This window comes from Streptomyces sp. BBFR2 (assembly GCF_044497305.1).
Lineage (GTDB): Bacteria > Actinomycetota > Actinomycetes > Streptomycetales > Streptomycetaceae > Streptomyces.
In genome coordinates, this window is sequence record NZ_CP172415.1 from 5,939,788 (window position 1) to 6,166,496 (window position 226,709).

The following is a 226,709-nucleotide window of genomic DNA, read 5'->3' on the forward strand; positions in this document are numbered from 1 at the left end:
CTCCAGCAGCAGCCGTTCGCCGGAGCGGCCCAGCTCCTCGGTGCGGGCCAGCACCGCCTCGGTGAACTCCCGGCCCTTGCCCTGCTCGGCGGCTTCCTCTGCCGCCTGCGCCGCCGCGTAGGCGTACTTGTGCTTCTCCAGGGGGAAGTGCCGCAGCCGGATCTCCAGCCGGTCGCCGTAGCGCTCGCGCAGGGCCCGCAGATCGTCCTGGGCGGCGTGGCAGTCCGGGCACTGCAGCTCGCACCAGACGTCCAGGACGACGGGCGTGGCGGACGGGGTGCCGGTGGCGGGGGAGTCGTTCATGGGGCCAGTCTTCCAGTCCGCCGGGCGGGAGGGGCTACAGGGCCTCGGGAGGAGGCCGACCCGGAGATCTCCCTGATCATCACCGCCGGGCATGGCACCCGGGGCGCCGGGCAGGGCAGGATGGAGGAGGGGACGCAGAGTGCTCCCTCCCACCCAGGGCAGGAGGACCCGATGCTGACATCGACCGTATGCGCCGCGGTGTCGGCGGCGGGCCTGGCCGTCGCCGCGCTGACGGCCTACCGCAAGCGTTTCCTCGCCGCGACGCGCATCGCGGCGTTCGCCCTCATCCCGGTCGGCCTGGCGATGACCGGCATCATCGACTGGATCACGGGGCTGGTCCTGAAGCCGACGGTCTGGGCCGGGTTCGGTCTGCTGGCGGTCTCGGCCGTGCTGTTCGTGATCGGCCGCGCCGTGGAGCGCCGCCGGGGCGGCGCCGGCAGCCGCAAGGAGCGCCGGGCAGCCCGCCGGGCGATGGTCGCCCCGGGCGCCGCCGCACCCTCCCTCGGCTCCGGCCCCACGGGGCCCCGGCCTGCGGGCAAGGGGAAATCGGCGGCACCTGAGGATGACTTCTCGGACATCGAAGCGATCCTCAAAAAACACGGGATTTGATGAACTCCCGCCACTGAGGGGTTAATTGGGCATTCGCGACCGATCGGCTGCGCCATGATCGTCGCGAAATGAACGATGAGTGCGCCCTGGCCCGGGATGAAGCCCCGGCCCCCGAACCGCGCGGATGTCTTTTCGCGCTGTCCCAGCCGCCCCTGATGCTCTTCCTCGCCTTCATCGGCCTGCTGCTGCTGATGGGCGCCGTCCATGACCTGTTCCTCCAGTGAGGGCCGGGACGTGGCCGGTGTGCCTCAGTCCGCCGCCTCCCGCTGCCGCGCCCGGTAGGCGGCGACGTGCAGCCGGTTGCCGCAGGTCCGGCTGGAGCAGTAGCGCCGGGAGCGGTTCCGGGAGAGATCGACGAAGGCGTGGCGGCAGTCCGGCGCCTCGCAGCGCCGCAGCCGCTCCCGCTCACCCGCCACCACCAGGAACGCCAGCGCCATGCCGCAGTCGGCCGCGAGATGGTGGGCGACGGAGGCGCCCGGCGCGAAGTAGTGGACGTGCCAGTCGTAGCCGTCGTGGTCCGTCAGTTGCGGGGTGGTGCCCGCCGAGGCGATCAGCGCGTTCAGCAGCTCGGCGGCGTTGCGGTCGTCGGGAGCGGCGAAAACCTCCGCGAAGCGGGCGCGCAGGGTGCGTACGGCGGCCAGATCGGCGTCGCCGAGGGTGTCGACGCCGCTGATGGCGTGCCGCGCGGTGAACTCCCGCAGCGCGGCCGGATCGGCCAGGGTGTCCGGGCTGCCGGGCCCCTCCGGGACGGTGTTCAGCAGGTCGACGACCGTGTCCAGGGCGCACCGGGTGTCGTGCGTGATCATCACGGTTTCGCTCCCAGGCAGGGTGGAGCGGCCGGTTCACCGCTCCCGGGTCCTTGCGGAATGGTCGCCGACTCTAGCGCGTCGCCCACGCGCCGGCGCCGTCGCCGCGGTGGGTCCGCGGCGTCGGCGCCGGAGTGTGCCGTATGAACTTGTCGGTCCCGCGGCGTCTCCCCGAGTCGGACGCCGCGGACGTGTGCGGGTTGGTTGCGGTGGGTGGCTGTGGTGCGTCTCAGCTCTCCGCGAGGATGTGGGAGAGCTCCGTGTCGAGATCGAAGTGCCGATGCTCGGTACCGGGAGGTACCGCGGCATCGGTCCTTTTGAGGAACGATTCGAGGGCCCGTGCGGGGGCCTCCAGGAGGGCCTCGCCTTCCGGGGAACTCAGGGCGATGCAGACCACGCCCTGTCCGTGGCTCCGGGACGGCCAGACGCGGACGTCGCCGGTGCCGGTGGGCCGGTGCAGGCCCTCGGCGAGGAGATCGCGGGCGAAAACCCACTCGACGGTCTCCTCGGCTCCGGTGTGGAAGGTGGCATGCACGGCATAAGGATCGGCCGTGTCATACCGCAGGCCCGCCGGTACAGGCAGTGAGGACTCGCTCGACACAACGAGGCGCAGGTGCAGCTCGCAGCTGACCGTGGTGTTCATAAGCGCCAGGGCCTTTCGCTCAGTGTGCGCTCGGGGATTCGCACGTCGGCGAAATCGACATGCCACCTACGGTGCCGTTGTAAACCCCTCTGAGCGTTTTGGGTGGCTTCGGGTACCTCTGATGGCGGATTGAAAGATCGTCCCCCATGGTCATTCCGGCAGACCGAGGCACTCCGGCACGTTGGCGACGTGGATACGGAGAGTGAGGAGGCGCTCCGGCGGGGGCGCCGCGGCGATCACCGGTGCGCGTCCGTCGCGCTGCCGCTGTCGCCCCGCTCCGGCCGCGGTCCGTCGGCGCGCATGTCCGCGGCGTCGTGACCCTCGCCGCCGTTCCGCGTGATCTTCGCCGGCCACCTCGCGGCGATCGTCAACGGCGTGGCCGTGCCGCCACCCGGCCCCGGCCCCGTCCGGCGGACGGTCGCTGCCGGGCCATGCGGGCCGCCCGAGGCGCCGTACCGCTCCGCGACGTCGCGGACCCGTGTGGCGGCGCGGGCGGTGGTGACCTGTGGCGGCGGGGGCCTGTGTGGTCACGGGGGCCTGCCGACGTGGGGTAATGTGTGCCGTGCGCCGGGCGATTAGCTCAGTGGGAGAGCGCTTCGTTCACACCGAAGAGGTCACTGGTTCGAACCCAGTATCGCCCACCCCGGCCGAAGGTCCGGAGGCTCCAAGCCTCCGGGCCTTCGCGGTTGTTGGGTTCCACCGTCCTCGGGGCGGCAGACTGACCCCATGCTCTCCTGGCCGTGCGCCCTCCACCGCTACCGCTTCCGCAGCGTGTGGCTGCTGCCCGCCGCCCCGCCCGCCGTGGTCTACGCCGTCCTCGAACGCGTCGAGAGCTATCCGCTGTGGTGGCCCCAGGTGCGTGCCGTCGACCGCGCCGGTGAGCGGGGCGGGACCGCGCGCTTCCGTTCGTTCCTCCCGTACGACCTGGACGTCGTCGCCGGTGAGGCGGCGCGGGATCCGCGCGCCGGGATGCTGGAGGTGACGCTCCACGGTGATCTGGAGGGGTGGGTGCGCTGGACGGTCGCGGCGCGCGGCGGCGGGACGCGTGTCGTCTTCGAGCAGGAGGTCGAGGTGCGCAAACCGCTGCTGCGGCGGCTGGCGCTGCCCGGACGGCCGCTGTTCGTGCTCAACCACGCGTTGATGATGCGCTCCGGGCGGCGGGGGCTGGCGGCCTGGCTGGCCCGTTGACGGCGCCGGGCGGTGAGGTCCAAAGAGGGGGCGCGGGAGACGCCGTACGGGGTGCGGGAGGGAATTTGTTGGAAACCCGCGGCGGCCTGTATTGTTCACGTCGTTCGCGAGGGAAACCCCGCCGACATCCGGGCGATTAGCTCAGTGGGAGAGCGCTTCGTTCACACCGAAGAGGTCACTGGTTCGAACCCAGTATCGCCCACCGGAATCAAAGATCCGGGTCGTCAAATGGCGGCCCGGATCTTTGCGTTGCGCCGATGATTCCCGAACAGCCCGTGCCGTTCCGGACGGTGGCGCGTCCCCTCAGCCTTCCGGGGGCGCGGTGGCCGGTGCCGGTGTCCGCATCGGCCACCGCGCGTCGGCCGGAGTGGCCGCGCCGCCCGGGAACCACGTCTGCCGGTCGCGTACCTGGGCCTCGTACCACGTCGTCTGGAGGGCGTGGAGTTCGTCCGGGCGCAGGCGGGCGAGGCGGGCGGCGAAGCGGCGGCCCAGCGTGCGGGTGAGTTCCAGGACGGCGAGGGTGTCCTCGGCGGTGCGCCCGGAGCCGTTGCGGTCGTTGTCGAAGACCTTGACGTCGTAGTGGGCGCGGAGGTCGGCGAGGGTGCGGGTGCCCTTGCGGTAGCGGTCCAGACGGGTGTCGAGGACCAGCGGGTCGAGGACGTACAGCGGGTGGGTGCCCAGATACGCGGTCAGGGAGGTGGCGCGGTGGCGCGTCGCCTCGCGGTCCAGGAGCGTGAGGGTGAACGGGGCGTTCAGCACGGCCACCGGGCGGCCGGACGCCGCCTGTGAGGTCAGGGCGCGGGCGATCTCGTCCACGGCGGGCGCCGGCCAGCGGCCGCGGCGCGCGAGGTGCCCGGCGGTCAGGCCGTGCGCCGCCGCCGCGCTCCCGGAGATTTCCACGCCGGGGCTGATCAGCCAGCGGGTGAGCGCGGGGGCGGCTCCCGGGGTCTCCTGGACGGCCAGTGCCGCCGCGATGACCCGGTCGTTCTCGGGATCGTCCCCGCTCGCCCCGACGCCGAACGCCGCCAGCGGACCGTCGTACCAACTCGGCACCATCGCCCCTCCTCGCACTCCGACATCACGGCGCGGGCGCGCGGTGGCGTCCGGCCGCTCCCGGCCGGTGCCTGTGCGCCGAGCCGCCGGGGACGGCGCGACGACCCTCGGCCCGAGCAGGTGATACCCGCCCCATGGTGTCGCCGAACCGCTTTTGTTTGCGGGCCACTTGGCGGGGAGACAAACCAAGAGGACGGGACGCGGGCCCGGCGGTGGCCCGACGCCGTACCGGAGCGCTCCCGCGAGGATCAGCCCGCACCCGGCGCGGCCGTACGCCGGCGGTCCGGGCGGGCCGCCGTCCCCGCGCACCGCGTCCGCCCCGCCGCGTACCCGGGCGGGCCCGGCTGCCCTGCCGCTCCACCGGACGACCCGGCCGGCCCCGGTGACCGGCCGCGGCTCTTCGAGGACCGGGCCCGGTGCGGACCGGTCCGGGAGGGAGACCGTGATGCACCGGCCGACCGACGAACCCGCCGCGCCGGGCCCGCAACTGCCGGGCGCCGGTATCCCGCTGCCCGATCCGGCGGCCCTCGACCCCGCGATCCTCGGCGCGCTGCTGGCCCGGCACGGCTGGCACCGCACGGGCGGCCCCGGCGGGCGGTACGCGCGCTGGACCCCGCCGGGCGGCGGCGCCGGGCTGCTGGTGCCGCAGGACCGGCGCTTCCCCGAGTGCGCCGAGCTGCTCGCCGAGGCGCTGGCCACCTTGAGCGTCAGCCCGGCGCCGTACGCCCGTGAGGTGCTGCTGGGGATGGCGGCGCTCAGCGACGAGGTGCGCTGGGAGCGGCTGACGCCGGGGGAGGGATCGGTGGTGGCGCGCTGGGTGGCGCAGGAGCAGTTGCGCGGCGCGGCGCGCGCCACGCTGACCGCCGCGGCGCTGGGTAGCTGCGCCCGCGCCGGGTACTACGGGTCCCGCTACCGCGCCCACGCCGAACGTTTCCTGGCCAAGGCGCTGATCGGGCCGGCGCCGGAGGGTCGCCGGGTCGCCGCGTTCCTGCCGGTGTCGGCCGGCCGGGATCCGGTGATCACCCTGTACCGGGCGCTGCGTGCCGCCCGCGACGCCACCGACCACCGGCACGCCACCGGGGGCGACGAGGCGTTCGACGCGGCGGTGGTGTCCGGCGTCTGCCACGAGCTGGTGCAGGCGCTGATCGCGCTGGTCCACGAGGGCGGCGGCATCCGGATCACGGTGGACTGGTCGCCCGGGGCGGGCCCGCCGCCCGGCTGCCCGGTCCGCCCCGGCCCGGTGGAGTTCACCCCGGGCGACCTTCCGGCGCTGGCGGACGCCGCCCAGCGGTACGTACGGGGCGAGCCGTCGCTGCCGGTCCGGGTGACGGGCGTGGTGGTGCGGCTCCACCGGGAGCGGCCCGGCGGGGGAGTGGTGCGGCTGCGGGTGGTCTCCGGGGCGGACGTGGCACAGGTGCGGGCCGCGCTCGGCGACGACGACTACCGGGTCGCGGGCCAGGCCCATCTGATGGATGTCCCGGTCCGGATCAGCGGGCGGCTGGAGAGCCGCGGGGGGTTCCGGCGGCTGACGGGGGCGCGGGGTGTCGTTCCGGTGCCGGTGGGGGAGGCGGAGGAGCCGTGAAACCCGGCGCCCGGGGGACCGGTCCGGCCGCCGGCGACCGGCCGCCGTGGGCGCCTCCGCCCACGGGGCCGCCTCCCCGACCCGCGAACCTCGCGGCGTACCGGCGTACCGGCGTACTGGCGTACCGGCGTGCCGGCGTGCCCCGGGACGAGCCGCCCGGCCCCCGGTGACCGCCGCCCCCGAAGGCATCCGCGGCCCCATTCCTCCCGGGGCGGACGGGCCCCGGCAAACCGTTTCGCGGTCCGGGCCACGGGATCGGTACGATTTGGCTGCGCAGCAATCGCTGACGCGCAGCAGACATGACAGGAGAGACCGGTGTCAGACGTCCGTGTGACCGTCCAACGCGATTCCGAGCGGGAAGAACGCGTGGTGACCACGGGCACTACGGCCGCCGACCTCTTCCAGGGCGAGCGCGCCGTCGTCGCCGCGCGGGTGGCCGGGGAGCTGAAGGACCTGGCGTACGAGGTGGCCGACGGCGAGACCGTCGAGCCCGTCGAGATCACCTCCCAGGACGGCCTGAACATCCTGCGGCACTCCACCGCGCATGTGATGGCGCAGGCCGTGCAGGAGCTGTTCCCCGAGGCCAAGCTCGGCATCGGCCCGCCCATCAAGGACGGCTTCTACTACGACTTCGACGTCGAGACCCCGTTCCAGCCGGACGACCTCAAGCGCATCGAGAAGAAGATGCAGGAGATCCAGAAGCGCGGCCAGAAGTTCGCGCGCCGGGTCACCACCGACGAGGACGCCCGTGTCGAGCTGGCCGACGAGCCGTACAAGCTGGAGCTGATCGGCCTCAAGGGCAACGCCGCCGATGCCGCCGAGGGCGCCGACGCCGAGGTGGGCGGCGGCGAGCTGACCATCTACGACAACCTCGACGCCAAGACCGGCGAGCTGTGCTGGAAGGACCTCTGCCGAGGCCCGCACCTGCCCAGCACCCGCGTCATCCCCGCCTTCAAGCTGATGCGCTCCGCCGCCGCCTACTGGCGCGGCAGCGAGAAGAACAAGCAGCTCCAGCGGATCTACGGCACCGCCTGGCCGACCAAGGACGAGCTCAAGGCCCACCTGGAGTTCCTCGCCGAGGCCGAGAAGCGCGACCACCGCAAGCTCGGCGCGGAGCTGGACCTCTTCTCCTTCCCGGAGGAGCTGGGCCCGGGGCTCGCGGTGTTCCACCCCAAGGGCGGCGTCATCCGCAAGGAGATGGAGACCTACTCCCGTAAGCGTCACGAGGTCTCCGGCTACGAGTTCGTGAACACCCCGCACCTCTCGAAGGAGAAGCTCTTCGAGATCTCGGGGCACCTCCCGCACTACGCGGAGGGCATGTTCCCGGCCATCGAGTTCGACGAGCAGAACTACCGCCTCAAGGCGATGAACTGCCCGATGCACAACCTCATCTTCAAGTCGCGCGGCCGCTCCTACCGCGAACTGCCGCTGCGCCTCTTCGAGTTCGGCACGGTCTACCGCTACGAGAAGTCCGGCGTCGTGCACGGCCTGACCCGCTCGCGCGGCTTCACCCAGGACGACTCGCACATCTACTGCACCAAGGACCAGATGCCCCAGGAGCTGGACACGCTCCTGACCTTCGTGCTGGACCTGCTGCGCGACTACGGCCTGACCGAGTTCGAGCTGGAGCTGTCCACCCGTGACGACTCCGACAAGTTCATCGGCACCGACGAGGACTGGACCGAGGCCACCGAGGCGCTGCGGCTGGCCGCCGAGAAGCAGGGTCTGCCGCTCGTCCCCGACCCGGGCGGCGCCGCGTACTACGGCCCGAAGATCTCCGTGCAGGCGAAGGACGCCATCGGCCGGTCCTGGCAGATGTCGACGATCCAGGTGGACTTCAACCAGCCCAAGCGGTTCGGTCTGGAGTACACCGCGGCGGACGGCTCCAAGCAGCAGCCCGTCATGATCCACCGCGCGCTGTTCGGCTCCATCGAGCGGTTCTTCGGCGTGCTCCTGGAGCACTACGCGGGCGCCTTCCCGGTGTGGCTCGCCCCCGTCCAGGCCACCGGCATCCCGATCGGCGACGCCCACGTCCCCTACCTCCAGGAGTTCGCCGACGAGGCGCGCGCCCAGGGGCTGCGGATCGACGTCGACGCGTCGTCGGACCGGATGCAGAAGAAGATCCGCAACGCCCAGAAGAGCAAGGTGCCCTTCATGGTCATCGCCGGTGACGAGGACGTCGCGTGCGGCGCGGTCTCCTTCCGCTACCGCGACGGTTCGCAGAAGAACGGCATCCCGCGCGCCGAGGCGCTCGCCGAGATCGTGGACGCGGTGGAGCGCCGTATCCAGGTGTGAGCCCGCGCTGGAACGCCCGTCCGGGCCCCGGTGAGCAGCCGCTCGCCGGGGCCCGGCCGTATGTCCCGCGCCCCGGCTACTCCTCGCCCTCCTGCCGGAAGCGCCGCACCAGCCAGGAGGAGAACGCGCCGACCACCGCGCCGACCAGCGCCACCCCGGCGCACATCAGCCCGGTGGCGATGAAGCGCCCGCGCGTGGTGACCGGTGTCACATCGCCGTACCCCGTCGTCGTCAGCGCCGCCACCGCCCACCAGGCCGCGTCCCCGAGGGAGTGGATGCTGCTCCCGGGTGCCGTCCGCTCGTCGTGCAGCACGGCCAGCGCCGCGGCGAACCCCAGCAGCAGCGCCGACAGCCCGGCGTACACCATCACCCGGGCCTCCAGCGGCAGCCGCGGCCGCCGGTGACGCAGCCGTTGCCGGTCGTGCAGCTCGACCAGCCGCAGCGGCCGCAGCAGCGGCAGGAGCACCACCAGCAGATCGAGCCACCGGGTCCGCGCGAAGCGCCGCCGGTCGGGGCTGAGGGCCAGCCGCGTCAGATACTCCGCCACGAAGCAGGCCCAGGTCACCGCGGTCACCGCGGACCAGGCGTCCCGCGCGCCGGGCGGCAGGCCGGGCGTCAGGACCCGTACCGCGTACGCGAGCAGGAAGAGCAGTGAGGCGGCGAGGAGCCAAGGGTCGGCGCGCTTCTCCCACGCCGCCAGACGGTCGTTCCGGTCCATCGGCCCAGCATCGGGGAGCGCGCGGGGCGGTGCGCCCCGGCGACACGCCGCGGACGGCGGACGCCATATGCTGGCCGGTATGACGAGCGAGCCGGAGCAGCAGATCGGAGTCGGGACGCAGGACGCCTTCCAGCGCCTGTGGACGCCCCACCGGATGGCGTACATCCAGGGGGAGAACAAGCCGAGCGGTCCGGGGGCCGACGACGGCTGTCCGTTCTGCGCGATCCCCGCCAAGTCCGACGAGGACGGCCTGGTCGTCGCCCGGGGCGAGCACGTCTACGCGGTGTTGAACCTCTACCCGTACAACGGCGGGCATCTGATGGTGGTGCCGTTCCGGCACGTCGCGGACTACACCGAGCTGGACGGCGCGGAGACCGCGGAGCTGGCGGAGCTGACCAAGCACGCGATGACCGCGCTGCGTACCGCGTCCGGCGCGCACGGCTTCAACATCGGTATGAACCAGGGCGCGGTGGCCGGTGCGGGTATCGCCGCCCACCTCCACCAGCACGTCGTCCCGCGCTGGGGCGGTGACACCAACTTCATGCCGGTGGTCGGCCACACCAAGGTCCTGCCGCAGCTCCTCGCCGACACCCGGCGGATGCTCGCGGACGCCTGGCCCGCCTGACGGCACCGCCGCCCCCGGGGCCCGTCCGCCGCCCCGGGGCGCGCCGCTCCTCCGAAGAGCCGAACAAAACACCTCCTTCCGGTCCGTTCCGCTCTGTAATGGAGTGGTGACTCCTCCGGACCGCCGTTCCGTGCTACGCGTGGCCGCCGCGGTGGCCGCGGGGGCGGCCGCCACCGCCTGCACCCGCGGCGCCGCGGGCCCCGCGGCCACCCGCGCCACCGCTCCGGCCACCCCGCGCCCGGCCTCGCCCCGCCCGGCGCACGCCGCCCGGCCGCCCACCCGCGCACCGGGCCTGCCCGCGCAGATCGCCCACGGCCCCCGGCGCGGGGACGCCGTCGCGCTCACCTTCCACGGTCAGGGCGATCCGAAGACCGCCACCGCACTGCTCCGCGAGGCCGAGCGGGCCGGCGCCCGCGTCACCGTGCTGGCCGTCGGCGTCTGGCTCGACGCACAGCCCGCGATGGCCCGCCGCATCCTCGACGGCGGCCACGAACTGGGCAACCACACCCTCCACCACCGCACCATCTGCGCCCTGCCGGAGGACGAGGCGTACGCGGAGATCACCGGCTGCGCCGACCGGTTGCGGGCGCTGACCGGCACCATCGGGAGCTGGTTCCGCCCCTCGCGGACGCGGTACGCCACCGACCGGGTGGTCCGCCTGGCCCGCCGGGCCGGCTATCCGCACGTCCTCTCGTACGACCTCGACTCCCTCGACGCCGACGACCCCGGCGCGCCCGCCGTCCGGCGCACGGTGCTGGACGGGGTCCGGCCCGGCTCGGTCGTCAGCCTCCACCTCGGGCACCCCGGCACCGTCGCCGCGCTGCCCCCGATCCTCGACGGCCTGCACCGGCGCGGTCTGCGCGCGGTGACGACTACGGAGCTGGTGACCTGATGGCTGACCGGACCCCCGCCCTCCGCCGCACCCCGCGGAAGGCCGCCCTGCTGGCCGCCGCCTGCGCGCTGCTCGCCGCCGGCTGCGGCACCGGCGGCGACACCGCCGCCCGCGCCCCGCACACCGCGCGCCCCGCGAGCCCGTCCCCGGCGTCGGCCGCCCGCCCGGGACTGCCCGGTATGCCGCCGCCGCTCGACCCGCACGACCTCTACGCCGCCGACCGGCCGGGCAAGCTGGCCCCGCAGGTCAAGGACTTCCCGTCGATGGTGTACGTCCCCAACACGATCTCCCACACGGTCAGCGTCATCGACCCGCGGACGTACAAGGTCGTCCGGACCATGCCGGTGGGCATACAGCCGCAGCACGTCGTACCGTCCTGGGACCTCAAGACGCTCTGGGTCAACAACGACCGCGGCAACAGCCTCACCCCGATCGATCCGCGCACCGGCAAGGCGGGGAAGACCGTCGCGGTGCACGATCCGTACAACCTCTACTTCACGCCCGACGGCAAGTACGCGGTCGTCATGGCGTCCATGGACAAAGAGCTGGTCTTCCGCGATCCGCACACCATGAAGGTCCGCAAGACCGTGCCGGTGACCTGCGCCGGGGTCAACCACGCCGACTTCTCCGCCGACGGCCGGTATTTCATCGTCTCCTGCGAGTTCTCCGGCGAGCTGCTCAAGGTCGACACCGCGAAGATGGCGGTGACCGGCCGGCAGAAACTGCCGCGGCACGGCGCGATGCCGCAGGACGTCAAAATCTCCCCGGACGGGAAGACCTGGTACATCGCCGATATGACGTCCGACGGGGTGTGGGTCCTCGACGGCGACCACTTCACCCGGCCCGAACTGCTGCGCACCGGCAAGGGCGCCCACGGCCTCTACGTCAGCCGCGACTCGAAGCGGATGTACATCTCCAACCGCGGTGAGGGCACCGTCTCGCTGCTGGACTTCGCCACCGGCCGCCTCACCGGGAAATGGCACATCCGCGGCGGCGGCAGCCCCGACATGGGCGGCGTCTCCGCCGACGGCAAGACCCTCTGGCTCTCCGGCCGCTATAACTCGGAGGTCTACGCCCTCGACACCCGTACGGGGAAAACCCTGGCGAAGATCCCCGTCGGCAACGGCCCGCACGGCCTCGCGGTCTACCCGCAGCCCGGCCGCTACTCCCTCGGCCACACCGGCATCTTCCGCTGACCCCGTACAACGGCCGACTCCCGTACGGGGCGGGCCCGTACGGGAGTCGGAAGCGGGGGAGCGGGGCGGCCGGCTACGCGGTGTACTCGTCGGCCTTCCGCGGCTCGACGCCCTGGACCGCGCCGCTGAGGAAGAGCGAACGGCCCTCGAAGCGCTCGGTGTCCACGCCGTTCGCCTTCAGCACACCCAACGCGGCGGTGTGGACCGCGCGCAGGACGGGGGTGGCCGCGCGCAGCGCGTCATCGGCCATGAAGCGGTGCCGCCACGGCTTGTCCGCCCAGACGTGCCGCAGCCCGAACGGCTCGGGCAGCGACAGCTTGCCGCCGAGGAAGTCCAGCACCGGCGGGAACCACGTCAGCGGCGCCCGGGCGGCGAGCCGTACGACCTCGGTGGGGTCGATCAGCGGCAGCGTCTGCTTGCGGGTCTCCCAGAACTTGATGACCTTCGCGACCTCTTTGGTCTTGGGCGACGGCTTGCTGGTGAACAGGGAGTTGACCGGGCCCAGGGCGTGACCGGTGACCTCGATACGCAGCGTCTCGTGCAGCACCGTGACGGTGATCAGCAGCGTCAGCACCAACTGACCGTCCCACAGGACGAACTGGACGCCCAGGTAGTGGCGGTTGCCGCTGCCGAACTGCTGCTCGTTGCAGATCCGCTCGACCTCGTGGCCGCGGATCTGGAAGGCGTCGGTGTCCGTGCCGTCCGGGCGGCTGACCTCCTTGGCCTTCTCCCCGACCGGCGCGACGATCCAGTGGTTGACCTGCGGCGCCTGCTGGAACCCGCCGGTGTGCAGGGGGCTGCGCTCCAGCATCCGCAGCTTGTCGTGGATCGCCCGGACCACGTCCCAACTGCGGAACGGGTGGATCTCCGTGCCCTCCTTCGCCGGCTTCAGCTCCTCGGCCAGATGCCAGCTTCCCCAGCGCGTCCCCATCCCGAGGATGCCGCGCGGACCGGCGTAGAAGACGACGTTGCTGCGCTGCTCGGCGGTGAGCTTGGCGAGATTGTGGCGCAGCGTCTCGGCCGCGATCTCGCCCGGATCGCCCGGCACCGCCTCGGGGATCTTCGCGCCGACCCCGCCGCCGTCCAGCAGCCCCTGCCACGCCTCGCGCAGCAGCACCGCCGTCCGCTCGCAGATCTGCTTGGCGAACCACCAGCCGATCACCGGGACGACGACCATGGCGCGGGCGTACAGCGGCCAGAAGCCCGTCGTGGGCAGCTTGATCAGCAACAACACCGAGGCCAGCGCGAGGATGCCGAGCAGCGCCGAACCGCCGACGGAGGTCTTGCCGTCCTTGGCGAGGTACTTCTTGAGCTGGAAGCCGCCCAGCCACACCAGCACACCGGGCAGGAACGCCAGCCCGCACAGCAGCATGAGCACCGTCAGCTTGGCGTCCCGCTGCTTGCGGATGCGGGTGGCCGCCAGACAGTGCTCGACGACGACCTGCGGCTCGGTGCCGAAGGACTGGATGAGCGCCTTGCGGCCGCCGCCGAGCATCCGCGTCTGGATGGCCCGGGAGAACGCCTCGCCGAGGTTCGGCTCGAAGAGCGAGAGTTTGGGCTTCTTGATCTCGGAGGCGCCGGATTCCGAATCGGCCTTGGAGATATCGGCCAGCGGACTGTCCCGGTAGGCCGCCGAGGCCAACGCCTGGGTCGCCGCGGTCTGTCCCGCGCCTCCCAGGAGCGGGACCTGCGCCCCGGGACTGAAGTCGAAGCCGTCTGCTGCCACTGCCCGCCCCCAACGCCGCACCATCACTGCCGCGGCTCTTTACCCGTCCACCGCTCCTGGCACACCTGCCGAGCCCGTCCGCTCAGCGTACAGGCGGGGCCGGGCCCAAGGGAGTTGACCGGCCCAACGGCCCGTCAATCGTTGACTATGCGCCGTTCTCCCGGCCGCCCCGCACCGCCGCCGCCAGGTGCGGGGGCATCGGTTCGTGGCGCAGAGGGGTCCGGGTGAAGCGGCCGGTGCCGTGGGCGAGCGAGCGCAGATCGACGGCGTAGCGGGCGATCTCCGCCTCCGGCACCTCGGCGCGTACCCAGGTGCGGTCGCCCGTCTCCTCCTGCTCGGTGCCCACCACCCGTCCGCGCCGCCCGGACAGATCGCTCATCACCGCTCCCACGAACTCGTCCGGAATCAACACCGCGACCTCCGCGACCGGTTCGAGCAGCTCGATCCGCACCTGACCGGCCGCGTCGCGCAGCGCCAGCGCGCCGGCCGCCTGGAACGCCGCGTCCGAGGAGTCCACCGTGTGCGCCTTGCCGTCCCGCAGCGTGACGCGGATGTCGACGAGCGGATACCCGGCGGCCACGCCCTGCGCCGCCTGGGCGCGTACCCCTTTCTCCACCGACGCGATGAACTGCCGCGGCACCGCGCCGCCGACCACCGTGTCCGTGAACTCGACGCCGGAGCCCGCGGGCAGCGGCTCCACGTCGATCTCGCAGATCGCGAACTGCCCGTGTCCGCCGGACTGTTTGACCTGCCGCCCCCGCCCGGACGCCGCGGCGCCGAACGTCTCCCGCAGCGGTACGCGGTAGGCGACGGTGTCGACCCGGACGCCGTACCGGGTCCGCAGCCGCTCCAGCGCGACCTCCGCGTGCGCCTCGCCCATGCACCACAACACCACCTGGCCGGTGTGCGGATGCTGCTCCAGGCGCATCGTCGGATCCTCCGCGACCAGCCGCGCCAGGCCGTGCGAGAGCTTGTCCTCGTCCGCCTTGCCGTGCGCCTCGATGGCGACCGGAAGCTGCGGATCGGGCATCGTCCACGGCGCCATCAGCAGCGGCTCGCGGCACGACGACAGGGTGTCGCCGGTCTCCGCGCGGCCGAGCTTCGCCACGTACGCCAACTCCCCGGCCACCGCCTGCGGCAGCGGCCGCTGCTGCTTCCCGGACGGCACGGACAGCGCGCCCACCCGCTCCTGCACGTCGTGGTCGGCGTGGCCGCGGTCGGTCAGACCGTGCCCGGAGACGTGCACCGGCTCGTCCGGCCGCAGTGTGCCGGAGAAGACCCGCACCAGCGACAGCCGTCCGACGTACGGATCGGAGGTGGTCCGCACGACCTCGGCGGCCAGCGGGGCGGACGGATCGCAGGGCGGCGCCGGGCGCGGTGCGCCGTCCGGCGTGGTGACCTCCGGGGCCGGGCGCTCGCCGGGTGCGGGGAAGCCCCGCACGATCAGGTCCAGCAGCTCCACGGTGCCCAGGCCCTGGCGGGCGGCGGCGGTGGCCGGTGCCGCGATGAGCGCCGGGTGGAAGGTGCCGCGGGCGACCGCCGTCTCCAGGTCGGCGACGAGCGAGGCGAGGTCCAGCTCCGCGCCGCCCAGATAGCGGTCCATCAGCGTCTCGTCCTCGCTCTCGGCGATGATCCCCTCGATCAGCCGGCCGCGCGCCTCGTCCAGCAGCGCCGGCTCCGCCCCGGCCGGCTCCCGCTCGGCGCGCCCGTCCGGCCCGTACTCCGCGACCCGGCGCGTCAGCAGATCGAGCAGTCCGGTCACCGGCGCCCGGCCGTCCGCGCCCGCCGCGCCGTACAGCGGGAGGTACAGCGGGAGCACCGCGTCCGGATCGCCGTCGCCCAGGGCCGTACCGCAGCCGCGCAGGACGGTGGCGACATCGGCGCGGGCGGCGTCGAGGTGGGTGAGGACCAGCGCCCGCGGCATGCCGACCGCCGCGCACTCGGCCCAGAGCGCGCGGACCGCCCCGGTCACGTCCTCCGCGGCGGAGACGGTGAAGAGGGCCGCGTCCGCCGCCCGCAGCCCGGCCCGCAGCTCCCCGACGAAGTCGGCGTACCCGGGGGTGTCCAGCAGGTTGATCCGGCAGCCGCGCCACTCCAGGGGGATCAGCGAAAGCTGGACCGAGCGCTGGTGCCGCTGCTCGATCGGGTCCTGGTCGGAGAGGGTGTCGCCGTCCTCCACCCGCCCGGCGCGTCCGGTGGCTCCGGCGGCGACGGCCAGCGCCTCCACGAGGGTGGTCTTGCCCGCGCCGCTCGGGCCGGCCAGCACCACGTTGCGGACGGCGGCGGGGCCGGCGGCGGCCCCGGGGTCTGCGCCCGGCTTCTCGTTCATGCCCTCGCCTCCAGGTCGTCACCTTTGCGGTGATTCGAGCTTTCCACCGCGGTGGGGGCCCGTCCACAGGGAGCGGCGGGGGAGTGGCCGTCCGCGCCGGTCACCGGTTGTTCCCGGGCGCCGTGGTGGGTGCGCGGCGCCCGGGGAGCGCCTGGCTACGATGGGCCAGCCGGTGGCCCCTTGACCGCACGGCCCGTATCGACCTCCGGGAAGGCCATGCTGAACAAGTACGCGCGTGCGTTCTTCACGCGTGTTCTCACGCCGTTCGCCGCCCTGCTCATCCGCCTCGGCGTCAGCCCGGACGCGGTCACCCTCGTCGGTACGGGGGGCGTGGTGGCCGGCGCCCTGGTCTTCTACCCCCGAGGTGAGTTCTTCTGGGGCACCGTCGTCATCACCCTGTTCGTCTTCTCCGACCTGGTCGACGGCAACATGGCCCGGCAGCTCGGGCGCTCCAGCCGCTGGGGCGCCTTCCTGGACTCCACCCTCGACCGGGTCGCCGACTCCGCGATCTTCGGCGGGCTCGCCCTCTGGTACGCGGGCGGCGGCGACAGCATGCTGCTCTGCGCGATGGCGATCTTCTGCCTCGCCAGCGGTCAGGTCGTCTCGTACACCAAGGCGCGGGGTGAGGCCATCGGGCTGCCGGTGAACGTCAACGGGCTGGTCGAGCGGGCCGAGCGGCTGGTCATCTCGCTCGTCGCCTGCGGGCTGTCCGGCCTGCACGCCTTCGGGGTGCCCGGCGTGGAGATCCTGCTGCCGATCGCCCTGTGGGTCGTCGCCGTCGGCAGCGCCGTCACCCTCGCCCAGCGCGTGGTGACGGTCCGCCGGGAATCCGCCGAGGCGGACGCCGCCTCCCACGCGGGGAACGGCGTATGAGCCGCCTCGACACCGACCGGCTCACCGACGCCCTCTACGGGCTCGGCTGGAGCACGGTCAAGAAGCTGCCCGAGGGCGTGGCGGTCCGCCTGGGCCGGACGATCGCCGACGCCGCCTGGCGCCGCCGCGGCAAGGGCGTGCTGCGTCTGGAGGCCAACCTCGCCCGCGTCGTCCCGGACGCCACCGAGCAGCGGCTGACCGAGCTGTCCCGTGCCGGGATGCGCTCGTACATGCGCTACTGGATGGAGTCCTTCCGGCTGCCGGCCTGGAGCCCCGAGCGCATAACGACGGGCTTCACCGCGCAGGACGTCGACCGCCTCAAGGACGCGCTGGCGAGCGACCGCGGCGTCATCCTCGCCCTGCCGCACATGGCCAACTACGACCTGGCGGGCGTCTGGGTGACCACCGCGCTCGGCGTCCCCTTCACCACCGTCGCCGAACGCCTCAAGCCGGAATCCCTCTACGACCGCTTCGTCGCCTACCGCGAGGGCCTGGGCATGGAGGTGCTGCCGCACACCGGCGGCGCCGCCTTCGGCACGCTCGCCCGGCGGCTGCGTGACGGCGGTCTGGTCTGCCTCGTCGCCGACCGGGACCTCTCCAGCTCCGGCGTCGAGGTCGACTTCTTCGGCCACGCCGCGAAGATGCCCGCCGGACCCGCGATGCTCGCCGCCCGCACCGGCGCGATGCTGCTGCCCGTCACCCTCTGGTACGACCGCACGCCGGTCATGCGCGGCCGTATCCACCCCGAGATCGAGGTCCCGGCGGAGGGCACCCGCGCCGAGAAGACCGCCGCCATGACCCAGGCGCTCGCCGACGCCTTCGCCTCCGGCATCGCCGCCCACCCCGAGGACTGGCACATGCTGCAACGCCTCTGGCTCGACGACCTGGAGCCGCGCGACGCGGCCCGCGGAACGGAGAAGCCGTGAGAATCGGCATCGTCTGCCCCTACGCCTGGGACGTCCCCGGCGGCGTCCAGTTCCACATCCGCGACCTCGCCGAACACCTCCTCTCCCGCGGCCACCACGTCTCCGTCCTCGCGCCCGCCGACGACGGGACGCCGCTGCCGCCGTACGTCGTCTCCGCGGGCCGCGCGGTGCCGGTGCCGTACAACGGCTCCGTCGCCCGGCTGAACTTCGGCTTCCTCTCCGCCGCCCGGGTCCGCCGCTGGCTCCAGCACGGCGCCTTCGACGTGATCCACATCCACGAACCGGCCTCGCCCTCCCTCGGCCTGCTCTCCTGCTGGGCGGCGCGCGGACCGATCGTCGCGACATTCCACACCTCCAACCCGCGCTCCCGGGCGATGATCGCCGCGTACCCGATCCTCCAGCCCGCGCTGGAGAAGATCAGCGCGCGCATCGCGGTCAGCGAGTACGCCCGCCGCACCCTCGTCGAGCACCTCGGCGGCGACGCGGTGGTCATCCCCAACGGCGTGGACGTCGACTTCTTCGCCCGCGCCGAGCCGAAGGCCGCCTGGGAGTCCGGGCCCGGCGGGGACGACGGGCGGCCCGGCGCCACCCTCGGCTTCATCGGCCGGATCGACGAACCCCGCAAGGGCCTGCCCGTCCTGATGCGCGCGCTGCCCGCGATCCTCGCCGCCGTCCCCGACGCCCGGCTGCTGGTCGCCGGACGCGGCGACGAGGAGGAGGCGGTCGCCGCGCTGGCGCCCGAACTCCGCCCGCACGTCGAATTCCTCGGCATGGTCAGCGACGAGGACAAAGCCCGCCTGCTGCGCAGCGTCGATCTGTACGTGGCGCCGAACACCGGCGGTGAGTCCTTCGGCATCATCCTCGTCGAGGCGCTGTCGGCCGGTGCGCCCGTCCTCGCCAGCGACCTCGACGCGTTCGCCCAGGTCCTCGACCAGGGCGAGGCCGGGGAACTCTTCGCCAACGAGGACGCCGACGCCCTCGCCGCCGCCGCCGTCCGCCTGCTGCGCGACCCCGCCCGCCGCGCCGAACTGCGCGACCGCGGCTCCCGGCACGTCCGGCGCTTCGACTGGTCCACCGTCGGCGCCGACATCCTCGCGGTGTACGAGACGGTCACCGAGGGCGCGGAGCCGGGCCGCTCCGTCGCCCCCGACCAGCCCGCCGGGCGGGCCGCCCGGGACTGACCGGCCGCTACGGCCCGTGATCCCCGGGGCCGCCCGCGCCCCGGGGGCCCGCCGTCCGGGCCGGTAGGGTGACGCCGCGTGACCACCTTCATCTGGATCGCGGCCGTCGCCGTCCTCATCGGCATCTACCTGAGCTGGACCGCCGGCCGCCTCGACCGGCTGCACGCCCGCATCGACGCGGCGCGCGCCGCCCTCGACGCGCAACTGCTGCGGCGCGCCTCGGTCGCCCAGGAGATCGGCACCTCCGGCGTCCTCGACCCCGCCGCCTCGATCGTCCTCTACCAGGCGGCGCACACCGCCCGGCAGGCGCCGGAGGACGGCCGGGAGGTCGCCGAGAGCGAACTGTCCCAGGCGCTGCGCGCCACCCTCGGTGAGCGGGAGCAGGTCGACGCGGTCCGCGAGGCGCCCGGCGGTGAGCGGACCCTCGCCGAGCTGACCGCCGCCGTCCGCCGCGTCCCCATGGCCCGCCGCTTCCACAACGACGCGGTACGGGCCGCCCGCGCGGTCCGCCGCCACCGCCTCGTGCGCTACCTCCGCCTCGCCGGGCACGCGCCGTTCCCCCTCGCCTTCGAGATGGACGACGAGCCGCCCGCCGTCCTCGGGGACCCGCACACCACCGCCTGACATCCGGCGCCACGAGCCACCGGCTGCCAATTGGCCCTTTCCGCACCCCCCTCACCAGCGGTTGTGTGGGTGAAGCAGCGAAACCACCCGCACAGAGTGAGGTCAACCGTGTCCAGCACGCCCACCACGCCCCAGACCCCCGAGACCGGAACCGCCCGCGTCAAGCGCGGCATGGCCGAGCAGCTCAAGGGCGGCGTGATCATGGACGTCGTCACCCCGGAAGAGGCGAAGATCGCCGAGGACGCCGGCGCCGTCGCCGTCATGGCCCTGGAGCGGGTGCCCGCCGACATCCGCAAGGACGGCGGCGTCGCCCGGATGTCCGACCCGGACATGATCGACGGCATCATCGACGCCGTCTCCATCCCGGTCATGGCCAAGTCCCGCATCGGCCACTTCGTCGAGGCGCAGGTCCTGCAGTCCCTCGGCGTCGACTACATCGACGAGTCCGAGGTCCTCACCCCCGCCGACGAGGTCAACCACTCCGACAAGTGGGCCTTCACCACCCCCTTCGTCTGCGGCGCCACCAACCTCGGCGAGGCCCTGCGCCGCATCGCCGAGGGCGCGGCCATGATCCGTTCCAAGGGCGAGGCCGGCACCGGCAACGTCGTCGAGGCGGTCCGCCACCTCCGCCAGATCAAGGGCGAGATCGCCAAGCTGCGCGGCTGCGACAACAACGAGCTGTACGCCGCCGCCAAGGAGCTGCGCGCCCCGTTCGAGCTGGTCAAGGAGGTCGCGGAGCTGGGCAAGCTGCCCGTCGTCCTCTTCTCCGCCGGTGGTGTCGCCACCCCCGCCGACGCCGCGCTGATGCGGCAGCTCGGCGCCGAGGGCGTCTTCGTCGGCTCCGGCATCTTCAAGTCCGGCGACCCGGCCAAGCGCGCCGCCGCCATCGTGAAGGCCACCACCTTCTACGACGACCCGAAGGTCGTCGCGGACGTCTCCCGCAACCTCGGCGAGGCCATGGTCGGCATCAACTGCGACACCCTGCCCGAGGCCGAGCGGTACGCCAACCGCGGCTGGTGAGCACGGACATGACCACCCCCACCATCGGAGTCCTGGCCCTCCAGGGCGACGTCCGCGAGCACCTGGTGGCGCTCGCCGCGGCGGACGCCCTGGCCCGGCCGGTACGCCGCCCCGAGGAACTGGACGGTCTCGACGGGCTCGTCATCCCCGGCGGCGAGTCCACCACGATGTCCAAGCTCGCCGTCGCCTTCGGCATGCTGGAGCCGCTGCGCGGCTTCGTCCGCTCCGGCCGCCCGGTCTACGGCACCTGCGCCGGAATGATCATGGTCGCCGACAAGCTGCTGGACGCCCGCGCGGACCAGGAGACGTTCGGCGGCATCGACATGATCGTCCGCCGTAACGCCTTCGGGCGGCAGAACGAGTCCTTCGAGGCGGACATCGACATGACGGGCATCCCCGGCGGACCCGTCCACGGCGTCTTCATCCGCGCGCCCTGGGTCGAGTCCACCGGCGCCGCCGCCGACGTCCTCGCGAGGTACGACGGACACACGGTGGCCGTCCGGCAAGGTAACGTCCTCGCCACGTCGTTCCACCCGGAGCTGACCGGCGACCACCGTGTGCACGCCTTCTTCGTGGACATGGTGCGTACGGCGGCCTGACGCGCTCCCGGTAGGATCGGTGCGTTGGTTTCTCAATGGGTTACGCGAAGGAGACAGGCGGATGTCCGGCCACTCTAAATGGGCTACGACGAAGCACAAGAAGGCCGTGATCGATGCCAAGCGCGGCAAGCTCTTCGCGAAGCTGATCAAGAACATCGAGGTCGCGGCCCGGACCGGCGGCGCCGACCCGGACGGCAACCCGACCCTCTTCGACGCCATCCAGAAGGCCAAGAAGCAGTCGGTTCCCAACAAGAACATCGACTCCGCCCTCAAGCGCGGCGCGGGTCTCGAAGCCGGTGGCGCCGACTACGAGACGATCATGTACGAGGGTTACGGCCCCAACGGTGTCGCGGTGCTCATCGAGTGCCTCACCGACAACCGCAACCGTGCCGCCTCCGACGTCCGCGTCGCGATGACCCGCAACGGCGGCTCGATGGCCGACCCGGGCTCGGTCTCCTACCTCTTCAACCGCAAGGGCGTCGTCATCGTCCCCAAGGGTGAGCTGACCGAGGACGACGTCCTCGGCGCGGTCCTGGACGCGGGCGCCGAAGAGGTCAACGACCTCGGCGAGAACTTCGAGGTCATCAGCGAGGCGACCGACCTGGTGGCGGTCCGCACCGCCCTCCAGGAAGCCGGCATCGACTACGACTCGGCCGACGCCAACTTCGTCCCGACCATGCAGGTCGAGCTGGACGAGGAGGGCGCGCGCAAGATCTTCAAGCTGGTCGACGCGCTGGAGGACAGCGACGACGTGCAGAACGTCTTCGCCAACTTCGACGTCTCCGACGAGACGATGGCCAAGATCGACGCCTGACGGGGCGTTCCTCCCCGTACGACCGACAGCGGCCCGCCGGTGCGAACCGGCGGGCCGCTTCGGCTGACCGGCGCCGCCCTGCCCGCGCGCGGCGGCGCCCGGCCCTGACCCGACGCGTTGTCAGTGGCAGCCGATAGCCTGCACGAACAGGCCGGCGCTCCCCGCGTCCGGCCCGCCGGACGACCGAGGAGAGGCCATCGTGCGCGTACTGGGCGTGGACCCCGGGCTCACCCGCTGCGGCGTCGGCGTCGTGGACGGCGCCGTCGGCCGCCCGCTGACCATGGCCGGCGTCGGCGTGATCCGCACCCCGGCCGACGCCGACATCGCCGACCGCCTCGTCCTCGTCGAGCGCGGCATCGAGCAGTGGCTCGACGAGCACCGCCCCCAGTACGTCGCCGTGGAGCGGGTGTTCAGCCAGCACAACGTCCGTACGGTCATGGGCACCGCCCAGGCCAGCGCGGTCGCCATGCTCTGCGCCGCCCGCCGCGGCCTGCCGGTCGCCCTGCACACCCCCAGCGAGGTCAAGGCCGCGGTCACCGGCTCGGGGCGGGCCGGGAAGGAGCAGGTCGGCGCCATGGTGACGCGGCTGCTGCGGCTCGACGCCCCGCCGAAACCGGCCGACGCCGCCGACGCCCTCGCGCTCGCCATATGCCATATCTGGCGCGCCCCCGCCGCGGGCCGCCTCCAGCAGGCACACGCCGCGGCCCGCCGCGCCGCACCCCCCGCCCGTACCCCCGGCGTCCGCCGGGCCGCTCCCCAGAAGGGCATCCGATGATCGCCTTCGTCTCCGGGCCGGTCGCGGCCCTCGGACCGGACACCGCCGTCGTCGAGGTCGGCGGTGTCGGCATGGCCGTCCAGTGCACCCCCGACACCCTCTCCGGCCTGCGCATCGGCAAGCCCGCCCGGCTCGCCACCTCCCTCGTCGTCCGCGAGGACTCCCTGACCCTCTACGGCTTCGCCGACGACGACGAGCGGGCCACCTTCGAGCTGCTCCAGACCGCCAGCGGCGTCGGCCCGCGCCTGGCCCAGGCCATGCTCGCCGTGCATTCCCCCGACGCCCTGCGCCGCGCGGTGGCCACCGGCGACGAGAAGGCCCTCACCGCCGTCCCCGGCATCGGCAAGAAGGGCGCCCAGAAACTGCTGCTGGAGCTGAAGGACCGCCTCGGCGCGCCGCTCGGCACCGGCGGCGCCCCCGCCCCCGTCACCGCCGGCTGGAGCGATCAGCTCCACGCCGCGCTGATCGGCCTCGGCTACGCCACCCGCGAGGCCGACGAGGCGGTCGCCGCCGTCACCCCGCAGGCCGACGCCGCCGTCGCCGAGGGCGGCACCCCGCAGATCCCGCAGCTCCTCAAGGCGGCGCTGCAGACCCTCAACCGCACCCGCTGAGCCGCCGCGGGCCCCGCCCGCCCGGCGCCTTGATCCGTACGCACCACCCTGGCGGCCCCGCCGCCCCGACCCCGCGAGGCATTCCGCAGTGAACTGGGACGACACCGCACCGTCCGCCGCGACCGACCCGGCCGCCGACCGGCTGGTCGGCGCCGCCGCCGACGGCGAGGACACCGCGGTCGAGGCCGCGCTGCGCCCCAAGGACCTCGGGGAGTTCGTCGGCCAGGAGCGGGTGCGCGAACAGCTCGACCTGGTCCTGCGCGCCGCCCGCGCCCGCGGCGCCACCGCCGACCACGTCCTGCTCTCCGGCGCCCCCGGCCTCGGCAAGACCACCCTCTCGATGATCATCGCCGCCGAGATGGGCGCCCCGATCCGCATCACCTCGGGCCCCGCCATCCAGCACGCCGGCGACCTCGCGGCGATCCTCTCCTCCCTCCAGGAGGGCGAGGTCCTCTTCCTGGACGAGATCCACCGGATGTCCCGCCCCGCCGAGGAGATGCTCTACATGGCGATGGAGGACTTCCGCGTCGACGTCGTCGTCGGCAAGGGCCCCGGCGCCACCGCCATCCCCCTCGACCTCCCGCCGTTCACCCTGGTCGGCGCCACCACACGGGCCGGTCTGCTGCCGCCCCCGCTCCGCGACCGCTTCGGCTTCACCGGCCACATGGAGTTCTACGCCCCGCCGGAGCTGGAGCGCGTCCTGCACCGCTCCGCCGGGCTCCTCGACGTCGAGATCGACACCGAGGGCGCCGCCGAGATCGCCGGCCGCTCCCGCGGCACCCCCCGTATCGCCAACCGCCTGCTGCGCCGCGTCCGCGACTACGCCCAGGTCAAGGCGGACGGCGTGATCACCCGCGCCACCGCCGCGCGCGCCCTCGACGTCTACGAGGTCGACGCCCGCGGTCTGGACCGCCTCGACCGCGCAGTCCTCACCGCCCTGCTGAAGCTGTTCGGCGGCGGCCCCGTCGGCCTGTCCACCCTCGCGGTCGCGGTGGGGGAGGAGCGCGAGACCGTCGAGGAGGTCGCCGAGCCGTTCCTGGTACGCGAGGGTCTGCTGGCCCGCACCCCCCGGGGCCGGATCGCGACACCCGCGGCCTGGGCCCACCTCGGTCTGGTCCCGCCCCAGCAGCAATCGGGGGCGGCGGGACAGCAGGGTTTGTTCGGCGCGTGACGGCGCGGGGCGTGGCCGGGCCAGGAACTGCGGTGCGATGTTGTGCGTTGTTCCACTGGTGCGGACTGACTTAGACTCCGCCGATGCCGTCCCGTAGGGGCCGGCTTTCCACCCCCGCTATATGAGACCGCGGCTCAGCGGTCGTGCGAAGGATTTCCGTCCCGTGAGTTTCATGACTTTCTTCCCCTTCATCATCCTCATCGGGGCCATGTTCCTGATGACCCGCTCGGCCAAGAAGAAGCAGCAGGCGGCCGCGCAGATGCGTAACGAGATGCAGCCGGGCACCGGCGTCCGGACGATCGGGGGCATGTACGCGACCGTCAAGGAGATTCACGACGAGACGGTTCTCCTGGAGGTCGCTCCCGGCGTGCACGCCGTCTACGCCAAGAACTCCATCGGCGCGGTCCTCGCCGACGAGGAGTACAACCGCATCATCGACGGTGCCGACCCGGTCGTGCCCGACGACATCTCCTCGCTGACCGGCGACGACGCCACCGTTTCGGGTGAGAAGTCCGACAAGATCGACCTCGGCAAGAAGGGCGCCGACCTCGGCAAGGACGGCGCCGCGGCCGACGCCGAGCCCGCGGCCGACGAGAAGTCCGACGAGAAGTCCGACGAGAAGTCCGCCGACGAGGCCCCGGCCGCCACGTCCGAGAAGGACGCGTCCGCCGCGGAGAAGAAGTCCGGCGACGCCGACGCGAAGTAGCCCGCCCCACGGAACCGCGACGCGTCCGCTGCGGGCGCCGCGGTTCCGTGACCGTCTAGGCTCCGGCGGGGGCACGTCCCCACAACACTTCGTGGCCGCTCGGCAGAGACTCCCCGCCGAGCGGTTGGACAGGGAGAAACGAGAAGGTGGCAGCACCGAAGAAGGGCCGCAGGGCGCCGGCCGGCCAGGGCAAGCCGGGGCGCACCCTGGTCCTCATCCTGATCGCCATGGTGGCGCTGGTCGGAGGCATGTTCGCCTCCGGCACGCTGACGCCCCGGCTGGGAATCGACCTGGCGGGCGGCACCAGCTTCACGCTCCAGGCCCAGAACCAGCCGGGCAAGCCCAACGCGATCAACGAGACCAACATGAAGACCGCCGCGGACATCATGGAGCGGCGCGTCAACGGGCTGGGTGTGACCGAGTCCGAGGTCCAGACCCAGGGCACCAACCACATCATCGTGAACATCCCCAAGGGGACGGACGCGAAGCAGTCCCGCCAGCAGGTCGGCACCACCGCCCAGCTCGGCTTCCGCCCGGTGCTCACCACCACCGCCGGCGGCAAGACCCCCGAGCAGCCCTCCGGCACCCCCTCGGCGGGGACCGAGCCGGGCGGCAAGGACGGCAAGTCCGGCAGCGACGCCAAGGACGGCAAGGCCACCGACGGCAAGAGCGGCGCACCGACGCCCACCGCGAGCGCCACCACCCAGGGCCGCGCCGTCACGGACGCCCTGAAGAAGGACCCCACGCCGGGCGGCTCCCCCTCGCGGAAGCCCCAGGCGCCCGCGACGCCGCCCGTCCCGGGTGAGACCGGCATCCCCGCGGCGCTCCAGAAGCAGCTCGCCGCCCTGGACTGCTCCACCAAGCAGAACCGCGCCCTCGCCGGTGAGCGGGCGGCCGGCACCAAGCCCAGCGACCCCGTCGTGGCCTGCAAGGACGACGGTACGCAGAAGTACGCGCTCGGCCCCGTCGGCGTCGAGGGCACCGACGTCAAGGACGCCAAGGCGGTCTTCGACGGCCAGACCGGCCAGGGCTGGATCGTCCAGATGGACTTCACCTCCGACGGCGGCAAGAAGTTCGCGGACATCACCGGCCAGCTCGCCACCAAGATGCAGCCGCAGAACCAGTTCGCGATCGTCCTGGACGGCGCGGTCGTCTCCGACCCGCGCGTCAGCCAGCGGCTCAACGGCGGTAGCGCCACCATCTCCGGCGGCTTCACCCAGCAGACCGCCGAGGACCTCGGCAACATGCTGTCGTACGGCGCCCTGCCGCTCTCCTTCAAGATCGCCGACGAGACGACGGTCACCGCGGCGCTCGGCGGTGAGCAACTGCACGCCGGTCTGATCGCCGGTGCGATCGGCCTCGCCCTCGTCGTCGTCTACCTCGTCGCCTACTACCGGGGCCTGGCGCTGGTCGCGCTGGCCAGCCTCGGGGTCTCGGCGGTCCTGACGTACACGATCATGACGCTGCTCGGCCCGACCATCGGCTTCGCGCTGAACCTCCCGGCGGTCTGCGGCGCCATCGTCGCCATCGGTATCACCGCCGACTCGTTCATCGTCTACTTCGAGCGCATCCGGGACGAGATCCGCGAGGGCCGCTCCCTGCGACCGGCCGTCGAGCGCGGCTGGCCGCGTGCCCGCCGGACGATCCTGGTCTCCGACTTCGTGTCGTTCCTGGCCGCCGCGGTGCTCTTCATCGTCACCGTCGGCAAGGTCCAGGGCTTCGCGTTCACCCTCGGTCTGACCACGCTCCTCGACGTCGTCGTGGTGTTCTTCTTCACCAAGCCGCTGATGACGCTGCTGGCCCGCCGCAAGTTCTTCGCCGACGGCCACCCCTGGTCCGGCCTCGACCCGCAGCGCCTGGGTGCCAGGCCCCCGCTGCGCCGCCGTCGTCCCGCCGCCCCCACCCAGACGAAGGAGGCGTGAGATGTCCAAGCTCGGCAACCTCGGCGCCCGGCTCTACCGCGGTGAGGTCGGCTACGACTTCATCGGCAAGCGGAAGATCTGGTACGGCATCTCGATCCTCATCACCGTCGTCGCCCTCGCCGGCCTGGTGGTGCGCGGTCTGAACATGGGCATCGAGTTCTCCGGCGGTGCGGTCCTCACCACGCCGAAGACCTCCGTCTCCTCCTCCGAGGCCCAGCACCTGGCCGAGTCCGCCTCCGGCGGTCAGCAGGCCGTGGTGCAGAAGCTCGGCGGCGGCTCCCTGCGTATCCAGATCAGCGGTCTGGACACCAAGCAGGCGGTCCCCGTCCAGGAGAAGCTGGCCGAGGACCTGAAGGTCCCGGTCAAGGACATCAACACCCAGCTCGTCGGCCCGAGCTGGGGCGAGGAGATCGCCAACAAGGCGTGGCTGGGCCTGGGCATCTTCATGGTCCTGGTGGTCATCTACCTCGCCATCGCCTTCGAGTGGCGGATGGCGCTGGCCGCCCTGATCGCGCTGATCCACGACCTGACGATCACGGTCGGGGTCTACGCCCTGGTCGGCTTCGAGGTCACCCCGGGCACGGTGATCGGTCTGCTCACCATCCTCGGATACTCCCTCTACGACACGGTCGTCGTCTTCGACAGCCTCAAGGAAGCGTCCAAGGACATCACCAAGCAGACCCGCTTCACCTACAGCGAGGTCGCCAACCGCTCCATCAACGGCACGCTGGTCCGTTCCATCAACACCACCGTCGTCGCGCTGCTGCCGGTCGCCGGTCTGCTGTTCGTCGGCGGCGGTGTGCTGGGCGCGGGCATGCTCAACGACATCTCGCTCGCCCTCTTCGTCGGTCTCGCCGCCGGTGCGTACTCCTCGATCTTCATCGCGACCCCGCTGGTCGCCGACCTGAAGAACACCGAGCCGCAGATGAAGGCGCTGGCCAAGCGGGTCAAGGCCAAGCGCGCCTCGGCCGCCGCCAAGGAGGCCGAGCACCCGCGGTCCCAGGACGGTGCGGACCCGGACGGGCCCGAGCCGGAGGGAGACGAGGCGGCCGCCGGCCTGGTCGGCCCCCGTACGCAGCCCGCCGCCCGTAACCGCGGACGCGGCCGCCCGTCGGGCAAGCGCCGATGACCGCCCCCGCCGCCCTGCGCGAGCTGCTGCTGAGCCGGATCACGGACGTGCCCGACTACCCGCAGCCGGGCGTGATGTTCAAGGACATCACCCCGCTGCTGGCGGACGCGACCGCGTTCGGGGCGCTGACCGACGCCCTCGCCGAACTGTGCGTCCGCCACCGCGCGGACAAGATCGCCGGACTGGAGGCGCGCGGCTTCATACTGGCCGCCCCCGCCGCCGTCCGCGCCGGCGTCGGTTTCGTCCCGGTCCGCAAGGCGGGCAAGCTGCCCGGCGCCACCCTCGGCCAGACGTACGACCTGGAGTACGGCACGGCCGAGATCGAGATCCACGCCGACGCGCTGGAGCCGGGCGACCGGGTCCTGGTCATCGACGACGTCCTGGCCACCGGCGGCACCGCCGACGCCTCGCTCCAGTTGGTGCGGCGTGCGGGCGCCGAGGTCGCGGGCCTGGCGGTCCTGCTGGAGCTGGGTTTCCTGGCGGGCCGCGAGCGGCTGGCGCCCACGCTGAAGGGCGCTCCGCTGGAGGCCCTGGTCACGGTCTGATTCCGGCCGCCCGCAGTACGGCGCCGGGGCACCCGGGGAGCACCTCCCCGGGCGCCCCGGCGCCGTCGTTGTGTCCGCCGTCACGGCCGCAGGAGTGGACCGGCGGCCAGGCCGATACGATGGCACCCCGGCCCGGTCGTGGCGCGATCGTGGCCTTGTGGTCCGGAACCACTTGAGGAGTGCTCTTGCCAGACGAGGCCCAGCCGCTCTCCCCCCGGCCGCGTCCGGCGGGATCCCCCGACGCGCCGGGGGCCGAGCCGAAGCCGCGGGCCGCGGGCCCCGCGGGCGCGCAGCCCGACCCCCGGGAGGCCACCCGCGACCGAACCGCGCCCCGGCCCGGCCCGTCCGCCGGTGACGCCGGAGCGCCGGACACCGCCGGGCCGAAGCCGTCCGACGGGTCCACCGCCCGTCCGCAAGACCCCGAACCGGCCACGCCCCGGCCCCCGGCCCCCGGGCCGAAGCCGGGCCCGCCCGCCAAGGCCGACCGGCCGGCCCCGGTCGCCAAGCCCGCACCGTCCGCGTCCGCCGGGCGCTCCGGCTCCTCCAGCCGGGTCCGCGCCCGCCTCGCCCGCCTCGGCGTGCAGCGCTCCAGCCCGTACAACCCGGTCCTGGAGCCGCTGCTGCGGGTGGTGCGGAGCAACGATCCCAAGATCGAGGCGGCCACGCTCCGGCAGATCGAGCGGGCCTACCAGGTCGCCGAGCGCTGGCACCGCGGCCAGAAGCGCAAGAGCGGCGACCCGTACATCACGCACCCGCTCGCGGTGACGACGATCCTCGCCGAGCTGGGCATGGACCCGGCCACGCTGATGGCCGGGCTGCTGCACGACACCGTCGAGGACACCGAGTACGGCCTCGACACCCTGCGCCGCGACTTCGGCGACCAGGTCGCGCTGCTCGTCGACGGCGTCACCAAGCTCGACCGTGTGAAGTTCGGCGAGGCGGCGCAGGCCGAGACGGTCCGCAAGATGGTCGTCGCGATGGCCAAGGACCCGCGCGTCCTCGTCATCAAGCTCGCCGACCGCCTGCACAACATGCGCACCATGCGCTACCTCAAGCGGGAGAAGCAGGAGAAGAAGGCCCGCGAGACGCTGGAGATCTACGCCCCGCTGGCGCACCGGCTGGGCATGAACACCATCAAGTGGGAGCTGGAGGACCTCGCCTTCGCGATCCTCTACCCCAAGATGTACGACGAGATCGTCCGTCTCGTCGCCGAGCGGGCCCCCAAGCGCGACGAGTACCTGGCCATAGTGACCGACGAGGTCCAGGCCGATCTGCGCGCCGCCCGCATCAAGGCCACCGTCACCGGCCGCCCCAAGCACTACTACAGCGTCTACCAGAAGATGATCGTCCGCGGCCGGGACTTCGCGGAGATCTACGACCTGGTCGGCATCCGCGTCCTCGTGGACACCGTCCGCGACTGTTACGCGGCGCTCGGCACCGTCCACGCGCGATGGAATCCGGTCCCCGGCCGGTTCAAGGACTACATCGCGATGCCGAAGTTCAACATGTACCAGTCGCTGCACACGACGGTCATCGGCCCGGCGGGCAAGCCCGTCGAGCTGCAGATCCGCACCTTCGACATGCACCGCCGCGCCGAGTACGGCATCGCCGCGCACTGGAAGTACAAGCAGGAGGCCGTCGCCGGCGCCTCCAAGGTCCGCACCGACGTCCCCAAGGGCGCGGGCGGCAAGGGCGACACCGTCAACGACATGGCCTGGCTGCGGCAGTTGCTCGACTGGCAGAAGGAGACCGAGGACCCGGGCGAGTTCCTGGAATCGCTCCGCTTCGACCTCTCCCGCAACGAGGTCTTCGTCTTCACCCCCAAGGGCGACGTGATAGCGCTGCCCGCCGGCGCCACCCCCGTCGACTTCGCGTACGCCGTCCACACCGAGGTCGGCCACCGCACGATAGGAGCCCGCGTCAACGGGCGCCTCGTCCCGCTCGAATCGACGCTGGACAACGGCGATCTGGTGGAGGTCTTCACCTCCAAGGCGCCCGGCGCCGGGCCCTCGCGGGACTGGCTGGGCTTCGTCAAGTCCCCGCGCGCCCGCAACAAGATCCGCGCGTGGTTCTCCAAGGAGCGCCGGGACGAGGCGATCGAGCAGGGCAAGGACGCCATCGCCCGCGCCATGCGCAAGCAGAACCTCCCGATCCAGCGCATCCTGACCGGCGACTCACTGGTCACCCTGGCGCACGAGATGCGCTACCCGGACATCTCGTCGCTGTACGCGGCGATCGGCGAGGGTCATGTCACCGCGCAGAGCGTCGTCCAGAAGCTGGTGCAGGCGCTCGGCGGCCAGGACGAGGCGACCGAGGACATCGCCGAGTCCACCCCGATCCGCCGCTCCAAGCGGCGCTCCAGCGCCGACCCGGGCGTGGTGGTCAAGGGCGTCGACGACGTCTGGGTGAAGCTGGCGCGCTGCTGCACCCCGGTGCCGGGGGACCCGATCATCGGGTTCGTCACCCGCGGCAGTGGCGTATCGGTTCACCGCGCCGACTGCGTCAACGTCGACTCCCTCTCCCGGCAGCCCGAGCGGATCCTGGAGGTCGAGTGGGCGCCCACCCAGTCCTCCGTCTTCCTCGTCGCCATCCAGGTCGAGGCGCTGGACCGCTCCCGGCTGCTGTCGGACGTCACCCGCGTCCTGTCCGACCAGCACGTCAACATCCTCTCCGCGGCCGTCCAGACCTCCCGCGACCGCGTGGCCACCTCCCGCTTCACCTTCGAGATGGGCGACCCCAAGCACCTGGGCCACGTCCTGAAGGCGGTCCGCGGCGTGGAGGGCGTCTACGACGTGTACCGGGTGACGTCGGCGCGACGGCCCTGAGGGCCGCACCGGCCCCGATGTGAGAGAACCCCCGCCCGGACCCGAAGGCCCGAGCGGGGGTTCTCCTGCGCTCCGGTGGCTCAGCCGCCGAACTCCTCCAGGCCCTTCAGCGCCTGGTCGAGCAGCGCCTTGCGGCCCGCCAGCTCCCGGCCGAGCTTGTCGGCCTTGGCGGTGTTACCGGCCGCGCGCGCCGTCTCGATCTGCTTCTCCAGCTTGTCGACGGCGTCCTGGAGCTGACCGGTCAGACCCGCGGCGCGGGCCCGCGCCTCCGGGTTCGTCCGCCGCCACTCGGCCTCCTCGGCCTCCTGGATGGCGCGCTCGACGGCGTGCATCCGGCCCTCGATCTTCGGGCGGGCGTCGCGCGGGACGTGCCCGATGGCCTCCCACCGCTCGTTGACCGAACGGAACGCGGCCCGCGCCGCCTTGAGGTCGGTGACCGGCAGCAGCTTCTCCGCCTCGGCGGCCAGCTCCTCCTTGCGGGTCAGGTTCTCCCGCTGCTCGGCGTCCCGCTCGGCGAAGACCTCACCGCGCGCCTGGAAGAAGACGTCCTGCGCGCCGCGGAAGCGGTTCCACAGGTCGTCCTCGTACTCGCGCTGGGCGCGGCCCGCGGCCTTCCAGTCCGCCATCAGCTCGCGGTACCGGGCGGCGGTCGCTCCCCAGTCCGTCGAGGCCGACAGCGCCTGCGCCTCGGCGACCAGCTTCTCCTTGACCTTGCGGGACTCCTCGCGCTGCGCGTCCAGCGACGCGAAGTGCGCCTTGCGCCGCTTGGAGAACGCCGAGCGGGCGTGCGAGAAGCGGTGCCACAGCTCGTCGTCCGTCTTGCGGTCCAGCCGCGGCAGGCCCTTCCAGGTGTCGACCAGGGCGCGCAGCCGCTCACCCGCCGCCCGCCACTGCTCGCTGGCGGCCAGCTCCTCGGCCTCGGCGACCAGCTTCTCCTTGGCCTGGCGGGCCTCGTCGCTCTGCTTCGCCTTCTGCGCCTTGCGCTCCTCGCGCCGCGAGTCGACGGTGGCGACCAGCGCGTCGAGCCGCTTCCTCAGCGCGTCCAGATCACCCACCGCGTGGTGCTCGTCGACCTGCTTGCGCAGATGGTCGATCGCGGCCGTCGCGTCCTTCGACGACAGGTCGGTGGTCTTGACCCGGCGCTCCAGGAGGCCGATCTCGACGACCAGGCCCTCGTACTTGCGCTCGAAGTAGGCGAGAGCCTCCTCGGGGGTTCCCGCCTGCCACGATCCGACGACCTGCTCGCCATCGGCGGTACGCACGTACACGGTCCCCGTCTCATCGACGCGGCCCCATGGGTCGCTGCTCACAGCGCCTCCTCCACATGACACCGACGGGGCGTGCGGCCCCCCGGCGTCGTCCACAGTTTCTGTCCGCCGAGGCTGTGCCCCGGCCGGTCCGACGGGCTGTCTTGCGGGAGAGGGGCCGGCCGTCGGAGCAGGCACCCTCCACATACGCCAATCTAGGCGACCCGGCGGTCGGCTGTCCGCATCCAGCGCGACCCAATTCCACCGGCCCGGACCTCCGCCGACCTCGGCGGACGCCCCGGATCCCCGCTCAGGAGGCGGTGACCGTCGCGCGGTTGATGACGACGGTGGCGTTCGGCACGGTGTTGCCGGTCTCCTGATCGGGCGAGGACCCGGCGGCGGCGATCTTCTTCAGGACGTCGGTGCCACCGGTGATCCGCCCGAACGGCGTGTAGTTCGGCGGCAGTTCGCTGTCCTGGTAGACGAGGAAGAACTGGCTGCCGCCGGTGTTACGGGTCTTCTCGTTCTTGCCGTCGTAGCGGTTGGCCATCGCGACCGTGCCCGCCGGGTAGACGTCGCCCTTCAGCCGGGGGTCCTTCAGGTTCTCGTCCGGGAGCGTGTAGCCCGGGGTGCCGCTGCCGGTGGCCGTCGGGTCGCCGCACTGCAGGACGTAGATCCCGGAGTCCACGAGCCGGTGGCAGCGGCTGTGGTCGAAGTAGCCCTGCTTCGCGAGGAAGGCGAAGGAGTTCACCGTGTGCGGCGCCTTCGCGGCGTCGAGCCGGAGATCGATCTCCCCGCAGGTGGTCCGCAGCTTCGCGGTGTACGTCGCGGAGGTGTCCACGGACATCTCCGGCTCCTTCTTCCACGTCTTCTTCGACGGCGCGCCCTTCTCGGGGCGGGCGCACGGGTCGGCCGGCCGCGTCGGTCCGGCCGCCGCGGCGTCGTCGCGGTCGCCGCCGGCCAGCCCGGCGGTGGCGTACGCGGCACCGCCCGCGGCCACGACCACGGCCAGGACGCCCGCGATGATGACGTTGCGGCGCTTCGCCTTCTGCCGGGCCTCGGCCCGGCGCTGCTGCTGGCGCGCGTACTTCTCCCTGGCGAGCTGCCGCCGTCGCTGATCGCTGCTGACCACCGGTCGTCTCCTGTCCTGCACTGCGTGCCACGCTCGGTCGCTCGGGCCACGGCCGGGCGACGCCCCTCGGTGTCGCGGCGCCCCGGGCCACCGGCCGTGGCCGTACCGTATACGGGTTCGCCGCCGCCACAGGTGCGCCGGTAGGCTCTGGAGCTGCCGAGTTGTTCCGGGAGCGGCCGCCTGCGCGAGGCGCCCGACCCCACGACCTTTAAGGACGAACGTGCTGATTGCCGGGTTCCCCGCCGGGGCCTGGGGGACCAATTGCTATCTGGTCGCCCCCGCCGCCGGCGAGGAGTGCGTGATCATCGACCCGGGCCACCGCGCCGCGCAGGGCGTCGAGGAGGCGGTCGCCAAGCACCGGCTCAAGCCCGTCGCGGTCGTCCTCACCCACGGCCACCTCGACCACGTCGCCTCGGTCGTCCCGGTGTGCGGCGCGCACGACGTGCCCGCCTGGATCCACCCCGAGGACCGCTTCATGATGAGCGACCCGGAGAAGGGGCTCGGCCGCGCCATCGGCGCCCCGCTCATGGGCGAGCTGACGGTGGGGGAGCCGGACGACGTCAAGGAGCTGACGGACGGCTCCACCCTCGAACTGGCCGGGATGGAGTTCTCCGTCGCGCACGCGCCGGGCCATACCAAGGGGTCGGTGACCTTCCGGATGCCCGAGCAGGCCGACATTCCGCCGGTCCTCTTCTCGGGCGACCTGCTGTTCGCCGGCTCCATCGGACGCACCGACCTGCCGGGCGGCGACCACGCCGAGATCCTGCGGTCGCTGGCACGCGTGTGCCTGCCGCTGGAGGACTCGACCGTCGTCCTGTCCGGCCACGGCCCCCAGACCACCATCGGCCGCGAGCGCGCCGGCAACCCCTTCCTGCGGGAGCTGGCCGACGGCCTCGGAGCGGGCACCACCGCCCCTCCGCGACGAGGAATGTGACGAGACCTTCCGTGAGCACCTTTCAGGCCCCCAAGGGCACGTACGACCTGCTTCCCCCCAATTCCGCGACCTATCTCGCGGTCCGCGAGGCGATCTCCGCGCCGCTGCGCAACTCCGGCTACGGCTACATCGAGACGCCCGGCTTCGAGAACGTCGAGCTGTTCGCCCGCGGTGTCGGTGAGTCCACCGACATCGTGACCAAGGAGATGTACGCCTTCGAGACCAAGGGCGGCGACAGGCTCGCACTGCGCCCCGAGGGCACCGCCTCCGTGCTGCGCGCGGCCCTGGAGGCCAACCTCCACAAGGGCGGCAACCTCCCCGTCAAGCTCTGGTACTCCGGTTCGTACTACCGCTACGAGCGTCCGCAGAAGGGCCGCTACCGCCACTTCTCGCAGGTCGGCGCGGAGGCCATCGGTGCGGAGGACCCGGCGCTCGACGCCGAGCTGATCATCCTCGCCGACCAGGCGTACCGCTCCCTGGGCCTCAAGAACTTCCGCATCCTGCTCAACTCGCTGGGCGACAAGGAGTGCCGTCCGGTCTACCGCGCCGCCCTCCAGGACTTCCTGCGCGGCCTCGACCTGGACGACGACACCCGCCGCCGCGTCGACATCAACCCGCTGCGGGTCCTCGACGACAAGCGGGAGTCCGTCCGCAAGCAGCTCACCGGCGCCCCCGCGCTCCGCGACTACCTCTGCGAGGCGTGCAAGGCGTACCACGAGCAGGTCCGGGAGCTGCTGACCGCGGCGGGCGTCACCTTCGAGGACGACGCCAATCTGGTGCGCGGTCTCGACTACTACACCCGCACCACCTTCGAGTTCGTCCACGACGGCCTCGGCTCGCAGTCCGCGGTGGGCGGCGGCGGCCGGTACGACGGTCTGTCCGAGATGATCGGCGGCCCGGCGCTGCCGTCCGTCGGCTGGGCGCTGGGCGTCGACCGCACGGTGCTGGCCCTGGAGGCGGAGGGCGTCTCGCTCGACATCCCGGCGGCCACCGCCGTCTACGCGGTCCCGCTGGGCGAGGAGGCCCGCCGGGTGCTGTTCGCGCGGGTCACCGAGTTGCGCAAGGCCGGGATCGCAACGGACTTCGCCTTCGGCGGCAAGGGCCTGAAGAACGCCATGAAGTCGGCCAACCGCTCCGGCGCCCGGCTGGCGCTGGTCGCCGGTGAGCGCGATCTGGCCGAGGGCGTCGTCCAGTTGAAGAACCTGGAGAGCGGCGAGCAGACCGCCGTCCCGCTGGACGCGGTGGTCACCGAGGTCCGGCGCACGCTGGGCTGATTCCCCGCAGCGGCACGGGGCCGGCGGGGGCCGGGGCGGGCACCTTCGGGTGGTCCGGCCCGGCCCCCGCCGGCCGTTCCGCTCCGGGGCCCGCCGTTCCGCTCCGGGGCCCGCCGTTCCGCTCCCCGGAGCCGGCGTCCGCGTCAAGGCGGCGCCCGGCCGTTCATCCTCCCGGCTGGTCCGGCCCGGCGCCCGTAGAGGAAAGCCGGACCGGAAAACGGCGACGGCGCTGTTCGCGGCCGTGGCACGGCGGGGCGACGGCCCGCGCGGGCCGCCCGGCGCGGCCCCGGAGGCGTTCGTCTTTATGTCCGTCGAACGGTGGCACGGGCCGCGGTTGGGGCAGAATGTTCAGGCGGCCGCTGCTCGCGGGCCCGCTCTTCCACCCCACCCCACAAGGGATCGACGGAACTCGCGATATGACGACGACAGCGCTTGACGACGTGTCCACCGACGACGACCGCGAAGGCGACCGCGGCACCATCGGCGCGGGCCGCGGACTCGCCTGGCTGCTGGTGATCACCGGTGCGCTGGGCATTCTGGCCTCGTGGGTCATCACGACCGACAAGATCGAGCTGCTGAAGGATCCCAACTTCAAGCCCGCGTGCAGCTTCAACCCGATCATCTCCTGCGGCAGCGTGATGCAGAGCGCCCAGGCCGAGGTCTTCGGATTCCCGAACCCGATGGCCGGGATGCTCGCCTTCCCCGTCGTCGTCGCGATCGGCGTCGGCCTCCTGGCGGGGGCCCGCTACCGCCGCTTCTACTGGATCGGCCTGAACATCGGCACCCTGCTGGGCACGGTGTTCTGCATGTGGCTGATGACGCAGTCGCTGTACTCCATCAACGCCCTGTGCCTGTGGTGCACGCTCACCTGGTGCGTCACGATCCTGATGTTCTGGTACACCACCGTCCACAACATCAAGCACGGCATCATCCCGCTCCCCGCCGGCCTGCGCGGCGCGGTGCTGGAATTCCACTGGGTCGTCCCGGTCCTCTGGTACGGCGTGATCGCGCTGCTGATCCTGACCCGCTGGTGGTCGTACTGGTCCTCGCTGCTCTGACGGCCCCCGCGCCCTCTTCCGCCCGGCCGCCGGTCCTTCGTGGACCGGCGGCCGGGCGGCGTTGTCAGTGGGGTGGCATAGGCTCGTGAGCGTGGAGCCCGACCTGTTCACCGCCGCCGCCGAAGACCGTCAGGAGAAGGACCCGGCCGGGTCCCCCCTCGCCGTACGGATGCGTCCGCGCACCCTCGACGAGGTCGTGGGCCAGCAGCATCTGCTCAAGCCCGGCTCGCCGCTGCGGCGGCTGGTGGGGGAGGGCTCCGGGGGGCCCGCGGGGCCGTCCTCGGTGTTCCTCTGGGGGCCGCCCGGGATCGGCAAGACCACCCTCGCGTACGTCGTCAGCCAGGCGACCAACAAGCGGTTCGTGGAGCTGTCGGCGATCACCGCGGGCGTCAAGGAGGTGCGGGCGGTCATCGACGGCGCGCGCCGCGCCTCGGGCGGCTTCGGCAAGGAGACCGTCCTCTTCCTCGACGAGATCCACCGCTTCAGCAAGGCCCAGCAGGACTCCCTGCTCCCCGCGGTGGAGAACCGCTGGGTCACCCTGATCGCCGCCACCACCGAGAACCCGTACTTCTCGGTGATCTCCCCGCTGCTCTCCCGCTCGCTGCTGCTCACCCTGGAGCCGCTGACCGACGACGACCTGCGGGGGCTGCTGCGCCGGGCGCTCACCGCGGAGCGCGGTCTGGGCGGTGCGGTGACGCTGCCCGAGGACACCGAGGCCCATCTGCTGCGGATCGCCGGCGGGGACGCCCGGCGCGCGCTGACGGCGCTGGAGGCGGGTGCGGGCTCGGCGCTGGCCAAGGGCGAGGCGGAGATCACCCTCCGGACCCTGGAGGAGTCCGTCGACCGCGCCGCGGTCAAGTACGACCGGGACGGCGATCAGCACTACGACGTCGCCAGCGCGCTGATCAAGTCCATCCGGGGCTCCGACGTCGATGCCGCGCTGCACTATCTGGCGCGCATGATCGAGGCGGGGGAGGACCCGCGGTTCATCGCCCGGCGGCTGATGATCTCGGCGAGTGAGGACATCGGGCTGGCCGATCCCTCCGCGCTGCAGACGGCGGTGGCCGCGGCGCAGGCGGTCGCCATGATCGGCTTCCCCGAGGCCCGGATCACGCTGAGCCAGGCCACCATCGCGCTCGCCCTGGCCCCCAAGTCCAATGCCGCGTACATGGCGATAGACGCGGCGCTGGCCGACGTCCGCGCAGGTCAGGCCGGTCCCGTCCCGCCGCATCTGCGCGACAGCCACTACAAGGGCGCCGAGAAGCTGGGCCACGGCCAGGGGTACCAGTACCCGCACGACCTGCCCGGCGGCATCGCGGCCCAGCAGTACGCTCCGGACGCGGTGCACGGCAAGCGCTACTACACCCCGACCCGGCACGGCGCCGAGGCCCGCTACGCCGAGGTGGCCGACCGGGTCCGGGCACGGCTGCACGGCGGCGCGACGGAGAGCTGAGGCCGGCGGGGGCTGCCCGGTACGCGCCGGGCCGCGTCAGTCTTGTCCGGCCGCGTCAGCCTTGTCCGGCCGGGCCCGGCCTTGCCTGGCTTCGTCCGGCCGGGCCCGGCCCCGTGCCGTCCAGGAGGTTCGGGCCGCCCATGTGAGCCGACGCCTGCCGCTACCCGAGGCCCACCGGCCCGTACGGCGCGTACCACCGAGCCGGGCCCGTGCTGCCCGGGTGCGCCGGGATGCAGCCGCCCGCAGCCATCAGCCGTCGGAGCCTCGGCGCCCCCGTGGGTCGGAGACCCCGCCACACCCGCCCTCGCACCCGAGACGTGAGCCCCCCGCCACGGCCCCCGAGACGCAGGCCCCGCCGCTACCGCACCCGAGGCGCAAGCTCCCGCCATCTCGCCCGAGGCGCGGTCTCCGCCGTCACTCCTCCGCGGCTTCGAAGAGCGTGTGCATCGCGCGGCGCAGTTCGGCCACGTCGCGGACGGGCTCGGGGAAGTCGAAGCGGGCGTCGAACGGCGGCCGGCCCTCGCCGATGAAACGCACCCGTAGCCCGAAGCGGTCCAGGGCCACCGGCGTGGCCTCGTCGCGGGCGCCGCACATCCCGGCGCTCCGCGCCCCGAGCAATCCGCACAAGCCGCGGACCTGCGAGCCGTGCGCGGTGTGCAGATGCTGGAGCAGTTCGGCCTCGTGGGCGACGAGCGGATCGGGCACGGCGGCGGCGAACTCGTCGGGCTCGGCGCTCTCCGCGCCCCACAGGTCGTCCACCACGCACTCGCCGACCTCCAGGCGCAGCATCATCCAGGCGGCCCGCCCGGGAATCCCGGGTGCCGCCTGCGGCTGGAGCGCCTCGCCGATGCCGAGCAGCTCACCGACGGGGTGCCGCTCGGCGAGCAGCGCCGCGCAGCGGGCCCGGTCGTCGTTGCGTACGGGGGTGAGCCAGCCCGCCACCCAGGCGCGGCCGCGCACGCGGTGGGGCACCGAAACGGGGGCGACATCGGTGATCTCCATCACGGCTGCCAGGTCGTCGTCCTGGGCGTACGCGGCGGCGCGGGCGGCCGCACACTCGCCAGGAGCCAGCAACAGCACGTCTCCCTCGGGAGTCACGGTCCGGCAGACCGGTGCCGAGAGCCCGCTCGGGTCGGGGTCCTCGACTCCGGGAATGCTCAGCGACCCCATACCATTGGATTCGACGAGGGTGCGTACGCGCTCGGCCGCCGATGGCCGGGCGTCTTCCACGGGACGCGGCTGACCCGCCTCGGTGCCCTGAGCGGCATCGGGCAGGGGGATCCCAGGTCGAAACATGCGTTCTCCTCGCGCTAAGGTAAGCCTCACCTAACTTACATGGAGGTCCGTTCCACGTGAACCAGTCGCGTCCCAAGGTCAAGAAGTCCCGCGCGCTCGGCATCGCCCTGACGCCGAAGGCCGTCAAGTACTTCGAGGCCCGTCCCTACCCGCCCGGCGAGCACGGCCGTGGCCGCAAGCAGAGCAGTGACTACAAGGTCCGGCTGCTGGAGAAGCAGCGCCTGCGTGCGCAGTACGACATCAGCGAGCGCCAGATGGCGCGTGCCTACGACCGCGCTCGGAAGGTCGAAGGCAAGACGGGCGAAGCCCTCATCGTCGAGCTTGAGCGCCGTCTGGACGCGCTCGTCCTGCGTTCGGGCATCGCCCGCACGATCTACCAGGCGCGCCAGATGGTCGTTCACGGCCACATCGCCGTGAACGACCGCAAGGTCGACAAGCCCTCCTTCCGCGTCCGCCCCGGCGACGTCGTGATGGTCCGCGAGCGCAGCCGCGAGAAGCACCCCTTCCAGGTGGCGCGCGAGGGCGGCTACGCCCCCGACGGCGAGACCCCCCGCTACCTGGAGGTCAACCTCCAGGCGCTGGCGTTCCGCCTCGACCGGGACCCCAACCGCAAGGAGATCCCGGTGATCTGCGACGAGCAGCTCGTCGTCGAGTACTACGCCCGCTGATCCAGGCGTAGCCACCGGCACCACCCGGCCCGTCGTTCCCCGCTCGCGCGGGGCGGCGGGCCGCTGCCGTTCCCCGGCCGCGCGGCGTACGGGCCACTCGCGGGCAGCCCGCGGTCCGGCCCGTACAATCGGCCGGTCGCCTGCCTCCGGGCCCCGCCCGCCGCCCCGTAAACCGGTCGGACGGGCCGTTACGGCGCGATAGGGTCGAGGTGCCGTTCGGACCGCACGGTGCCGGGGCGGATCAGGCGGAATGGCCAGTTCGGAGAGTGTCGGAGAGTGGTGCCAGCGTGACCGGTGGAGAGGTGGCGGGGATCCTGGTCGCCGTCTTCTGGGCGATCCTCGTGTCGTTCCTCGCCCTCGTGCTGGTGAGGCTCGCGCAGACGCTCAAGGCGACGACGAAGATGGTGGCCGAGGTCTCGGACCAGGCCGTTCCGCTGCTGGCCGACGCGTCCGCGACGGTCCGCTCGGCGCACACCCAGCTCGCCCGTGTCGACGCCATCGCCTCCGATGTCCAGGAGGTCACCGCCAACGCCTCCGCGCTCTCCTCGACCGTCTCCTCCGCCTTCGGCGGACCGCTGGTCAAGGTCGCCGCCTTCGGCTACGGCGTACGCCGCGCGATCGGGAAGAAGGGCGCACCGCGGCCCGAGCCCACCGTCGTCGTCGGCCGTACCCTCCCCGGCGCCCGCCGCGGCGGGCGCCGCAACCGCCGCTCCAAGGACTGATCACCGCGATGTTCCGCCGCGCATTCTGGTTCACCACCGGCGCCGCCGCCGGCGTCTGGGCCACCACCAAGGTCAACCGCAAGCTGCGCAGCCTGCAGCCCGACAGCCTCGCCGCGCAGGCCGCGGACAAGGCCGTCGAGACCGGCCACCGGCTGCGCCGCTTCGCGCTGGACGTCCGTACGGGAATGGCGGACCGTGAGGAACAGTTGCACGAAGCGCTGGGCCTGACCGCACCCGGTGACGTCCGGGAAATGCCCGTATCGCGCCCCCGCGCGGTGCTCGAAACGCCCCACCCCACCACGAGAGCGACCGGACCGTCCGGGATCGCCGGACCGACTGGAAATGAGGACCACTGATGGAGTCGGCAGAAATCCGCCGCCGCTGGCTGCGCTTCTTCGAGGAGCGCGGGCACACCGTCGTGCCGTCGGCGTCGCTCATCGCGGACGACCCGACGCTGCTGCTGGTCCCCGCGGGCATGGTGCCCTTCAAGCCGTACTTCCTCGGTGAGGTCAAGCCGCCGTGGCCGCGCGCCACCAGCGTGCAGAAGTGCGTGCGTACGCCCGACATCGAAGAGGTCGGCAAGACCACCCGGCACGGCACGTTCTTCCAGATGTGCGGCAACTTCTCCTTCGGCGACTACTTCAAGGAAGGCGCCATCAAGAACGCCTGGGAGCTGCTGACCAGCTCTCAGGAGGACGGCGGCTACGGCCTGGAGCCGGAGAAGCTCTGGATCACCGTCTACCTCGACGACGACGAGGCCGAGCGCATCTGGCACGAGGTCGTCGGCGTGCCCAAGGAGCGCATCCAGCGCCTGGGCAAGAAGGAGAACTACTGGTCCATGGGCGTCCCCGGCCCCTGCGGACCGTGCTCCGAGATCAACTACGACCGCGGCCCGGAGTTCGGCGTCGAGGGCGGCCCGGCCGTCAACGACGAGCGGTACGTCGAGATCTGGAACCTCGTCTTCATGCAGTACGAGCGGGGCGCGGGCATCGGCAAGGAGGACTTCGAGATCCTCGGCGAGCTGCCCAGCAAGAACATCGACACCGGCCTCGGCCTGGAACGCCTGGCGATGATCCTCCAGGGCGTCCGCAACATGTACGAGACCGACACCCTGCGCGTCGTCATCGACAAGGCCACCGAGCTGACCGGCGTACGTTACGGCGCCTCCGACGACACCGATGTCTCGCTCCGCGTCGTCGCCGACCACATGCGTACCTCCACGATGCTCATCGGTGACGGCGTCACCCCGGGCAACGAGGGTCGCGGCTACGTCCTGCGCCGCATCATGCGCCGCGCCATCCGCAACATGCGGCTGCTCGGCGCCACCGGCCCGGTCGTCGCCGAGCTGCTGGACACCGTCATCAAGACGATGGGCCAGCAGTACCCGGAGCTGCTGGAGGACCGCCGCCGCATCGAGACCGTCGCCCTCGCCGAGGAGGCGGCCTTCCTCAAGACGCTGAAGGCCGGCACCAACATCCTCGACACCGCCGTCACCGACACCAAGGCCGCCGGCGGTACGGTCCTCCCCGGCGACAAGGCGTTCCTGCTCCACGACACCTGGGGCTTCCCGATCGACCTCACCCTGGAGATGGCCGCCGAACAGGGCCTCTCCGTGGACGAGGACGGCTTCCGCCGCCTGATGAAGGAGCAGCGGGAGCGCGCCAAGGCCGACGCCCAGGCCAAGAAGCACGGCCACGCCGACCTCTCCGCCTACCGCGCCGTCGCCGACGCCTCCGGCGCCACCGAGTTCACCGGCTACCGCGCCACCGAGGGTGAGTCCACCGTCGTCGGCCTGCTGGCGGGCGGCGTCTCGGCGCCCGCCGCCCACGAGGGCGACGAGGTCGAGATCGTCCTGGACCGCACCCCCTTCTACGCCGAGGGCGGCGGTCAGCTCGCCGACACCGGCCGGATCAAGCTGGACTCCGGCGCCGTCGTCGAGGTCCGCGACGTCCAGAAGCCGGTCCCCGGTGTCGTCGTCCACAAGGGCGTCGTCCAGGTCGGCGAGGTCGTGGTCGGCTCCAGCGCCTATGCCGCGATCGACGTGACCCGCCGCCGGGCCATCGCCCGCGCCCACAGCGCCACCCACCTCACCCACCAGGCGCTGCGCGACGCCCTCGGGCCGACCGCGGCCCAGGCCGGTTCGGAGAACTCCCCGGGCCGCTTCCGCTTCGACTTCGGCTCCCCGGCGGCCGTGCCCGGCGCCGTCCTCACCGACGTCGAGCAGAAGATCAACGAGGTGCTCTCGCGTGAGCTGGACGTGCACGCCGAGGTCATGAGCATGGAGGACGCCAAGAAGCAGGGCGCCATCGCGGAGTTCGGCGAGAAGTACGGCGACCGGGTGCGCGTCGTGACGATCGGCGACTTCTCCAAGGAGCTGTGCGGCGGCACCCACGTCCACAACACCGCCCAACTGGGTCTGGTGAAGCTGCTGGGCGAGTCGTCGATCGGCTCCGGTGTCCGCCGGGTCGAGGCCCTCGTCGGCGTCGACGCGTACAAGTTCCTCGCCCGGGAGCACACCGTCGTCTCGCAGCTCACGGAGCTGGTCAAGGGCCGTCCGGACGAGCTGCCCGAGAAGATCTCCGGTGTGCTGGCCAAGCTGAAGGACGCCGAGAAGGAGATCGAGAAGTACCGCGCGGAGAAGGTCCTCCAGGCCGCCGCCGGTCTCGCCTCCGGTGCCAAGGACGTCCGCGGGGTGGCCCTGGCCGCGGCCCAGGTTCCCGACGGCACCTCCGCCGACGATCTGCGCAAGCTCGTCCTGGACGTCCGCGGCCGGATCCCCGGTGACCGGGCCGCCGTCGTGGCGCTGTTCTCGGTCGCGGGTGGCCGCCCGGTCACGGTCATCGCCACCAACGAGGCCGCCCGCGAGCGCGGTATCAAGGCCGGTGACCTGGTCCGTACGGCGGCCAAGACGCTCGGTGGCGGCGGTGGCGGCAAGCCGGACGTCGCCCAGGGCGGCGGCCAGAACGCCGCGGCTGTGCCCGAGGCCCTGGAAGCCGTCGAGCGGCTCGTCGCCGAGGTGGCCTGAGCGTAGTGAGTGAGATTCGACGCGGTCGGCGGATCGCCGTGGACGTCGGGGACGCCCGCATCGGGGTCGCTTCGTGCGACCCCGATGGGGTGCTCGCCACACCTGTCGAGACGGTCCCCGGACGGGACGTCCCGGCGGCGCACCGTCGCCTCAAGGCGATCGTCGAGGAGTACGAGCCGCTGGAGGTCGTTGTCGGGCTCCCGCGTTCCCTGAATGGCTCAGAGGGGCCCGCCGCGGCCAAGGTTCGGGCATTCGCCCAGGTATTGGCCGAAAACATCGCCCCGATCGAGGTGCGGTTGGTGGACGAACGTATGTCCACGGTGACCGCCGCACAAGGGCTGCGGGCCTCCGGGGTGCGCAGCAAGAAGGGCCGCTCGGTCGTCGATCAGGCGGCCGCGGTGGTGATCCTCCAGAGCGCGCTGGAGACGGAACGGACCTCGGGCCGGGCTCCGGGAGAATGCATCCGAGTGGTCATCTGATGCCAGTACGGTAACGTTCCGCGATGCGACGCGGCGAAGACGAGCCGCGCAGGTAGAGGCGGGTCGGTACCACTCAGCGCCGGACAGGAGCGCGCCCGCCTCTCGGCTCAAGGGGATCGATGACCGAGTATGGCCGGGGCCACCGCTCCGAACCGTGGCACCCCGAGGACCCGCTCTACGGAGACCAGGGGTCCTACGGAGGGCACGCGCAGGGCTCCCCGTGGGGCGGCCGGGACACCGCTACGGCCGCTCCGCAGTACGACGACGGCCGGTACGGCACCCCGCACGGCGGGGTGCCGTACGACCCGTACGCCACCCCGGCGCCGCACGATCCGCTCACGGATCCCTACCCCGACCCGTACGCCGCCGCCGGCTACCCGTCCGCACCGGAGCCGCAGGGGTACGCGCAGAACCCGGGCCACCAGCCGTACGACCCGGGGCCGTACGGGCCCCAGTACCCGCACGACCAGCGGTATCCCCAGGAATCCCCGTATCCGCAGGACCAGGGGTACGCCGGGCAGCCGGGCCACCCCCAGGAGCCGCAGTACCCGCACGACGGGCAGTACCCGCACGACGCTCAGTACCCGCATGACCAGCGGTATCCGCAGGACGAGCGGTACCCGTACGAGCCGCAGTACCCGCAGGATCCGGCCTACGGCGACCCGCACCACCAGCAGGGCCCGCAGCCGTACCCGCCCCACGACCAGGCTCCGGCCCCGGCACCGCAGGCGCCCGTGGACGCGCCGGAGGACGACTGGCGGTCCGACGGCGGGCGTGAGCCCGGCGACGGCCACGCGTTCTTCGCCGACGATCCGGCGGACGACGGGCCGGAGGCGGACGACGAGGACGCGCGACCGGCCACCGACCGCTCCGGCCATGAGGGCCGCGGCAAGAAGACCAAGCGCCGGGGCGGCTGCGCCCGGTTCCTCATCGCCGCGGTGATAGCCGCCGGCGTCGGCACGGTCGGCTATTTCGGCTATCAGTTCTACGAGAGCCGTATCGCCAGCCCTCCGGACTTCGCGGGGGAGGGCGCCGGCGCGCTCCAGGTGGAGATCCCGGACGGCGCCCCGCTCCAGCAAATGGGCCAGATTCTCAAAAAGGAAGGTGTCGTCAAGAGTGTCGATGCCTTCACCGCCGCGGCGAAGGAGAATCCGAAGGGTTCCGCGCTCCAGCCCGGCAGTTATTCGATGCGCCGCCACATGTCGGCGGCGGCCGCCGTCGAGCTGATGCTGGACCCGAAGAGCCGTAACGGCCTGACCGTCCAGGAGGGGTTGCGTGCCGGTGCGGTGTACGACCTCATAGACAAGAAACTCCGGGTGAGGTCCGGTACCACGAAGGCCGCCGCCGAGAAGAATCTCAAGAGCCTCGGACTGCCTTCCTGGGCCGATGACTCGGAGAAGATCAAGGACCCGCTGGAAGGGTTCCTCTACCCCTCGACGTACAACGTGGGCGGTCAGGCCACCCCCACCGACGTGCTGAAACAGATGGTGGCGCGGGCCGATCAGGAGTACAAGCGTTACGACCTGGCGGCGAACGCGGAGAAGTACCACCTCGATTCCCCGCTCCAGTTGCTGACCGTGGCCAGCCTGACGCAGGCGGAAGGCATCACCCACGAGGACTTCCGCAAGATGGCCGCCGTCATCTACAACCGGCTCGAACCGGGCAACTACGCCACCAATCAGAAGCTCGAATTCGACTCGACGTACAACTACCTGAAGAACCAGAGCAAGATCAATATCGGGATCGGCGAGATCAGGAATTACAACGATCCCTACAACACCTATTTCTACCGGGGTCTGCCGCCCGGGCCGATCGGAAATCCCGGCGCCGACGCACTGAAGGCGGCGGTCGACCCGGACAACTCCGCGAAGTGGCTCTTCTTCATCTCCGTCGACGGCAAGAAGACCGACTTCACCACGAATCTCACCGACCACAACAAGCTCGTGCAGCAGTTCAACGAACGGCAGCGGGCGCGGAAGCAGAATGGCTGAGGACAAGGCAGTGACGGACACCAAGCAGGCAGCGGTCCTGGGATCGCCGATCGCCCACTCCCTCTCGCCGGTCCTGCACCGCGCCGCCTACCGCGAGCTGGGCCTGGACGGCTGGGAGTACGGCCGCTTCGACGTGGACGAGACGGCGCTGCCCGCCTTCGTGGAGAAGCTCGACGCGAGCTGGGCCGGCCTCTCGCTGACCATGCCGCTCAAGCGCGCGATCATCCCGCTGCTGGACGGGATCAGCGCCACCGCCGCCTCCGTGGAAGCCGTCAACACCGTCGTCCTCACCGACGATGGGCGCCGCACCGGCGACAACACCGACATCCCCGGCATGATCGCGGCGCTGCGCGAACGCGGTGTGACCCGGGTCGAGCGCGCCGCCGTCCTCGGCGCCGGGGCCACCGCCTCCTCCGCGCTCGCCGCGCTCGCCCAGCTCTGCGACGGCGAGGTCACCGCGTACGTCCGCAGCGCCCCGCGCGCCGCCGAGATGCGCGGCTGGGGCGAGCGCCTGGGCGTCGCGGTCACCACCGCGCCCTGGGAGGAGGCGGCCGAGGCGTTCCAGGCGCCGCTGGTCGTCGCCACCACCCCGGCGGGCACCACCGACGCCCTCGCCACCGCCGTCCCGGAGGCGCCCGGCACCCTCTTCGACGTGCTGTACGAGCCCTGGCCCACCGCGCTGGCGGCCGCCTGGTCGGCCCGTGGCGGTGCGGTCGTCGGCGGGCTCGACCTGCTGGTGCACCAGGCCGTCCTCCAGGTCGAGTTGATGACCGGGCGGGCCCCGGCGCCGCTGGCCGCGATGCGCGCGGCGGGCGAGCGGGCCCTCGCCGCCCGCTGACGGGCCGCTTCCGTCCACCTGGTCCGTTCCCTGGACGCGGAACGGTTCGTCCTCCGTGGCGTGGGAAGATCGGGGGAGACCGTAGGCGCGGTAAGCATTTCAGAGGAGGACCGTTGAGCAGGTTGCGCTGGCTGACGGCGGGGGAGTCGCACGGCCCCGCACTTGTGGCGACGCTGGAGGGCCTCCCGGCCGGCGTCCCGATCACCACCGATCTGGTGGCGGACGCGCTGGCCAGGCGTCGGCTCGGCTACGGCCGTGGCGCCCGGATGAAGTTCGAGCGGGACGAGGTCACCTTCCTCGGCGGTGTCCGCCACGGCCGCTCGCTCGGCTCGCCCGTCGCCGTGATGGTCGGCAACACCGAGTGGCCCAAGTGGGAGCAGGTCATGGCGGCCGACCCGGTGGACGAGGCGGAGCTGGCCGAACTGGCCCGTAACGCCCCGCTGACCCGGCCGCGCCCCGGCCACGCCGACCTCGCCGGGATGCAGAAGTACGGCTTCGACGAGGCCCGCCCGGTCCTGGAGCGCGCCTCGGCCCGGGAGACCGCAGCCCGCGTCGCGCTCGGCGCGGTGGCCCGCTCCTTCCTCAAGGAGGCCGCCGGCATCGAGATCGTCAGCCACGTCGTCGAGCTGGCCGCCGCGAAGGCCCCGTACGGCGTCGTCCCCACCCCCGCCGACGTCGAGAAGCTGGACGCGGACCCGGTGCGCTGCCTGGACGCGGACGCGAGCAAGGCGATGGTCGCCGAGATCGATCAGGCCCACAAGGACGGTGACACCCTCGGCGGCGTCGTCGAGGTCCTGGCGTACGGCGTGCCCGTCGGCCTCGGCTCGCACGTCCACTGGGACCGGCGGCTGGACGCCCGGCTCGCCGGTGCGCTCATGGGCATCCAGGCGATCAAGGGCGTCGAGGTCGGCGACGGCTTCGACCTGGCGCGGGTGCCCGGCTCCAAGGCGCACGACGAGATCGTCGCCACCGAGGACGGCATCCGCCGCTCCACCGGCCGCTCCGGCGGCACCGAGGGCGGTCTGACCACCGGCGAGCTGCTGCGGGTGCGCGCCGCGATGAAGCCGATCGCGACGGTGCCGCGGGCGCTGGCGACGGTCGACGTCACCACCGGTGAGGCCACCAAGGCGCACCACCAGCGCTCGGACGTCTGCGCCGTGCCCGCCGCCGGCATCGTCGCCGAGGCGATGGTGGCGCTGGTCCTGGCGGACGCGGTGGTCGAGAAGTTCGGCGGCGACAGCGTCCCGGAGACCCGCCGCAACGTCCAGGGGTACCTCGACAACCTGGCGATCAAGTGACCCCGCGCGCCGTTCTCGTCGGCCCGCCCGGCGCGGGCAAGTCGACCGTGGGCGCGCTCCTCGCCGAGCGGCTCGGGGTCGGCTACCGCGACACCGACGCCGACATCGTCGCGACGGCCGGGAAGCCGATCGCGGAGATCTTCATCGACGAGGGCGAGCCGCACTTCCGTGAGCTGGAGCGGCAGGCGGTCCGTACCGCCGTCGCCGAGCACACCGGGGTGCTCTCCCTCGGCGGCGGCGCGGTCATGGACGATACGACGCGGGCGCTGCTGCGCGGGCTGCCGGTCGTCTTCCTGGACGTCGAGCTGGCCGACGCGGTCAAGCGGGTCGGCCTGGACGCGCCGCGGCCGCTGCTCGCGGTCAACCCGCGCCAACGCTGGCGCGAGCTGATGGCGGCCCGCCGCCCCCTGTACACCGAGGTCGCGCGCGCGGTGGTCACCACCGGCGGCCGCACCCCCGAGGACGTCGCCGAGGCGGTCCTCGACGCACTGGAGTCCGGGCCGGCCGCGGGCGAGGACCCGCGCGCCCCCCGCAGGAAGGAAGAGGCATGACGGAGCAGGCCACCCGCATCCACGTCGGGGGTACGGCGGGCAGCGAACCGTACGACGTGCTCGTCGGGCGGCGGCTGCTCGGGGAGCTGCCCGGCCTGATCGGCGACGGCGTCAAGCGCGTCGCCGTGCTGCACCCGGAGGCGCTGGCCGCCACGGGTGAGGCGCTGCGCGAGGATCTGGCCGGCCAGGGCTTCGAGGCCATCGCGATCCAGTTGCCGAACGCCGAGGAGGCCAAGACCGCCGAGGTCGCCGCGTACTGCTGGAAGGCGCTCGGGCAGACCGGCTTCACCCGCAGCGACGTCATCGTCGGCGTCGGCGGCGGTGCCACCACCGACCTCGCGGGCTTCGTCGCGGCCACCTGGCTGCGCGGGGTGCGCTGGATCGCGGTGCCGACCACCGTCCTGGGCATGGTGGACGCCGCGGTCGGCGGCAAGACCGGCATCAACACCGCCGAGGGCAAGAACCTCGTCGGCGCCTTCCACCCGCCGGCCGGGGTGCTCTGCGACCTCGCGGCACTCGACTCGCTGCCGGTGCACGACTACGTCTCCGGGCTCGCCGAGGTCATCAAGGCCGGGTTCATCGCGGACCCGGGCATCCTCGACCTCATCGAGGCCGACCCGGAGGCCGCGAAGCGTCCCGACGGCCCGCACACCCAGGAGCTGATCGAGCGCGCGATCCGGGTCAAGGCCGAGGTGGTCTCCGCGGACCTCAAGGAGTCCGGGCTGCGGGAGATCCTCAACTACGGCCACACCCTGGCGCACGCCATCGAGAAGAACGAGCGGTACAACTGGCGCCACGGCGCGGCCGTCTCCGTCGGTATGGTCTTCGCCGCCGAACTCGGCCGGATCGCCGGCCGGTTGGACGACGCGACCGCCGACCGCCACCGCGCGGTCCTCGGCTCCGTCGGCCTGCCGCTGACCTACCGCGGCGACCAGTGGCCCAAGCTGCTGGACACCATGAAGGTCGACAAGAAGTCCCGCGGCGACCGGCTGCGCTTCATCGTCCTGGACGGTCTGGCCCGGCCCACCGTCCTGGAGGGCCCGGACCCCGCCATGCTGCTCGCCGCGCACGCGGAGATCGCCGCGTGAACGAGCGGAGCGGGAAAGCCGTCAAGAGGTGCGTCCCCGGCGCATGCCGGGCCGAGCGGAGCGAGGGATGGGCATGAGCCGCCGGGTACTGGTCCTCAACGGCCCCAACCTCGGCCGCCTCGGCTCCCGCGAGCCGGACGTCTACGGCGCCACCTCCTACGCGGGCCTGGTCGCGGAGTGCGCCCGGCTCGGCAAGGAGCTGGGCCTGGACCCCGAGGTCCGGGAGACCAATGACGAGGGCGAGATGGTCCGCTGGCTGCACGAGGCCGCGGACGGCGCGATCCCGGTGGTCATCAACCCCGGCGCGTTCACGCACTACTCGTACGCCATGCGGGACGCGGCGGCGCAGCGCACCGCCCCGCTGGTCGAGGTGCACATCTCTAACCCGTACGCCCGCGAGGAGTTCCGCCACAACTCGGTCATCGCGGCGGTGGCCAGCGGTACGGTCGCCGGCTTCGGCATCGGCTCGTACCGTCTCGCGCTGCGCGCCGTCGCCGAGGAACTGACCGGCTGACGCGGTCCGGGCCGGGGCCGCGCCGCCGCGGAACCGGCCCGGTGGCGCGCGTGCCCCGGGTACGCCCCACGCACCGGAGGCCGCCCCGTCTTCCCGGCGGGCGGCGGGATTTTCCGGATGCGCCCGGTGTGGCACCTTCCGCCGCCCCCGGCCGTTCACACCGTGAGCGCCGTGGGCGGTACCGTTCCTCAGCAGTACCGCACGGCCGCGGCCACGGCGCCGGACCGGCCCGCCCGGCGGGCGCCCGGCATCCGCGCACCGCACCCAGTCGATCCCACGAGACGGAGACCACCGGATGCAGTACGCAGTGGGGGCTCCGCTGCCGCCCCGCCACCAGACGCAGGAGCAGGGGGCGACCCTGAGCTGGACCCCCGGCCCCGGTCACCCCGTGCCGCCGGGCCCGCCGCCGTCGCCGTCCGCGCCGCCGCACCCGGGCACCGGGCAGCCGGGCGCCGTCCCGCCCGGGTCCGGTCATCCGGGCGCCGCTGGTGCGGGCCCCGGTCACCCGGGCGCCGCGCAGCCCGGGTGGAGCGCCCCGGCGCCGCACTCCGCGCCGCCCGTCGCGGACACCACGGGGACCGCCGGGGCCACCGGCCATGTCCCGCTGCCGCCCGGCGCCCCCGTCGCGCTGCCCAGCCCCCCGCCCGGCACCGCCGCCCCGGACGCCGCGCACACCGCCGTCGCCGTGCTGCTCATAGGCCCGGCGGGGGCGGGCAAGACGAGCGTCGCCCGCCACTGGGCCGACTGCCGCCGGGTGCCCACCGCGCACATCAGCCTCGACGACGTCCGCGAATGGGTGCGCTCCGGCTTCGCCGATCCGCAGCAGGGGTGGAACGACCACTCCGAGGCGCAGTACCGCCTCGCCCGCCGCACCTGCGGCTTCGCCGCCCGCAACTTCCTCGCCAACGGCATCTCCTGCATCCTCGACGACGCGGTCTTCCCCGACCGCCCGGTCGTCGGCCTCGGCGGCTGGAAGCGCCATGTGGGTCCGGGCCTGCTGCCGATCGTGCTGCTGCCCGGCCTGGAGATCGTCCTGGAGCGCAACGCCCGCCGCAGCGGCAACCGCCGCCTCTCCGACGAGGAAGTGGCCCGGATCCACGGCCGGATGGCGGGCTGGTACGGCTCCGGCCTGCCGATCATCGACAACTCCCAGCACGACGTCGCCACCACTGCGCGGATGCTCGATGACGTCCTCGCCCGCAGCCTCGCCTCGCCGCCGAGCTGGTGACCGGCCGGCGGCGCGGGGGAGACGGCGGCGGCCGGTCCGGGCCGGGTACCCCGCTCGGCGGCTCCCGGACGGCCGACGGGGCGATTCGCCCGTAAGCTCAGGATATGTCCGAGCTGTACGCGGCCCGGCGCACGCGGCTGCGGGACCGCTGCGCGGCGACCGGGAGCACCGCCGCCCTGATCTCGCGCCCCGCCAACGTCCGCTATCTCACCGGTTGCGCCCCCACCGGCGCCGCACTGCTCCTGGGCCCGGCCGAGGACGTGCTCCTCTGCGGCGCCCCGCTGACCGGCGACCCCTCCGAAGGGCGCCCCGCCGAGGACGTACGCGTCACGGTGCTGCCCGCCCGCGGCGGCGACCCCGTCGTGGCCGGTGCCGATCTGGCGGCGAAGACCGGCGCCGCCACCCTCGCCGTCGAGGAACACCATCTGACCGTCGCCCGGCACCGGGCGCTCGGCCGCGTCGCGCCGCGGCTGCGTCTGTCCGACGTGGCCTGCGCCGTCGAGGCACAGCGGCTGGTCAAGGACGACGACGAGATCTCCTGTCTGCGCATCGCCGCGGAGATCACCGACCAGGCCCTCGGTGAACTCCTGGAGTCGATCCTGGTCGGCCGCACCGAGCGGCATCTCGCCCTGGAGCTGGAGCGCCGTCTCGTCGACCACGGGGCGGACGGCCCCGCCTTCGCGACCTCGGTGGCGACCGGCCCGCATTCCGGGCGGCCGGGGCATCTGCCCACCGACCGCCGGGTCGAGGAGGGCGACTTCCTGAGCGTCGGCCTCGGCGCGAACTACCGCGGCTACCGCTGCGAGATCGGCCGCACCTTCGTCATCGGCACCACCCCCGCGGACTGGCAGATCGAACTCTACGATCTTGTTTTCGCAGCCCAGCGGGCCGGCCGGGAGGCGCTGGCGCCGGGTGTGGAGTGCCGTGAAGTGGACCGGGTGACCCGTCATCTGCTGGAATCCGCAGGGCACGGTGAGCGTCTCGGACCGTGGACCGGGCACGGTGTGGGGCTCGAAATCGATGAGGACCCGCAGTTGTCGCCTGCGGCCATGGGTAAACTGGACGCTTGCGTGCCGGTCACCGTCGAGCCAGGGGTCCACATCCCCGGCCGTGGGGGTGTCCGGATCGACGACACCCTCGTCGTCCGCCCCGAGGCGGACGGCGGACCCGAGCTACTCACGATCACTACCAAGGAGCTGCTCGCCCTGTGAGCCACCGGGCTCGCTGCGGGCGGTTTCTCGGTACCCACCTGCAGTCCAGGAGATTCCGCAACCGTGGCTTCCACGAACGACCTCAAGAACGGCATGGTGCTCAAGCTCGAAGGCGGCCAGCTCTGGTCCGTCGTCGAGTTCCAGCACGTCAAGCCCGGTAAGGGCCCGGCCTTCGTCCGCACCAAGCTCAAGAACGTGCTTTCCGGCAAGGTGGTGGACAAGACCTTCAACGCCGGCGTCAAGGTCGAGACGGCCACCGTCGACAAGCGCGGGATGCAGTTCTCGTACATGGACGGCGAGTACTTCGTCTTCATGGACATGGACACCTACGACCAGCTCATGGTCGACCGCAAGGCCGTCGGCGACGCCGCGAACTTCCTCCTGGAGGGCTTCGAGGCCGTCGTGGCGCAGCACGAGGGCGAGGTGCTCTACGTCGAGCTGCCCGCCGCCGTCGAGCTGGTCATCGCGGAGACCGAGCCGGGCGTCCAGGGCGACCGTTCCACCGGTGGCACCAAGCCCGCCAAGCTGGAGACCGGCTACGAGATCCAGGTGCCGCTCTTCATCACGACCGGCGAGAAGATCAAGGTCGACACCCGCTCCGGTGAGTACCTCGGCCGGGTGAACAGCTAACCGTGGCCGCCCGTAACAAGGCCCGTAAGCGCGCCTTCCAGATCCTCTTCGAGGCCGATCAGCGCGGGGCCGACGTGCAGTCCGTGCTCGCGGACTGGATGCGGCACGCCCGGACCGACCCGCGGCAGCCGCCGGTCAACGAGTTCACCCTGGAGCTCGTCGAGGGGTACGCGGACCACGTCGCCCGCATCGACGAACTGCTCGACACCTACTCCGTCGACTGGCCGCTGGACCGGATGCCCGTCGTCGACCGCAACATCCTCCGGCTCGCCTCGTACGAGCTGATCTGGGTGGACGCGACGCCCGACGCCGTGGTGATCGACGAGGCGGTGCAACTGGCCAAGGAGTTCTCCACGGACGACTCCCCGGCCTTCGTCAACGGTCTGCTGGGCCGGCTGAAGGATCTGAAGCCGAGCCTGCGGCGCGAGACGCGATAGCAGCGGCACGTCCGGGGCCCACCCGGCGGCACCCGTGAAAGGGCCCGGAGCGCGCGGTACCGGCGCTCCGGGCCCTTCGCGCTGCCCCGGGCCCTCGGGACCTCGTGAGCCCCGGCCCCGGCCGCCGCACGATCACCCGCGGCCCGTGGAGAACGACGAAACCGCCGCCCCGGCACTCCGGGGACGGCGGTTTCTCGGTTCTGCGGAAGGGGAGCGGCTCAGAGGTCGTCGTGGGCGACCGCGCGGCGCGCGTCGGCGTCCAGCACGCCCCAACTGATCAGTTGCTCGGTGAGGACCGAGGGGGACTGGTCGTAGATCACCGCGAGGGTGCGCAGGTCGTCCTGGCGGATCGAGAGGACCTTGCCGTTGTAGTCGCCGCGCTGGCTCTGGATCGTGGCGGCGTAGCGCTGGAGCGGGCCGGCCTTCTCCTGCGGGACGTGGGCGAGACGCTCCAGGTCCAGCACCAGCTTCGGCGGGGGCTCGGCGGCGCCGCCGGGCGTCGTGCCGGGCAGCAGCTCCTGCACGGGCACGCCGTAGAAGTCCGCCAGCTCGGCGAGGCGCTGCACCGTCACGGCGCGGTCACCGCGCTCGTACGAGCCGACGACCACGGCCTTCCAGCGGCCCTGCGACTTCTCCTCGACACCGTGGAGCGAGAGGCCCTGCTGGGTGCGGATGGCGCGGAGCTTGGCCCCGAGCTGTTTGGCGTATTCGCTGGACATAAAGCTCCCCAGACACCTGAATCGAATCGATATGCGGCACCGCCGCGCGGCTGGTAACTCACTGTGAGGTTACGCAGCGTAATCCTCGTTCGTCAAGCCGAGGCGGTCAGCGGGGGCTTTCCGGGGGCGCCCGAGGGGTCTCGAACGGCCCTGCTAACCTGTACGGCGGTACATCCGACGTCCTTTAAGGTCCGTCCCGTGAGGCGGAGAAGGAGGTCCGTTTCGCATGGACGCAAGCAATTCCGACGTACGCGCATCCGGTCACGCATCCGACGTGGCCCCGCAGCCTCCCGCGCGCCCGGTGCTCGAAGGCCCGGACATCGCGCGGATGCTGACCCGTATCGCCCACGAGATCGTCGAGCGCGCCAAGGGCGCCGACGACGTGGTGCTCCTGGGCATCCCGACGCGTGGTGTCTTCCTCGCCCGGCGGCTCGCCGCCAAGCTGGCGGAGATCACCGGCCGCGCGGTCCCGGTCGGCTCGCTCGACATCACCATGTACCGCGACGACCTGCGCCTGGGGCCCGCCCGCGCGCTCGCCCGCACCGAGATTCCCGGTGACGGCATCGAGGGCCGCGTCGTCCTCCTCGTCGACGACGTGCTCTTCTCCGGCCGCACCATCCGCGCCGCCCTGGACGCGCTGAACGACATCGGCCGGCCCCGCGCCGTCCAGCTCGCCGTGCTCGTCGACCGCGGCCACCGCGAGCTGCCGATCCGCGCCGACTACGTCGGCAAGAACCTCCCCACCTCGCTGCGGGAGACCGTCAAGGTCCAGCTCACCGAGGAGGACGGCCGCGACGCCGTCCTGCTCGGTACCCGTCCCGCCGACGACACCGTCTCGGCCGAGCGGCCCACCCGGACCGGCGAGCGCTAGCGCGGCCCCCGCACGGACCCGGCGCGCCCGGGGCCGTACCGCTGCCTGCCCTCCCGGCGGACATACCCGTACGCCTTTCTCAACCACGGAGAAACCGGATGAAGCGTCACCTCATCTCGGCCGCCGACCTCACGCGCGACGACGCCGTCCTGATCCTCGACACCGCCGAGGAGATGGCCCGGGTCGCCGACCGGCCGATCAAGAAACTTCCCACCCTGCGCGGGCGCACCGTCGTCAACCTCTTCTACGAGGACTCGACCCGGACGCGGATCTCCTTCGAGGCCGCCGCCAAGCGCCTCTCCGCGGACGTCATCAACTTCTCCGCCAAGGGCTCGTCGGTCTCCAAGGGCGAATCGCTCAAGGACACCGCCCTCACCCTGGAGGCGATGGGCGCCGACGCCGTCGTCATCCGCCACCACGACTCCGGCGCCCCGCACCGGCTGGCCACCTCCGACTGGATCGGCGGCTCCGTCGTCAACGCCGGTGACGGCACCCACGAGCACCCCACCCAGGCGCTGCTGGACGCGTTCACCATGCGCCGCCGCCTGGTCGGCGCGGACGCCGGGCTCGGCAAGGACCTCTCCGGCCGCCGCATCACGATCGTCGGTGACATCCTGCACAGCCGCGTCGCCCGTTCCAACGTCCATCTGCTCACCACGCTCGGCGCCGAGGTCACCCTCGTCGCGCCGCCCACGCTGGTGCCGATCGGCGTGGAGAGCTGGCCCTGCGAGGTCTCGTACGACCTCGACGCCGTCCTCGCCGCGTCCGACGCCGTGATGATGCTGCGGGTGCAGCGCGAGCGGATGAACGCCGCCTTCTTCCCGACCGAGCGCGAGTACGCCCGCCGCTACGGGCTGGACGGCGAGCGCATGGCCCGGATGCCCGAGGACGCGATCGTGATGCACCCCGGCCCGATGAACCGCGGTATGGAGATCACCGCCGAGGTCGCCGACTCGCCGCGCTGCACCGCCGTGGAACAGGTCACCAACGGTGTCAGCATCCGGATGGCCGTCCTCTACCTGCTCCTGGGCGGCAACGAACCCGCCCTCACCACCACCGCCCGCACCGAGGAGAGCAAGTAATCATGAGCAAGACCCTGATCCGCGGGGCGAAGATCCTCGGTGGCGAGCCGCAGGACGTGCTGATCGACGGCGAGACCATCGCCGAGGTCGGTACGGGCCTGAGCGCCGAGGGCGCCCGCGTCGTCGAGGCCGCCGGCCAGATCCTGCTGCCGGGCCTCGTCGACCTCCACACCCACCTGCGTGAGCCGGGCCGTGAGGACTCCGAGACGGTCCTGACCGGCACCAAGGCGGCCGCCGCCGGCGGCTTCACCGCCGTGCACGCCATGGCCAACACCTTCCCCGTCGCCGACACCGCCGGCGTCGTCGAGCAGGTCTGGCGGCTGGGCCAGGAGTCCGGCTACTGCGACGTCCAGCCGGTCGGCGCGGTCACCGTCGGCCTGGAGGGCAAGAAGCTCGCCGAGCTGGGCGCGATGCACGAGTCCCGCGCCGGGGTGCGGGTCTTCTCCGACGACGGCAAGTGCGTCGACGACGCGGTCATCATGCGCCGCGCCCTGGAGTACGTGAAGGCGTTCGACGGCGTCGTCGCCCAGCACGCGCAGGAGCCGCGGCTCACCGAGGGCGCCCAGATGAACGAGGGCCTGGTCTCCGCCGAGCTGGGGCTGGGCGGCTGGCCGGCGGTGGCCGAGGAGTCGATCATCGCCCGCGATGTGCTGCTCGCCGCGCACGTCGGCTCCCGTGTCCACATCTGCCACCTCTCCACCGCCGGCAGCGTCGAGATCGTCCGCTGGGCCAAGTCCAAGGGGTGGAAGGTCACCGCGGAGGTCACCCCGCACCACCTCCTCCTCACCGACGAGCTGGTCCGCAGCTACAACCCCGTCTACAAGGTCAACCCGCCGCTGCGTACCGAGGCGGACGTGCTGGCGCTGCGCGAGGCGCTGGCCGACGGCACCATCGACTGCGTCGCCACCGACCACGCCCCGCACCCGCACGAGGACAAGGACTGCGAGTGGGGCGCGGCGGCCATGGGCATGGTCGGCCTGGAGACCGCGCTCTCCGTCGTCCAGCACACGATGGTCGACAGCGGACTGCTGGACTGGGCCGGCGTCGCCGACCGGATGTCGTTCCGCCCGGCGCACATCGGCCGCCTGACCGGCCACGGCCGCCCCGTCTCGGCAGGCGAGCCCGCCAACCTCACGCTGCACGATTCCGCTTACCGTGGAGTGGTGGACCCCGCGGGCTTCGCCTCCCGCAGCCGCAACACCCCCTACGAGGGCCGTGAGCTGCCGGGGCGCGTCACCCACACCTTCCTGCGGGGCCGGGCAACGGTCGTCGACGGGAAGCTGGCGTGACACCTCACCTCCTCACCTCCGCAGCGGCACAGAAGTCCGCCGAGGTCACCGACTGGGCCGCGCGGATCGGCTGGGTCGTCGGACTCCTGCTGTTCGTCGCGCTCCTCTACTGGCTGATGCGCCAGGGCTGGAAGTGGCGCGGCACGCTCCAGAGCGGGCTGCCCGAACTTCCGACCGGCCCCGATGACCCGGGCGAGGCCCTGCTGACGGCATCCGGCCGCTACCACGGCTCGACCACCGCCGGGCAGTGGCTCGACCGGATCGTCGCCCGCGGCCTCGGCACCCGCAGCCGCGTCGAGCTGACCCTGACCGAGCGGGGGCTGGACGTCGTCCGGCCCGGCGCGAGCGACTTCTTCATCCCGGCGGACGCCCTGCGCGGCGCCCGCCTCGACAAGGGCATCGCGGGCAAGGTTCTCCCGGAGGGCGGTCTGCTGATCGTCACCTGGACGCACGGCGGTACGGAGATCGATTCCGGTTTCCGCTCCGACCGGGCCGGCGACCACCCCGCCTGGGCCGAAGCGGTCAACCGCCTCAGCCCCTCACACACCACCAGCACCACCCAGCACACCGAAACGGAAGGCGCACGATGACGACCTCCACCAGGGGGACCAAAATCCCCGCCGTACTCGTCCTGGAGGACGGCCGCAGCTTCCGCGGCCGCGCCTACGGGGCCGTGGGGGAGACCTTCGGCGAAGCGGTGTTCTCCACCGGCATGACCGGCTACCAGGAGACACTGACCGACCCCTCGTACCACCGCCAGGTCGTCGTCATGACCGCGCCGCACGTCGGCAACACCGGCGTCAACGACGAGGACGACGAGTCGCAGCGGATCTGGGTGGCGGGCTACGTCGTCCGCGACCCCGCCCGGGTCCCGTCCAACTGGCGCGCCAAGCGCTCCCTGGACGAGCAGCTTCTCGCCCAGGGCGTCGTCGGCATCAGCGGGATCGACACCCGCGCCCTCACCCGGCACCTGCGCGAGCGCGGTGCGATGCGGGTCGGGATCTTCTCCGGCGATGCGCTGCCCGACGAGGGCACCATGCTCGCCAAGGTCCGCCAGGCGCCCGAGATGGCCGGCGCCGACCTCAGCACCCAGGTCGCCACCAAGGAGGCGTACGTCGTCCCCGCGGTCGGCGAGAAGCGCTTCACCGTCGCCGCCGTCGACCTCGGCATCAAGGGCATGACCCCGCAGCGGATGGCCGAGCGCGGCATCGAGGTGCACGTCCTGCCCGCCACCGCCACCGCCGAGGACGTCTACGCCGTGGACCCCGACGGCGTGTTCTTCTCCAACGGTCCGGGCGACCCGGCCACCGCGGACGGCCCCGTCGCCGTCATGCGGGAGGTTCTGGAGCGGAAGACCCCGCTGTTCGGCATCTGCTTCGGCAACCAGATCCTCGGCCGCGCCCTCGGCTTCGGCACCTTCAAGCTGAAGTACGGCCACCGCGGCATCAACCAGCCCGTCCAGGACCGCACGACGGGCAAGGTCGAGGTCACCGCGCACAACCACGGCTTCGCCGTCGACGCGCCGCTCGACAAGATCTCGGACACGCCCTACGGTCGCGCCGAGGTCACCCACGTCTGCCTGAACGACAACGTCGTGGAGGGCCTGCACCTCCTCGACCAGCCGGCGTTCTCCGTCCAGTACCACCCCGAGGCCGCCGCGGGCCCGCACGACGCGGCCTACCTCTTCGACCGCTTCGTTACGCTCATGGAGGGCCAGCGTGCCTAAGCGCACCGATATCCAGTCCGTCCTGGTCATCGGCTCCGGCCCGATCGTGATCGGTCAGGCAGCCGAGTTCGACTACTCCGGCACCCAGGCGTGCCGGGTCCTGAAGTCCGAGGGCCTGCGCGTCATCCTCGTCAACTCCAACCCGGCGACGATCATGACCGACCCGGAGATCGCCGACGCCACCTACGTCGAGCCGATCACCCCGGAGTTCGTCGAGAAGATCATCGCGAAGGAGCGCCCGGACGCGCTGCTGCCGACGCTCGGCGGCCAGACGGCCCTCAACACCGCGATCTCCCTCCACGAGGCCGGCACGCTCGACGCGTACGACGTCGAGCTGATCGGCGCCAACGTCGAGGCGATCAACAAGGGTGAGGACCGCGACCTCTTCAAGGAGGTCGTCGAAGAGGTCCGCCGCAAGATCGGCCACGGCGAGTCCGCGCGCTCGTACATCTGCCACTCGATGGACGACGTCCTCAAGGGCGTCGACGAACTGGGCGGCTACCCCGTCGTCGTCCGCCCCTCCTTCACCATGGGCGGCGCCGGCTCCGGCTTCGCCCACAACGAGGAGGAGCTGCGCCGCATCGCGGGGCAGGGCCTCACGCTCTCCCCGACCACCGAGGTGCTCCTGGAGGAGTCCATCCTCGGCTGGAAGGAGTACGAGCTGGAGCTGATGCGCGACAAGAACGACAACGTCGTGGTCGTCTGCTCCATCGAGAACTTCGACCCGATGGGCGTGCACACCGGCGACTCGATCACCGTCGCCCCGGCGATGACGCTGACCGACCGCGAGTACCAGATCCTGCGGGACATCGGCATCGCCGTGATCCGCGAGGTCGGTGTGGACACCGGCGGCTGCAACATCCAGTTCGCGGTCAACCCCGAGGACGGCCGGGTCATCGTCATCGAGATGAACCCGCGCGTCTCGCGCTCCTCGGCGCTCGCCTCCAAGGCCACCGGCTTCCCGATCGCGAAGATCGCCGCGCGGCTCGCCGTCGGCTACACGCTGGACGAGATCCCCAACGACATCACCGAGGAGACCCCGGCGTCCTTCGAGCCCACGCTCGACTACGTCGTCGTCAAGGTCCCCCGCTTCGCGTTCGAGAAGTTCCCCGCCGCGGACGCCACCCTCACCACCACCATGAAGTCGGTGGGCGAGGCCATGGCGCTGGGCCGCAACTTCACCGAGGCGCTCCAGAAGGCGCTGCGCTCGCTGGAGAAGAAGGGCTCGCAGTTCGCCTTCACCGGTGAGCCGGGCGAGAAGGACGAGCTGCTGGTCAAGGCCCAGGTCCCGACCGACGGCCGGATCAACACCGTCATGCAGGCGATCCGCGCCGGCGCCACCCCCGAGGAGGTCTTCGACGCCACGAAGATCGACCCGTGGTTCGTCGACCAGCTCTTCCTCCTCAAGGAGGTCGCCGACGAGATCGCCGCCGCCGACCAGCTCGACGCCGGGATACTGACCGAGGCCAAGCGCCACGGCTTCTCCGACGCCCAGATCGCCGGCATCCGCGACCTGCGCGAGGACGTCGTCCGCGAGGTCCGCCACGCCCTCGGCATCCGCCCGGTCTACAAGACGGTCGACACCTGCGCCGCCGAGTTCGCCGCCAAGACCCCGTACTTCTACTCCTCCTACGACGAGGAGAGCGAGGTCGCCCCGCGCGAGAAGCCCGCGGTGATCATCCTGGGCTCCGGCCCCAACCGCATCGGCCAGGGCATCGAGTTCGACTACTCCTGCGTCCACGCCTCCTTCGCGCTCAGCGACGCGGGCTACGAGACCGTGATGGTCAACTGCAACCCGGAGACCGTCTCCACCGACTACGACACCTCCGACCGGCTCTACTTCGAGCCGCTGACGCTGGAGGACGTGCTGGAGATCGTCCACGCCGAGCAGCAGGCCGGACCGGTCGCCGGCGTCGTCGTCCAGCTCGGCGGCCAGACCCCGCTGGGCCTGGCGCAGGCGCTCAAGGACAACGGCGTACCGATCGTCGGCACCTCCCCGGAGGCCATCGACCTCGCGGAGGAGCGCGGCGCGTTCGGCCGGGTGCTGACCGAGGCGGGACTGCCCGCCCCCAAGTACGGCACCGCCTTCTCCTTCGACGAGGCCAAGGCCATCGCCGCGGAGATCGGCTACCCGGTCATGGTCCGCCCCTCCTACGTGCTGGGCGGCCGCGGCATGGAGATCGTCTACGACGAGCCGTCGCTGGGCGAGTACCTCACCCGCCACGCCGGTCTCATCGACCAGCACCCGGTCCTCATCGACCGCTTCCTGGACGACGCCATCGAGATCGACGTCGACGCCCTCTACGACGGCACCGAGCTGTACCTCGGCGGCGTCATGGAGCACATCGAGGAAGCCGGTATCCACTCCGGCGACTCCGCCTGCGCCCTGCCGCCCATCACCCTCGGCGGCCACGACATCAAGCGGCTGCGCGCCTCCACCGAGGCCATCGCCAAGGGCGTCGGGGTCCGCGGACTGATCAACATCCAGTTCGCGATGGCCGGCGACATCCTCTACGTCCTGGAGGCCAACCCCCGCGCCTCGCGCACCGTCCCCTTCACCTCGAAGGCGACCGCGGTGCCGCTGGCGAAGGCCGCCGCCCGGATCTCCCTCGGCGCCACCATCGCCGAACTGCGGGCCGAGGGCATGCTGCCGAAGAGCGGCGACGGCGGCACCCTGCCGCTCGACTCGCCGATCTCCGTCAAGGAAGCCGTCATGCCCTGGTCCCGCTTCCGGGACGCCTCCGGGCGCGGCGTGGACACCATCCTCGGCCCGGAGATGCGCTCCACCGGCGAGGTCATGGGCATCGACTCGGTCTTCGGCACCGCCTACGCCAAGTCGCAGTCCGGCGCGTACGGCGCGCTGCCCACCAAGGGCCGGGCGTTCGTCTCCGTCGCCAACCGGGACAAGCGGTCGATGATCTTCCCCGCCCGGGAACTCGTCGCCCACGGCTTCGAACTGCTCGCCACCTCCGGCACCGCCGAGGTGCTGCGCCGCAACGGCATCAGCGCCACCGTGGTCCGCAAGCACTCCGAGGGCGAGGGCCCGAACGGCGAGAAGACGATCGTCCAGCTCATCCACGACGGCGGCGTCGACCTCATCGTCAACACGCCCTACGGGACCGGCGGCCGCCTCGACGGCTACGACATCCGTACCGCGGCGGTCTCCCGGGGCGTGCCCTGCCTGACCACCGTCCAGGCGCTCGCCGCCGCCGTCCAGGGCATCGAGGCGATGTCCCGCGGCGACGTCGGCGTCCGCTCCCTCCAGGAGCACGCGGAGCACCTGACCGCCGCCCGCGACTGACGACCGGCCCACGAGGGGGACACCGCACTCCGGTGTCCCCCTCGTCATGGGCACCGCCGCCCCGGAGCCCCACGAGGACCCCACCATGTACCAGACGTTCTTCCACCTGATCTTCAAGCGGATGGACCCCGAGAAGGCCCACCACCTGGCCTTCGGCTGGATCCGGGCCGCCGCCCGCACCCCCGTCCTGCGGACCTTCGCCGCGGCGGCGCTCGCGCCCCGCCACAAGGAGCTGCGCGTCGAGGCGCTCGGCCGCCGGATGCACGGCCCGTTCGGTCTGGCCGCCGGTTTCGACAAGAACGCCACCGCCATCGACGGAATGGCGATGCTCGGCTTCGACCACGTCGAGATCGGCACCGTCACCGCGCAGCCGCAGCCCGGCAACCCCAAGAAGCGCCTCTTCCGGCTCATCCCGGACCGCGCGCTGATCAACCGCATGGGCTTCAACAACGACGGTTCGGCCGCCGTCGCGGAGCGCCTCGCCGCCCGCACCCCGGTCTTCCGCACCACCCTCGGCGTGAACATCGGCAAGACCAAGGTGGTCCCCGAGGAGGAAGCGGTCGGCGACTACGTCACCTCCACCGAACGCCTCGCCGCCCACGCCGACTACCTCGTCGTCAACGTCTCGTCCCCGAACACCCCGGGACTGCGCAACCTCCAGGCGGTCGAGCACCTCCGCCCGCTGCTGACCGCCGTCCGCGAGGCCGCCGACCGCACCGTCACCGACCGCCGCGTCCCGCTGCTGGTCAAGATCGCCCCGGACCTCGCCGACGCGGACATCGACGCCGTCGCCGACCTCGCCCTCGAACTGGGCCTGGACGGCATCATCGCCACCAACACCACCATCGCCCGCGACCCGGGCCTCAAGTCCGACCCGGCGCTGCTCAACGAGGCCGGCGGGCTGTCCGGCGCGCCCGTCAAGGACCGCTCCCTGGAGGTGCTGCGCCGCCTCTACGCCCGCGTCGGCGACCGCCTCACCCTCGTCGGCGTCGGCGGCATCACCACCGCCGAGGACGCCTGGCAGCGCATCCTCGCCGGTGCCACCCTGATCCAGGGCTACAGCGCCTTCATCTACGAAGGCCCCTTCTGGTGCCGCGCGCTCCACAAGGGCCTCGCCGCCCGGCTGCGCGACAGCCCGTACGCCACCCTCGCCGACGCGGTCGGCGCCGAGCACGAGCAGGTGACCGCATGACCCAGGCCCCCACCCCCTTCGGCGCGCGCCTGCGCCGCGCCATGGACGAACGCGGTCCGCTCTGCGTCGGCATCGACCCGCACGCCTCCCTCCTCGCCGACTGGGGCCTGAACGACGACGTCGCCGGGCTGGCCCGCTTCACCCGCACCGTCGTCGAGGCGCTCGGCGACCGGGTCGCCGTCCTCAAGCCGCAGTCCGCGTTCTTCGAGCGCTTCGGCTCCCGCGGCCTCGCGGTCCTGGAGACCGCCGTCGCCGAGGCGCGCGAGCGCGGCGCGCTCGTCCTGATGGACGCCAAGCGCGGCGACATCGGTTCCACCATGGCCGCCTACGCCGCCACGTACCTCGACCCGGCCTCGCCGCTCTTCTCGGACGCGGTCACGGTCAGCCCGTACCTCGGCTACGGCTCGCTGCGCCCGGCCCTGGACCTCGCCGCCACCCACGGCTGCGGCGTCTTCGCGCTCGCACTGACCTCCAACCCGGAGGGCGCGGAGTTCCAGCGGGCGGTGCGCGAGGACGGCCGGAGTGTCGCGGCCACCGTCCTGGGCCACCTCGCCGAGGAGAACGCCACGGCCGAGGGCCTGGGCTCGTACGGCGCGGTGGTCGGCGCCACCCTCGGCGATCTCTCCGCCTTCGACCTGTCGATCAACGGTCCGCTGCTGGCGCCCGGCATCGGCGCCCAGGGCGCGACCCCCGCCGACCTGCCCACCGTCTTCGGGGACGCGGTCCGCAACGTGCTGCCGAGCGTCAGCCGGGGGGTGCTGCGGCAGGGGCCGGACACCGGCGCGCTGCGCGATGCGGCGGCCCGGTGCGCCGACGAGGTGCGGGCGGCGATCGATCAGCAGGAGGCCCAGCAGTAGGTTTAGTCCGGATTTGTCCTGGTCAGCAGAGTCTGACCAGGACTTTTCGACTGTTCTCGCTGACTCAAGCGCTGTCGGCCGCTAGTCTCCGACGAGAGCACCGCACGTAAGAGCGTTGCTCGTTGCTCCGCTCGTGCGGGGCGACTAGGTTCCACACCGGTCCGTATCCGACAGTTCTACATCCGAGGTGACGTAGGCGTGGCTCTTCCGCCCCTTACCCCTGAACAGCGCGCAGCTGCGCTTGAGAAGGCCGCCGCGGCTCGCCGGGAGCGCGCAGAGGTCAAGAATCGGCTCAAAAACTCCGGCGTCACCCTCCACGAGGTCATCAAGCAGGGCCAGGAGAACGAGGTCATCGGCAAGATGAAGGTCTCCGCGCTGCTGGAGTCGCTGCCGGGCGTGGGCAAGGTCCGCGCCAAGCAGCTCATGGAGCGCCTGGGTATCTCCGAGAGCCGCCGCGTACGCGGCCTGGGGTCCAACCAGATCGCCGCCCTGGAGCGGGAGTTCAGCGCCTCGGCTTCCTGATTTTCCGGCACAGCCCGGAAACTGGAATAATCGCTGCATGGCTGCAACATCCCGGGGGACGACCCCCGTGCCCCCGGACGCTCGTCCGCGACTGACCGTGCTCTCCGGCCCCTCGGGGGTCGGCAAGAGCACGGTCGTCGCTCATCTGCGCAAGGTGCACCCCGAGGTCTGGCTCTCGGTTTCGGCGACGACCCGCAAGCCCCGTCCCGGAGAACAGCACGGCGTTCAGTACTTCTTCGTCGACGACGAGGAATTCGACAAGATGATCGCCAACGGTGAACTCCTGGAATGGGCGGAATTCGCGGGTAATCGCTACGGCACCCCGCGCCGCGCGGTGCTCGACCGGCTGGAGTCGGGCGAGCCCGTCCTGCTGGAAATCGACCTCCAGGGCGCCCGCCAGGTGCGCGAATCGATGACGGAGGCGCAGCTCGTCTTCCTCGCCCCGCCGAGCTGGGACGAGCTGGTCCGCCGCCTCACCGGCCGCGGCACCGAGGCGCCCGATGTGATCGAGCGCCGCCTGGAGGCCGCCACGGTCGAACTGGCCGCGGAGAAGGAATTCGATATGACGCTCGTCAACACCTCCGTCGAGGGCGTCAGCCGTGAGCTGCTAGCCTTGATGCTGCGGCGTAATGGGGACGGAAAGACCGCGGACTGACACCGCGGATCTCCGGCCCCCGCCAGAGTTTTTGCTTCACCACCGGCTTCACACCCCTTCGGAAGGCAGAGAGTGTCCTCTTCCATCACCGCGCCCGAGGGCATCATCAACCCGCCGATTGATGAGCTCCTTGAGGCCACCGACTCGAAGTACAGCCTCGTGATCTACGCGGCGAAGCGTGCGCGCCAGATCAACGCGTACTACTCGCAGCTCGGCGAGGGCCTGCTCGAATACGTCGGTCCGCTCGTCGACACCCACGTCCACGAGAAGCCCCTGTCGATCGCGCTCCGCGAGATCAACGCGGGTCTGCTGACCTCCGAGGCCATCGAGGGCCCCGCGCAGTAAGCACCGCACCACCACACCGAGGGCCCGGCAGCGCGACTGCCGGGCCCTTGGTGTGTCATGGGGGCACACCCGCCGCGGGCGGACGGCCGCCGGCCGCCGCCACGGGGCGATCCGGACCGAACTCGGGGAGCACGAAGCGATGGACAAGCAGGAGCGCACAAGGCCCAGGGTCGTGCTGGGGGTCAGTGGTGGCATCGCCGCGTACAAGGCGTGTGAGCTGCTGCGGCGGCTGACCGAGTCGGGGCACGACGTCCGGGTCGTGCCGACCGCCGCCAGTCTGCACTTCATCGGCGAGGCCACCTGGTCGGCGCTGTCCGGCAACCCGGCCACCACCGAGGTCTGGGAGTCCGTCCACGAGGTGCCGCACGTGCGCATCGGGCAGGGCGCCGATCTCGTCGTGGTGGCGCCCGCCACCGCCGACATGCTGGCCAAGGCGGCCCACGGCATCGCCGATGACCTGCTGACCAACACCCTGCTCACCGCCCGCTGTCCGGTGGTCTTCGCCCCCGCGATGCACACCGAGATGTGGGAGAACCCCGCGACGCGGGAGAACGTCGCCACGCTGCGGCGCCGCGGCGCGCTCGTCATCGAGCCCGCGGTCGGCCGGCTCACCGGCGTCGACACCGGCAAGGGCCGCTTCCCCGACCCCGTCGAGATCTTCGAGCTGTGCCGCCGGGTGCTGGCCCGCGGTCCGCGCGCGCTCACCGCGGATCTGGCCGGGCGGCACGTCGTCGTCTCCGCGGGCGGCACCCGCGAGCCGCTGGATCCGGTCCGCTATCTGGGCAACCGCTCCTCGGGGCGGCAGGGCTACGCGCTCGCCGCGACGGCCGCCGCGCGCGGTGCCCGGGTCACCCTCGTCGCGGGCAACACCGAGCTGCCGGACCCGGCGGGCGTGGACGTCGTCCGTATCGGGACCGCCGTCGAGCTGCGGGAGGCGGTGCTGGCGGCGGCGCGGGACGCCGACGCGGTGGTGATGGCCGCGGCGGTGGCCGATTTCCGCCCCGCCGCGTACGCCACCGGGAAGATCAAGAAGAAGGACGGGCAGGAGCCGGAACCGGTCACGCTGGTCCGCAATCCGGACATCCTCGCGGAGCTGTCCGCCGATCGGCCCAGCCCCGGGCAGATCGTTGTCGGATTCGCCGCCGAGACCGACGACGTCCTCGCCAACGGCCGCGCCAAACTCGCCCGCAAGGGCTGTGACCTGCTGGTCGTCAATGAGGTGGGGGAGCACAAGACCTTCGGGTCGGCGGAGAACGAAGCCGTGATCCTCGCCACGGACGGTTCCGAGACGCCGGTGCCGCACGGGCCGAAGGAAGCGCTCGCCGACACGGTGTGGGACCTCGTCGCGGGCCGTCTGCCGGGCGCCGCCGACGGCTCCTGACCCCCGCGCCGCACCGGCCCCGCGGGTTCGCGCCACGGCGGCGGCCCCCTTGACCCGCGGGGCCGTACGGCTGATCGTCCCCTTGTGGGCCGTGGTGTGCCAGGTCACGACGGATCCACAAATCGAGACTGAGTGTCCGAACCTCGCACACGACCGATAAACTGGCCAGCGGATCGGGTCGAGCGCAGCTCTCGAACCCCTCCGCCAATGATCAGCCAGCAGCCGCTGCAACCCCAGGGAGCGATGTGTCCCGCCGCCTCTTCACCTCGGAGTCCGTCACCGAGGGCCACCCCGACAAGATCGCTGACCAGATCAGCGACACGATTCTCGACGCCCTCCTCAAGGAGGACCCCACCTCCCGGGTCGCCGTCGAGACGTTGATCACCACCGGCCTGGTCCATGTGGCCGGCGAGGTGACGACGAAGGCGTACGCCGACATCCCCAGCCTTGTGCGCAACAAGATCCTCGACATCGGCTACGACTCGTCGAAGAAGGGCTTCGACGGCGCTTCCTGCGGCGTCTCGGTCTCCATCGGCGCGCAGTCCCCGGACATCGCGCAGGGTGTCGACACGGCGTACGAGACCCGTGTCGAGGGCGATGAGGACGAGCTGGACAAGCAGGGCGCGGGCGACCAGGGCCTGATGTTCGGCTTCGCGTGCGACGAGACGCCGGAGCTGCTCCCGCTGCCGATCTTCCTCGCGCACCGGCTCTCCCGCCGCCTGTCCGAGGTCCGCAAGAACGGCACCATCCCCTACCTCCGCCCCGACGGGAAGACCCAGGTCACCATCGAGTACGACGGTCACAAGGCCGTCCGCCTCGACACCGTCGTGGTCTCCTCGCAGCACGCCAGCGACATCGACCTCGACTCGCTGCTGGCGCCCGACATCCGCGAGTTCGTCGTCGAGCACGTCCTCAAGGAGCTGGTCGAGGACGGCATCAAGCTGGACACCGACGGCTACCGCCTGCTGGTGAACCCGACCGGCCGCTTCGAGATCGGCGGCCCGATGGGCGACGCCGGTCTGACCGGCCGCAAGATCATCATCGACACCTACGGCGGTATGGCCCGGCACGGCGGCGGCGCGTTCTCCGGCAAGGACCCGTCGAAGGTCGACCGCTCCGCGGCGTACGCGATGCGCTGGGTGGCCAAGAACGTCGTCGCGGCCGGTCTCGCGGCCCGCTGCGAGGTCCAGGTGGCGTACGCGATCGGTAAGGCCGAGCCGGTCGGTCTCTTCGTCGAGACCTTCGGTACCGCCACGGTCGACACCGACAAGATCGAGCAGGCCATCGGTGAGGTCTTCGACCTCCGCCCGGCCGCGATCATCCGCGACCTCGACCTGCTCCGCCCGATCTACGCGGAGACCGCCGCGTACGGCCACTTCGGCCGCGCGGACGCCGACTTCACCTGGGAGCGCACCGACCGCGTCGACGCGCTGCGCAAGGCGGCGGGTCTCTAGGACCTCCCGTCCGGGGCGCCCCCGGACAGCCGAGCGGCCCCGCACCGGATCTTTCCGGTGCGGGGCCGCTCCGTACGTATGGGGCCGTCCCTGTGCCGGGCCGTCCCTCCGGCGCGGCATGGCCGACCGGCGCGGTGCGGCAGCCGGATGCGCGGCGCGCGGTCCGGTCAACCCGCTTTCGTGGGTTCGGCGGTGACTTCGGCGCAGGGTACGCCGGCCGGTACGGGGCCGGGGTTCCGCGGGGCCCGCCGGGCGCGGACCTTGCCGATCACGTCGAACTGGTTGAGGACCAGCCCGAGGACCACCAGGGTGATGGCGGTGGCCTTCAGGGCGCCCAGGGGCTCACCGAGGAACAGCACCGATGACGTCATGCCGAAGATCGGCACCAGCAGCGTCAGCGGCGCGACCCGGGAGGTGCGGTAGGTGCGCAGCAGATGGCCCCAGAGGGCGAAGCCGAAGAGGATCGCCGGATAGACCATGTAGAGCAGTGAGCCGAGGCCGGTCCAGCCCATGGTGGTGAAGGAGTGCTCGACGGTGCCCCAGCCGCCGAGGCCCAGGGACATCAGGAAGAGCGGGACGGGCGGCACCAGGCTCGCCCAGACCGTGAACGCCAGCGCGTTGTCCGGCCGGGCCTTCTTGATGATCAGGTTGGCGATGCCCCAGCACAGCGAAGCGCCGACGACCATGACCGTACCGGCCGCGGTGACCGAACCGTCGGTGACGGCGGCGACCAGCGCCATGCCGCCGGCCGCCACCGCGAACCCCACCAGGAAGCGGGGGCTGACGCGTTCGCCCAGCAGCCCCGCCGCCAGGCCGATCGTCCAGAACGCCTGGAGCTGCATCACGACCGAGGCGAGACCGGCCGAGAAGCCCAGGTCCATCCCGGCGAAGAGCAGCCCGAACTGGCCGATGCCGAAGAACAGTCCGTACAGCAGGAGAGGGCGCCACGGCACGTTCGGCCGCTTGATGAAGAAGACCGCGGGGACGGCCGCGAGCAGGAAGCGGAGCGACGCCAGGAGGTAGGGGTCGAACGAGCGCAGTCCGATGTCGATGACGGTGAAGTTCGTTCCCCAGATGACCATCACCAGGACGGCGCCCAGGAAGGTGGACAGTGGCAAGAACCGCTCCTCTTTCAGGGGTGTGCTGGGGCCCTGGGCGGGGCCGGGGCGGTGGGGAGGGTCCGGAGTGTTCCGGTCACCACTCCGCGCCGACGAGTTCGCCGGGGGTCGCGCCGGACAGCCGGTAGCGGTCGGCGGCCACCGGGCGCCCGGTGTAGAGCCGCAGGACGTCGGGGATGTCCGCGGTCAGCTTCGCGGTGGGCCGTCCGGGCACGGCGGTGCCCAGGGTGAGCCGCCGGGTGGGGAGCTGGATCTCCACCCGGGGCGTGCGCACGACCCGCCCGTGGCGGCTGAGCAGGGTGAGAGCCGCCTGGTGGCCACGGCTGTGGTACGGATCGTCCAGGCCGATCGCCTCGCGGATGTCGCCGCCGTGCATCCAGGTGCCGAGCGCCGCCAGATCCTGGGCGCCGCCGGCCGCCCGGATGGCCGGGACCGCGTCCGTCAGGCCCTGCTCGAACTCGTCGATGACCTGCTTGAGCGGCCAGGAGCGGCGCTCTGCGACCTCGCGGTGGTTGCGCTCGTGGCCGGTGGGGCGAGACGGGTCCGCGGCGAGGCGGGTGAGGGCGGCGCCGCAGCGTGCGACGAGGTCACGGACGGTCCGGTCGCCGCAGACGGTGGGCCGCCGCAGATCGGCCTCGGGCAGGATGCGCAGCCGCGGGACGAGGGTGTCGCGTTCGGCGCGGAGCACCACATCGGTGGCGGCGGGGATCTGCAGGATGGTCATCGCGCTCCCGCCCCGAAGTCGCGCGCCTCGACGCGGTACGGAGTGCGGAGGGCGTCGATACCGCTGACGGCCGTGCGCCGGTCGGGGATCCACTGTTCGAGCTGGTCGGTGGCGGATTGCATAGCGGACTCCTTCGCGAAAGGCGGGACGGGGGAGGGCGGAGCGGGCCGGAGGGACCGGATCCCGGGCGGACCGGAGCGACTCTTCCCGCCGCCGCGCAGCGGGAATTCGGTGAGAAAGCGCAGGCGTCGGCCCGCTTCACCGGCGGGGCGGCGGAAGGCGCGCGGCGGAATGCTGGAATTGCGGGTGTGAGCGCAGCGCGGCGCGGCTATGAGAATGTCGCGCATTCTTTTGGAATTCGGACTGCGGAAATTCCTGCCCTCCCGGAGCGAGAGCTGCCGCCGCTGCGCACCGGCCGGCCCGACCACGATTCGCGTGCCGTACGCGGGGGTGAAGTCCCCGCTCCTTGGCACCCCCTCGGATGACGGTGTCCCGTACCGCATGACCTCGCGGTACGGGATGCGGTACGCCTCGGACGGGCGGCTGCCGAACCGTCGGTGTGCGGCGACGGAACGCAGCTCCCGTCGCGGTCCGGGCGAGGTGGCCGACGGCATTCCGTTCCCTTTCGGCGAGCGGCGGGGCGAGGTCGCGCGGGCTGGGCGCACGGTGTGATCAGTGGTGTGGTGGCCGGTACGAGGAAACGGGAGTGAATGCGCACGGGAAGAGAGGGGAGGTGGCCGGGGAGTAATGAGGTCCGAATGTCCTGCGGGGGTGTCGGTCCTGTCCGATCAGGGGCTGGATGGCCTGGCGGAAAAGAGAGAAAGGGGGTTTTCCTTTCGTGTCGGTGTTGTCGCTGGAGTTCCTTCCTTACGGGGCGGTCCGACTATTGCAGAAGCTTTTCGGAAGTGGGAAGCGGTTGTCTGTGCGGTAAGTCTCGCCGAGGGGTGTGTTGCGTCGTTTCCGGCCGACTTTCCGGCGTCGCCGGGCGGCCTCCGGCCTGGCCGTTCCGGCGTACCGGGGCTCTCTCCGGCGAAAAGGGAACGACGCGATTTCGCTCCCATGTTTGAAGCGGCGCCACAGGCGTTCGGGGCGAGGGGCCGCGCGCGAGCGCCACGGCACGGTACGGAACCGGCCCCGCCCGGCCCTCGGGGACGGGCTCGCGCGCCCGCCGTTGTCAGTGCCGTCTGCTAAGACTGGATGCCGTGAGCAGGGACGACGGGCACCAGGGGGCGGACGCGGGCGAGCAGCTCGCCCTCATCCGGGCGAGCGTGCGGGAAACCAGGACGGCCCGCGCCAAGCCGCGCACCTGGCGCGGCGCCGAGCCCGCCGCCGAGCTGCCCGTCGCCCGCGTCCTCGTGGACAAAGGCCTCGTCCACCTCGACCGCTACTTCGACTACGTCGTCCCCGCCGCCATGGACGCCGAGGCGCGCCCCGGCGTGCGGGTCCGCGTCCGCTTCGGGGCGGGCGAGAAGGGCGGGCGCCGCGAGGGCGGCAAGCTGGTCAGCGGTTTCATCGTCGACCGCGTCGCGGAGAGCGACTTCCGCGGCGTCCTCGCCCCGCTCGCCCAGGTCCTCTCCCCGGAGCCGGTCCTCACCCCCGGGCTGCTCGCCCTGTGCCGCGCCGTCGCCGACCGTTACGCGGGCAGCCTCGCCGACGTCGTCCAGCTCGCCGTTCCGCCCCGCCGCGCCCGCGCCGAGGCCAAGGAATCCCCGCCCCCGCTGCCGCCCAACGCCCCGCCCGACCCCGGCAGTTGGCAGCGGTACGGCGCCGGTCCCGGCTTCCTCGCCGCGCTGTCCCGGGGGGACGCGCCGCGCGCGGTGTGGACGGCGCTGCCCGGCGCCACCTGGCCCGGCGAACTGGCCCGCGCGGCCGCCGCCACGCTCGCCGCGGGCCGCGGCGCACTGATCGTGGTGCCCGACGGCCGCGCCGCCGCCCGGGTGGACGCCGCGCTCACCGCCCTCGTCGGCGACGGCCGCCACGTTCTGCTCACCGCCGACGCCGGGCCCGAGGAGCGCTACCGCCGCTGGCTCGCCGTCAGCCGCGGCTCGGTACGCGCCGTGATCGGCACCCGCGCCGCGATGTTCGCCCCCGTCGACCGCCTCGGCCTGGTCGCCCTCTGGGACGACGGCGACGCCGCGCTCAGCGACCCGCACGCCCCGCAGCCGCACGCCCGAGAAGTGCTGATCCAGCGCGCCGTGGGGGAGCGGGCCGGATTCCTGCTCGGCGGCGTGAGCTGCACGGTCGAGGCGGCGCAGCTCGTCGAGACCGGCTGGGCCCGCCCGCTGGCCGCCGACCGCGAGCGGGTGCGCGCCGCCGCCCCCCGCGTCCGTACGGTCGGTGAGGGCGACGAGGCGCGGGACGAGGCGGCCCGCGCGGCCCGGTTGCCGACGATGGCCTGGCAGGTGGTGCGCGAAGGGCTCAAGCACGGCCCGGTCCTCGTCCAGGTTCCCCGGCGCGGCTACGCCCCCCGGTTGGCCTGCGCCCGCTGCCGGACCCCGGCCCGCTGCCGCGCCTGCGCGGGCCCGCTCCAGTCGCCGGGCGCCGATGACCTGGTGTGTGCCTGGTGCGGCCGGGCGGAGGCGGACTGGCACTGCGCGGAGTGCGGCGGCGCCCGGTTGCGCGCGCAGGTGGTGGGTGCCCGGCGGACGGCCGAGGAACTGGGCCGCGCGTTCCCCGCGGTCCCGGTGCGCACCTCGGGCCGCGACCACGTCCTGGCGACGGTGCCGGACGCCCCCGCGCTGGTGGTCTCGACCCCGGGTGCCGAGCCGGTCGCGGAGGGCCCCGGATACGCCGCCGGGCTGCTGCTCGACGGCTGGGCGCTGCTGGGCCGCCCGGATCTGCGCGCCGGGGAGGAGGCGTTGCGCCGCTGGCTGACGGCCGCCTCGCTGGTCCGCGGTCAGGAGGCGGGCGGCACGGTCGCGGTGATAGCGGAGCCGACACTGCGGCCGGTCCAGGCGCTGGTGCGCTGGGATCCGGTGGGCCACGCCGTCCGTGAGCTGGCGGAGCGGGCCGAGCTGGGCTTCCCGCCGGTCTCCCGGATGGCGGCGGTCACCGGCCGCCCCGACGACGTCGCCGCGCTGCTGGAATCCGCCGAACTCCCGCCGGGCGCCGAGGTGCTGGGCCCGGTGCCGCTGCCGGTCACCGATCCCGGGCGGCCTCGCCGGCCCGGCGATCCGCCGCCGGGCGAGAGCTGGGAGCGGGCGCTGGTGCGCGTACGGCCCGGTCAGGGCACGGCGCTGGCGGCGGCTCTGAAGGCGGCCCGCGCGGCCCGGCTGGTCAAGCGGGAGGGGGAGGCGGTCCGGGTCCGGATCGACCCGCCCGACCTGGGCTGAGCGCTGCCCGGCGGCCCGGCCGTGGCCGCCGCTCGCGGGGCGCTGAGCCGGGGTCTCCCGTACGCCCCGGCCCGCGGGCGCGTGGCGGAGCGGGCCCGCGCCGGGCGCCCGTCCGGCCGTGGAGGAACGGGCCGTCAGCCGTTGCGCGGTGCGGGCAGCGCGCCGGTGCGGGGCTCCTCGCGGGTGCCGGTGGCGGGCTGCGCCGGCATCGAGCGGGCCGCGGGCACCGACGGCGTACCGGGCAGGCCGGCGGCGACGGCCACCGTGCGCGAGGTGGTCGCCTCGGGGGAGCGGTGCGCGGCGTCCGCGCCCTCGGCGCCGTGCTGCGCGGCCCGGCGGCCGCCGTAACGGCGGTGCACCGCCTGCTTGGTGACGCCGAGCGCGGAGCCGACCGCGTCCCAGGAGAAGCCCAGCGAGCGGTCGAAGTCGACGGCGGCGGTGACGAGCGTCTCGACGCTGTCCCGCAGCTCCTGGGCGAGGCGGACCGTGGGGGCGGGCGCGCGCCCGTAGACGACGAAGCCGGCGGAGGGGCCGGTGCGGCGCGGCCGGTAGACGTTGCCGAGCTGTGCGGTCAGGGTGCGCAACGCGTCCACCTGCCGGCGTACCCGCTCGATGTCGCGTACCAGGAGATGCAGGCTGGCGCGCGCCTGGGCGTCGTGGGTTGCGTGGTCGGCCATGTGAAAGCCTCTCGAACCGGCGTGGAAAGGGAAAAGGACGAGGCGGGCCGAGTCCGCGGCCCGGCAACGGTCAATGCTGTTTGACCAACGCGGCAGCGGCGGCTCTGGTCACGGTGTGGGGGCGTAACAGCTCGTCAGCACGGCGCGGTGCGCCCCGTACGCCCCCGGCCCGCAGGGGGAGTTGCCCGCCCAGGGCGCCGCCGCGGTCACGGGGACCTACGCCGCCGGGCCGCGGTGCGCACCGCACGGGGCCCGGCGCGGACCGCGCGGACGGACGGCACCGGGCGGGCGGCCGCTCCGGGCCCCGTGCGCCCGGTGGACGCGGTGCCCGGCCGTAGACTGGTGCGCCGTTCCGCAGCGTGTGAGAGGTAGTGCGCCACCCATGAGGCTCGTCTTCGCCGGTACCCCCGAGGTCGCCGTACCTGCCCTGGATGCCCTGATCGCCTCGGACCAGCATGAGGTGGTGGCCGTGGTGACCCGGCCGGACGCCCCGGCCGGCCGGGGCCGGCGGCTGGTCGCGAGCCCGGTCGCCGAGCGGGCCGCGGAGGCGGGCATCGAGGTGCTCAAGCCCGCCAGGCCCGGCGACCCGGAATTCCTGGAGCGGCTGCGGGAGATCGCCCCCGACTGCTGCCCGGTCGTCGCCTACGGCGCGCTGCTGCCGCAGTCGGCGCTGGACATCCCCGCCAAGGGCTGGGTCAACCTCCACTTCTCGCTGCTCCCGGCCTGGCGGGGCGCGGCGCCCGTGCAGCACGCGGTGCTCGCCGGGGACGAGGTGACCGGCGCCTCCACCTTCCAGATCGAGAAGGGGCTCGACTCCGGCCCGGTCTTCGGTGTGCTCACCGAGGAGATCCGCCCCACGGACACCGCCGGTGACCTGCTGACCCGGCTCGCCTTCGCCGGGGCCGGGCTGCTCGCCGCGACGATGGACGGCATCCAGGACGGCACCCTGCACGCCGTTCCGCAGCCCGCCGAGGGCGTCTCGCTCGCTCCGAAGATCGAGGTCGAGGACGCCCGGGTGGACTGGTCGGCGCCCGCGCTGCGGGTGGAGCGGGTGGTGCGCGGCTGCGCCCCGGCCCCCGGCGCCTGGACGCTGTTCCGCGGTGAGCGGCTGAAGCTGATGGCCACCGCCTCCGCCGGCCCGGACGCCGATCTCCACCTCGCCCCCGGCGAACTGGCCGTCACCAAGAAGGCCGTGTACGTCGGCACCGGCAGCCACGCCGTCGAGCTGCTGTGGGTCCAGCCGCAGGGCAAGAAGCCGATGAAGGGCGCCGACTGGGCGCGCGGCGTCCGTATCGACCCGGGCGAGATCATCGGCGAGTAGCCCCCGGCCGCCCCGGAGCGGCGGCCCGCCGAAGGGCCGCCGCTTCCGGGTTCCGCGCTCCGTGCCTCCGGGTTCCGCGTTTCCGGGTTCCGTGCCTCCAGGCTCCGCGCTCCGGGCTTCCGGGTTCCGTGCCTCCAGGCTCCAGGCTCCGTGTTCCGGGCTTCCGGGCTCCCCGCTTCCAGGCTCCGTGCCTCCGCGCTCCGGGCTTCCCGCCCCGCGCGTACGCTGGTCACACATCCTTTTTCTCGTACCCGGAGCACCTTTTCGTGAGCCAGCAGCCGCGTCGCCGTCCCAGCAAGCCCTACCGCCGCCCGCAGAAGGACCCCGTCCGGATCCTCGCGTTCGAGGCGCTGCGGGCCGTCGACGAGCGGGACGCCTACGCCAACCTCGTTCTGCCGCCGCTGCTGCGCAAGGCGCGCGAGAACCCGGACTTCGACAGCCGGGACGCGGCGCTCGCCACCGAGCTGGTCTACGGCACGCTGCGCCGCCAGGGCACCTACGACGCGATCGTCGCGCAGTGCGTGGACCGCCCGCTGCGCGAGGTGGACCCGCCGGTCCTCGACGTCCTGACCCTCGGCGCCCACCAACTGCTCGGCACCCGGATCCCCACCCACGCGGCGGTCAGCGCCAGCGTCGAACTGGCCCGGGTGGTGCTCGGCGACGGCCGCGCCAAGTTCGTCAACGCGGTGCTGCGCAAGGTCGCGGCGGCCGATCTGGACGCCTGGCTGGAGCGGATCGCCCCCGACTACGACGAGGACGCCGAGGAACACCTCGGTCTGGTCCACGCCCACCCCCGCTGGATCGTCTCCGCCCTGTGGGACGCGCTCGGCGGCGGCCGTGCGGGCATCGAGGACCTGCTGGAGGCGGACAACGAACGGCCCGAGGTGACGCTCGTCGCCCGCCCCGGCCGGTCCACCGCCGGGGAACTGCTGACCGCCGCGGGCGAGGACCGCGCGCTGCCCGGCCGCTGGTCGCCGTACGCGGTGCGGCTGGCCGAGGGCGGTGAGCCCGGTGCGCTGGACGCGGTGCGCGAGGGCCGCGCCGGGGTGCAGGACGAGGGCAGTCAACTGGTCGCGCTGGCGCTGGCGAACGCGCCCGTCGAGGGCGAGGACCGGCGCTGGCTGGACGGCTGCGCGGGGCCCGGCGGCAAGGCCGCGCTGCTGGCCGCGCTCGCCGCGGAGCGCGGGGCGGCGCTGCTCGCCTCCGAGAAGCAGCCGCACCGCGCCGGCCTGGTGGCCCGCGCCCTGGACGGCAATCCGGGGCCGTACGCGGTGATCGCCGCCGACGGGACCCGTCCCGCATGGCGGCCGGGCGCCTTCGACCGGGTGCTGGTCGACGTGCCGTGCACCGGTCTCGGCGCGCTGCGCCGCCGCCCCGAGGCCCGCTGGCGCCGCCGCCCGGAGGACCTGGACGGTTTCGCGCCGCTCCAGCGGGAGCTGCTCCGCCAGGCGCTGGCCGCCGTGCGGGTCGGCGGTGTCGTCGGCTACGCGACCTGCTCCCCGCACCTCGCCGAGACCCGCGCCGTCGTCGAGGACGTCCTCAAGGGCCGCGGCGGCGCCCCCGCCGGTGCCGAGTGGATCGACGCCCGCCCGTTGATGCCCGGCGTCCCGGCGCTGGGCGACGGCCCCGACGTCCAGCTCTGGCCGCATCTGCACGGCACGGACGCGATGTATCTGGCGCTGCTGCGGCGTACCGCCTGAGCGGGCGGGCGGCGGGCCCCGGCGTCCGCCCGCCCGGTACGCGCACCGGCGGAAACGTGAACGGCCGGCGGCCGCCGTGGCCGGTACTCGATCCCGTAGGGGGTCGGGTACCGGCCACGGCCGCTCGCCGGCCGCGCCACTGTCCGCGGGGGTGTGCGGTCAGACCGCCGGTGCCGGGTACGTGGGGTACTCCACGCCGGAGACGTACTGCACGACGCGGATGACCTGGCAGGAGTAGCCGAACTCGTTGTCGTACCAGAGGTAGAGGATGGCGTTGTCGCCCTCGACCTTGGTGGCGCCGGCGTCGACGATCGAGGCGTGGCGCGAGCCGATGAAGTCGTTCGAGACGGCGTCGGGGGCGCTGGTGAAGTCGATCTGACGCTTCAGCGGGGAGGTCAGCGATACCTGGCGGAGGTGGTCGAGGACCTCTTCGCGGGTGGTCTCGCGGGCGAGCTGGAGGTTGAGGATCGCGATGGAGACGTCCGGCACGGGCACCCGGATCGAGCTGCCGGTGATCTTCGCCTTCAGGTCGGGCAGCGCCTTGGCGACGGCGGAGGCGGCGCCCGTCTCCGTGATCACCATGTTGAGCGGCGCCGAACGGCCGCGCCGCTCCGACTTGTGGTAATTGTCCAGCAGGTTCTGGTCGTTGGTGAACGAGTGGACGGTCTCGACGTGGCCGCGCACGACGCCGTACTCGTCCTCCATCGCCTTCAGCGGCGGGACGATCGCGTTGGTGGTGCAGGAGGCGCAGGACAGGATCTGCTCGTCCGGCTTGATCATGTCGTGGTTGACGCCGTGGACGATGTTCGGGACGTCGCCCTTGCCCGGGGCGGTCAGCACGACCTTGTCGACACCGGGGCGCAGGTGCTTCGAGAGCCCCTCGCGATCGCGCCACTTGCCGGTGTTGTCGATGAGGATGGCGTCCTTGATGCCGTACGCCGTGTAGTCGATCTCCGACGGGTCGTTGGCGTAGATCACCTTGATCTCGTTGCCGTTGGCGACGATGGTGCTGTTCGCCTCGTCCACGGTGATCGTGCCCTGGAACTGGCCGTGGATGGAGTCGCGCCGCAGCAGCGAGGCGCGCTTGACCAGGTCGTCGGCGCCGCCGCCGCGCACGACGATGGCGCGCAGCCGCAGACCGTTGCCGGAACCGGCCTTCTCGATGAGGAGGCGGGCCACGAGGCGGCCGATGCGGCCGAAGCCGTAGAGGACGACGTCCCGGCCCTCGCGGCACTCGATCTTGTTGGCGCCGGTGGCGCCGGCGACCGCCTCGGCGGTGAACTCCTCGATGCTCAGACCGCGCTCGTCGGCCTTGTACGTCGCGGCGAGCATGCCCAGGTCGATCTGGGAGGGGCCGAGGTCGAGCGTGGTGAGCGCCTGGAGGAACGGCAGGGTGTCGGTGACCGACAGCTCCTCACCGGCGATCTGCCGGGCGAAGCGGTGGGTCTTGAGGATGCTGACCACCGACTTGTTCACCAAGGAGCGGCTGTGCAGCAGGACGGTCACGTCCCGCTCGCGGTGCAGCTTCCCGATGATCGGGATCATCGACTCCGCGATCTCCTCGCGGTTCTTCCAGTTGGTGAACGAGTCGTCGTTGACAGTCACAGGCTTATCTCTCGATCGAGCTAGGCGGTGCTCATATGCTAACCCGACGCAATTTCGATACTCCGGGCGGTGTCCGGAGGGCGAACGGGAGGCGGTCGCGGCGCCCGGGTCCGTGACCGCCGGGCCGGACCCGCGCGGACCCGGGCCCCGGGAGGGCCTGCGAAAGCCCCGTAACGGCACGCCATACTGGGGACATGGCCTTGATCAACCCCAGCATCCTGTCCGCGGACTTCGCCCGGCTCGCCGAGGAGGCGCGTGCCGTCGAGGGCGCCGACTGGCTCCACGTCGACGTGATGGACAACCACTTCGTGCCCAATCTCACGCTCGGGGTGCCGGTCGTCGAGTCGCTCAGCCGTGCGACGGACACCCCGCTCGACCTCCACCTGATGATCGAGGACCCGGACCGGTGGGCCCCGCAGTACGTCGAGGCGGGCGCGGGCTCGGTGACCTTCCACGCGGAGGCGGCGGCCGCCCCCGTACGGCTGGCGCGGGAGATCCGGGCACAGGGCGCGCGGGCGTCCATGGCCCTCAAACCGGCCACCCCGATCGAGCCGTACGAGGATCTGCTGCCCGAGCTGGACATGGTGCTGATCATGACCGTGGAGCCCGGCTTCGGCGGGCAGGCGTTCCTCGACATCATGCTGCCGAAGATCCGCCGCACCCGTGAGCTGATCTCCCGGCACGGGCTCCAGATGTGGCTCCAGGTGGACGGCGGGGTCTCGGCGTCCACCATCGAACGGTGCGCCGAGGCGGGCGCCGACGTCTTCGTGGCGGGCTCCGCCGTCTACGGCGCGGACGACCCGGCCAAGGCCGTCCGTGAGCTGCGGGAGCAGGCCGTGGCCGCGACCCCGGCGGGTTGGGGCTGCGCCCACTGACCCCGGGCGGCGGGGCGGATTCCGGCCCGCCGCCGCTCCTTTCGTCCTCGCCCCGCCCGCGGTTTTCCGTGCCGCCACCGGCCGTTCACGGCCGCAGGGTGGTGGTCCCCGTCCACCGTGGGTTTCTGCAAGGATGAGCAAAGACTCGATCAGATGCGCAGCAGGGGAGATTTTCGTGGTAGCCAGCCGCCCGCAGTCCGGTATGGGCCCCGCCGAGCTGGTGCAGGCCGCGGCCATGGCCCGCCGTTTCTATCTGGAGGGCAAGTCCAAGATCCAGATCGCCGAGGAGTTCGGCGTCAGCCGTTTCAAGGTCGCCCGGGTGCTGGAGACGGCGCTGGAGCGTGACCTCGTACGGATCGAGATCCGGGTGCCGTCCGAGCTGGACGCCGAACGCTCCGACGCGCTGCGCGCCCGCTACGGCCTGCGGCACGCCGTGGTCGTCGAGTCCCCGGCCGACGCCTCCGAGGACGCCGCCGACCCGGAGAACCTCGGCGAGGTCGCCGCCGACCTGCTCGGCGAGCTGGTCACCGAGGGCGATGTGCTGGGGCTGGCCTGGGGCCGCTCCACCATCCACATGGCCGCCGCGCTGCACCGTCTCCCGCCGTGCACCGTCGTCCAGCTCACCGGCGTCTACGACGCGGGGACCGCCGACCGAGGCTCCGTCGAGGCGGTCCGCCGGGCCGCCGACGTCTCCGGTGGCGAGGCGCACCCGATCTACGCGCCGATGCTGCTGCCGGACCCGGCGACCGCCGCCGCGCTGCGCGGCCAGACCGGCATCGCCCGCGCCTTCGAATACTTCGACCGGGTCACCGTCGCCTGCGTCTCCATCGGCTCCTGGGAGCCCGGCGTCTCGACCGTCTACGACATGCTGAGCGAGGACGAGCGCGCGCACTACGCCTCGCTGGGCGCCGCCGCCGAGATGTCCGCGCACCTCTTCGACGCCGAGGGCCGCCGGATCGGCCGCGATCTGGGCGAGCGGTGCATCACCGTCGAGGCGGACCGGCTGCGCCGGATCCCCGAGGTCGTCGCCATCGCGGGCGGCCGCCGCAAGGCCGCCGCGATCGGCGCGGTGCTCCGCTCCGGCCTGGTCACCAGCCTGGTCACGGACACCGCCGCCGCCGATCACCTGCTGCTGGAGACGGGCCCCGGCCCGCGCCCGGCGCTGGAGCGGGCGGACCCGGACGGGGCCTGAACCCGCCGCCCGGGGAGGCGGGCCGGCCCCGGCGGCGGCCGGTGGCCCCGGGCTCCGCGGACCCCGGGGAGCGCCGCCCGTACCGGACGGAGCCGCCTCGGGCGCCGCACGCTCCCGGACCGCGCGCCCCGGCGGCGCCCCGTACCGCGCGGCGGAACCGGCGCGGCGGTCCGGCGTCCGCTGTGACAGCATCGGCGCATGAAGATCCGCTTCTCCGTCCGCCCGGCAGCCGTCGCCCTCGCGGCGCTGCTCTCCGGGCTGCTGCTGGTCCTCACCGGATGCGGTCCGGGCCATGCCTCGTCCGCCTCCTCCCCGGGGCCTTCCGCCACCCGTACCGCCGCCTCGCGTCCGGCCGGGACGCCGGAGTGGGCCGACCGGATGGCGACCGTCCCGGAGCGTGAGCTGCCGAACGAGGCGCGGCGGACGCTGCGGCTGATCGACGCCGGGGGCCCGTACCCGTACCGCAAGGACGGCACCGTCTTCGGCAACTACGAGAAGCGGCTGCCGAAGCGGGCCCGGGGGTACTACCACGAGTTCACCGTGCCCACCCCGGGCGCCCGGGACCGCGGCGCGCGGCGGCTGATCACCGGTGAGCGCCACGAGATCTACTACACCGCCGATCACTACCGGAGCTTCAAGGCGGTGCTGCGGTGACCGCCCCCGTGCCGCGGCCGCTGGCGGCGGTCCTCGGCGGCGCCACCCCGCCCGGCGTGCTGTCCTGGCCCGCCGGCCGGCCCGTGGCCGACGCGCTCGCCGCGGCCGCCGCCGCCGGATGGCAGGGCGTGGACCTCGACCTCGCCGGTGTCCTGGACAAGGCCGCCTTCCTCGACCTCTGCGCCCGTGAGCTGCGCTTTCCCGACTGGTTCGGGCACAACTGGGACGCGCTGGCCGACTGCCTGACCGATCTGTCGTGGTGCCCGGCCGCCCGCGGCCGGCTGCTGGTGATCACCGGCTGGCAGGAGTTCGCGGCCGCCGCGCCCGAGGACTGGCATGTGGTCGAGAACGTCATCGCCGACGCGGTGGCCCACTGGCGCGACACGGACACCGGCCTCGCCGTGATCCTCACCCGGGGGCCGGCCCGGCCCGCCGCGGACTGACCGGCCGCCGTTTCGTCGCTTCGTACAGCCCGCCGCGGCGGGCTGTCGGATGATCGCATCACCGCAGGTGGCGGCCCGTATCCTGGCGGTATGCGATTCCTGAACCCGAAGAACGGTGCCCTCGAAGAGTGTTCTTCGGTGCCGTACGACCTGACGTACGACGATGTGTTCATGGTGCCCGGCCGCTCGGCCGTCGGCTCCCGGCAGGGCGTGGACCTCGCCTCGCCGGACGGCAGCGGCACCACGATCCCGCTGGTGGTCGCCAACATGACCGCCATCGCCGGCCGCCGGATGGCCGAGACCGTGGCCCGCCGCGGCGGGCTCGTCGTCATCCCGCAGGACATCCCGATCGAGGTCGTCACCGACGTCGTCACCTGGATAAAGCGCCGCCATCTCGTGCTGGACACGCCGATCGTGCTGTCGCCCGTCGCGACCGTCGCCGACGCGCTGTCGCTGCTGCCCAAGCGGGCGCACGGCGCGGGCATCGTCGTCGAGGGCGGCCGTCCGCTCGGCGTGGTCACCGAGCACGATCTCGCCGGGGTCGACCGCTTCACGCAGGTCTCCGAGGTCATGTCCAAGGACCTGCTGGTCCTGGACGCCGACGTCGACCCGCGCGAGGCGTTCAACCGCCTGGACGCCGCCAACCGCAAGCTGGCGCCCGCGGTCGACGAGGACGGCATGCTGGTCGGCATCCTCACCCGTAAGGGCGCGCTCCGCGCCACCCTCTACACCCCCGCCACCGACGCCGGGGGCAAGCTGCGCATCGCCGCCGCCGTCGGCATCAACGGCGATGTGGCCGGTAAGGCGAAGGCGCTGCTCGACGCCGGGGTGGACACCCTCGTCGTGGACACCGCCCACGGCCACCAGGAGTCCATGATCAGCGCGGTCAGGGCCGTCCGGGCGCTGGACCCGCAGGTCCCGATCGTGGCGGGCAACATCGTCGCCGCGGCGGGCGTCCGCGATCTGATCGAGGCCGGGGCGGACATCATCAAGGTCGGCGTCGGACCGGGCGCGATGTGCACCACCCGGATGATGACCGGCGTGGGCCGCCCGCAGTTCTCCGCGGTCCTCGAATGCGCCGCCGAGGCGAAGAAGTACGGCAAGCACGTCTGGGCCGACGGCGGGGTGCGCCACCCCCGCGACGTGGCGATGGCGCTGGCCGCCGGTGCCTCCAACGTCATGATCGGCTCGTGGTTCGCCGGCACCCTGGAGTCGCCCGGCGACCTCCAGCACACCGCCGACGGCCGTCCGTACAAGGAGAGCTTCGGCATGGCCTCGGCCCGCGCGGTGCGCAACCGCACCAGCGAGGAGTCCGCGTACGACCGGGCCCGTAAGGCGCTCTTCGAGGAGGGCATCTCCACCTCGCGGATGTTCGTCGACCCGGCGCGCCCCGGCGTCGAGGACCTGATCGACTCGATCATCGCGGGCGTCCGCAGCTCCTGCACCTACGCGGGTGCCGCCTCGCTCGCCGAGTTCGCAGAGAAGGCCGTGGTCGGGGTGCAGAGCGCCGCCGGTTACGCCGAGGGCAAGCCGCTCCACGACAGTTGGAGCTGACCTCCGTACGTCCCGCGGGGGCCCGGTCGCCGGAACGTTCCGGCGACCGGGCCCCCGCGGCGTTCGCGCAGGCCACGCCCGCCGCGCGGGGCGGTGTGCGGCGCCCGTACGATCGGGTGGTGGGCGCGCAACGAACCACCGGGGCCACGCGCGGTGCGCAACGTTCCGCCGTGGTTGCGCAAGGAACCTGCATTACGGCAGGTCAGGGCCGGGCCGTAAGGTCAAGCGCTGTACGTGGAGTGGCGGGGACCGTCTGCTCGGCGGTCTCCTGCTGCGGGTGTGTTCCGCCTGCCCGCACGCCGACCGCCGCCGGTCACCGTCCCTCGTTCCCCGACCGGCAGCGATGAAGGAGCCACCCCAGTGTTGGAGCACGGCGCGTCCCCCGGGGGCAGCGATCCCCGGCCCCCGTTCGCGGGTGGTCTCGGTACCCGGTTGATGCGGCGCAAGCCCGTCGAACGGCTCGTCGCCGAGGGCGGGCAGGGGGAAGGCGGCTCGCTGCGCCGCTCGATGGGCATGTGGCAGCTCACGATGATCAGCATCGGCGCCACCCTCGGTACCGGCATCTTCGTCGTCCTCGGCGAGGCGGTGCCCGACGCCGGACCGGCCGTGATCCTCTCCTTCGTCATCGCCGGTATCACCGCCCTCTTCTCGGCCCTCTCCTACGCGGAGCTGGCCGGCACCATCCCGGTCTCCGGCTCGTCGTACTCGTACGCCTACGCCACCCTCGGTGAGCTCATCGCCTGGGTCTGCGGCTGGTGTCTGATCCTGGAGTACGGCGTCTCCGTCGCGGCGGTCGCGGTGGGCTGGGGGCAGTACCTCAACGAGCTGCTGTCCGGGACGATCGGCGTCACCATCCCCGACGCGCTCTCCCAGCCGCCCGGCAGCGGCGGGATCTTCAACCTTCCGGCGCTGCTGGTCGTGATGCTCGCCATGGTCTTCCTGCTGGGCGGCGCCAAGGAGAGCGCCCGCGCCAACACGATCATGGTCGCCGTCAAGATCGTCGCGCTGCTGCTCTTCTGCGGTGTCGCGCTCCAGGGCGTGCGGTCCGGCAACTACGCGAACTTCATGCCGATGGGCATGGCGGGCGTCAGCGCCGCCGGAGCCACCCTCTTCTTCTCGTACATCGGCTTCGACGCCGCCTCCACGGCGGGGGAGGAGGCGCGGAACCCGCAGCGCGACCTGCCGCGCGCGATCATGCTGTCGCTGCTCATCGTCACCACGCTGTACTGCCTGGTCGCCGCCGTCGCGGTGGGCGCGCTGCCCTGGCAGCGGTTCAAGGGGTCCGAGGCGGCGCTCGCCGGGATCCTCAAGGAGGTCACCGGGCAGGACGTCTGGGCGGTGCTGCTGGCCGCCGGCGCGGTCGTCGCCATCGCCAGCGTGGTGCTGACCGTGCTCTACGGTCAGACCCGCATCCTCTTCGCGATGTCCCGGGACGGGCTGGTGCCCCGGGTGTTCTCCAAGGTGCACCCGAAGTCCGGCGCGCCGCGCGCCAACACCGTCATCGTCTCGCTGTTCTGCGGGGTGCTCGCCGCCGCCGTACCGCTCGGCCAGCTCGCGGACGCCACCAGCATCGGCACGCTCTTCGCGTTCGCCCTCGTCAACATCGCGGTGATCGTGCTGCGCCGGACCCGTCCCGAGATGCACCGCTCGTTCCGTACCCCGCTCTCGCCGCTCTTCCCGGCGGTCGGCTTCCTCCTGTGCGTCTACATGATGGGCAGCCTCTCCCCGGTGACCTGGGCGGTCTTCGGGATCTGGATGGTTGTCGGCCTTGTGGTCTACTTCGGGTACGGCATGCGCCGCTCCCGGCTGGCCCCGTCAGAGAAGTGATCCACCCGCAGTGCGACTGAACGACCTCGACGAACGCATCGTCCACGCCCTCGCCGAGGACGCCCGGCGCAGCTACGCCGACATCGGCCAGGAGGTCGGGCTCTCCGCCCCGGCGGTCAAACGCCGGGTGGACCGGCTGCGCGCCGAGGGGGCCATCACCGGCTTCACGGTGCGCGTCGACCCGGCGGCGCTGGGCTGGGAGACCGAGGGGTACATCGAGCTGTACTGCAGCCGCAACACCTCGCCCGAGGCGATCCACCGCGGTCTGTCGCGCTACCCGGAAGTGGCGTCCGCCTCCACCGTCACCGGTGACGCGGACGCCCTCGTCCAGGTCTTCGCCGCCGATATGCGCCACTTCGAGCGGGTCCTGGAGCGCATCGCGGGCGAGCCGTTCGTGGAGCGCACCAAGTCCGTCCTCGTCCTCTCGCCGCTGCTGCGCCGCTTCAGCTCCGGCTCGCCGGGCTGAGCGCGGACGCCCCTGCGGGCCCGGTGGTACGGCTCCGGCCCGGCCACCGGGCCCGGTGCGTGGCCCCCACCGCGCGGCCCGGCTCCCGGTGGTGCGCCCTCACCGCCCCCGCAACGAATCGCCGCCCCGCCCCCGATACGCGCAACAAATCGCTCATCGGGACGCAACGGAGGCGCCTTGTCGCAGGTCAGCGCGGGCCCGTACGGTCAATGCGTCCACCGCGAACCATCCGCCGAGGGGTCCCATGTCGTCGCTGCGCACCGCCCTGTTCCAGAGTTCGGGCAGGCCCGGCGACCCGGCGTACAACCTGGCGCTCCTCGATGCGGCCGCGCGTGACGCGGCCGCTTCCGGTGCCGGGCTGCTGGTCACCTCCGAGCTGTTCGTCACCGGCTACGCCATCGGCGACGACCTCCACCGCCTGGCCGAGACCGCGCACGGGCCCGCCGCCCGCCGGGTCTCCGAGATCGCCGCGGCCCACCGCATCGCCATCGCGTACGGCTACCCGGAGCGCGCCCCCGAGGGCCCCGAGGTCTACAACTCCGTCCAGCTCACCGGCCCCGACGGCGCCCGGCTCGCCACGTACCGCAAGACCCATCTCTTCGGCGACTTCGAGCACGCGCACTTCACACCGGGCACCGAACCGGTCGTCCAGGCGGAGCTGGACGGTCTCCGGATCGGGCTGCTGATCTGCTACGACGTGGAGTTCCCGGAGAACGTCCGGGCGCACGCGCTGGCCGGTACGGACCTGCTGCTGGTACCCACCGCCCAGATGCACCCCTTCCAGTTCGTCGCCGAGTCGGTCATCCCGGTGCGCGCCTTCGAGAGCCAGCTCTACGTCGCGTACGTCAACCGCACCGGCCCGGAGGGCGCCTTCGAGTTCGTCGGGCTGAGCTGCCTGGCCGGGCCCGACGGCATCGTCCGCGCCCGCGCCGGACGCGGTGAACAACTGGTCACCGCCGAGGTGGACGCCGCCTTCCTGCGAGCCTCCCGGGACGGCAACCCCTACCTCGCCGACCGGCGCCCGGAGCTGTACGGCGCCCTCGGCTGACCCCGGCGCCCGCCGCCCCGGCCTGCCGCCCCCGCCTTCCCCACCCCGTTCCACCCCGCCCTGCAAGGAGCCGTACCCGATGACGTCCACGGTGCCCACCGCCGCCCACCACGCGGACACCCAGCCGCCGATCACCATGTTCGGCCCGGACTTCCCGTACGCGTACGACGACTTCCTCGCGCACCCGGCGGGCCTCGGCCAGGTACCGGCGACCGAGCACGGCAAGGAGGTCGCCGTCATCGGCGGCGGACTCTCCGGCATCGTCACCGCCTACGAGCTGATGAAGATGGGCCTGAGGCCCGTCGTCTACGAGGCGGACGAGATCGGCGGGCGGCTGCGCACCGTCGGCTTCGAGGGCTGCGACCCCTCGCTGACCGCCGAGATGGGCGCGATGCGCTTCCCGCCGTCGTCCACCGCCCTCCAGCACTACATCGACCTGGTGGGCCTCGAAACCCGGCCGTTCCCCAACCCGCTGGCGCCGGACACCCCCTCGACCGTCGTCGACCTCAAGGGCGAGTCGCACTACGCCCGCACCGTCGAGGACCTGCCCGAGGTCTACCACCAGGTCATGGACGCCTGGAACGCCTGCCTGGAGGAGGGCGCGGACTTCTCCGACATGAACCGCGCGCTGCGCGAGCGGGACGTGCCCCGCATACGGGAGATCTGGTCCCGCCTCGTGGCGAAGCTCGACAACCAGACGTTCTACGGCTTCCTCTGCGACTCCGAGGCGTTCAAGTCCTTCCGCCACCGGGAGATCTTCGGCCAGGTCGGCTTCGGCACCGGCGGCTGGGACACCGACTTCCCCAACTCCATCCTGGAGATCCTCCGCGTCGTCTACACCGAGGCGGACGACCACCACCGCGGCATCGTCGGCGGCAGCCAGCAGCTCCCGCTGCGCCTGTGGGAGCGCGAGCCCGGCAAGATCCTCCACTGGGCGCCGGGCACCTCCCTCGCCTCGCTGCACGGCGGCGCGCCCCGCCCCGCCGTGACCCGGCTGCACCGCACCGCCGGCAACCGCATCACCGTCACCGACGCCGCCGGCGACATCCGCACGTACGAGGCGGCGGTCTTCACCGCGCAGTCCTGGATGCTGCTGTCGAAGATCACGTGCGATGACGCGCTGCTGCCCATCGACCACTGGACGGCGGTGGAGCGCACCCACTACATGGAGTCGTCCAAGCTGTTCGTCCCGGTGGACCGGCCGTTCTGGCTGGACAAGGACGAGGAGACGGGCCGGGACGTCATGTCGATGACGCTCACCGACCGGATGACCCGCGGCACCTACCTCCTCGACAACGGTCCGGACGCGCCCGCCGTCATCTGCCTCTCGTACACCTGGTGCGACGACAGCCTCAAGTGGCTGCCGCTGGACGCGGGCGAGCGGATGGAGGTCATGCTGAAGTCGCTGGCCGAGATCTATCCCAAGGTCGACATCCGCAAGCACATCATCGGCAACCCGGTCACCGTCTCCTGGGAGAACGAGCCCTACTTCATGGGCGCCTTCAAGGCCAACCTCCCCGGCCACTACCGCTACCAGCGGCGGCTGTTCACCCACTTCATGCAGGACCGCCTCCCCGAGGACAAGCGCGGACTCTTCCTCGCCGGTGACGACATCTCCTGGACGGCGGGCTGGGCCGAGGGCGCCGTGCAGACCGCGCTGAACGCGGTGTGGGGCGTCATGCACCACTTCGGCGGTGCCACCGACGCCACCAACCCCGGGCCCGGTGATGTCTACGACACCATCGCGCCGGTCGAACTTCCGGAGGACTGACCCCTGCCGGAAGCCCTGAACCGCCCCGCCCGGACCGTCCGCCCAACGGTCCGGGCGGTGGCGTATCAGCCCAGCGGCGTCAGCAGGCAGCGGCCCACCAGACCGGTGCCCGCGTCCAGCCGCTCGGCGCACTCCCGCGCGAACTCCGGGGCCCGCCGCGCGCCCCACAGCATCCGCGCCGCGGCCCACGCACCCTCCCGCGCCCGCTCCAGACTCCACGCCCCGGCCAGATACGCCAGCGGATCGGTGACGTCCAGCCCCTCGGGGCCGGGCGCGAGGTGGTCGCGGGCGTACTCCTCCAGACCGGCGAGCGCCGCGCCCAGCCGGTCGAACTCGCCCTCCAGCCAGGACGGTTCGCAGCCCAGCGCCTGAGCGGCGTCGACCACCGCGAGTACCAGATCGTGCCCGACCTGCGCGTTGATCCCGGCCAGTGCGAACTGCAGCGGACGGACGCCCGGATGGTGGCGCAACTGGAACAGCGGCCGCCAGCACGCCGGGACGGGCAGCCCGACGGCCGCCGCGTCCACCGCCGCCGCGAACCGCCGCACCAGCCGCAGCTCCAGCTCGCCCGCGCCCGCCGCTCCCGCGCACAGCCCCGCGGGGGCCGCCGCCCGCGCCTGCCGCGCCGCCGCGAGCGCGGCACGGGTGAAGACGGCCACGCCGTCGCCGTCCGGCAAGGTGTCCGCCGTCGCCCGCAGCCGCGCCCGGACGGCCGCCGGACCGTGGGCCCCGCGCGCGGACGGGACGGCCGTGGCGCGTCGCTGAGTGGTCGTCATCGGGTCAGCGTGGCACCGTACGGGCGAACAATGCGGGATCCTGTGTGGCTTTGACCGGAACGGGGTAATTACCGGCGCGCCCTCTTGTGACCGCGGCCGCCGTGGCGGGGAGGGCAACGGCCCTTGAGAACCGCATACTTCCGGCGCACGGGGGCGCCTCGCGCGCCAACGCGGCGCCGGACACCGGAGGTTGGCATGTTCCGACGGCACACCGCCGCACTGACCGCCCCGCTTCTGGCCCTGGCCGCGACCCTGGTCGCGGCGGCCCCCGCCCAGGCCGTACCGGCCGACAAGCCCCGAGTGCTCGCGCGCTGGACGCAGACCGGCCCGGCGAGCTACACGCAGTGGGCCGACGCCCGCGCACACCGGGCGAAGTGGTCCGCGTACGGCTTCGACTGGTCCACCGACTACTGCTCCTCCTCGCCCGACAACCCGCTCGGCTTCCCGTTCCGGATGTCCTGCGCCCACCACGACTTCGGCTACCGCAACTACAAGGCGGCCGGTACCTTCGCGGCGAACAAGCCCCGCCTCGACACCATGCTCCACACGGATCTCCGCCGGGTCTGCACGCGCTACACCGGCGCCAAGAAGAAGTCCTGCGACGCGCTCGCCTGGACGTACTACCAGGCCGTGAAGCGGTTCGGTCACTGAGCCGCGGCGGGTGGCCCGGGAGCCTTCCGGGCCACCCGCCGCACGGCGCGCCACCTGAGCCGCACCCGTACGCTTCCCGCGTTGAGTTTGTCCAGAAGCGATCGTTCGACTATGAATCACCTCGGCTCTGTGACGTGCAGGGCGTCGCAGAGGTGGAGAGTGATCATGGCTGGTTTCGGGTGGAAGCTGCATGGCGACGGGCGGCACCTGGAGCCGGGGGAGGTGGTCAAACCCGGCGAGCGCCTCACCTGGGGGCGGACGATCGGGCTCGGCGCCCAGCACGTCGTCTCGATGATCGGGGCGTGTTTCGTCGCGCCGGTGCTCATGGGGCTGGATCCGGGGCTCGCCCTCATGGCGTCCGGTGTGGCGACCCTCCTCTTCATGCTCATGACGCGGGGCCGGATCCCCAGCTACCTCGGCTCCTCCCTCTCCTTCGTCGGCGTCTCCGCCGTCATCGCGGGGCAGGGCGGGGACGCCGGGACCCTCACCGGCGCGATGCTGGTGGTCGGCGCGTGCCTCGCCGGCTGCGGGATCGCCATCCACGTGCTGGGCGCCCGCGTCATCCACGCGGTGCTGCCGCCGCCGGTGACCGGCGCGGTCGTCATGCTCATCGGCTTCAACCTCGCGCCCGTCACCGCCTCGACGTACTGGCCGCAGGACCAGTGGACGGCGCTGGCGACGATGCTCTTCACCGGCCTCGCGCTGGTCGTGCTGCGCGGGTTCTGGTCGCGGATCGCGATCTTCCTGGGGCTGCTCTTCGGCTACGCGCTCTCGTGGGTCCTGGACCGCACCGCCGGGCAGCTCCACTCCGCCGACGGCTCCGGCAAGATCACCGACCACTTCCGCATCGACTTCTCGGGCGTCGCCAAGGCCGACTGGATCGGCCTGCCGACCTTCCACGCCCCGAACTTCTCCGCCTCCGCGATCCTCGTCGCGCTGCCCGTCCTGGTGGCGCTGGTCGCCGAGAACGCCGGGCACGTCAAGGCGGTCGGCGAGATGACCGGCGACCCGCTCGACGACAAGATGGGCATGGCGATCGTCGCCGACGGCACCGCCACCGTCCTGTCCACGGCGGTCGGCGGCCCCGCCACCACCACCTACGCGGAGAACATCGGCGTGATGGCCGCGACCCGCGTCTACTCGACCGCCGCGTACACGGCGGCGGCGGTCTTCGCCCTGCTCTTCGGCCTGTGCCCGAAGTTCGGCGCGGTGGTCGCCGCGATCCCCGGCGGCGTCCTCGGCGGTATCACCGTCATCCTCTACGGCATGATCGGCCTGCTCGGCGCGCAGATCTGGATCCGCAACAAGGTCGACTTCACGGTGCCGCTGAACCTCATCCCGGCGGCCGCGGGCATCGTCATCGCCATCGGCGGCGTCTCCTTGAAGATCACCGACCACTTCGAGCTGGGCGGCATCGCCCTGGGCACGCTCATCGTCCTCACCGGCTACCACAGCCTGCGCTGGCTCTCCCGCGCCGCCGCCCGGCCCCGCACCCCGCTCCTCGACGCGGGCACCACGGAGTACGACGACGGGGCCGCGGGGAAGAGGGACTGACCTGCGGTCGGGCCGGTCACGCGGGGCGGGTACGGGCGAGGGCCCGGGCCCGCCCCGCCCGCGTTCGCGCCGGGGCACGCCTCCCGGCCGGAGCCCGGGCCCGCCCCGCCCGCGTTCGCGCCGGGGCACTCCTCCCGGCCGGAGCCCGGGCCCGCTCGTCCGGACCGGCCGCGTCCGCCCCCGGCGCCTGGCTCCGGCCGCGTCCGCCCCCGGCGCCCGGCTCCGGCCGCGTCTGCTCCGGCCCGGCTCCGTCCGTGTCACGTGCGGTCCGGGGCCGCCCGCCGCCTGCCGCCCGCCCCGCCTCGTCGCGCCGGGCCCGCCGCCCGCCCCGCTTCCGCGCTCCGGCTCCCCGTCGCCGCGCGTCCGGCTCCGGCCGCGTCTGCTCCGGCCCGGCTCCGTCCGTGTCACGCACGGTCCGTAGCCGTCCGCCGTCCGCCGCCCGCCCCGCCCCGCCTCGTCGCGCCGGGCCCGCCGCCCGCCCCGCTTCCGCGCACCGGCTCCCCGCCGCCCCGCGTCCGGCCCGGCGCCTCCCGCCGCGCGTCCGGTCCCGTCGCGAGCCGCCGCCGTCCCGGACGTTTACGTCGCCCTAACCCGCACCGCACCCGGCCCTGGCCCGGCCCTCCGTAGGATCGGCAGCGTCAGGGAAACCGGGCGGCGCCGGGCGGTGTCCCGGGCGGCCCGGGGCCGTTCGCGAGAGGGAGGTCCCATGCCGGTGTTCACCGCGCACCCCGCCGGCACCGGGCAGGGCGCCCCGGACGGCAGCCGGCGGCCCGGCGGACCCGAACCCCCGGACGTCGGCGGACCGGCCGGGTTCTTCGACCTCTCCTGCGACCGCAACCCCTCGCACACCGCCGTCGAATGCGCCGCCGAGACCCTGACCTACCGCGAACTGGACCGCCGCGCCAACCGCCTCGCCCACCTGCTGCGCGACCGCGGCGCCGGACCCGGCCGCCGCGTCGGCATCCTGCTGGAGCGCTCCTGCGCCACCTACGTCGCGCTGCTGGGCGTCCTCAAGAGCGGCGCCTCCTACGTCCCGCTCGACGTGTCGTTCCCCGCCGACCGGCTGGCCTTCATCGCCGCCGACTGCGGCCTGCACGACCTGGTCACCACCGCGTCGCTGGACGCCCGCACCCGGGAGCTGCCCTGCGCCGTCCTGGCCCTGGACCGCGCCGCCGACGCCCTCGCCCGCGCACCGGACACCCGGCCGGACATCCCCGACGACCCGTCCGGCGAGTGCTACGTCATCTACACCTCCGGCACCACCGGACGCCCCAAGGGCGTCGCCGTCTCCCGGGCCAACATCGTCGCCTTCCTCCGCGCGGCCGTCCCGCTCTACGGCGTCACCGACCACGACCGCGTCCACCAGGGCCTCTCCCTCGCCTTCGACTTCGCGCTGGAGGAGATCTGGCCCGCCTGGATGGCCGGCGCCACCCTCGTCGCCGGGCCCGACGAGGCCCGCCGCGCCGGACCTGAGCTGACCGCCTTCCTCACCGAACGCGCGATCACCGTGCTCTGCTGCGTCCCCACCCTCCTGACCACCCTCGACCCGGAACTGCCGGCCCTGCGCACCCTCCTCGTCAGCGGTGAAGCCTGCCCGCCGGGGCTGGTCCGTAGCTGGTCGCGGCCCGGCCGCCGCATCCTCAACGCGTACGGCCCGACCGAGACGACGGTGACGGCCACCTGCGCCGAACTCACCCCGGACCGGCCGGTCACCATCGGCACCCCGCTGCCCGGCTACCGCGTCTACCTCCTCGACGAGGCGCTGCGGCCCGTCGCGCGCGGGGAGAGCGGGGAGATCTGCATCGGCGGGCCGGGCGTCGCCCTCGGCTACGTCCGCCGCGCCGACCTCACCGAGGACCGCTTCCGGCCCAACCCGGTGGCCCGCGACCGCGCCGAGGCGCCCCGCATCTACCGCACGGGCGACCGCGGCCGTCTCACCCCTTCCGGGGAGATCGAGTACCTGGGCCGGATCGACAACCAGGTCAAGATCCGCGGCTACCGCATCGAACTGGGCGAGATCGAGGAGGTGCTGCGCCAGGACCCGGCCGTCGAGAACGCCGTCGTCGTCCCGCGCGAACGCGACGGCACCTCCCAGGACCTGATCGGGTACGTCACCCGGAAACCCGGCCCGGACACCGGGGGCACCGCGAACACCGGGGACACCGGGGACACCGGGGACACCGGGGACACCGCGAACACCGGGGACACCGGGGATGAACCGCTGCGCGAGCGGCTGCACGCGGCGCTGCGCCGCACCCTGCCCGCGTACATGATCCCCGCCTTCGTCGAGGTGCTGTCCGCCTTCCCGCTGCTCACCGCCGACAAGGTGGACCGTGCCGCTCTCCCCGCACCGGTCTCCCCGCCGCTGGGCCGCCGCGCCCGGCCGCCCACCGGGCCCCGTACCCCGATGGAGCGCCGGATGGCCGCGCTGTGGCAGGACGTCCTGGGCGGCGGCACCGTCTCCACCGACGACGACTTCTTCTGCGACCTGGGCGGCCACTCCATGACCGCCGCCCGGCTGATCTCCCGGATGCGGCAGGACCCGGAGCTGAGCGGCCTCGCCATGGGCGACCTCTACGCCCACCCGACCGTGCGCTCCCTCGCCGCGTACGCCACGGCGGACCGCGAGCCCGGCGGAGCGGAACCTTCCGCCCCGCCGCCCGCCCCGCTGCGCCACTCCACCCTCCGGGTGCTGACCTGCGGCATCGCGCAGGTCGCCGGGGTCTGCACCTGGCTGCTGCTGCCCGCGTTCGCCGCGGTCGTCCTGCTCTACCGGCTCTGCGACAGTTGGGACCTGCCGGTCCGCGCACCGCTGCCGGGCAGCGCCCTGGACACCGTCGCGGGACTGCCGGTGCCCACCTTGATCCTGCTGGAGGCGGGGTGGCTGGTGCTGACCCTGCTGGTGGTACCGATGGCCGGCAGCCGGCTGCTGATGGCGGGCGTGCGGCCGGGCCGGTATCCGCTGTGGGGCGTGGTGTATCTGCGGTTCTGGCTGGCCCAGAAGCTGCTGGTCCTCTCGCCGCTGGTGCTGCTGGCCGGCTCACCGCTGCTGCCGCCGGCGCTGCGGCTGGCCGGCGCCCGCATCGGCCGCCACTGCCATCTGCCGACGGTCATCGCGCCGCCGTCGCTGGTGGAGATCGGCGCGGGTACCGCCCTCGGCTACGGCGCCCGCGTCGAGACGTACACCGTCGAGGGCGGATGGCTGCGGCTCGCCCCCGTCCGGATCGGCGCCGGATGCGGTGTCGGCACCAACAGTGTGGTGCTGCCCGGCGCGGTCCTCGGCGACGGCGCCACGGTCGGCGAGCAGTCCCTCGTCCCCGAGGACACCACCGTCCCGGCGGGGGAGCACTGGTCGGGCTCCCCGGCCACCCGGCAGGACGCCCCGCCGCCGCTGCTGGCGGACCTCGGCGCCCGCCCCGACGACCGCCGCTGGCCCGCCCCGGTGGTGGCCGGGTTCGCGCTCGGCGCGTTGTTCCTGCTGCTCCTGCCGCTGCTGATCACCGTGTGCGGCTCCTGGCTCGTCATCGCCGTCACCCACGGCGTCGGCGCCGGCTGGGGCTGTCTCGCCGTCCTGGCCGCCGCGCCGCTGATGGTCCTCACGAGCTGCGCCGCCGTCCTCGCCGTCAAGCGCGCGGTGCTGCCCGTCGCCCGCCCGGGCATCCACCCCGAGCGCAGCGCCTTCGGGCTCCGCAAATGGCTCGGCGACGGCATGATGACGATGAGCCTGACCTTCACCCAGGCGCTCTACTCCACCCTCTACGTCATCCCGTTCCTGCGCGCCCTCGGCGCCCGCACCGGCCGCCGGGCGGAGGTCGCCACCGTCACCTTCGTCGACCCCGACATGCTCGACGTGGGCCCGGAGAGCTTCCTCGCCGACGTCAGCGTGGTGGGCCCGGCCGTCTTCCACCGCGGGCACCTCGCCCTGGCGCCCGCGCGGGTGGGCCGCCGCAGCTTCGTCGGCAACGGCGCCCTGCTGCCCGGGGCCGGCCGGATGGGCGACAACAGCCTCCTCGGCGTCCACTCCGTCGCCCCCGCCGAACCGATCGCCCCCGAGACCACCTGGCTCGGCTCGCCCGCGATCTTCCTGCCGCACCGCGAGGCCAGCCCCGGCTTCCCCGAACGGCTGACGTACGCCCCGACCCGGGGCCGGGTACTGGCCCGCCTCGCCGTCGAATACTTCCGGGTGACGCTGCCCGCCACCCTCGGCCTCCTCTCCGTCCTCGGCGGGTACCACCTCTCCCTCGCCCTGGCCGCGCTCCTCCCGCCGGTGGCGCTCTTCCTCCTCATGCCGCTCGTGCTGATGACCGTCGGACTGGGCTGCGTGCTGGCCACGGCCGCCGTGAAATGGCTGGTCGTCGGCGGCTACCGGCCCCGCGTCGAGCCGCTGTGGAGCATGTGGGTCCGCCGCACCGAGCTGGTCACCGGGCTCTACGAGAACCTCGTGGTGCCGACCGTGATGACCTACCTGACCGGCACGCCCTGGGCCCCGCTGGTGCTGCGCCTCCTCGGCGCCCGGATCGGCCGCCGGGTCTGGCTCGCCACCACCTTCCTCACCGAGTTCGACCTGGTGAGCGTGGCGGACGACGCCGCCGTCGGCCCGTTCACCTCGCTGCAGACCCACCTCTTCGAGGACCGGGTGATGAAGATGGACCACGTCACCGTCGAGCGCGGCGCCTCGGTGGGCACCCGCTCCGTCGTCCTCTACGACGCCCGCGTCGCCCGCGGCGCGGCCCTCGACGCCCTGTCGCTGGTGATGAAGGGCGAGGCGCTGCCCGAGGCGACCCGGTGGCGGGGCATCCCGGCCGCCCTCCGCCCCGCCGCGCCGTCCCGCACCCCCCGTGGAGCCCGTCCATGACCACGCTCACCACACCCCCCTTGATCAGCTTCTCGCCGTCCGGCGCGGTGACCGGCCCGCACGTCGCCGGGGACCTGCCGGGCCCCCGCTCCGCCGAACTCCTCGCCCGCCAGGACCGCTGGGAATCCGCGGCCCGCGTCTACCCGCGCCATCTGCCGATCGCCCTCGCCGACGGCGACGGCCCCTACGTCCGCGACGTCGACGGCAACGTCTTCATCGACTTCCTCGACGGCGCCGGGGTCCTCCCGCTCGGCCACAACCACCCCGAACTGCTGCGCGCCGCCGCCCGTCAGCTCGGCGTCCTCACCCACGGCCTGGACTTCCCCACCCCGGTCAAGGACGCCTTCACCCAGGCCCAGCTCTCGATGCTGGCCCCCGGGATGCGCCACCGCACGAAGATCCACTTCTGCGGACCGACCGGCGCCAACGCCGTGGAGGCGGCCGTCAAGCTCTGCAAGATCGCCACCGGCCGCTCGGACGTCGTCGCCTTCCAGGGCGCCTTCCACGGCACCACGTACGCCACCACGGCGCTCAGCGGCCCGGTGGCCCGGAAGGACGCGGTGCCCGGCGGCATGTCCGGCGTCCACTTCTTCCCGTACTGCGGCCCCGGCCGCTGCCCGGAGGGACCCGGCCCCGACGGCTGCTCCCGGCACTGCGCCGACCAACTGGAACGCGCCCTGACCGACGCCACCAGTGGTGTCCCGCTGCCCGCCGCCGTCCTCATCGAACTCGTCCAGGGCGAGGGCGGCAGCGTCCCGGCCCGCACCGCGTTCATCCGCCGGATACGGGAGCTGACCCGCGCCCTGGACATCCCGCTGATCGCCGACGAGGTGCAGACCGGCTGCGGCCGCACCGGCACCTGGTTCGCGTTCGAGCAGTACGGCATCGAACCCGACGTCATCGTGGCGTCCAAGGCGCTCAGCGGCATCGGCCTGCCCGTCGCCCTGATCCTCTACGACGCGGCGTTGGACGTCTGGGAGCCGGGCGCGCACATCGGCACCTTCCGCGGCGACCAGCCGGCGTTCGCCGCCGGGGTGGAGACCGTCCGGATCATGCGCCGCGACGACGTGCTCGGCAACGTCCGGGCCCGTGGCCGCCAGTGCGCCGAACTGCTGGCGCCGCTCGCCGACCACCCCTGGGTCCGCGACGTCCGCGGCCGCGGCCTGATCCGCGGCGTCGAACTGGCCGACCCCGCCGACGGCCGGCCCGCGACCGAGGCCGCCGCCGCCGTCCAGGCGCTCGCGCTGCGGCACGGCCTGATCACCGAACTCGGCGGCCGCGGCGACGCCGTCGTCCGGCTGCTGCCGCCGCTCGACGTCACCGCCGAGGTCGTCGGGACGGCCTGCGCCATCCTCCGCGACGCCGTCACCGCCGCCTGCCGCCCCCGGCCCGGCGCCGCGTTCTGAAACCGCCCTCGAAGGAGCCGTCATGGCGCTCATCGTCCAGAAGTACGGCGGGACCTCGGTGGGGAGCCCGGAGCGGATCCGCCGGGTGGCCGCCCGCGTCGTCGCGGCGCACGACGCGGGCCACGACGTCGTCGTGGTGGTGTCCGCGATGGGCGCCACCACCGAGGATCTCCTCCGCCTGGCGGGCGAGGTGAGCCCCGAGCCCGTCCCCCGCGAACTCGACATGGTGCTGACCGCGGGCGAGCAGATCGCGAACGCGCTGGCCGCGATGGCCACCGCCGCGCTCGGCGCCCCGGCCCGCTCGTTCACCGGACCGCAGGCCGGGCTCTGGACCACCACCGTCCACGGGGACGCCCGGATCGTCGCCGTCGAACCGCGCCGGGTGCGCGAGGCGCTCGACCACGGCGTGATCCCGTTCGTCGCCGGGTTCCAGGGCCGCAGCCGCGAGAGCGGCGAGATCACCACGCTGGGCCGCGGCGGCTCCGACACCACGGCCATCGCCCTCGCCGCCGCCCTGGAGGCCGACGTCTGCGAGATCTGCACGGATGTCGACGGCGTCTACACCGCCGACCCGCGCACCGACCCCGCCGCCCGCCTGCTGCGCCATCTGACGTACGCGGCGATGCGGCGCCTGGCCGCGGACGGCGCCCGGGTGCTGGCACTGCGCGGGGTGGAGTACGCCGCCCGGTACGGGGTGACCGTGCACATCAGGTCCTCCTTCCACGACCGGCCCGGCACGGTGCTGTCCGCCTCGCCCGCCGACCCGGCCGAGCCTCCGGTGGCGGGCGCGCCCGGCCGGATCGGACCACGGACCGTGGTGGCCCGGACGCCCGCCGCCCCGACCGGCGCGGAGCCGCGGCCCGTCCCGGCGGGCACCGGCGGCGGCCGCACCCCGGCCGCCCGGCCGCTCACCCCCGCGCACCCCGGCACCGTCCGGAAGGCCGCCGGATGAACCGGACCCCGGCGGTCCGCACCGTCGGCCGCGACCCGCGCCCCGGCGCCGTACCACGTCCGGGCGCCCCGGAGGTGTGGCTGCTGCCCGACCCCGCCGGATATCTGCGCACCCGGGGACCGGACGCCGCGGCCCTCCTCGCCGCCGCCGAACGCCGCCGCGCCGCCGCCCTCGCCCCGCCCCGCGCCCGCCTCCGCTACACCGCCGCCCATCTGCTCCTGCGCGAACTGCTCGGCGCGTACCTGCACCGCGACCCGGCGGACGTGACGTTCGTACGGGAGCGGTGCCCGCACTGCGGCGCCCCGCACGGCAGGCCGCGGGTGGCGGACGCCGCGCTGCACTTCTCGCTCTCCCGGGGCGGCGGGCCCGTCCTCCTCGCCTTCGGGGACGCGCCGGTGGGCGTCGACGCGGCGGCGGTGCCGTCCCCGTCCGCCGCCGCGGAGATCGCCCGGCTGCTGCACCCCGGCGAGCGCGCGGACCTGGCGGCGCTGCCCGCCGCCGACCGCCCCGCGGCGTGCGCCCGCTGCTGGACCCGTAAGGAGGCGTACCTCAAGGGCGTCGGCACCGGCTTCGTCACCGGGCCCGCCGAGGTGCGCGTCGGCGCGGGACCGGAGCCGGTACGGACCGGCCCGTGGCGGGTGGTGGATCTGCCGCTCGGCGGGGCGGCGGCCGTCGCCGCCTGCGCGTACCGGGAGCGGACGGGCGGCCCGGTCAGGTGGTGGCGGCGTCGAGATCGCGGTGGATGACGCGGGACGCCGCCTCGATGGTGGCGATGCCGTAGCCCATGGTGCGGTTGGCGCGGGAGAGGACGGCCAGACCGTAGTCGTGGCCGCCGCCGGTGAAGGCGCCGACGCTGTGCACCCGCCAGCCGTCGGCGGGCCGCGGCAGCCAGCCGTTCTTGACCTGCGCGGTGACGTCCGCCGGATGCCCGGCGGGGGCGCCCCACCGCTGGTCGGGCGCGACGTGCCCCATCAGCCCGAGGGCGTACGCGCGGGCGGCGGGCCCGAGTACGTCGTTGTCGTGCGTCAGCAGCCGCAGCAGGGTGAGCTGGTCGTCGGCGGTGATCTGGGTCAGCCCCCAGGCCGCCCCGTCGCCCGGCACGGTGTGCGCCATCTTGGCCAGGGTCAGGAAGTGCCGGACGGTGCCGGGCCCAAGCTGCCGCCACAGCGCGTTGGTCGCGGCGTTGTCCGAACGGGTGATCATCGCGGTGGCCAGCTTCCCCTCGCGGCCGGTGAGCGGCCGGTGCGCCTCCTGCGCCTGCCGCAGCAGGGCACCGAGCACGGTCACCTTCACCACGCTCGCCGAATCGAAGGCGGCACCGGCCCGGAACCGGCAGGTGGTGCGGGTGGGCGCGTCGTAGAGGGCCAGCGCCGGGGTGTCCGCGCGCCCCCGGAACGCGCCCGCGATGTCCCGGGACAGCGTGTCCGCGAGGCCCGGCGCACCGGACGTGCACACGACCCGTTCACCCCCCACGGCGGCGGATCCCTCCGCCCGGCCGCCGGACGCCGCGCCCCCGGTGGCGGCGAGGGCCGGAGCGGCGGAGCCGAGTGCGGTGAGCAGCACACCGGCGGCCACGGCGGCGGCCCGTGCGCGACGGGGGAGACGGGTACGGGGCATGGGAAATCCTCTTCGCTGAGAGCCGGGCGCACCGCGAACGGCGGGGCCGGGAACCGGCGGCCGGACCGGACCGGCGGACGGAGGGCCCGGGGAAGACGCCTGCCCGGACCACACCGGGAGACGGCGGAAACCGGCGGTACGGACGGCAGAGGTACGGACGGACGTACACGACCGGTCATGGCCGACGATAGGGGCAAACGGGGCGATCGCCGCAGCTCAGCGAGGTGATGTGCGACACCTGCCCGCGCGGGACGGGTGTGCTGTCCACCGGCCGGGGCCGGGCGGCACCGGCGGCGGCTCACCCACCCGGCGGGGCCGGGCGGCACCCGGCGGCCTTCCCCGCACGCCGCCGCACGCCCCGGGAACCGCCCGGATCGTGCCCCACGTCCCGGCCCCCGGTCAGCTCCGCGCGATCAGCCACGTGAACCGCGCGTACGGCGCCCGGCGGGTCACCATCAGGCGGCCGCCCTCCGCCTCGACCAGGGAGCGGGCGAGGGCGAGGCCGATGCCGTGGCCGGGGGCCGGACCGTTCTCCTGACGGCGGGCGAACACGTCCACCCCCTCGGGCAGCCCGGGGCCCTCGTCCGCCACGTCCACGGCGACGACCCCGGAGGCGTCCCGCGCGGTGACCGTCACCGCGCCCGTACCGTGCGCCACCGCGTTGGCCAGCAGCACGTCGAGCACCTGCCGCCCGGCGCGCGCCGAACCGACCGCCTCCGGCAGGTCCTCCTCGGCCGTGACCCGCAGCGAGCGGCCCCCGGCCGTCAGCTCGGCCCGCCAGCGCCGCTCCGCGTCGGCCAGCAGCCCGCCCACATCGAGCGGCGCCCGCTCGGGCACGTCCCGCGCCAGATCCAGCAGCGCGCCGAGCGTCGCCTCCATGTCGCCCAGCGCGGCCAGCGCGGCGTCCCGCGCCGCCCGCGCCACCTCGGGCGGCGCGTCCGACGGCACCGACTCCAGCTCCAGTTGCACCCGGGTCAGCGCCGTCCGCAACTGGTGCGAGGCGTCCGCGCTGAAGGCCCGCTCCCGGCGCAGCAGCTCCGCCACGCGCTGGGCGGCGCGGTTGAGAGCCCGGGCCACGTCGTCGGCCTCGGGCAGCCCGGTGACGGCGGCGCGCGCGGTCAGATCGCCGTCCTCCAGCCGCGCCGCCGTCGTCGCCAGCTCCTCCAGCGGCCGGGCCAGGCTGCGGCTGGAGCGGAACGACAGGGCGACGGCGACGCCGACCGCCACCGCCGCGAGCGCCAGCATCCCGGCCCAGGTCACGGCCGCCCGGCGCAGCGGCCCGTCGGCCGGGAAACTGACCCGCACCACGGCCCGGACCCGCTCCGAGGTGCCCACGGGTACCGCGGCGACCTCCCGGTCGCCGACGCGGTGTGAGGAGACCGAGCCGTCCAGGGCCTCGCGCACCGGCAGATCGCCGCGCGGCGGACCGGCGGCGCGCAGCGGGCCGGACGCCCGGACGAGGTGCCCGGCGAAGTCGTAGACGCCGACATGCGTACCGGGCCGCAGCGGCGGCAGTTCCAGCGGGTCCCAGCGGCCCCGCACATCGGCCGGGACGTTCACCGCCACCCGGGCGGCCACCTGCTGGAGCTCCTGCACCTCGTCCTGCCGGTACAGCCGCAGGATGACCACGCCCAGCGGCACCGAGAACAGCAGGACCGCGCAGACCACCGCGATGACGCTCGCCTGGAGGATGCGGCGGCGCACGGTCAGCTCGTCGGTGGTTCGAGGCGGTAGCCGTAGAGCCGCAGCGTCGTGATCCGGATCATGCCGCCCAGCTTGCGGCGGAGCGCGGCGACGTGGACGTCGAGCGTCTTGGTGGGGCCGAACCAGTTCTCGTCCCACACGTCGCTCATCAGCTCCTCCCGGCTCACCGCCTGCCCGCCGGCGAGCACGAGACGGACCAGCAGATCGAACTCCTTGGGCCGCAGCTCCGTCTCGCCCTCCGGGGTCAGACACCGCCGGGCCGCGCGGTCGATCTCCAGCTTCCCGTGCCGCAGCAGCCGGGCGGCCCCGGCGCCGTCGGGCGCGGCGCGCCGCAGATGCGCGGCGAGCCGTGCCTGCAGCTCGGCGAGGCGGAACGGTTTGGTGAGGTAGTCGTCGGCGCCCGACTCCAGCGCCTGGATGACGTCCATCTCGCCGGTACGGGCGCTCAGCACCACCAGGACCGCGCCGGGCAGCAGTTCGCGCAGCTCCCGGCAGAGTTCGAAGCCGTCGGCGTCCGGCAGCCCCAGGTCCAGCAGCACCAGATCGGCCGGTCCGAGGGCCGCGCGGGCCCGGGCGGAGGCGCCGTCAGGGCACCAGTCGCTGTCGTGCCCCAGGCCCCGCAGCGTCCTGGCGAGGCGGTCACCGATGGTCTCGTCGTCCTCGACAAGCACGATGCGTGCCACAGGTTCATGGTACTGACGCCCCCGGCCGCCGCATCCGCGAACGGCCCGGCACCGGGGTGACGCGGCAGGCCGTCAGGCGGCTCCGCCCGCCCGTCCGGGCCCGCCGGTCACTCGCCCTGCGACCACGCCGCGACCGGCAGCGAGAGATAGACACCGACCTCGCGCAGGCCCGTCGCGGCCGTCACCTCGTCGTACAGCAGGTCCGCCCGCTCCTGCCGGTTGGCGGCCCGGCTCCCGAACCACTTCGACCGCACCTCGATCACCACATCCAGCCCGCTGCGGTCGTACGGCCCGAGCGGCCGGAACCGCAGCTCCACATCGCCGGGCCGCAGATCCCCGTCGTAGGGCTCCTCGGGACACTCCACCGCCACCGACACCAGGTGCGGGAGGACGGAGCCGAGCTGACGCAGCGTCGCCCCGTCGACCCGGGGCGCGTAAGTGATCTCCACGAGCGGCATGCGTCCACCCTAGGGGGCGTCCCGCGAGCCCCGGCGTCCGGAGTCCGCTCACGGGCCCCTGCCCAGCCGCGACGACCGTGCGGAGCGCCTGCCGCAGCCACCTGATACTCCTCGGTAAGGGGTATATCTGGCCACCCCTGGGACTCCCCGGCCCGGGGCGGGAAAAGCGGTACGGCCATGGACCCCGCCTCGGCGCCGGGACGTGATGGGCGTTCTGTTCCCGCTGGTCAATAGGGAATTTGGCCACATAACACCCTCCGACTGCAGAAATGTGGAGTGCTGTCGGCCGAACCCCCCGAATGGCTGCCTACGGTGGTTTCTCGCCACTCCGTATGCAGTCAGGGAGTACCACTCATGAGCGTTGAAACCCTCCGGTCCGCCGACCCCGTGACGTACGGCCAACTGGTCCCGGTCACCGTCTTCTTCGACGACCTCGACCCCCTGGGCATGCTGCACAACTCCCACTACCCGGTCCTGGCCGAACGCGCCTGGGCCGAACTCGGGCGCCGCAACGGCTTCGTCCTCGACGGCAATTGGACCGCCCCGAGCGACACCTGCATCGTGGCCAAGGAGCTGAAGGTCTCCTACGAGCGCCCGATCATGCTCCCCGGTGACTACGCCGTCCACCTCTGGACAGAGAAGATCGGCCGCACCTTCCTGACCTACGGCTTCCGGATCTGCGCCGCCGACGGCACCGAGACCTACGCCCACGGCCACCGTGTGGTCGTCCGCATCGACCCGCAGGCCCAGCGCCCCGCCCCGTGGTCGGACCGGGCCCGTGCGATGGCCGTGGACCTGCTCCGCCCCTCGGAGGACGAGACGCCGGAGGCGGGCATCACGGTCTGACCGGGGGAACGCCGCCCGACCGGCCGGAGCGCGCCGCACCGGTCCGGCACCGTACGCGCCGCGCCCGGCGGCTCCGCCTACGGTGCCGGACCGACCCGCGCCCCCGGGCCGCACGTCACGGCCGAGGCGGCGCCGGGATCTCCGCGGTGGCCGACGGCGCGGAGGCCGCCCCGCGCTCCGGGACGCGCAGCACCCGGGCCCCCGCGATCAGGCCCACGGCCAGGGCCGTCACCACTGCGAACGACACCGTCAGGGAGGTCACCTGGGCGATGCCGCCGATGGAGGACGGTGCGATCAGGCTCGACGCGTAGGTGATCGTCGCGACCCCGGCGATGGCCTGCCCGGGGGCGGGCCCGCTGCGTGCCGCGGCCGCGAACGCCAGCGGCACCACCACCGCGATCCCCAGCCCGACCAGCGCGAACCCGGCCATCGCCACCACCGGGTGACGGGCGGCCACCACCAGCAGACCGCCGGCGGTCGCGAGGGCACCGCCGAGCCGTACGGTCCGCACCGGGCCGAAGCGGGCCACCACCCGGTCGCCCACCAGCCGGGCCACCGCCATCGTGCAGGCGAACGCCGTGGTGGAGGCGGCCGCCGGGCCCGCGTCCGCCCCCAGGACATCCCGCAGGTAGACCGCGGACCAGTCCAGCCCGGCGCCCTCGGCGAACACCGCGCAGAACCCGACGGCCCCGATGACCAGCGCCGACTTCGGCGGCAGCGTGAAGCGGGGCGGCGCGGGCCCGTCCGCCCCCGGCGGATCCAGCACCCCGCCGCAGACGAACGCGCCCACGGCGGTCAGGACGAGAGCGGCGGCGCCCAGGTGCAGGCGGGCGTCCGTACCGGCGTGCGCGGCGACCGTGCCCGCCGCCGAGCCGAGCAGCGCGCCGACGCTCCACATCCCGTGCAGCCCCGACATGACCGGCCGCCCCAACCGGTCCTCCGTCTCGACCCCCAGCGCGTTCATCGCCACATCCGACATGCCCGCGCTCGCGCCGTACAGCAGCAGCGCCGGGCAGAGCGCGTACAGCCCGGGGGACAGGGCCGGGAGGATCAGCGACAGGGTCCACAGGGCGAGCAGACCGCGCAGCGCCGTACGGGCGCCGAAGCGGTGGCTGATCCGCCCGGCGAGCGGCATCGCCAGCGAGGCGCCGATCGCGGGGAAGGCCAGCGCGACACCGAGTTCGCCCGTGCCGATACCGGTGTGCTCCTGGATCCAGGGCACCCGGGTGGCGAAGCTGCCGGTCACCGCGCCGTGGACGAGGAAGACCAGGGCGATGGCCCACCGGGCGCGCCGCAGCGCCGGGGCCGGGGGCGCGCCGCCGGGGCGCGGGGGAGAGGGGGAGGCGGGTGGGGGAGAGGCGTCTTCGCGGGCACCGTTGCCGACCATGGCGCGCAAACTATCAGGAACCCTGCCTATTAATAAGGGAGTTGCGCAGACGGTTCGGGAGCCGTCGCGAGCACGGTTCGCGGGGCGGGGCGGATGAGGCTGCGAAGGCGTCGCGAAGGCCGTTCGCGGAACGGGGCGGAAGCGGCTCGCGGGGGCGCCGCCGACGCGGCTCGCGGGGCGGCCCCGAGAGCGTCGGCGAAGCCGTCCACGGGCCGCTGTGAGGCCGCCCGCGAGGTGGGTGCGGGGCGGGACCGCGGGGCAACTCCGGGTTTTCCACAGGCCGTTCGCCGGGGCGGGCGCGGATGAAAGGATCCCGCCATGCACGCACCGCGCGCGGCGGCCGCCGGCCGTACCGCCTCACCGAGTACCGCACGGCGGATCAACGACCGCCTCGCCCTGCGGCTCCTCCAGGACGAGGGCCCGCTGACGGCGGGCCGGCTCAAGGAGCTGACCGGCCTGTCCCGGCCGACCGTCGCCGACCTCGTCGAACGGCTCCGGGCGGCCGGTCTGATCACCGTCGTCGGCGAGACCGGCGCCCGGCGGCGCGGCCCGAACGCCCGGCTGTACGGCATCGTCGCCGACCACGCCCACCTCCTCGCCCTCGACCTGCGCGGCCATGGCGCCACCGTCGCCGTGGCGGACCTCCTCGGCCACCTCCGCGCCGAACGCACCGTGCCCGTCGCCGACGGCACCCCGCCGCCGGACGCCGTCCGGGCCACCCTGCGCGCCGTCGACGCGACCCTGGCCGCCGCGGGCGCCGCCACACCGCACACCGTCGCCGTCGGCGCCCCCGGCCTGATCGATCCGGAGAGCGGCCGCATCGGCGGTACGGACTGGATCCCCGGCTGGCACCGCGCGGTGGTGACCGCGCTGCGCGCCCGCCCCGGGACCTCGGTGCTGCTGGAGAACGAGGTCAACCTCGCCGCGGTGGCGGAGGCCCGCGACGGCGCGGCCCGGGACCGGGACACCTTCGTCCTGCTGTGGCTCGGGCACGGCACCGGCGCCGCCGTGGTCCTCGACGGCCGCCTCCGCCGCGGCGCGTCCGGCGGCACCGGCGAGATCGGCTTCCTCCCCGTCCCCGGCACCGGCGGCCTCCCCTCGTCCCACGGCTGCGCCGGCGGCTTCCACTCCCTCGCCGGCTCAGCGGCGATCACCCACCTGGCGGCGGAACACGGGTTCGCCCTACGGGCCCCGGCCCCCGGGCCCGCCTCCGCCCCACGGAGCGCTGCCCCCGAGCCTGCCGACTCCGGGCCCGCCTCCGCCCCCGGCCCGGCCGACCCCGCCCCCGCCGCGGAAGCGCTGGTCCGGGCCGCGCTCGACCGGGCGGACGGAGCCGCCTTCCTCGATGAGCTGGCCGCCCGGGTCGCGCTGGGGGTGGCCTCGGTCAGCGCGGTCCTGGACCCGGGCTGCGTGGTGCTCGGCGGTGAGGTGGGACGGGCCGGAGGCCCGGAGTTCGCCGCGCGGGTCGCCGTGCAACTCGCCCGTATCTCCCCGCTCGCCACCGAGGTACGGGCCGGGACGGTCGGCGGCCGCGGCGTGCTGCGCGGCGCCGTCCTGACAGCGATGGACGCCGCCCAGGACGCCCTCTTCCCGGGCACCCCCGAACCACCCCGCTGACCACCCGCACCACGGGCCCCGGCCGCGGTGGAAACCGGCACCACGCCCACCGACGCCACCCCCGCAACCACCCCGCCCGGCCCCGACGCCCGCCCCGAGCCCCGACGCCCGGCCCTCCGCGACGAAACCGCTACCGGCCCCCGACACCAGCACCGCAAGCGCCCCCCGCCCCGGCCCCGAGGCCCCGCATCCGCCACTCCGCCCCGGCCCCAACGCCCGCACCGGCCGGCCCTGCATCAGCCCCCCGCACGGCCCTGGCCCCGACGGCGCCCCCGTACCGGCGGGAGGCCCGCCCCCGTACCGTCGCCCGCCCCGCTCCCGTCCGTCCCTTCAGACCCGCCACCCTGCCCGTTCCGCCAGGAACTGTTCGTAGGTCCGCTCGCCTACGGCGTGGCCGGGGGCCAGGTTCTCGCCGGCGCGGAAGCCCGCCATCGTGCGGCCGGGCAGCCACAGGGGGACCGGCAGGCGCCGGCGGCCCCCGTAGCGCAGGGTGAGGCGGACGGCTTCGCGGGCGGTCAGCACCTGCGGGCCGCCCATGTCGGGGACCCGCCCGGCGGGCTCGCCGAGCGCCAACTCGGCCATCCGCGCGGCCACTTCGCGCACCTCGATCGGCTGGACGCGTACCCCCGACGGGTACGGCAGCAGCGGCGAGTGGGCGCCCGCCTTCACCACCCGGAGCACCAGATCGTGGAACTGCGTCGTCCGCAGGATCGTCCAGCCGGTGCCGGACTGCTCGACGATCCGCTCCACCGACCGCTTGGCCTTGTAGTAGCCGAGCGGAATGCTGCCCACGCCGACGATCGAGATATGGACCAGATGCCGCACTCCGGCGGCCCGCGCCGCGGCCACCAGATGGCCCGCCGCCTCCTCGTCCCCGCCCGACGGCGTCGACGCGCAGTGCACCACCGTTTCCACGCCCGCTACCGCTTCCGCCAGCCCGGTGCCGTCACGCAGGTCCACCGCGTGGTGACGCGGCCCGGGGACGGGCGGAGCGGCCGGGAGCCGCCGGCTCAGCGAGCGGACGTCGTGGCCGCCGTCGAGCAGCCGGCCGACGACGGCGCGGCCGAGTGTGCCTGTACCGCCGGTCACCAGAAAAGTCGCCATCGCGGATCATTCCTTGAGGTCGGAAGGGTGAGGAGCGCCGTCGTGACGGGGGGTCCGCCGTAGGCGTGACATCCATTCCAGCCCGGATACGCCGGGGAAACCGGTGCTGGGCGAAGCTTGTGAGGCACCCCACAGGGTTCGCCCGCATGGCCGACGATCAGCCGTGGCACACTGGCCGTGTACTGAAACAAGCAGCAGCGCACTCCGGGGTCGGTGTAATTCCGAACCGGCGGTAACAGTCCGCGACCCGTCCGCAGCCAGCGGCCGGTTGAGCAGGTGAAATTCCTGCACCGACGGTGAAAGTCCGGATGGGAGGCAGTGCGCGGCGGGCGAGCTTCGGTGACCGCCGCAGGTGGCGAGTCCGGTGCTTTTCCGGACGGTCCTCCTTCTTCCGTGGCGTGTACGCCTTGGCTTGTTTCCGCTTCTGCCGTCCAGGCAGCCCCGGAGTCCGTGCCCGAAGAGGCAGGAGGACCCGGTGGCCACCCAAGCTCCCGTCGAGACCGCGGCGATGCGCCGCGCCGTCGCACTCGCCGCCCGCGGGCTCGGGCACACCAGCCCCAACCCCGTCGTCGGCTGCGTCATCCTCGACGCCGACGGCGCCACCGTCGGCGAAGGCTGGCACCGGCGCGCCGGCGGCCCGCACGCCGAGGTCCACGCCCTGGCCGAGGCCGGTGAGCGGGCCCGCGGCGGCACCGCGCTCGTCACCCTGGAGCCCTGCAACCACTCCGGCCGGACCGGGCCCTGTGCCCGCGCCCTCATCGACGCCGGTGTGGCCCGCGTCGTCTACGCCGTCCCCGACCCCAACCCCACCGCGACCGGCGGCGCCGCCACCCTCGCGGACGCCGGGGTCGACGTCGAGGGCGGACTCCTCGCCGACGAGGCGGCCGCCGTCAACGAAGCCTGGCTCACCTCCGTGCTGCGCCGCCGCCCCTTCGTCCTGTGGAAGTACGCCGCCACCCTCGACGGCCGGATCGCCGCCGCCGACGGCACCAGCCGCTGGATCTCCTCGGCCGCCTCCCGCGCCGACGTCCACCGGCTGCGCGCCCGGGCGGACGCCGTCGTCGTCGGCTCCGGCACCGCCCGCGCCGACGATCCGCAGCTCGGCGCCCGCGTCAGCGGACTCACCGACGACGAGGTCACCCAGCCGCTGCGGGTCGTCGTCGACTCCGGCGCCTCGGCCGTCAAGCCCGGCGCCCGCGTCCTCGACGGCACCGCGCCCACCCTGATCGCCGTCGCCGAGGACGCCGACGCCGCCCACCTCGAAGGGCTCGCCCCGCTGGTCCGGCTGCCTCGCGCCGCCGGGGGCCGCGGGCTGCGGATCACCGCCCTCCTCCACGAGCTGTACGCCCGCGACGTCCGCTCCGTCCTCCTGGAGGGCGGGCCGACGCTCGCCGGGGCGTTCCTCGCCGCCGGCACCGTCGACAAGGTCGTCGGCTACCTCGCGCCGGTCCTGCTCGGCGCCGGGCCCGCCGCCGTCGGCGACGCCGGAATCACCACCCTCGCCGACGCGTTGCGCCTCGATGTGACCGAGACCGCGCGCCTCGGCCCCGATCTGCGGATCACCGCCACCCCCGTCCGTCCCACCCCGCACGAGGAGATCTGACGTGTTCACCGGAATCGTCGAAGAACTGGGTGAGGTCACCGCCGTGGAGAACCTCGGTGACTCCTCCCGCTTCCGCCTGCGCGGCCCCGTCGTCACCGACGGTGCCCGGCACGGCGACTCGATCGCCGTCAACGGCGTCTGTCTGACGGTCGTGGACACCGCGGACGGCGAGTTCACCGCGGACGTGATGGCCGAGACCCTGCACCGCTCCAGCCTCGGCGCGCTGACCGTCGGCTCGCGGGTCAACCTGGAGCGCCCGATGGCGCTCGGCGGACGCCTCGGCGGCCACCTCGTCCAGGGCCACGTCGACGGCACCGGCACGATCACCGAGCGGACCCCCGGCGAACACTGGGAGATCGTCAAAATCGCGCTGGAGCCGCAGCTCGCCCGCTACGTCGTCGAGAAGGGCTCGATCACCGTCGACGGCGTCAGCCTGACCGTCGTCGACGCCGCCGACGGCCACTTCACCATCAGCCTGATCCCCACCACCCTCGCCCTGACCACCCTCGGCATCAAGCAGGCCGGCGACCCGGTCAACCTGGAGGTCGACGTCCTCGCCAAGTACGTCGAGCGGCTGCTCGGCGACCGTGCCACCACACCCGGGGGAGCACTCCGGTGACCGCGACCACCTGGCTCAACGGCGAGGCGTTCACCCTCTTCGGACAGCACGTCATCTGGTCCGACATGATCGGCAACACCATCGGCCTCGCCGCTCTCGCCCTCGGCTGGCGCCGCTCCATCTGGACCTGGCCCGCGCAGTTCCTCTCCGGTCTCATCCTCGTCGCCGCCTACGCCTCCGCCCATCTCAGCGGCGGCGTCGGCAAGCAACTGCTGGTCATCGTTGTCGCCCTGTGGGGCTGGCGGTCCTGGCGCCGCGGCCGCCGGCAGGCGCAGGACGGCTCCATCGCCGTCCGCTTCGCGAGCTGGCGCGAGCGCGGTCTGCTGCTCGCCGTGACGGCCGCCGGCACCGCCGCCGTCGGCGGGCTCTTCACCCTCGTCCCGCAGCTTTCCTGGAACCCCTGGCCGGACGCGTACATCTTCGTCGGCACGCTCGCCGCGATGGTCGCCCAGGCCCGCGGGCTCGTCGAGTTCTGGTTCGCCTGGCTCCTGGTCGACCTGGTGGGCGTCCCGCTCGCCTTCGGCAGCGGCCTCGCCTTCTCCGGCCTCGTCTACGTCGTCTACTTCGCGCTCGTCATGTGGGGCCTGCGCGACTGGTGGCTGCGCTCGCGCACCGGCGCCGCCACCGCCCTGGAAGGAGCCGCGGCATGACCGCACTGCAGAGCTGGTACGAGTCCGGGCCCGCCGGCGATGACGACGCGGACCTCTCCCTCGACCCCGTCGAGCGGGCCATCGCCGACATCGCCGCCGGCCGCCCCGTCGTGGTCGTCGACGACGAGGACCGCGAGAACGAGGGCGATCTCGTCCTCGCCGCGGAGAAGGCCACCCCCGAGATCGTCGCGTTCATGATGAGCGAGTGCCGCGGCCTGATCTGCGCGCCCATGGAGGGCCCGGAGCTGGACCGCCTCGCGCTGCCGCAGATGGTCGAGCACAACACCGAGTCGATGCGGACCGCCTTCACCGTCTCCGTCGACGCCACCGACGCGCACGGCGTGACCACCGGCATCTCCGCCGCCGACCGCGCCGCCACCCTGCGGCTGCTCGCCTCCGGGGATTCGCAGCCCGGCGACTTCGTCCGCCCCGGCCACATCTTCCCGCTGCGCGCCCGCCCCGGCGGCGTCCTCGTCCGGAGTGGTCACACCGAGGCCGGCGTCGATCTCGCCCGCCTCGCCGGACTCCGCCCGGCCGCGGCCATCGTGGAGATCGCCGGGGAGGACGGCACCATGCTGCGCCTGCCCGAGCTGGTGCCGTTCGCCCGCAAGCACGGCCTCGCGATCATCTCCATCGAGGACCTGATCGCCTACCGCCGCCGCTCGGTCCCCACCGTCCGCCGCGAGGCCACCACCCGGCTGCCCACCGCGCACGGCGACTTCACCGCGTACGGCTACCGCTCCACCGTCGACGGCGTCGAACACATCGCCCTGGTCGCCGGCGAGCTGGGTGACGGCGATGACGTTCTCGTCCGCGTCCACTCCGAGTGCCTGACCGGCGACGTCTTCCACTCGCTGCGCTGCGACTGCGGCCCGCAGCTCCAGGCGTCGCTGGAGCGGATCAGCGCCGCCGGCCGCGGCGTGGTCATCTACCTCCGCGGCCACGAGGGACGCGGCATCGGCCTGCTCTCCAAACTGCGCGCCTACGAACTCCAGGAGCGCGGCCGTGACACCCTCGACGCCAACCTGGAGCTGGGCCTGCCCGCCGACTCCCGCGACTACGCGGCCGGTGCCCAGATGCTGGCGGACCTCGGCGTCCGCTCGGTGCGCCTGCTGACCAACAACCCCGACAAGACCGCCGCCCTGGCGCGCCACGGCCTCACCGTCTCCGGACGCGAGCCGATGCCCGTCCAGGCCGGTGAGCACAACCTCCGCTACCTGCGCACCAAGCGCGACCGCATGGGCCACGACCTGCCCTGGCTCGACCACCGCGACCAGCGGTGACACCCCTCCCGACCGTCCCGACGACATCACCACCACCACGAGGAGAACCGTGAGCGGCAAGGGCGCACCCGAACTGACCGTGAAGAACTGCCGGGACCTGCGGGTCGCCGTGATCGCCGCGCAGTGGCACGCGCAGGTGATGGACGGTCTGGTGAGCGGCGCCCTGCGCGCCCTGACCGACCTCGGCATCGACGAGCCGACCCTGCTGCGGGTCCCCGGCACCTTCGAACTGCCCGTCGTCGCGAAGGTCCTCGCCGGCCGCGGCTACGACGCCGTCGTCGCGCTCGGCGTCGTCATCCGCGGCGGCACCCCGCACTTCGACTACGTCTGCCAGGGCGTCACCCAGGGCCTGACCCAGGTCGCCGTCGACACCGGCGTCCCCATCGGCTTCGGCGTGCTGACCTGCGACACCGAGCAGCAGGCCCTCGACCGCGCCGGCCTCGCCGGCTCCACCGAGGACAAGGGCCACGAGGCGGTCACCGCCGCCGTCGCCACCGCCGCCACCCTCCGGACGGTGTCGGAACCCTGGCGCTGACGGGAACGGGCGGGGCGGGCCGGGCGCGGCGGGCCGGGGCGCGGCGCGCCCACCGCGCCGAGCCACCGCCGCCCTTCACCGGAGGCGCTGCGCGCCCGCCCCGCCGGTGCGCCGCCCCTCACCCGAGGCGCTGCGCCCCCGCCCGTCGCCCGCCACCACCCTTCACCCGAGGCGCTGCGCGCCGCAGCCACATGGCCCGCTAGGGTATGGAGCACCATGTCCAAGAAGACGTTCGAGGAGCTCTTCGCCGAGCTCCAGCAGAAGGCCGCCACCGGCGACCCCGCCACCTCCCGTACCGCCGAGCTGGTCCAGTCCGGTGTCCATGCGATCGGCAAGAAGGTCGTCGAGGAGGCCGCCGAGGTCTGGATGGCCGCGGAGTACGAAACCGACGACGCCGCCGCCGAGGAGATCTCCCAGCTCCTCTACCACCTCCAGGTCATGATGATCGCCAAGGGCATCTCCCTCGACGACGTCTACGCCCACCTCTGAGCCTCCGCTCACCCCGCGACACCCCACCCACCGAAGGAAGAAGAGCACCTCATGCTGCGCATCGCTGTCCCCAACAAGGGTTCACTGTCCGAGCCTGCGTCGGCGATGCTCCATGAGGCCGGCTACCGCCAGCGCAAGGACCGCCGGGAGCTGGTCCTCGTCGACGCGCAGAACGAGGTCGAGTTCTTCTTCCTGCGCCCCCGCGACATCGCCGTCTACGTCGGCTCCGGCAAGCTCGACATCGGCATCACCGGCCGCGACCTGCTGCTGGACTCCGGCTCGCAGGCCGAGGAGATCCTCCAGCTCGGCTTCGCCGGCTCCACCTTCCGGTACGCGACCCGCCCGGGCACCGCCACCGACGTCAAGGAGTTCGGCGGCATGACCGTCGCCACCTCCTTCTCCGGCCTGGTCAAGAAGCACCTCGCGGACAACGGCGTCGACGCCGACGTCGTCCACCTCGACGGCGCCGTCGAGACCGCCATCCAGTTGGGCGTCGCCCAGATCATCGCGGACGTCGTCGAGACCGGCACCACGCTGCGCAACGCCGGACTGGAGATCATCGGCGAGCCGATCCTCACCTCCGAGGCGGTCGTCATCCGCCGCACCGGCGCCCCCGCCGACGACCCGAAGGTCCGTCAGTTCCTCCGCCGCATGCAGGGCGTCCTCGTCGCCCGGCGCTACGTGATGATGGACTACGACATCCGGGTGGAACACGTCGAGAAGGCCGTCTCCCTCACGCCGGGCCTGGAGTCGCCGACCGTCTCCCCGCTGCACCACGAGGGCTGGGTCGCGGTCCGCTCGATGGTCCCGTCCAAGGACGCCCAGCGCATCATGGACGAGCTGTACGACCTCGGCGCCCGCGCCATCCTCACCACCGGCATCCACGCCTGCCGCCTCTGACGGCCCGCCGCCCGCCCTCCCCACCCCGACGGAAGACCACGACGTGTCCGCGCCCCTGCCCAGCCTGCCGGTGACCTTCCGGCCGACCCGTACCCGGGTCGTCCTGTACCTCGTCGGACTCGTCCAGTTCGCGGCCCTCACCGCCATCGCGCTGGCGCTGCCCAAGCTGTCCGGCGGGGAGCGGATCAGCTTCGTCTTCGTCGGGCTGCTGGTGCTCGCCGTCCTCCTGCTGCTCGCCCGCCCCAAGGTGGTCGCGCGGCAGGAGGGCGTCACCGTCGTCAACCTCACCACCCGCCGCGAACTGGCCTGGGCCCAGGTGCTGCGGGTCAACCTCCGCCAGGGCGACGCCTGGGTCCACCTCGACCTCGCCGACGGCACCAGCCTGCCCGCGATGGGCATCCAGCCCGGTATCGCCCGCCAGCAGGCCGTCCGCGACGCCCGCGCCCTGCGCGACCTCGTCGAACTCCACGGCACCGGCGGCCCCGCCACCGCGTGACCCGCGGCCTCGCCACCGCGTGACCCGCCGTCCGGGCGACCACCCGGTGGCTCTGCCATGACACGCGCCCCGCTGTTTACCCTGTTCCCCAAGGCGCGCTCCGCGCCCCGCCCCGCCCCGGGGCCACTGCGACCTGAGGAGTGACTCCTTCCAGCAATGGACGGATCGTCCTGTAGTACCTGCGCCGCCCCCTGCGACCCCCCGGATACGACGGAGGCGGCGGCATGACCGGCCCCCTCCTGCTGCTCGCCGCAGCGCTCGTCCTCATCCTGGCCAACGGCTTCTTCGTGGCCGCCGAGTTCGGGCTGGTCACCGTCGAGAAGGCCGACGCCGAACGGGCCGCCGACGACGGTGACCGCCGCGCCGCCACCGTCGTCGCCGCCCTGCGGGAGCTGTCCTTCCAGCTCTCCGGCACCCAACTGGGCATCACCATCACCTCGCTGGTCGTCGGCATGCTCGCCGAACCGGCGCTCGCCGCCGTCCTCGACGGGCCGCTGACCGCGACCGGGCTGCCCCGCGGCGCCGTCTCCGGCATCTCGGTGGTCACCGGCATGCTCGTGGCCTCCGCCGTACAGATGGTCGTCGGCGAACTGGTCCCGAAGAACTGGGCGGTCTCCAAGCCGCTCCAGGTGGCCCGCTTCGTCGCCGGACCGCAGAACGCCTTCTCGCGCTTCTTCCGCCCGGTGATCACCCTGCTGAACACCGTCGCCAACCGCCTCGTCCGCGCCCTCGGCGTGGAGCCCACCGACGAACTGGCCTCCGCCCGCACCCCCGGCGAACTGGTCTCCCTCGCCCGCCACTCCGCACAGGCCGGCGCCATCGAACAGGACACCGCCGACCTCTTCGTCCGCACCCTCTCCCTCGGCGACCTGACGGCGGAGAACGTCATGACGCCCCGGGTCCGCGTCAGCGCCCTCCAGACGTCCGCGACCGCCGAGGACGTCGTCAACCTCACCCGCGCCACCGGCCTGTCCCGCTTCCCCGTCTACCGCGCCCGCCTCGACGAGATCGTCGGCATGGTGCACCTCAAGGACGCGCTGGCCGTCCCGGCACACGAGCGGCTGCGTACGCCCGCCGCGCGGATCGCGGTGCCGCCGCTCCAGGTGCCCGCGACGCTGCCGGTCGCCCCGCTGCTGGAGCGGCTGCGCAGCGAGGCGCCGATAGCCGTCGTCGTCGACGAGTACGGCGGCACCGCCGGCGTCGTCACCCTGGAGGACATCATCGAGGAACTGGTCGGCGAGGTCCGCGACGAGCACGACCGGGTGGACCTGCCCGAGCTGGGTCAGGCGCCCGCCGAGGACGGCCGCCCCGCCTGGGACGCCGACGGCGGCTGCCGCGTCGACACCCTGCGGCGGATCGGCCTGGAGGCCCCCGACGGCCCGTACGAGACCGTCGCCGGACTGGTCGCCCACATACTCGGCCGGATCCCGGCCCCCGGTGACACCGCCGAACTCGACGGCTGGCGGCTGCGGGTACGGCTGGTCGCGCACCACCGCGCCGAGCGGATAAGGCTGGTGCGGACGGCTCCCGCGGGCGCCGCCCGGGAGAGCGCCGGCGTCGGGGCGGAGGCCGCCCGGTGACCTTCGCCCAGCTCCTCCTCGCCGTCCTCCTCGTCCTCGCCAACGGCTTCTTCGTCGGCGCCGAGTTCGCCCTCGTCTCGGTCCGCCGCAGCCAGATCGAGCCGCTGGCCACCGAGGGCTCCAAGCGGGCCCGCCAGGTGCTGCACGGCCTGGAGAACCTGCCGCAGATGATGGCCGCCGCGCAGTTCGGCATCACCGTCTGCTCCCTGACCCTGGGCGCCGTCGCCGAACCGACCGTCGCCCGGCTGCTGGAACCGCTCTTCGCCGCGGTCCGTCTGCCCGCCCCGCTGATCCACCCGCTCGGCTACGCCATCGCGCTGGCCGTGGTGGTCTTCCTCCACCTCGTCATCGGCGAGATGGTGCCGAAGAACCTCGCGATGGCGGCGCCCGAGCGGACCGCGCTGTGGTTCAGCCCGGGTCTGGTCGCCTTCGCCCGGCTCTGCCGTCCGGTCACCGCACTGCTCGGTGCCTGCGCCAGGGGAGTGCTGCGGCTCTTCCGCGTCGAGCCCAAGGACGAGGTCGAGGCGGTCTTCACCAGCGAACAGCTCACCCACCTCGTCGAGGACGCCGGACAGGCCGGACTGCTCGCCCCGTCCGACCAGGAGCGGCTGGCCGACGCCCTGGAGCTGGGCAGCCGCCCGGTCACCGACGTCCTCATCGACCGGGCCCGGCTGGTCACCGTCGACGCGACGGTCACCCCGCGCCAGGTGGAGGAGCTGACCGTCGCCACCGGCTACTCCCGCTTCCCGGTCTGCGCGCCGGGCGGCGCCTACATGGGCTACCTCCACGTCAAGGACGTCCTCGACCTGGAGGAGCGGGACCGCGCGGTGCCGCAGCGGATCTGGCACCCGATGACGACGCTCCGCGCCGAACTCCCCCTGGACGACGCGCTGACCGCGATGCGCCGGGCCGCCTCCCACCTCGCCGCGGTCGCCGGCCCCACCGGCCGGGTGCTCGGCCTCGTCGCACTGGAGGACGTCCTGGAGATGCTGGTCGGGGAGGTACGCGACCCGGCGCACCGTACGGCGACTCCCTCGCACGGCGCCCGCGACGCGGCCGTGCCCGTCCCGGCTCCCGCCGCGGACGGCGCCGGAGCGGCCGGGAGCGCCGGGCGCCCCGACGGGGAGCGCGCGCTGACCGGCTGACCGGACACCGGCCGAAGGGGCCCGTCCCGCCGCCGCGCCACCCGCGCGGATCAGAGCGGGGCGGGCCCCGCCGCGTCCGGCCCGCGTCCGGAGCGCACCTCGCCGTACGCCTGGATCAGATCGGGCAGCCGCAGCGTGGCGAGGTCGTCGCGGCCCGGGGTGCCGCGCCAGGTGGCGAGCCGCAGATCGCGGTAGGCGCAGCTCTTCTCGTACAGGGTGCGCAGGAAGCGGCCGTTGCCCAACTCGTCGATCCAGCCCTGGTCGACGACGTGGCCGCTGATGCTGCGCAGCTCGTCGCGGGCCTCGTCGTCCCAGCGGTCGCCGTTCTCCTCGGCCAGCACCTCGCCGATCGCGGTCAGCTCGGCCGGGCGGTAGCTGGGGAAGTCGACCCGGCTGGTGAACCGCGACGACAGCCCCGGGTTGGCGGCCAGCAGCCGGTCCATGCCCTCCGGATAGCCGGCCAGGATGACGACGAGCCGGTCACGGTTGTCCTCGGCCCGCTTCAGCAGCACCTGCAGAGCCTCGTCGCCGTACGCGTCGCCCTTGCTGTAGCCGGTGTTGGCCAGGCTGTACGCCTCGTCGACGAAGAGGACACCGCCGAGCGCCGAGTCGATCAGATCGTTGGCCTTGACGGCGGTCTGGCCCAGGAACTCGCCCACCAGATCGGCGCGCTGGGCCTCCACCAGATGGTCGCCGCCGAGCAGTCCCAGCGCGTAGAAGACCCGGCCCAGGATGCGGGCGACGGTCGTCTTGCCGGTGCCGGACGGTCCGGAGAAGACGAAATGCCGCTTGGGCGGCTGCACCGGCAGGCCCTGCCCGGCCCGCAGCCCGGCCATCCGAAGCTGCGCGGAGAGCGCCCGCACCTGCCGTTTGACCGGCTCCATGCCGACCATCCGCTCCAGCTCCGCCAGCGCCTGCTCCAGCAGCACCGGATCGGCGGGCCCGGCCGCCCGCCCGGCGCCGCGCCGCCCGGGCACCGCCGCCTTGTACCGCGCCGCGGTCGCCGCGTCCGCCACCCCGCCCGCCGCCTCCGGGAAGCCCGCCTCACCGGCCGGTGCCTCCCAGCCGTCGGCGGTGTCGAGCGAGGCGAACGGATCGGGGTCGCGCCCGGCCCGCTGCCCGGCGGCGGGCACCGCGGCGAGATCGCCGCCCTCCTCCAGACCGTCGGCCTGGGTGATGGTGGCCAGCCGCGCCGCGGTGTCCATGAACGCCCGGTCGACGCGGTGCACCGCACGGTAGAGGGGGAGGGCGGCGGCGCTGCGGCCGGTGCCCTCGTGGGCGCGGGCGAGCCAGTACCGCAGCTCCTTACGCTGCGGCTGCTCGCTGCGGCACCGCATCAGCGCGGCCGCCAGCAGCGGCGCCGCCTGCCCGTACATCTCCAGCCGCACCCGCGCCATCCCGCCGAACAGCCCGGCCTCGATGCCCAGCGACGGATCGTCCAGCAGCGGTTCGGTGTGGCGTACGAGCTGGTCCCAGTCCTTGACGAGATAGGCGCGGCAGGCGTGCAGGAAGCGGACCTGCGGATCGGTGTCGACCGGCGGGCAGCCGGCCAGCGCCTGGTCCAGCTCCGCGATATGGCGGCCGTCGAGCCAGTGGGAGGCGTGCGCGAGCAGCAGATCGCGGCGGCTCTCCAGCACCGGCTGCACCCACCAGCCCAGCCAGTACCAGGAGTTGAGGGGGCGTCGGTGACGGCTGCGCTGCTCGCCGAAGCGGTCGCGGTGGCGGTACATGTGCAGCAGGGCGGTCGAGGTGTCGGCGCGCAGCGCGTGCAGCCCCAACCAGGCGTCGGCCATCGTCGGATCCGCCTCCACCGCGGCCCGGAACTCCTCCTCGGCCTGCGGATACGCGCCGACGGTGTAGGCGTCGACCGCGCGCAGCCAGGCGAGTTCGGCCGGGGCGGGCGGCGAGTCCGGTGTACCCAAGTCCATCGCATCCCCCACAGAACGTGCCCCGGTGTGCCCCCGACCTGCCACCACGCGCCGCCCGAAGTGCCGTACGCCGTACGGGTGTTGCCACCGTCCCGCAGTCGTCACCGGCCCCTCGCACGCCCCTGCCGTGGCACCGACTCGCATGGTACCCGGGGTGTCGCCGCAGGCCGTAGGGGGCGACAGGGGATGCGCGACAGGGGACAGAAGGGGGCGCACACGGCGCGAACGAGGCGGTGACCCAGGGTGAGGGGGAGTGGCTGCCGGAGGCGGCGGAAAGGGGCGCCAGGGCAGAACGAAGCCCCCGATCACGGGGGAACAACCGGGGGCTTCGCGTCTGCGGGCGGCTCGTGAGCCGCACAATGAGAACGTAAGTCCTGTACGCCCCCCAGGTCAAGCCGAGTTGGGCAGTCGGCGGGTCCTTGCCACCCCGGGGCCGTACTGCCCCCAAGTCCGGTGACGCACAGTAAAGGTGACGTTCCTTCAGGTTGCCGAATCGGGCCCCTCGGACACCTCGTACCCCACCCTCCCCTGACGCACCAACAGGTCGGCGTACGGGCGCGACGGATCCGCCGCGAAGTGGGTGCGCTCCGCCGGGATCCAGCCATCCCAGAACTCCGCGAGCCTCGGACCGTCCCGCCGCCGCCCCCGCTCCCAGGAGCGTTCGTCCGCCAGCTCCATCCACAGCAGACAGGCCAGCCGGGGCCGGAGCGCCCGCCGCCCGACGCCCACCCCCTCCACCAGCACCACCGGCTCCGGGTCCACCTCCCGCACCTCGGCGTACTCCCGGCGCACCCAGTCGTACACCTCGTACCGCGCCCGCTCGCCCCGGGACAGCGGCACCAGCACCTGCTCCCGGAACCGCTCGGCCCAGCCGAAGAGCCACGCGTGGCAGGCCAGGTCATCCGTGCGGATGACCGGCGCGCCGCCGAGCGCCGCCGCCAGCCGTCCGGCGAAGGTGCTCTTGCCCGACCCCGCGTGCCCGTCCACCCCGATCAGCCGCACCGGGCCGCAGGACGGCGGGAGCGCGGCGAGGCGGGCGGCGAGCGGGGCCAGGGTGTCGTTCACCGCGCCAGGGTACGTACGCCGTGACCGCCGCTCACACCGGCCCGGCGACGCGCGTCCGACCGCTGGCCGGAACGCGGCGGCACCGGCGATAGTTGATGCCTGCCTCCCACGGGCGCCGCGGCCGTACGGCCCGGTGCCCGCCCGCCCGTGGTGCCCGGCGCGTCGCCCGGCCCCACCCGACCGTGTCCGCCCGCCCGTCCGCACCGCTCGCGTTCCGTACGCCGCACCCGACTGGGGGAATCCCGATGACACCTTCCGCGCCCCGCCGCACCGTCCTCGCCGCCGCACTCGCCGCGGCCGTCACGGCGGCGGCCCCCGTCGCGGCCGCCGCCCCCCGCGGCGCCGCCCCCCGCGGCGCGTCCGGTGCCGCGCCGCGGGCGCCCCGCCCGAGGAGAACCGTGGAGTACCACGCCTGGACCACCGCAGCCGACTGGTCGCACGGCACCCACGACGGCACCGGACCGGCGCCGTCCGCCCGCGCCGGCATCCGCCTGCGGACCCCCGCTGGCACCGCCGAGTACCACGACCCGCACACCGGCTCCACCGCCGCCTGGGAGTACGCCACCTGGACCGGCCCCCACCACACCCTCACCGTCCCGGCCACCGAACTCATCGCCTCCTGGAACGCCCTCACCCCGCCCGGCACCTGGCTCACCGTCGAACTCCGCGCCGCCTACTCCGGCGGCGGCCGCACCCCCTGGTACGTCATGGGCCGCTGGACCTCCGGCGACGGCGACACGGACATCCGCCGTACCTCGGTCGACGATCAGAAGGACGGCCGCAGCAGCGTCTCCACCGACACCCTCGCGATCGACGACCCGGCGAGCGGTACCCGCTTCACCGGGTACGCCCTGCGCGTCACCCTGCACCGCACCCCGGGCACCACCGCCACCCCCACCGTCCACCGCCTCGGCGCGATGGGCTCGGACGTCCCCGCCCGCTTCGAGGTTCCGGCCTCCGCCCCCGGCCCGGCCGCGGGCCGCGAACTCGCCGTCCCGCGCTACTCCCAGGAGATCCACAAGGGGCAGTACCCCGAGTACGACAACGGCGGCGAGGCGTGGTGCAGCCCCACCTCCTCCCAGATGATCATCGAGCACTGGGGCCACCGCCCCGCCCCCGAGGACCTCGCCTGGGTCGACCCGTCCTACGCCGACCCCCAGGTCTGCCTCGCCGCCCGCCGCACCTACGACAACCAGTACCAGGGCTGCGGCAACTGGCCCTTCAACGCCGCCTACGCCGCCACCTACCCCGGCCTCCAGTCCGTCGTGACCCGCCTGACCTCCCTCACCGACGCCGAACACCTCATCGCCGCCGGCATCCCCGTCATCACCTCCCAGTCCTTCCTCGCCCCCGAACTCACCGGCGCCGGCTACGGCACCGCCGGCCACCTCATGACCCTCATCGGCTTCACCCCCGACGGCGACGTCATCGCCAACGACCCCGCCTCCCCGGACGACCCGGCGGTACGGCGCGTCTACCGCCGCCGCGAGTTCGAGAACATCTGGCTGCGCACGAAGCGGTACGACGCGAAGGGGCAGGTCAGGAGCGGTAGCGGGGGAGTGTGTTACCTGTACTTCCCCGTGAACTCAGCACCAACTCAGCACCGCGTCCTGCGGGACCTCGGGATCGTGTAGCGGTCACGCCGCCAGGTGGACCGACAGCTCCTGCGGGAGGTGGCCCTGGAAGGTCGTCGTCACCACTTGGCGGCAGCGCTCGCGCCCGTCCTGGGTGAGGTGCCCGTACTGGTCGACCGTGACCTTGATGGAACGGTGTCCGAGCCAGCGGGACACTTCGTGAAGGGCGACTCCATTCGTCAAAGTCAGGGTTGCCCATTTGTGACGGAGGTCGTGCGGTGTGTACGCGCGGAGTCCCAGGCGCTTGACGGCTCGATCCCAGGAAGCACGGACGAGGCAGGGGTGGGTCATTCCTCCCTGTTGATTGACGATGGGGAAGCGATCGGAGTAGGCGGAAAGGAAGCCGGGGAGCGGGATGTCACGCCACTCTCCTTCCTTTCGGTGCTTCAGGGGTGCGTAGCGTGCTACGTAGAGGCCGTTCTTCTCGCGGTTTCGAACTATTTGGCGCCGCAGACGCAAGGTGCCCTCTTGAAAGTCATCCGGGAAGACGCCAAGCGATTCTCCTATGCGGAGGCCGCCGCACGCCATCAGCCATATAGCCGGTTCCAGGCGCGGTCCGATGCTGTGGGCTATGGCTTGTATTTCTTCGAGGCTCGGAAGATTCCGCTCGTCGACCGGAATCACAGGGTTGGCGGGTTTCTCTGCTTCCCGGACGGGGTTGGTGAAGATGCGCTTGTGGCGCATCGCGTGGGAGAAGAGTGACGACAGTGCGATGCTGCGCGACTCGATCGTGTTCGGCTTGGCCCCGTCCTTCGCCCATCGGGTGTACAGATCTTCCACGTCTGCTGCCGTCACCTGTGCGATGGTCTTGCGGCCCAGATAGGGCAGGACGTGCAGTCGCAGGATCCGCTCGTACGACTCCCAGGTGCCGCCCGACAGGAGAACCGCGTTCAGCCAGTCATCGGCATAGCGGCGCAGCGAAACCTTCCCCGCGCTGGGATCGATGTAGGTGTTCTCACGCTTGTCGTTCTCCGCTTTGGTGGCGAAGTCCACCGCATCTTTCCTGCGGCTGAACGATTTCTCACGCTGCCGGGCACCGCGGCCGCCAGGCTCGCGGTAGCGCACAACCCAGCGCTTTCCCGAAGCGTCGGCGCCCTTGTCTAGGATCGTAGCCACGTGCACACCAATCTGTTTGAATCTGCCCGGAAGGTCTCTGGGTGGGGTGTGCTGTTGTAGCTCGAATTTCCGGCCGTGCAAAATGCGTTGTGGCGTGAGAATTTGGCAGCGGGACCTACCCGTTCCCTCTCTGCCGTCTGTGCTGGGAGCGGAGCTCGATGTGCTCGACCTGATCACGCGGCCATGTGCACTCCTGGAGGACACTCCGTTCGCCCTCGGGCCAGACATGCGGCCGCGAGAACCGCTGACCGCGTACTTCTTGGACCTGGTGAAGCACGTAGGGGCGGAGAGCCTGCGCGACTACGCGTACGATCTGATGGCGCTGGAAGGCTTCCTGGGCAGGTGCTCGATCCACCAACCAGTCTGCTGTCGGCTACGGAGCTGGTGGCCTTCCGCCGATACGACCTTGCGCTGCAGCCGTCCCCGGTGGGGCTGGCGGCGTGGAGGCGGAACTGGGTTTCGACCGAGGGGTTTTACGGCTGGGCGGTCGACGTGGGGCTGTTGGCGTTCCGTCCGCACCGGAAGCCATCAGGGCAGCTTCCTGCTCCTTCGCCCTCCCGAGGCAGGGGCCTGAGGAGTTCACCAGCTCATCTAACGGGCTACCCGCGACAACCTCACCGAATCTCGCTCAAGAATTAGTCGATAAATCTCCGAGTTCTTCCCGGCCTGACCTCTCCATTGGGTGAGGAAGCCGTGGTGGCCAGGGTGCGGGATGGTCTTCGCCCCGCACCCGTACGATGTGCGGCAGAAGTTCCTCGTACGCGGCCGCGGCGCCAGGCGCGTCCCCCGCCTTCGCCCCGCCACATTGCGAGGTTGCCGCGGGTAGTCGTGGCCAGAGGCATGCTCAATATCTGTTGGCCGGTGCCAGTATCCGTTCACCTGCCGTCGCAGAGGCAAGCCCGTGCACCGCCGTTCTCCAGCATGTGCGCAAGGCGGTGGCCGGTGTTGCGGACAGGCGCCGGTCGAAGAGGTCCAAGAGGCCCGCGACGGAGGCTGCTTCGGTGCCGAGTGTGTCGGCAGTCTCCGCAAGGGTTAAGCCCGCGAGCCGGTGCAGGACGACGGCATCGGCTTCGCCGGCAGGAACGAAGTGGTAGAGCGCGCTGGCCGGCGCGCCCCCGGTCGCAGTGGCGCGCCGGATGCGACGGGTGATCGTGGACCACGCGACGGTGGCGGTGCGCGGGCCGGCCAGAGCCTCGTGCCAGGTGAGCACGAGATCCCCCAGGGCGTGCTGGAGGACATGGGTGGCGGTGATGCGATCGGCGATGACCTGGCGGACGTAGCGCTGGTAGGCATCGTGGTGGAGCTGACAGAACGCCGAGAAGTCGACGGGCAAGGCCACCGTGACGGAGTCGCTGACTCTGTGACGGGGGCGCGCGGCGGTGGCGCCGGCGGGAGAGGGCGGCAAGGAGTTCCCCGAAGAGTTGAGAGCGAGTGGCGGTCAGCCGAAGGCACCGGCCGGCAGATGAGGCCCCTCATCGCCTGGATCTCGTGGCGTGCGGGAAAGCTCGTCGACGCGTTCCCACAGCACGCGCAGATCGTCGACGTCGCCGTACAACGCCCGCGTCAGGTCCCGCACGACCGGCCATCGCAGGCACGCGGCGGGGGGCAAACCGGGGCCGAGAAGATCGGTGACATCGTCCATGAGCAACTGCACGTCAGGGCGCCGCAGCAGAAGGTACAGGTCGGGCTGGAGGCTGGCCAGGTGCAGACCCCGCAAGGCGCCCTGAAGGGCGTGGACGGCATCCTCATACGTCTGGCAGTCGTCATCGACCGCGGGCGGCAGCCCGTTGGCAAGATTCCACAGGTAGATCAGGTCTCCGGAGTCGGCATCGCAGGCGCGAGCGAAGGCTTCCGCGACCTCCCAGGACGGAGTTCTCCCGCCGACCATGATCCGGTAGACGTACGACGTGGAGACCTCCATGCGCGAGGCCAGGGTCGACATCGAGCGTTCGCCCCACCTGCTGCGACGCAGATGGGACAGGGCGTGGGCCAGACGGCTGCCGGGCTCACCCGGCCGGGAGCGGTTGGCTTTGCCGACGATGACACGTCGTGACGCATGGGGCGTGAGCACCGTCCGGGTCTGGGCAGGGCGGCGCTGCTGGCGCCGCTGGAGCGCCTTGTTGACCTTCTCTTCCGAGAAGTTCCGCTTGAGCGTGCTCTCCGAGGTTTGCATGGTCTTGGCGATCTCGGGCCAAGTGACGCCGTTGTCCTTGGCCTGGCGGATCGCGACAGCGATGCCGTCGGCGGTGTCGCGTTGCAGGGCGACGTAGTTTTCGAGGAGCTCAAGAGGCAGGGCCGGGACAGGCTGACGTGCACTGCGGTCGACAGCCTGAGCGCGGGCGAGGGTGGACTTGCCGATGCGTCGGACCGCGTCGTCGTAGAGGCGTCGCGGCTTGACCGTCGTGCCGCTACGCGTGCGGTAGGAGGCGCTTCGGCACTTCGTGCTGCAGTACGTCCGGCGTCGGCCGGTCGCGGGGTGGCTGATGGGGGTACCGCACACAGGGCAGGTGCTGGTCTTCGTCATTGAAGTTCCCAAAGCGAACGAAGGTGTGGAGATGGCTCCGCGCGGGTCACCGCTCGGAGCTTTCGTCGCGCGAGGGGCGCGATGTGGGCACGCCGTGACGCAAAAGGCACATGAGGGCGCGCCGGAACACAGCAGAGCGCGGGCCGGGGGTCCGGCAGTCCCGGCTGCCGGACCCCCGCTTCCTCTACACCACCGTCTTGCAGCGCAGATGGAACGAGGAGCGGTTCGCGACGGCGGCCAGTGGCGTCGCCACCCCGACGAGGACCAGAGCCGGCACGCCGTAGATGAGCACGAGACCGAGGACGGCGGCGGCGACGAACGCGCCGCCGCCGATGGTGACACGCGTGTCCACAGACGTTTGACGTTGGCAAATGCGGTGCATGCTAGTTTCGAATCCGCTGGTCAGTGCCTTGTGCAGGCAGCGCACCAGACGCGAAGGAATAGGCACGTACGCCTCCTTGAACTTCGTGATCACGGGTGGTTGAAGGGCCCTGAGGGATGGTTGTCCGCCGAGCTCCCAGGGTCCTTTGGCCCAAAACCCTAGCCCTTTCCGCATACGGAGAGTCGCCAAATCATCACGAAAGCGCGATAGCTGTTCATCGTATGTAAGAAAGCAACGGGCGTCCCGCTCTCACCCGCGAACAGTGGTTCCCTTGTCGTACATGCCATCCGTCGGGATGACTGGCTTCGCCATATGCGCCTGCGAATGGCCAGACGTCGCTGGTGCCCCAATGTTCGACCGCCGTAAGTGGAATTTCATCTTCCAGTGCAGGTGCAAGGGCTACCGTCGCCTTAAGGGGCCCCTGTCCAGCATGGGATGTAGGGCTTCACCTTCATAAAGGCCACGCACTCATCTCTCGCTACCACCACGACCGAAGGAGAGCAGCCAAAACCTCAAGGAGGCCCACGACGCCCGCCTGTACCCGACGGCATACGCCCTGCCCCGGCCTTGCCCTCACCCCTGCGCGACGCGGCTGATGGCGTCCGCGTGAAGACTCCACCCCACCTGGCCACACTGACCGCAGGGGCCACCGTTCGGCCGGGCCGTAGCCCGACGCGCATCGCCTGCCCGGCCGCCTCTCGAAGCGGTCGCCCGTCACTTCGGCGTCGGCCTTTCCCGGGCGCTGACTGAGCAGGCAAGATCCATACCCATGAAGGTTCTGGTGATGGGTGGCACGTGGTTCTTGGGCAAAGAGGTTGTGCGCGGCGCGCTGCGGCGTGGCTGGGATGTCACGACGTTCACTCGCGGGCGCTCCGCACCTGACGTGCCGGGTGCGACCCCGGTTCATGGGGATCGGACGTCGCCGGAAGACCTTCAGCGTCTCGTCGGAAGTGGCCCTTGGGATGCCGTGATCGACACCTCCAGCTCCGACCTGCCGCCCCGGGATGTGCTTCTGGCGACCCGAACGCTGCACAACGCAGTTGCCCGATGGGTGCACATTTCGACGGTCTCCGTGTACGAAGGGTGGCCCCACGCCCCCCTGACCGAGGACTCCCCGCTGTTGGTGTGCCCGCCGGATGCCGATGAGGCCTTCGGGTACACCGGGGCCGACGGGTCGCCAACGAAGTACGGCTTCCAAAAGGCGGGAGGCGAGCGCGCGGTCACCGAGGTGTTCGGGGAACGGGCAGTGCTTCTGCGGCCCGGTGTCATCCTCGGGCCAGGCGAGTACATCGGCCGGCTGCCGTGGTGGCTGAACCGAGCGCACCGCGGGGGGCCCATCGTCGCCCCTGCGCCAGCCGGGCGTTGGATCCAGCCGGTCGATGTGCGTGATGTAGCAGCCTTCGCGCTGGATCAGGCCTACCGGGAAGCCGGAGCAAAGGGCGCCGCGTACAACATCGCCCATCCCGAAGGCATCGACTTCCAGGGGTTCTTGGCCGCTTGCCTGGAGGCGACCGGTGGCGCCGGCAGTCCCGTGTGGACCCCTGCCGAGCATCTGCTTCACCACGGGGTGAAGCAGTGGACGGAGCTACCGCTGTGGCGTACGCACGCTGGCGTGTGGGCCGTGGATTCTGCGAGGGCAGTTGCGGCGGGGCTCCGCTGCCGACCGATCCGTGAGACGGTTGCGGATACCTGGGCCTGGCTGAGTGCCGGTGGCCACCCTGTGACGCATCCTCGGTGGGCGAAACACGGCATCGCCCCCGAGAAGGAGGAGAAGATCCTCGCTTCCGGGGGCGACGGCCTCTGACCCAGGTCAGCTCTCCAGAGCGGCCAGCGCCGCCCCGGGGCCGAGCTGGTGTGCGTCGGACATCCGGGTGAAGTCCTCGATACGGAGCGCGAGTTCGCGCGCGGCGGGGACAGGAGCGAACCGGCTGTTGGTCAGCATCCGGCGCACCCGCGCCGTACGGGCCAAGAGGCCGGGTGCCCGCTGGCCCCGCGGCACCTCCCATACCGGCGTCATTGCGTGGACTGCGCCATCGAGATCTTCTCGAAGAAGCCGTGCCATGGCCAGGTCGGCAGCGGCGCCACCGACCACCCTGACCGCTCGCCCCGCGGCCGGCCTGGCAGATGCGAAAGCCAGAGACTGCTTCGCTGCCGCTTCAGCTCCTTCCGCGTCCCCGATGAGCAGGAAGGTGGAAGCGTTCGACATGGCGAGCCTCTCGGCACTGAACCCGAATTCACCCGCCACTTCGTCGTGCAGATCGTCTCTGCTGCCAAGCCCTTCCGACTGGGAGGACTCCAGGGCCCGTCGGGCAGACGAAACATCGCCCAGATGACCGTGCGCTCGGGCTTCGATGGCGGCAAGACGTCGTCGTCCGACGTCGCCGAGCCCGTCGAAGGACTGGGCCCGACGCGCGACCTGCGCGGCCTCATTGGGCATCCCGGAAAAGTACGCGATGTAGCTGAGAATTCCTCCGGCGAACGCTCGCAGCGGATCGAACCTGGCCGTTTCCCCGTACAGGCTCGCGGCACGGGAGAGTCGTCGCGCGCTGTCGAATGAGCCGAGGTCGAAGGCTGCTGTGGCGAGCAGCGCACACGCTTGCCCCGCGAGAATCAGCAGTTCTTGCTCCTGGGCAGGTACCTGAGTGCGCTCGCGTTCCGCCTCTGCTTCCTCCCTCAGCTTCTTCGCTTTACGGAATACGTCGAAAACGGCGACGCTGCTGTAGCTGCGTGCCAGGTTGATCACGTCATCGCGCAGCTGATCAAGCGTCGTGTCGGAGATGGAGTCGGCGGCAGCTGCCCGAGCTTCGCTCTGGGCATCACGTGCGGTCATGGCGATCTCGTCTTCCAGGTTGAACGCGGCTTCGGGCAGTTCCGGCGAGGGCGGCGGCCCGAACAGGTTCGCAACTTCCACACCGAACATGGCTTCCACAACACGGCTCGCATCGGCTCCAGGAAGGGCCACTCGCCCAGAGGTCCATCGTCGGAACTGCGATTCGGAGACGGACAGGTTCCGGAGACCTATTTCATCCGCCTTCCGTCGAAACTCGCGCTCGAAGTCGACGTAACGCAAACGGCGTTGCTCCACCAAGACCTTGAGCAGCGTTCCGTTGGTCTGCCCCATGCCGGCTCCTGTTCAGCACTTGCGCTCGCGGATCCCTCTCCCTAGAGGAGAACCTTCGAACAGGCGCTAGTGCAACACCTTCCCGGCACATGACGTGTTGACGCTATCCGCACGACATCTTTGCCACCGAGATGAGCCGCATGTGGCACCCGCTACGCCATGGCGATGGCACCCGTCGGTGACTGACTCTGGGGCATCTCCGCTCCACCTTTCGTGGAGCGACCTACGTAGTTCTGCCTGCCCGATTTCAAAGGTGGGCTTCGAAATGGACGAGAGGGCCACGATGTCTTTCCGGCACACGGTGCACCCTTCAGTCCGTCCTGCTCACGTCAGTAGGACAGACCGACTCCTGCGGCTCATCAGCAGGCTTCACGACGACTACCTGGCCGAGTACGACGACGACCTCAACGCCGTACTCGGAGCTGGCCCGGAGGGGATTGCCGGGAGCCGCCGGACACCTGGGTTGATGCGGCGCCAACCCGATACCCCCACCGCTCAGGGGCCGGATGCCGGCTCCGAGCGCGTACTGCGCGCCCAGCGGTTGGACCGTCTGCTGGGGCAGGCCGTCAACATGGCCCGCGCCGCCGCCCGTCGCTGCCCGTCGTCGGAGTTCGCTGGGGCGATCGACCGTGCCGACAAGCTCCGCACCGGGCCGACCGCAGCTGCCAGCGCCGATGAAGCGCATATCCGCCGGATGGCGATGGCTGCCCAGGATTTACTCGACAGGCTGGATCCTGGCGACGCCGCCGCGCCACTGCCGACGTTCGACCTGCTGCCCCGGGGGTTGTGGTGCGCGTGAGCAGGCCGCTGCCGTCCGCGTACTGGGCGCACCTGGACCGCACCAGCGCCGGTGGTCTGTCGGTCGGCAGAGACACCGACGGACCGGTCCCGCACAGCCTCGTGGCGCCGAGCCCTGGCTCGGCCCTGGAGTGGATGCGCGAATCCGTCCGTGCGGCCCTGCTCGACCTCGACCGCGCCGGTTTCGACTGCGCGTGGGGGTGGCTGGGGGATCACCGCGCCGCCGCCGACGCCGCGGCCGGCCTTCTCCAGGGACACCCCACTCGCTTCGCCGTGACGACGCCGTCGGGTTGCTGGTCCTGGAGCGCCGCGCCTGTCGGCGCCCTCCTGCCCCTCACGTGCCATGCCCCGCCGTCTGCAGCCTTCGCGCGGCCGCGTCCTGGAGGCCCCCGCGCGGAGCCGCTCCCTCTCCTTGCCCGCGACCGACTGACCGTCCCTGAAGGGAATTTCTGACTTCATGTGCGCCCATACCCCGCCGTGTCCCTCTGCCGATTCCACCGACCGCGACGCTGCGCACCCTGTGGCGGCCCATCCCGAACAGGGTTGGAGCCTGTTGTGCAACGGCGTCCTGCTCTTCGACGACACTGGCGAACTGCTGCCGGGCGGCGAGGCCATCGGGCCGCGCCGCCCGCAGGCCCGCCTGGCGGTGGCCGTGTGAACACCGCCTCCGTGATGCTTTCGATGGTCGAGGGTTACGCCGACCTGGAGCTGTGCGTCCGACGGGGCGGCCCCTCGGGGCGCTTCCGGCTCAGCTACACCTCCGAGGCACCCGGTGACCGGGACCTTCGCGATGTCCTGTGGGACCGCGATGCCCCGGCCGGACAGCGCGACCGCATGCTCTACCTGGACTGCGCGATGTGCGGGCAACCCGTCCGGCAGATACGCAGTATCCGAAAGCCTCGGCTCGGCCCTGGGCTGCTGTTCCTCGTGCCGGGCGGCGAGGACTTGGAGCGGACGGTGCGGACGGTGCTGCCGCCGGTGTGCCTGGCGCACACGCCCGCGGCGGTACGGCAGAGCATGGCCTTTCAGCACGACCATGCCGCGCTCCTCGTTTCCGAACATCGCCTCTACGGCGTCATCGGCACCCCGTACCGCTGGGCCGGTCACTACGTTCAGCCGCTCCCGCCGAGCGACGACCCCGTGGCATACGGATCGTTCGAGGCGCGCTGGCGCCTCGCCCGCCTCCTTGTCCGTGAGCTGACCGAGTACACCGTCGTAGACCACGCCGACCTCACGGAGGCACGGTGACCACGGCGCTCCCGGTGTACCCGCGGCGGCGTACGGCTCCGGTGGACCACCACCGACTACGCCCTCGTCGTCCTGCCCGACTGCCCCGCGCAGGAGGACGCTGCCTCTTCTCCGGACACGACGGTGACCGCCGATGACCCAGCCCCCGCCCTCCGAGCCCCGATGCGCCTGCGGTGAACCGGCCGTCGAGGACTTCTACCTCGACTCCGCCTCCGGCCCGGTGCGCACGGTCTCCCTCTGTCGCTTCTGCCGTTACGTCCCCAACGGCGCCCCGTCTCCGGCGCTCTGGGCCATCGCAGCCCGGGGACTCGGCTCTCTCCCCGGCACGTCAGCACCGGACGCACCCCGGTGACCACCTCTTCCAGACTTTCCGCAAGGAGAAGCGCATGACCGCCGAACAACCGCTGCGCGTGGGCACGTACAACATCCGCGACGGCGGCGCACCGGACTCCCAAGACTTTGCCCGCCAGCTCGACCTCGTCGCCGGGCTCGACATCCTGGGCATCCAGGAAGCGAAGCACTGGAACCGTGACCGCGAACGCCGACTGCACGACGCCGCCCGAGCCCTGGGAATGCGGCCCTTGCTCACCCCCTCGGCCAACCACGGCTGCCATCTGCTGCTCCTCGTCCGGGCGCCTCGCGTGCGGATTGTCGAGCACACCCCCACCATCGCCGCGGGAACTTTCCACCACGCCGCCAGCCGCACGCTGATCGAGGTCGACGACCGGTACCGCATCACCGTCCTGCACACCCACCTCAACCCGTTCAGCCCCGACATGCGGCTGGCCGAGACCGGCTGGCTGACGGAGTACGCGGAAGAGGGCCGCCGCACCCTGCTCCTGGGCGACCTCAACACCATTGGGGCGGACGACCCCGACCCCGACGACTGGTCCGACATCCCCTGGCACCTGTACTCCCGGCACCGCGAGATCCGGTCCGATGGCACGTACGGCGGTGCGGACCGCCGCGCAATCCGTGCCCTGTCGGTGGCGGGATACGCCGACCCCTCCACCCACCTCGGGGTACCTGCCGTGCCGACCACCGGACACTGGCCGGGCGCCGAGGAATGGATGCGCAGGAGCGACTACGTACTCCTCTCCGAAGCCCTGACCCCGGCCCTGACCGACTGGCGCGTTGTCGACACCCCGGTCGCCCGCATGTCGAGCGACCACCTTCCCGGTATCGCGACCCTCGACCTGGGGGCCCTCGTCCCGTGACGGTCCCCGAGATCCCGTACACGGCGGCGTGGCCCCAGGAGACCGACGTCACGCCGCCCGTCACCGTCCGCGTGAGCCGGAGCGGCTACCCGGCCCTCGCTTTCCGGGGCGAGATGCCTCACGATCGCGACCACCACGGCGTCCTGTGGCGCCGCCAGATCATCGCCCCGGGACGCGGGCGTCCTGTTGCGGGGCGCGTCCACTCTCACCGGCAGCGCACCGCGATGACCGACCTGCTGTGCCATGTGTCCGCCGACCCCGCCCTCAGCGGACACGCACTCCACGACACCCCGCCCTCCGGCGAACTCTCTGCGAGCAGGACGCTGTTCCTCCTCAGCGCCGAAGTGCGCGAAGGGCATGTGACAGCCACACCACCGTTGTGTCACCGCTGCGCGCCGCGCGTGGCGCGCGCCCGCGGCAGCCGCAAGCGCAGCTACACCGCCGTCCTCGTCGACGAGGTCCGCCCTTGGGGCGTCGCCGGCCTCCTCTACGACCCCACGACCCTCCGCCCCCACCCCGCCGCGGACGGCGGCCTCACCGCCGTCCGCTACCGCAGTCCCCGGGCCCCCTGGGTCGTCGCCCACCAAGCCCTCATATCCCTCCACGGCATCACCCCCGTACGCCTGAAACTCCGCAGCTCAGCCGCCTGACGGCCCCCGACAGCCTGACATCCCCGTCCCCGGCAGCGCTGTGCCCGCACAACGACAGGAGAGTTCATGCTCACCGCACCGACGTACCGCAGTGTGGAGGGGGCCTACCTGGGCCTTCTCCGCCTGGCGTCCACCAACTTCGAGCAGCGCATCGACGCGCGGGGTAACGCGGCCCGGGAGGTGACCGGTGTCAGCTTCCGGTTGCCCGATCCGCGTCAGCGTCTCCCGTACCTGAAGGCGCGCAAGGCGAATCCGGTGTTCCACTACGCCGAGGCGCTCTGGTACCTCGCGGGGCGCCGGGATCTGGAGATGATCGGCTACTACGCCCCGTCGATGCGCGCCGGTTCGGCCGACGGCGTCACCCTCGGCGGCTCCGCCTACGGCCACACGCTCTTCACCCCGGCCGACGGCGATACCGTCGCCCCGTTCGACCGTGCCCTGGATCTGCTGCGCACGGAGCCGGACAGCAAACGGGCGTACGTTCCCGTCTTCTCCGCCCGCGAACTGGAGGACGGCAGCAACCCGGACGTGGCGTGCCTGGCCGGCCTCCACCTCATGGAACGCGGCGGACGCCTGCACATGGTGTGCCACATGCGGGCGAACGACCTCGACTGCGGCCTGCTGTCCGACGTGTTCTCCTTCACGATGATCCAGGAGTACGCGGCCATCCAACTCGGTCTGGAGTTGGGCCCGTACACCCACACCATCGGCTCCGCGCACGTCAACGACCGCAACGCGGAGCGGGTCAGGACGGTGCTGCACGAGGCGGACGTCCGGCCGAACCCGCTCAGCTTTCCCGTCACTTCGATGCCGGCGTCGACCGGCCCCGAAGTCCTCGAACGCGTCCTGGAGCACGAGGAAGCGCTGCGCACGAACACGGAGTCGTACTCGGCGAAGGACATCGCCGGCCTCGGCATCGAGCCGTACTGGCAGCAGGTGATCGTGTTGTTCGAGACCTACCGGCAGATCGTGCACGACCAGGCCGACGCCGTCAGCCCCGACATCCTCGACGCCCTGGACCCGGGGCTGCGGTGGCTCGTCGAACACCGCTGGGCCGCCTGCGCACCGACCGGGGGAGCGGGGCGGTGAGGGGCAGTGTGGACTTCAACCGCTGGGCGGTGGTCCTGTGCAAGCCCGACGCGGTCGAGCGGGGGCTCGTCGATGCCGTGCTGGAGCGGATCGAGGACGCGGGCGTCGTCGTGCGTGCCCGCACGGAGCTGGTCGCCGCGGCATGGCAGGCCCACGTCGCCTTCCGCGACATGCTGGCCGATCCCGGCCGCTTCCCGCCGGACCTGCCCTCGCGCCTCGACGACACGTATGCCGGACAGCCGGTCACCGTCGCCCTCGCCCACGGCGGCCCCGACATCCACGCCCGCCTGCGCCGGCTGATCGGCCACACCGATCCGACCCAAGCTGCTGCCGGCACCATCCGCGGCGACCTCGGCGCGGACAGCCTCGCCGCCGCCGGCCGGGAGAAGCGCCTGGTGAGGAACCTGGTGCACACCTCCGACGACCCGCCCTCCGCACGCCGCGACTTCGGCACCTGGTACGGACCCGGCCGAGCGCTGCAGGTCTCCGACTTCTCCCGCTGCTCGGTCATTCTGTGCAAGCCCGACGCGAGCGAGCGTGGACTGGTCGACGCCGTGCTGGAGCGGATCGCCGCCGCGGGCGCCACGGTCACGAACCGGTGCGAGACCACCGTGCAGCCCTGGCAGATCCACGTGCACTACTGGGACCTGCTCGCCGGCGCCGACCGGTTCCCCGACCGGGACATCCCCGCGTGCCTGGAACAGGAGTACGCCGGACGCCAGGTCACCGTCGCCCTCGCCCACGGCGAGCCCGGCATCCACGCCCGGCTGCGTGACCTGCTGGGCCACTTCGACCCCACCCACGCCGCACCCGGAACGATCCGCGGCGACCTCGGAGCCGACAGCTTGGATGCCGCGCTGGCCGAGCGGCGCCTTGTCCGCAACCTCGTGCACACCTCCGACGACCCGGACGCGGCCCGCCGCGACGTCGGCACCTGGTTCGGCGCGACCTACCGCGAACTGCTGACACAGCCCGTCCCCGCCCAGAGCACCCGCCCGATACCCGACACGCTCCAGCCCAGGAGGACCCCGTGAACGTCCCGGTTGACCGGACCCGCCGTCCCCTGCCGATCCTCTCCGCCGACCAGGTCGGCAGTCTCAAGCCGGCGCTCGCCGACGTGATCGAATACCGAAAGTCCGGGTTATCGCTGAACTGGATCGTCGGCTGCCCGCTCGACTGTGGCTACTGCGTCCGGCACCTCTTCGACAACTTCGAGATGAAGGTGCCCCGCCGCCTCATGGACGACGAAGCCGCCGCCGAAGCACTCGTCGGTCACCGCTACTTCCGCCCGCACCGCACCCCGATTCAGCTACTGAACCGGGCGACCGACCCCATGCTCCCGGCCGTCAAACCGCACCTGTTCGCCGTGCTGCGCAACCTCGACCAGCGGGGGCTGACCAACCACGTCCTGATCATCACCCGCTGGCGCGTCGGCGAAGAGGACTGCGCCGTCCTCAACTCCTTCGACAACCTGCGCCTGACCGTCCTGGTGACGCACTCCGGCATCACCGACGAGCGGATCGAACCGGTCGACTCCGCCATCGCCGCCCGCAGCCTGCGCACCCTGCACGACAACGCCGAGCGGTACCGCGCCGTCCTGTACTGGCGGCCGATCGTGCCCGGCCTCAACGACAGCGACGCCCACCTGGCCCGCGCCCGCGAACTGTCCGCCCACGCCCACGCCACGGTCTTCACCGGCCTGTTCTTCCGCAACGAGATCGCCGACTACTACCAGGCCCACGGCCTGCCGATGCCCTACGACGACACCGCCCGCCGCAAGATCATGCCCGAGGCCGCCGAGCAGCGGATTCTCGACCACTTCCGCACCCCGGACAATCCCTCGGCGCCCTGGGGGGCGCTGTTCCGCAAGACCAGCTGCGCCGTGGCGTACGCGCACGGTGAGGCCGACTACAACGGTCACTACGGCATCCGGGAGCTGTGCGACATCTGCCCCGCGGAGCAGATCGCGCGGTGTAAGTCCGCGTGGGGCCAGCCGGACCTCGCCGAAGTGACGAGGGAAGCCCGCGTGTTGGGCGCGACCGGCACGGTGGAGATCGACGAGCGGGCCATCATCGTCGAGGGACTGGACGAGCCGCCGCGCTACTTCCTCCAGCACGGCCACGGCTATCAGTGCCACGACCGCGACAAGCCCCACCACTACCGCCGGCACGGCCGCGCCCCGATCGGCTGGACGGCGAAGGACGGAACGATCACGCCATGAACTTCTCCTCTTGGCCCCCGCTGCTCGTCGTCGACGTCGAGGGCAACGGCGCCACGCCGCCCGACCTCGTCGAGGTCGCCGCCCTTCCGGTGCGCGACGGGCGCCCGGACACCGGCACGGCGGGCGCGTGGCTGACCAGGCCCAAGAAGCCCGTCACACCGTTCGCCGCGCGCATCCACGGCCTGACGAACGAACGGCTGGCGACCGCGCCGGGCTGGGAGGAGATCTCCGGTCAGGTCCACGCGCTGCTGGACGGCGCGTGGATCTGCGCCCACCACGCCCACGTCGACTACCGCGTCCTGCGAGCCCACCTTCCGCAGTGGCAGCCCGCCGGCGTCCTCGACACACTCCGGCTCGCCAAGGCCGTCCACCCTGGTCTGCCGAAGTACTCCCTCGACGCGCTGCTCGCCCACGTCCGGCCCGACCTCACGCAGGCCCCTGCCGTCGGACGGCACCGGGCCACCTACGACGCCTACGCCACCGCGCAGCTCCTGCTCGCGCTGGCCGCGCACTTCGAAACCTGGGGCCAACTCGTCGCGGCGGCCGTGCCGCCCGGCATGCCCGGCGCCCCCGAACCAGAAACGGACCCCACCCTATGGTGAACAACCCCTTCCGCATCGGCGTGCTCGGCGCACCCTCCACCGGCGCGACCCAACTGCTGCGCCGAATCGAGATAGAGCTGCGCGGGCACGGCGTCGCCGTCGCCCGCACCGGCGGCATCGCCAAGCGGGCCGCTGCCGCCGGCCTGCCGAAGATGCAGCACCACACCGATACGTCCACCGAGTGGATCATCGGGCAGACCATCGCCGACGAAGCCCTCGCCGCCCGCACAGCGCAGGTTGTCCTCGCCGACCGCGCCGTGCTCGACGCCATCCCCTACTACACCGCGGCGCTCGCATACCGCGACGACGACCGGGTCGCCACCGAGACCTGCCTGATCGCCCGCCGCTACACCACCGTGAAGTACCACGTCCTGCTCGCCACGGTCCTCGACCCCGAGATACCCGTCGATGCTGCCCACCCCATCGACCCGCGCTACCGCGCCCTGGTCGACAGCCACCTCCACGACGAGCTGGGCGGCTCCTTCCTCGCCCACTCCACGCGCCGTGTCACCAGCGCCGCCGACAGCAAGGACGCCGCTGTGCAGCACGCCGTCGACGCAGCCCTGCGGGCGGTGGCCGCATGACCGGCACACCACCCGGCGGCAGCCTCCACCTCGCCGGAAAGACCGTCTCCCGCCTGGGTCTTGGCACCATGCGCCTGACCGGCCCCGGCACCTGGGGCTACCCCGACAACTGCGCCGGCGCTCTCAACCTGCTCCGCCACGCCGTCCACACCCACGGCATCACCCACCTCGACACCGCCGACGCCTACGGCCCGCACACCGTCGAACACCTCATCCGCGAAGCCCTTTTCCCCTATCCGGAGTCGGTGCTGATCGCCACGAAGGTCGGCATGCTCCGCACCGGCCCCGACCTCTGGCACCCCCACGGCCACCCCGCCTACCTCCGCGCCTGCGTCGAAGCGAGCCTGCGGCGCCTCGGCGTCGACCAGCTCGACCTGTGCTACCTCCACCGCATCGACCCCACCATCCCGTTGGCCGACCAGGTAGGCGTGCTGCACGCGCTCCAGGGCGAAGGGAAGATCGCCCACATCGGCCTGTCGAAGGTCACCCCCGAACAGATCAAGAACGCCGGCCACCACATCCCGGTAGCCGCCGTGCAGAACGTCCTCAACGCCACCGCCGACCACCACGACCCCGCCCTCGACCTGTGCCGAACCCTCAACATCCCCTACGTGCCCTACCGGCCGCTCAACGCCGGAACCCTCGCCCGGGACACGGACCCCGGAGCCGCCCTCCGCTGGCTGCTCGACCTCGGCCCCCACGTCGCCCCGATCCCCGGCACCAGCTCCCGCACCCACCTCACGGAACTGGTGAACTCCCTCACCCAGGAGCCCCCGGCCCCCGCCGAAAGGGCACCGCAGTGAGCCCCGGCTCCGGCACCACGCGCGCTCCCCGGTGCCCGTACGAGAACTGGCGCCCCGCCATCGACTGGGCCGTGGTCGTCATCCCCGTGGAGAACGACCGCCTCGTCGTCATCGACACCAGCGGATACGGACACCTCGGCCTGCCGGGCACCGTGGTGCCTCCCAGCACCGACCCGGCCGAGGCCGCGCGATTCACCCTCCTCGGCCATGAGACCGGCCTGCCGATCACCGAGCGCATCGCCGTCGAGCGCACACAGACCCGCCGACGCCAGGTCAACGCCCACCTCTTCCGCACCGCCACCCTCACCCACCACGAAGCCGCGACCTTCCGCACACGCGACGGAACCCTCACCCGGATACTCACCCGAAGGGACGCCCTGCCCCTTCTCCCCACCCGAGCCCGCGAACGCGCGCTGAAGGCACTCGCCTCCTGAACCGAACCCTTGTGAGGCCGGCCGAACCGTTCGGCCTCACAAGGGACAGCACACCGGAATCGTCAGATGTGCCGCCGCGCGAAGCGCGCGCTCGCGCACACCGCGCCTGAAGCCCAGCGTCGCCTTACGCAAGACCAATATGCGTAAAACCACCTAATCGGACAATATGTCCACATGGCTGGGCGAATACGTGACCTGGGCGAGGCAGCGGACATCGCGTGCCGCCACCTCGCCCACGCCGACACGGACGCGTCTCCGGAGCCGATACCGGACGGCCCCGGCGCCGTCCGCTCCGTCATCGAGGCGGTATGCCGCCGCATTGGCGCCCCGGTCGTCTACGGGGGAGCCGTCCGCGGGCCGTACGTCCGCTGGACCATGGAGGACCGCACCCTCCTCCTGACACGGAACACCGCGACCACCCTGCACCTGGCCGTCCGGGAACCACACGACCTGGCGCAGGCCGAACGGCAACACTTCGAGCCCGACCTCCACGACATCGACTTCGCCCGCCTGCCGTACATGTGGCGCCTGCACCTACACCCCTCGTGGCCACCGCCGCCACGCCTAGCCGCGGCCCCGGACTGGCTGACCCTGGAAGCATCCCTCGCCGCACTCCTGCGCAGCTGCGCCGTCTACGCCCCGCAGGTCCTCCCGTCTCGCGGGCACTTCGGCTTCAACATCACCACCAACGGTGCCGGGAACGGAAGCCGGACGGTGGGTGTCGCCCAGAGCGGCCCGGGCCTGACCGTGCTGGTGGACGACTGGGCCGGGCCCGAACCGACACCCCACGACGAGATGCTGCGACGAGGATGGGACCACCCGCTCGCCGGCTGGTGGGGACACGACGTCCTCGACCCCGACGAAACCGCCCACGCAGCCGAGCTGCTGATCAACGAGCTACGCCTCGACGCGCGCACCCCCACCGACCTGCGCCTCACCGACACATCGGCAGACCCTGGCCGCCTCGTCATGCCCGGTCTGACACTCGCCCCCGCCTGACGGGACAGGCCCTACGCCGCCCCGGCGTCGGGCTCCGGATGTGGCACGCGTCGCTTCAGCACGGCCTCGACATCGATCCGCTGCTGCCCCGTGGCCTCCGCATGGGCGACCACCAGCTCATGCACCTCGGGCGTCTCCACCGAAAGCGTAGAGCGCGCCCGCCGACCACTACCGCACGGCACCGCCCACACGACCTCCAGGCCTCCGGAAGGGCACCCGAAGCTACCGGTACCGGCCCCAGCCGGCAGGTATCTCACCGCCAGTAGCCGCACGCTGCCTACTCAGCGGTTTCCCATCCACACAATCCTGCCGGTGGACCCGCCCCGCGCACTCGCTTTGCCCTCACAGATTTTCTCCAGCGCAACCGGATCGACCCCGAGATCCGCAGCGAGCGCACGTACGACCTCCATCACGTCCGCCAGCTCACCGGGCGCAGAGAAATCGTCAGCCGCCAGGACCTCGCGGACCTCCTCTTCGAGTTTGTCCCGCAGCCGTCTGCGGTACGCCTGCGATCCGGCGACATACCAATGCGGGTCCGCTCCGCTCTCCCCGATGATCCGCGGGATCTTGTCCCGTACCAGCTTGCCGTCCACGGGGCAGTCCACGGTTCTCCCCTCGCAGGTGAGCGACGCCGACCGCCGCTCACCTGCGGGCGTCCGTCTCGCCGTCTGCAGAAGGCGCCCTCCGGGGGGTACACCTGGCATCCGGCTCAAGCTGCCCGAAGGTGGCCACCCTCGCCAAGTCCGTCTTCGCCGATCGGGACCAGGATCACGAGCCGGCAGGACGGAGCCGCCGCGGAGAAAAGAGTGGTGCATTCGAGCAGGGCCGGCTGCCCGCCGTTGGCTTCCAGGCGCACCCGGTATCGGAGCGGCCCCCCGCCTTCGGTCACGTCCGCCTCTCCGTTCCACAACCCGACTAGGTAGGCGTCGGTGCCGACCACATCGTTGATGATCGCGCGCACCCCGAGATCATGGGGGTACTGGATCGAGGTAAACCGCAACATCGCGAGATACGCCCTGGCCTGTTCCTCCCAGTCGAGGAGGGCCTGTTGGCCCGCACCTAGACCCCAGCGCATGAGATTCGCGTCGTGTTCCGTCGCCCACGGAAACCACTCGGCCAGGATCGAGTTGTACGCGAGGACATCCCATGTGGGGCCGAGCAGCCACGCGGGGTGGGGCTGCTGGTCAAGGACGTGCTGCAGCGACCGGAGCGTGGGGGCGTCCAGATCCGGGCCCTCTGGCCGGGCGACGCCGCCCATGTTGCAGAGCATGAGCGCGCGAACTTCGTCGTGGGCGAGGAGGAAAAGATCGGAGATCGCGAGGCACTGCTCCCGGGCGAGGCGTCCGCCCCGCCCGGCCTCCAAGTCCTGATACCAGCGCCCGGAGCGGTCGATCGCCTCAGCGACTTCTGTCTGCGTGATCACCCGGCCACGCCGCTGGCTCGCCTCCGTGCGCCAGGCGCGTAGCAGGTCCCCGAGCGTCCACTGGCGTAGGGGCGGCCTCGCTCGCCACACAGATTCCCGGGGAGCCATCCCTATCCCTTCACGCGTCTTGCCGTGCCCGCGCCACCTCCCCGAGCGGTAGGCGACAGCGTGCCCCTACCTAAAGCGGCACCACCGACTGTACGTAATGGAGAATCGATCTTGTTGACCCTCGGAACGTAAAGCTGAACCGCGCTACGGGGATTCTGGGAATTGTTAACTTGCCGCCCCGACGAATGTCCCACAGGGGTGCGATACGGACATTGGGACCGGAAATTTTTTTCGCATCTTCGAATACGAAAAAAATTTCCGGTCATCGATACTGTCCATAGTTCTTCTTGATCGCCGGGGTCGTGCTGCCACTCGGGGAGGTGCCTCCTTCGCTCAACCGCGCGTTTTGGCGCTAAAAGTGATCCGGCATCAGTTGATCAAGGGTATTTCATTCTCGATTCTACGCGCATAGATCCGTTGTTTCTGGCGCGTTGACTGGCAGTGCTCGGTGCGATTTAAATCGTCCTTACCGGCCGGTTCGCCGGAACGGTCGGTTCGTGGAGGGTCGGGACGTTGAGGCGTGTATCGCGAATGAGTGCGCAGCCGTGCGGTGGTTCCCGAAAACAGGTTTGGGCTGAGACGGATCTCACCGCGTACAGCGGGAGTGCGGCCGACTGATCTTGCAGGCTGGACTTGGAGGAGCGGTCCCCATATGTTCCTGGTCCCCGCGAAGACGGAAGCGTCATCCGGGCAGGCCAGGGAGGGGTGACGCATGCGCGGACCGTGAAGTCCGCCGGGGTGAAATGAGACCGGCGCCCGGGAGCTACCAACTCCCAGACGCCGGGCCGGCACTCCGAGGAGTACCGATTCACATCTCGCGGGCGGCGGGGCTTTTGCACGAGAACCGTCGCGCCGCGTCCTACGAAAAACGGAGTATCGCATGTACACCGCCGACGGCGGAAGTCCGGCCTGCCCGGACGCAGCGCGACAGAAGCGTCTCGCGGTTCAGCTCGCCGACATGATCCCCGGTGCGGCGACCGTCCGCGTCAGTTTCAACGATCCGAGCCATTCCTGGCCTCACTCGCACGCCATCGCGAAGGACACGGCCGGGGAGACGATCGACCTGAACCGGACGACGGCCAAGGTGGCGGCCCGCTGGATTCTGCGGGCCTGGCCCGACCTGGATCGGAGCTGGGTCTACACCTTCGACCTCGCCACGGCAGCCCTCACCGCCGGTGATCTCGCTGCAGACGGGGGTCGCTGACATGGCGCGGATACGAACCATCAAGCCGGAGGCGTTCACCTCCGAGTCCCTCGCCGAGGTGACCGTCGAGGCCGAGCGGACCTTCTTCGGCCTCCTCACCCAGGCCGACGACCACGGCCGCCACCGCGACAACGCCGCCATCATCGCAGGGCTCCTGTGGCCCCTGCGTGCCGAGCGCACCAGCGTTCATGTCGAGGACGACCTCCAGCAGCTCGCCGACGCCGATCTCCTCTGCCGGTACACCGGGTGCGACGGCAGGCGGTACCTGCACATCGTCACCTGGTCCAAGCACCAGAAGATCGACAAGCCGAGCCAGTCCCGGTTGCCCGCCTGCCCGCAGCACCATGCGGCGGACCGGTGCGGCCCCTGCAAGGGGACCTGTACCGAGGCGTCGCCCGCCCTTCCCCGAGGGGGCGTCGAGGATTCGCCGAACCCTCACCGAATCCTCGATCGGCGCGCACCGGCCGCGTCGACGGTCCCCGAGCCCCGAAGCGCGGCTCCGACCGCCCAGCAGGGCGACCTCGTCGAAACCGCCGCCACTCCTCGCCGGGGAGAGGTCGAAACTGCAGGTCAAGCGACCTTCGCCGAGGATTCCCCGAAGTCTCGGGGAGGGCTCTGGGAGGGTTCGGGTACTGGATCTAGGATCTTGGATCCTGGATCTTCTTTCCCTACGGGGCGCACAGCGCCCGCCACTCAGGTCTCGGCCAATCAGTTCGTCGGCGAGTACGTCAGCGCGTGCGACAAGCGCCCGCCCAGCGACGTGATCGGGCACCTCGGGCGGGTCGTCAAGAAGCTCTTGGCCGAGGGCATCGACCCGCAGCACATCCGGGCCGGGCTGTCGAAGTTCGCTGCCACCCCGAAGCATCCGAGCGTGCTGACCAGCATGGTCAACGAGGTCATGAACGCACGCTCCGGTGGTTTGGCGCGGCCGGGGTTCAGCTCTAACCTGCCTGCCCATCAGGGGTGGACCAACCCGGTCGATGCTGCCGCCGCCTACGCCGAGGAGCTGTGATGGGCACTCGTACCCGCGAACCGCAGCCCCTCGGCGAGGGCGCCTTGGACCGGATGGCCCGGATCCTGGCGGCCCGCAGCATCGACCCGACCACCGTCGCCGCGCCGACCGGCGAGCCCGAGCCCCTCTCCCCGCTCGATGCCCTGTCCGCCGGCATGCCCCCGCGCTACCGAGATGCCGTTGCCGATCACCCCCAGGTGCTGGCCTGGGCCCGGGACGTCGCCGAAGCGGCCGTCGCTCCGAGCCGGGGAGCCCGGAGGCAGGTCACCACTGGCCCCAGCCTGCTGATGGCCGGAGTCGTCGGTGCGGGCAAGACCCACCAGGCGTACGGCGCGGTCCGGAGACTGGTGCAGAGCGGCGTCGGCGTGCGCTGGCGCGCGACCACCGCCGCCGACCTGTACGCCGACCTCCGCCCGCGGGCCGGGGTGGACAGCGAACGGGAGCTGGCGGCCGTCAGCCGCTGCCCCGTGCTGATCCTCGACGACCTCGGCGCCGCGAAGGCCACAGAGTGGACCGAGGAAGTGACGTACCGGCTGGTCAACCGCCGGTACAACCACATGCTCCCGACGCTGATCACCACCAACCTGCGCATCAGCGACCTCCGGACCTACCTCGGCGACCGCGTCACCTCCCGGCTCGCGCAGATGACCACCCGCGTCGAGTTCGAACCGGTCGACCGCAGACGCCACCACACCGCGGACTGACCGCCGAAGACCGCCACGCCGGGCCGCGTCCGCCGCGCGCCCGATGCACTCCCGACCCACCGCACCCCTCCGCCGACGCCCTGCGCGCGGAGAGCGATCGGAGCACCCGCATGACCACCACGACGATCACCCCTGCCCGCCACCGGTCACTCGGCGACCACACCTGGCAGGACGAGGCCGTCTGCCACAGCACCGAGTACCACCCGGTGAACCCGGACATCTTCTTTCCCGAGCCGGACGAGACCGAAAAAATCGCCACCGCGAAGGCACTGTGCGGCCAGTGCCCGGTCCGCCGCACCTGCCTGGACGTCGCCCTCGAAACCGGCGACAGGCACGGCATCCGAGGCGGCATGACCGAGGAAGAACGCGAGCCGTGGCACGAGAAGCTCGCCAGCCGCCTGGACTACAGCCGCGTCAACGCCACCGTCGCCGGACGCGACGTCCACCTCACCAAGGCCGAGCGCCGCGCCGTCGTCCACGCCGCCTACCGCCACGGCCTGACCGTAGAACGCCTCGCGTGGCTCCTGAAGGTCACCGAGGAGCACGCCCAGAAGCTTTACCGCGAAACCTGCCGGGCTCTGCGCAACCGGACCCTGGAACAGACGACGAAGACCGGCGGCGAGTTGGTCCGCGACGACTTCGGGACGGCGGCGTGAGCACCATGAACACGCCGAAACCGGCGCACATCAACGGCTGGGACCGCGCGGTCGTCATATCCCTCGGCGGCGCGGCGTGCGCCCTGTCGTACGACGCTCTTCAGCAAATGGCCCTTGCCATCCACATCCGGGGTTTCCTGACGTACCTCTTCCCACTGGTGATCGACGGGTTCGTCGCCTACGGCGTCCGCACCCTCCTCGTCCTGCGCGCCGCTCCGATGCGCTCCCGGGTGTACGTGTGGACGCTCTTCGGCACCGCCACCGCCGCCAGCATCTGGGCCAACGCGCTTCACGCGGTGCGGCTCAACGAGGAAGCGGTAGCGGGCACCGGGCTCCGGCTCGGGGACACGGTGGTCGCGGTGCTGTCCACCATCGCCCCGCTCGCGCTGGCCGGAGCCGTCCACCTCTACATCCTCATCGCCCGAGGCCCGGTCAAGGGCAGTGGCCACGAGGACCTCGGTCACCACGGCCGTGGCCACGACACCGAGAACACCCGGACTGACCGAGCCGGCCAGCAGCAACAGCTGATGGCCGGTCGGGCCAAGGCCGATCAACCGGTCACCACTCTGACCGGCCGGCCACGGCTGCCCCTGGACAAACCAGCCCCCGACTCCCGGTCACTCACCGGCGACAGCATCCCGGCGGACAGCAGGCCGTTCGCCGGTGGCCGGGACCAGCCGGACAAGGCCGCTGACCTTCCCGGAGAGCCGGACACCACGCGGTCGGTCACCGACCGTACCGGCGACACCGCCCCGGCAACCGGCGGCACCGCCCCGGCAACCGGCGGTCAGGAAGGCCCGACGCAGGTCCCCGCCCCACCGGTCACCGACCGGGCCTCCCGGACCCCCGGTGACCAGCGGCCGGACCCGGACACCGAGGAACTGCTGAAGATCGCCCGGTCAGCGGCCAGGGCCGAGGACAAGCTGACCCGCAAGGTGGTCGCCCAGGCGATCCGCGGCCAGCAGATCCCGCTGTCCAACGACACGCTGACCACCCTCATGGTTCAGCTCCGTGAACAGCACGGACAGCAGGCCGCCTCCGCCCGGAACTGACCTGCCACCACCCGAAGCGGGTGACCGGCCGGATACCCCGGCCGGTCACCCGCCCCACCCCGGACACGTGTCCCACAACTTTCCGCAGCGAACCGGAGAACCTTGATGCGCACCCGCCCGGCCACCCCCACCGAGGTCGACTCCTGGCTGGCCGTCCTTCACCAGCACGGCCACCTTCACCACGCCGAAGTCGGCCCCGACACCACCTGGACCGTGCAGCGAACCCGGAACAGCCGCCCGTGGACCCTGCACGACCCGGTCCTCGCGATGGACTGGATCGAGGAACTCGTCCGCGCTATCCGCCAGCAGAACCCGGAGACACGCCGGTGACCGCCAACGACCCGGCCCCCACCACGGGCGGACAGCACCGTGACCCCACGACGGCTCCTGGCGGAGCAAGTTGTCGCGTACGACGGTCCTACGGCCCGTCGTACGCACTTGCCCCCGCCCAGGAGGGCGAGGGAGGCCCGGTTGGTTCCCGAGCGAGGGCGCACGGGGACCAACCGGGCGACCAGCACCAGGGGGCGCCGACCGGAGGAGGAGAAGCCGACGACAACGCCGGCCGCGAGCAGCCGAGCCCGAGCACGCCCGCCTTCCCCGACCGCACACCGCGCCGCCGCAGCCGCAACCCGAGCCAGCGCACCCGCAAGACGACCACCCGCCTCTCCGACACCGAGAAAGCCGAGATCACCACCGCCGCCAAGCAGCGCGGCATCACCGTCGCCCGCTTCCTCGCCACCGCCGGCCTCTCCGCCGCCCGCGGCACCACCCCCGTACACACCAACGAAAAGCTCGACACGGCCATCGACGAACTCGCCGCCCTGCGCACCGCTCTTGCCCGGATCGGCAACAACATCAACCAGATCGCCTACGTCCACAACGCCGGAGGCCAGCCCCGACCTGGCGAACTCGACCACGCCCTGACGACCCTGCTCCGCCTCCTGGCCCGCATCGATGCCACAGCCGACACCCTGGTGAAGAAGCGGCTCTGATGGTTCCCAAGATCCGACGCGGCTCACGTACCCACGGCCTCCTGGTCTACCTGTACGGACCCGGCAAACGCGACGAACACATCGACCCGCACCTCGTCGGGAGCTGGGACGGCTTCGCCCCCGACCCCGGACGTGACACCAGCCCTGATCCCAAGGCCACCCTTGCCCGCCTCACCGCCGCCCTGGACCTGCGCGTCAAGCAGACCGGAGCCGAAGCGCCGGCCCAGCACGTCTGGCACTGCTCGGTCCGCACCGACCCCGACGACCGGCACCTGTCCGACGCCGAGTGGAACACCGTCGCCCGCCGCCTGGTCCGCGCCGTCAACCTCGCCCCCGAAGACGATCCGGACGGTTGCCGATGGGTCGCCGTCCGGCACGCGGACGACCACATCCACATCGTCGCCACCATGGTCCGGGGCGACCTGCGTCGCCCCAGGATGAACTACGACTACAAGAAGGCCCAGGCCGCATGCCGCCGCATCGAAAAGGAATGGGACCTGCGCCGACTCAAACCCGGCGACGGCACCGCAGCCCAGAACCCGACCAGCGCCGAACGCTTCAAGACCGAGCGCACCGGCCGCCCCGAAGCCCCACGCGAGACGCTCCGCGAAGCCGTCCGCCAAGCCCTCGCCGGAGCCGCCACCGAAGAAGAGTTCTTCACCCGGCTCCACGAGGCCGGCCTGCGCGTGAAGATCCGCAACGCCCCGTCCGGCGACGCCCTCGGCTACAACGTCGCGCTCCCCGGCGACCGCAACCGCGACCACGAACCGATCTGGTACCCCGGCTCCAAGCTCGCCCCCGACCTCTCCCTGCCGAAAATCCGTCGCCGCCTCGCCGACGAACTTCCCGGCCCGACGACGCCCTCCGCCCCCAGCAGCTGTTACCACTGGTCGCCGCCCGCCCGAGCCCGCCGCAGCGCCACCGACATCGCCGAGCACGCCACCCTCCTGCTCGACAACGACGAAGACGAGGCCGCCGTGCAGCTCGTCGGGATCGGCGAAATCCTGGACGCGGTCGCCCAGACCTCCCCGGCAGCCACCCGCACCGAACTGCGCGCCGCGGCCCGCGCCTTCGAACGTGTCACCCGCAGCCACGTCCGAGTGGAACACGCCGACATCCGGGCACTCCGCTCGGTGGCCCGGAACATCGTCCAAGCCGGCAGCGCCCTCGGCCGCGGCGAAGACGGCGGCACCACCGCCATGCTCACCTCCACCCTGGTCCTCGTCGCCCTGGCCGCCGCCCGCTGGCACGCCGCCCGCGGCCACACCCAGCAGGCCCACGCAGCCCGACAAACCGCCGAACACCTACGAGCCGCCTACCGCCAAGCCGCCGCCACACCGATGCGGACCCTGCGCGACCAAGGCCGTGACCTGCCCGAAGCCGAACGCCGAAGCCACGAGGCCACCATCCGTACGGCCTTGGGGACGGATCGACTACGAACGGACCTGCCGAAGACCGATGCCTTGACCATCACCCTCGCCCAGGCCGAGCACGCAGGACACGACCCCAAGGCCCTCCTCCAACAGGCCATCGAACTGCGCGAACTCGACACCGCCGAGGACATCCACGACGTCCTCGTCTGGCGTCTGCGACGCCTCGCCCACCTTCCCGCGCACCCGGGCGAAGCGCCCCGCCGCCCGAAGACCGGTATCAGTCGGCCCAAGTCCTCGGCCGACCGCACCCGGACGGCACCTGCGGCAACAAACCGCCCCACCGTCTCCGACCCGCGCCGGCGCCCGCCACGTCGCTGATCGGCGTGGCAGAGCGATGATCGCCCTGCCACGCCCTGAAAACCCTCTGGACAACCGATTCCACCGGCTGTTACGGATGGAAACAGAAAGCCCCTACCGGGAGATGACGCTCGTGCCCAGAACCACCGCCCGCCCCGCGGCGCCGGCCCCCGCCCCGCCCATCGTCCCGGAGACCACCGACCCCTTGCTGCAACTCGAACACGAGACGCAGCCCACCAGCGGCCCCGACGCGACGCGCTGCCTGAGCCACCCGCCCGAGCTGTCCCTCCGCGGAATTCCCGTGACGTGCTCGGCTTGCCGCGCCCGACGCGACTGGCTGCTCATCAACCACCGCCGCAGCGTCTGGATCGTCTGCCGGTGCAGCAACCAGTGGCTCGAGCCCGAGATCACGCGCGCCGACTTCGACGCCTTGATCGCCATCCCGGACTCAACGATCTACCCCAGCACCGAACAGGCACTCACCGCACTCGGCTTCGACGGAGCCTTCGTCGGCACTTACCTCGACTGAGCGACCGACGGCAAAGGCCGGGGTGGGTTTCCGACGCGTCGGAACTTGTCCTTGCCCTGTTCCCTGTCAAGTTCTTCTGTTCAGCTCTGCATGGGCAGTATCGCCAGTCCACGGACGTCTTCCATTATGGGACCCACGGTGAACGCCGACTCACGTCTTTCGGACGGCGTGCTCTTAAGTGCCGCCTGATTGGGGAGCCCAGCAGAATTGCTCCACCGTCGGCCTGAAACAGATGACGCGTATCGTTACTCTCCAACGGGAGCGCCCTCCAGCGCTGCTGAGTAGGTGAGTTCGGGGTTGTCCAGCGCCCACAGGCACATACGCCGCGCCATGCGTGGTGCCAGGAGAAAGTGGATGCCCTGGACCGGATTCTTCCTTGGCATCACGCTCAAGGTCTCGCGTCGAGAGCTGCCTGGCCGGTCATACCGGCGACGGCCCATTCTGAGCGGTCTGCCCACTGCCGTTCACCCCCAGGTGATCCAGGGTTCGGTTCATTACCTGAAGCGCGAGCGACAGAGACTCCTCGTCTTCAACGACGCTGAACACCTCCTCGATCTTTCGGCGGACGAGGAGCTTCTCGTCCGCCGTCTGATCGATCTCCGCGGCGTGGAGCGTTTCCTGAAGCTGTTTGAAGGCACAGAGAACGGACTTGATTTTCTCCTCCGGATCACCAGCCGCGAACTGAAGATCGGCATACCGGCTAACCCACCAGACAGGACCGAGGGCCGGATCAGTGAGACGATCGAGTAGTAGATCAAGCTCAACTGTCTCTCGTGCGTGTGCTGACCGTAGCGCCATCTCCCCTTCGATTCGCTGCAGTGCCACCTTCCTTATCGGTCTGGAAACGCGAATTCGCACGCGCCCTTCCACCCGGATCCGCTTCTCGTGATCCCAAAGTTCATGACTGAGAGCGGAGTTCATGGCGTCCTCTGCGGCGGCAGATTGCAGCAGGGGATACGTACGGGCCACGCCCCCCAGTTCTTCTCTGAGGAGATTCCGGGCCAGTCCGTCCGGGGCAAGTGGGCGAGGGGCAGGAGATTCAAGGTTCATTCGCCACCGATAGCGAATCATGGCGCGATGGTGCAGCCCGTAGTCTTTGCTTTCCAGACATGCGGAGAAGGAGCGGTGATCAGAGATCCTCCGCTCCTTCAGCCAGTCGAGGATCCTGATCATTGCGCTACGGGATCCGCCTCAGCCTGGTCACGGAGACGCTGTTCTGCCAGGTCGACTCCAGATGCCACAGCAAGGGGATCATCCTCCACCTCGACATCCTGGACGAAATCAGTAAGGAACGCGTCAATCAAAGCGTCCTTCAGTGGCCCCTTGGCCTTGACCACGGCCTTGATGAAGGGGCCGCCAATCCCTGTGGACCCACCAAGTGCAGTGATGAGGTCGACCACCGGACCTGACGGCAAGCGGTCAGCCTCCGCGCCCGCTCGCCAGTTCAGCAGAACTCGCTGAGCCGGGATGGGGTCAGCGCTGTGCTGAATGATGTGCTGCCAGGCTTCGAACAAGCGTCGACGGATCGCTTCCCCGGCTTCTCCGGGCTTCGTCAGGGCCACTGCGAGTGGTTCGTTTTCCAACTGGTCCGCACTCGGCGGGACGCTATAGACGTCGAAGAAGACCTGCCGATCCGCCCCGCTCGACTTCCCCGCGCTCGTACTCCAAGTGACGACGGTGTCGGTTACAAGAGGTGCGAGGTCGTCGTCAACAGCCAGCGCGCGTACGGCATTGACCGCTTCCTTCCGTGATTCCTCGACGCCCGAGGAATCGAGGATATAGCGCGCCCGGGTCAGAGCCTGGCTTGGATACGTCTTCCCAAAGGGTCCTGAGCAGGCTCGGGCGACGGCACACTGGCGTTCCGGCCGCGACTTCCCCTTTGCCCACGTGGCTAGCTCAGCCCTTACTTGACTTCCAAGTACAGGGTGCACGGCGAGTTCAGACAGGAGATCGCCAACAAGCCCCTGATGCTGCTTGCCGCCGTCGCGGAGCCACCCTTCTGCCAGTTCGAAGATCGGAATTACGCCTACGGTCTCCGCGAGGCGTGTCAGCGCTGCAGCAATCGCGTCGAGATGATTCTTGGCTGGCCCCTGACTGATGTTTTGGAGCCACTGCTTCAGTACTTCATCGGTCAGCTGTCGGTGCTTCGTCCAGAGGTACCGCAGGATCGCCGGTCCTTGCGATTCGTGGATGAGAGACGCAGCGCCGGTGGACGTGTCGAAGGACATTCCTGCCGGATCGAGTCGCTTCGGTGCGTCCGGCCTCGCCAGGAGACCGCCCTCAGGCTTGGGGAATTTGATCCCCGGCGCGGCAAGGAGAAGATCCGCGCTGTTGAGCACTACCTCGGCGGGTGCCTTATTCAGGAAGGCGCCAGCGATACGGATGGCTCTGGTCTCGACCTCTTGGCTACCCCCGGCGAACCATTCGGTACTCAAATGGCTTTCCCAGCCCTGGTACTCGTCGAGGGCATCTGAGTCCCTCATACCATTGGCCTTTGCGATGATCGACGCAAGCCGAACCGCCTCACCGGGTGCACAGTCCGGTGGCAGAAGGCCGTGGAACAGGCTCTCCTTGTTGTCGATCCACTCGGAGCGATCCCGTGTCAGCTCGTCACTGTCGAGGTACTTCCTGACGACGGCTGTGGGGTTGGGTCGCTCGATCTCCCTCACAAGGATCTCAGTCTGGGGCCCACCAGCCCGGGCCTGGGACCAGGCGGCCTTTGTCGTGATGATGGCCATGCAGCTACCTGCCTTGCGCAGGACGGAGGCGTAGGTCACGAGGTCGCTGTAAAAGGCGTCGGGGAGTGGTCGCGTGACACTGCGCAGATTGAGGAGATAGCCCGCGCCATGTTCCTCGGGCAGGCAAGCCACATCTGGTTCGTCCCAGTCGGGCAGCAGCTCGAACACTCGATCGGTCGGAACGTTCGTGGCCGCAAGCAGCCGCAGCCCGGCAGATCGGCGGCCATGTTCTTCGGCCGCGAGCAGGACCACGATGTGGACGTTGGCCGTGCCCCCAAAGTGTAGACGAACGGCTTGCGCGGCATTGTCGAAAGTGTCACCCGGGCTCACGAAGCGGTTCGCCGGCATGAGCTTGTTCGGGTCGACCTGACGAGGCCGGAGATGTCGCAAGCCGGTCAGATAGTTCGTGATGTTGTTGTCCCGGCCCGCGGTGTTAATGCTGCCGAGGGCGAAATTCCCCGTCACGCTTGGCCCGGATGCAGGGTCAGCCTGATTTTGATTCGGCGACGACATCAGCGAGCCCCTCCGAAATTGTTGTCCCGCCCTGCAGTGTTGATACTGCCGAGAGCAAAGTTCCCCGTCACGGTCTGCTGCGAGACGGCGGGCGTCTCAACTCCTTGCGCCTTCAGTGCGTCAATGAGTTCCTGGAGCGCTTCCGGCTGATCATCACCGACGCAGGAGGCGAGGATCTCCCGCACCGGCACCTGCACACCCCCGACCATGGCCGCTCGCTGTTCAGGCTCGAGGGCCGCCACGGCCTGTTCCAACGTGTCAAGCCGGGTCAGCACTTCGGCTTCACCTTCCGCGCCTTCTCCCTGGCCGCGTCGCCAAAGGCCCACGATGCGCTGGCGCGTGTAGCCGTAGAGGTCGGTACCCATCGTTCCCGCCACAGCACCACTCGCTACGGCCAGAAGCTCAACTGGTGTCGACACGGCACTCCCCCTGGGTGTCGGCCAGCCCAGCCCCACAGTGATGTTGAGCCTGCTGGTCCCCGTTACTTAACCGCTGATGATAGGACCATGACGCTTACCCGGTCTGCTGAGCTTTTATGGTGGCTGGATTCTGTCCCGCACTTGGACGAGCGGCACCAGAGGTACGGAGGCTTCAGGCAATCGGGGAGCGGAACGGGACGACGTTATCGGGGGCCGGGGCGTCGGCCGGTGTCGGTAGGCGCACCCGCTGGGTGAGGACGGCACCAGCAAGAGCGAGGCCGGTGGCCTCTGGTTGAGCACGTAGAAGGCCGCACCTGCCTGATCGGTAGGGGCGGCCTTCTAGGGCTCGGTCAGGTTTGGGCGAGGTGATTCGAGAGATCGAGGGCGGCGGTCGCGACCTTGAGTGCGGCGCACAGACCGAGCACTTCGTGGAGGGTGGGCCGGACCAGGTGTGGCCAGTCGTCCGGGGCGGCCCGCCAGGAGGCGAGATGCACTTCGGTGGTGGCAAGGCCGAGGTGAGCGGTGATGTTCCAGCCTGCGGTCGGGGCGGGTTCCCAGTGAAGGCGGATGCGGCCATGAGGGAGTCTCGGTGCTTCGGCGGACAACCAGGTGATGTCGAGCGGCCCGTCGGGGCGAGCGGAGACGCGCTGGACCAGCGCACCGCGCACGGTGTTCGGCATGGGGCGTACGGCGAGGACGTGCAGCGGGAGGGCGTGAGAAGGGTGGGGGTGCGACGAGATGGGAGAACTCCAGAGGCAGTGGGGTGATCAGGCCCAGGCGAGGGCGTCGCTGACCTCCGCCGGGAGGTAGTCCTCCTGGCCGTCGTCAGCGATGAACGCCTTGCCGTCCCGGACGATGACCTCCGTCCCCAGGTAGTGGGTGAAGGGGAAATCAGGGTTGACGGCGAGGCGGACCGGCAGGTTGGGGTCGAGGGCCTGGAGCTGGCAGAGCAGATGACCGACGGTCAGGCAGTGGGGCACGAGGTCCTCCGGGAGCGGGTCGGTGTCGGGGTGCCGGTACGCCGGCACGTGTTGAAGAGAGCGGGGCCGCGCAGCATGGCGGGACGAAGGCGCTGACGGGCTGATGCCGAGCGAGGGACCCGGTTCGAATCGCGGGATTCCGCCGGTCGTGGAGAAGCGGTTAACGGTGGGCGATGAGGGCGGCGATGAACCCGGCAACCGCCTCGGCGGGGGTGTCCGGGCCGAACTCCTGGGTCCACGGGGCACCTTCGTCGGCCTGTACCCGGACCTGCCAGACGATCTTGCGCCCCCACGCGGCAGGGTCTTCGGGGAGCCAGCCGATGTAGACGCTGCCGTCGGGGCTCGTCGCGTGGACATTGGCCTCGGGAGTGTCGACGCGGGCCCAGCCGAGGCTGTCGAGGAGACCGAGCACCGGCGTCGCGCTGTGATCGGAAGAGAGCCAGCCTCGGTATTCCCCGGCAGGACGGACGATGGCGGGGAGGAGGGTGCTGCAGGCGTTCACGGTTGGACCATCCCTTCGTTGACCTGCGGTTTTTGCGGGCCCCCGTACGTTGACATGCGGTGCGCCGACGTACGTAGTCCTTTCCCGGGAAGCGGCGTCTGCCGTGGGCGAACTGGAGCCGACGGCAGGTAGTTCACCGTCCGGGAATGGACCGGCGGACGTGGCTGTCGTACCTGGGTTGCGGCAACGGGCTGCACGAGGCCGGAGGAGGAGCAGGCGTGGACGAGCCGAGCAGACATTGGGACGGGGCCGGTCTGGAGCGCAAGATCCGTGCTGCCGGGCGACCGTGGACGGTGGGCGACATCGCGATGGTCGCCGACGGTCAGTGGGCCGTGGGAGCGCAGTCCGACGAGTGGGGGGACGAGGACACGGTGGTGGAGGGCCGGGCCGCAGACGGGCGCCGCGCCGAGCTGACGTTGGACGAGCTTGCCCGCGCGGTGGACCCCCACAGCGGGCAGGTCCACCGGGACGAGGACGACGCGGAACTCGACTGATCACGCAGAGGCGTGGCCCCGGGCCGGTCGCCGCCGGGCGGCAGCAGCCGACGAAGCGGCCCGACCGGACACACCTGGCCGAGGCCCGTAGCACGGCCTCGGAACCGGGTCAGCGACTCCGGCGTGGGACCGACGGGTTGACCAGCGGCTTGGCCCCGAGGGCAGGTACGGAGCTGCCCGGCCGGTTCTGCGCTGAGGACGCCGTACGGCTGCGGGCGGCCTTGACCCGGAGGTCGGCGGCCGTCCGTGGGAAGCGCGCGCGTTCGACGGCCTGCGCGACCGCGGTACGGCGTACATCAAGCGGGGTCGGAGCCTGAGGAGCCCGATGCACAGGGGGAGCTACGGGGGTCAGCGTGACCAGGTCCTCCAACTCCCGGTGGATCTGGTGCCGCTCACGGATAGCCGGGGCCGCGTCGGCCATTTCGGCCGCCGTCGCGGCGATCAGGTGGGACGGAGTACGGGCGGTGAAGACCGCCTCCGCGCGTGTGTCCCAGCCCGGCGGGCCGGCCCACAGCGTGACGGTTTCGTCGTCCCAGCCGGACAGCCGGTTGTCGATCAGAACGCCCGCTTGCTCGTCAGGGGCGATGAACTCGACGGTGCCGCGCTCGGCCGCGCCGCGGGCCCAGCCGGCATCGATCAGCGGCTGGACGGAGTCGGCCCAGTACATCGACGGGCTCGCCAGAAAGCGTGCCTTGCCGTCGTAGGGAGCGGCTTCGGCGTAGTCGCGGGCCAGGGCGGTGGTGAGACCGGCGACGATCTCGGCCGGGGTGACATGGTTGAAGGTTGCCGTCCAGCGGGGCGGGGACACGGCGTCCTCGGACGCGGTGATCTTCCACAACTCGAAGTCGTCGCCGAACCAGCCGATCCGGATCCTCTGGTCGGGCGAGGTGACGAGGAGCTGGCAGGGGCCTTCGTCGAGGTAGTGGTGGGGCCACTGGGCGACGGGGGCGAATCCGGCGTCGCCGGTTCCGTTGGAGCCGGCCAGGTACATCGGGCTGACCAGTACCTGCTGGTGGGGATCTTGGGCGTGGGAGTGCTGACTACTCATGATCGAGGCTCCGATGGTGCAGGGGGAGCGCGCGCGGAGCGGGCGGTCTGGCCGACTGCACGCGGGCGCCGCAGAGAAGTTCGAGGGACGCGGTCAGTTCTCGGAGTCACCCGGTTCACCGGCCGCGGGCGGGCTTCGACAGGGCGGTGATCGCTGCCGGTACGCGCGGTTGTGGCTGTGGTGCGTGACTGAACAGGGCGCTCGGCGCGGCGCTGCGGCGCAAGGCCGCCGCGGTGCGGGGTCCGTCCGGCCTCTGCGGGACGGACGGGTGGGTCCGAGCAACTGCCGCGACGGGTGCAGGGGCCGAGTACTTCTGTGCGGTGACGGGACTACTCCAGTGCTCGACGGCTGTGTAAACGGGGCCCAGTGCCCGTCCGGCGTCGGTCAGGGAGTACGGGGCGCCATAACGCGGTCCGGCGCGGGTGGCCAGGCCATCGACCTGAAGTCGGTTGAGCCGCTGCTGGGTGGTGACGAGGTCGAGCCCGGTGGCTTCGGCGACGTGGCTCAGCCGCGCGGCGCCCGCATCGAGGGCCTGGATCACGGCGGTCGAATGCCGCAGGTGCAGGCGTCGCACCGCGTCCTCGACTCGCTCGGCGCCAGCCGTATCGCCGAGCGACAGGTTGCTCTGGGACCAGTCCGAAAGGGCGGCGTGTACCTGGGACAGTGATCCGCCGAAGGCACTGAGCTGGTACGGAGCCCCATGGCGACCGTCGACCCGGGTGACGAGTCCATCCGCGTGCATCTGGGCCAGCCGCTTGCCGACGAGCTGCTCGCGGATGAAGGGGAGCCGGACGGCGACGTCACGTACACGCATGGGGCGGCCCTGCTCCGCCAGGGTCTGAACCGACCAGTTGGTCCACTTCGGCGCTATCAGAGACAGGGCATCCTCGACACGCTGGGCATCGACCGTGCTGATCGAGGCGGGGGAGGACTGTGAGGGGGTGTACATGGCGACGTTCTTTCTGCGGGGTACAGCGGGAACGGGACTGCTGGTTGACCGTGCTGGTTGCGGGGCGACGGAGGAGCGACGGCGTCACCGGGAACCACCGTGAAGGTGGCGAACACGCGGGAAGAGCCGCCTCGCGCCGACGTGGAGCCGGCCGATATCGGGCTGCTGATCAGTGGCGCCGTAGGGGGCTCAGTCGGCGGCTTCCATCCGGGCGAGCAGTGAACGGACCAACGTAGGAAGGCTGTTGGGCTCGTCGCTGACTGCTACGTGGTCGGTGGCCTGACCGCGGATGTGTCCGGCATCTTCGAGGAGGCCGCTGGAGATCTCCCTGCAGGCGTCGGTGATGCGGGAGGCCGCGAGCAGCGAAGCGGAGAGGGCGAAGTCGAACTCGCTGTCCTGCTCCTCGTCGACGGGTGCGGTCGAAATCGGGGCCGAGGGGTCCCCGGGGATGCCGAAGTGGGCGCAGATCTGGTCGGCCGAGGCGGTCAGCTCGGCGAGGGACTCGGTGAGCCACCCCAGTGCGGAGGCGTACGAGGCCAAGGTGAAGAGGCCCGCCGGTGTGGCGGTGACCAGGTCTTCGGCCACGAAACTTTCGAGCCGGTCGGTCAGCTCGCCGATGACCCGGGGACCGGTGGAGAGCGCGCCCAGCACGGGGTGCAGGTAAGAGCGGCTGGCGACTGTCGGGTACTCGGCAGTGAGCATCCCGGAGACGCTGTGCGCGGCCTCGGTGAGGAGTCCCGCCAGCTCGGCACGGGTCGGAACAGTGCGGTCGGTGGTCATCGCTGGGGAACCTTTCGGGGGTCGGTAGTGGGTCGGACTGCTATTGGTGACGTCGCCGGGGTCGCCGTCGGCCGGCTGGCCGCGTGGGGAGAACGAGACTGAGCGGCCTGCACACGCGCCTCGGCTGCCGGGCCCTTCTCGGCGGCCTGGTGGACGCCGGCGCGTAGCTGGGCCGAGCGGTAGACCTCGTAGCCCTTCCGGCTACCGGCGGCGACGAGGTAGATCTCGCGTTGATGATTCGATGAGGGCGGGGCCGAGCGGAACTGGATGACCATCCGGTAGGAGACAGACGGGTCGACGTAGACCTTGTGGAACCCCGCCAGGCGGCCCTTGAGCGGCAGGCAGTCGTCACTGCCGTGCACCAGGTGCTGCAGCTCCAGCAGAGCCAAGTCACGGATTCGGTCGGGGAGTTTTCGCAGATCCGCGATGGCATCGGGGTGCGCGGCGAAGGCGAAGCGGGCGCGGCTCACATCGACCTCCCCGGCCCCGGGCGCCACGCTGTTCCCGCCGACGGCGTGGTGCGGGCCTCGACGCCGGCCTTCGGGGCCGCGGAGGCGCCGGTCGATCGAGTGAGGGCGGCGCGGGCCCGGAGAGCGGCTGCGTCACCGTGGTATTCCGGCGGCTGCGGCAACAGGCCGCAGCGGTCGTCCAGCCACTGCCGGGCGGCGTCCTCGTCGGCGAAGGCGCCCTCGCGCATTGTGTACGTGTGTGACTCGAAGTCCCCCTCTTCGAGGAAGACGCGAATCGACGCTTCAGCAGCGGTGGAGTCGCGGGTCAACGTCCACGTCTCGCACGGGTCGAAGTCCGAGGTGGAACTGTCGAGGACCTCGTACCGGGCGCCGGACGCGCGGAGCCTCTCCTCCACCCGCGTCGTGAGAGCGTCGGCGGGCTTCATGAAGTCGCCACCGACCTGAGTCCGCTCGGGTGGACAACCGCGTTCGACCAGCCAGTTCTGAGCGAACGCCACGCTGGAGTGGTCGGTCGACTCGAACGTGAACGTGTTCTGGTTCAGATCCCGCGCGACCATGATCGCCCGGATCTGGGGCGCACCGGGCACGCCCCAGGTGACCGAGCCGTCGTGGGCGAGGACGAAGCTGTGGGAGCCGTTGGGAGTGGTGTGGTGCTCGGCCAGGACGGTGAGGTCACCGGCCCAGAACCGCTGCTCCGCGTACTCGGAGTCCGCGTCGGCGGGCTCGAAGCCATCGAGGCCGAAGTCGAGGTCGTTGCTCATGCAGCCAGCCCCCGCTGTTCGGGCGCAGGGGTCGCCAGCACGCGGTGGTTGGGACGGGCCGGGCTCGTGGTGCACGCGGCGAACGGGCCGTCGGGGGCGCGGAGGTGCACCAGGGTCTGGTCCAGGTGATCTCGGTGCCACGTCGAGGGGCCGGACAGGCCGGCCTCGATGTCGGTGAGTTGCTGCCAGGCGAGCCAGAGGCCATGGAGCCGGGCGACGGCCTCGGGGTGCTCGTGCCACTGCGCGCACCATGGGCGGTTCGTGCTGATCTCCCGGCCGTACACAGGGAGGAGGAGGTAGTTCACCCAGTCGCTGAGGGAGGCGAGTTCGGCGACGTACGCCTCACCGCCCAGGGCGAGGATGAACACCGAGGTGGGGTCGCCCTCGCCGGCCCCGGATGGCTCCGGGGCCGGCGAGCTGTCGGTCGGTTCGGTGGCGGTGGTGTCGGGCGCGGGTTCGGAGCCCAGGCGGTCGAGGATGACGCCGTGCTGCCGGACCTCGGCCATGGTCTTGGCGAGGGTGCTGGCGAGGTCGTCGAGATCTCCGTCGGGAACGCGGAACGGTTCTTCGGGGCCGGGCGTGGCCGTGCTGGTGTCGGGCATGGGCGTGCTCCCTCTGCGGTCGGTGGCAGGGAGAGGGTCCGGAGAAACCGCGATTTGGTCCGGCCGGAGAAACCCGGTAGTAGGCGCTACGCCGTTGTGCAGCGGGGGCAACGGGGAATAGGCGGTGCGAGCAACTGCACCGCACGGGTCGCCTGTTGGGGTACGACGCCGTTGCCGAGGGCGGTGAGCTGAGCTGGCCGTCCGAGCCCCGGGGTGGCGGTGACCCAGCCGGGTTCCAGGCCCTGCATCCACTCCACGAAGTCGGCGCGGAGCCGTCCGGCCGCGTCGGTGGGCGGCGGCGCGGGACGGGTGAGCCTCTCCCATCGGGCGATGGATCCTGCGTACGCGCCCCATCGCTGGGCTGCTGCTCCCCGGTTTCCGGAGCTGGTTCCGTCCAGAGCGACAGAACTGCTACGGGCGGAGGGGAGCGCCTGCCCGGTCGGTGTTCCGGGGCTTCCGGCCCGCCTGCCCGCAGCGGGGGAAGGAGCGACGCCGCCGCGCTCGGCAAGGTCAAGTCCCCGTTGCCGTGCCGTTGGTTGGGTGAGCCCTTGGTTCCGTCCGTCGCCTTCGGCGTCGGCAGGAGCCATTCGACCTCGTCGGCCAGGTTCGGACCGTGGCCCCCGCTCTTCCTCTTCGAGGGGTGCTGCGAGCCGCCGTTCTTCGCGAGGTTGCTGGTCGGTGTCTTGAGCAGGGTGTTCGGAGGGCCAGGCGGCGAGGAAGATCCGCTCGCGGCGGTGCGGGGCTCCGACGTCGGAGGCCCGAAGCATGAGCCACCTCGCGTCGTACCGGAGGTCGGCCAGGGAGCCGAGTACGGCACCGAGTGCCCGCACAGGAGGCTGACCTGGGGTGTCTCCCAGACACCACGGGCAGAATTCCACGTCGCCAGGGGAACCGGCGGGTGAGGTGAGGAGGCCGCGCACATTCTCGATCACCACCAGGCAGGGGCGGAGGGCTTCGACCGCACGGGCGACGTGCAGCCACAGCCCGGAACGGGTGTGGGGGGCGAGTCCGGCCCGGCGGCCGGCGACCGAGACGTCTTTGACAGGGGAAGCCGGCTGTCAGGACGCACACCCGGGGAGCGGAGGCCCAGTCGATGGTCGTGATGTCGCCCAGGTTCGGAACGCCGGGCCAGTGGCGGGCCAGGATGCGTGAGGTGTTCGGATCGACCTCGGCGTGCCAGGCCAGGGTGCCGCCGAGGGCGGCCTGTACTCCTAGGTCGAGGCCGCCGTACCCCGAACAGAGCGACCCGATCAGCGCACGACGCGCGATGGTGGTCTTCACGTCACCGGCTCCGAGCGATCCGGGCCGCAGGAGCCGCTGCTGCTGGGGCAGGAGCGGGAGGTGAAGCGGACGCTGCGAGGGCGGATCGGCGGCGGGCGGCCTGGAGGCGCGCGGACTGAGGCGACACCGCTTCCGCTGCGATGTGAAGGGAGTTGGCGGCATCGCGGAGAACGTGGTCCGCCGTTTCGAGGGACTCGCCTACCACCTGCGTGGCCGCTTCGCGGGCATCTCGAACATCGGGCTGGTCGCGATGGTGCTCGGTCAGGTCCAGGAAGGAGAGCTGGTGGGCCACCGCCCCGAGAGCGGATGCCGCCTCGCCCGCAGGCCGCACGGCACCGGCGAAGCCGTCGATGACCCGCAACGTGTGGGCATCCCGGCCCTGGTCGGCGGCGCGGAAGAGGAGGTCGTTGCCCAAGTCGGTGATCATTTTGCCGAGTTCGGAAATCTGCCTGGCGACGGTGACGCCGTCGGGCGAGCGGTGAGGGTCTCCCTCGACCGGGAGCTTGCCGCGCTGGGCATCGAAGGCTGAGGCCATGGCGCGCAGCGCCAGGGCGTCGGTGACGCGGGTATTGCTCATGGTGAATCCCTATGGAGGAGGACGAGCGGTGGGCGGGGGATGCGTCAGCCGTGGCTGCGAGAGGGCGGTCGCACGGGGGCGGGGCTGGGCGCACGGCTGATCCGGGCCGGGGACGGCGAGGCGGAGCGCGGGGTGCTGCGCGCGAGGGCGGCATGTACCTGCGCGGGGGCAGGTCGGTTCGGCGAAGGAGTCGGTGGCGTCTGCGCCGGAGGGGGACGTCCGTTCGCGGATTGCCAGCGGGTACGGACGTCGTCGAGCGGGCCGAGCGCGTGCAGGGCATGGTTGATGAGCTGCCCGGGGGCCAGGGTCTCGTTCTCCGCCAAGGCGCGGATGGCGCGTGCGGAGGTGGCCGCCGTGCGGGTGACCGAGGAGCGCATGACCTGCTCCCCGAGCCACTCCGCGCTGCCGGAACTCCCGCCGTCGCAGAGGGCGGTGAGCTGGTCCCCGGAGAGCGTGCCGTCGGCCAGCAGGCCGCGCCGTTGAGCTTCCCAGAGCAGTGTGATCCGGTCGATGGGCTCGCCCCGGTGATGGAGCGCGCCGAGGCAACGGTAGAGCTGCCCATGGGCCGGGTCGGCGAAGTCGCCCGGCCACAGCCACCCGACCACCTCGTCCACTGCGTTCGACTGCTCAACGAGGACGGCCAGAAGGAAGCGTTCGTCCTCGACGACGCGGTCGGCCCGAACCGGTGGCGCGACCGGTCCGGTGGCGGGCGCGACGGGGAGTGGTTCGGCGCCCCACCGCCGTGCGAGATCGCTGAGTACCCCGGTGAGAACGTCGGCGTGGTGCAGGGCTCCCTCGACGTCACCCCGCAGCGCGTCGGCACGCACTGCCTGGTGAAGGCGGACCGCGTGTTCCGTGATGGTGCGGTGGATCGCGCCCTCCAGCACCATGCGGCCGTACACGGGAGCGTGTGCGGGGCGCGGGCAGGACTGGATGAGGGTGTGGGCGTACGCCGAGGTCAGCCCCCGTATGTGGAGGTCGGCCTCGGCGACCGCATCGGTCACCCACGACAGCGGCACGGGCTTTTCCGTGAGCGCGGGGTGGCCGTCGTCGCGGAGCGTGCGCAGCGCGGCGAACAGCGCTCGGTGGACGGGTCGGGAGAAGTGATCCGGTGCGAGCCAGTCCAGGTACGAGAGCTGGTCCGGGTCGAGCAGGACGGCGCCGAGTACCGCCTGCTCCGCGGTGACCAGCGGGGTCATCGCCGCTCCCTGGCACCAGAGGTGGCGGCCCTGCTCTGACGGGCATGGAGGTCGGCGACCGCCTGGTCGGCCGCGGCCATCGCCTGGGAGAACCCGTTCAGCGTGCTGGTGAACGTGGGGTCGGTGACGGGAAACGCTCCGGGACCGCTGACCCACCACCACCGACCGTCGCGCAGGAGGACCGGCGCGTGGGCGAGCCGCTCGGGGCGCGGCGTGAGCGTGCTCATGCCGACAGCCCGAAGTCGTCGCGGTCGTGGGTCTTCGCCAGGGCCCGTTCGGTGATGGCCTTCGTTGCGCGGGCCGAGGTCGGGCCGATCACCTTGGCGCAGGGCTCCTTGTACCAGGGCTGGAGGTTGAGCATGGCGATGCGGATGCCGGTGGCCAGGAGCAGCGCCTTGCCCTTGGGCAGGGCCCGGATCGCGTCCGGAGGCAGGACCCGCTCGGTGCGCATGCTCACGGAGGTGGACTTGCCGCTGTCGCTGTCCGAGACGGAGACGGTCTGCACGTCGTGGTCACCCACCTGCCTGCTGAGGCGGTCGGCGAAGTCCGGGTCGTCGATTCCGGAACCGACGATCTTGATCGTGGCCGCGGACCAGAGTGCGTCCATGCCGGCCTCGCCCCAGCACCGCTGCCCTTGCCGGTAGCTCTGCAAGATCGTCATCGGGATGACGCCCCGGCTGCCCAAGTGGCTGTACAGGTCGGGGAGATCGCTGATCCGGCACACGTTGGCGGCCTCGTCGAGGACGCACAGGGCGGGCGGGTCGAGCCGTCCTCCGGCGCGTTCGGCGGCGACGACGGCCGCGCGCATCACCGCGTCGGCTGCCGCGGCGATGATCGCCGAGGCGCTGCCGCCGCCGTCCTTGCTGAGGAGATACAGCGTGTCGCGGGACGTGGCGAAGGCGGAGGGCTGGAACTCGGGGAGATCCTTGTGCGGCGTGACCCACGCGGCGACATCCGGGTCGAGCAGACAGCTCGCGTATTGCCGACTCGTCTCATAGATGCCGTCGCGGGTTTCGGTGGCGCCGGAGACAGTGCCCTGGAGCTGGGCGGCGACCGCATGGTGACCGGCATCGGTGAGCAGGTCCACCGGGGTCCGGTCGGACGGAGTGGCGAGCCAGGCGAGAACGTCGGTGATCGGCCGCCGGTGGCTCGCGGCGGCCAGGAACAGCGCGCCGAGCGTGTTGCTCGCCGCGGTGGACCAGAAGTCCGAGCCGCTCGACTCATCCACGCTGGCGGTGACGAAGTGCTTGGCCAAACGTTTCGCCCCGGCCAGGTCGCGGGCGTCGGCCAGGATGTCCCACCACATCTGGCGCGGATGGTGGGCGATCTGCTGCGGGTCGAGCGTCCAGACCGTGCCGACCTCGGCGCGGGCGTCGACCGTCGCGGTGAACGCGTCAGCCGCCGCCTTGTTCGAGGTGAGCAGTACCGGCCCGGGGGCGGAAAGGATCGCTGGGATCGCCAGAGCGGAGGTCTTGCCGCTGCGTGGCGCCATGATCGCGACGATCACGTCCTCCCAGGAGGCGCGGACCTCGGCACGGCCCGGCGAGAGCGTGCCGACGAGGACGCCGCGGTCGGCCGGCGCGATCTCTTTTCCACTCCCTGCCGCTCAGGCTCGGCCGCAGGCTCTGGGCCTTGGTGGCGATCTCCTTGCCCGTCAGCGGGGCGAGGTCCGCCCTGCGGGCGAGGCCGGTCTTCGCGCCGCCACGCATCCGCATCCACAGAAGGAGGCCGACGACGGCGAGGCCGAGGGAGACCAGAGCGGGGACGATCCGGGTGCCGATCAACAGGGCGGTGGAGCCCAGGTGCGGCCACAGGCCGTCGGGGTGCAGCAGGGCATCGACGACCCTGAAGTCCACCCAATCTCCACTTCCGAAGAGGGAGTTGGTGATGTTCCCTGATGTCCAGGCCAGGGAGCCGAAGGTGAAGGCGGTGCCGAGGACACCGAAGAGGAGATAGAGGAGCGCGTCGACCCCGGTGGTGGCCGAGGGCGCGCTGGTACGCGGGGCGGGCATGCTGAGTCCTGGGTGAGCGCAGGCGGGTCGGGGGCGGGGCGCGGAGCACTCTTCTGCTGGTCATCGAGGCAACTCCTGTTCAGGAAGGAAGCTGGCGGTCCGGCTCACCGTGTCCGCGGTTCGGGGGCCTGTGGCGGGTGTACTGCAGGGGCGGCGCCCCCGGCGCCGGGGGTCGGGGAGACCTTGGCCTTGGCCGCTGCCGGTGAGGGGGAGAGGGCGGCACTTCGGGAGTCAGGGGGCGGCGCAGAGCGCGCCCGAGTCGTAACCCGGGCCTGCTGCGCGGAATTGATACGGCCCAACGCAACGTCGTATTCGATGAGTTCCGATTGGGCTGCACTGACGAGTTCGGCGGCGACGCCGAATTGGTCGGCGACCCGGTACACGCTGTCGTCGAGATCGTTGATCTGCTCGCCTGCCGCTTCCAGTGCCTCCCGGGCGCGTTCCAGCGCGCCGTGTTCGGGATGCAGGAGGTGGTCGACCGCGTGTCGAAGGTCCTCACCGTTCTCGGCGGACCTGATCTGGTCGGTGATGCGGAGGAGCTCCGCCCCGGCGGTGTACGGCCCGAGCGGAAGCGCAGGGGTGGCCGTCCGAGTGGCGTCGAGTCGGTGGTCGAGGTCGACGTCGTAGCGGGCGGCGTGGAGCATTTCGGCTGCGTGGGTGGCGATGGCCACGCGTTCAGCGGCGGGTGTGGTGGTGGGGAGACGGTGGCGTCGGCCGTACCAGTCCTCGATCTGCTGGAACCCGGCGTGCGTGAGGAGCGTGGCGGAGACGTCGTCATCGGCGCCCTTCGCCGTGACGCTGCCGCTGGGCTCGGCGGTGATGGTGATGGAGAGGCGGGGCACGTGGCTCTCCTGCGTGAGGTGTTCGGGGCGAGGGCTGGTGCCCGGCTGAGGTGGGTACCAGCAGGTCAGAAGTAGGGGTTTTCGGTCGGCCGGTCTGCCGTGGTGGCGGCGTGGAGCAGCTCGGTGAGGTCGTCGGGTTCGGAGAAGCGCTGGTCGATCCACCACCCGGCGCGGGTGAGGGTGCGGGCGGTCTCCTCGATCTCGGCCCACTCCGTCTCGTCGGTCTCCCCTTCGAGGACGAGGGCGGTGTAGGCGGCGGTCAGGACCTGGTGACGGCAGCGCACGCCCCAGGCGACGGCTCGCTCGGTCCCCTCCAGCGGGGGCATCCGGTACTGCTGCGACCAGGCTTCGGACGCGGCCTGCTCTTCGGCCCGCTTGGCCTTCAGCCAGGCCGCCTTTTCCTGTTCGTCGTCTTCCTTGGAGGCCCGCCAGCAGTCGGTGCACTCCTGCTTGGCGAGCCATTCGGCGAAGCCCGCGCGGCGGTCGGCCGCCCGGTCGGACAGGTCGCGCTCGGCCGAGTGGCCGCAGGAGTGGGCGATCTGCCAGATGGTCTTCACGGCCATGGGAACTGCTCCTTACGGAAGGGTCAGCGGTTGCGGGAGAAGGCGATGCGCGGGTCGACCGGCCCTCCGGACACAGCGGAGACGGCGGGGGCAGGAATCGGTGGCTTGCCCGGGATGCCGGTGCGGGCCGGGCTGGCGGCGAGCGCGGCAGCGCCGAGAGGGGATGCGCGGGCGGTGGATTCCTGACCGCGCTCGTGGCGGGCCGCGGGCGCAGGGAAGTGGCGCGCTGATACGTCCCGGGCGAGGAGAGGCTGTACGGCTACACGGAGACCGGACCGGTGCATCGACACCGTGGCGCTGGCGACCTTCCCCAGTGCCTCGCCACGGTCGGTGGCGGGCAGCGTGTAGATGTCCAGCTCCGGGGCATGCCGCCAGCCGTGCTCTTCCAGGAGGCGCCGGCCGCCGAACGCGGAGGAGTGGTCGCCGGTGGCCGCGACGATGCCGAGCTGCGGATGCTCGGCGAACACGACGTCGGGCTCCGCCCGCAGGGCCCGGCCACGGGCGAAGGCCGCGCCGGAGTCCAGGGCGGGGTCGAACGCCGCGTCCGCGTCGACCTGGTAGCCGGCCTTACGCAGCAACGCCACGGCCCGGGTGGTACGGGCCTGCCCGTCGTGCTGCTGGTCATCCAGGGCGTACAGCGTCGGGTGGTCCGGGACGGGGTGGAAGTCGAGCCGTTCCAGCATCCAGGTGCCGGCGGCGAGTTGTTTCGGGTTCGTGGCGACGATGCCGTGGTCGGGATGGTGGCCGACTGCGATGTCGAGCAGCGGCTCTTGAGCGGGGGTGGGCATGGCAGATCCATCCGGTGCAGGCTCGGGGAAGGGGGGCGGAGGCCGAGGCGGATCTGCTGGTGAGGGGCATGGCGCGCTCCGAGGTGGGGTGCGGTCGACGACCGGGGCGGGTAGAGGTGGCGGTGTTCCACGAGGATGCGGTGATCGGCGGGTTTGGCCTTGCCGGAAGTCGGTGCTAGAGCGTCAGCGGGTGCGACGCGGGGCAGCCGGAGGCGCCGTAGGCGGCGCCGGAGGGATTGTGGGCGACACCGGGCGGGTGCCGGTCGTGGATCGTGCACGGGCTGCCTGGGCACGGTCGGGTGGCGCGGAGCGATCTTGATCGGCCCGGGTCACCAGGTAGTCGGCCGCCTGAGCCAGCGCCGCGCCTTGGTACGACAATTCGTCGGCGTAGTGCCACCCTTCGCCGTTGCGGATCTTCCGAGCTTCGTCGCCGTAGAGTCCCCGCGAGCCGGGCTGTGAGGCGTCCATGAGGGCCATGACCTGCTCCCACTCCTCATGGAGCCGACCCGCCCGTTCCAGCGTGGTGTCGATGCCGCGCAGTCGGCGGAGGCCGTTACTGATCGGCCCCTCGGCGTAGTCGGCGTCCCGGGCGGCGGCGCGGACACCGGCCAGGACCTCGGGGCCGTGGTCGAGGAAGACCTCGACGTGTTTCCATGCTTCGGCGTCGCGTGCGACCTTGCCGGCCTCGTAGCCCTTCTCATCGATGGGCCAGCCCACGTCGTCGCAGAAGGAGTCCGAGACCGCGTCCCAGGCATCGGATGCTCGCCGGATGCCCGCAGCGGCGGCGGCCAGCGCAGGAACGTGATGCCGCCATGCCAAGGGGTCTGAAGCCGTCTCCATCTGCTCCTCACGGAACCCGGGCGACGACGAGGAGGAATTGATCATGGTTCTCACTTTTCGGCGTTGCTGCTCACCAGGAACGGGCGGTGAGTGGTGACGGGGAGGGCCTGGACTAGGCGGCCATGCGGGCGTCGGTGTCGAACAGTTCGCGTTCGGCCGGGTGCAGGAGGTGCTGGGTGATGAAGGACCGGCCTGCGACTTTCCACAGGCCCCGGCCCTTGGTGAGGGCGGACACGGCCTGGGTCTCGACGCCCGTCAGGCCGAGCAGTGAGGCTGCGGCGGTGAGCTGGTCGGGTTCCTGGCGGTAGATGATCCGGGTGGAGCAGTCGGCCAGGAGGCCCTCGGCCAGTACCCGGCCGCGGGAGCCGGCGTCGCCTGCGCTGAGCAGGTCGGAGAGGCGGTGGATGATCATCAGGTTGGCGATGCCGAGACCGCGGCTGAGCTTCCACTGTGACTGCATGCGTTCCAGCAGGCCGACGTGACGCATCACGCGCCAGGTTTCGTCGTAGATCACCCAGCGGCGTCCGCCGTCGGGGTCGGCGAGGGCGCTTTCCATCCATGCGGAGGCGCAGGTCATGGCGAGGACCAGGGCGGTGTCGTCGCCGGAGCCGCCGAGGCGGGAGAGGTCGATGGACAGCATCGGGGTGGTCGGGTCGAACGACACCGTCGATGGGGCGTCGAACATCCCGCTCAGGTCGCCGTGGACCAGGCGGCGCAGGGCGTGTGCGAGGTCCTGCGCTGCGGCTCCCATGTGTCCGGCATGGTTGCCGAGGGCGCGGTCGAGGCGCTCGGGTGAGCCGAGGGTGTGCGCGATGTCGCCGAGCAGCGGCACCGTGCCGCCGGCCTCGGCTTCGGTGACGACGAGGTCGAGGGCGAGGTCCAGCGCGGTGTGTTCCATCGGCTGGAGATCGCGCTTGAGGACGGTGCGCGCCAGGCCGGCCAGGAGCAGCAGACGCCGCTTGCGGACCTCGGCCGACCAGTCCTCCTCGCTCACCGAGGCGGGCCGGGCCGGTGCGTTCAGGGGGTTCAACCGGCCCGGGAGTCCCGGGCCCAGGGCGATGCTGTGGCCGCCGAGGGCTTGTGCGACGGCGGTCCATTCGCCCTTGGGGTCGCAGGGGACGTAGATCCGGTAGCCGTGGGCGATGGCCCGGGTGGCGATGGACTTGGCGAGCGCGGACTTGCCCATGCCGATGATCCCGGCCAGGACAGCGTTCGGATTGGTGAAGCCCTCGATCCGCCCGCTGTTGTACAGCGAGAACGGGTCGTAGCAGAACGCGGCCTCGGCGTGGACGTCCCTGCCGATGAAGATGCCGTCCGCGCCCAGGCCGCCCTCGGCGAGGAACGGGTAGGCCCCGGACACGGTGGCGGTGGTCATCCGGTGGGCGGGCAGGCGGAGCTTGCCGCCGCGGGCGGAGGAAGGGCCGGGGCGCCCGGACGGCGGGTACGTCGGACGAAGTTCCGGATCTCGGGTTTGTTCGGCGCGGTGGCGGGGCGGGGCTCCGGCGAGACGGGCCTGACGGCGGGCCTCGGCGAAACCGGTACGGGCGGCACGCTGCTGGGCGCGGGAGGCCCTGCGGGGGACGAACAAGTGTGAGGCGCTGGCGCGAGGGCGGGGCATGAGCGTTCTCCAGAAAGCGGGCGGTTCAGCGGCGGATGAGGCCGGTGAACGGGGAGTGAAGGTCGGCCGGGGTGGTGCGGCGGCGCACCAGGTGCGCGGTGCGCTGGTGGCGCTGGCAGATGGTCAGCTCGGGTGCCCCCTCGGGCAGCCCGGCCTGGCACGCCTCGGGTGCGGGTACTGCGCCGGAGTCCGGCCGGGGCGCCGCGTGGTAGGCGGCGTGGACGTGGTCGGCGGCCTGCCAGATGCGGGAGCGGGCGGTCCGGAGCTGGTCGCCTTCGGCCGGGATGAGCTGCCCGGTGCGGGTGACGTGGGCGTCGAGCACGGCGTGCAGCGCGACGAGGTGGGCGTGCAGGGCGTCCAGCTCGTCGCGGGTGGTGACGAGGGGCCCGGCCGGGATGTTGAGGGCGCGGTGGAAGTCGAGCGCGGCGGTCGCGAAAGGCACAAAGTCTTGCGCGGACGGGCTGATGGTGCGGGACATGAAGTGCTCTCTCGGAGGCGGTGGGGCCGGGGTCAGGCGGCGAGGGCGAGCGGCATGGCGGCGGCAGTGAACGCTTCGGCCTGCTGCCAGGTGAGCGGCCTCAGATCGATCTGCGCGCCGACGGCCGCCGTCTCCACGACCGCGCACGCGGAACGCAGTTCCTCCTCGGAGTCGGCCGAGACGGTCAGCAGACCGGTCAGCGCGACATCCGCGTGGCCCGAGATGAGCTGCCGCTCCCGGGACTTGATGTCCTGGTACTCGACCGAATCCGCCTCGGAATCGACCTGGCCGCGCCGGGCCCGCTCGGCGGCGTCGGCGATCACACTGGCCTTCTTGCGCTGCACATCGCGCAGGGCGGCGTCCAGGTCCTTCGGCTCGTACGACAGCGACAGTGTCCGCCGGACCCCGGCGGTGAACAGGACCTGGTGGAGGAAGCCCGCCGACGTCTCGGTCCGGGGCCAGTTCTCCACCCAGTACGTGGCGTGGACGGCCGAGTCGGTCGCGATGTGGTCCGCCTTCTCCACGACCACGACGGGACCGGCAGCAGCAGGATCCGCCTCGGGACGCCCGGCAGGGGACCAACGGTCCAGCGCGGACAGGGCCTTGGGGTCGTACGCGGTGCGCACGACGGCCGCGATCTCGGCGGCGGTGAGCCAGCCGGTCGGGTTGAGCCCGGCGGTGCGCGCGGCCTGGTCGAACGTCGACGTCAACTGCGCCAGCACGCTGAAGCTGCCGGTCAGGCCGCCGCCGGCCTGGTTGATCAGACGCCGCGCGGCCTTGGTGTCCAGCGAGATCGCGACGTACGCCTCGTGGGGAGCTGCGGCAGGTCCCGCGCTCTGGATCAGCTCACCGTAGAGCGCCCCTGCTACCGGGGCGTCGGGGTGGCCGTTCTCCTCCCAGTACCGGCGCAGCGCGTCACCGGAGTCCGGGACGGTGCGCTCGATCACCTGGATCCGGGCGATCTGGCCGGTGCGGGCGAGCGCGGCCAGCGCGCGTCCCCAGCCGTTGACGTTGGTGTTCTGCGTCGCCGGGTCGAGCAGCGCGTAGGCGCGGGAGGACACCTTGACGACGGCGGTCAGCGTGCCGGTGTGCGGGTGGTGGACCGCGCCGTACCGGCCGTCGGGGGCGGTGATCACCCGCAGGCTGGCCGCGGTCCCGGGCAGGTGAAGAAGCCCTTCGCGGACCGGGCGGCGGGAGGGCCGGGTGAGCCAGACCAGATGCCCTCGCATCCGGCGAAGGGCGTAACGGGCGACGATCGGCGCCCACTCGGCCAGGGCCCGGCCGCGGTAGCGGAAGAAGACGAACAGCGCGGTGGCGGCCCACAGCGGGATGACCTGGAGAGCGCCGGTCACGCCGCGCGTGAGGATCACGGCGAACAGGAGGAGACCAACGACGCCCACGGTGATCAGTTGCGGGGCGGTCAGGCCGAGCAGGATGCCGCGCCTGCTGCGGTGGGGGAACTTCACGGTGGCCGTGACGGCTTCGGCCGGGGGCTTGTCAGACATGGCGATTCCAAGGTGGGGAGCGTGCGGAGACGGGGGAGTGGGACGTTCTTCTGGAGGGCCCGGCGGACTCCGTATCCGGTGGTCGGCTGAGGGAGGGGCGGGCTGCGGGGCACAGCCCGCCCCTGTTGTGGTGGTCAGGCGCCCGGAGGCGGCTGCTTGGGGAACACCCAGTTCGTCGGCGTCGGCGAACCGGCCGCCGACGGACCAGCGGAAGCCGGCGGCGGCCCGGCAGGTGACGCCGCACCCACCCGGGTCATGCCGCCGACCGGAGCCGAGGCACCGGCGGGAATACCGGAGGTGTCGGCGGGGCCTGCGCCGGAGACTCCCGCGTCGGCTTCGCCGGGCCGCGTGATCAGTGCAGGGATTCCGGGGCGCTGGATGCGCGCCCGTCCCTTATCGCCGGAGGCGTTCGGATCTTCGCCGTACCGGAAACTGGTCCGGGCCTTGGGCACACCGGCGTCGATCCCCTCCTTGCTGAGGCTCCCGCCCGACGGGCTGATCCCGGAGGCGACCCCGTCGGCACCCGTGCCGGGGACCTGGTTCGGCCCCTGCGGAGAAGGTGCTCCGACCCCGGCCTGCACGGCCAGGGTGCCCGCGGTCTTCGCAGCTCCGGCGGCAACCGCCAGGCCGGCGACTCCGGTGCGGTGCAGATCGTCCTGGCCGCCGCCGTCGCTCGCCCAGTGGACGAACTTGTAGGTCGCGTACGGGCACAACAGCACCAAGACCATCACGACAAGGCCCGCCATCGCGTCGGACAGGGCGCTCATGCCGTCGTGCGTGTCGGAGGCGCCCATGGCGGAGACGCCGATCAAGAAGACCACGGTCATCAGGAGTTTCGAGACCACCAAGGTGGCGGTGGCCTCGATCCAGCCGCGCCGCCAACGTTTGGCGACGTCCCAGCCACCGCCGGCACCGGCGAAGACGGCGAGCGCCACCATGACCAGCACGCCGACCTTGCGGGCGACCATCACGCCCCAGTACAGGAAGGCGCCGAGCGCGCAGCCGAAGGCGATCAGGGTGGGAACGCCCCACCCGAAGCCGAACATCGCCCCCAAGGCGTTGACCTTGATCACGCGGCGGATCGCGTCGTCGACAGAGGTGTTGGCGGCGTGGAACAAGCCGTCGGACAGGGCGTCGACCACGGTGACGGCAACCGAGGTGAAGGCGATGGCGCAGAAGGAGAACAGGACACCGGTCATCGTGCCGATCGCGGCCTGGGCGAGGGCGCGTTCGTCCCGTCGCCAGGCCGCGAGCATCAGCTGGATGCAGAACGTGCCGACGGTCAGGGCAAGCCCGATGGGCAGCAGCAGCGCGTAGTTGTCCCGGAACCACCCGGCACCGAGGTCGATGGCGGTGGTCTGGTTGACGGCCTTGCTGGCGAGATCTGAGGCGGTGGCCGCCAACTCGCCCGCCGACTTCGCGATCCACGCTCCGATGCCGTCGGTGACGGTCCCGGCAGGGTTGGTGGCGAAGTCGACGGCGCCGCACACCGAGTCCATCAGCGGGAGGTCGCAGACTCCCATGGCAATACCTCCTTTCCGGAGGAGAGGTCAGGGCGCGACGGACGGCATGACGCCGGCCAGCGCGCAGGGATGGTTCGGTCGGCACTGGACCGCGAGGGTCGTGAAGCGGCTCTCCGCGCCGGCGGCGGGCGAGCCCTTCCAGGCGATCGACTGCTTTCCGGAGACCGTGACGGCGTAGACGGACGTACGAGTGATCGCTCCGGGGTCTGCCTTCAGGGCCTTGGTGAAGGCGTCCGGGAAGTGGCCCTCGTGCACCGTGGCCGTGGCGAACTGCCTGTTGGCGGCCATTTCCTTCCACAGCACAGGCGAAGGGACGATCGCGTCGACGGACGCCCGGTCGGCGTACTTGGACTCCGGCGTCAGCCACCCGCGCAGCGCGGACACCAGCTCACGCCGGGAGTACGCCCGGGTGTCGTAGGACCACAGAGCCGCCGCGGCGGCCTTGCCGAACACGACCGGGTCACGGGTGGTCGGTGGGGCCGGGAGGGACTTGGGGTGTGTCCCGGGCGAGGAGGCCGTGGACGGCGAGGTGGTCGGAGCGGCTGAACTCGCATGTGCTGCCGCATCATTGGACTGGCTCCGGCCGTCGCGGGTGAGATATGCGGTCAGTCCGGCGAGGGTGACGAGCACCACCAGGACGACGCTGCCGAGCAGCGCCCGGCGGCGCACGCGAGATGCGCCGCCGGGGCCCCCGCTGCGGGAGGCAGAGGCGAGGGAACGTTTCGTCATGGTCAGTGGACCTGCGTTCCCAGCCCGCTGAAGAACGCGACCGTCCCGTTCGCGGCGCCCAGCAACAGCGCACAGCCCGCGCTGACCAGGACGCCCTTCTTGCCGTTGGCCTCGGCCTGGTGACCACCGGAATGGTGGCCCCAGGCCCAGACGCCTGCGCTGACGACGAGCGCCCCGACCACCGCGATGATCGCGAAGAGGGAGACGGAGCCCATCACTTGCTTGAGGACCGGCAGGCCGGGCAACCCGCCGCTGTTCGGCTTGATTCCGGGGTCGTAGGCAAGCTGGATGAGTGTGTCGGCGAGAACCACGACAAGAACTCCAGTTCGAATATGGGCACGCTGAAGCCCGAAGGGGCGAAGCGGCGGTGAAAGAGGAGAGAGGGAGGGGGAAAGCGCCGGTCAGAGGACTCGGCGGGCCGCGAGGATCTGCGGCTTCCAGGACGCGAGGGTCGCGATGCGGACCACGTCGCCGGTGTGCGGGGCGTTGACGATCAGACCCCGGCCGATGAACATGCCGACGTGCTCGGGGACCGCGGCCGTCCCCTCGGTGAAGAGAAGATCACCAGGCTCAAGAGCATCGGCCGAGACCGACGTGCCCTCCTTGACCTGCGTATACGTCGTCCGCGTGAGGGACACCCCGGCGGCCTTGTACGCCTGCTGCATCAACGAGGAACAGTCGCAACGACCCATGGGATCGACGCCGTGGGAATCGGTACAACGACCGCCCCACTGATACGGCGTGCCGAGCTGACCGAGCGCCCAGCGGATCGCCGTCCGCGCCTTCTGCGGAGCATCCGCCGGAATCTTGTATCCGGCCGGCACCGCGCCGGGCGGGATCTTCCCGAAGCCGGTCCCGTCCCCGCCGGCCGCACAGCCGCCCGCGCCACCGGGCGCGGCGCTGTTCACGGCGTCCGAGCCGGACGGTGAAGGACTCGGTGCCGAGTCGCCCCTCGGCAGCAGGGGTGCGATCGCCTTCTGCAGCGCGGTGGCCAACGGCTCCCACTTCGCGTACGCGCCGGGAAAACCGGACCGCTGCACCGCCTGCGCGGCCTGGGCCACGGAGAGCGACTCCCAGCCCGACACCTTCTTCAGCCCCGCGTAGAACTTCGCCGACGCGTGCACCGGGTCGAGAATCTGGCTAGCCGTCCCCCAGCCCTGCGACGGGCGCTGCTGAAACAGACCCAGGCTGTCGCGGTCGCCGTACGACAGATTCCGAAGACCGCTCTCCTGTAGCGCGGTGGCCAGGGCCACGATCTGCCCGCGGGCCGGGATGCCCATCGCGACCCCGGTGGCCTGGATGGTCTTGGCGTTCGGCACCTGCTCGGACGGACGGCCCAGTCCAGGAACGGAGACCGCCCCCTTACCGCCGCCGGCCAGGATCGCCTTCACCTGAGCGGCAACGGCCGAAGCATCAACACCCTGCGAGCTACTGGTCGGGCAGGCGGCGGAGGCGCTCCCGGCGCCGATAGCGAGGATCGGGACGGCCAGCAGCAAGGGTGCGGTGGCGCAGAGCCCGACCGTGGCTCCGACGGTCTTCTTCATCGCCGCCGCCGTTCACCAAGGCGACCGCTCCGAATGGAGAACGGCGCCGGGCCAGGGCGTGGGCGTATCAGGGCATGCTGCATCGCAGCGGCTCCTTGAGTTCGTAGGAGGCGCGGCGCCGACTTCTCGTGCAAAGCCGTCGGCACCGCGCCGATGTGAATCCGCCTCTCAGGACGGGCCCAGGTCAGAGGAGTTGGTAGCTCCCGGACGCCGGTATCAGGTCACGCGCGGCAGCCAGCCGCGCTCGTAATCTCAGTCGATACACAAGGTGCTCCTCACGGAGTCGATAACGAGAGGGCATGCTGTCCGAGCCGCGCATGAGGCGCAAAAGTCCTGGTCAGCACAGGTCAGCAGGGTGAGCGGGGCTCCTTCCCGGTGACGAGGCGAGACAGTAGAACGGAATTCCGGCCGCACCAAACGACCTCCACGGCCAGCCCTGGAGCACGGCACGGTTCGTTAGGCGCGGCTGGGAATCGCGGCTAACCTCCGGCGCACCTCGCTCGACGCGACCGCCGTTGAGCGCCGTCCGGAGAGCGGAGGTTCAGTCCCTCCGCGCCCTGAAAGAGGCCCCCGCATGAGCTACACGCTGCACCGAGGCGACGCCCTCACCGTGCTGAAGAACCTGCCCGACGAGAGCGTCAACGCCGTCATCACCGACCCGCCCTACAACTCCGGCGGACGCACCAGCTCGGACCGCACCGGCCGCACCGCACGCGCCAAGTACGTCACCAGCAACAGCGCGCACGACCTGGAGAACTTCCCCGGAGAAAACCGCGACCAGCGCAGCTACCGAAGCTGGCTGACCGCCCTGCTCACCGAGGCGTACCGGGCGTCCACCGAGCACGCGGTCGCCGTCGTCTTCTCGGACTGGCGCCAGGAGCCGACCACCTCCGACGCCCTGCAGATGGCGGGCTGGACCTGGAGTGGCACCATCCCGTGGATCAAGCCCGCCAGCCGGCCCCGCAAGGGTGGCTTCAAGCAGTCGGCCGAGTTCATCACCTGGGGCGTCAAGGGCACCCTCGACCGGGACCGCGACCTCTACCTGCCCGGCGACTTCACCGCCTCCCAGCCCCGCAAGGGTCGAGTTCACATCACCCAGAAGCCCGTCGAGGTCATGCAGCAGCTCGTCCAGATCTGCCCCGAAGGTGGCACCGTCCTCGACCCCTTCACCGGCAGCGGCACCACAGGCATCGCCGCCCTACGCGAAGGCCGCAAGTTCGTAGGCATCGAACTGTCGTCGCACTACGCCGACATCGCCGAGCGAAGGCTCCAGGAGGAACTGACCCAGGACGACTTCGCCTTGGCGGGACCGGAGCAGTGAACGTGAGAACCATCAGACCGGAACTCGCGAACCTCAGATGGAAAGAGGGCGGCTGGTGCATCGTGAATCCGATACACCAGCCGCCCTTCCGCCTGTCAGGCCGCCTGGAACGCCATGCGGATCAACGGCTCCGCCTTCTCCAGATCGCCTGCCGACGTGATCCGCACCTCCACGTCCCCCGTCCCGTGATGCCCCACGCCGCGCATATCGCGCGTGAAGCCCTCCTCCCAATCGATCCTGTCCGGGTCAAGGGAGAGATACAGCAAGATCACCTCGTGCTTCGGTCGGAAGACCACCGAGGCGAGGTTCGTCATGCGCCGGTAGGCGATGTAGTACCGAAGAGGCACCACCTCGACCTCACCCCACGCGGTGAGGCCCTCGTCCAACTCGGCGTACAGGGCCTGCAAGGAGGAAGGCGCGGTGACCGGGGTCGCCTGGAACGACGATCTGCTGCTGACACCGTCGTCGGGGCCGGGCAGATCCGGCGCTCGACGGTGCTGCCGCTTCGGACCGGGATGCGGAACTCCTGGGGAGGAGTCGACCAGCATCAGGCTAAGCAGCCCGCCGTCGAAGACCCGGTAGCGGATCAGATCGATTCGCTCGCGCAGCCGCTGCACCGCGACCCGGTCGTGGTGGGAGAAGCTCGCCGCGATACAGACCATCCGCGCGTTGCGCCAATCGACCGACTCCGCGACCTCTTCACCCAACCTCTCCTTGACCAGCGCCTCGAACTCGTGGTGCGCCGAGTCCAGCCACGACAGATACGAAACGGCCTGAGACAGGACACCGCTCTCGGCGCCCTTTTTGTACTCGATCACCACGGGAGAGTTGTTCTCATCGAGTCCGAGCGTATCGATCCGCCCCCGATGCCAAGGCCCCGTCACGTACTCCGAGGCCAGGAACCGGATCCCCAGCATTTCCTCCATCCCGGCCTCGATCCGACGTTGAAGCTCAACTTCCAACGCCACCGCCGAACCCCGAAGCTCCACGTCACGGCCAGCAGCATCCTGCCGAAACAGCATCAGGTCGGTCACCAGGCCCCCTCCACGATCGGTACGAGGGGGTAATCGAAATGGGCGTGGGAGTATTCCGCCAAGGAAACCCATGGTCGCGGGAACTGCACCTGCTGCTCGACGGGCCAGCTCAGTCCCCACAGCTTGCGGCACGACGTGTTCAGCAGGGCTGGTCGCCGGCATTGGGCTCGCCGAGTACGCGCAGCTCGTTTGCGGTGCGACTACACCGCGCGATGCGAAGCCCAGGGCGCACCGTGAACTTGGCAGGGCAATGCCTCTCCTTCCGGTGCATCGTGGCGATTCCGAGGAGGTAGGGGACAGATGTCGCGAAACGCCTGGGAGCCCGACAGCCATGCGCCTCAGCATGCTGCCGGGCCGGAGTAGCGGCCGGAGAATCGGGAGTACACCAGAGTCACGCGCACCACGCGTGCGTCGTGCCTGTTGGTCACACTCGCCGATAGAGGCACTGGAGCATGGAAGGGTATTGACGCAGTGCGTTCACAGCTCCTATCGATAACACAGATATGGCCCGCTTCGTGGCCGAGGTACTGGTAGGTGCACGTACCAGTAGAGTGACCTCTGCCGCGGTTCTGCTCGGCAGTCGTGGCGCAGTTTCAGCGCCACGCCGGTCCCAAGAGCACGACCGGAGGTTTGCTGCAAAATCCTTCTGGTCCGTGCTGCTGCATCCGCCCCTGATCTGCGGTTTTACTGTGGGATCGCCCCTTGGAGGGGTACCAACGCGAGCGCCGGGTGCGTCAGCGGATCCCCGGGGGCGGCCCTCATCGCCCCTTGGAGGGGTACCAACTGATGCACAGGCCGGTCTCTGCTGGTGCCGAACCGGGCCCTCATCGCCCCTTGGAGGGGTACCAACTGTACGGAGCGACGCCCCTCACGGACGACACCTCCACGCCCTCATCGCCCCTTGGAGGGGTACCAACGCGGCGATGAGGGCGCCGGTCGGGGTGTGCGCGTGCCCTCATCGCCCCTTGGAGGGGTACCAACTATCGTCCGGAGCCCCCCCCGGAGATCACCACGACGACGCCCTCATCGCCCCTTGGAGGGGTACCAACACGAGATGGACGACCCGTACGAATTCGACGGCAGGCGCCCTCATCGCCCCTTGGAGGGGTACCAACGGGCCGCTGGAGGGCGTCCCCACGATGCCGGGGGCTCCGGCCCTCATCGTCCCTTGGAGGGGTACCAACTCGGCGACGAGCCCTCCCGGCACCTCGCCCAGGACGAGCCCTCATCGCCCCTTGGAGGGGTACCAACATGGCGTCGGGGACGCTCAGCAGATCGCGCAGCTCGGGCCCTCATCGCCCCTTGGGGGGTACCAACGTGAAACGCTCCAGCGCCAACCCGCAGTACAGCGTGGGTCCTCATCGCCCCTTGGAGGGGTACCAACACGGGGCCGCGCTCGTCACGGCGTTCACCACCGACGTCCTCATTGCCCCTTGGATGGGTTCCAACATGGTGAGGCGTTGCCGGGGAAACCGGCGTGTGCGGTTCGTCCCCATCGTCCCTTAGGAGGGTCACCAATGCGAGATGGCCCCACGTGATGTGCCGGCCGTCGTGCCGCCCTCATCGTCCCTTGGAGGGGCTAACGGTGGGCCTGGACAGCGCTGAGGCTCTTGCTGCGTGTCGTTGCCACCTTTGAGTGGGTAGCTGCGTTGTTCTCTGTGTGTGGACTCTCGGCAGGAACGTTCCCGCTGCGCGGCGTTCGACTAAGAGTCTCCGTATCCGACGCGCAGGCGGTCGCGGGCGCTCCTCCATGGTGGCAGGTAGCACTGACAAGTGGATGCCGATTTGTGATGGCCGAGGTGAATCTCAGTCGGATGGGCTGTGTCTGATGGTGGCGTTCGTCAGGAGCACACGGTCCTTGGCTCGTCGCATCGCGATGCCCCTGGGACTGATGTCATTGCAGGTGCAGACGTTCGGAAGGTGCAATTTTTCAAAACCTCCTTCTACCAGTCATGTTGGCTGATTTTTGGGGATGTGGCGGCGGGGAGTCCCGATGCTTTCGTGAGTGGCGTTACGCACTGCTGGGCGGTATTCGAAGTCGGCTTGGGTATCGGGATTTTTTTGTGGAGGAACGGATGAGGTTGCGGGTGGAGGTGATGACGGCCGCGCCGGAGTTGCCGTGGGTGAGTGTGTTGGCACCAGGTAGAGGGCTCGTCTACGACCTTCTGGGGCGGGCGGCTCCCGGGCTGGGAGCGCGCCTACACGCGGAGGGATGGGGCCGACACGGCATGGCGCCGTTTGGACACGGAGCCCCTCTGTTTCCCGCGGCGCGTCGCCGCCGCGGGCGGTATGCGGCCGGTGGTCGTGGGGTGCTTGAGTTCGGCAGCCCGCTGCCGGAGGTAGTGGAGGCACTGGGGACGGGCCTGGCCGGCCGCGAGTTGCTGGACTGGGGTGGGGTGGCTTTGCGGCTGACGGGGATGCGGGCGGTGGAGCCGCCTGAGTTCGGGGCAGGGCGAGTGCGGTGGCGCACCGCGACACCAGTGGTGATGAAGGGCTCGGGCCGGGACGCGACGGGCGCGATGGGCCCGCGGGAGGCATGGTTGCTGCCTGGAGAGCCGGAGTGGCCCGCGTACATGCAGGGGAACCTTCGTCGCAAGGCCGAGACCCTGGGCCTTGATGCCGGGGTGGAGCTGGAGTCCGTGAGTTGGGTCGGGCCGAAGCGGTCATTCGCTGTGGGGAGCGGGTTGAAGCCTGGGGCCGCGGTTGAGGTGGAGCTGTCCGGCCCGCCGGAGACATTGCGCGCGCTGTGGAGCTGGGGCCTGGGCCAGGCGAATTCCGCTGGCTTCGGATGGGTGAAGGCATGACGCCCCCGATTGGGGAGGCCGACCGTCAGTGGCAGCTCGTGCTGACCCCTCATCCTCTGCAGCGGGTTGGGGCGTATGCGCTCGCGGCCCTGGCAGGGGAGCGGGATCCGGAGCTGCTGGGCCCGGGGGGTTTTGAGCGTGCGGTCGAGGAGCTGGTCGGGAACGCGGTGCAGGCGTCGGTGCGGGAGAGCAAGGCGGTGGACGGGTTCTGGCAGAAGATGAGCCTGTCGTTCTTCCCCAACTCCCCGATGAACCATCCGGGCCGACGTAAAGGGAAGACCGATGACGGACGTCCGAAGTCAGATGCGGATGTGCGGGAAGCGGTCCGGGCCTGGCTGACCGAACCTGAAGCGGCGCTCGGCGAGGGAGTCGGCTGTGCGTTGTGTGGGCGGGAGGCTTGCGGGTTCTACGGTAAGCGCGACGTGGTGCTGGCCGAGAGTGAGGCATACCGGAACACAACGCCACGCGGCCATGAGGGATTGGCGCTGTGCTGGCCGTGTCTGGCGTCCTTCTACGCATTGCCGTATGGGTGCCAGCTGACGGGGGGCTCGTCGGTGGCCCTGCACAGTTGGAATGAGCCTTTCCTCGCCCAGGTCGTGACACGGCAAGTGGGCCGCAATCGTCGCCTCGCGGTCAGCGGGGATGAGTCGAAACGGCAGACCGAAAGCCGTGAGCTGGTGGCAATGCGGGCGTTGCGCGCTTACAGCGAGCGGTTCACCGCAGGGGTGGATCTGCTGATCTTCAACAACAACAACCGCGGCCAGCTACTGGAGAGCCACAGCGTTTCCCAGCCGTTGGCGGAGTGGCTGCGTCGCACGAGTCGGCTGCAGGACCTGCGCCGCGCCTTCACCGTCCTGGTACGAGCCCATCGGACAACGAATGTGTCCGGGGCGGTGGGACTGGCGCGCAATGCGTTCCGTGCACCGACTCGCATTCTCTCCACCGGGACACGGGGCCTGACGTCTCTGATGGAGGCGCCGGATCCCGACGTAGTAGCGGCGGCCGAGGTGGCTGGTCTGCTGGTGACTTTCGCACATGAGGTGATGCAGGTGAACGAGAAAGACCTGGCCGAGATCCGGGCCACCGGACACAAGCTCGCCGGCCTCTGGGCCGAGGAGAAGAGCATCGCTCCGCTCAAGGAGCTTCGACGCCTGCTCCGGACCCCGGGGAAGTTGCGAGGTTGGTTGACGAAGCAGAGCGTGGCGTGGGCCGCCGACCCTGGACTCTTCGCCGAGGGGCCGTTGATCAGTGTGCGGGCCCATGTGTTGCTGTTCGACGTCGAGCAGGAAAACCGGGGCTGGCTGCACCGAGATCTGCTGCTGATCAGCGTGCTGGAAGAGCTGGCCCGGAGGGGCTGGACACCGGATGACGATGCGGAACCGGATGAGGTCTTGGCCGAATTGGACGAGGCCGACCGCAAGTTCATCAACAACGAGGATGAGGAGGAGGGCCAGTGAGCTTTCTGGTGGGAAAGATCGTGCAGGATGTCGTGGCCGGTGCCCCGAACAACGGCGAAGGTGAAGACAACGTCGGCAAGGTCAAGGCGCTGCGGGTCGGCCGCGACACCTACCCCTACGTCTCCGCGCAGGCGTTCCGTCGCTGGCTGCGCGATTGCCTGCCCGCGGGCGAACCACGCTCCGCGGTGACCCGTTCGGGTAAGGGACAGAACCAGCAGGCATACACCGCAGGCCGCCCGGACCAGTTCTTGGACGATGACCTGTTCGGCTACATGGTGGCGGTCAAGAAGGAGAGCTTCCAGCGGGATACGGTCCTGGCCACCGGCACGCTGGTATCCGTGGTGCCGCAGCGGCCGACGTCGGACTTCGGCACGATGAGCCGTGACTTCCCGGCGGGGGAACACCCGGTCATTCACCAGCACGAGCTGTACTCTTCGGCCCTGGCCGGCGACATCTTGCTGGATCTGCCGCGGGCCGGGGTGTTCGAGACCGACGGCAGCGGACTACGGGTCGCCCTGAGCCCGACGGCCGCCAAGGAAGCGGCCGCTGCCGGAGCGGATCAGGTGACCTTCCGCGGAACTGCGGCACTACGACTGCCGATTGCAGAGCGTCGGCGCCGAGTGGGACTGCTGCTGCGGACGATGGCGGTGCTGCGGGGAGGAGCGAAGCAGGCTCTGCACTATGGGGACCGAACGGCGGCCATGGTTGTCTTGGCTCCGCTCAAGGGCGGAGTGAACCCCTTCACTCGCGTTCTCGGGCAGCGGGATGGCAAGCCGGAGTTCTCCACGGACGTGCTCCGCGAAGAACTCCATGCGTGGGCCGACGAGCTCGACGGTGCGATCAGGATTGGTTGGGCCCCAGGATTCCTGGGGGACCAACGCGAGCGGGTGCGCCGTGAACTGGAGGACCTCATCGAGGCCGGCCAGGTCGTACTCGACCACCCGCGCCGCATCCTCACCGGTCTGGCCAAGGAGATCGAAGACGGTACCCACGACAGCTGGTTCGAGGACTCGCAGTCATGACGCCACACACCCTCCGGGGGGAACGGGAGGCGCTGGAGGTGACCGTCACCGCTCCGGTCGTCTCCTTCCGCAACCCTCTCTATACCGGTGTGCAGGTCACGCTTCCCTGCCCGGCCCCGACGACGGTGGGGGGCATGCTCGCCGCCGCTGCCGGAGGCTGGAGTGAGGTCGACCCGAACATGGTCTTCGCCATGACCTTCCACGCCCGCGGTCAGGGCACCGATCTGGAGACCTACCACCCTCTGGACGCGTCCGGGAAGGCGACGACTCCGGCACCTCGCCAGCGGGAGTTCCTCGCCGATGCCACCTTGCGGCTGTGGCTCTTCGACGACCTGGATCTGTGGCGAGCTCGGCTGCGCAGACCGCGCTGGCCACTGAGGCTGGGCCGAAGTCAGGACCTCGTAGGTCTCCGCCTACGACAGGTTCCCGTCCTCAGCGAGCCCGGATTCCAAGGCTCAGCCCTCATCCCCGATGGACTTGAGGACGCGCTCGGAACACGTTTGCGACTGCCCGCCGCTGTAAGCGTCGATCGCGGACGTACGCGATGGGGCTCTTTCCGCTTCGATGCCACCGGCCGCGCGCACGCCCACCTACCCGGAAGCTGGTCAACTCCACAGGGCCAAGGTCTGGTCCCTCTGGGCTCACCGCACCCGGTGACGCTCGACGTTTCTCAGCCCACCTGAACGCCCCTTCGCGCGAAAGGCGCTCTCGCGTTGGATCCCCTCACCGAGTTCCTGGCGAAGAGCGCCAGGGCGAACCGTCCGGCGGAACTTCTCACCAGCCACCTATCCGACACCCTCTCCGCCGCAGGCGAGCTGCGGCGGAGAGTGGGCCGCCTGGAGGTCGCCGAGACCATCGTGGGAGGGAAGTTCTGGGCCGCTACGGCCCTGGCCGCCCTCGCACACGACGCCGGGAAACTCCCCGACGGATTCCAGGACATGCTCCGCGGCAGGACCCGCATCTGGGGTGAACGCCACGAAGTCCTCTCCCTCGGCTTCCTTCCGCACTTGGTCAACGATCCGGACCTGCTGCTGTGGGTGGCCAGCGCCGTCGCTACCCACCACCGGCCACTGACAGGCGAAGCCGGCCGCGACCTGCAGACCCTCTACGGACTCAGTGATGTAGAGGAAATCCGCGACCGCTTCACCCCCATCCCCGAGACCGGCGCCACCGCTCTGCTGGACTGGCTACGCGCCACGGCGGCCGCCGCGGGCCTCCCCATCCACGCTCCAACCGCCCCTTCCGGCTTGATCCTGCCGACCCTGCTGACGACGACCCACGAGATGCTGGGGCAGCTTCTCGACCATTGGTCGCTCCGCTCCGCAGACCCGGACGAAGGACTGACCGCCGTCCTCCTCCAAGGCGCGGTCACCCTGGCCGACCACCTCTCCTCCGCCCACCAGCAACTGGCCACCACACAACCACTGGACGCCTCGACCCGATCCCGCATCGACAAGCACCTGGCCCAGCGCGGCGCCACGGCCCGGCCCCACCAGATCGCTGCCGGCGACGTAGTAGGGCACCTGCTGTTGCGGGCCCCCACCGGCAGCGGAAAGACCGAGGCCGCCCTCCTCTGGGCCGCCACCCAAGTCGCCCACCTGGCCGATCACACAGGCGGCGTCCCCCGCGTCTTCTACACGTTGCCCTACCTGGCCTCCATCAACGCCATGACCACCCGCCTCCAAGGACTCCTGGACAACGAACGGGCGGTCGGCGTGGCCCACTCCCGTGCCGCCTCCTACCACCTCGCCCGCGCCATCGCCCCCGAAGACGGCCAAGACAGTGACCCCGACGGCACTCCCTGCCGAGCCGACGCCGCAGCCAAAGCCGTCTCCCGCGCCGCAGCGACCAAGCTCTTCCAGGAAACCCTCCGCGTCGGCACGCCCTACCAACTGCTGCGCGCCGCCCTGGCCGGCCCCGCCCACTCCGGCATCCTCGTCGACGCCACCAACTCCGTGTTCATCCTCGACGAACTGCACGCCTACGACGCCCAACGCCTCGGCTACATCCTGGCCAGCGCCCGCCTGTGGGAACGCCTCGGCGGCAGGATCGCCGTACTCTCCGCCACCCTGCCCAAGGCACTGGCCACACTCTTCACACAGACCCTGGCCCACAGCACTACCGAGGTACACAGTCCTGACCTGGGACTACCACCACGCCACCGGCTCACCACCCGCGACTACCACCTGACCGACCCCCAGGCCACAACCGAAATCCGTCGCCGCTTGGCCAACGGCGACAGCGTTCTCGTCGTCGCCAACAACGTCGCCCACGCCCTGGAGCTCTACGACACCCTCGCCCCCGCAGCCCACGCACACCATGGCCCCCGATCCGCGTTGTTGCTGCACTCCCGTTTCAAACGCAGGGACCGCTCCGCCATCGAGAAGGACATCACCGAGCGCTTCGGCACCCGCGGACCACGGCAACCGGGCCTGCTCGTGGCCACGCAGGTGGTGGAGGTCAGCCTCGATGTGGACTTCGACGTCCTGTTCACCGCCGCGGCCCCACTCGAAGCCCTCCTGCAGCGCTTCGGCCGCATCAACCGCATCGCATCGCGACCACCGGCCGACGTCATCGTCCACGCACCGGCATGGACCACCCATCGAGGATCCAACGGTCACTTCGCAGATGGTATTTACCCTCGCGAGCCGGTCGAAGCCGGATGGGACATCCTTACCGAACAGGATGGCCGCATTGTCGACGAAGCCGACGCGACTCAATGGCTCGACACCATCTACACCAGCGCCTGGGGGGCTCAGTGGCGCACCGAGGTCCTTGAGCACCGCGATGCCTTCGAGCGAGCCTTCCTCCGATTCGACTACCCCTATGACGACCGGGATCACTTGACCGAGCAGTTCGACAAGCTCTTCGACGGCACCGAAGCGATCCTCGCCACCGACCTGGACGCCTATGAAGCAGCTCTCCAGCAGGCTCCCGAACCTGCTGCGGGCCGCCTTCTCGCCGATGAATACCTCATCCCCATGCCGCACTGGACAGGGCGCCTGGCCACCTACGAAAGACGCCTCAACGTCCGGATCATCGACGGAGAATACGCCACTGACCGGGGACTGACCAGCGTCAACAGGATGCCCCAGCAGACGTACCAGCCGGGCGAGGTCCTGTGATCACCACGCAGGACGTCGGAGGCGTCCACATCAAATACCTCTACCACTGCCGCCGCCAACTGTGGCTCTACCTCCGAGGTATCCGTCCCGAACACCTTAGCGCGACCGTCCAACTCGGCGAAGCCGTTCACGACACCTCGTACAACCGCAACAGCCCCGTCGACCTCGGCGCCGCGCGCCTCGACTTCCTTGACGGCCACCACTGGGTCCACGAAGTCAAATCATCTACCCGCCCCACCGCGGCCGACGCAGCCCAAGGCCGGCACTACTGCCACCGACTGCACCACCTGGGCATCGACGTCAAAGGCGCCGTCCTGCACTACCCCAAGACCCGACGAACGCAACGCCACCTCTACACACCCGAGGCCGCGCAACTGGCCGAAGCCGACATCGCCGACGTACTCACCGTCGCGGCAGCCGCCACCTCACCAGACTGCCTGGCCCGCAGCCGGTGCCACGGATGCAGCTTCACCGACTACTGCTGGACGGAATGACCATGCCCGCAGCCTCCCGAACCTACTGGCTGACCACCCCGTGCCGGATCCGCCGCAAAGACCAATCCCTCGTCATCACACGTGAATCCGCACCCGACGTCTACATTCCGGTAACCGATGTCCGCGACGTCATCGCGTGCGCCGAAACCGACATCAACACATCCGTCATCGCGCTCCTCAACCGGCACCGCATCAACGTCCACTTCCTCAGCTACTACGGCGACTACGCCGGCTCCCTCCTCACCTCCGACACCAGCACCTCCGGCGAGACCGTCCTGGCCCAAGCCCAGCTCGCCGAAAACCCTACAGCCAGTCTGGAGATCGCACGCACCATAGTCGACTCCTGTGCTTTCAACGTCCGCCGCGTCATCGACCGCAAACTGCTCGCCCGCCCCTATTCCGTACTGCAAAACACCCTGCACACCGCCGACTCCACAGCCCACTTGATGGGCGCCGAAGGAACCTTCCGACGCTCTGCCTGGGAAGTCCTCGACACCAAACTCCCCACCTGGCTCCAACTCGGCGGCCGCAGCCGACGCCCACCGAAGAACGCGGGGAACGCCTTCATCAGCTACATCAATGGCATCACCTACGCCCGCGTCCTCACCGCCCTGCGCCTGACGCCGCTGCACACCGGCATCGCCTTCCTCCACAGCAGCATCGAACGGCAGCGACACTCCCTCGTCCTCGACCTCTCGGAAATGTTCAAGCCGCTGTTCGCCGAACGCCTCCTCCTGCGCATGGCCAACCGCAACCAGCTCAAACAGCACCACTTCGACCGCGACACCAACCAGGCCATGCTGAGCGAACCGGGCCGCAAATTCGTCGTCCAAGCAGTCCGAGACGAGTTCGCGGTCACGGTCGCCCACCGCAGCCTTGGACGTCCCGTGGCCTACGACGAACTCCTCTACCTCGACGCGCTCGCCCTCACCCGCAGATGCCTGGAAGGCACCGCGTACAAGCCATTTCGGATCTGGTGGTGACAATCGATGTACGTGGTCGTCGTCTATGACACCGCCGCCGAACGAAACCCAAGGATCCTGCGAACCTGCCGCCGGTACCTCCACCACGTCCAACGCAGCGTCTTCGAAGGCAACCTCACCAATGCCCAACTCCGACGATTCCAGGCAGAGGTCGAGGGCGTCCTGGACTTGTCATACGACAACGTCCTCGTCTACAGCTTCCCTCCCGGGGCCACACCCGTACGCCACGAATGGGGTGCGACTGAGCCTGCACCGTCCGACGTCATCTAGCAGCGATATCGTCGTGGGTGTGGCCCGTAATTTCAGCAACACTCCGAAGTCGGTAACGTCACCGGAGGTCTGCTGAAGGATCGCCGTCCAGGAGGCGCTAAAGCTGCCTTCCGACCTGCAGATTTACCGTGGGGACCTCATCGCCCCTGAGAGGGGTACCAACATGCGCTCCTGGACGGCCGGGTCGGTGGCGGCCTTCGACCTCATCGCCCCTGAGAGGGGTACCAACCCGAAGAGGTCGTCGTAGTACCTGGCGGCGCTGATGACCTCATCGCCCCTGAGAGGGGTACCAACGTAGAGACGATCCACCGTGCGGAACTTCCCGCAGGAGGACCTCATCGCCCCTGAGAGGGGTACCAACGCGACGCCGGGACGCTCCCCTTCCTGCGGGTGCCAGGGACCTCATCGCCCCTGAGAGGGGTACCAACTTGCCGGTGGGGAATCTGGGCCCGGCGCCCGTACGGACCTCATCGCCCCTGAGAGGGGTACCAACTCGCACCCCCGACGGCACGGACGGATCACCTCCTCGCGACCTCATCGCCCCTGAGAGGGGTACCAACTCGCGTGACAACCGCACGACGCGCCCTCGGGGCAGGAGACCTCATCGCCCCTGAGAGGGGTACCAACATGGTGGAGGTGGCGGCGCTCGCGCTGGCGCTGGAACGACCTCATCGCCCCTGAGAGGGGTACCAACGTGACGATGTCGAGGAACGCCAGGTCGTCGCTCAGAGGGACCTCATCGCCCCTGAGAGGGGTACCAACGCCGAAGGGGGCGGTGTGTCTGAGGCGGAGGTGCGGGCGACCTCATCGCCCCTGAGAGGGGTACCAACTGGCGGCGTTCATGCCGCAGGACGTCGGCGCGGACGGCGACCTCATCGCCCCTGAGAGGGGTACCAACGCCATCGCCTTGGTCTGCTCGGTGAGGCGAAGCGTCGACCTCATCGCCCCTGAGAGGGGTATTAACGCGACGTGGACGCCGCCGTCGGTGGTGGCCGCCAGCGACCTCATCGCCCCTGAGAGGGGTACCAACCCAGCTGCGGTGCGTTCGCATCCCGTCGGCTCTGGAGACCTCATCGCCCCTGAGAGGGGTACCAACTCGGCCCGCCGGGCGCGGGAAAGTCCACCTTCGCCCAGACCTCATCGCCCCTGAGAGGGGTACCAACGAGGAGGATGCGGCATGGGGTGCGGCGCGAGATGCGGGACCTCATCGCCCCTGAGAGGGGTACCAACACGGAGTACCCGGCGCCGGTGGGCCAGTGCTCCACCGGACCTCATCGCCCCTGAGAGGGGTACCAACATGAAGAACACCGGCTTGAACTTCGGCGTCGGCCGCCGGACCTCATCGCCCCTGAGAGGGGTACCAACGAGGACGAAGCGGAACACCTTCTCCGGGCGCAGGCCGACCTCATCGCCCCTGAGAGGGGTACCAACCCGTGGTGCTCCCAGATGAGCACCGTCAGGACTTCACGACCTCATCGCCCCTGAGAGGGGTACCAACAGTCCCATGGGGGAGGTCTTGGTGTGCATCCGGCTGGACCTCATCGCCCCTGAGAGGGGTACCAACCTGACGGTCGGCCTGCCGGTGGTCGCGTGGTCCCGGGACCTCATCGCCCCTGAGAGGGGTACCAACACGACGGTCGCCCCCTCGGCGCGGAGGGCAGCGAGGAAGACCTCATCGCCCCTGAGAGGGGTACCAACCGACGCCAGTAGCGATGAGGCCGGGGCCGCCCCACTGGACCTCATCGCCCCTGAGAGGGGTACCAACACGTAGGCGGCGAACAATTCCCTGCACTCCGCCGGGGACCTCATCGCCCCTGAGAGGGGTACCAACGTGCTCCCGACTCGGAGGTACCGGGCCCGCTCCCCTCGACCTCATCGCCCCTGAGAGGGGTACCAACTTCAACCGGACGCGTAGCTGGGAGTGACCGTACGGTGGACCTCATCGCCCCTGAGAGGGGTACCAACGCGGTCGGCCACTCGCACAATGCAGCCCCGGGCGGTGACCTCATCGCCCCTGAGAGGGGTACCAACACCCTGTGGGCCATCGACCAGTCCATCCACTACACCGACCTCATCGCCCCTGAGAGGGGTACCAACACGGCAACGGCGACCCCGACGCCGCCGTCCGCCACGACCTCATCGCCCCTGAGAGGGGTACCAACAGCGGGTTCAGCCGGCCGATGCCGTCGCCGATCCGTGACCTCATCGCCTCTGAGACGGGTATCAGCGCTTAGAGCCTCCGCGTGCCCCGCCGGCCCCACCGTGGCCCTCATCCTCCCTGAGAGGGGTACCGACGGCAGTGGCCAGCATGGTGAGCGTGGTCGCCGTGTCGGTCCTCATTCTCTCTGAAAGGGTTATCGATATCACCATCACGGCGCCTCGGCGTTCATGATGACTCCTGCTCACGGCAATTATTCTCCAGCCAGTCCTTGATTTCGCTGGGTCGGAACCGTAGTTGTTGCCCCACACGAAAGCTGGGGATGGCCTGTTTTTCGTGATTGTCGTAAACCCAGGAGGCAGGCTTCTTGAGAAACTGGGCCAGGAGCGGCACGGTCCACATGTTTTGATCCATAGCTGTTCACGTCCGTAGGTCGGGAGTGCGACACGATAAGGACGGATCGCGGCCGCGCCAAACGTTCCCATGCAGCGTCACTTGAGTTTGCTGACGCCATCGACAAGAGGTGCTTGCATAGGCGGCTGCCTTGAAGATGAGATCGCTTGAGTTGGAGCGTGAGGGCGTCTGTGTCCCAGGAGTGTCCGCTGCTCGGTGTGGGGTACGGAGCCCAGCACCGATCCAGCACACCGCCCCTGAACGGACCGTAAGGGGCGGCAGTGGAACTCAGCACGAAGTCAGCACGGCTCGGCTTGGGCTCGTTCGGCGTGGACGAGCCCAACCCTTTGACCTGTGTGTTTGTCAGGAGTGGCGGTATCTGCTAAAGAGCTGCGTTCCAGTTCGAGAACATCTGGCTGCGCACGAAGCGGTACGACGCGAAGGGGCAGGTCAAGAGCGGTAGCGGGGGAGTGTGTTACCTGTACTTCCCGGTGGATCTGACGGCGGGGCAGCGGCGGGTTCTGGGGGAGATCGGGATCGTGTAGTGGCCATGCCGCCAGGTGGACCGGCAGCCCCTTCCGGGAGGTGGTTCCGGAAGGCCGTCGTCATCACCTGGCGGCAGTGCTCGCGCCTGTTCCGGGGGAGGTGTTCGTACGGGGCGAGCGTGGGTTGGGGGTTGGTGTCCGGGCCGACGGGGTTCGTACCTGTCAGGTACCCCTTCAGCGCCTGCATGTTCACCGGGGCGATCGCGCGGTGCACGACCGGTTGAGCCTGGCCGGCGAGGGCGGCAGGACCGTGGTGCTGCGCCGTGTCAGGGGGTCCCCGGCCCGGTCCGAGGTGCGTACGGGAGGAACATCCCGTACGGCCGTCGGTGCGTTGCCGGTTGTCGGGTCATTCGTTGTGCAGCATGTATGCCCACGCGGGTTGTTCGCCGCCGGTTTCGTCGGCTCCTGCCAGTCGCGCCATGACCCAATAAGGCGTTTGATCCCGCTCGGAGTGGCCCGGGGGGAGGAGGGCGCGGGTGCGGTATCCGGTGAGCCACAGGGCGACCATGGTGAGGAAGGAATCCAGACTGCGTGCGGCGGGAAGAGCGGCCAGATACTCCTCGTCGGGGCCGGTCGGGACGCGGAGGACGTGTCCGGTGGGGCCGTCGATGACGAGCTTTCCTCCCATCCATTTGCCGATCTGGAAGAAGGGGCCGCGTTCTGCCACGGGGGGCACGTCGTCGGGCCATTCCACCTCGTCGAAGGGGTCGATTTCCCAATCCCCGTACGGCAGGAGTGCCATGGCGCCCTCGCGCAGATCCGGCAGGCCGAAATCGGTGTAGAGAGCGCGGGTCGGCTGGTGGGTCAGTCCGGCGGGAATGTCCTCGGGTTCGGTCCGGTAGATGTCGTCCTCGGGGAAGAGGGAGAGCAGGTCGCTGTGGTGCGGGGGAGTGGCGTCAACGGGGTGGCTGGGGCCCGCGTCCGCGTAATCCCGGGACAGAGGTTTTTCCCGGGAGCCGAAGGTTTCCGAAAGGTCCACGCCGTCCGCCGGCTGGAGGGCGATGATTCCCAGGTCGCCGCCGAACACGACGGTATCGCCCACGGTCAGCGGGGTGCACGGAAGGAGGAACGCGCTTCTGTTCCGGGGCGGCGGAGAGGAGGCGAAGAGTTCGCTGAGGCGTGTGGGGTGCTCGGAATTCCCGTCGGACCGCGGGGCCGCCGGGGCCGGTGGTGCGGTGGTCGGAGGCGTGGTCAGGTCCGTGCGGTGTTCCTGCGGAATTTCTCCCTCTTCCCAGGGGCCCGCGAGGAGTTCGCCCGTATCCAAGTCTCTTACGGAGACGTACGGGTGAGGTGATCCGTCCACCGTGCGTTGCTGCAATGCGGCGAGGGCGGGCCGGCCCTGCCGGTGGACTTCCGCCAGCCTGACGAACCTGCCCGCTTCGAGGAAACGCGGATGATATCCACCCGGCGGCCGCCAATGGGTCCATTTCGTACGCCAGAGAAGTGAGACGCCGGAGGAGGCCACGGACGACGCGAAGGCGATATCGCCGCGTGAGAAGGCCATCATCTGTAGCCAGGAAGCCCATTCGCGCTGACTTCGCGGTACAACTCCCCAGCCCCACAGATGAAGTGCGTCGGCGGCGGGACTGTTGCCGGGAACGATGAAGCTGCGGCTCCGCGCCGAGTCCATGAGTGCGGCATGCGGGACATGGGCCACCGCGCGCCCCTCACGCAGCAGGTCTTCGTACGTCCCCGCCTGTACGGCGTGCATGGCGAGCCCGGCGGCGGCGTACTGTCCGACGGCTCCGGCCCTGGCCCACCCTTCCGGATGACGGAAATCGGCGGAGGTGCGCAGCAGCCAGTCGACCAGATGCCGGCCGACGCGCATGCGTTCCTCGGTGTCGGCCCGGTGCCGGAGGGCTTCGGCCACCGCCTCGTCGGTGAAGGAAATCCCGAGCGGGCCCTCCAGCAGAACGTCCGTATGCTCCCGCGCCAGTGCGGTGAGTTCGTCCGGAGAGATGGTTTCGCCGGTCAAGGCGGCGACGAGCTGTGCCCACACCGGTACGGGCACGCAGCGCGGCTCCGCCAGCGCCAACGCCCGTACGGGAGCGGACGCCGCCACCGCCGGGAGCGGCCCGACGGCTGCCGCGGACAGCCGGAACACCGCCTCGGGGGCGACGCGGGACGGCAGCAACTCGGGCAGCACATGGACCATCACGGCCAACTTGCCGCGCGCCAGCCACGGAAGGACCCAGGTCACCAACCGCTCGGGTTCGTGCGACCGCCGTGTCGATCCGGCGCGGTGGGCGTTGGCGACCAGCAGCAACCGGTCCTCGGGCCACGCGCCCAGCGCGAAACGCCAGTGGTCACGTACCTCCGGGGACAGATCGACGCCGAGCGCCACGAGAGCCTGCCGCATGACCTGGTCGGCGGTGAGACCGGTGGCATCGACGAGAACGCTGCCGGGTACGCGCGCGTGCACCTTCCGCAGGACGGCCGAGGCGTCATGACCGACCGGAGTGGCGAGAAAGGCCACATGGCCACTGCGTCCACCCGTACGCCACCATGCGCCGACACGGTCGGCGACCTCCCCCACGGGAATCGCGGGGATGCTGGCGGTTGGCTCGGGCACGATGCCCCTCCCTGACGTGCGTCGATGAGCGAGTTGATGAAGTGAGGTGATGAGAGGTTGAGGTGATGAGAGGTGATGAAGTGAGTCGGTGAAGTGAGCCGATGAAGTGTGTCGATCACCGGTGCTTGGCGGATTTCACGGCCCGTCAACTTCGTTGTGGGGCAGTGCTGTAGTGGGCGTCGCGGGGCCCGTCCGGCGCCCGACGGGCTGTCGGGAGGTCGCCTCAGCCGGTGGGGCGGCGCAGGCCGCGGTAGAGGGCGATCGCGGAGTCCGGCGGGAAGTTGGGGACATAGGTGACGGCACCGTCGCTTTTGGCGATCACCATGTGACTGCCGCCCAGCGGAGTCCGGGCGCCGGGGGGCGGCGGGGGCATGACGGCGTGGATGAGAAAACCGATGTCGAACTCCGCCACATGCAACGGCGCCGGGTTTCCTGCCGGATCCAGAACCTGAAACCGGGCCCGGGCGGCGGTCAGCGCCTCTTCGGCGGTGACGGGGACGGGCCGCACCGGTTCCGGTGCGCCGGAAGGTGACACGGAATCTCTCCGATCGGTGGAAAGCGGTGAAGGGCGACTGTAGGACAGGTGCGGTCGTGCGGCGGAACTCGGGTACGGAGTGCGGCGGCGCCGGACCGGCGGACTCGGCATATGTGCCGTATATGCGCCGCCGGGCCGTTGACATGCCGAAATGGCGAAATACCCGAACGCCGGGGGACGGGGATGCCGAAACGCCGAGAATCCGGAACGCCGGAACGCCGGAACGCCGACAAGCCGGAACGCCGACAAGCCGGAACGCCGACAAGCCGGAACGCCGACAAGCCGGAACGCCGACAAGCCGGAACGCCGGAACGCCGATCCGGAGCCGAGCCCGGCGGCGTAGCCAGCGCCGGAGCCGGGCCCGGCGGGGCAACCATCGCCCGGCCCCGGCGGTGCGGCTGTGCGGAGTGCGGCGCCCGTCCTCAGGTGGACGCGTCCGCCCCTTCCCGCTCCTGCCCGTCGGGCTCGCTCCGTGTCCCGTCCCCGGGGCCGGGGGGCTCCGCCGTTCCGGGCTCCCGGCGGGCCTTGCGGCGCGGGTACACCAGCCCCAGGACCGGGCCGGTCAGCAGCGTGGTGAGGATCGCCATCGCCACCAGCAGCGCGTACAGACCGTGGTCGAGGAGGCCGAGCCGCAGCCCCACCCCGAGGATGATCAGTTCGGTGAGGCCGCGGGTGTTCATCAGCACCGTCAGGGTGCCGGCCGTACGACGGTCCAACCGGTGCAGCCGTGCCACCGGGTACACCCCCAGCGCCTTTCCCAGGACCGCCGCGGCCATCACGAGGCCGAACTGTCCCAAATGCCCGCCGGCGAGGGAGCCGAGATCGACGTCGATGCCCACCACGACGAAGTAGACGGGCAGCAGCACCCCCGCGAGCTGACCGAAGACGCCGGTGACGTCGCGCCGCCACAGATGCGGCTGCTCCCTGGGCAGCGCGACCCCGAAGAGGAAGGCGCCGAAGATGGCGTCCAGTCCGATCCACTGGGTGAAGGCGCTGGACGCCAGCAGCCCGGCGAGGACCACGGCGCGCAGATGCCCCGGCCCGTTGCCGCCGGCCCGCGCCCGCAGGCGGCGCAGCAGCGGCCGCACCACCGTGAAGAGGAACAGGGCGAAGGGGACGACGAGCGCCGGCCACACCGGGGAGCGCCCGGCGCCGTTGGCCGCGACCACCACCGCGAGCAGCACCCACGCCAGCACGTCCCCGGCCGCCGCGGTGGTCAGCGCCTGGCGCCCGACCGGGGTGCGGATCATGTCGCGGTCGTGCAGCACCTTCGTCAGGACCGGGAACGCGGTCACCGCCAGGGCGACGCCCATGAACAGCACGAACCCGGTCGCTCTGCCCTCGGGGACGGGTAAACCTCCGTACAGCGCCAGCAGCACACCCGCGCCGAACGGCACCAGGGTGCCGGTCACCGCCAGGCTCCCGGTCGCCCAGCCGCGCCCGCGCAGCTCCGCCGGGTCGAACTCGGCGCCGACCAGGAACATGAAGAGGACGACGCCGAGTTGGGAGAGCAGCTCCAGCGGGCCGCGGACCTGGGACGGGAAGAGCACGGCGGTGATCTGCCCGTGCAGCAGGGTCGGGCCGAGGAGGAGCCCGAGCAGGATCTCCCCCATGACGGCGGGCTGGCCGAACCGTTCGGCCAGCCTGCCCCCGCCCGGGCCAGGACCACGACCAGCGCCAGATCGAGCAGCAGCAGTACGTGACCGTCCATCCGCACTCCTCAGGGCTTGCGGGCCAGGCCCACGACCGAGCTGTAGCGTTCGGGGTTCTCGGTGACGCGCTCCGGGTCGTCCGGCCGCCACAGCGGCGGGTACACCATCCCGGGCTCGACGGGTTCGAACCCGTCGAGGAGCGCGTCGATCTGTGCTCGCGAGCGGAGCGTGAACTCCGTGTACTCCTCCTGGTAGAGGGAGTCGATCGCCAGTGCGTCGGAGGTGTCGTCCGTCGCGACGGAGAGCGCGAGATGGCTGCCCGGGACGAGCCGTTCGCGGTAGGCGGCGAGGGCGGGGCGCACCTTGGTGTCGGGGAAGAAGTGGATCAGGTTCAGCACCAGCACGGCGACCGGCCGGCCGAAGTCGATCACCTTGCCGATCTCCGGGTCGCCGAGGATCCGCTCGGGTTCGAAGAAGTCGCCGAGGACGCTGACGGCACGGTCGTCGCCCGCGAGGATCTCCTGCCCGTGCCGGACGGCCACCGGATCGATGTCGACATAGGCGACCCGCGCCTTCGGATCGGACGCCCAGGCGGTCTCGTGCACACTGCCGCGCGCCGGGATGCCCGAGCCGATGTCGAGGAACTGATCCACCCCCTGCCCGACGAGGTACCGCACGGCGCGCCGCAGGAACTTGCGGTTCGCCCTGATCAGCAGGACGAGCCCGGGAGCGGCCCGGATCGCCTTACGGCCCAGCTCCCGGTCGACCTCCAAATGGTGCTTGCCGCCCAGCAGATAGTCGTAGAGCCGGGCGATGCTGGGCTTCTCGGTGTCGACGTCTTCGGTGACCCAGTTCGGCTGGGCGGTCATCGGACCTCCTCGGAAGGCGGAGCGACCTCTGCCGCGCCGCGCAGCGCGGGCAGTCCGTCGATGCTCGCGCCGTTCGTCGTCTGCCAGTAGGTGTCGAGGTATTCCTGGTCCCGTTCGGCGAAGACGCGGTCCAGGGTGGTGCGGTCGGCGCGGTGGTCCATGAGCGGGACCGACCAGCCGCAGGCGTCGCTGACCCGCTCGATGTCGGCCACCACGACGGCGCGCTGGCCGCCGGTGCTCTCCTTGGAGAAGTGCCGGCGCAGCGACGCGAACTCCGGGTCGCCGGGGAGGACGAACCGTCCGGTGCCGTGCAGCCGCACGATCTTGGGCCGTCCGGCGAAGGAGCAGAACATGAAGGTGATGCGCCCGTTCTCCCGCAGGTGGGCGATCGTCTCGGCGCCGCTCCCGGTGTAGTCGAGGTAGGCGACCCGGTGTTCACCGAGCACCGCGAAGGTGCCCTCCATCCCCTTCGGCGAGACGTTGACGCGTCCGTCCGCGGCCAGCGGGGCGGAGGCGACGAAGAACAGGGGCTGTTTGAGCAGCCAGGCGCGGATCTGGTGGTCGATCTTCTCGTAGACCTTGGCCATCGTCCCGTCCGTTCAGCCGGTCACTCCGGTCTGCGGCCGGGGGACGGAGTCCGCCCGGCGCACCCTGAGCCGCGGGGTCAGTTCGAGGTAGAGGCCGCCCACCGCCTCCCGCGGTGAGGTCGGCATGGCGTTCATCGCCTCGTTGTGGCCGTTGGCGATCTTCTGCTGCCGGGCGATCTGCTCGGTGACCTCGTTCATGGCCTCGCCGCCGTCGGAGGTGTCGTCGAGGTCCTCGATGCCGGTGACGATGTGGAGGAACGACTCGTAGAGGTTGAGCATGTGGCGCTCGCGCCGGGTGAGCTTGTCCGCCTCGAAGAACTGCGTCTTGCGGTTGTAGCTGTTGTAGAAGAACGAGACCACGATCAGCAGCCGCTCGTACGCCTGGTGGTACGCCTTCTCGTAGAAGCTCAGGGCCTCGTCCTCGTCGAGCTCCCCCTCCAGGATCGCGCTGATCGACGCGGCGGCCAGCAGCGCGCTGAAGGTGGACAGGTGCACGCCGGTGGAGAGCAGCGGGTCCAGGAAGCACGCCGCGTCGCCGACGAGGAAGTGGCCCGGACCGCACTTGCGCTCCGAGACGTACGAGTAGTCCTGTTCCACCTTGACGCCGGAGACCTGGCGGGCGCCGTCGGCCATCGCCGCGATACGGGGGCACCGGGCCATGGCGTCCTGGTAGACGGCCTCGATGCTGCCCAGGCGCTCACGCTCCTCGGCGAACGCGCTCTGCTTGGCGACGAGCCCGATGGAGGTCGTCCCGTCGTGCAGCGGGATGGCCCAGAACCAGCCGTAGGGGACGGAGCAGACCGCGATGGCGCCCTTCGGGCCGACGTCGAGCGGGGTGACGTCCCGCCAGTAGGACCAGACACCGATGTTCTTGAACGCCTCGTGGTAGTGCCGGTTGCGCAGGTACTTGGTCGCCATCACCCCGGCCCGTCCGGAGGCGTCCACGAGGTGGTCGAATTCGATGCGTCCGGTGCGGGAGCGGTCCTTCGCCGACGCCCACAGCGCGGCCACCGGACGGTCGCCCTCGAAGAGGATCTCGGTCACCTTCGTGCCTTCGCGCACGTCGACGCCCAGCTCCTTGGAGTTCTCCAGCAGCAGGTGGTCGAACTCCGAGCGGATGACCTGGTAGCTGTGGCGGTTGGCGCCCGTCAGGTGGTCGAAGTCGAGGTCCCAGTTCTCCGGCCCCCACTCGAAGTACGCGCCGTCCTTGCGGACGAAGCCGTGGTTCTCGACCTTCTCGCGGGCGCCCAGCAGATCCAGGACCGGCAGGACGGACGGCAGGATGGACTCCCCGATGTGGTAGCGGGGGAACTCCGCGCTCTCCAGCAGCGTGACCTCGATACCTTGCCGGGCGAGCAGTCCGGCGGCCGTGGAGCCGCCGGGACCGCCGCCGATCACCAGCACCTTGGTCCGTTCGGTCGGCTGTGCAGTCATGGTGTGACCTCTCTCGTCGGTGGGTCGAAGCTGCCGGGGCGCAGGGCCACGACGCTGCCGGTGTACGGACCGGCCAGGGCGACATGGCCGCGCTGCCATCGCGTGCCGTGACCGGTCATCGGGTCGCGCAGCCCGCCGACCCCGGCGCCGCGGGCCTTGGCGTGCGCCTCGCGCGTGGTCCAGATCCGGTACCAGCGCGCCAGGTGCCGGGGGCTTCCGGGCCGGGTCAGCAGGGTGCGTTCGTGCGGGGTGAACAGGCGCCGGGCGAGCGCCGCCGAGGCGTCACGCGCCGCGAGGTGTTCGATGTCGACGCCCACGCGCATACCGCTGGTCACGGCGAGCGCCACGTACGGGCCGGAGTGGGAGATGTTGAAGTCGTACGGTGCCCTCGCTCCGGGCGCGCCGGGGTCGAGGCACGGCCGTCCGCCGGCGCCCCGGGCCAGGGGCACCCGGCGGGGCGGCACACCCAACTCGGCACCGAGCACCCGGCGGGCGAGGACGCGTCCGCCCGCGTGCTGGAGACGGTGGAGCCCGTCCCCGATGGCGTCCAGAGCGTCCCGCTCCTGAGCGGTCAGCTCGGGCGCCGCGCCCGCCGACGCCGCCGGGGTACGTGGCCGGATGCGGGCCAGCCACACCTCGACGGGTCTGCCGAAGAGCCGGTGCACGGTGCGGCGCGGCGGCAGGAGCAGGGCGGACGGCGCGGTCAGCACGCGGCCGCGGTGCGGATCCGGTCGGGAAGGTCCGGGCAGTCGGCCCCGAACCGTTCCGACAGCGCCGCCAGCCAGCGTTCCAGACCGAACGCCACGCAGGAGGTGAACGCCGGTGACCCGTCCGCGAGGTGGATGCCGCAGCGTTCGCCGAAGAAGTTCCGGTGGAAGTTCACCGAGGCGATCGCGAGAGTGTCCCCGTGGACGAACTCCTCCTTGACCGGGAAGAGCCGCTGCATGAGCGTCCGGGCGGAGTCCTGCTCGAAGAACGGATCGGTCGCCGGCCGCACCGCCAGCGGCAGCCCGAGCCGCCCGGCGAACGCGGAGATCCGCTCCTTGAACGAGGCGATATGGGCCAGCACGCTGTCGCGGTCACCGACACAGATGACCTCACGCATGCTGAACCCGAGCAGCCGGCGCAGCCCCTCGTAACGCGTCTCCCGGCGGAAACAGGTGGCGACCGTGGTGATCTTCACGGGCGCGTCGAGCCGCCGCCCCGCCAGATCGAGATAGGCCGCGTAGCACGCCGCGGACGGCAGCGCGTACGAGGCGGGGCCCAGCAGGGCGGGGGCGATGGCGGTGTGGTCCGTGTGCGTGAGCTCGTCCGCGCACTCCTCGCGCGCGCCCGTCGCCAGCAACGCCAGATGGGGGAAGTTCGTCCAGTAGTCGAACCGGGCCAGTTCCGCGGTGGGGAGCAGCGGCGGGTACTGGCGTGCCTCGGCCCCGGCACCGGCCGCCCAGGACAGCACGGTCTCCTCCAGCGCGGCACGGACGGCGAGTTCGCGCGGACCGAGGACGGCCAGCGGCGCCCGTGCGGTGTCCGCCGCCGGGGTGTCAGTCGGGTACGGCATCGAAGAACCTTTCCCGGATGCGGCGCAGCGTGCGGAAGTCCTCGGGGGACACCTGGTCCAGGGAGATCTCGCGGCCGCTCTGCTCCTCCAGCACATAGAGGAAGTTGACGAAACCGAGGGAGTCGAGCACGCGGTTGTCGATCAGGTCGTAGTCGGGGTCGATCGTGCCGAGATCGGGGCGGCGTTCGAGCAGGAAGTCGACGACCAGGTCGCCCGTCCTGCGCGGCGTCGTGTCCTGCGGGGAGTCGGTCATACCCGGGGGATCCTTTCGTCCGAGAAGATGCCCTCACCCGTCATGTGTGAGGTGGAGCGCTTCAGTACGCGCTGGGTGAAGTCGTCGAAGCCCGGGTCGGCGAGCACGGCGCGGCGCACGGCGTACGGCTCCGGGATACCGGCGTCCCGGAAGGCCGCGGGGTTGCACAATCCCTCGACGGAGTTGCGCATGTACCGCTTCAGATACGTCTCCAGCTCCCGGAGCTGGGCCGCGCCGAGCCGCTGCCGCAGGTCCTTGTGGAGCAGCGCCACGATCTGCCGGCCGAAGGCGATGTGGCGCGACTCGTCCTGGTGGTGCACCTTGTTGATCTTCCGGACGGTCGGGTCGAGCCGTTCGTCGTCGCCCATCCGCCGGTTGAAGACGTCCACCAGCTCCTCGAAGATCAGCAGCCGGGCGAAGAGCAGGAAGGTGTCCGCCTCCGGGACGGACGGCGCGGCGAACGCCATCGACCGGTCCGGGTAGACCTTGCCCGCGTACCGGAGGCAGAACGTGGCGAAGAACCACATGTGGTCGTTCTCCTCGCCGATGATGTGGTGGAAGTACTCCGACGCCACGGCGAAGGGCGGCGTGTGGATGCGGGCCACCAGCTCGCTGAGCAGTTCCCGGATGCCGTGCACGTTGAGGCTGTAGAAATTGACGCTCTCCCACTTGCTGAGCGCCTTGAGCTGCTCGGTGGTCAGCCGGGAGCCGGCCTCCGTGCCGTGGACGGTGAGGAGTTCCGGGGACATCCAGTACCCGTCCTCGTCGATGCGGTCGGGCCACCGGAACAGCTTGAAGGGGTCGTAGTAGTCCCGCTCCGACAAGGTGACCAGCCGGTCCAGGATCGAACGGAACCGCTCGTCGCCGCCGAGGATGTCCGGCAGTTCGGCGAGGTGGTCGGGGGTGCGGGTGGCGGTCTGCGGCTCGGTCATACGGGGGATCCCTCCGGGGAGGCCGTTCTGCGGATGGTGGTCCTGCGGTGCGGGGTGACCGCCTCGCCGCCGCAACGGTGGGTGGCCATCAGCCCGTCCGCGGCCATCGCCGCGGGCAGCAGGCGGTTCATCCGGGAGCCGATGGACGCCTCGGCGAGGCCGGGATGGGGCTTGGCCGCGTACGCGGTCAGCCAGGTGAAGATCGGATCGACCGGTTTGGTCACCCCGTCGTCGTCCGTGACCTCGACCCAGGAATGCGCCAGGTCGAGCATGCCCAGCAGCCAGCCCCGCCGGGTGAACGCCCGGTAGCCGGCGGCCTCGAACTCCTTCTGCAGGAAGAGACTCGCGGAGATACAGGGCGACACCCCCGCCGAGAGCACCCGCTCGTACTCCCACTGCAGCGGTTCCGGGAGCCGGACCCAGCGGTGGCCCAGGGCGAAGAAGTCGTCGACGATGCTCCGCAGCTTCGGCGACCTGAGGTCCATCAGCGCGCCGCTGGTGGAGACATGGCCGGAGAAGCGCAGCGGGCCGGGTCCGGTGTGGCGCAGTACGTCACCGGTGATCTCCGCGCCGGCCGGTTCCACCTGCCACGAGTGCAGGGCGCCGCCCACGGCTTCCGGGAGCATCCGGGCGTGTGTCCATTCCGGGCCGGCGCCGCAGACCTCGCGCGGACAGGAGAGGTTCACCACGAAGTTCCAGTCGAGCCTGGCCGTCCAGGTCTCGGGCCCGCCGTGCATCCAGCGCAGCGCGTAGGCGATGGCCTTCTCCGGTACGGACTGCCCGGAGCCCGAGGCGAGCGCGAGATTGAACAGGTCGAAGCGGTCGAACCACTCGTCACCGGGCGCACCGGTCGTCGGCAGTCCGGCCGCGATCAGCGCGTCGAGCGTCTTCTCGCCGCAGCGGAGGGTGTCGAGGGCGGCGGTGCGGTCGAAATAGCCGACCCGGTGGTCCTCCGGCACCGCGTAGAGGCCGTCCAGCGCGGTGAGCCAGCGCTTGGTGCTCTCATCGATGGTTTCCACATGCATCCCCTGGATACCCGGGCCGGCTATTCGGCGGCCGCGGCGACGACGAGCTTGCCGATGACGTCCGACACGTCTCCGACGGTGAGCAGGTTCTCGGCCTGTTCCTCGTCGAATTCGAAGAGGTTGAACTCGGATTCCAGGGCCAGGGCCAGTTCCAGGAAGGAGATGGAGTCGTAGCCGAGTTCTTCGATGAGCCGTTCGTCCCGGGACACCGTCTCCTTACGGTTCGGTGCCATGTCCCGGATCACGTCCTGCACCCGGTCGACGGTCTTTTCATACAGTGACATCGGGGGATCCCCTTCCGCTTCATGAAGTTCGCTGATGGGGCCGGAGGCCGCGCAGTGCGCCGGCGCGGACCACCGGATGCGGCTCCGGCCAGTTCTCCGCGTAGGCGTCGAGCGCCGCCTCCAGCGCCGATCGCCAGGCCCGCTCCGCGCGGGGCTCCAGATGCCCCAGACCGATGGCGGCGAGCTGCCGGGTCATCCGCCGGCGGGACGCCTCCCAGCGGCCCGACAACTGTGCGGCGTGCCGCACGAGCGCGGCGGTGAGCTTCGGACCGGTGGCCCGCCGCCCGGGGTTCACCAGGACGCGGACCGTGTCGCCTATCGCGTGCAGGTAGGTCTCCGCGACGGTGTCGGCGTGGCCGCCGCGCACTCCGGCGCGGACCGCGGACACCCCGAAGGTCAGATGGCGCGCCTCGTCGCGCGCGACATGGGTCAGGCCCTCGCCGAGGGCCGTCAGCCCGCAGGCGCCGGCCAGTTCGCGCAGGGTCCGCAGACCGGGCGCGGCCAGCAGCCCCTCCGTCATGAGGTGGTAGTGGACCACCGCCCGGTACCAGGCGGCGGCCTCGCCGCCGCTCTCCCGCACCGCGCCGGTGGCCGCGCGCAGCACGGGGGCGTAGATCCGCCCGTACCCCGAGGCGCCGCCCAGTTCGCCGTCCGGTTCCAGGGCCTCGGGCGCCACCGCGGCGGCGTCCTGGAGATACCGCTGGAAGAACTGCACATGGCGGGCCTCGTCGGCGAGCTGGGTGCACAGGTATATCCGGTCCGCCTCGGTGGGGGCGTGGTCCGCCAGCGCGCTCAGGGTCCGGGTGACACACGACTCGCCGATCTCCAACTCGGCGAGGGCGCCCAGGAGTTCACCGCGCGTGTAGGGACGGAGCGCGGCGAAGACCGGGGCGTCACGCGCCACCTCGACCCGGGCGACGCTCCACTGCTGGACCTCCCACCGGTCGTACAACTGCCGCGCGGACGGCAGCCCCACCTCACCGGCCGGACGGGCGGGATCCCCCGGCACCTCGTCCTCGTCCGCCGCCTCCGGTTCCGCCCGGGCCGGACCGTCCGGTGCGGAGGAGGCGTCCGCACTTCCGGAGGAAGCCCGCGGCGGCTCCTCGCGCAGCGGCCGCCAGACGCCCGCGCCGTCGGCCAGTTCCTCCCAGAGCCGGCGCCGCCGCGGCTTGCCGCTGGTGGTACGGGGCAGCGCACCGGGCTCCGCCCGGACGACCAGCACGCGTGCGGTGCCCGCCGTCGCCTCGTGGGCGCAGCGCGCCGCGGTGTCCGCCCATTCCGGGGTCACCTCGCCCTCGGCGCAGACCGCCGCCACGGCCGACTCCGGGGTGGTGCCGAAGGTCACGGCGAAGCGCGGTGCCGGGCCGCCGGCGGTGGCGAGGATGCGGGCCTCCACGTCCTCGGCGTGCACCCGTGCGCCGCGGACCTTCATCGCGTGCCCGAGCCTGCCGAGTACGTACACCTCGCCGTCCAGCAGGAAGCCGGAGTCGCCGGTACGGAATCCGCCGGGCTCCCGGCCGTCCCGCGGCGGCTGCGGGACGTACCCGGCGAACAGCGAGGTGCCGCTGATCCTGATCTCGCCGAAGGTGCCGGGCGGGAGCGGGGTGCCGTGCTCGTCGACGACCGTCACCCGCGTCCCCGGCAGCGGCGGGCCGCACCCGGCGAGCCAGCCCGTCCCGGTCGCGGCGTCCTCGCCCAGCACCCCTTCCCCGGCCACGGTCACGGGCGCCCCGAACGTCAACGGGGTGTCCGCAAGGCGCACCGTGCGGGTCTTCCCGCCCGCCGGCACCCCGCTCACGACGAGGGTCGACTCGGCGAGGCCGTAGGCACCGGTCAGGGCCCGCGCGGTGAAGCCGTACGGTGCGACCAGGCGGTGGAAGCGGGCGACGGCGGCGGGGTCGATGCGCTCCGCCCCGAGGATCGCCACGCGCCAGCGGGAGAAATCCATCCCGTCGAGCGCCTCCGGGCGCACCCGGCGCGCGGCGTAGGCGTATCCGAAGGGCGGTGCGGTGGTGAGGGTGGCGCCGTGGCGGCCGAAGCACTCCAGCCACCGCTCCGGTGCGCGGATGAACTGACGTGGCGTCATCACCCGCAGATCGGTGCCCGCGGCCAGCGGTGTGAGCAGGCCGCCGATGAGCCCCATGTCGTGGTGGAGGGGCAACCAGTGGGCGAACGCGTCCTGCTCGTCCCAGCGCAGCCAGGACCGGATGGCCGCCACGTTCGCCGTGAGGTTCTCCCAGGTGATCCGCACCCCTTTGGGGGCGGCGGAGGAGCCGGACGTGAACTGGAGCAGCGCCGTCGCCTCCGGCGCCGGGCGGGCGGGGGAGCGGGGCTCCGTGCCGGTGGGCCGGCCGTCGTCGAGGGACAGCACGCGCGCCGTCGATCCGGCCTCCCGTACGGCCTCGCGCACCGGTCCGGCGGAACGGCCGTGGGTGAGGACCGCGGCGGGGCGGGCCACCCGCAGCAGACCGGCCAGGCGGGCGCGGTGGGCCGCCGCGTCCGGGAAGGACGACCTCGGGGGGTGGGGGGCCGGCACCATGCCCGCGGCCAGCGTCCCGGCGAACGCGGCGGCGAAGACGTCCGGCGCGTCGATCACCAGAGAAACGGTTCCTCCGGTGCGGGCGCCGGAAAGGCGCAGAAGCTCAGCGGTGTCCCACGCCTCCGCGGCGATCTCCGACCAACTGCGGAAATCCCATTCGCCGCTCCGGCCGAGCACCCGTATCCCCCGGTCGGGGCGGGCGCGGGCAAGCCATTCCCCTATCACAGCACAGGCTCCCGTTGGCCGTTGAATCCAAGAAGTCGACCTGTCGCCGTCGGACTCTAGGGGGAGTGCGTCGGGAGCGTCCATGTCCCAAAGGTCAATTGACAGGTTTTTCGGGGGGACTAAACTCATCAACCGCACCGGTGGGCCGAATGCCCCGCTTTTCGATGTCGTTGACGCCTGGCGAATTTCGCTTCTTGTAGAGGTGATGCCCTGTCACTACGATCGCGACCATGAATCAGCCCGAAACGGCACCGGTGCGGCGCCTTTGGTGTGCAGTTCTCTTCGGATATCTGGCCCTCGGAGCGACACTGCAGGAATTGCCGAATTATGTGGTGCAGAAGTACGGCGGCGGACCCACGGTCGTCGGACTCACGGTGGGCATCGCCTTCGCGGGAACGGCCCTCACCCGCCCGATGGCGGGACGTGCCGGAGACGCCGGTCTCGCCCGCCGGGTCTCGCTGACCGGAGCCGTGATCACCACTCTCTCGGCCGTCGGGCAGTTGCTGGCGCCGAACGTCCCCACCCTCGTGGTCTGCCGGCTGATCATGGGCGTCGGGGAGGCGGCACTGTTCTCCGGTGCGCTGCCGTGGGTCATCGCCGGGGTCGCCGCCAACCGCAGGGGGCGGGTATCCGGCTGGTTCGGGCTGTCGATGTGGGGCGGACTCTCGGTGGGCCCGCTGCTGACCGTACTGACGCACCGCCTCAGCGGCACCACGGCGGTGTGGTGCGTGATCACCGTCCTGCCCCTGCTCTCCGCGGTCCTCGTCGGCTCCACCCGGCCGCAGCCGCACTCCGCGGCGCGGGGCAGGCTGCGCCCGCGGACCTGGCGCGATCTGGTCCCCCGGGGCGTCGGCCTGCCGGGCCTGTGCCTGGGCCTCTCCGCCTACGGCTACGGCACCCTCACCGCCCTGCTGGTGCTGTACCTCTCGCACGACCACATCGGCGGCCAGCAGGTGGGCCTGGTGGTCTTCTCCGTCGCCTTCCTGCTGACCAGGGCGCTGGGCAGCCCGCTCGCCGACCGCTACGGCGGCGTACGGGTGGCCCGCACCGTGCTGCTCGTGGAGGCGGCCGGACTGCTCATGCTCTCCTTCGCCGGCGACGCCGCCATGGCGCTGCTCAGCATCGCCGTCACCGGCGTGGGACTCGGCCTGATCTACCCCTCGACCAGCGCCATCACCCTGCACCGCACCGGCGCCCTGCAACCGGGCGTCGCCATGGGCACGATGACCTCCTTCTGGGACCTCGGCATCATGGCCGCCGGCCCCGTCAGCGGTCTGGTCGCCGACCTCTTCGGCTACGGCAGGGCCTTCGTGGTGGCCGCCGGGGTCACCGTGGTGGCCATGGGCTTCACCTGGGCCATCGGCAACGCGCGCCCCGCCGCCGGAGCCACGGCGCCCGCCCCCGCGACCGACACCGCGGCGGTCTGACATGCCCTCACCGGCCCCGTTACGGCTCTTCCTCCTCCACCACGCCGGCGGCTCCGGCGCCCACTACGACAAGTGGCGTCCCCTCCTCCCCGCGGACTGGGAGATCCACACCCCCGACCTCCCCGGCCGCGGGAGCCTCGGCGCCCACCCCCCTGTGACCACCTGCGCCGAGGCGGTCGCCTTCCTCCGCCAGGGGCCGCTGTCCCGGCCGGGCGACGCCCCGTACGCCGTCTTCGGCCACAGCCTCGGCGGCATCGTGGCGTACGAACTCACCCGCACGCTCCAGGAACTGGGCGAGCCCCTGCCCGTCTGGCTCGGGGTGTCCGCGTGCGGGGCGCCGCCCCTGGGCGATCCGGTCGACAGGTCCTCCTGGACGGACGAGGACCTGCGCGGCTGGCTGGCGTCCGCGGGCGGCACCGCCGCCGAGGTGCTGCGGCACCCCCTGGCCTGGCAGCTCTTCGGCCGGTCCGTCCGCAGCGATCTGCGCATCGTGGACGACTGGCGCCCCGATCCGGACGCGCCGCCGCTCCGCGTCCCTCTCGCCGCCTTCGGGGCCGAGGGCGACACCATCGCCCCGCCCGACCGCCTCCGGGGATGGGACCGCCGCAGCCGGCACCCCCTCGGCGTCCATCTGCACCCCGGCGGCCACTTCTATCTCCACGACCGACCGCAGAACGTCGTGCGGCAACTCCGGAAGTCCATCGAGGCGGTCCGGAAACGGCCCGCACTGCGAGGTGAACCGTAATGGCATCAGGGATACGGCGACTGACCGCGGCGGCGGAAGGGCTGCCGATCCAGGTCACGGTGCGCGGCAGCGGCACGCCCGTGCTGCTCCTCCCCGGGGCGACGGGCATGCCCTTCGGCTACGCCCCGCTCATCCGCCTGCTGTCCCGCAAGTGCGGCCTCGTCACCTACGACCGGCGGGGCCACGGCCACAGCGCCGTCGAGGGCGACGAACCCGTCTCCGTCACCGACCACGCCCGGGACGCGGAAGCGGTGCTGACCGCCCTCGACGAGGGACCCGTCCACATCGTCGGAAGCAGCGCCGGGGCGCTGATCGGCCTGGAGACCCTCATCCGCTGCCCGCAGCGGGTGGGAACGGTGCTCGCGCACGAGCCCCCCGCCGTGCCGCTGCTCGACGACGCGGAGCGCTGGCAGACCTGGTACGCGGACATCGTGGGGATCAACCGCGCGCTGAGCACACGGGCCGCGTTCGACTACTTCTTCGCCCATGTCCTGTCCGACGGCACGGGCGAGCAGGCCGCCATCGGCGTTCCCGATTCCCAGCTCCCCGAGTGGGACGTCTATCTGCGCCGTGAACTCACCGGGATCGTCACCCACCCGCTGTCCCCGGACGCGCTCCGCGCGGTCCGGGAGCAGATCGTCCCGGCGCTCGGTGCCGACAGCCGCGAGCGGTGGCACGGGCGGGTGGTGACGGAACTGTCCCGAATGGTGGACCGGCCGGCGCTGGAGGTACCGGGCGGGCATCTCGCCCCCACCTATCAGCCGGTCCCCTTCGCCGAGGCCGTGTCCCGGGCTTTCGCGCTGTGACCGGGAAATTCTCCGGCTGAACCGCTGGACGGAAACGGGAGCGGCGGCCGGCGTCCGGCGAAGCGCGCGGATTTCCCGCCGGACCGCCGCCCCCGAAGTAATTCCCGTCCGACGGCTCCGGGCAGTACTATTTTCCTTCCCCGCCGGGGGTGCGCCATCCGGAGGGACCCGGAATCGGTTCCGGCACCAAAAATTCCGCGGTCAGCGCCGGAGGCCCGGGAAAATGACCGCAAAGTGCTGTGGGCCGGGCCCGCGGGCCGCAATACGATCGCGCCCATGACACCTCCCCCTTTCGGCCGTGCTGCCTGCGCGATGGTGACTCCTTTCGCCGCCTCCGGAGAACTCGATCTGGACGGTGCGCGGGAACTCGCCGAGCATCTGGTGACGGAAGGCTGCGACGCCCTGGTGCTGAACGGAACGACCGGCGAATCCCCCACCACCACGGACGCGGAGAAAGCGGCCCTCGTACGCGCCGTCGTCGAGACCGTCGGTGACCGCGCGCGGATCGTCGCGGGCGTCGGCTCCAGCGACACCCGCCACGCGCGGGCACTCGCCGCGCAGGCCGAACAGGCCGGAGCCCACGGCCTGCTGGTGGTCAGCCCGTACTACTCCCGGCCGCCGCAGGAAGCCGTCGCCCGCCATCTGACCGCGGTGGCCGACGCCACCGAGCTGCCGGTGCTGCTCTACGACATCCCCGCCCGCACCGGCGTCGCGCTCACCGCCGACACGCTCCTGCGGCTCGCCGAGCATCCGCGCGTCCGAGGGGTCAAGGACTGCGCGTACGACCTCATGAAGTCCTCCTCGGTCCTGGCCGCCACCGACCTCGCCTACTACTCCGGGTGCGACGACCTCAACCTCCCGCTGCTGGCCATCGGCGGCACGGGATATGTGAGCACCGTCGCCAACGCCGCACCGGGCGCGGTGAAAGCGGTGCTGACCGCGTACGAGGCGGGCGACCGGGACGCGGCCCGCCTGCGCCACCGGGCTCTCACCCCGCTGATCGAGGCGATGATGTACGGCGGCACCCCCGGCACGGTGACGGCGAAGGCCCTGCTCAACGCCGCGGGCCTGCCCGGGGGGCCGGTGCGCGGACCGCTGCTCGACGCGGACGAGGTGACCGCGTCCCGGCTGACGGAGACGCTGAAGGGACTGCCGGCCGTGCACCCGCGGGGCTGAGCTGAATCCCGCAGGCGGGGAAACGGTCTTTCCGGGGATTTCCGGAGGGGGTCGGGTAAAACCCCGAAACGTCGAATCGGTCTCGCGCAGGGCAATGGGCCGGGAGTCCGCCGGTGTGATCGGGCGATGCGCCCATTACTTTCACCGAGCGCTTTCGCCGAGCCGCAGCTCAGGCGTTCTTTCCGCGGTGAAACATACACCCGGCGAAAATCTTGTGCGCATGTGGCATACGTCACACCGGAGTTGTACCTTCCCTCAAATATGAACGCCCATCTAGAGTTGGTTGACGGTGCCTCAACTGCACTGGGGCGTCCGGCCACGGTCGAAGGGGGAGGGCGTCATGCAGGTTTGTCGGCACGAGGTGGCGGCTACGACAGCGCCGGTCGGCGGAGTGTGCCGGGACAGGGAATCGGCTCGGGGCGAGTGGGCGGAAGAGCTGGGGAAGGTCCATCTGCTCTCCGCCCGGGAGATGCAGGTTTTCCGACTGCTGGGGGAAGGCTGCTCGAACCGCAGCATTTCCCTGGAACTGGCGGTGTCGGAGCGGACCGTCAAAGCCCATGTCGCCCAAATCCTCCAGAAGTTGCGCGTCACCTCCCGATTACAGGCCGGGCTCGTCTCCTACGCCCACCGGCTGTTGAACGAAAGTACAGTTCTCTGTTCCTGCGGATTCCGGTAGAAAGGTGCCGACCGCACACGGCCGTGCGGTCCACCGACCGGCACGCCCTTGCCGCTGCACGGAAGATCGGCCGCCTGACCTGCGCATATTCCACACGATACGGTCACCCGCCGTCGACTGTCCGTGCTCCTCCGCGCTTTCGCGGATGACGGACGAAAGGGCCGCGGCGGCGGTCTTCGAAGGCTCCGGTTCGCGAGTCCCGCCGGCCGAGGAGGTCCGGCGCCCGCAATGGGTGATCATCCGTTGTGCGGGTGATCCGGGTGAGGGCAGGCGGCTCACGGATCCGGTTCCTGCCGGAGACCGCGGCTTTCGGTAAGGGCCTGCCGGCACTGCCGGACTTCCCCGCCGGGGCCCGGACTTCCCCGCCGGAACCCGTGCTTCTGCCGGAACTCTCCCGGGCGTTCCGGGGCCGTCGAGGCGTTGAAGGATTTCGGCTCTCCCGGAAGGGGCCGGGCGCGGAAAGAAACATCTCCGGGCCGGGCCCGCTGCCGTGGAGGGATCACCGTCCGGCGGAAGACGGAGAAGTCCCCGGCGGCGAAGTCCGCGGAGAATCCGGATATCGCCGAGGCGAATGTCGTGGCGTTCCGGGCGGCGTTCCGGACGGGCCGGAATTCCGGGGAGATGACAGAGGTTTCGCGGCCTCCTGCGCGGCCGTGCCGACGCCGAGGGCGTTTCCGACGGGGACGGGACGGGGACGTACCGCAACTCTCCGATATCGCCCACCACCGCCTTCGTCCTCACCCGCCTCGCCGGCCCCGAATCCTCCGCCACACCCCCGTCCGAGCCCGCCGCGAAATCCGGCGCCCGGTCCACGGCGCCCTCATGACCGGACAACCCGACGCCGCCGTCGAGCGGAATGGCACGGCGGCCTCGGTGCCCTCCTCGTCGGGACCGGCGGGAGCGGACCGTGGCTGCCGCGGACGCGGGTCGCGTCGAGCGGCTGCCCCGAAGCGCGCCGTCCGCGCCGGGGCAGGCGTGCCGCGTGCCGCCAGGATCCGTTCCTCCGCTCAGCTCCCGGTGCGCCACCTGTGATCCGGCAGGAAGGTCACGTCGTACCGCTGGGGCACGGTCTCGAACGCGTGAGGGTCGGGGACGTACGGCGTGCGGGGCGTGCCGTACTCCTCGGTGGGGGTGCCGAGCGTTTCGAAGAACCGCTCGAAGGTGCCGCCGGGACCGGCCGCCACACCGACGATCCGGCTGTGGTGGCGCTCGATGCGGTACGCGTGGGGGCAGTTCTTCGGCACGAAGCCGAAGTCCCCGGCCGTGAGCAGCTTCTCGGACTGCTCGCCCTTCGTGTCCTCCACGAACAGGCGCACGGCCCCGTCGGTGACGTAGAAGACCTCGTAGGTGTCGGCGTGGGAGTGGGCGGGGATGGTGTCGCCCTTGGGGCCTTCGCAGGTGAAGAAGTTGAAGGTGTTCTCGGTCTGCTCACCGCCGGCGTAGACGGTGATCAGGTCGGTGAAGAGGTGGGCGCGGTCGCCCTCCTCCTTCTCGATGAAGTACGGGATTCCGGGCTCCGCCGGGATGCGTGAGCGGGTGCGGTACCGGGTGGCGAACTCGATGGTCATGCGGTTCCTTCCGGGAGATCACCGGCGCGCGACGGGCCGGCGGGACGGGCTCCCCCCGAAGCTATTTCCGCCCGGCGGCCGCGACCGGCTTAACTCGGGCATGTGATGAAGGAAAACGGACACATCGCGGACGGCCGTGGTCCGGACGGGGTCCCGACCGTCGCCTACCGCCCCGGCGCCGGGCGGCCACCGGGCCTGGAGATCCTCGGCCTGCCCGAGCTGGCCGCCCGCGCCGCCGAGCGGGGGCGGCCCCTCACGCGCGCCGCACGGCCGGCGTTCCACCTGGTCATCGCGGTGCGCGGGGGGTCACTGCGGTGTTCGGTGGACCTCACCGGGCACCGCCTGGCGGCGGGCGACTGGCTGTGGGTGTGGCCCGGCCAGGTGCTCCGGTTCCCCGACGGGCCCGGGGCGTGCGACGCCGCCGTCCTCGTCTTCCCGACCGGGTTTCCCGGCGGGGCGACCGATGCGCTGATCCGGCACGGGGAGCACCTGGCCCAGCGGCTCGTGACGCCCGGCCCGGAGCGGCAGGCGGCGCTGCTGGGCCTGCTGGACGCCCTGGTCGCGGAGGCCGCCGACCTCGGTGATCTGCCGTTGGACGCCTACCTCCAGACACTGCGCGACCTGCTGTCCGTCCTCCTCATCCGGCTGGTCCACCTCGCCGACCCGCGGCGCGGGGCGCGCACCGGCGACAGCGAGGCGTTCCGGCGCTTCCGGGAGGCGGTGGAGGACGGCTTCCGCCGCACCCACCGGGTGGCGGACTACGCGGCGCGGCTCGGCTACAGCCGCCGGACCCTCACCCGCGCCACCCGCGCGGCGCTGGGCTGCGGCGCCAAACGCTTCCTCGACGACCGGGTGCTGCTGGAGGCGAAACGCCTGCTCATCCACACGTCGCTGGCACCATCCGCGATCGGCGAACGGACCGGGTTCGCCCACCCGACCGCGTTCAGCTCGTTCTTCCGGCAGCACACCGGGATGACCCCGAGCGAGTTCCGGTCGGTGACGCAGCCCTGAACCGGGGCGGCCCGGTCCGGGCGGCGGAGGGCTTACCGGCCGATCCGCGATGGCCGAACGGAAATGGGCCAACCGGACGCGGTGGAGCCGCCGGCTCGCGCGCTGCCGTCCGTACCCAGGGCTGCCGAGCAGGTGACGCCGGAGGAGATCGGACCGGCGTCTGCCGGTCCGATCCGCCAGGGCGGCGGGCGTGCCGGGCCGGGTGTCCGATGCCTCGCTCCCCCCGTACGGGGCGCCGCACGCCCGGGCCGGCCCCGTGTCCCGCCGAGGGGCGACCGCGGGCCGTGGCCGGAGGCGCCGGACGGCTCCACCTGATTGCCGGAGAGAGCGGGCGGCGGCTGCGGGTACTCGTGAGATGCCGGAGCGCCCCGTGGTCGGGAAGCTCAACGTCCGTTCGTGGGGAGAGCCCATGGCCGAAGGCCGGTTCGTCGACTCCGCACATGGTTTCCAGGCGTATCCCAGCGGCGCCCGTTCCCAGCGGGTCTGGGAGCCGGGGGAGCATGCCGTGATCGGGGTGAGCGCGGGGAACAGCTACTTCACCCAGGAGCGGCTGGCCGGCCTGCTGCGGTGGGCGAGTCACTACTTCTCCGCCGTCGACGTCATCTACACGGATGTCCACATCGACACGATGCTGGTCGCCCTGGGGGACGAGGCCGGGCATGCGGGGAAGCACGCCACCTCGCAGATCAGGGACGTCCGGCGGCGGGTACGGCGGGCGGTCGAGCGGTTGGGGGCCGCCTCGGACAAGGTGCGGACGCGGCCCATGTCGTCCTTCTTCGAACTCGCGGAGTACCGGGCGGTGCGGTCCCGGGTGGGGGAGGCGGTCGGGTCCAGTGCCCGGCTCTCGGCCGCGTGTGAGGAGATGGTGCGGCACTTCCTCGACGGCCGGCAGGTGCCCGGCGAGCGGGAGCCGCACGTCATGGGCGCGGGGCTGAAGTATCTCCTGGCCGAACTGCCGTTCTTCGTGGACAGCCCCGGCATCCTGGGGGTGGGGTCGTCAGCGGTCTGCTACCACGTGAGCACCCCGATCGTGGAGTACTTCAAGGAGCCGGACCACGACGTCCTGTCCGCGGCGCCGAATCAGGGCTATCTGGTCGTACGGCCTTCCGCCTGGGCGCCCGGGGAGGCCGGGTGAGCGCCGGCCGGGACGCCGGGGGCGGACCGTCCGGCGGCTCCCGGCTGCTGGGCCTCAGCGACGGTCTGCTCGTCGCCCGGGCGTTGCACCTGGTGGCCGCGGCGGGCGTCGCCGACGCGCTGGCCGGAGGGCCGCGGCCGGTCGGTGAGCTGGCGGCGGCCACCCGGACGCACCCGGACACGCTGGGCCGGCTGCTGCGGGTACTGGCCGGGGAGGAGGTCTTCCACGAGGTGGAGCCCGGGGTCTTCGGCCTCACCGAGACCGGGCGGTACCTGCGGTCGGACCACCCGGACTCGGTCCACGCCATGCTGGCCTTCTCCGAACTGGTGGGCCGCTCGTTCGCCGACGCCATGCACAGCCTGCGCACCGGCGAGGCGACGTTTCCGCGGACCTACGGCGCGCCCTTCTTCGAGTTCCTGCGCGCACAGCCCGAAGCGGACCGCCTGTTCAACGCCGCGATGGCCCAGGCCACCCGGAGGGACACCGCGGCGCTGATCGACGCGTACGACTTCGGCGGGGCGCGCAGGATCGTGGATGTCGGCGGGGGCGACGGCGGCCTGCTCCTGTCGCTCCTCGGGGCGTTCCCCGGTACGGGCGGCGTGCTGTTCGATCAGCCTCATGTGGTCGCGGCGGCCCGGGAGCGGATCGGCGCGGCGGGGCTGGCGGGGCGGTGCGAGGCCGTCGCCGGTGATCTGTTCGGCGCGTTGCCGCCGGGCGGTGACCTCTATCTCCTGAAGTGGATCCTGCACGACTGGCCGGACGCGGAAGCCGTCGCCGTCCTGCGGGGCTGCCGGCAGGCCATGGGGACCGGCGGACGGTTGCTGGTGATCGAGCGGATGATCCCGCGGGGCGGCCGCCCGCACCCGGCGAAAACGCTCGACCTGGTGGTGCTCGTGCTGCTGGGCGGCCGGGAGCGGACCGTCCCGGAGTACGAGGCGCTGCTGGCCGAGGCGGGCCTGTCGGCGCACCGTGTGATCGACACCGGGTCGGGGCTGAGCATCCTGGAGGCCCGGCCCGCCGACGCACCCTGATGGCCTGACGGCGGTGGTGCGGTGCGGGAGCCCGGCGAGCGGTGTCAGGAAGCCGGAGCGGTCGCGGCGGTCCCGGACGGAGGCGTCCGGAGGGCGGTGGCCATCTGCCGGCACATGCCGTCCAGCAGGGCGGCGTAGTCACGGTTCTCGTTGGGCGCCTGGTGCATGAGGTCGTCGAGGGCGGCGCGTACCGGGACCAGATCGGAGCAGGCGCCACCGCCGTCCTCGTGGAGCGCGAGGACGCGGCGGGCGCCGTCCATCAGCCGGTAGAGCGCGTACGCCGACGGCTCCTGCAGCAGCCGTCGGGCGCTGCTGAGGAAGTAGGCGGCCAGCAGCGCCAACTCCTCCTGCTGCCGGGCCTGCCGGTCTTGGTCATCCGGGGTGCGGGGGGTGCCAGGATTCATGGCGGACCACTTCCTGCCGGGCGCGGCGGGGGGAGGGGGTGAGCGGCCGGGCGGGACGGCCGACGGGAACGAGCAGCACGGGTTCGAGAGGGCCGGGCAGGTCCAGCAACATCTGGATCGGTTCGGTCAGGAAACTGCTCACCGGGCAGCCGCCCAGGCCCAGGGCGTGTGCGGCGAGCAGGAAGTTCTCCACCGCCATGGCCACACACAGGGAGCCGACGTCGCGCAGGTGGGGGTCGTCGGTCATCCGGTCCCGGTCGACGCAGGCGACCAGGACGAGCGGGGGCACGCCGATGATTCCGGGTGCGAACGCCCGGATGCGCCGCACCCGTTCCGGCGCGCGTACGGCGAGGAAGGCCCAAGCCTGTTTGTTGGAGGCCGAGGGCGCCGCCAGCATCGCCTCCAGCAGGGCGTCGAGTGTCTCGTCACCGACCGGTTCGGCGGTGTAGGAGCGCACCGCGCCGCGGGTGCGGATGATGTCCAGCCCGTCCGCGCCGGGGGCCGGTGCGGACGGACCGGAATCCGGTCGCCGTCGACTGTCCACGGCTACTCCTTACGTGCGCTCAGCAGGAGGTTCACCGGCGCGGCGCCACCGTCCCCGTCGGCCGTGCCGGGCAGCGGCTCCCAGGTGACATCGGCGAAGCCGGAGGAGGTGAGGACGTCCTCCAGCGTTCCGCAGGCCCAGTGGTGCACGGTCAAGGTGGTCGCCGGGACGGTGGGTACGGAGATCGTGTACGCGTCCCCGTCCCGGACGTGCGCGGGGCGGTGCACGACGAAGCCGTTCGCCTGCGGGACGCCCGTCGGCAGGCCCGGATTGCCCACCAGCGCGAGCAGCCGCCCCGACGGGGCGAGGTTGGCGCAGACCCGTTCACACATCCGCGCGAGGGTTCGCCGGCTGTCGGCGTAGTGGAGGACGGCGACGGCGATCGCTGCCGAGAATTCCCCCAGCACCGGCAGCGCGGCGAGGTCGTGCACCTCGTAACGCACCCCCAGCGGCTCCCGCTCCTCCGCCCGCCGTGCCTCGGCGATCATCGGCGCGGACACGTCCACCCCCACGACCTGGGACGCCCCGCGCCGCCTCAGCGCCCGCACGTACGCCCCGGAGCCGCACCCGACGTCCAGCACCCGCGCGCCCCCGACCGGCCCCAGCGCCCGCAGCAGCGCGGGCATCTCCACCTGCTCGCGGTAGGGACCCACCACCTGCTCGATATCGGCGTCCCGCACCGCGATCGCGTCGTACTGCTGAACCATGGGGCCTCCTGCTGCACAGCGGATGCCGCATCCGTCCCCGCCCGCGGCGGTGCGCACACCGGACTGCGGCTCCATGACCCGGAAGGCCGCCCTGCGGCGCTCCGGCCGGGTGAACGGTGTGCGGATACGGCCGTCGCCCGGGCCGTGGCGACCGGCCGCGCGGGGCCGGGGAGAGGAAGGGAGGGCGGTAGCGCCGGAGGGTCACCCGAGGCCGTCGGTCACCAACCCCGCCGCCACCGCCGCCCCGTCCGTGCGGATCTCGGCGCTCAGCGCCTCCGCCCGTGCCCGGGTTCGCGGGCTCAGGGCCGTCCCGAGCGCCGCGTTCAGGGCCGCGGCGGTCGGGACCGGCCCGTCGAGCGCGGCGCCGATCCCCAGCGTCGCCACCCGGTGGGCCCAGTACGGGTTGTCCGAGAGCTGGGCGGGGACCACGAGCTGCGGTACGCCCGCGCGGGCGGCGGTCGCCGTCGTGCCCGCGCCGCCGTGGTGCACCACGGCGGCCACCTGACGGAACAGGCGCTGATGGTTGACCTCGCCGAGGGCGAAGCAGTCGTCCCGGTCGTCGATCAGGCCCAGACCGGCCCAGCCCCGGGAGACCAGGGCCCGGTGGCCCCGGGCGCGGAGCGCCTCGATCGTCGCGCGGGCCAGTTCCGGTGCGGCGTTGATGCTGCCGAAGCCCACGTAGACGGGGGGCGCGCCCGCCGCCAGGAACGTCATCAGGTCGGCCGGGAGGGGGCGTTCGTCCGGCAGGCTCCACGCGCCGGTCTGGACGACGTCGATGCCCGGTGTCTTCCGCCACGGTCCCAGGGCCGGGTCCGCCGCCAGCCAGGGCCGGTCGGTGATGACGTGGGCGTGGACGTCGTCGACCGGTGGCAGGCCGAGCGCCGCCCGGTGGCCGTTGAGCGCCTCGCCGAACTCCGCGTGGACGAGGCGGGCGTCGTGTTCCCACCGCGCCCGGTTGCCGTCCGCCTCAGGCCCGGGCCAGCCGGGCCGGGGCGGCGGCGCGTGGTGCGGTGACGGTAGCTGGACCGCCGCGTAGCTCACGTAGATGTAGCGAAGGCCCGCGGATTCGGCCACGGACCGGGCGGCTATCTGCGCCAGACCGGCCGCCACCAGCGTGTCGCATCCGTCGGCCGCCGCGGGGAAGGCGCCGAACTGCGCGTCGACCAGCTCGCTCCGGTACCGGGCCAGATCCGCCGCCGAGGGCGGTGCCGTACCGCGCATCAGCTCTCCCACCGGCCGGCCGACCGGCGTCAACTCCACGCCGATACCTGCCAGCCGCGCCGCGAACTCCTCGTCCGGCGGGGCGCACATCCGCACCTGCGCACCGCGCTCCCGCAGCCGTACCGCGAGCGCCACCAGGGGTTCGACATCACCGCGCGTTCCGTATGTCGACAGCAGCACCCGCATCGCGTCGCCTCTTTCCGTTCCGTCGTCCAGGATCCGGCCGGGGCCGGCGCGGCCTTCGGACGGGCCCGTCCCCGGTGCCGTGCCGGCCGCGACAGCCGGGCGGGCAGCAGTGTACGGGGCGGACGGGAACGGGTGTGCGGGCCAACTGGGCGCCGTCACCTCCGACTTCCGCCGCGGGGCGGTGCCGGGCGCCCCCGCGGCCGGGAGGTCGCCGATCGCCGTCCGGCTCTCGCCCGGGGCCGTCCCCGGTGATTACGGTGAGTGCCCAGCGCGCCTCCGGCCCGCGTCGCGGTGCCGGCCCCGGGCCGCCCGCCGCCGGTGGGGGCGCGGATCCCGACCGCCCACAGAACGTGAGAGCCACTCGATGCCTGGATCGTCCGCGTCCGTTCCCGATGTCTCCGTCATCCTGCCGTGCGCCGGATTCGGCACGCGTTTCAGCGCGCCGTACCCGAAGGAGCTGCACTCCCTGGCTCCCGGGGTCACCGTGCTCGACCGCAGCCTGGAGGCGGTCGTCGCGCTGGCCGGAAGCGGGCTCGCCGTACGGCTGGTCGTGGTGATCGGACCGCACAAGCTGGACACGGTGCGCTATCTCGCCCGCTATGCCGACACCTTCCAACTGGTCTTCGTCTACCAGGACGACGTCGGGGCGCCCGGTCTCGACGGCGCGATACGGTCCGCCCTGCCGCTGACGCGGGGACCGGTGGCCCTGGTCCTGCCCGACATGGTGCTGACCGGCCCGGACAGCGCCGGCAGCCTGCTCGCCGCCGTGCGGCGGACCGGGACGGCGGGCTGGAGCGTGGTGGCCACCGAGGAGCGGGACCCCGCGGTGCTGCGGCAGATGGGCGCGCTGGCCGTGACGGGGGAGGGCGGCGTCCTGACGGTGCGCACCGCCGCCGAGAAGCCGTCGGACCCCACGGGTTTCCACGCGTTCTGGGGCATGGTGACCGCCACCGAGGACGAGGCCCACCGCCTGCCCGACGTGGTGCGCGAGGGAGTGAGCAGCCCCTTGGTCGGCGCGGCCGTCCACCTGGTGGAGGGGATGGTCAACTACAACACCGCCCTCGGCTGACGCCGCACGGGACGGGCCCGGCCGCACCCGGCCGCCCGGCCGTGCCGGACGGGGTAAGGGAACACGGGCGGGCGAGCGCGCCCGCTCCGCGCCGACAGGAAGGACACCCTCCATGACGACCAGCCCGCCCCCGGGCGCGGACAGCCTGGCCGCGAGCGAAGCGAGGCTCGACCGGTGCCGGGACCGCTACGCGCTGCCCGAGGGGTACATCGCGGCGGCGGACTCCCCGTGGCTGCCCTTCGTCCCGAACGTGATGATCAAGCACCTGACGTTCGACATCCGCAGCAACTCCGCCGCCAACGTGCTGTGGGTGCGGTCCGGCGGCTCACTGGGCCGCCACCGCCACCGCGGCCCCGTCTCCGGCTACGTACTCGAAGGGAGTTGGCGCTACCAGGAGTACGACTGGGTCGGCCGCCCCGGCGACTTCGTCCGGGAGAGCCCCGGACGCACCCACACCCTGCTCTCCGACGAGGGCATGAAGACCGTCTTCTGGCTCAACGGACCGGTGGAATTCCTCGACGAACACGACCGGGTGACCGAGGTGATGGACGTCTTCCGCCTCATCGACCACTACGAAAGCGGCTGCCGGGAACAGGGCGTCCCCATCAACCGGGCGCTCTACCTGTGATCTGAGGGCCCGTGGGCGGCGGCGCGGTGTCCCGCCGCCCGGGGGCCGTCAGGTGAGCGGGGAGAAGGCGGTCGGCCAGGCGATGACCGAGGTCGCGTCGAGGATCTGCTCCGGGGCGCCGGGCGGGGGCCACAGACCGGCGGCGTAGAGGTCCCTGCGGAGGGCGACCCGCTCGTCCAGGCTGCGGAACGGCCAGATCTGGAGAATCCGGTCGGGGCCGTCGAGCGCGTACATCGCCACCGTCAACGGATCGACGCGGTGCCGGGCGGGCAGCGCCTGCCGCCAGCCGGCGAGGGTCGCGGGCAGCCCTCCCGGGCGCAGGTGGTAGTCCCGGATCTCGTAGACGGGCCCGAACCGGCCGGTGCGTACCGGCGGGACGAACGGGAAGGGCGCGAAGCTCTGCAGCGTCAGATCGGTCAGGTGCGCGGGGCCGCCGAACGGCACGACGCTGCGGCGCGCCCGCGCCCGCTCCCGGCTCAGCTCCGCGTCGTCGGTGAAGCCGCGCAGCACCATCAGTCGCCCCAGCGGACCGTTCTCCGTCTGCCAGCAGCCGAGCAACCTGCCTTCCGCGTCCGGGTCCTCGACCCAGGGCAGGACCCCGGCGGCGGCCTTCTCCGCGTCGAGAAGCCGGAAGGACAAGGTCGCCAACTCGTAGCGCATGCCCTGCTGCGACGCCTCGACGTCCTCGCCGCTGATCGGTACGGGCTGATCCTCCGTCACACCGCGCCTCCCGCAGATGGTTGGTGCGACAAAGGTACCGGCCCGCCCGTCACGCCCGCGGCGGCCCCGTCGCCCCCACCGCCAGGGCGGAGGCACCGGTCCACGCGGCCGCGTACGCGAAGCCCACCGCCGGGCCGAACGCCGTCCAGAGCAGGCCGACGGCGGCCGAGGAGGCGAAGTCGCCGAAGGACTGCACCAGTCCGAGCAGCCCGAAGCCGCTGCCGCGCAGCGCGTCCGGCAGCATCCTCGCCACCAGCGCCGACTCGGCGGTCTCGACCAGCCCGATACCGCTGCCCGCCAGCACGAAGGCGGCCAGCAGCGGCGGCCAGCCGTGCCAGGGCACGGCGAACATCCCGTACGCCGCCAGATAGAGGACCCCGCCGGCGGCGAAGGCGGTACGGGGCCCCGCCCGGTCGATCCAGTGGCCGCCGAGGTAGGCCACGGCGGCGGCGACGGCGTTGTGCGCCGCGTAGATCAGCACGGCCAGCGAGGTGGCGGCGGCGAGGTCGCGGGCGCCGTGGTGCAGGAGTTGGGTGGCGCGCAGGATGAGGAGGGTGACGGCGATGTTGCCGGTCTCGAAGAGCGCCACCGGCAGCAGCGCGCGGGCCATCCCGGCGCGCCGCAGATCCCCCAGGCGGAGCCGGATACGGCGCCGGGCGGCCGGCTGGGCGAGGGTGCGGCGGGCCTCGCGTCCGGCGTAGGTGATGGCCAGCGCCGCCAGCAGACCGGGCAGGGCCGCGCACCAGAGGGTGGCGCGGATGCCGAGCAGGGAGACCAGCAGCGCGGCGAGGAGCGGTCCGGCGACGGCGCCGAGGTTGTCACCCGCCCGCTCCAGGCCGAAGGCCCGCCCGTAGGCGCGCGGCGGGGCGAGCGAGGCCAGCAGCGCGTCCCGGGACGGCGACCGGATGCCCCGCGAGGTCCAGGCGAGCGCGCGCAGGGCGCCGACCTGCCACACGGACTGCGCGAGACCGAGAGCGCCGGTGGCCAGCGCCGTACCGAGGTAGCCGCCGGTGGCGATCCGGGCCCGGCGCCCGGGGGAGTCGGCCGGCGGGCCGCCCGCCAGCTTGGCGAGGCCGGTCAGCGCGTCGCTGACGCCCTCGACGACGCCGAGCGCGCCCGGCGACGCGTGCAGGGTGGAGGTGAGGAATCCGGGCAGCACGGCGGTCGCGATCTCGTGCCCGGAGTCGCTGAAGAAGCTCGCCGCGCCGACGCCGCCCACCCCGGCGCTGTACCAGCCGCTCCGTCCGTCCCGCCGCGGCCGCCGCCCGGTGTGCTCGTCCATGGGCACGTGCCTACCGGCCGGTGCGCGGTGGCGCGGTACGCCACGCCGGACGCGCACCCGGCGCCGTACGCCCCGGTCACCGGGCGGGCAGCCGCACCGGGCACGGCGACGGCGCGCCGGGCGGCGGGAGACGGGCGGCGCACCCGCTTCCGTACCGCCCGCCGCACCGCCCGCCGTCCCCGGCCCCGCGCCGGACCGCGTACCGTGCGGCCCGGGGCGCGAGGCGCGCCGCGGCCCGGAGACACCGGGGACACGGGGGCATGGGATACGGGGACACGGGGACACGGGCGGATCGCCGCCGGCACCGCCGGGGCGGCGGCCGGGGCGCCGTGCACACGGCCCCGGTGACGGAGACGGACGGACAGGACGACATGGCCGATCACGGGCTCGCGGGATACGAGCGCACCACCTTCACGCACGACGGCGTCACCCGGGAGGTGCTGCGCCGCGGCACCGGGCCCGCCGTCGTCGTGATGGCCGAGGTACCGGGCATCACGCCCAAGGTCGTGGAGTTCGCCGACCGGGTGGCCGCCCTCGGCTGCACCGCCGTCCTGCCCGTCCTGTTCGGCACGCCGGGACGCGATCCCCGTCCGCCGGTGCGGGGCCGGGCGTACCTGGCGTCCACGATGCTGAAGCTGTGCGTGAGCCGGGAGTTCACCCTGTTCGCCACCGGCCGCAGCTCCCCGGTCGTCGGCTGGCTGCGGGCGCTCGCCGCCCATGAGCACGAGCGGTGCGGCGGCCCCGGCGTCGGGGCGATCGGCATGTGCGCCACCGGCGGCTTCGCGCTCGCCATGGCCACCGACGAACGGCTGCTCGCCCCCGTCCTGTCGCAGCCCTCGCTGCCGCTGCCGGTCACCGCGGGGCGCCGCCGCGGTATCGACATCTCCCCGGCGGAGTTCGCCGTCGTCAAGGACCGCTGCGCCCGCGGCGACCTGCGGGTCCTCGGCATGCGGTTCCGCGGCGACCGCTTCGTCCCCGAGGAGCGGTTCGCCGCCCTGCGCCGCGAGTTGGGGGACGCGTTCGTCGCCGTCGAACTGGACGACGCGGACGCCAACCCCGACGCCCTCCTCCCGCCGCACTCCGTCGTGACGGAGCATCTGATCGACGCACCGGGCCAGCCGACCCGCGCCGCCCTCGACCAGGTCCTCGACCTCTTCCGTACGCGGCTGCTGTCCCAGGGGGCGCGGGCGGCGGGGCCGGGCGGCGACGGCTGACGCCCCGCGCGGACCGGCGGCGCCGCGGGCACGGGCCGCCGGGCCCCCGCCGCTCACCCCGCGGGCACGGGCGCCGGTGGCCGCGGCGGACGCGCGACAATGGACCTCGGATATCCCGTTGGGAGGGATATCGGGAGGGATGGGAACGCGATGAGGCACCGCAGTGTCGCCGATCTGATGACGCCCGGCGCCGTCGCCGTGCAACCGGGCACGGCGTTCGGCGAGATCGCCCGGCTGCTCGACGAGTACGACATCAGCGCCGTACCGGTGGTGGACGAGGCGGGACGGACGCTCGGCGTCGTCTCCGAGGCGGACCTGCTGCGGCGGCACATCGACCGGACCCCGTCGAACACCGCCGGCTCGCTCATGACCAGCCCCGCCGTCGTGGCGCGCCCGCGGTGGAGCGCCATCCGGGCGGCCCGGCTGATGGACGAGAAGGGCGTCAAGCGGCTGCCGGTGGTCGACGACGAGGGCCTCCTCATCGGCGTCCTCAGCCGCGGCGACCTCGTCCAGCTCTTCCTGCGGCGCGACCGCGCGATCCAGGAGGAGATCCTGGAGGACGTCCTGACCCGCACGCTGAACGTCCCGCCGTCCGCTGTCACCGTCGAGGTCTCGGACGGCACGGTGACGCTCAGCGGCACCCTCGCCCGCCGCAGCCTGGTGGTCGTCGCGGTGCGCCTGTGCGAGAGCGTCGACGGCGTGGTGGAGGTGGTCAACCGCCTCACCTACGAGACCGACGACCGGGCCGCCCTCCGGAGCCGGGAGCCGGTGGAGCCGCCCGAGCCGGTGTGAGCCCGGGGGCGCCCGGAGCCCGGCGGGTGGGATCCGGTGGGCGGGATCCGGCCCCGGCCCCGGTCCCGCACCCCGCCGCTCCGGTCGGCCGGGCCGCAGGTCACCCCGCCTGGGAGCTGTCCTTGAGGGTGCCCCAGCCGTGCCAGCGGTCGATCGTGATCCAGGCGGTGACCCGGGCCCGGTCCCGCCGGGGGTACGGGGTGCCGAGGTAGTGGTGGGCCAGCCGGTCGATGTCCGTCAGATCCGCGTCCGGACGGAGTTCGGTGACGCGGCCGACGAGGCTGAGATGGGTGTACCAGTTGCCCTCGTCGAGCACGGTGAGCGTCACCCGCGGATCATCGCGGAGGTGCGCCAGCCGCCGGCGGCCCTCATCCATGTTGACCATGACGCGGCCGTCGTCCCAGAGGTACCAGGTGGCCGTGGACACGGGTTGCCCGTCCGGCCGCAGGGTCGCGATCACGGCGGGATTGGCCTTCGCCAGCATGGCGGTCGCGGTTTCGGGCAGCGGCGGCTTCGACACGGGGCACCTCACGGTCGGGTCCGGCGGACGGGAGGAGCGCCACCGTCCCGGGGATTCCGGCCTTGCGGACCCGCGACCGCGAAGCGGCTCGCGAGCCCGGGATCCGGCATACGGACCGGAAACCCGGCACACGGACCGGGACCCGGCACACGGACCGGGACCGGCCCGCGGTCCCGCGCCCGGAAGCCCGGCTCCCGCGGGTGGCGCCCCGGCCATGCTGTCCGCCCCGCCGCCGGACCGCCATCCGGCGTGGTCCGCTCCCGTGAACCGGCCCGGAGTCCCGGTCCCGCACCCCACACGCGTACGGCCGCCGCACCGGCCCGCCCCGGCACGGCGTCCGGTTCCTCCCGTCGCGCCCTGATTGCTCCGGCGTCGGTCCGGGAACACCTGCGCCATGCCACTCGATCAGAACGAGGCGCCGGTCCTGGCGGCGCTGGCCGCCTACCACCGCGAGGACCGGCTGCCCTTCAGCCCGCCCGGCCACAAACAGGCCCGTGGCGCCGATCCGCAGGTCCGCGCGGTCCTCGGCGACGCCGTCTTCCTCGGGGACGTCCTGGCCTCCGGCGGCCTCGACGACCGGCGCACCCGCGGCCGGGTCCTGGAGCGCGCCGAACGGCTGATGGCCGAGGCCGTCCACGCCCGGCACACCTTCTTCTCCACCTGCGGCAGCTCCCTCTCCGTCAAGGCGGCCATGCTCGCCGTCGCCGGACCCCACGAGAAGCTGCTGATCGGCCGCGACGCCCACAAATCCGTCGTCTCCGGCCTGATCCTCTCCGGCATCCGGCCCGTCTGGATCGACCCCCGGTGGGACGCCGAGCGCCATCT

215 protein-coding genes, 2 tRNA genes, 3 pseudogenes, 2 CRISPR repeat arrays and 1 riboswitch (2 of these 223 only partly in view) are annotated in these 226,709 nt (G+C 71.8%); of the genes and pseudogenes, 135 read left to right on the forward strand and 85 right to left on the reverse strand.

Annotated elements, in window-relative coordinates; all coding sequences use genetic code 11:
* Positions 1-303, reverse strand: partial view of a DsbA family protein gene (locus ACGH2B_RS24235; RefSeq protein WP_399093720.1) — the 5' portion only. Its footprint begins 219 nt before the window's first position; 303 of the gene's 522 nt are visible here — the first part of the coding sequence; it begins with the start codon at positions 301-303; the stop codon falls past the left edge of the window.
* Between the two features lie 171 nt (positions 304-474).
* Here ACGH2B_RS24235 and ACGH2B_RS24240 point away from each other — a divergent pair, with 171 nt between their 5' ends.
* Together ACGH2B_RS24240 and ACGH2B_RS24245 are read left to right on the forward strand one after the other, a co-directional pair.
* Positions 475-912: a hypothetical protein gene (locus ACGH2B_RS24240; RefSeq protein ID WP_399093723.1), complete on the forward strand. Its 438-nt coding sequence runs from the start codon at positions 475-477 to the stop codon at positions 910-912.
* A gap of 68 nt (positions 913-980) precedes the next feature.
* Positions 981-1,136 carry a hypothetical protein gene (locus ACGH2B_RS24245; protein ID WP_399093725.1) on the forward strand — a complete coding sequence of 52 codons (156 nt, stop codon included), beginning with the start codon at positions 981-983 and terminating at the stop codon, positions 1,134-1,136.
* Positions 1,137-1,160: 24 nt separating this feature from the next.
* Here ACGH2B_RS24245 and ACGH2B_RS24250 read toward each other — a convergent pair whose 3' ends face one another.
* Both ACGH2B_RS24250 and ACGH2B_RS24255 read right to left on the reverse strand, forming a co-directional pair.
* The gene (locus ACGH2B_RS24250) at positions 1,161-1,721 is read right to left on the reverse strand and encodes a CGNR zinc finger domain-containing protein (protein WP_399093728.1); all 561 of its coding nucleotides are present in this window, start codon (positions 1,719-1,721) and stop codon (positions 1,161-1,163) included.
* Between the two features lie 226 nt (positions 1,722-1,947).
* On the reverse strand, positions 1,948-2,361 hold the full coding sequence (locus ACGH2B_RS24255; protein ID WP_003959770.1) for an SsgA family sporulation/cell division regulator: 414 nt from the start codon (positions 2,359-2,361) through the stop codon (positions 1,948-1,950).
* Positions 2,362-2,930: 569 nt separating this feature from the next.
* Here ACGH2B_RS24255 and ACGH2B_RS24260 point away from each other — a divergent pair.
* The 3 genes from ACGH2B_RS24260 (at position 2,931) to ACGH2B_RS24270 (ending at position 3,751) form a co-directional block, all read left to right on the forward strand.
* Positions 2,931-3,002: transfer RNA gene (locus ACGH2B_RS24260), tRNA-Val, on the forward strand.
* A gap of 85 nt (positions 3,003-3,087) precedes the next feature.
* Complete coding sequence (locus ACGH2B_RS24265; protein ID WP_399093731.1) at positions 3,088-3,549, forward strand: SRPBCC family protein; 462 nt, start codon at positions 3,088-3,090, stop codon at positions 3,547-3,549.
* Between the two features lie 130 nt (positions 3,550-3,679).
* Positions 3,680-3,751, forward strand: a tRNA-Val gene (locus tag ACGH2B_RS24270).
* A gap of 101 nt (positions 3,752-3,852) precedes the next feature.
* On the opposite strand, the gene ACGH2B_RS24275 is transcribed toward ACGH2B_RS24270, so the two are convergent.
* Positions 3,853-4,605, reverse strand: coding sequence for a 3'-5' exonuclease (locus ACGH2B_RS24275; RefSeq protein WP_399093734.1), 753 nt, complete (start codon positions 4,603-4,605; stop codon positions 3,853-3,855).
* 442 nt (positions 4,606-5,047) lie between these two features.
* Here ACGH2B_RS24275 and ACGH2B_RS24280 point away from each other — a divergent pair, with 442 nt between their 5' ends.
* A complete protein-coding gene (locus ACGH2B_RS24280) occupies positions 5,048-6,184 on the forward strand; it encodes a hypothetical protein (protein ID WP_399093737.1) in 1,137 nt (378 codons plus the stop codon).
* A gap of 315 nt (positions 6,185-6,499) precedes the next feature.
* Positions 6,500-8,479, forward strand: coding sequence for a threonine--tRNA ligase (thrS, locus tag ACGH2B_RS24285; RefSeq protein ID WP_399093740.1), 1,980 nt, complete (start codon positions 6,500-6,502; stop codon positions 8,477-8,479).
* A gap of 76 nt (positions 8,480-8,555) precedes the next feature.
* Here the strand turns inward: thrS and ACGH2B_RS24290 are convergent, their stop codons facing one another.
* Positions 8,556-9,197, reverse strand: coding sequence for a potassium channel family protein (locus tag ACGH2B_RS24290; protein WP_399093743.1), 642 nt, complete (start codon positions 9,195-9,197; stop codon positions 8,556-8,558).
* A 67-nt stretch (positions 9,198-9,264) separates the two neighbouring features.
* On the opposite strand from ACGH2B_RS24290, the gene ACGH2B_RS24295 reads away from it, so the two are divergent.
* The 3 genes from ACGH2B_RS24295 (at position 9,265) to ACGH2B_RS24305 (ending at position 11,910) form a co-directional block, all read left to right on the forward strand.
* On the forward strand, positions 9,265-9,822 hold the full coding sequence (locus tag ACGH2B_RS24295) for an HIT family protein (RefSeq protein ID WP_399093746.1): 558 nt from the start codon (positions 9,265-9,267) through the stop codon (positions 9,820-9,822).
* A 130-nt stretch (positions 9,823-9,952) separates the two neighbouring features.
* Positions 9,953-10,714 (forward strand): polysaccharide deacetylase family protein, encoded by a 762-nt coding sequence (locus ACGH2B_RS24300; RefSeq protein WP_399097275.1) that lies wholly within the window; start codon positions 9,953-9,955, stop codon positions 10,712-10,714.
* Positions 10,714-11,910 carry a YncE family protein gene (locus ACGH2B_RS24305; protein WP_399093748.1) on the forward strand — a complete coding sequence of 399 codons (1,197 nt, stop codon included), beginning with the start codon at positions 10,714-10,716 and terminating at the stop codon, positions 11,908-11,910. The genes ACGH2B_RS24300 and ACGH2B_RS24305 overlap by 1 nt, the downstream gene beginning before the upstream one ends.
* 73 nt (positions 11,911-11,983) lie before the next feature.
* Here ACGH2B_RS24305 and ACGH2B_RS24310 read toward each other — a convergent pair whose 3' ends face one another.
* Both ACGH2B_RS24310 and ACGH2B_RS24315 read right to left on the reverse strand, forming a co-directional pair.
* On the reverse strand, positions 11,984-13,660 hold the full coding sequence (locus tag ACGH2B_RS24310; RefSeq protein ID WP_399097278.1) for a hypothetical protein: 1,677 nt from the start codon (positions 13,658-13,660) through the stop codon (positions 11,984-11,986).
* A gap of 121 nt (positions 13,661-13,781) precedes the next feature.
* A complete protein-coding gene (locus tag ACGH2B_RS24315; protein WP_399093751.1) occupies positions 13,782-15,965 on the reverse strand; it encodes an elongation factor G-like protein EF-G2 in 2,184 nt (727 codons plus the stop codon).
* Between the two features lie 216 nt (positions 15,966-16,181).
* Here ACGH2B_RS24315 and pgsA point away from each other — a divergent pair, with 216 nt between their 5' ends.
* The 15 genes from pgsA (at position 16,182) to ACGH2B_RS24390 (ending at position 31,686) form a co-directional block, all read left to right on the forward strand.
* Positions 16,182-16,838 (forward strand): phosphatidylinositol phosphate synthase, encoded by a 657-nt coding sequence (gene pgsA, locus ACGH2B_RS24320; RefSeq protein WP_399093754.1) that lies wholly within the window; start codon positions 16,182-16,184, stop codon positions 16,836-16,838.
* Positions 16,835-17,764, forward strand: a complete 930-nt coding sequence (locus ACGH2B_RS24325; RefSeq protein WP_399093757.1) for a phosphatidylinositol mannoside acyltransferase — start codon at positions 16,835-16,837, stop codon at positions 17,762-17,764. Before pgsA ends, ACGH2B_RS24325 begins: the two co-directional genes overlap by 4 nt.
* Entirely contained in the window at positions 17,761-18,945 is a 1,185-nt protein-coding gene (locus ACGH2B_RS24330) for a glycosyltransferase family 4 protein (protein ID WP_399093760.1), read from the forward strand. Before ACGH2B_RS24325 ends, ACGH2B_RS24330 begins: the two co-directional genes overlap by 4 nt.
* A gap of 78 nt (positions 18,946-19,023) precedes the next feature.
* The gene (locus tag ACGH2B_RS24335) at positions 19,024-19,569 is read left to right on the forward strand and encodes a hypothetical protein (RefSeq protein WP_399093763.1); all 546 of its coding nucleotides are present in this window, start codon (positions 19,024-19,026) and stop codon (positions 19,567-19,569) included.
* A gap of 108 nt (positions 19,570-19,677) precedes the next feature.
* Positions 19,678-20,589 (forward strand): pyridoxal 5'-phosphate synthase lyase subunit PdxS, encoded by a 912-nt coding sequence (pdxS, locus tag ACGH2B_RS24340; protein WP_030278507.1) that lies wholly within the window; start codon positions 19,678-19,680, stop codon positions 20,587-20,589.
* Between the two features lie 8 nt (positions 20,590-20,597).
* Positions 20,598-21,188 carry a pyridoxal 5'-phosphate synthase glutaminase subunit PdxT gene (gene pdxT / locus ACGH2B_RS24345; protein ID WP_399097281.1) on the forward strand — a complete coding sequence of 197 codons (591 nt, stop codon included), beginning with the start codon at positions 20,598-20,600 and terminating at the stop codon, positions 21,186-21,188.
* Between the two features lie 61 nt (positions 21,189-21,249).
* Entirely contained in the window at positions 21,250-22,002 is a 753-nt protein-coding gene (locus ACGH2B_RS24350) for a YebC/PmpR family DNA-binding transcriptional regulator (protein ID WP_399093766.1), read from the forward strand.
* Positions 22,003-22,201: 199 nt separating this feature from the next.
* Positions 22,202-22,777 (forward strand): crossover junction endodeoxyribonuclease RuvC, encoded by a 576-nt coding sequence (gene ruvC / locus ACGH2B_RS24355; RefSeq protein WP_399093769.1) that lies wholly within the window; start codon positions 22,202-22,204, stop codon positions 22,775-22,777.
* A complete protein-coding gene (gene ruvA, locus ACGH2B_RS24360; protein ID WP_399093772.1) occupies positions 22,774-23,388 on the forward strand; it encodes a Holliday junction branch migration protein RuvA in 615 nt (204 codons plus the stop codon). The genes ruvC and ruvA overlap by 4 nt, the downstream gene beginning before the upstream one ends.
* Positions 23,389-23,476: 88 nt before the next feature.
* Entirely contained in the window at positions 23,477-24,559 is a 1,083-nt protein-coding gene (ruvB, locus tag ACGH2B_RS24365; RefSeq protein ID WP_399093775.1) for a Holliday junction branch migration DNA helicase RuvB, read from the forward strand.
* A gap of 163 nt (positions 24,560-24,722) precedes the next feature.
* Positions 24,723-25,265 (forward strand): preprotein translocase subunit YajC, encoded by a 543-nt coding sequence (gene yajC, locus ACGH2B_RS24370; protein WP_399093778.1) that lies wholly within the window; start codon positions 24,723-24,725, stop codon positions 25,263-25,265.
* 146 nt (positions 25,266-25,411) lie between these two features.
* Complete coding sequence (gene secD / locus ACGH2B_RS24375) at positions 25,412-27,187, forward strand: protein translocase subunit SecD (protein ID WP_399093781.1); 1,776 nt, start codon at positions 25,412-25,414, stop codon at positions 27,185-27,187.
* A 1-nt stretch (position 27,188) separates the two neighbouring features.
* Positions 27,189-28,316: a protein translocase subunit SecF gene (secF, locus tag ACGH2B_RS24380; protein ID WP_399093784.1), complete on the forward strand. Its 1,128-nt coding sequence runs from the start codon at positions 27,189-27,191 to the stop codon at positions 28,314-28,316.
* Positions 28,313-28,861, forward strand: coding sequence for an adenine phosphoribosyltransferase (locus tag ACGH2B_RS24385; protein ID WP_399093787.1), 549 nt, complete (start codon positions 28,313-28,315; stop codon positions 28,859-28,861). The genes secF and ACGH2B_RS24385 overlap by 4 nt, the downstream gene beginning before the upstream one ends.
* Positions 28,862-29,046: 185 nt before the next feature.
* Complete coding sequence (locus tag ACGH2B_RS24390; RefSeq protein ID WP_399093790.1) at positions 29,047-31,686, forward strand: RelA/SpoT family protein; 2,640 nt, start codon at positions 29,047-29,049, stop codon at positions 31,684-31,686.
* Positions 31,687-31,766: 80 nt separating this feature from the next.
* Here the strand turns inward: ACGH2B_RS24390 and ACGH2B_RS24395 are convergent, their stop codons facing one another.
* On the reverse strand, positions 31,767-32,996 hold the full coding sequence (locus tag ACGH2B_RS24395) for a DUF349 domain-containing protein (RefSeq protein WP_399093793.1): 1,230 nt from the start codon (positions 32,994-32,996) through the stop codon (positions 31,767-31,769).
* Between the two features lie 247 nt (positions 32,997-33,243).
* A complete protein-coding gene (locus tag ACGH2B_RS24400; RefSeq protein ID WP_399093796.1) occupies positions 33,244-34,065 on the reverse strand; it encodes a peptidylprolyl isomerase in 822 nt (273 codons plus the stop codon).
* A gap of 220 nt (positions 34,066-34,285) precedes the next feature.
* On the opposite strand from ACGH2B_RS24400, the gene ACGH2B_RS24405 reads away from it, so the two are divergent.
* The 4 genes from ACGH2B_RS24405 to ACGH2B_RS24420 all read left to right on the forward strand — a co-directional run bounded on the left by ACGH2B_RS24405 (position 34,286) and on the right by ACGH2B_RS24420 (position 38,784).
* Entirely contained in the window at positions 34,286-34,999 is a 714-nt protein-coding gene (locus tag ACGH2B_RS24405) for an MBL fold metallo-hydrolase (RefSeq protein WP_399093799.1), read from the forward strand.
* Between the two features lie 11 nt (positions 35,000-35,010).
* Complete coding sequence (gene hisS, locus ACGH2B_RS24410) at positions 35,011-36,273, forward strand: histidine--tRNA ligase (protein ID WP_399093802.1); 1,263 nt, start codon at positions 35,011-35,013, stop codon at positions 36,271-36,273.
* A gap of 416 nt (positions 36,274-36,689) precedes the next feature.
* Entirely contained in the window at positions 36,690-37,331 is a 642-nt protein-coding gene (locus ACGH2B_RS24415; RefSeq protein WP_399093805.1) for a vitamin K epoxide reductase family protein, read from the forward strand.
* Between the two features lie 91 nt (positions 37,332-37,422).
* On the forward strand, positions 37,423-38,784 hold the full coding sequence (locus tag ACGH2B_RS24420; protein WP_399093808.1) for a replication-associated recombination protein A: 1,362 nt from the start codon (positions 37,423-37,425) through the stop codon (positions 38,782-38,784).
* A 414-nt stretch (positions 38,785-39,198) separates the two neighbouring features.
* On the opposite strand, the gene ACGH2B_RS24425 is transcribed toward ACGH2B_RS24420, so the two are convergent.
* The gene (locus ACGH2B_RS24425) at positions 39,199-39,954 is read right to left on the reverse strand and encodes a DUF2470 domain-containing protein (RefSeq protein WP_399097284.1); all 756 of its coding nucleotides are present in this window, start codon (positions 39,952-39,954) and stop codon (positions 39,199-39,201) included.
* A gap of 182 nt (positions 39,955-40,136) precedes the next feature.
* Between ACGH2B_RS24425 and rpsD the strand changes: the two genes are divergently transcribed.
* The 15 genes from rpsD (at position 40,137) to nusB (ending at position 54,760) form a co-directional block, all read left to right on the forward strand.
* Complete coding sequence (gene rpsD / locus ACGH2B_RS24430; protein WP_136744570.1) at positions 40,137-40,748, forward strand: 30S ribosomal protein S4; 612 nt, start codon at positions 40,137-40,139, stop codon at positions 40,746-40,748.
* A 287-nt stretch (positions 40,749-41,035) separates the two neighbouring features.
* Positions 41,036-41,470 carry a DUF948 domain-containing protein gene (locus tag ACGH2B_RS24435; RefSeq protein WP_399093811.1) on the forward strand — a complete coding sequence of 145 codons (435 nt, stop codon included), beginning with the start codon at positions 41,036-41,038 and terminating at the stop codon, positions 41,468-41,470.
* A gap of 8 nt (positions 41,471-41,478) precedes the next feature.
* Complete coding sequence (locus tag ACGH2B_RS24440) at positions 41,479-41,826, forward strand: DUF6167 family protein (RefSeq protein WP_399093814.1); 348 nt, start codon at positions 41,479-41,481, stop codon at positions 41,824-41,826.
* Complete coding sequence (gene alaS, locus ACGH2B_RS24445; protein WP_399093817.1) at positions 41,826-44,495, forward strand: alanine--tRNA ligase; 2,670 nt, start codon at positions 41,826-41,828, stop codon at positions 44,493-44,495. Before ACGH2B_RS24440 ends, alaS begins: the two co-directional genes overlap by 1 nt.
* Positions 44,496-44,509: 14 nt before the next feature.
* Positions 44,510-44,974, forward strand: a complete 465-nt coding sequence (ruvX, locus tag ACGH2B_RS24450; protein ID WP_399097286.1) for a Holliday junction resolvase RuvX — start codon at positions 44,510-44,512, stop codon at positions 44,972-44,974.
* Between the two features lie 119 nt (positions 44,975-45,093).
* On the forward strand, positions 45,094-46,965 hold the full coding sequence (gene mltG / locus ACGH2B_RS24455; RefSeq protein ID WP_399093820.1) for an endolytic transglycosylase MltG: 1,872 nt from the start codon (positions 45,094-45,096) through the stop codon (positions 46,963-46,965).
* Positions 46,958-47,803: a shikimate dehydrogenase gene (locus ACGH2B_RS24460; RefSeq protein WP_399093823.1), complete on the forward strand. Its 846-nt coding sequence runs from the start codon at positions 46,958-46,960 to the stop codon at positions 47,801-47,803. The genes mltG and ACGH2B_RS24460 overlap by 8 nt, the downstream gene beginning before the upstream one ends.
* A 113-nt stretch (positions 47,804-47,916) precedes the next feature.
* Positions 47,917-49,101, forward strand: a complete 1,185-nt coding sequence (gene aroC, locus ACGH2B_RS24465; RefSeq protein WP_399093826.1) for a chorismate synthase — start codon at positions 47,917-47,919, stop codon at positions 49,099-49,101.
* Positions 49,098-49,652 (forward strand): shikimate kinase, encoded by a 555-nt coding sequence (locus ACGH2B_RS24470; protein WP_399093829.1) that lies wholly within the window; start codon positions 49,098-49,100, stop codon positions 49,650-49,652. Before aroC ends, ACGH2B_RS24470 begins: the two co-directional genes overlap by 4 nt.
* A complete protein-coding gene (gene aroB / locus ACGH2B_RS24475) occupies positions 49,649-50,740 on the forward strand; it encodes a 3-dehydroquinate synthase (RefSeq protein WP_399093832.1) in 1,092 nt (363 codons plus the stop codon). Before ACGH2B_RS24470 ends, aroB begins: the two co-directional genes overlap by 4 nt.
* Before the next feature lie 73 nt (positions 50,741-50,813).
* Positions 50,814-51,254 carry a type II 3-dehydroquinate dehydratase gene (gene aroQ / locus ACGH2B_RS24480; RefSeq protein ID WP_399093835.1) on the forward strand — a complete coding sequence of 147 codons (441 nt, stop codon included), beginning with the start codon at positions 50,814-50,816 and terminating at the stop codon, positions 51,252-51,254.
* 295 nt (positions 51,255-51,549) lie between these two features.
* A complete protein-coding gene (locus ACGH2B_RS24485; RefSeq protein ID WP_399093838.1) occupies positions 51,550-52,482 on the forward strand; it encodes an AAA family ATPase in 933 nt (310 codons plus the stop codon).
* Between the two features lie 104 nt (positions 52,483-52,586).
* On the forward strand, positions 52,587-53,693 hold the full coding sequence (locus ACGH2B_RS24490) for an aminopeptidase P family protein (protein WP_399093841.1): 1,107 nt from the start codon (positions 52,587-52,589) through the stop codon (positions 53,691-53,693).
* 63 nt (positions 53,694-53,756) lie between these two features.
* Positions 53,757-54,323: an elongation factor P gene (gene efp, locus ACGH2B_RS24495; RefSeq protein ID WP_399093844.1), complete on the forward strand. Its 567-nt coding sequence runs from the start codon at positions 53,757-53,759 to the stop codon at positions 54,321-54,323.
* 2 nt (positions 54,324-54,325) lie between these two features.
* Positions 54,326-54,760, forward strand: a complete 435-nt coding sequence (gene nusB, locus ACGH2B_RS24500) for a transcription antitermination factor NusB (protein ID WP_399093847.1) — start codon at positions 54,326-54,328, stop codon at positions 54,758-54,760.
* A gap of 218 nt (positions 54,761-54,978) precedes the next feature.
* On the opposite strand, the gene bldD is transcribed toward nusB, so the two are convergent.
* On the reverse strand, positions 54,979-55,479 hold the full coding sequence (bldD, locus tag ACGH2B_RS24505; protein ID WP_030278578.1) for a transcriptional regulator BldD: 501 nt from the start codon (positions 55,477-55,479) through the stop codon (positions 54,979-54,981).
* 226 nt (positions 55,480-55,705) lie between these two features.
* Between bldD and pyrR the strand changes: the two genes are divergently transcribed.
* From pyrR to metK, 13 genes are all read left to right on the forward strand, one after another.
* Complete coding sequence (gene pyrR, locus ACGH2B_RS24510) at positions 55,706-56,350, forward strand: bifunctional pyr operon transcriptional regulator/uracil phosphoribosyltransferase PyrR (RefSeq protein ID WP_399093850.1); 645 nt, start codon at positions 55,706-55,708, stop codon at positions 56,348-56,350.
* Between the two features lie 98 nt (positions 56,351-56,448).
* A complete protein-coding gene (locus ACGH2B_RS24515) occupies positions 56,449-57,432 on the forward strand; it encodes an aspartate carbamoyltransferase catalytic subunit (protein WP_399093853.1) in 984 nt (327 codons plus the stop codon).
* Between the two features lie 2 nt (positions 57,433-57,434).
* A complete protein-coding gene (locus ACGH2B_RS24520; protein ID WP_399093856.1) occupies positions 57,435-58,721 on the forward strand; it encodes a dihydroorotase in 1,287 nt (428 codons plus the stop codon).
* On the forward strand, positions 58,718-59,311 hold the full coding sequence (locus ACGH2B_RS24525; protein WP_399093859.1) for a hypothetical protein: 594 nt from the start codon (positions 58,718-58,720) through the stop codon (positions 59,309-59,311). The genes ACGH2B_RS24520 and ACGH2B_RS24525 overlap by 4 nt, the downstream gene beginning before the upstream one ends.
* Positions 59,308-60,447, forward strand: coding sequence for a glutamine-hydrolyzing carbamoyl-phosphate synthase small subunit (carA, locus tag ACGH2B_RS24530; RefSeq protein ID WP_399093862.1), 1,140 nt, complete (start codon positions 59,308-59,310; stop codon positions 60,445-60,447). Before ACGH2B_RS24525 ends, carA begins: the two co-directional genes overlap by 4 nt.
* On the forward strand, positions 60,440-63,748 hold the full coding sequence (gene carB / locus ACGH2B_RS24535; RefSeq protein ID WP_399093865.1) for a carbamoyl-phosphate synthase large subunit: 3,309 nt from the start codon (positions 60,440-60,442) through the stop codon (positions 63,746-63,748). Before carA ends, carB begins: the two co-directional genes overlap by 8 nt.
* Before the next feature lie 85 nt (positions 63,749-63,833).
* Entirely contained in the window at positions 63,834-64,940 is a 1,107-nt protein-coding gene (locus ACGH2B_RS24540) for a quinone-dependent dihydroorotate dehydrogenase (RefSeq protein WP_399093868.1), read from the forward strand.
* Positions 64,937-65,797, forward strand: coding sequence for an orotidine-5'-phosphate decarboxylase (gene pyrF, locus ACGH2B_RS24545; protein WP_399093871.1), 861 nt, complete (start codon positions 64,937-64,939; stop codon positions 65,795-65,797). The genes ACGH2B_RS24540 and pyrF overlap by 4 nt, the downstream gene beginning before the upstream one ends.
* Positions 65,798-65,995: 198 nt before the next feature.
* Positions 65,996-66,319 (forward strand): integration host factor, actinobacterial type, encoded by a 324-nt coding sequence (gene mihF / locus ACGH2B_RS24550; RefSeq protein ID WP_399093874.1) that lies wholly within the window; start codon positions 65,996-65,998, stop codon positions 66,317-66,319.
* A gap of 37 nt (positions 66,320-66,356) precedes the next feature.
* Positions 66,357-66,974 carry a guanylate kinase gene (gene gmk / locus ACGH2B_RS24555; protein WP_399093877.1) on the forward strand — a complete coding sequence of 206 codons (618 nt, stop codon included), beginning with the start codon at positions 66,357-66,359 and terminating at the stop codon, positions 66,972-66,974.
* A 72-nt stretch (positions 66,975-67,046) separates the two neighbouring features.
* Positions 67,047-67,319 carry a DNA-directed RNA polymerase subunit omega gene (rpoZ, locus tag ACGH2B_RS24560; RefSeq protein ID WP_005319902.1) on the forward strand — a complete coding sequence of 91 codons (273 nt, stop codon included), beginning with the start codon at positions 67,047-67,049 and terminating at the stop codon, positions 67,317-67,319.
* A 139-nt stretch (positions 67,320-67,458) separates the two neighbouring features.
* Positions 67,459-68,700, forward strand: coding sequence for a bifunctional phosphopantothenoylcysteine decarboxylase/phosphopantothenate--cysteine ligase CoaBC (gene coaBC / locus ACGH2B_RS24565; RefSeq protein WP_399093880.1), 1,242 nt, complete (start codon positions 67,459-67,461; stop codon positions 68,698-68,700).
* 245 nt (positions 68,701-68,945) lie between these two features.
* On the forward strand, positions 68,946-70,154 hold the full coding sequence (metK, locus tag ACGH2B_RS24570) for a methionine adenosyltransferase (RefSeq protein WP_399093883.1): 1,209 nt from the start codon (positions 68,946-68,948) through the stop codon (positions 70,152-70,154).
* A 167-nt stretch (positions 70,155-70,321) separates the two neighbouring features.
* On the opposite strand, the gene ACGH2B_RS24575 is transcribed toward metK, so the two are convergent.
* From ACGH2B_RS24575 to ACGH2B_RS24585, 3 genes are all read right to left on the reverse strand, one after another.
* Positions 70,322-71,272 carry an EamA family transporter gene (locus ACGH2B_RS24575; RefSeq protein WP_399093886.1) on the reverse strand — a complete coding sequence of 317 codons (951 nt, stop codon included), beginning with the start codon at positions 71,270-71,272 and terminating at the stop codon, positions 70,322-70,324.
* A gap of 76 nt (positions 71,273-71,348) precedes the next feature.
* Positions 71,349-71,996 (reverse strand): maleylpyruvate isomerase family mycothiol-dependent enzyme, encoded by a 648-nt coding sequence (locus tag ACGH2B_RS24580; protein WP_399093889.1) that lies wholly within the window; start codon positions 71,994-71,996, stop codon positions 71,349-71,351.
* Positions 71,993-72,118, reverse strand: a complete 126-nt coding sequence (locus ACGH2B_RS24585; protein ID WP_399093892.1) for a hypothetical protein — start codon at positions 72,116-72,118, stop codon at positions 71,993-71,995. Before ACGH2B_RS24585 ends, ACGH2B_RS24580 begins: the two co-directional genes overlap by 4 nt.
* Before the next feature lie 1,080 nt (positions 72,119-73,198).
* Here ACGH2B_RS24585 and ACGH2B_RS24590 point away from each other — a divergent pair.
* Positions 73,199-75,328, forward strand: a complete 2,130-nt coding sequence (locus ACGH2B_RS24590) for a primosomal protein N' (protein ID WP_399093895.1) — start codon at positions 73,199-73,201, stop codon at positions 75,326-75,328.
* A gap of 134 nt (positions 75,329-75,462) precedes the next feature.
* Here ACGH2B_RS24590 and ACGH2B_RS24595 read toward each other — a convergent pair whose 3' ends face one another.
* Entirely contained in the window at positions 75,463-76,005 is a 543-nt protein-coding gene (locus ACGH2B_RS24595; protein ID WP_399093897.1) for a hypothetical protein, read from the reverse strand.
* Positions 76,006-76,387: 382 nt separating this feature from the next.
* On the opposite strand from ACGH2B_RS24595, the gene fmt reads away from it, so the two are divergent.
* Positions 76,388-77,326: a methionyl-tRNA formyltransferase gene (fmt, locus tag ACGH2B_RS24600; protein WP_399093900.1), complete on the forward strand. Its 939-nt coding sequence runs from the start codon at positions 76,388-76,390 to the stop codon at positions 77,324-77,326.
* Positions 77,327-77,592: 266 nt separating this feature from the next.
* A complete protein-coding gene (locus tag ACGH2B_RS24605) occupies positions 77,593-79,026 on the forward strand; it encodes an RsmB/NOP family class I SAM-dependent RNA methyltransferase (protein ID WP_399093903.1) in 1,434 nt (477 codons plus the stop codon).
* A 159-nt stretch (positions 79,027-79,185) separates the two neighbouring features.
* Here ACGH2B_RS24605 and ACGH2B_RS24610 read toward each other — a convergent pair whose 3' ends face one another.
* Positions 79,186-80,631: a glyceraldehyde-3-phosphate dehydrogenase gene (locus tag ACGH2B_RS24610; protein WP_399093906.1), complete on the reverse strand. Its 1,446-nt coding sequence runs from the start codon at positions 80,629-80,631 to the stop codon at positions 79,186-79,188.
* 194 nt (positions 80,632-80,825) lie between these two features.
* On the opposite strand from ACGH2B_RS24610, the gene rpe reads away from it, so the two are divergent.
* From rpe to ACGH2B_RS24655, 9 genes are all read left to right on the forward strand, one after another.
* A complete protein-coding gene (gene rpe / locus ACGH2B_RS24615; RefSeq protein ID WP_399093909.1) occupies positions 80,826-81,506 on the forward strand; it encodes a ribulose-phosphate 3-epimerase in 681 nt (226 codons plus the stop codon).
* A gap of 202 nt (positions 81,507-81,708) precedes the next feature.
* Entirely contained in the window at positions 81,709-82,698 is a 990-nt protein-coding gene (locus ACGH2B_RS24620; protein WP_399097289.1) for a sugar-binding transcriptional regulator, read from the forward strand.
* 198 nt (positions 82,699-82,896) lie between these two features.
* Positions 82,897-83,352 carry a ribonuclease domain-containing protein gene (locus tag ACGH2B_RS24625; RefSeq protein ID WP_399093912.1) on the forward strand — a complete coding sequence of 152 codons (456 nt, stop codon included), beginning with the start codon at positions 82,897-82,899 and terminating at the stop codon, positions 83,350-83,352.
* Positions 83,349-83,795, forward strand: coding sequence for a barstar family protein (locus ACGH2B_RS24630; RefSeq protein WP_399093915.1), 447 nt, complete (start codon positions 83,349-83,351; stop codon positions 83,793-83,795). Before ACGH2B_RS24625 ends, ACGH2B_RS24630 begins: the two co-directional genes overlap by 4 nt.
* A 90-nt stretch (positions 83,796-83,885) precedes the next feature.
* Entirely contained in the window at positions 83,886-85,349 is a 1,464-nt protein-coding gene (locus tag ACGH2B_RS24635; protein WP_399093918.1) for a GuaB1 family IMP dehydrogenase-related protein, read from the forward strand.
* 360 nt (positions 85,350-85,709) lie between these two features.
* Positions 85,710-87,176 carry an amino acid permease gene (locus ACGH2B_RS24640; RefSeq protein ID WP_399093921.1) on the forward strand — a complete coding sequence of 489 codons (1,467 nt, stop codon included), beginning with the start codon at positions 85,710-85,712 and terminating at the stop codon, positions 87,174-87,176.
* Positions 87,177-87,186: 10 nt separating this feature from the next.
* Positions 87,187-87,642, forward strand: a complete 456-nt coding sequence (locus ACGH2B_RS24645; protein WP_399093924.1) for an Lrp/AsnC family transcriptional regulator — start codon at positions 87,187-87,189, stop codon at positions 87,640-87,642.
* Between the two features lie 244 nt (positions 87,643-87,886).
* Positions 87,887-88,690: a carbon-nitrogen hydrolase family protein gene (locus ACGH2B_RS24650; protein ID WP_399093927.1), complete on the forward strand. Its 804-nt coding sequence runs from the start codon at positions 87,887-87,889 to the stop codon at positions 88,688-88,690.
* Between the two features lie 79 nt (positions 88,691-88,769).
* Positions 88,770-90,461 (forward strand): flavin monoamine oxidase family protein, encoded by a 1,692-nt coding sequence (locus ACGH2B_RS24655; protein WP_399093930.1) that lies wholly within the window; start codon positions 88,770-88,772, stop codon positions 90,459-90,461.
* Positions 90,462-90,526: 65 nt separating this feature from the next.
* Here the strand turns inward: ACGH2B_RS24655 and ACGH2B_RS24660 are convergent, their stop codons facing one another.
* Positions 90,527-91,237: a DUF5995 family protein gene (locus ACGH2B_RS24660; protein ID WP_399093933.1), complete on the reverse strand. Its 711-nt coding sequence runs from the start codon at positions 91,235-91,237 to the stop codon at positions 90,527-90,529.
* A gap of 195 nt (positions 91,238-91,432) precedes the next feature.
* Between ACGH2B_RS24660 and ACGH2B_RS24665 the strand changes: the two genes are divergently transcribed.
* The 6 genes from ACGH2B_RS24665 (at position 91,433) to ACGH2B_RS24690 (ending at position 101,401) form a co-directional block, all read left to right on the forward strand.
* Positions 91,433-91,888, forward strand: a complete 456-nt coding sequence (locus ACGH2B_RS24665; RefSeq protein ID WP_399093936.1) for a phospholipase — start codon at positions 91,433-91,435, stop codon at positions 91,886-91,888.
* A 165-nt stretch (positions 91,889-92,053) separates the two neighbouring features.
* Complete coding sequence (locus ACGH2B_RS24670; RefSeq protein ID WP_399093938.1) at positions 92,054-93,442, forward strand: uracil-xanthine permease family protein; 1,389 nt, start codon at positions 92,054-92,056, stop codon at positions 93,440-93,442.
* 706 nt (positions 93,443-94,148) lie between these two features.
* Positions 94,149-98,297 carry a Pls/PosA family non-ribosomal peptide synthetase gene (locus ACGH2B_RS24675; protein ID WP_399093942.1) on the forward strand — a complete coding sequence of 1,383 codons (4,149 nt, stop codon included), beginning with the start codon at positions 94,149-94,151 and terminating at the stop codon, positions 98,295-98,297.
* On the forward strand, positions 98,294-99,703 hold the full coding sequence (locus ACGH2B_RS24680) for an aspartate aminotransferase family protein (RefSeq protein ID WP_399093944.1): 1,410 nt from the start codon (positions 98,294-98,296) through the stop codon (positions 99,701-99,703). The genes ACGH2B_RS24675 and ACGH2B_RS24680 overlap by 4 nt, the downstream gene beginning before the upstream one ends.
* Positions 99,704-99,725: 22 nt before the next feature.
* Positions 99,726-100,655 (forward strand): aspartate kinase, encoded by a 930-nt coding sequence (locus ACGH2B_RS24685; RefSeq protein ID WP_399093947.1) that lies wholly within the window; start codon positions 99,726-99,728, stop codon positions 100,653-100,655.
* Positions 100,652-101,401 carry a 4'-phosphopantetheinyl transferase family protein gene (locus ACGH2B_RS24690; protein ID WP_399093950.1) on the forward strand — a complete coding sequence of 250 codons (750 nt, stop codon included), beginning with the start codon at positions 100,652-100,654 and terminating at the stop codon, positions 101,399-101,401. Before ACGH2B_RS24685 ends, ACGH2B_RS24690 begins: the two co-directional genes overlap by 4 nt.
* Here the strand turns inward: ACGH2B_RS24690 and ACGH2B_RS24695 are convergent.
* The 4 genes from ACGH2B_RS24695 to ACGH2B_RS24710 all read right to left on the reverse strand — a co-directional run bounded on the left by ACGH2B_RS24695 (position 101,367) and on the right by ACGH2B_RS24710 (position 105,117).
* Positions 101,367-102,272: a serine hydrolase gene (locus tag ACGH2B_RS24695; protein WP_399093953.1), complete on the reverse strand. Its 906-nt coding sequence runs from the start codon at positions 102,270-102,272 to the stop codon at positions 101,367-101,369. The two genes, ACGH2B_RS24690 and ACGH2B_RS24695, sit on opposite strands and share 35 nt — an antisense overlap.
* Before the next feature lie 399 nt (positions 102,273-102,671).
* Positions 102,672-103,976, reverse strand: a complete 1,305-nt coding sequence (locus ACGH2B_RS24700) for an ATP-binding protein (protein ID WP_399093956.1) — start codon at positions 103,974-103,976, stop codon at positions 102,672-102,674.
* 2 nt (positions 103,977-103,978) lie between these two features.
* On the reverse strand, positions 103,979-104,659 hold the full coding sequence (locus ACGH2B_RS24705) for a response regulator transcription factor (RefSeq protein ID WP_399093959.1): 681 nt from the start codon (positions 104,657-104,659) through the stop codon (positions 103,979-103,981).
* Between the two features lie 107 nt (positions 104,660-104,766).
* On the reverse strand, positions 104,767-105,117 hold the full coding sequence (locus ACGH2B_RS24710) for a hypothetical protein (protein WP_399093962.1): 351 nt from the start codon (positions 105,115-105,117) through the stop codon (positions 104,767-104,769).
* A 354-nt stretch (positions 105,118-105,471) separates the two neighbouring features.
* Here ACGH2B_RS24710 and ACGH2B_RS24715 point away from each other — a divergent pair, with 354 nt between their 5' ends.
* Entirely contained in the window at positions 105,472-105,963 is a 492-nt protein-coding gene (locus ACGH2B_RS24715) for an acyl-CoA thioesterase (RefSeq protein ID WP_399093965.1), read from the forward strand.
* Positions 105,964-106,078: 115 nt separating this feature from the next.
* On the opposite strand, the gene ACGH2B_RS24720 is transcribed toward ACGH2B_RS24715, so the two are convergent.
* Positions 106,079-107,350 carry an MFS transporter gene (locus tag ACGH2B_RS24720; protein ID WP_399093968.1) on the reverse strand — a complete coding sequence of 424 codons (1,272 nt, stop codon included), beginning with the start codon at positions 107,348-107,350 and terminating at the stop codon, positions 106,079-106,081.
* Positions 107,351-107,668: 318 nt separating this feature from the next.
* Between ACGH2B_RS24720 and ACGH2B_RS24725 the strand changes: the two genes are divergently transcribed.
* The gene (locus ACGH2B_RS24725) at positions 107,669-108,967 is read left to right on the forward strand and encodes an ROK family transcriptional regulator (RefSeq protein ID WP_399093971.1); all 1,299 of its coding nucleotides are present in this window, start codon (positions 107,669-107,671) and stop codon (positions 108,965-108,967) included.
* A 330-nt stretch (positions 108,968-109,297) separates the two neighbouring features.
* Here the strand turns inward: ACGH2B_RS24725 and ACGH2B_RS24730 are convergent, their stop codons facing one another.
* The gene (locus ACGH2B_RS24730) at positions 109,298-110,071 is read right to left on the reverse strand and encodes an SDR family oxidoreductase (protein WP_399093974.1); all 774 of its coding nucleotides are present in this window, start codon (positions 110,069-110,071) and stop codon (positions 109,298-109,300) included.
* Between the two features lie 195 nt (positions 110,072-110,266).
* Positions 110,267-110,397, forward strand: a riboswitch (FMN riboswitch).
* 182 nt (positions 110,398-110,579) lie between these two features.
* Here ACGH2B_RS24730 and ribD point away from each other — a divergent pair.
* The 10 genes from ribD (at position 110,580) to ACGH2B_RS24780 (ending at position 119,371) form a co-directional block, all read left to right on the forward strand.
* Positions 110,580-111,674 carry a bifunctional diaminohydroxyphosphoribosylaminopyrimidine deaminase/5-amino-6-(5-phosphoribosylamino)uracil reductase RibD gene (ribD, locus tag ACGH2B_RS24735; protein ID WP_399097292.1) on the forward strand — a complete coding sequence of 365 codons (1,095 nt, stop codon included), beginning with the start codon at positions 110,580-110,582 and terminating at the stop codon, positions 111,672-111,674.
* Between the two features lies 1 nt (position 111,675).
* The gene (locus tag ACGH2B_RS24740; protein ID WP_399093977.1) at positions 111,676-112,293 is read left to right on the forward strand and encodes a riboflavin synthase; all 618 of its coding nucleotides are present in this window, start codon (positions 111,676-111,678) and stop codon (positions 112,291-112,293) included.
* A complete protein-coding gene (locus ACGH2B_RS24745) occupies positions 112,290-112,943 on the forward strand; it encodes a nicotinamide riboside transporter PnuC (RefSeq protein WP_399093980.1) in 654 nt (217 codons plus the stop codon). Before ACGH2B_RS24740 ends, ACGH2B_RS24745 begins: the two co-directional genes overlap by 4 nt.
* Positions 112,940-114,226 carry a bifunctional 3,4-dihydroxy-2-butanone-4-phosphate synthase/GTP cyclohydrolase II gene (locus ACGH2B_RS24750; RefSeq protein ID WP_399093982.1) on the forward strand — a complete coding sequence of 429 codons (1,287 nt, stop codon included), beginning with the start codon at positions 112,940-112,942 and terminating at the stop codon, positions 114,224-114,226. Before ACGH2B_RS24745 ends, ACGH2B_RS24750 begins: the two co-directional genes overlap by 4 nt.
* A gap of 49 nt (positions 114,227-114,275) precedes the next feature.
* Positions 114,276-114,761, forward strand: a complete 486-nt coding sequence (gene ribH, locus ACGH2B_RS24755) for a 6,7-dimethyl-8-ribityllumazine synthase (RefSeq protein ID WP_345091650.1) — start codon at positions 114,276-114,278, stop codon at positions 114,759-114,761.
* 216 nt (positions 114,762-114,977) lie between these two features.
* Positions 114,978-115,250, forward strand: coding sequence for a phosphoribosyl-ATP diphosphatase (locus ACGH2B_RS24760; protein WP_399093985.1), 273 nt, complete (start codon positions 114,978-114,980; stop codon positions 115,248-115,250).
* A gap of 51 nt (positions 115,251-115,301) precedes the next feature.
* On the forward strand, positions 115,302-116,150 hold the full coding sequence (hisG, locus tag ACGH2B_RS24765) for an ATP phosphoribosyltransferase (RefSeq protein ID WP_143943901.1): 849 nt from the start codon (positions 115,302-115,304) through the stop codon (positions 116,148-116,150).
* Positions 116,151-116,193: 43 nt separating this feature from the next.
* A complete protein-coding gene (locus tag ACGH2B_RS24770) occupies positions 116,194-116,646 on the forward strand; it encodes a PH domain-containing protein (protein ID WP_399093990.1) in 453 nt (150 codons plus the stop codon).
* A 224-nt stretch (positions 116,647-116,870) separates the two neighbouring features.
* Positions 116,871-118,226 carry a hemolysin family protein gene (locus ACGH2B_RS24775; RefSeq protein ID WP_399093993.1) on the forward strand — a complete coding sequence of 452 codons (1,356 nt, stop codon included), beginning with the start codon at positions 116,871-116,873 and terminating at the stop codon, positions 118,224-118,226.
* Positions 118,223-119,371, forward strand: coding sequence for a hemolysin family protein (locus tag ACGH2B_RS24780; RefSeq protein WP_399093996.1), 1,149 nt, complete (start codon positions 118,223-118,225; stop codon positions 119,369-119,371). The genes ACGH2B_RS24775 and ACGH2B_RS24780 overlap by 4 nt, the downstream gene beginning before the upstream one ends.
* A 50-nt stretch (positions 119,372-119,421) precedes the next feature.
* Here ACGH2B_RS24780 and ACGH2B_RS24785 read toward each other — a convergent pair whose 3' ends face one another.
* Complete coding sequence (locus ACGH2B_RS24785) at positions 119,422-121,299, reverse strand: AAA family ATPase (protein WP_399093999.1); 1,878 nt, start codon at positions 121,297-121,299, stop codon at positions 119,422-119,424.
* Between the two features lie 480 nt (positions 121,300-121,779).
* Entirely contained in the window at positions 121,780-122,364 is a 585-nt protein-coding gene (locus ACGH2B_RS24790; protein ID WP_399094002.1) for a hypothetical protein, read from the reverse strand.
* A 245-nt stretch (positions 122,365-122,609) separates the two neighbouring features.
* Between ACGH2B_RS24790 and ACGH2B_RS24795 the strand changes: the two genes are divergently transcribed.
* Complete coding sequence (locus ACGH2B_RS24795; protein WP_399094005.1) at positions 122,610-123,998, forward strand: peptidase C39 family protein; 1,389 nt, start codon at positions 122,610-122,612, stop codon at positions 123,996-123,998.
* A gap of 3 nt (positions 123,999-124,001) precedes the next feature.
* Here ACGH2B_RS24795 and ACGH2B_RS24800 read toward each other — a convergent pair whose 3' ends face one another.
* From ACGH2B_RS24800 to ACGH2B_RS24815, 4 genes are all read right to left on the reverse strand, one after another.
* Positions 124,002-125,114 (reverse strand): tyrosine-type recombinase/integrase, encoded by a 1,113-nt coding sequence (locus tag ACGH2B_RS24800; protein ID WP_399094008.1) that lies wholly within the window; start codon positions 125,112-125,114, stop codon positions 124,002-124,004.
* 844 nt (positions 125,115-125,958) lie between these two features.
* A complete protein-coding gene (locus tag ACGH2B_RS24805; RefSeq protein ID WP_399094011.1) occupies positions 125,959-126,447 on the reverse strand; it encodes a hypothetical protein in 489 nt (162 codons plus the stop codon).
* 105 nt (positions 126,448-126,552) lie between these two features.
* Complete coding sequence (locus ACGH2B_RS24810; protein ID WP_399094014.1) at positions 126,553-127,638, reverse strand: helix-turn-helix domain-containing protein; 1,086 nt, start codon at positions 127,636-127,638, stop codon at positions 126,553-126,555.
* Between the two features lie 184 nt (positions 127,639-127,822).
* Entirely contained in the window at positions 127,823-127,990 is a 168-nt protein-coding gene (locus ACGH2B_RS24815) for a hypothetical protein (RefSeq protein ID WP_399094017.1), read from the reverse strand.
* Between the two features lie 799 nt (positions 127,991-128,789).
* Between ACGH2B_RS24815 and ACGH2B_RS24820 the strand changes: the two genes are divergently transcribed.
* Positions 128,790-129,824, forward strand: coding sequence for an NAD-dependent epimerase/dehydratase family protein (locus ACGH2B_RS24820; RefSeq protein WP_399094020.1), 1,035 nt, complete (start codon positions 128,790-128,792; stop codon positions 129,822-129,824).
* Between the two features lie 6 nt (positions 129,825-129,830).
* Here the strand turns inward: ACGH2B_RS24820 and ACGH2B_RS24825 are convergent, their stop codons facing one another.
* Entirely contained in the window at positions 129,831-131,141 is a 1,311-nt protein-coding gene (locus tag ACGH2B_RS24825; protein WP_399094023.1) for a DNA-binding protein, read from the reverse strand.
* Positions 131,142-131,406: 265 nt separating this feature from the next.
* Between ACGH2B_RS24825 and ACGH2B_RS24830 the strand changes: the two genes are divergently transcribed.
* The 13 genes from ACGH2B_RS24830 to ACGH2B_RS24890 all read left to right on the forward strand — a co-directional run bounded on the left by ACGH2B_RS24830 (position 131,407) and on the right by ACGH2B_RS24890 (position 141,786).
* Positions 131,407-131,940, forward strand: coding sequence for a hypothetical protein (locus ACGH2B_RS24830; protein ID WP_399094026.1), 534 nt, complete (start codon positions 131,407-131,409; stop codon positions 131,938-131,940).
* A 456-nt stretch (positions 131,941-132,396) separates the two neighbouring features.
* On the forward strand, positions 132,397-132,597 hold the full coding sequence (locus ACGH2B_RS24835) for a DUF5999 family protein (RefSeq protein WP_399094029.1): 201 nt from the start codon (positions 132,397-132,399) through the stop codon (positions 132,595-132,597).
* Positions 132,594-133,187 (forward strand): hypothetical protein, encoded by a 594-nt coding sequence (locus ACGH2B_RS24840; RefSeq protein WP_399094032.1) that lies wholly within the window; start codon positions 132,594-132,596, stop codon positions 133,185-133,187. The genes ACGH2B_RS24835 and ACGH2B_RS24840 overlap by 4 nt, the downstream gene beginning before the upstream one ends.
* A 386-nt stretch (positions 133,188-133,573) precedes the next feature.
* Positions 133,574-134,404 carry an endonuclease/exonuclease/phosphatase family protein gene (locus ACGH2B_RS24845; protein ID WP_399094035.1) on the forward strand — a complete coding sequence of 277 codons (831 nt, stop codon included), beginning with the start codon at positions 133,574-133,576 and terminating at the stop codon, positions 134,402-134,404.
* The gene (locus tag ACGH2B_RS24850; protein WP_399094038.1) at positions 134,401-135,054 is read left to right on the forward strand and encodes a hypothetical protein; all 654 of its coding nucleotides are present in this window, start codon (positions 134,401-134,403) and stop codon (positions 135,052-135,054) included. Before ACGH2B_RS24845 ends, ACGH2B_RS24850 begins: the two co-directional genes overlap by 4 nt.
* 66 nt (positions 135,055-135,120) lie before the next feature.
* On the forward strand, positions 135,121-136,143 hold the full coding sequence (locus ACGH2B_RS24855) for a thymidylate synthase (RefSeq protein WP_399094041.1): 1,023 nt from the start codon (positions 135,121-135,123) through the stop codon (positions 136,141-136,143).
* A complete protein-coding gene (locus ACGH2B_RS24860; RefSeq protein WP_399094044.1) occupies positions 136,140-137,177 on the forward strand; it encodes a nucleoside-diphosphate kinase in 1,038 nt (345 codons plus the stop codon). The genes ACGH2B_RS24855 and ACGH2B_RS24860 overlap by 4 nt, the downstream gene beginning before the upstream one ends.
* The gene (locus tag ACGH2B_RS24865) at positions 137,174-138,364 is read left to right on the forward strand and encodes a radical SAM protein (protein ID WP_399094047.1); all 1,191 of its coding nucleotides are present in this window, start codon (positions 137,174-137,176) and stop codon (positions 138,362-138,364) included. The genes ACGH2B_RS24860 and ACGH2B_RS24865 overlap by 4 nt, the downstream gene beginning before the upstream one ends.
* A complete protein-coding gene (locus tag ACGH2B_RS24870) occupies positions 138,361-138,966 on the forward strand; it encodes an exonuclease domain-containing protein (RefSeq protein ID WP_399094050.1) in 606 nt (201 codons plus the stop codon). The genes ACGH2B_RS24865 and ACGH2B_RS24870 overlap by 4 nt, the downstream gene beginning before the upstream one ends.
* Positions 138,960-139,550, forward strand: a complete 591-nt coding sequence (locus ACGH2B_RS24875) for an AAA family ATPase (RefSeq protein WP_399094053.1) — start codon at positions 138,960-138,962, stop codon at positions 139,548-139,550. The genes ACGH2B_RS24870 and ACGH2B_RS24875 overlap by 7 nt, the downstream gene beginning before the upstream one ends.
* Positions 139,547-140,353, forward strand: a complete 807-nt coding sequence (locus ACGH2B_RS24880; RefSeq protein WP_399094056.1) for an aldo/keto reductase — start codon at positions 139,547-139,549, stop codon at positions 140,351-140,353. The genes ACGH2B_RS24875 and ACGH2B_RS24880 overlap by 4 nt, the downstream gene beginning before the upstream one ends.
* Positions 140,350-140,787 carry a hypothetical protein gene (locus ACGH2B_RS24885; protein WP_399094059.1) on the forward strand — a complete coding sequence of 146 codons (438 nt, stop codon included), beginning with the start codon at positions 140,350-140,352 and terminating at the stop codon, positions 140,785-140,787. Before ACGH2B_RS24880 ends, ACGH2B_RS24885 begins: the two co-directional genes overlap by 4 nt.
* Positions 140,788-140,961: 174 nt before the next feature.
* Positions 140,962-141,786 carry a hypothetical protein gene (locus ACGH2B_RS24890; protein ID WP_399094063.1) on the forward strand — a complete coding sequence of 275 codons (825 nt, stop codon included), beginning with the start codon at positions 140,962-140,964 and terminating at the stop codon, positions 141,784-141,786.
* An 11-nt stretch (positions 141,787-141,797) separates the two neighbouring features.
* On the opposite strand, the gene ACGH2B_RS24895 is transcribed toward ACGH2B_RS24890, so the two are convergent.
* The 3 genes from ACGH2B_RS24895 to ACGH2B_RS24905 form a co-directional block, all read right to left on the reverse strand.
* A complete protein-coding gene (locus tag ACGH2B_RS24895; protein WP_399094066.1) occupies positions 141,798-141,926 on the reverse strand; it encodes a hypothetical protein in 129 nt (42 codons plus the stop codon).
* 141 nt (positions 141,927-142,067) lie between these two features.
* Positions 142,068-142,379 (reverse strand): hypothetical protein, encoded by a 312-nt coding sequence (locus ACGH2B_RS24900; protein WP_399094069.1) that lies wholly within the window; start codon positions 142,377-142,379, stop codon positions 142,068-142,070.
* Positions 142,380-142,495: 116 nt separating this feature from the next.
* Entirely contained in the window at positions 142,496-143,209 is a 714-nt protein-coding gene (locus ACGH2B_RS24905) for a hypothetical protein (RefSeq protein ID WP_399094072.1), read from the reverse strand.
* Between the two features lie 988 nt (positions 143,210-144,197).
* Between ACGH2B_RS24905 and ACGH2B_RS24910 the strand changes: the two genes are divergently transcribed.
* The 9 genes from ACGH2B_RS24910 to ACGH2B_RS24950 all read left to right on the forward strand — a co-directional run bounded on the left by ACGH2B_RS24910 (position 144,198) and on the right by ACGH2B_RS24950 (position 151,196).
* Positions 144,198-144,521, forward strand: coding sequence for a transcriptional regulator (locus tag ACGH2B_RS24910; protein WP_399094075.1), 324 nt, complete (start codon positions 144,198-144,200; stop codon positions 144,519-144,521).
* A 1-nt stretch (position 144,522) separates the two neighbouring features.
* Positions 144,523-145,533 carry a hypothetical protein gene (locus ACGH2B_RS24915; protein ID WP_399097295.1) on the forward strand — a complete coding sequence of 337 codons (1,011 nt, stop codon included), beginning with the start codon at positions 144,523-144,525 and terminating at the stop codon, positions 145,531-145,533.
* Positions 145,533-146,237, forward strand: a complete 705-nt coding sequence (locus ACGH2B_RS24920; protein ID WP_399094077.1) for an ATP-binding protein — start codon at positions 145,533-145,535, stop codon at positions 146,235-146,237. The genes ACGH2B_RS24915 and ACGH2B_RS24920 overlap by 1 nt, the downstream gene beginning before the upstream one ends.
* A gap of 110 nt (positions 146,238-146,347) precedes the next feature.
* The gene (locus tag ACGH2B_RS24925) at positions 146,348-146,893 is read left to right on the forward strand and encodes a WhiB family transcriptional regulator (protein WP_399094081.1); all 546 of its coding nucleotides are present in this window, start codon (positions 146,348-146,350) and stop codon (positions 146,891-146,893) included.
* Positions 146,890-147,945 carry a DUF2637 domain-containing protein gene (locus tag ACGH2B_RS24930; RefSeq protein WP_399094084.1) on the forward strand — a complete coding sequence of 352 codons (1,056 nt, stop codon included), beginning with the start codon at positions 146,890-146,892 and terminating at the stop codon, positions 147,943-147,945. Before ACGH2B_RS24925 ends, ACGH2B_RS24930 begins: the two co-directional genes overlap by 4 nt.
* A 105-nt stretch (positions 147,946-148,050) precedes the next feature.
* A complete protein-coding gene (locus ACGH2B_RS24935; protein WP_399094087.1) occupies positions 148,051-148,275 on the forward strand; it encodes a hypothetical protein in 225 nt (74 codons plus the stop codon).
* Complete coding sequence (locus ACGH2B_RS24940) at positions 148,272-148,937, forward strand: plasmid mobilization protein (protein WP_399094090.1); 666 nt, start codon at positions 148,272-148,274, stop codon at positions 148,935-148,937. The genes ACGH2B_RS24935 and ACGH2B_RS24940 overlap by 4 nt, the downstream gene beginning before the upstream one ends.
* On the forward strand, positions 148,937-150,688 hold the full coding sequence (locus ACGH2B_RS24945; RefSeq protein WP_399094093.1) for a relaxase/mobilization nuclease domain-containing protein: 1,752 nt from the start codon (positions 148,937-148,939) through the stop codon (positions 150,686-150,688). The genes ACGH2B_RS24940 and ACGH2B_RS24945 overlap by 1 nt, the downstream gene beginning before the upstream one ends.
* Positions 150,689-150,791: 103 nt before the next feature.
* Positions 150,792-151,196, forward strand: coding sequence for a hypothetical protein (locus ACGH2B_RS24950; protein ID WP_399097298.1), 405 nt, complete (start codon positions 150,792-150,794; stop codon positions 151,194-151,196).
* Positions 151,197-151,616: 420 nt separating this feature from the next.
* Here ACGH2B_RS24950 and ACGH2B_RS24955 read toward each other — a convergent pair whose 3' ends face one another.
* The 6 genes from ACGH2B_RS24955 to ACGH2B_RS24980 form a co-directional block, all read right to left on the reverse strand.
* Positions 151,617-152,369, reverse strand: coding sequence for a hypothetical protein (locus tag ACGH2B_RS24955; protein WP_399094096.1), 753 nt, complete (start codon positions 152,367-152,369; stop codon positions 151,617-151,619).
* Complete coding sequence (locus ACGH2B_RS24960) at positions 152,366-154,447, reverse strand: hypothetical protein (RefSeq protein WP_399094099.1); 2,082 nt, start codon at positions 154,445-154,447, stop codon at positions 152,366-152,368. The genes ACGH2B_RS24955 and ACGH2B_RS24960 overlap by 4 nt, the downstream gene beginning before the upstream one ends.
* The gene (locus ACGH2B_RS24965; protein WP_399094101.1) at positions 154,447-154,812 is read right to left on the reverse strand and encodes a hypothetical protein; all 366 of its coding nucleotides are present in this window, start codon (positions 154,810-154,812) and stop codon (positions 154,447-154,449) included. Before ACGH2B_RS24965 ends, ACGH2B_RS24960 begins: the two co-directional genes overlap by 1 nt.
* 404 nt (positions 154,813-155,216) lie before the next feature.
* The gene (locus ACGH2B_RS24970) at positions 155,217-155,546 is read right to left on the reverse strand and encodes an esterase (protein WP_399094104.1); all 330 of its coding nucleotides are present in this window, start codon (positions 155,544-155,546) and stop codon (positions 155,217-155,219) included.
* Positions 155,547-155,633: 87 nt separating this feature from the next.
* Positions 155,634-155,894, reverse strand: coding sequence for a hypothetical protein (locus ACGH2B_RS24975; protein WP_399094107.1), 261 nt, complete (start codon positions 155,892-155,894; stop codon positions 155,634-155,636).
* Between the two features lie 112 nt (positions 155,895-156,006).
* On the reverse strand, positions 156,007-156,348 hold the full coding sequence (locus tag ACGH2B_RS24980; protein WP_399094109.1) for a DUF317 domain-containing protein: 342 nt from the start codon (positions 156,346-156,348) through the stop codon (positions 156,007-156,009).
* 218 nt (positions 156,349-156,566) lie between these two features.
* Between ACGH2B_RS24980 and ACGH2B_RS24985 the strand changes: the two genes are divergently transcribed.
* Positions 156,567-156,842 carry a hypothetical protein gene (locus tag ACGH2B_RS24985; RefSeq protein WP_399094112.1) on the forward strand — a complete coding sequence of 92 codons (276 nt, stop codon included), beginning with the start codon at positions 156,567-156,569 and terminating at the stop codon, positions 156,840-156,842.
* 109 nt (positions 156,843-156,951) lie between these two features.
* On the opposite strand, the gene ACGH2B_RS24990 is transcribed toward ACGH2B_RS24985, so the two are convergent.
* The 23 genes and pseudogenes from ACGH2B_RS24990 to ACGH2B_RS25100 all read right to left on the reverse strand — a co-directional run bounded on the left by ACGH2B_RS24990 (position 156,952) and on the right by ACGH2B_RS25100 (position 176,951).
* The gene (locus tag ACGH2B_RS24990) at positions 156,952-157,890 is read right to left on the reverse strand and encodes a DUF317 domain-containing protein (protein WP_399094115.1); all 939 of its coding nucleotides are present in this window, start codon (positions 157,888-157,890) and stop codon (positions 156,952-156,954) included.
* 115 nt (positions 157,891-158,005) lie between these two features.
* Positions 158,006-158,839: a winged helix-turn-helix transcriptional regulator gene (locus ACGH2B_RS24995; protein WP_399094118.1), complete on the reverse strand. Its 834-nt coding sequence runs from the start codon at positions 158,837-158,839 to the stop codon at positions 158,006-158,008.
* A gap of 189 nt (positions 158,840-159,028) precedes the next feature.
* Positions 159,029-159,619, reverse strand: a complete 591-nt coding sequence (locus ACGH2B_RS25000) for a hypothetical protein (RefSeq protein WP_399094121.1) — start codon at positions 159,617-159,619, stop codon at positions 159,029-159,031.
* Positions 159,616-160,089: a type II toxin-antitoxin system RelE/ParE family toxin gene (locus ACGH2B_RS25005; RefSeq protein ID WP_399094124.1), complete on the reverse strand. Its 474-nt coding sequence runs from the start codon at positions 160,087-160,089 to the stop codon at positions 159,616-159,618. The genes ACGH2B_RS25000 and ACGH2B_RS25005 overlap by 4 nt, the downstream gene beginning before the upstream one ends.
* On the reverse strand, positions 160,086-160,850 hold the full coding sequence (locus ACGH2B_RS25010) for a glycosyl hydrolase (protein ID WP_399094127.1): 765 nt from the start codon (positions 160,848-160,850) through the stop codon (positions 160,086-160,088). Before ACGH2B_RS25010 ends, ACGH2B_RS25005 begins: the two co-directional genes overlap by 4 nt.
* Positions 160,847-161,452 carry a DUF4913 domain-containing protein gene (locus ACGH2B_RS25015; protein ID WP_399094130.1) on the reverse strand — a complete coding sequence of 202 codons (606 nt, stop codon included), beginning with the start codon at positions 161,450-161,452 and terminating at the stop codon, positions 160,847-160,849. The genes ACGH2B_RS25010 and ACGH2B_RS25015 overlap by 4 nt, the downstream gene beginning before the upstream one ends.
* A gap of 86 nt (positions 161,453-161,538) precedes the next feature.
* Positions 161,539-162,435, reverse strand: coding sequence for a DNA cytosine methyltransferase (locus tag ACGH2B_RS25020; protein ID WP_399097301.1), 897 nt, complete (start codon positions 162,433-162,435; stop codon positions 161,539-161,541).
* 115 nt (positions 162,436-162,550) lie between these two features.
* Positions 162,551-162,733, reverse strand: a pseudogene (locus ACGH2B_RS25025) (hypothetical protein); the annotation flags it as partial.
* A gap of 1 nt (position 162,734) precedes the next feature.
* Positions 162,735-163,310, reverse strand: coding sequence for a hypothetical protein (locus ACGH2B_RS25030; protein ID WP_399094133.1), 576 nt, complete (start codon positions 163,308-163,310; stop codon positions 162,735-162,737).
* Positions 163,311-163,354: 44 nt separating this feature from the next.
* On the reverse strand, positions 163,355-164,509 hold the full coding sequence (locus tag ACGH2B_RS25035) for a DnaB-like helicase N-terminal domain-containing protein (protein WP_399094136.1): 1,155 nt from the start codon (positions 164,507-164,509) through the stop codon (positions 163,355-163,357).
* Positions 164,506-164,736: a hypothetical protein gene (locus ACGH2B_RS25040; protein ID WP_399094139.1), complete on the reverse strand. Its 231-nt coding sequence runs from the start codon at positions 164,734-164,736 to the stop codon at positions 164,506-164,508. The genes ACGH2B_RS25035 and ACGH2B_RS25040 overlap by 4 nt, the downstream gene beginning before the upstream one ends.
* Positions 164,733-166,521 (reverse strand): annotated as a pseudogene (locus ACGH2B_RS25045) (type IV secretory system conjugative DNA transfer family protein). The gene ACGH2B_RS25040 and the pseudogene ACGH2B_RS25045 overlap by 4 nt, the downstream one beginning before the upstream one ends.
* Positions 166,522-166,625: 104 nt before the next feature.
* Positions 166,626-167,363, reverse strand: a complete 738-nt coding sequence (locus ACGH2B_RS25050) for a hypothetical protein (protein WP_399094142.1) — start codon at positions 167,361-167,363, stop codon at positions 166,626-166,628.
* A gap of 65 nt (positions 167,364-167,428) precedes the next feature.
* Positions 167,429-167,926, reverse strand: coding sequence for a hypothetical protein (locus ACGH2B_RS25055; RefSeq protein WP_399094145.1), 498 nt, complete (start codon positions 167,924-167,926; stop codon positions 167,429-167,431).
* A gap of 23 nt (positions 167,927-167,949) precedes the next feature.
* On the reverse strand, positions 167,950-168,714 hold the full coding sequence (locus tag ACGH2B_RS25060) for a hypothetical protein (RefSeq protein ID WP_399094148.1): 765 nt from the start codon (positions 168,712-168,714) through the stop codon (positions 167,950-167,952).
* 183 nt (positions 168,715-168,897) lie between these two features.
* Positions 168,898-169,554, reverse strand: a complete 657-nt coding sequence (locus ACGH2B_RS25065; protein WP_399097304.1) for a hypothetical protein — start codon at positions 169,552-169,554, stop codon at positions 168,898-168,900.
* A gap of 112 nt (positions 169,555-169,666) precedes the next feature.
* Complete coding sequence (locus ACGH2B_RS25070) at positions 169,667-171,172, reverse strand: ATP-binding protein (RefSeq protein ID WP_399094151.1); 1,506 nt, start codon at positions 171,170-171,172, stop codon at positions 169,667-169,669.
* A gap of 25 nt (positions 171,173-171,197) precedes the next feature.
* Entirely contained in the window at positions 171,198-171,650 is a 453-nt protein-coding gene (locus ACGH2B_RS25075) for a DUF6238 family protein (protein WP_399094154.1), read from the reverse strand.
* Positions 171,651-171,682: 32 nt separating this feature from the next.
* Positions 171,683-173,155 carry an SCO6880 family protein gene (locus ACGH2B_RS25080; RefSeq protein ID WP_399094157.1) on the reverse strand — a complete coding sequence of 491 codons (1,473 nt, stop codon included), beginning with the start codon at positions 173,153-173,155 and terminating at the stop codon, positions 171,683-171,685.
* A gap of 134 nt (positions 173,156-173,289) precedes the next feature.
* Positions 173,290-174,678, reverse strand: a complete 1,389-nt coding sequence (locus ACGH2B_RS25085) for an ATP-binding protein (RefSeq protein ID WP_399094160.1) — start codon at positions 174,676-174,678, stop codon at positions 173,290-173,292.
* Between the two features lie 27 nt (positions 174,679-174,705).
* A complete protein-coding gene (locus ACGH2B_RS25090; protein WP_399094163.1) occupies positions 174,706-175,407 on the reverse strand; it encodes a hypothetical protein in 702 nt (233 codons plus the stop codon).
* Between the two features lie 2 nt (positions 175,408-175,409).
* Complete coding sequence (locus ACGH2B_RS25095) at positions 175,410-175,718, reverse strand: DUF6112 family protein (RefSeq protein ID WP_399094166.1); 309 nt, start codon at positions 175,716-175,718, stop codon at positions 175,410-175,412.
* A 90-nt stretch (positions 175,719-175,808) separates the two neighbouring features.
* Entirely contained in the window at positions 175,809-176,951 is a 1,143-nt protein-coding gene (locus tag ACGH2B_RS25100; protein WP_399094169.1) for a C40 family peptidase, read from the reverse strand.
* A gap of 574 nt (positions 176,952-177,525) precedes the next feature.
* On the opposite strand from ACGH2B_RS25100, the gene ACGH2B_RS25105 reads away from it, so the two are divergent.
* Positions 177,526-178,272, forward strand: coding sequence for a DNA-methyltransferase (locus ACGH2B_RS25105; protein WP_399094172.1), 747 nt, complete (start codon positions 177,526-177,528; stop codon positions 178,270-178,272).
* A 95-nt stretch (positions 178,273-178,367) separates the two neighbouring features.
* Here ACGH2B_RS25105 and ACGH2B_RS25110 read toward each other — a convergent pair whose 3' ends face one another.
* Positions 178,368-179,306 carry a DUF5655 domain-containing protein gene (locus ACGH2B_RS25110; protein WP_399094175.1) on the reverse strand — a complete coding sequence of 313 codons (939 nt, stop codon included), beginning with the start codon at positions 179,304-179,306 and terminating at the stop codon, positions 178,368-178,370.
* 688 nt (positions 179,307-179,994) lie between these two features.
* Positions 179,995-180,892: a CRISPR direct-repeat array (repeat unit 30 nt; unit sequence GCCCTCATCGCCCCTTGGAGGGGTACCAAC).
* Between the two features lie 723 nt (positions 180,893-181,615).
* On the opposite strand from ACGH2B_RS25110, the gene ACGH2B_RS25115 reads away from it, so the two are divergent.
* From ACGH2B_RS25115 to cas2, 8 genes are read left to right on the forward strand one after another with little or no spacing between them, the layout of a single operon-like run.
* Positions 181,616-182,110, forward strand: a complete 495-nt coding sequence (locus tag ACGH2B_RS25115) for a CRISPR-associated endoribonuclease Cas6 (RefSeq protein ID WP_399094178.1) — start codon at positions 181,616-181,618, stop codon at positions 182,108-182,110.
* Complete coding sequence (locus tag ACGH2B_RS25120) at positions 182,107-183,567, forward strand: hypothetical protein (RefSeq protein WP_399094181.1); 1,461 nt, start codon at positions 182,107-182,109, stop codon at positions 183,565-183,567. The genes ACGH2B_RS25115 and ACGH2B_RS25120 overlap by 4 nt, the downstream gene beginning before the upstream one ends.
* Positions 183,564-184,589 (forward strand): type I-B CRISPR-associated protein Cas7/Cst2/DevR, encoded by a 1,026-nt coding sequence (gene cas7i / locus ACGH2B_RS25125; protein ID WP_399094184.1) that lies wholly within the window; start codon positions 183,564-183,566, stop codon positions 184,587-184,589. The genes ACGH2B_RS25120 and cas7i overlap by 4 nt, the downstream gene beginning before the upstream one ends.
* Positions 184,586-185,272, forward strand: a complete 687-nt coding sequence (gene cas5 / locus ACGH2B_RS25130; RefSeq protein WP_399094187.1) for a CRISPR-associated protein Cas5 — start codon at positions 184,586-184,588, stop codon at positions 185,270-185,272. Before cas7i ends, cas5 begins: the two co-directional genes overlap by 4 nt.
* Before the next feature lie 30 nt (positions 185,273-185,302).
* Positions 185,303-187,714: a CRISPR-associated helicase Cas3' gene (gene cas3, locus ACGH2B_RS25135; protein ID WP_399094190.1), complete on the forward strand. Its 2,412-nt coding sequence runs from the start codon at positions 185,303-185,305 to the stop codon at positions 187,712-187,714.
* Positions 187,711-188,208: a CRISPR-associated protein Cas4 gene (locus tag ACGH2B_RS25140; RefSeq protein ID WP_399094193.1), complete on the forward strand. Its 498-nt coding sequence runs from the start codon at positions 187,711-187,713 to the stop codon at positions 188,206-188,208. The genes cas3 and ACGH2B_RS25140 overlap by 4 nt, the downstream gene beginning before the upstream one ends.
* A 2-nt stretch (positions 188,209-188,210) precedes the next feature.
* A complete protein-coding gene (cas1, locus tag ACGH2B_RS25145; protein WP_399094196.1) occupies positions 188,211-189,191 on the forward strand; it encodes a CRISPR-associated endonuclease Cas1 in 981 nt (326 codons plus the stop codon).
* A gap of 6 nt (positions 189,192-189,197) precedes the next feature.
* A complete protein-coding gene (gene cas2, locus ACGH2B_RS25150; protein WP_399094199.1) occupies positions 189,198-189,461 on the forward strand; it encodes a CRISPR-associated endonuclease Cas2 in 264 nt (87 codons plus the stop codon).
* A gap of 133 nt (positions 189,462-189,594) precedes the next feature.
* Positions 189,595-191,823: a CRISPR direct-repeat array (repeat unit 30 nt; unit sequence GACCTCATCGCCCCTGAGAGGGGTACCAAC).
* Between the two features lie 24 nt (positions 191,824-191,847).
* On the opposite strand, the gene ACGH2B_RS25155 is transcribed toward cas2, so the two are convergent.
* Entirely contained in the window at positions 191,848-192,033 is a 186-nt protein-coding gene (locus ACGH2B_RS25155) for a helix-turn-helix domain-containing protein (protein ID WP_399094202.1), read from the reverse strand.
* 377 nt (positions 192,034-192,410) lie between these two features.
* On the opposite strand from ACGH2B_RS25155, the pseudogene ACGH2B_RS25160 reads away from it, so the two are divergent.
* Positions 192,411-192,557 (forward strand): annotated as a pseudogene (locus tag ACGH2B_RS25160) (peptidase C39 family protein); the annotation flags it as partial.
* A gap of 346 nt (positions 192,558-192,903) precedes the next feature.
* Here the strand turns inward: ACGH2B_RS25160 and ACGH2B_RS25165 are convergent.
* From ACGH2B_RS25165 to ACGH2B_RS25225, 13 genes are all read right to left on the reverse strand, one after another.
* A complete protein-coding gene (locus ACGH2B_RS25165) occupies positions 192,904-195,129 on the reverse strand; it encodes an SUKH-4 family immunity protein (protein WP_399094205.1) in 2,226 nt (741 codons plus the stop codon).
* 223 nt (positions 195,130-195,352) lie between these two features.
* The gene (locus ACGH2B_RS25170; RefSeq protein WP_399094208.1) at positions 195,353-195,664 is read right to left on the reverse strand and encodes a hypothetical protein; all 312 of its coding nucleotides are present in this window, start codon (positions 195,662-195,664) and stop codon (positions 195,353-195,355) included.
* Positions 195,665-196,086: 422 nt separating this feature from the next.
* Complete coding sequence (locus ACGH2B_RS25175) at positions 196,087-197,277, reverse strand: cation:proton antiporter (RefSeq protein WP_399094211.1); 1,191 nt, start codon at positions 197,275-197,277, stop codon at positions 196,087-196,089.
* Between the two features lie 107 nt (positions 197,278-197,384).
* Complete coding sequence (locus tag ACGH2B_RS25180) at positions 197,385-198,185, reverse strand: SAM-dependent methyltransferase (RefSeq protein WP_399094214.1); 801 nt, start codon at positions 198,183-198,185, stop codon at positions 197,385-197,387.
* The gene (locus ACGH2B_RS25185) at positions 198,182-198,772 is read right to left on the reverse strand and encodes a pyridoxamine 5'-phosphate oxidase family protein (RefSeq protein ID WP_399094217.1); all 591 of its coding nucleotides are present in this window, start codon (positions 198,770-198,772) and stop codon (positions 198,182-198,184) included. Before ACGH2B_RS25185 ends, ACGH2B_RS25180 begins: the two co-directional genes overlap by 4 nt.
* Positions 198,773-198,784: 12 nt before the next feature.
* Entirely contained in the window at positions 198,785-200,206 is a 1,422-nt protein-coding gene (locus ACGH2B_RS25190) for an NAD(P)/FAD-dependent oxidoreductase (protein WP_399094220.1), read from the reverse strand.
* Entirely contained in the window at positions 200,203-200,916 is a 714-nt protein-coding gene (locus ACGH2B_RS25195; protein ID WP_399094223.1) for a 4'-phosphopantetheinyl transferase family protein, read from the reverse strand. The genes ACGH2B_RS25190 and ACGH2B_RS25195 overlap by 4 nt, the downstream gene beginning before the upstream one ends.
* Complete coding sequence (locus ACGH2B_RS25200) at positions 200,910-201,764, reverse strand: aminoacyl--tRNA ligase-related protein (RefSeq protein WP_399094226.1); 855 nt, start codon at positions 201,762-201,764, stop codon at positions 200,910-200,912. Before ACGH2B_RS25200 ends, ACGH2B_RS25195 begins: the two co-directional genes overlap by 7 nt.
* Positions 201,748-202,017, reverse strand: a complete 270-nt coding sequence (locus ACGH2B_RS25205) for an acyl carrier protein (RefSeq protein ID WP_399094229.1) — start codon at positions 202,015-202,017, stop codon at positions 201,748-201,750. Before ACGH2B_RS25205 ends, ACGH2B_RS25200 begins: the two co-directional genes overlap by 17 nt.
* Positions 202,014-202,949 (reverse strand): diiron oxygenase, encoded by a 936-nt coding sequence (locus ACGH2B_RS25210; protein WP_399094232.1) that lies wholly within the window; start codon positions 202,947-202,949, stop codon positions 202,014-202,016. The genes ACGH2B_RS25205 and ACGH2B_RS25210 overlap by 4 nt, the downstream gene beginning before the upstream one ends.
* Complete coding sequence (locus ACGH2B_RS25215) at positions 202,946-203,968, reverse strand: hypothetical protein (RefSeq protein WP_399094235.1); 1,023 nt, start codon at positions 203,966-203,968, stop codon at positions 202,946-202,948. The genes ACGH2B_RS25210 and ACGH2B_RS25215 overlap by 4 nt, the downstream gene beginning before the upstream one ends.
* Positions 203,969-203,994: 26 nt before the next feature.
* Positions 203,995-204,258 (reverse strand): phosphopantetheine-binding protein, encoded by a 264-nt coding sequence (locus ACGH2B_RS25220; RefSeq protein WP_399094238.1) that lies wholly within the window; start codon positions 204,256-204,258, stop codon positions 203,995-203,997.
* A gap of 19 nt (positions 204,259-204,277) precedes the next feature.
* On the reverse strand, positions 204,278-207,151 hold the full coding sequence (locus ACGH2B_RS25225; protein ID WP_399094241.1) for an AMP-binding protein: 2,874 nt from the start codon (positions 207,149-207,151) through the stop codon (positions 204,278-204,280).
* Between the two features lie 101 nt (positions 207,152-207,252).
* Between ACGH2B_RS25225 and ACGH2B_RS25230 the strand changes: the two genes are divergently transcribed.
* From ACGH2B_RS25230 to ACGH2B_RS25250, 5 genes are all read left to right on the forward strand, one after another.
* Positions 207,253-208,449, forward strand: coding sequence for an MFS transporter (locus ACGH2B_RS25230; protein ID WP_399094244.1), 1,197 nt, complete (start codon positions 207,253-207,255; stop codon positions 208,447-208,449).
* 1 nt (position 208,450) lies between these two features.
* The gene (locus tag ACGH2B_RS25235; protein ID WP_399094247.1) at positions 208,451-209,194 is read left to right on the forward strand and encodes a thioesterase II family protein; all 744 of its coding nucleotides are present in this window, start codon (positions 208,451-208,453) and stop codon (positions 209,192-209,194) included.
* Positions 209,194-210,000 carry an alpha/beta fold hydrolase gene (locus tag ACGH2B_RS25240; RefSeq protein WP_399094250.1) on the forward strand — a complete coding sequence of 269 codons (807 nt, stop codon included), beginning with the start codon at positions 209,194-209,196 and terminating at the stop codon, positions 209,998-210,000. The genes ACGH2B_RS25235 and ACGH2B_RS25240 overlap by 1 nt, the downstream gene beginning before the upstream one ends.
* Before the next feature lie 276 nt (positions 210,001-210,276).
* Positions 210,277-211,176 carry a 4-hydroxy-tetrahydrodipicolinate synthase gene (gene dapA / locus ACGH2B_RS25245; RefSeq protein ID WP_399094253.1) on the forward strand — a complete coding sequence of 300 codons (900 nt, stop codon included), beginning with the start codon at positions 210,277-210,279 and terminating at the stop codon, positions 211,174-211,176.
* 340 nt (positions 211,177-211,516) lie between these two features.
* Entirely contained in the window at positions 211,517-211,852 is a 336-nt protein-coding gene (locus ACGH2B_RS25250; protein ID WP_399097307.1) for a response regulator transcription factor, read from the forward strand.
* A 1,007-nt stretch (positions 211,853-212,859) separates the two neighbouring features.
* Here the strand turns inward: ACGH2B_RS25250 and ACGH2B_RS25255 are convergent.
* Positions 212,860-213,420 carry a quercetin 2,3-dioxygenase gene (locus ACGH2B_RS25255; protein ID WP_399094256.1) on the reverse strand — a complete coding sequence of 187 codons (561 nt, stop codon included), beginning with the start codon at positions 213,418-213,420 and terminating at the stop codon, positions 212,860-212,862.
* Positions 213,421-213,525: 105 nt separating this feature from the next.
* On the opposite strand from ACGH2B_RS25255, the gene ACGH2B_RS25260 reads away from it, so the two are divergent.
* The 3 genes from ACGH2B_RS25260 (at position 213,526) to ACGH2B_RS25270 (ending at position 216,597) form a co-directional block, all read left to right on the forward strand.
* Positions 213,526-214,431 carry a helix-turn-helix transcriptional regulator gene (locus tag ACGH2B_RS25260; protein ID WP_399097310.1) on the forward strand — a complete coding sequence of 302 codons (906 nt, stop codon included), beginning with the start codon at positions 213,526-213,528 and terminating at the stop codon, positions 214,429-214,431.
* A 355-nt stretch (positions 214,432-214,786) separates the two neighbouring features.
* On the forward strand, positions 214,787-215,566 hold the full coding sequence (locus ACGH2B_RS25265) for a tRNA-dependent cyclodipeptide synthase (protein ID WP_399094259.1): 780 nt from the start codon (positions 214,787-214,789) through the stop codon (positions 215,564-215,566).
* Positions 215,563-216,597, forward strand: coding sequence for a methyltransferase (locus tag ACGH2B_RS25270; RefSeq protein WP_399094262.1), 1,035 nt, complete (start codon positions 215,563-215,565; stop codon positions 216,595-216,597). Before ACGH2B_RS25265 ends, ACGH2B_RS25270 begins: the two co-directional genes overlap by 4 nt.
* A 44-nt stretch (positions 216,598-216,641) precedes the next feature.
* Here the strand turns inward: ACGH2B_RS25270 and ACGH2B_RS25275 are convergent, their stop codons facing one another.
* The 4 genes from ACGH2B_RS25275 to ACGH2B_RS25290 form a co-directional block, all read right to left on the reverse strand.
* On the reverse strand, positions 216,642-217,001 hold the full coding sequence (locus tag ACGH2B_RS25275) for a DUF6092 family protein (protein WP_399094265.1): 360 nt from the start codon (positions 216,999-217,001) through the stop codon (positions 216,642-216,644).
* Positions 216,970-217,545, reverse strand: coding sequence for a nitroreductase family protein (locus ACGH2B_RS25280; protein ID WP_399094268.1), 576 nt, complete (start codon positions 217,543-217,545; stop codon positions 216,970-216,972). Before ACGH2B_RS25280 ends, ACGH2B_RS25275 begins: the two co-directional genes overlap by 32 nt.
* A 2-nt stretch (positions 217,546-217,547) precedes the next feature.
* Positions 217,548-218,252 carry a class I SAM-dependent methyltransferase gene (locus tag ACGH2B_RS25285; protein ID WP_399094270.1) on the reverse strand — a complete coding sequence of 235 codons (705 nt, stop codon included), beginning with the start codon at positions 218,250-218,252 and terminating at the stop codon, positions 217,548-217,550.
* Between the two features lie 201 nt (positions 218,253-218,453).
* Positions 218,454-219,659, reverse strand: a complete 1,206-nt coding sequence (locus ACGH2B_RS25290; protein ID WP_399094273.1) for a glycosyltransferase — start codon at positions 219,657-219,659, stop codon at positions 218,454-218,456.
* A gap of 364 nt (positions 219,660-220,023) precedes the next feature.
* On the opposite strand from ACGH2B_RS25290, the gene ACGH2B_RS25295 reads away from it, so the two are divergent.
* Together ACGH2B_RS25295 and ACGH2B_RS25300 are read left to right on the forward strand one after the other, a co-directional pair.
* Positions 220,024-220,728 (forward strand): NTP transferase domain-containing protein, encoded by a 705-nt coding sequence (locus ACGH2B_RS25295; protein ID WP_399094276.1) that lies wholly within the window; start codon positions 220,024-220,026, stop codon positions 220,726-220,728.
* Between the two features lie 112 nt (positions 220,729-220,840).
* Positions 220,841-221,356, forward strand: coding sequence for a 2,4'-dihydroxyacetophenone dioxygenase family protein (locus ACGH2B_RS25300; protein ID WP_399094279.1), 516 nt, complete (start codon positions 220,841-220,843; stop codon positions 221,354-221,356).
* A 48-nt stretch (positions 221,357-221,404) separates the two neighbouring features.
* Here the strand turns inward: ACGH2B_RS25300 and ACGH2B_RS25305 are convergent, their stop codons facing one another.
* Positions 221,405-222,076: an NIPSNAP family protein gene (locus ACGH2B_RS25305; RefSeq protein ID WP_399094282.1), complete on the reverse strand. Its 672-nt coding sequence runs from the start codon at positions 222,074-222,076 to the stop codon at positions 221,405-221,407.
* Positions 222,077-222,125: 49 nt separating this feature from the next.
* Positions 222,126-223,358, reverse strand: coding sequence for an MFS transporter (locus ACGH2B_RS25310; protein WP_399094285.1), 1,233 nt, complete (start codon positions 223,356-223,358; stop codon positions 222,126-222,128).
* 371 nt (positions 223,359-223,729) lie between these two features.
* On the opposite strand from ACGH2B_RS25310, the gene ACGH2B_RS25315 reads away from it, so the two are divergent.
* Both ACGH2B_RS25315 and ACGH2B_RS25320 read left to right on the forward strand, forming a co-directional pair.
* Positions 223,730-224,572: a dienelactone hydrolase family protein gene (locus ACGH2B_RS25315; protein ID WP_399097313.1), complete on the forward strand. Its 843-nt coding sequence runs from the start codon at positions 223,730-223,732 to the stop codon at positions 224,570-224,572.
* 150 nt (positions 224,573-224,722) lie between these two features.
* Complete coding sequence (locus ACGH2B_RS25320) at positions 224,723-225,364, forward strand: CBS domain-containing protein (protein WP_399094288.1); 642 nt, start codon at positions 224,723-224,725, stop codon at positions 225,362-225,364.
* Positions 225,365-225,464: 100 nt separating this feature from the next.
* Here the strand turns inward: ACGH2B_RS25320 and ACGH2B_RS25325 are convergent, their stop codons facing one another.
* Positions 225,465-225,884: a PPOX class F420-dependent oxidoreductase gene (locus ACGH2B_RS25325; protein WP_399094291.1), complete on the reverse strand. Its 420-nt coding sequence runs from the start codon at positions 225,882-225,884 to the stop codon at positions 225,465-225,467.
* Positions 225,885-226,278: 394 nt separating this feature from the next.
* Between ACGH2B_RS25325 and ACGH2B_RS25330 the strand changes: the two genes are divergently transcribed.
* Positions 226,279-226,709, forward strand: the start of a protein-coding gene (locus tag ACGH2B_RS25330; RefSeq protein ID WP_399094294.1) for an aminotransferase class I/II-fold pyridoxal phosphate-dependent enzyme. It continues 1,081 nt past the right edge of the window; the window shows 431 of its 1,512 coding nt (coding positions 1-431); the start codon lies at positions 226,279-226,281; its stop codon lies beyond the right edge, outside the window.

What these genes read in the sequence shown, in the direction of transcription:
- ACGH2B_RS24890 (WP_399094063.1), top strand. Translation starts at nt 140,962, where the DNA reads ATGGCTGGGCGAATACGTGACCTGGGCGAGGCAGCGGACATCGCGTGC.
- ribD (WP_399097292.1), top strand. Translation starts at nt 110,580, where the DNA reads ATGCGCCGCGCCGTCGCACTCGCCGCCCGCGGGCTCGGGCACACCAGC.
- hisG (WP_143943901.1), top strand. Translation starts at nt 115,302, where the DNA reads ATGCTGCGCATCGCTGTCCCCAACAAGGGTTCACTGTCCGAGCCTGCG.
- ACGH2B_RS25250 (WP_399097307.1), top strand. Translation starts at nt 211,517, where the DNA reads ATGCAGGTTTGTCGGCACGAGGTGGCGGCTACGACAGCGCCGGTCGGC.
- ACGH2B_RS24305 (WP_399093748.1), top strand. Translation starts at nt 10,714, where the DNA reads ATGGCTGACCGGACCCCCGCCCTCCGCCGCACCCCGCGGAAGGCCGCC.
- ACGH2B_RS24255 (WP_003959770.1), bottom strand. Translation starts at nt 2,361, where the DNA reads ATGAACACCACGGTCAGCTGCGAGCTGCACCTGCGCCTCGTTGTGTCG.
- ACGH2B_RS24875 (WP_399094053.1), top strand. Translation starts at nt 138,960, where the DNA reads ATGGTGAACAACCCCTTCCGCATCGGCGTGCTCGGCGCACCCTCCACC.
- ACGH2B_RS25210 (WP_399094232.1), bottom strand. Translation starts at nt 202,949, where the DNA reads ATGACCGAGCCGCAGACCGCCACCCGCACCCCCGACCACCTCGCCGAA.
- ACGH2B_RS25000 (WP_399094121.1), bottom strand. Translation starts at nt 159,619, where the DNA reads ATGACCACCGACCGCACTGTTCCGACCCGTGCCGAGCTGGCGGGACTC.
- ACGH2B_RS24660 (WP_399093933.1), bottom strand. Translation starts at nt 91,237, where the DNA reads ATGACGACCACTCAGCGACGCGCCACGGCCGTCCCGTCCGCGCGCGGG.
- cas1 (WP_399094196.1), top strand. Translation starts at nt 188,211, where the DNA reads ATGCCCGCAGCCTCCCGAACCTACTGGCTGACCACCCCGTGCCGGATC.
- ACGH2B_RS25060 (WP_399094148.1), bottom strand. Translation starts at nt 168,714, where the DNA reads ATGCCCACCCCCGCTCAAGAGCCGCTGCTCGACATCGCAGTCGGCCAC.
- ACGH2B_RS24675 (WP_399093942.1), top strand. Translation starts at nt 94,149, where the DNA reads ATGCCGGTGTTCACCGCGCACCCCGCCGGCACCGGGCAGGGCGCCCCG.
- ACGH2B_RS24970 (WP_399094104.1), bottom strand. Translation starts at nt 155,546, where the DNA reads ATGCCGAACACCGTGCGCGGTGCGCTGGTCCAGCGCGTCTCCGCTCGC.
- ACGH2B_RS25080 (WP_399094157.1), bottom strand. Translation starts at nt 173,155, where the DNA reads ATGTCTGACAAGCCCCCGGCCGAAGCCGTCACGGCCACCGTGAAGTTC.
- ACGH2B_RS24385 (WP_399093787.1), top strand. Translation starts at nt 28,313, where the DNA reads ATGACCGCCCCCGCCGCCCTGCGCGAGCTGCTGCTGAGCCGGATCACG.
- ACGH2B_RS25035 (WP_399094136.1), bottom strand. Translation starts at nt 164,509, where the DNA reads ATGACCCCGCTGGTCACCGCGGAGCAGGCGGTACTCGGCGCCGTCCTG.
- ACGH2B_RS24955 (WP_399094096.1), bottom strand. Translation starts at nt 152,369, where the DNA reads ATGATCAGGATCCTCGACTGGCTGAAGGAGCGGAGGATCTCTGATCAC.
- ACGH2B_RS25100 (WP_399094169.1), bottom strand. Translation starts at nt 176,951, where the DNA reads ATGAAGAAGACCGTCGGAGCCACGGTCGGGCTCTGCGCCACCGCACCC.
- ACGH2B_RS25300 (WP_399094279.1), top strand. Translation starts at nt 220,841, where the DNA reads ATGACGACCAGCCCGCCCCCGGGCGCGGACAGCCTGGCCGCGAGCGAA.
- ACGH2B_RS24695 (WP_399093953.1), bottom strand. Translation starts at nt 102,272, where the DNA reads ATGCCCCGTACCCGTCTCCCCCGTCGCGCACGGGCCGCCGCCGTGGCC.
- ACGH2B_RS25235 (WP_399094247.1), top strand. Translation starts at nt 208,451, where the DNA reads ATGCCCTCACCGGCCCCGTTACGGCTCTTCCTCCTCCACCACGCCGGC.
- fmt (WP_399093900.1), top strand. Translation starts at nt 76,388, where the DNA reads ATGAGGCTCGTCTTCGCCGGTACCCCCGAGGTCGCCGTACCTGCCCTG.
- alaS (WP_399093817.1), top strand. Translation starts at nt 41,826, where the DNA reads ATGGAGTCGGCAGAAATCCGCCGCCGCTGGCTGCGCTTCTTCGAGGAG.
- ACGH2B_RS24310 (WP_399097278.1), bottom strand. Translation starts at nt 13,660, where the DNA reads ATGGTGCGGCGTTGGGGGCGGGCAGTGGCAGCAGACGGCTTCGACTTC.
- ACGH2B_RS24280 (WP_399093737.1), top strand. Translation starts at nt 5,048, where the DNA reads ATGCACCGGCCGACCGACGAACCCGCCGCGCCGGGCCCGCAACTGCCG.
- ACGH2B_RS24785 (WP_399093999.1), bottom strand. Translation starts at nt 121,299, where the DNA reads ATGGACTTGGGTACACCGGACTCGCCGCCCGCCCCGGCCGAACTCGCC.
- ACGH2B_RS25090 (WP_399094163.1), bottom strand. Translation starts at nt 175,407, where the DNA reads ATGACGAAACGTTCCCTCGCCTCTGCCTCCCGCAGCGGGGGCCCCGGC.
- ACGH2B_RS24720 (WP_399093968.1), bottom strand. Translation starts at nt 107,350, where the DNA reads ATGGTCGGCAACGGTGCCCGCGAAGACGCCTCTCCCCCACCCGCCTCC.
- ACGH2B_RS24925 (WP_399094081.1), top strand. Translation starts at nt 146,348, where the DNA reads ATGACCACCACGACGATCACCCCTGCCCGCCACCGGTCACTCGGCGAC.
- ACGH2B_RS24485 (WP_399093838.1), top strand. Translation starts at nt 51,550, where the DNA reads ATGCAGTACGCAGTGGGGGCTCCGCTGCCGCCCCGCCACCAGACGCAG.
- ACGH2B_RS25040 (WP_399094139.1), bottom strand. Translation starts at nt 164,736, where the DNA reads ATGAGCACGCTCACGCCGCGCCCCGAGCGGCTCGCCCACGCGCCGGTC.
- ACGH2B_RS24620 (WP_399097289.1), top strand. Translation starts at nt 81,709, where the DNA reads ATGGGCCCCGCCGAGCTGGTGCAGGCCGCGGCCATGGCCCGCCGTTTC.
- rpe (WP_399093909.1), top strand. Translation starts at nt 80,826, where the DNA reads ATGGCCTTGATCAACCCCAGCATCCTGTCCGCGGACTTCGCCCGGCTC.
- ACGH2B_RS24275 (WP_399093734.1), bottom strand. Translation starts at nt 4,605, where the DNA reads ATGGTGCCGAGTTGGTACGACGGTCCGCTGGCGGCGTTCGGCGTCGGG.
- ACGH2B_RS24440 (WP_399093814.1), top strand. Translation starts at nt 41,479, where the DNA reads ATGTTCCGCCGCGCATTCTGGTTCACCACCGGCGCCGCCGCCGGCGTC.
- ACGH2B_RS25015 (WP_399094130.1), bottom strand. Translation starts at nt 161,452, where the DNA reads ATGCCCGACACCAGCACGGCCACGCCCGGCCCCGAAGAACCGTTCCGC.
- ACGH2B_RS24460 (WP_399093823.1), top strand. Translation starts at nt 46,958, where the DNA reads ATGGCTGAGGACAAGGCAGTGACGGACACCAAGCAGGCAGCGGTCCTG.
- ACGH2B_RS24245 (WP_399093725.1), top strand. Translation starts at nt 981, where the DNA reads ATGAACGATGAGTGCGCCCTGGCCCGGGATGAAGCCCCGGCCCCCGAA.
- ACGH2B_RS25010 (WP_399094127.1), bottom strand. Translation starts at nt 160,850, where the DNA reads ATGAGCAACGACCTCGACTTCGGCCTCGATGGCTTCGAGCCCGCCGAC.
- ACGH2B_RS25085 (WP_399094160.1), bottom strand. Translation starts at nt 174,678, where the DNA reads ATGGGAGTCTGCGACCTCCCGCTGATGGACTCGGTGTGCGGCGCCGTC.
- ACGH2B_RS24685 (WP_399093947.1), top strand. Translation starts at nt 99,726, where the DNA reads ATGGCGCTCATCGTCCAGAAGTACGGCGGGACCTCGGTGGGGAGCCCG.
- ACGH2B_RS24750 (WP_399093982.1), top strand. Translation starts at nt 112,940, where the DNA reads ATGACCGCACTGCAGAGCTGGTACGAGTCCGGGCCCGCCGGCGATGAC.
- ACGH2B_RS25200 (WP_399094226.1), bottom strand. Translation starts at nt 201,764, where the DNA reads ATGCCGTACCCGACTGACACCCCGGCGGCGGACACCGCACGGGCGCCG.
- ACGH2B_RS24315 (WP_399093751.1), bottom strand. Translation starts at nt 15,965, where the DNA reads ATGAACGAGAAGCCGGGCGCAGACCCCGGGGCCGCCGCCGGCCCCGCC.
- ACGH2B_RS24680 (WP_399093944.1), top strand. Translation starts at nt 98,294, where the DNA reads ATGACCACGCTCACCACACCCCCCTTGATCAGCTTCTCGCCGTCCGGC.
- ACGH2B_RS24350 (WP_399093766.1), top strand. Translation starts at nt 21,250, where the DNA reads ATGTCCGGCCACTCTAAATGGGCTACGACGAAGCACAAGAAGGCCGTG.
- ACGH2B_RS24725 (WP_399093971.1), top strand. Translation starts at nt 107,669, where the DNA reads ATGCACGCACCGCGCGCGGCGGCCGCCGGCCGTACCGCCTCACCGAGT.
- pdxT (WP_399097281.1), top strand. Translation starts at nt 20,598, where the DNA reads ATGACCACCCCCACCATCGGAGTCCTGGCCCTCCAGGGCGACGTCCGC.
- ACGH2B_RS25290 (WP_399094273.1), bottom strand. Translation starts at nt 219,659, where the DNA reads ATGCGGGTGCTGCTGTCGACATACGGAACGCGCGGTGATGTCGAACCC.
- ACGH2B_RS24945 (WP_399094093.1), top strand. Translation starts at nt 148,937, where the DNA reads ATGGTTCCCAAGATCCGACGCGGCTCACGTACCCACGGCCTCCTGGTC.
- ACGH2B_RS24910 (WP_399094075.1), top strand. Translation starts at nt 144,198, where the DNA reads ATGTACACCGCCGACGGCGGAAGTCCGGCCTGCCCGGACGCAGCGCGA.
- ACGH2B_RS24950 (WP_399097298.1), top strand. Translation starts at nt 150,792, where the DNA reads ATGACGCTCGTGCCCAGAACCACCGCCCGCCCCGCGGCGCCGGCCCCC.
- ACGH2B_RS24960 (WP_399094099.1), bottom strand. Translation starts at nt 154,447, where the DNA reads ATGTCGTCGCCGAATCAAAATCAGGCTGACCCTGCATCCGGGCCAAGC.
- pyrR (WP_399093850.1), top strand. Translation starts at nt 55,706, where the DNA reads ATGGACGCAAGCAATTCCGACGTACGCGCATCCGGTCACGCATCCGAC.
- ACGH2B_RS24880 (WP_399094056.1), top strand. Translation starts at nt 139,547, where the DNA reads ATGACCGGCACACCACCCGGCGGCAGCCTCCACCTCGCCGGAAAGACC.
- ACGH2B_RS24670 (WP_399093938.1), top strand. Translation starts at nt 92,054, where the DNA reads ATGGCTGGTTTCGGGTGGAAGCTGCATGGCGACGGGCGGCACCTGGAG.
- ACGH2B_RS24690 (WP_399093950.1), top strand. Translation starts at nt 100,652, where the DNA reads ATGAACCGGACCCCGGCGGTCCGCACCGTCGGCCGCGACCCGCGCCCC.
- ACGH2B_RS24855 (WP_399094041.1), top strand. Translation starts at nt 135,121, where the DNA reads ATGCTCACCGCACCGACGTACCGCAGTGTGGAGGGGGCCTACCTGGGC.
- ACGH2B_RS25185 (WP_399094217.1), bottom strand. Translation starts at nt 198,772, where the DNA reads ATGGCCAAGGTCTACGAGAAGATCGACCACCAGATCCGCGCCTGGCTG.
- cas5 (WP_399094187.1), top strand. Translation starts at nt 184,586, where the DNA reads ATGACGCCACACACCCTCCGGGGGGAACGGGAGGCGCTGGAGGTGACC.
- ACGH2B_RS25255 (WP_399094256.1), bottom strand. Translation starts at nt 213,420, where the DNA reads ATGACCATCGAGTTCGCCACCCGGTACCGCACCCGCTCACGCATCCCG.
- ACGH2B_RS24655 (WP_399093930.1), top strand. Translation starts at nt 88,770, where the DNA reads ATGACGTCCACGGTGCCCACCGCCGCCCACCACGCGGACACCCAGCCG.
- ACGH2B_RS24915 (WP_399097295.1), top strand. Translation starts at nt 144,523, where the DNA reads ATGGCGCGGATACGAACCATCAAGCCGGAGGCGTTCACCTCCGAGTCC.
- ACGH2B_RS24820 (WP_399094020.1), top strand. Translation starts at nt 128,790, where the DNA reads ATGAAGGTTCTGGTGATGGGTGGCACGTGGTTCTTGGGCAAAGAGGTT.
- ACGH2B_RS25065 (WP_399097304.1), bottom strand. Translation starts at nt 169,554, where the DNA reads ATGGAGACGGCTTCAGACCCCTTGGCATGGCGGCATCACGTTCCTGCG.
- ACGH2B_RS24710 (WP_399093962.1), bottom strand. Translation starts at nt 105,117, where the DNA reads ATGCCGCTCGTGGAGATCACTTACGCGCCCCGGGTCGACGGGGCGACG.
- ACGH2B_RS24775 (WP_399093993.1), top strand. Translation starts at nt 116,871, where the DNA reads ATGACCGGCCCCCTCCTGCTGCTCGCCGCAGCGCTCGTCCTCATCCTG.
- ACGH2B_RS25230 (WP_399094244.1), top strand. Translation starts at nt 207,253, where the DNA reads ATGAATCAGCCCGAAACGGCACCGGTGCGGCGCCTTTGGTGTGCAGTT.
- pgsA (WP_399093754.1), top strand. Translation starts at nt 16,182, where the DNA reads ATGCTGAACAAGTACGCGCGTGCGTTCTTCACGCGTGTTCTCACGCCG.
- ACGH2B_RS24490 (WP_399093841.1), top strand. Translation starts at nt 52,587, where the DNA reads ATGTCCGAGCTGTACGCGGCCCGGCGCACGCGGCTGCGGGACCGCTGC.
- ACGH2B_RS25205 (WP_399094229.1), bottom strand. Translation starts at nt 202,017, where the DNA reads ATGACCGACTCCCCGCAGGACACGACGCCGCGCAGGACGGGCGACCTG.
- gmk (WP_399093877.1), top strand. Translation starts at nt 66,357, where the DNA reads ATGGCTGCAACATCCCGGGGGACGACCCCCGTGCCCCCGGACGCTCGT.
- ACGH2B_RS25240 (WP_399094250.1), top strand. Translation starts at nt 209,194, where the DNA reads ATGGCATCAGGGATACGGCGACTGACCGCGGCGGCGGAAGGGCTGCCG.
- ACGH2B_RS25190 (WP_399094220.1), bottom strand. Translation starts at nt 200,206, where the DNA reads ATGACTGCACAGCCGACCGAACGGACCAAGGTGCTGGTGATCGGCGGC.
- ACGH2B_RS25175 (WP_399094211.1), bottom strand. Translation starts at nt 197,277, where the DNA reads ATGGGGGAGATCCTGCTCGGGCTCCTCCTCGGCCCGACCCTGCTGCAC.
- ACGH2B_RS24425 (WP_399097284.1), bottom strand. Translation starts at nt 39,954, where the DNA reads ATGGGGTCGCTGAGCATTCCCGGAGTCGAGGACCCCGACCCGAGCGGG.
- ACGH2B_RS24295 (WP_399093746.1), top strand. Translation starts at nt 9,265, where the DNA reads ATGCTGGCCGGTATGACGAGCGAGCCGGAGCAGCAGATCGGAGTCGGG.
- ACGH2B_RS25075 (WP_399094154.1), bottom strand. Translation starts at nt 171,650, where the DNA reads ATGTCCCGCACCATCAGCCCGTCCGCGCAAGACTTTGTGCCTTTCGCG.
- ACGH2B_RS25275 (WP_399094265.1), bottom strand. Translation starts at nt 217,001, where the DNA reads ATGAATCCTGGCACCCCCCGCACCCCGGATGACCAAGACCGGCAGGCC.
- ACGH2B_RS24520 (WP_399093856.1), top strand. Translation starts at nt 57,435, where the DNA reads ATGAGCAAGACCCTGATCCGCGGGGCGAAGATCCTCGGTGGCGAGCCG.
- ACGH2B_RS24585 (WP_399093892.1), bottom strand. Translation starts at nt 72,118, where the DNA reads ATGCAATCCGCCACCGACCAGCTCGAACAGTGGATCCCCGACCGGCGC.
- ACGH2B_RS24580 (WP_399093889.1), bottom strand. Translation starts at nt 71,996, where the DNA reads ATGACCATCCTGCAGATCCCCGCCGCCACCGATGTGGTGCTCCGCGCC.
- ACGH2B_RS24415 (WP_399093805.1), top strand. Translation starts at nt 36,690, where the DNA reads ATGACGACGACAGCGCTTGACGACGTGTCCACCGACGACGACCGCGAA.
- pyrF (WP_399093871.1), top strand. Translation starts at nt 64,937, where the DNA reads ATGACCCAGGCCCCCACCCCCTTCGGCGCGCGCCTGCGCCGCGCCATG.
- ACGH2B_RS25295 (WP_399094276.1), top strand. Translation starts at nt 220,024, where the DNA reads ATGCCTGGATCGTCCGCGTCCGTTCCCGATGTCTCCGTCATCCTGCCG.
- ACGH2B_RS24325 (WP_399093757.1), top strand. Translation starts at nt 16,835, where the DNA reads ATGAGCCGCCTCGACACCGACCGGCTCACCGACGCCCTCTACGGGCTC.
- ACGH2B_RS24870 (WP_399094050.1), top strand. Translation starts at nt 138,361, where the DNA reads ATGAACTTCTCCTCTTGGCCCCCGCTGCTCGTCGTCGACGTCGAGGGC.
- ACGH2B_RS25180 (WP_399094214.1), bottom strand. Translation starts at nt 198,185, where the DNA reads ATGACCGCCCAGCCGAACTGGGTCACCGAAGACGTCGACACCGAGAAG.
- ACGH2B_RS24920 (WP_399094077.1), top strand. Translation starts at nt 145,533, where the DNA reads ATGGGCACTCGTACCCGCGAACCGCAGCCCCTCGGCGAGGGCGCCTTG.
- dapA (WP_399094253.1), top strand. Translation starts at nt 210,277, where the DNA reads ATGACACCTCCCCCTTTCGGCCGTGCTGCCTGCGCGATGGTGACTCCT.
- ACGH2B_RS24990 (WP_399094115.1), bottom strand. Translation starts at nt 157,890, where the DNA reads ATGAGTAGTCAGCACTCCCACGCCCAAGATCCCCACCAGCAGGTACTG.
- ACGH2B_RS24845 (WP_399094035.1), top strand. Translation starts at nt 133,574, where the DNA reads ATGACCGCCGAACAACCGCTGCGCGTGGGCACGTACAACATCCGCGAC.
- ACGH2B_RS25055 (WP_399094145.1), bottom strand. Translation starts at nt 167,926, where the DNA reads ATGGCCGTGAAGACCATCTGGCAGATCGCCCACTCCTGCGGCCACTCG.
- ACGH2B_RS25310 (WP_399094285.1), bottom strand. Translation starts at nt 223,358, where the DNA reads ATGGACGAGCACACCGGGCGGCGGCCGCGGCGGGACGGACGGAGCGGC.
- ACGH2B_RS25220 (WP_399094238.1), bottom strand. Translation starts at nt 204,258, where the DNA reads ATGTCACTGTATGAAAAGACCGTCGACCGGGTGCAGGACGTGATCCGG.
- aroB (WP_399093832.1), top strand. Translation starts at nt 49,649, where the DNA reads ATGACGGAGCAGGCCACCCGCATCCACGTCGGGGGTACGGCGGGCAGC.
- ruvA (WP_399093772.1), top strand. Translation starts at nt 22,774, where the DNA reads ATGATCGCCTTCGTCTCCGGGCCGGTCGCGGCCCTCGGACCGGACACC.
- ACGH2B_RS24635 (WP_399093918.1), top strand. Translation starts at nt 83,886, where the DNA reads ATGCGATTCCTGAACCCGAAGAACGGTGCCCTCGAAGAGTGTTCTTCG.
- ACGH2B_RS25030 (WP_399094133.1), bottom strand. Translation starts at nt 163,310, where the DNA reads ATGAGCAATACCCGCGTCACCGACGCCCTGGCGCTGCGCGCCATGGCC.
- bldD (WP_030278578.1), bottom strand. Translation starts at nt 55,479, where the DNA reads ATGTCCAGCGAATACGCCAAACAGCTCGGGGCCAAGCTCCGCGCCATC.
- ACGH2B_RS25155 (WP_399094202.1), bottom strand. Translation starts at nt 192,033, where the DNA reads ATGGATCAAAACATGTGGACCGTGCCGCTCCTGGCCCAGTTTCTCAAG.
- carA (WP_399093862.1), top strand. Translation starts at nt 59,308, where the DNA reads ATGACGACCTCCACCAGGGGGACCAAAATCCCCGCCGTACTCGTCCTG.
- ACGH2B_RS25285 (WP_399094270.1), bottom strand. Translation starts at nt 218,252, where the DNA reads ATGGTTCAGCAGTACGACGCGATCGCGGTGCGGGACGCCGATATCGAG.
- ACGH2B_RS24240 (WP_399093723.1), top strand. Translation starts at nt 475, where the DNA reads ATGCTGACATCGACCGTATGCGCCGCGGTGTCGGCGGCGGGCCTGGCC.
- ACGH2B_RS25265 (WP_399094259.1), top strand. Translation starts at nt 214,787, where the DNA reads ATGCCGGAGCGCCCCGTGGTCGGGAAGCTCAACGTCCGTTCGTGGGGA.
- ACGH2B_RS25260 (WP_399097310.1), top strand. Translation starts at nt 213,526, where the DNA reads ATGAAGGAAAACGGACACATCGCGGACGGCCGTGGTCCGGACGGGGTC.
- ACGH2B_RS25105 (WP_399094172.1), top strand. Translation starts at nt 177,526, where the DNA reads ATGAGCTACACGCTGCACCGAGGCGACGCCCTCACCGTGCTGAAGAAC.
- ACGH2B_RS24995 (WP_399094118.1), bottom strand. Translation starts at nt 158,839, where the DNA reads ATGTACACCCCCTCACAGTCCTCCCCCGCCTCGATCAGCACGGTCGAT.
- ACGH2B_RS24595 (WP_399093897.1), bottom strand. Translation starts at nt 76,005, where the DNA reads ATGGCCGACCACGCAACCCACGACGCCCAGGCGCGCGCCAGCCTGCAT.
- ACGH2B_RS24835 (WP_399094029.1), top strand. Translation starts at nt 132,397, where the DNA reads ATGTGCGCCCATACCCCGCCGTGTCCCTCTGCCGATTCCACCGACCGC.
- aroQ (WP_399093835.1), top strand. Translation starts at nt 50,814, where the DNA reads ATGAGCCGCCGGGTACTGGTCCTCAACGGCCCCAACCTCGGCCGCCTC.
- ACGH2B_RS24665 (WP_399093936.1), top strand. Translation starts at nt 91,433, where the DNA reads ATGTTCCGACGGCACACCGCCGCACTGACCGCCCCGCTTCTGGCCCTG.
- ACGH2B_RS25070 (WP_399094151.1), bottom strand. Translation starts at nt 171,172, where the DNA reads ATGCCCCGCCCTCGCGCCAGCGCCTCACACTTGTTCGTCCCCCGCAGG.
- ACGH2B_RS24810 (WP_399094014.1), bottom strand. Translation starts at nt 127,638, where the DNA reads ATGACGAAGACCAGCACCTGCCCTGTGTGCGGTACCCCCATCAGCCAC.
- ACGH2B_RS24935 (WP_399094087.1), top strand. Translation starts at nt 148,051, where the DNA reads ATGCGCACCCGCCCGGCCACCCCCACCGAGGTCGACTCCTGGCTGGCC.
- ACGH2B_RS24265 (WP_399093731.1), top strand. Translation starts at nt 3,088, where the DNA reads ATGCTCTCCTGGCCGTGCGCCCTCCACCGCTACCGCTTCCGCAGCGTG.
- ACGH2B_RS25120 (WP_399094181.1), top strand. Translation starts at nt 182,107, where the DNA reads ATGACGCCCCCGATTGGGGAGGCCGACCGTCAGTGGCAGCTCGTGCTG.
- ACGH2B_RS24830 (WP_399094026.1), top strand. Translation starts at nt 131,407, where the DNA reads ATGGACGAGAGGGCCACGATGTCTTTCCGGCACACGGTGCACCCTTCA.
- ACGH2B_RS24795 (WP_399094005.1), top strand. Translation starts at nt 122,610, where the DNA reads ATGACACCTTCCGCGCCCCGCCGCACCGTCCTCGCCGCCGCACTCGCC.
- secF (WP_399093784.1), top strand. Translation starts at nt 27,189, where the DNA reads ATGTCCAAGCTCGGCAACCTCGGCGCCCGGCTCTACCGCGGTGAGGTC.
- ACGH2B_RS24730 (WP_399093974.1), bottom strand. Translation starts at nt 110,071, where the DNA reads ATGGCGACTTTTCTGGTGACCGGCGGTACAGGCACACTCGGCCGCGCC.
- ACGH2B_RS24515 (WP_399093853.1), top strand. Translation starts at nt 56,449, where the DNA reads ATGAAGCGTCACCTCATCTCGGCCGCCGACCTCACGCGCGACGACGCC.
- ACGH2B_RS24715 (WP_399093965.1), top strand. Translation starts at nt 105,472, where the DNA reads ATGAGCGTTGAAACCCTCCGGTCCGCCGACCCCGTGACGTACGGCCAA.
- mltG (WP_399093820.1), top strand. Translation starts at nt 45,094, where the DNA reads ATGACCGAGTATGGCCGGGGCCACCGCTCCGAACCGTGGCACCCCGAG.
- ACGH2B_RS24290 (WP_399093743.1), bottom strand. Translation starts at nt 9,197, where the DNA reads ATGGACCGGAACGACCGTCTGGCGGCGTGGGAGAAGCGCGCCGACCCT.
- ACGH2B_RS24650 (WP_399093927.1), top strand. Translation starts at nt 87,887, where the DNA reads ATGTCGTCGCTGCGCACCGCCCTGTTCCAGAGTTCGGGCAGGCCCGGC.
- ACGH2B_RS25315 (WP_399097313.1), top strand. Translation starts at nt 223,730, where the DNA reads ATGGCCGATCACGGGCTCGCGGGATACGAGCGCACCACCTTCACGCAC.
- ACGH2B_RS24965 (WP_399094101.1), bottom strand. Translation starts at nt 154,812, where the DNA reads ATGGGTACCGACCTCTACGGCTACACGCGCCAGCGCATCGTGGGCCTT.
- coaBC (WP_399093880.1), top strand. Translation starts at nt 67,459, where the DNA reads ATGGACAAGCAGGAGCGCACAAGGCCCAGGGTCGTGCTGGGGGTCAGT.
- ACGH2B_RS24540 (WP_399093868.1), top strand. Translation starts at nt 63,834, where the DNA reads ATGTACCAGACGTTCTTCCACCTGATCTTCAAGCGGATGGACCCCGAG.
- ACGH2B_RS25320 (WP_399094288.1), top strand. Translation starts at nt 224,723, where the DNA reads ATGAGGCACCGCAGTGTCGCCGATCTGATGACGCCCGGCGCCGTCGCC.
- ACGH2B_RS24825 (WP_399094023.1), bottom strand. Translation starts at nt 131,141, where the DNA reads ATGGGGCAGACCAACGGAACGCTGCTCAAGGTCTTGGTGGAGCAACGC.
- ACGH2B_RS24625 (WP_399093912.1), top strand. Translation starts at nt 82,897, where the DNA reads ATGAAGATCCGCTTCTCCGTCCGCCCGGCAGCCGTCGCCCTCGCGGCG.
- ACGH2B_RS24760 (WP_399093985.1), top strand. Translation starts at nt 114,978, where the DNA reads ATGTCCAAGAAGACGTTCGAGGAGCTCTTCGCCGAGCTCCAGCAGAAG.
- cas2 (WP_399094199.1), top strand. Translation starts at nt 189,198, where the DNA reads ATGTACGTGGTCGTCGTCTATGACACCGCCGCCGAACGAAACCCAAGG.
- ACGH2B_RS25225 (WP_399094241.1), bottom strand. Translation starts at nt 207,151, where the DNA reads ATGAGTTTAGTCCCCCCGAAAAACCTGTCAATTGACCTTTGGGACATG.